208 protein-coding genes and 1 tRNA gene (2 of these 209 running past the window's edge) are annotated in these 230,686 nt (G+C 33.6%); 104 read left to right on the forward strand and 105 right to left on the reverse strand.

What is annotated here, in order from left to right; all coding sequences use genetic code 11:
• From HGK31_RS03310 to HGK31_RS03360, 11 genes are all read right to left on the reverse strand, one after another.
• Positions 1–927 carry the beginning of a CusA/CzcA family heavy metal efflux RND transporter gene (locus HGK31_RS03310; protein ID WP_191858474.1) on the reverse strand. The gene continues 3,408 nt to the left of window position 1, outside the view, so only the first 927 of its 4,335 coding nucleotides appear in the window; its start codon is at positions 925–927; its stop codon lies off the left edge, out of view.
• Between the two features lie 123 nt (positions 928–1,050).
• Positions 1,051–1,446, reverse strand: a complete 396-nt coding sequence (locus HGK31_RS03315; protein ID WP_233450966.1) for a hypothetical protein — start codon at positions 1,444–1,446, stop codon at positions 1,051–1,053.
• A 68-nt stretch (positions 1,447–1,514) separates the two neighbouring features.
• Positions 1,515–2,618: a DUF4238 domain-containing protein gene (locus HGK31_RS03320; RefSeq protein ID WP_191858475.1), complete on the reverse strand. Its 1,104-nt coding sequence runs from the start codon at positions 2,616–2,618 to the stop codon at positions 1,515–1,517.
• 4 nt (positions 2,619–2,622) lie between these two features.
• Positions 2,623–4,308, reverse strand: a complete 1,686-nt coding sequence (locus tag HGK31_RS03325) for a hypothetical protein (RefSeq protein WP_191858476.1) — start codon at positions 4,306–4,308, stop codon at positions 2,623–2,625.
• Positions 4,305–5,885, reverse strand: a complete 1,581-nt coding sequence (locus HGK31_RS03330) for a hypothetical protein (protein ID WP_191858477.1) — start codon at positions 5,883–5,885, stop codon at positions 4,305–4,307. The genes HGK31_RS03325 and HGK31_RS03330 overlap by 4 nt, the downstream gene beginning before the upstream one ends.
• A gap of 105 nt (positions 5,886–5,990) precedes the next feature.
• Complete coding sequence (locus HGK31_RS03335; protein ID WP_191858478.1) at positions 5,991–6,428, reverse strand: hypothetical protein; 438 nt, start codon at positions 6,426–6,428, stop codon at positions 5,991–5,993.
• Positions 6,429–6,482: 54 nt separating this feature from the next.
• The gene (locus HGK31_RS03340) at positions 6,483–7,214 is read right to left on the reverse strand and encodes a hypothetical protein (RefSeq protein ID WP_191858479.1); all 732 of its coding nucleotides are present in this window, start codon (positions 7,212–7,214) and stop codon (positions 6,483–6,485) included.
• An 11-nt stretch (positions 7,215–7,225) separates the two neighbouring features.
• Positions 7,226–7,873, reverse strand: coding sequence for a hypothetical protein (locus HGK31_RS03345; RefSeq protein WP_191858480.1), 648 nt, complete (start codon positions 7,871–7,873; stop codon positions 7,226–7,228).
• Positions 7,863–8,162, reverse strand: coding sequence for a helix-turn-helix domain-containing protein (locus tag HGK31_RS03350; RefSeq protein WP_191858481.1), 300 nt, complete (start codon positions 8,160–8,162; stop codon positions 7,863–7,865). Before HGK31_RS03350 ends, HGK31_RS03345 begins: the two co-directional genes overlap by 11 nt.
• A gap of 97 nt (positions 8,163–8,259) precedes the next feature.
• Positions 8,260–9,039: a hypothetical protein gene (locus HGK31_RS03355; RefSeq protein WP_191858482.1), complete on the reverse strand. Its 780-nt coding sequence runs from the start codon at positions 9,037–9,039 to the stop codon at positions 8,260–8,262.
• A 14-nt stretch (positions 9,040–9,053) separates the two neighbouring features.
• Positions 9,054–10,352 (reverse strand): site-specific integrase, encoded by a 1,299-nt coding sequence (locus HGK31_RS03360; protein ID WP_191858483.1) that lies wholly within the window; start codon positions 10,350–10,352, stop codon positions 9,054–9,056.
• Between the two features lie 512 nt (positions 10,353–10,864).
• Here HGK31_RS03360 and HGK31_RS03365 point away from each other — a divergent pair.
• Positions 10,865–11,056: a PID-CTERM protein-sorting domain-containing protein gene (locus HGK31_RS03365; RefSeq protein WP_104735146.1), complete on the forward strand. Its 192-nt coding sequence runs from the start codon at positions 10,865–10,867 to the stop codon at positions 11,054–11,056.
• Positions 11,057–11,069: 13 nt separating this feature from the next.
• Here HGK31_RS03365 and HGK31_RS03370 read toward each other — a convergent pair whose 3' ends face one another.
• Complete coding sequence (locus HGK31_RS03370; RefSeq protein WP_191858484.1) at positions 11,070–11,660, reverse strand: riboflavin synthase; 591 nt, start codon at positions 11,658–11,660, stop codon at positions 11,070–11,072.
• A gap of 60 nt (positions 11,661–11,720) precedes the next feature.
• Between HGK31_RS03370 and pdxA the strand changes: the two genes are divergently transcribed.
• The 6 genes from pdxA (at position 11,721) to accC (ending at position 16,756) form a co-directional block, all read left to right on the forward strand.
• Positions 11,721–12,767 carry a 4-hydroxythreonine-4-phosphate dehydrogenase PdxA gene (pdxA, locus tag HGK31_RS03375; protein ID WP_191858485.1) on the forward strand — a complete coding sequence of 349 codons (1,047 nt, stop codon included), beginning with the start codon at positions 11,721–11,723 and terminating at the stop codon, positions 12,765–12,767.
• 72 nt (positions 12,768–12,839) lie between these two features.
• Complete coding sequence (locus tag HGK31_RS03380) at positions 12,840–13,382, forward strand: YceD family protein (RefSeq protein WP_104735149.1); 543 nt, start codon at positions 12,840–12,842, stop codon at positions 13,380–13,382.
• Between the two features lie 7 nt (positions 13,383–13,389).
• Positions 13,390–13,593 carry a 50S ribosomal protein L32 gene (gene rpmF, locus HGK31_RS03385; RefSeq protein WP_103050696.1) on the forward strand — a complete coding sequence of 68 codons (204 nt, stop codon included), beginning with the start codon at positions 13,390–13,392 and terminating at the stop codon, positions 13,591–13,593.
• Positions 13,594–13,769: 176 nt separating this feature from the next.
• On the forward strand, positions 13,770–14,765 hold the full coding sequence (locus HGK31_RS03390; protein ID WP_104735150.1) for a beta-ketoacyl-ACP synthase III: 996 nt from the start codon (positions 13,770–13,772) through the stop codon (positions 14,763–14,765).
• 35 nt (positions 14,766–14,800) lie between these two features.
• A complete protein-coding gene (gene accB / locus HGK31_RS03395; protein WP_104735151.1) occupies positions 14,801–15,295 on the forward strand; it encodes an acetyl-CoA carboxylase biotin carboxyl carrier protein in 495 nt (164 codons plus the stop codon).
• Positions 15,296–15,403: 108 nt separating this feature from the next.
• The gene (gene accC / locus HGK31_RS03400) at positions 15,404–16,756 is read left to right on the forward strand and encodes an acetyl-CoA carboxylase biotin carboxylase subunit (protein ID WP_104735152.1); all 1,353 of its coding nucleotides are present in this window, start codon (positions 15,404–15,406) and stop codon (positions 16,754–16,756) included.
• Positions 16,757–16,785: 29 nt separating this feature from the next.
• Here the strand turns inward: accC and HGK31_RS03405 are convergent, their stop codons facing one another.
• Positions 16,786–17,313, reverse strand: a complete 528-nt coding sequence (locus HGK31_RS03405; RefSeq protein WP_191858486.1) for a hypothetical protein — start codon at positions 17,311–17,313, stop codon at positions 16,786–16,788.
• Positions 17,314–17,415: 102 nt separating this feature from the next.
• Between HGK31_RS03405 and HGK31_RS03410 the strand changes: the two genes are divergently transcribed.
• From HGK31_RS03410 to HGK31_RS03425, 4 genes are all read left to right on the forward strand, one after another.
• Positions 17,416–20,484: a reprolysin-like metallopeptidase gene (locus tag HGK31_RS03410; RefSeq protein ID WP_191858487.1), complete on the forward strand. Its 3,069-nt coding sequence runs from the start codon at positions 17,416–17,418 to the stop codon at positions 20,482–20,484.
• 72 nt (positions 20,485–20,556) lie between these two features.
• Positions 20,557–21,672 (forward strand): NAD(P)/FAD-dependent oxidoreductase, encoded by a 1,116-nt coding sequence (locus tag HGK31_RS03415; protein WP_191858488.1) that lies wholly within the window; start codon positions 20,557–20,559, stop codon positions 21,670–21,672.
• Between the two features lie 2 nt (positions 21,673–21,674).
• Entirely contained in the window at positions 21,675–22,370 is a 696-nt protein-coding gene (gene mtgA, locus HGK31_RS03420) for a monofunctional biosynthetic peptidoglycan transglycosylase (RefSeq protein WP_191858489.1), read from the forward strand.
• Positions 22,360–22,821 (forward strand): 3-oxoacyl-ACP synthase, encoded by a 462-nt coding sequence (locus HGK31_RS03425; protein ID WP_191858490.1) that lies wholly within the window; start codon positions 22,360–22,362, stop codon positions 22,819–22,821. The genes mtgA and HGK31_RS03425 overlap by 11 nt, the downstream gene beginning before the upstream one ends.
• Here the strand turns inward: HGK31_RS03425 and HGK31_RS03430 are convergent.
• From HGK31_RS03430 to HGK31_RS03465, 8 genes are all read right to left on the reverse strand, one after another.
• Positions 22,814–23,728: an ABC transporter ATP-binding protein gene (locus HGK31_RS03430; protein WP_191858491.1), complete on the reverse strand. Its 915-nt coding sequence runs from the start codon at positions 23,726–23,728 to the stop codon at positions 22,814–22,816. The genes HGK31_RS03425 and HGK31_RS03430 overlap by 8 nt on opposite strands.
• Positions 23,729–23,800: 72 nt before the next feature.
• The gene (locus HGK31_RS03435; protein ID WP_233450968.1) at positions 23,801–25,816 is read right to left on the reverse strand and encodes an FG-GAP-like repeat-containing protein; all 2,016 of its coding nucleotides are present in this window, start codon (positions 25,814–25,816) and stop codon (positions 23,801–23,803) included.
• A 154-nt stretch (positions 25,817–25,970) separates the two neighbouring features.
• The gene (locus HGK31_RS03440) at positions 25,971–28,052 is read right to left on the reverse strand and encodes an FG-GAP-like repeat-containing protein (RefSeq protein ID WP_191858492.1); all 2,082 of its coding nucleotides are present in this window, start codon (positions 28,050–28,052) and stop codon (positions 25,971–25,973) included.
• A 16-nt stretch (positions 28,053–28,068) separates the two neighbouring features.
• On the reverse strand, positions 28,069–29,439 hold the full coding sequence (locus tag HGK31_RS03445) for an Ig-like domain-containing protein (RefSeq protein WP_233450972.1): 1,371 nt from the start codon (positions 29,437–29,439) through the stop codon (positions 28,069–28,071).
• Positions 29,440–29,631: 192 nt separating this feature from the next.
• A complete protein-coding gene (locus HGK31_RS03450) occupies positions 29,632–30,621 on the reverse strand; it encodes an aspartate-semialdehyde dehydrogenase (RefSeq protein ID WP_191858493.1) in 990 nt (329 codons plus the stop codon).
• Positions 30,622–30,745: 124 nt separating this feature from the next.
• Positions 30,746–31,147 carry a large conductance mechanosensitive channel protein MscL gene (mscL, locus tag HGK31_RS03455; protein ID WP_104735159.1) on the reverse strand — a complete coding sequence of 134 codons (402 nt, stop codon included), beginning with the start codon at positions 31,145–31,147 and terminating at the stop codon, positions 30,746–30,748.
• A 72-nt stretch (positions 31,148–31,219) separates the two neighbouring features.
• Positions 31,220–32,326 carry an alanine racemase gene (alr, locus tag HGK31_RS03460; RefSeq protein WP_191858494.1) on the reverse strand — a complete coding sequence of 369 codons (1,107 nt, stop codon included), beginning with the start codon at positions 32,324–32,326 and terminating at the stop codon, positions 31,220–31,222.
• Positions 32,310–32,966, reverse strand: a complete 657-nt coding sequence (locus HGK31_RS03465) for a thymidine kinase (protein ID WP_104735161.1) — start codon at positions 32,964–32,966, stop codon at positions 32,310–32,312. Before HGK31_RS03465 ends, alr begins: the two co-directional genes overlap by 17 nt.
• A 104-nt stretch (positions 32,967–33,070) precedes the next feature.
• Here HGK31_RS03465 and HGK31_RS03470 point away from each other — a divergent pair, with 104 nt between their 5' ends.
• The 4 genes from HGK31_RS03470 to HGK31_RS03485 are packed head-to-tail and all read left to right on the forward strand — an operon-like array spanning position 33,071 to position 35,526.
• Positions 33,071–33,802: a hypothetical protein gene (locus HGK31_RS03470; RefSeq protein WP_191858495.1), complete on the forward strand. Its 732-nt coding sequence runs from the start codon at positions 33,071–33,073 to the stop codon at positions 33,800–33,802.
• Positions 33,802–34,473: a 16S rRNA (cytidine(1402)-2'-O)-methyltransferase gene (gene rsmI / locus HGK31_RS03475; protein WP_191858496.1), complete on the forward strand. Its 672-nt coding sequence runs from the start codon at positions 33,802–33,804 to the stop codon at positions 34,471–34,473. Before HGK31_RS03470 ends, rsmI begins: the two co-directional genes overlap by 1 nt.
• A gap of 4 nt (positions 34,474–34,477) precedes the next feature.
• Positions 34,478–34,915 (forward strand): hypothetical protein, encoded by a 438-nt coding sequence (locus tag HGK31_RS03480; RefSeq protein WP_191858497.1) that lies wholly within the window; start codon positions 34,478–34,480, stop codon positions 34,913–34,915.
• A 14-nt stretch (positions 34,916–34,929) separates the two neighbouring features.
• On the forward strand, positions 34,930–35,526 hold the full coding sequence (locus tag HGK31_RS03485; RefSeq protein ID WP_191858498.1) for a uracil-DNA glycosylase family protein: 597 nt from the start codon (positions 34,930–34,932) through the stop codon (positions 35,524–35,526).
• 454 nt (positions 35,527–35,980) lie between these two features.
• Here the strand turns inward: HGK31_RS03485 and HGK31_RS03490 are convergent, their stop codons facing one another.
• A complete protein-coding gene (locus tag HGK31_RS03490) occupies positions 35,981–36,583 on the reverse strand; it encodes a carboxymuconolactone decarboxylase family protein (RefSeq protein WP_191858499.1) in 603 nt (200 codons plus the stop codon).
• 77 nt (positions 36,584–36,660) lie between these two features.
• Here HGK31_RS03490 and HGK31_RS03495 point away from each other — a divergent pair, with 77 nt between their 5' ends.
• The 4 genes from HGK31_RS03495 (at position 36,661) to HGK31_RS03510 (ending at position 41,267) form a co-directional block, all read left to right on the forward strand.
• Entirely contained in the window at positions 36,661–37,086 is a 426-nt protein-coding gene (locus tag HGK31_RS03495; protein WP_191858500.1) for an OsmC family protein, read from the forward strand.
• 111 nt (positions 37,087–37,197) lie between these two features.
• Positions 37,198–38,898 (forward strand): single-stranded-DNA-specific exonuclease RecJ, encoded by a 1,701-nt coding sequence (gene recJ, locus HGK31_RS03500; protein WP_191858501.1) that lies wholly within the window; start codon positions 37,198–37,200, stop codon positions 38,896–38,898.
• Between the two features lie 47 nt (positions 38,899–38,945).
• Positions 38,946–39,992, forward strand: a complete 1,047-nt coding sequence (locus HGK31_RS03505) for an OmpA family protein (protein ID WP_191858502.1) — start codon at positions 38,946–38,948, stop codon at positions 39,990–39,992.
• 3 nt (positions 39,993–39,995) lie between these two features.
• Positions 39,996–41,267, forward strand: a complete 1,272-nt coding sequence (locus tag HGK31_RS03510; protein ID WP_191858503.1) for an MFS transporter — start codon at positions 39,996–39,998, stop codon at positions 41,265–41,267.
• Here HGK31_RS03510 and HGK31_RS03515 read toward each other — a convergent pair.
• Together HGK31_RS03515 and HGK31_RS03520 are read right to left on the reverse strand one after the other, a co-directional pair.
• Complete coding sequence (locus HGK31_RS03515; RefSeq protein ID WP_191858504.1) at positions 41,264–42,016, reverse strand: UDP-2,3-diacylglucosamine diphosphatase; 753 nt, start codon at positions 42,014–42,016, stop codon at positions 41,264–41,266. The genes HGK31_RS03510 and HGK31_RS03515 overlap by 4 nt on opposite strands.
• 81 nt (positions 42,017–42,097) lie before the next feature.
• Positions 42,098–42,547, reverse strand: coding sequence for a 6-pyruvoyl trahydropterin synthase family protein (locus HGK31_RS03520; protein ID WP_104735178.1), 450 nt, complete (start codon positions 42,545–42,547; stop codon positions 42,098–42,100).
• Positions 42,548–42,637: 90 nt separating this feature from the next.
• On the opposite strand from HGK31_RS03520, the gene HGK31_RS03525 reads away from it, so the two are divergent.
• Entirely contained in the window at positions 42,638–43,279 is a 642-nt protein-coding gene (locus HGK31_RS03525; RefSeq protein ID WP_191858505.1) for a 2OG-Fe(II) oxygenase, read from the forward strand.
• Between the two features lie 84 nt (positions 43,280–43,363).
• Here the strand turns inward: HGK31_RS03525 and HGK31_RS03530 are convergent, their stop codons facing one another.
• The 3 genes from HGK31_RS03530 to HGK31_RS03540 are packed head-to-tail and all read right to left on the reverse strand — an operon-like array spanning position 43,364 to position 45,395.
• On the reverse strand, positions 43,364–43,540 hold the full coding sequence (locus tag HGK31_RS03530) for a hypothetical protein (protein WP_191858506.1): 177 nt from the start codon (positions 43,538–43,540) through the stop codon (positions 43,364–43,366).
• Between the two features lie 23 nt (positions 43,541–43,563).
• Entirely contained in the window at positions 43,564–44,898 is a 1,335-nt protein-coding gene (locus HGK31_RS03535; protein ID WP_191858507.1) for an MATE family efflux transporter, read from the reverse strand.
• The gene (locus HGK31_RS03540) at positions 44,895–45,395 is read right to left on the reverse strand and encodes a GNAT family N-acetyltransferase (RefSeq protein ID WP_191858508.1); all 501 of its coding nucleotides are present in this window, start codon (positions 45,393–45,395) and stop codon (positions 44,895–44,897) included. Before HGK31_RS03540 ends, HGK31_RS03535 begins: the two co-directional genes overlap by 4 nt.
• A 57-nt stretch (positions 45,396–45,452) precedes the next feature.
• Here HGK31_RS03540 and HGK31_RS03545 point away from each other — a divergent pair, with 57 nt between their 5' ends.
• Complete coding sequence (locus tag HGK31_RS03545) at positions 45,453–46,250, forward strand: universal stress protein (protein WP_191858509.1); 798 nt, start codon at positions 45,453–45,455, stop codon at positions 46,248–46,250.
• Positions 46,251–46,253: 3 nt separating this feature from the next.
• Positions 46,254–46,327: transfer RNA gene (locus HGK31_RS03550), tRNA-Ala, on the forward strand.
• A 189-nt stretch (positions 46,328–46,516) separates the two neighbouring features.
• On the opposite strand, the gene HGK31_RS03555 is transcribed toward HGK31_RS03550, so the two are convergent.
• From HGK31_RS03555 to HGK31_RS03575, 5 genes are all read right to left on the reverse strand, one after another.
• Positions 46,517–47,050 carry a glycosyltransferase family protein gene (locus tag HGK31_RS03555; RefSeq protein WP_191858510.1) on the reverse strand — a complete coding sequence of 178 codons (534 nt, stop codon included), beginning with the start codon at positions 47,048–47,050 and terminating at the stop codon, positions 46,517–46,519.
• 6 nt (positions 47,051–47,056) lie between these two features.
• Positions 47,057–49,819, reverse strand: a complete 2,763-nt coding sequence (locus tag HGK31_RS03560; protein ID WP_191858511.1) for a PD-(D/E)XK nuclease family protein — start codon at positions 49,817–49,819, stop codon at positions 47,057–47,059.
• Between the two features lie 70 nt (positions 49,820–49,889).
• Positions 49,890–51,254, reverse strand: a complete 1,365-nt coding sequence (locus tag HGK31_RS03565) for an OmpA family protein (protein ID WP_191858512.1) — start codon at positions 51,252–51,254, stop codon at positions 49,890–49,892.
• 126 nt (positions 51,255–51,380) lie between these two features.
• Positions 51,381–52,574, reverse strand: a complete 1,194-nt coding sequence (kbl, locus tag HGK31_RS03570; protein WP_191858513.1) for a glycine C-acetyltransferase — start codon at positions 52,572–52,574, stop codon at positions 51,381–51,383.
• A 22-nt stretch (positions 52,575–52,596) separates the two neighbouring features.
• Positions 52,597–55,734, reverse strand: a complete 3,138-nt coding sequence (locus tag HGK31_RS03575; RefSeq protein WP_191858514.1) for a UvrD-helicase domain-containing protein — start codon at positions 55,732–55,734, stop codon at positions 52,597–52,599.
• 123 nt (positions 55,735–55,857) lie between these two features.
• On the opposite strand from HGK31_RS03575, the gene HGK31_RS03580 reads away from it, so the two are divergent.
• Positions 55,858–56,466, forward strand: a complete 609-nt coding sequence (locus HGK31_RS03580) for a superoxide dismutase (RefSeq protein WP_191858515.1) — start codon at positions 55,858–55,860, stop codon at positions 56,464–56,466.
• A 489-nt stretch (positions 56,467–56,955) separates the two neighbouring features.
• Here HGK31_RS03580 and HGK31_RS03585 read toward each other — a convergent pair whose 3' ends face one another.
• The 4 genes from HGK31_RS03585 to purN all read right to left on the reverse strand — a co-directional run bounded on the left by HGK31_RS03585 (position 56,956) and on the right by purN (position 61,156).
• Positions 56,956–58,854, reverse strand: coding sequence for an amidophosphoribosyltransferase (locus HGK31_RS03585; protein ID WP_191858516.1), 1,899 nt, complete (start codon positions 58,852–58,854; stop codon positions 56,956–56,958).
• 80 nt (positions 58,855–58,934) lie between these two features.
• Positions 58,935–59,861 carry a PfkB family carbohydrate kinase gene (locus tag HGK31_RS03590; RefSeq protein WP_191858517.1) on the reverse strand — a complete coding sequence of 309 codons (927 nt, stop codon included), beginning with the start codon at positions 59,859–59,861 and terminating at the stop codon, positions 58,935–58,937.
• 56 nt (positions 59,862–59,917) lie between these two features.
• Entirely contained in the window at positions 59,918–60,559 is a 642-nt protein-coding gene (locus tag HGK31_RS03595; protein ID WP_191858518.1) for a ribonuclease H1 domain-containing protein, read from the reverse strand.
• 30 nt (positions 60,560–60,589) lie between these two features.
• Positions 60,590–61,156, reverse strand: coding sequence for a phosphoribosylglycinamide formyltransferase (gene purN, locus HGK31_RS03600; protein ID WP_104735192.1), 567 nt, complete (start codon positions 61,154–61,156; stop codon positions 60,590–60,592).
• Between the two features lie 275 nt (positions 61,157–61,431).
• Here purN and HGK31_RS03605 point away from each other — a divergent pair, with 275 nt between their 5' ends.
• The 5 genes from HGK31_RS03605 (at position 61,432) to pyk (ending at position 65,724) form a co-directional block, all read left to right on the forward strand.
• A complete protein-coding gene (locus HGK31_RS03605) occupies positions 61,432–61,665 on the forward strand; it encodes an acyl carrier protein (protein WP_008269813.1) in 234 nt (77 codons plus the stop codon).
• Between the two features lie 11 nt (positions 61,666–61,676).
• Positions 61,677–62,927 carry a beta-ketoacyl-ACP synthase II gene (fabF, locus tag HGK31_RS03610; RefSeq protein WP_104735193.1) on the forward strand — a complete coding sequence of 417 codons (1,251 nt, stop codon included), beginning with the start codon at positions 61,677–61,679 and terminating at the stop codon, positions 62,925–62,927.
• Between the two features lie 8 nt (positions 62,928–62,935).
• Positions 62,936–63,676 (forward strand): ribonuclease III, encoded by a 741-nt coding sequence (rnc, locus tag HGK31_RS03615; protein WP_191858519.1) that lies wholly within the window; start codon positions 62,936–62,938, stop codon positions 63,674–63,676.
• Positions 63,677–63,793: 117 nt separating this feature from the next.
• Positions 63,794–64,282 carry an IPExxxVDY family protein gene (locus HGK31_RS03620; RefSeq protein WP_233450974.1) on the forward strand — a complete coding sequence of 163 codons (489 nt, stop codon included), beginning with the start codon at positions 63,794–63,796 and terminating at the stop codon, positions 64,280–64,282.
• On the forward strand, positions 64,282–65,724 hold the full coding sequence (gene pyk / locus HGK31_RS03625) for a pyruvate kinase (RefSeq protein ID WP_191858520.1): 1,443 nt from the start codon (positions 64,282–64,284) through the stop codon (positions 65,722–65,724). The genes HGK31_RS03620 and pyk overlap by 1 nt, the downstream gene beginning before the upstream one ends.
• Here pyk and HGK31_RS03630 read toward each other — a convergent pair.
• Positions 65,721–66,473, reverse strand: a complete 753-nt coding sequence (locus HGK31_RS03630) for a DUF6090 family protein (RefSeq protein ID WP_104735197.1) — start codon at positions 66,471–66,473, stop codon at positions 65,721–65,723. The two genes, pyk and HGK31_RS03630, sit on opposite strands and share 4 nt — an antisense overlap.
• Before the next feature lie 109 nt (positions 66,474–66,582).
• Positions 66,583–67,689, reverse strand: a complete 1,107-nt coding sequence (gene dinB / locus HGK31_RS03635) for a DNA polymerase IV (RefSeq protein WP_191858521.1) — start codon at positions 67,687–67,689, stop codon at positions 66,583–66,585.
• Between the two features lie 108 nt (positions 67,690–67,797).
• On the opposite strand from dinB, the gene HGK31_RS03640 reads away from it, so the two are divergent.
• Both HGK31_RS03640 and HGK31_RS03645 read left to right on the forward strand, forming a co-directional pair.
• Complete coding sequence (locus HGK31_RS03640; protein ID WP_191858522.1) at positions 67,798–68,271, forward strand: CYTH domain-containing protein; 474 nt, start codon at positions 67,798–67,800, stop codon at positions 68,269–68,271.
• Positions 68,268–68,798 carry a YciI family protein gene (locus tag HGK31_RS03645; protein ID WP_191858523.1) on the forward strand — a complete coding sequence of 177 codons (531 nt, stop codon included), beginning with the start codon at positions 68,268–68,270 and terminating at the stop codon, positions 68,796–68,798. The genes HGK31_RS03640 and HGK31_RS03645 overlap by 4 nt, the downstream gene beginning before the upstream one ends.
• Here the strand turns inward: HGK31_RS03645 and HGK31_RS03650 are convergent.
• Positions 68,790–69,104: an antibiotic biosynthesis monooxygenase family protein gene (locus HGK31_RS03650; protein ID WP_223115301.1), complete on the reverse strand. Its 315-nt coding sequence runs from the start codon at positions 69,102–69,104 to the stop codon at positions 68,790–68,792. The two genes, HGK31_RS03645 and HGK31_RS03650, sit on opposite strands and share 9 nt — an antisense overlap.
• A gap of 95 nt (positions 69,105–69,199) precedes the next feature.
• Here HGK31_RS03650 and HGK31_RS03655 point away from each other — a divergent pair, with 95 nt between their 5' ends.
• The gene (locus HGK31_RS03655) at positions 69,200–71,074 is read left to right on the forward strand and encodes a T9SS type B sorting domain-containing protein (protein WP_191858525.1); all 1,875 of its coding nucleotides are present in this window, start codon (positions 69,200–69,202) and stop codon (positions 71,072–71,074) included.
• Position 71,075: 1 nt separating this feature from the next.
• Here HGK31_RS03655 and HGK31_RS03660 read toward each other — a convergent pair whose 3' ends face one another.
• On the reverse strand, positions 71,076–72,149 hold the full coding sequence (locus tag HGK31_RS03660) for an isoaspartyl peptidase/L-asparaginase family protein (RefSeq protein WP_191858526.1): 1,074 nt from the start codon (positions 72,147–72,149) through the stop codon (positions 71,076–71,078).
• A 123-nt stretch (positions 72,150–72,272) separates the two neighbouring features.
• Between HGK31_RS03660 and amaB the strand changes: the two genes are divergently transcribed.
• The 3 genes from amaB (at position 72,273) to HGK31_RS03675 (ending at position 75,395) form a co-directional block, all read left to right on the forward strand.
• Positions 72,273–73,826: an L-piperidine-6-carboxylate dehydrogenase gene (gene amaB / locus HGK31_RS03665; RefSeq protein WP_191858527.1), complete on the forward strand. Its 1,554-nt coding sequence runs from the start codon at positions 72,273–72,275 to the stop codon at positions 73,824–73,826.
• A gap of 146 nt (positions 73,827–73,972) precedes the next feature.
• Positions 73,973–74,902: an OmpA family protein gene (locus HGK31_RS03670; RefSeq protein ID WP_104735205.1), complete on the forward strand. Its 930-nt coding sequence runs from the start codon at positions 73,973–73,975 to the stop codon at positions 74,900–74,902.
• Positions 74,903–74,918: 16 nt separating this feature from the next.
• Complete coding sequence (locus HGK31_RS03675) at positions 74,919–75,395, forward strand: hypothetical protein (RefSeq protein WP_191858528.1); 477 nt, start codon at positions 74,919–74,921, stop codon at positions 75,393–75,395.
• A 255-nt stretch (positions 75,396–75,650) separates the two neighbouring features.
• On the opposite strand, the gene HGK31_RS03680 is transcribed toward HGK31_RS03675, so the two are convergent.
• Genes HGK31_RS03680 through HGK31_RS03690 form a run of 3 tightly spaced genes read right to left on the reverse strand, consistent with a single transcriptional unit; the run spans position 75,651 to position 78,443 of the window.
• Positions 75,651–76,784 (reverse strand): ATP-binding protein, encoded by a 1,134-nt coding sequence (locus HGK31_RS03680; RefSeq protein WP_191858529.1) that lies wholly within the window; start codon positions 76,782–76,784, stop codon positions 75,651–75,653.
• 29 nt (positions 76,785–76,813) lie between these two features.
• The gene (locus HGK31_RS03685) at positions 76,814–77,569 is read right to left on the reverse strand and encodes an SDR family NAD(P)-dependent oxidoreductase (protein WP_191858530.1); all 756 of its coding nucleotides are present in this window, start codon (positions 77,567–77,569) and stop codon (positions 76,814–76,816) included.
• Positions 77,570–77,579: 10 nt separating this feature from the next.
• Positions 77,580–78,443 carry an aldo/keto reductase gene (locus HGK31_RS03690; RefSeq protein WP_191858531.1) on the reverse strand — a complete coding sequence of 288 codons (864 nt, stop codon included), beginning with the start codon at positions 78,441–78,443 and terminating at the stop codon, positions 77,580–77,582.
• 304 nt (positions 78,444–78,747) lie between these two features.
• On the opposite strand from HGK31_RS03690, the gene HGK31_RS03695 reads away from it, so the two are divergent.
• From HGK31_RS03695 to HGK31_RS03765, 15 genes are all read left to right on the forward strand, one after another.
• Entirely contained in the window at positions 78,748–79,557 is an 810-nt protein-coding gene (locus tag HGK31_RS03695) for a DUF4382 domain-containing protein (RefSeq protein WP_191858532.1), read from the forward strand.
• Positions 79,558–79,712: 155 nt separating this feature from the next.
• The gene (locus tag HGK31_RS03700; protein WP_191858901.1) at positions 79,713–80,714 is read left to right on the forward strand and encodes an AAA family ATPase; all 1,002 of its coding nucleotides are present in this window, start codon (positions 79,713–79,715) and stop codon (positions 80,712–80,714) included.
• Between the two features lie 42 nt (positions 80,715–80,756).
• Positions 80,757–81,182 carry a hypothetical protein gene (locus HGK31_RS03705; RefSeq protein WP_191858533.1) on the forward strand — a complete coding sequence of 142 codons (426 nt, stop codon included), beginning with the start codon at positions 80,757–80,759 and terminating at the stop codon, positions 81,180–81,182.
• The gene (locus tag HGK31_RS03710) at positions 81,182–82,051 is read left to right on the forward strand and encodes a DUF58 domain-containing protein (RefSeq protein ID WP_191858534.1); all 870 of its coding nucleotides are present in this window, start codon (positions 81,182–81,184) and stop codon (positions 82,049–82,051) included. Before HGK31_RS03705 ends, HGK31_RS03710 begins: the two co-directional genes overlap by 1 nt.
• Positions 82,052–82,200: 149 nt before the next feature.
• Entirely contained in the window at positions 82,201–83,778 is a 1,578-nt protein-coding gene (locus tag HGK31_RS03715; protein WP_394368039.1) for a hypothetical protein, read from the forward strand.
• The gene (locus tag HGK31_RS03720) at positions 83,778–84,782 is read left to right on the forward strand and encodes a vWA domain-containing protein (RefSeq protein ID WP_191858903.1); all 1,005 of its coding nucleotides are present in this window, start codon (positions 83,778–83,780) and stop codon (positions 84,780–84,782) included. The genes HGK31_RS03715 and HGK31_RS03720 overlap by 1 nt, the downstream gene beginning before the upstream one ends.
• Before the next feature lie 2 nt (positions 84,783–84,784).
• A complete protein-coding gene (locus HGK31_RS03725) occupies positions 84,785–85,822 on the forward strand; it encodes a VWA domain-containing protein (protein WP_191858535.1) in 1,038 nt (345 codons plus the stop codon).
• A gap of 64 nt (positions 85,823–85,886) precedes the next feature.
• Entirely contained in the window at positions 85,887–86,732 is an 846-nt protein-coding gene (locus tag HGK31_RS03730) for a tetratricopeptide repeat protein (RefSeq protein ID WP_191858536.1), read from the forward strand.
• A gap of 46 nt (positions 86,733–86,778) precedes the next feature.
• The gene (locus tag HGK31_RS03735) at positions 86,779–88,548 is read left to right on the forward strand and encodes a BatD family protein (protein ID WP_191858537.1); all 1,770 of its coding nucleotides are present in this window, start codon (positions 86,779–86,781) and stop codon (positions 88,546–88,548) included.
• Positions 88,549–88,553: 5 nt separating this feature from the next.
• Positions 88,554–89,312 carry a tetratricopeptide repeat protein gene (locus HGK31_RS03740; protein ID WP_191858538.1) on the forward strand — a complete coding sequence of 253 codons (759 nt, stop codon included), beginning with the start codon at positions 88,554–88,556 and terminating at the stop codon, positions 89,310–89,312.
• Between the two features lie 59 nt (positions 89,313–89,371).
• On the forward strand, positions 89,372–89,659 hold the full coding sequence (locus HGK31_RS03745) for a hypothetical protein (protein ID WP_104735220.1): 288 nt from the start codon (positions 89,372–89,374) through the stop codon (positions 89,657–89,659).
• 84 nt (positions 89,660–89,743) lie between these two features.
• On the forward strand, positions 89,744–91,330 hold the full coding sequence (locus tag HGK31_RS03750) for a SulP family inorganic anion transporter (protein WP_191858539.1): 1,587 nt from the start codon (positions 89,744–89,746) through the stop codon (positions 91,328–91,330).
• Between the two features lie 4 nt (positions 91,331–91,334).
• On the forward strand, positions 91,335–92,141 hold the full coding sequence (locus tag HGK31_RS03755; protein WP_191858540.1) for a universal stress protein: 807 nt from the start codon (positions 91,335–91,337) through the stop codon (positions 92,139–92,141).
• Positions 92,142–92,236: 95 nt separating this feature from the next.
• Positions 92,237–94,108 carry a SulP family inorganic anion transporter gene (locus tag HGK31_RS03760; protein ID WP_191858541.1) on the forward strand — a complete coding sequence of 624 codons (1,872 nt, stop codon included), beginning with the start codon at positions 92,237–92,239 and terminating at the stop codon, positions 94,106–94,108.
• Positions 94,109–94,119: 11 nt separating this feature from the next.
• Complete coding sequence (locus HGK31_RS03765; RefSeq protein WP_191858542.1) at positions 94,120–94,755, forward strand: carbonic anhydrase family protein; 636 nt, start codon at positions 94,120–94,122, stop codon at positions 94,753–94,755.
• Positions 94,756–94,804: 49 nt separating this feature from the next.
• On the opposite strand, the gene HGK31_RS03770 is transcribed toward HGK31_RS03765, so the two are convergent.
• The gene (locus HGK31_RS03770; protein WP_191858543.1) at positions 94,805–95,326 is read right to left on the reverse strand and encodes a CvpA family protein; all 522 of its coding nucleotides are present in this window, start codon (positions 95,324–95,326) and stop codon (positions 94,805–94,807) included.
• Positions 95,327–95,399: 73 nt separating this feature from the next.
• Here HGK31_RS03770 and HGK31_RS03775 point away from each other — a divergent pair, with 73 nt between their 5' ends.
• The 3 genes from HGK31_RS03775 (at position 95,400) to HGK31_RS03785 (ending at position 97,250) form a co-directional block, all read left to right on the forward strand.
• Positions 95,400–95,756: a hypothetical protein gene (locus HGK31_RS03775; protein ID WP_104735226.1), complete on the forward strand. Its 357-nt coding sequence runs from the start codon at positions 95,400–95,402 to the stop codon at positions 95,754–95,756.
• A 72-nt stretch (positions 95,757–95,828) separates the two neighbouring features.
• The gene (pheS, locus tag HGK31_RS03780) at positions 95,829–96,848 is read left to right on the forward strand and encodes a phenylalanine--tRNA ligase subunit alpha (protein WP_191858544.1); all 1,020 of its coding nucleotides are present in this window, start codon (positions 95,829–95,831) and stop codon (positions 96,846–96,848) included.
• Between the two features lie 6 nt (positions 96,849–96,854).
• On the forward strand, positions 96,855–97,250 hold the full coding sequence (locus tag HGK31_RS03785) for a hypothetical protein (RefSeq protein WP_191858545.1): 396 nt from the start codon (positions 96,855–96,857) through the stop codon (positions 97,248–97,250).
• 129 nt (positions 97,251–97,379) lie between these two features.
• Here HGK31_RS03785 and HGK31_RS03790 read toward each other — a convergent pair whose 3' ends face one another.
• The gene (locus tag HGK31_RS03790; RefSeq protein ID WP_191858546.1) at positions 97,380–97,817 is read right to left on the reverse strand and encodes a hypothetical protein; all 438 of its coding nucleotides are present in this window, start codon (positions 97,815–97,817) and stop codon (positions 97,380–97,382) included.
• A 105-nt stretch (positions 97,818–97,922) separates the two neighbouring features.
• On the reverse strand, positions 97,923–98,924 hold the full coding sequence (locus tag HGK31_RS03795; protein ID WP_191858547.1) for an NAD(P)H-dependent glycerol-3-phosphate dehydrogenase: 1,002 nt from the start codon (positions 98,922–98,924) through the stop codon (positions 97,923–97,925).
• Positions 98,925–99,057: 133 nt separating this feature from the next.
• On the opposite strand from HGK31_RS03795, the gene HGK31_RS03800 reads away from it, so the two are divergent.
• The 3 genes from HGK31_RS03800 (at position 99,058) to HGK31_RS03810 (ending at position 101,574) form a co-directional block, all read left to right on the forward strand.
• Positions 99,058–99,999: a nicotinic acid mononucleotide adenyltransferase gene (locus HGK31_RS03800; protein WP_191858548.1), complete on the forward strand. Its 942-nt coding sequence runs from the start codon at positions 99,058–99,060 to the stop codon at positions 99,997–99,999.
• 244 nt (positions 100,000–100,243) lie between these two features.
• Complete coding sequence (gene lysM / locus HGK31_RS03805) at positions 100,244–100,744, forward strand: peptidoglycan-binding protein LysM (protein WP_104735232.1); 501 nt, start codon at positions 100,244–100,246, stop codon at positions 100,742–100,744.
• Positions 100,745–100,920: 176 nt separating this feature from the next.
• On the forward strand, positions 100,921–101,574 hold the full coding sequence (locus HGK31_RS03810; RefSeq protein WP_191858549.1) for a hypothetical protein: 654 nt from the start codon (positions 100,921–100,923) through the stop codon (positions 101,572–101,574).
• A 46-nt stretch (positions 101,575–101,620) separates the two neighbouring features.
• On the opposite strand, the gene nadD is transcribed toward HGK31_RS03810, so the two are convergent.
• Genes nadD through HGK31_RS03825 form a run of 3 tightly spaced genes read right to left on the reverse strand, consistent with a single transcriptional unit; the run spans position 101,621 to position 103,637 of the window.
• A complete protein-coding gene (nadD, locus tag HGK31_RS03815) occupies positions 101,621–102,199 on the reverse strand; it encodes a nicotinate (nicotinamide) nucleotide adenylyltransferase (RefSeq protein ID WP_104735233.1) in 579 nt (192 codons plus the stop codon).
• Positions 102,200–102,204: 5 nt separating this feature from the next.
• On the reverse strand, positions 102,205–102,777 hold the full coding sequence (gene gmk / locus HGK31_RS03820; protein WP_104735234.1) for a guanylate kinase: 573 nt from the start codon (positions 102,775–102,777) through the stop codon (positions 102,205–102,207).
• Positions 102,778–102,779: 2 nt separating this feature from the next.
• Entirely contained in the window at positions 102,780–103,637 is an 858-nt protein-coding gene (locus HGK31_RS03825; protein ID WP_191858550.1) for a YicC/YloC family endoribonuclease, read from the reverse strand.
• A 114-nt stretch (positions 103,638–103,751) separates the two neighbouring features.
• Here HGK31_RS03825 and HGK31_RS03830 point away from each other — a divergent pair, with 114 nt between their 5' ends.
• The gene (locus tag HGK31_RS03830; RefSeq protein WP_191858551.1) at positions 103,752–104,231 is read left to right on the forward strand and encodes an acyl-CoA thioesterase; all 480 of its coding nucleotides are present in this window, start codon (positions 103,752–103,754) and stop codon (positions 104,229–104,231) included.
• On the opposite strand, the gene HGK31_RS03835 is transcribed toward HGK31_RS03830, so the two are convergent.
• Together HGK31_RS03835 and HGK31_RS03840 are read right to left on the reverse strand one after the other, a co-directional pair.
• Positions 104,220–105,116 (reverse strand): DMT family transporter, encoded by an 897-nt coding sequence (locus HGK31_RS03835; RefSeq protein WP_191858552.1) that lies wholly within the window; start codon positions 105,114–105,116, stop codon positions 104,220–104,222. The genes HGK31_RS03830 and HGK31_RS03835 overlap by 12 nt on opposite strands.
• On the reverse strand, positions 105,106–105,462 hold the full coding sequence (locus HGK31_RS03840; RefSeq protein WP_191858553.1) for an arsenate reductase family protein: 357 nt from the start codon (positions 105,460–105,462) through the stop codon (positions 105,106–105,108). Before HGK31_RS03840 ends, HGK31_RS03835 begins: the two co-directional genes overlap by 11 nt.
• A 71-nt stretch (positions 105,463–105,533) precedes the next feature.
• Here HGK31_RS03840 and HGK31_RS03845 point away from each other — a divergent pair, with 71 nt between their 5' ends.
• The gene (locus HGK31_RS03845) at positions 105,534–105,989 is read left to right on the forward strand and encodes a DinB family protein (protein ID WP_104735239.1); all 456 of its coding nucleotides are present in this window, start codon (positions 105,534–105,536) and stop codon (positions 105,987–105,989) included.
• On the opposite strand, the gene HGK31_RS03850 is transcribed toward HGK31_RS03845, so the two are convergent.
• Entirely contained in the window at positions 105,990–106,712 is a 723-nt protein-coding gene (locus HGK31_RS03850; protein ID WP_191858554.1) for a DUF3298 and DUF4163 domain-containing protein, read from the reverse strand.
• Between the two features lie 90 nt (positions 106,713–106,802).
• Between HGK31_RS03850 and HGK31_RS03855 the strand changes: the two genes are divergently transcribed.
• On the forward strand, positions 106,803–107,942 hold the full coding sequence (locus HGK31_RS03855) for a cystathionine gamma-synthase (protein ID WP_191858555.1): 1,140 nt from the start codon (positions 106,803–106,805) through the stop codon (positions 107,940–107,942).
• A 69-nt stretch (positions 107,943–108,011) separates the two neighbouring features.
• On the opposite strand, the gene HGK31_RS03860 is transcribed toward HGK31_RS03855, so the two are convergent.
• Complete coding sequence (locus HGK31_RS03860) at positions 108,012–108,797, reverse strand: THC0290_0291 family protein (RefSeq protein ID WP_104735242.1); 786 nt, start codon at positions 108,795–108,797, stop codon at positions 108,012–108,014.
• A gap of 227 nt (positions 108,798–109,024) precedes the next feature.
• Here HGK31_RS03860 and gdhA point away from each other — a divergent pair, with 227 nt between their 5' ends.
• The 4 genes from gdhA to HGK31_RS03880 all read left to right on the forward strand — a co-directional run bounded on the left by gdhA (position 109,025) and on the right by HGK31_RS03880 (position 115,986).
• The gene (gdhA, locus tag HGK31_RS03865; protein WP_191858556.1) at positions 109,025–110,368 is read left to right on the forward strand and encodes an NADP-specific glutamate dehydrogenase; all 1,344 of its coding nucleotides are present in this window, start codon (positions 109,025–109,027) and stop codon (positions 110,366–110,368) included.
• Positions 110,369–110,484: 116 nt separating this feature from the next.
• Positions 110,485–112,839 carry a type IX secretion system anionic LPS delivery protein PorZ gene (gene porZ / locus HGK31_RS03870; RefSeq protein WP_191858557.1) on the forward strand — a complete coding sequence of 785 codons (2,355 nt, stop codon included), beginning with the start codon at positions 110,485–110,487 and terminating at the stop codon, positions 112,837–112,839.
• Positions 112,839–113,555, forward strand: a complete 717-nt coding sequence (recO, locus tag HGK31_RS03875) for a DNA repair protein RecO (RefSeq protein ID WP_191858558.1) — start codon at positions 112,839–112,841, stop codon at positions 113,553–113,555. The genes porZ and recO overlap by 1 nt, the downstream gene beginning before the upstream one ends.
• 22 nt (positions 113,556–113,577) lie before the next feature.
• Positions 113,578–115,986 (forward strand): TonB-dependent receptor plug domain-containing protein, encoded by a 2,409-nt coding sequence (locus HGK31_RS03880; protein ID WP_191858559.1) that lies wholly within the window; start codon positions 113,578–113,580, stop codon positions 115,984–115,986.
• Positions 115,987–116,036: 50 nt separating this feature from the next.
• Here the strand turns inward: HGK31_RS03880 and HGK31_RS03885 are convergent, their stop codons facing one another.
• Positions 116,037–121,196 carry an InlB B-repeat-containing protein gene (locus HGK31_RS03885; protein ID WP_191858560.1) on the reverse strand — a complete coding sequence of 1,720 codons (5,160 nt, stop codon included), beginning with the start codon at positions 121,194–121,196 and terminating at the stop codon, positions 116,037–116,039.
• A gap of 115 nt (positions 121,197–121,311) precedes the next feature.
• Between HGK31_RS03885 and HGK31_RS03890 the strand changes: the two genes are divergently transcribed.
• Positions 121,312–121,785 carry a regulatory protein RecX gene (locus HGK31_RS03890; protein WP_191858561.1) on the forward strand — a complete coding sequence of 158 codons (474 nt, stop codon included), beginning with the start codon at positions 121,312–121,314 and terminating at the stop codon, positions 121,783–121,785.
• A 111-nt stretch (positions 121,786–121,896) separates the two neighbouring features.
• Here the strand turns inward: HGK31_RS03890 and HGK31_RS03895 are convergent, their stop codons facing one another.
• The 6 genes from HGK31_RS03895 to HGK31_RS03920 form a co-directional block, all read right to left on the reverse strand.
• Entirely contained in the window at positions 121,897–122,427 is a 531-nt protein-coding gene (locus HGK31_RS03895; RefSeq protein WP_191858562.1) for a DUF6646 family protein, read from the reverse strand.
• 28 nt (positions 122,428–122,455) lie between these two features.
• Positions 122,456–123,319, reverse strand: coding sequence for a cupin-like domain-containing protein (locus HGK31_RS03900; protein WP_191858904.1), 864 nt, complete (start codon positions 123,317–123,319; stop codon positions 122,456–122,458).
• 75 nt (positions 123,320–123,394) lie between these two features.
• Positions 123,395–124,489, reverse strand: coding sequence for a biotin synthase BioB (gene bioB / locus HGK31_RS03905; RefSeq protein ID WP_191858563.1), 1,095 nt, complete (start codon positions 124,487–124,489; stop codon positions 123,395–123,397).
• A 59-nt stretch (positions 124,490–124,548) separates the two neighbouring features.
• Entirely contained in the window at positions 124,549–125,970 is a 1,422-nt protein-coding gene (locus HGK31_RS03910; protein WP_230401605.1) for a flotillin family protein, read from the reverse strand.
• Positions 125,971–125,975: 5 nt separating this feature from the next.
• A complete protein-coding gene (locus tag HGK31_RS03915; RefSeq protein WP_191858564.1) occupies positions 125,976–126,551 on the reverse strand; it encodes a hypothetical protein in 576 nt (191 codons plus the stop codon).
• 58 nt (positions 126,552–126,609) lie between these two features.
• Positions 126,610–127,749, reverse strand: a complete 1,140-nt coding sequence (locus HGK31_RS03920) for a beta-ketoacyl synthase N-terminal-like domain-containing protein (RefSeq protein ID WP_191858565.1) — start codon at positions 127,747–127,749, stop codon at positions 126,610–126,612.
• Positions 127,750–127,836: 87 nt separating this feature from the next.
• Between HGK31_RS03920 and HGK31_RS03925 the strand changes: the two genes are divergently transcribed.
• Positions 127,837–128,268: a cytochrome c oxidase assembly factor Coa1 family protein gene (locus tag HGK31_RS03925; protein ID WP_191858566.1), complete on the forward strand. Its 432-nt coding sequence runs from the start codon at positions 127,837–127,839 to the stop codon at positions 128,266–128,268.
• On the opposite strand, the gene bioA is transcribed toward HGK31_RS03925, so the two are convergent.
• The 5 genes from bioA to HGK31_RS03950 all read right to left on the reverse strand — a co-directional run bounded on the left by bioA (position 128,254) and on the right by HGK31_RS03950 (position 132,106).
• Positions 128,254–129,519: an adenosylmethionine--8-amino-7-oxononanoate transaminase gene (gene bioA, locus HGK31_RS03930; RefSeq protein ID WP_191858567.1), complete on the reverse strand. Its 1,266-nt coding sequence runs from the start codon at positions 129,517–129,519 to the stop codon at positions 128,254–128,256. The genes HGK31_RS03925 and bioA overlap by 15 nt on opposite strands.
• A gap of 83 nt (positions 129,520–129,602) precedes the next feature.
• A complete protein-coding gene (locus HGK31_RS03935; RefSeq protein WP_191858568.1) occupies positions 129,603–129,881 on the reverse strand; it encodes a GIY-YIG nuclease family protein in 279 nt (92 codons plus the stop codon).
• A gap of 43 nt (positions 129,882–129,924) precedes the next feature.
• Positions 129,925–130,542 (reverse strand): dethiobiotin synthase, encoded by a 618-nt coding sequence (gene bioD / locus HGK31_RS03940; RefSeq protein ID WP_191858569.1) that lies wholly within the window; start codon positions 130,540–130,542, stop codon positions 129,925–129,927.
• Positions 130,539–130,952, reverse strand: coding sequence for a putative signal transducing protein (locus HGK31_RS03945; RefSeq protein WP_191858570.1), 414 nt, complete (start codon positions 130,950–130,952; stop codon positions 130,539–130,541). Before HGK31_RS03945 ends, bioD begins: the two co-directional genes overlap by 4 nt.
• Positions 130,949–132,106, reverse strand: a complete 1,158-nt coding sequence (locus tag HGK31_RS03950; RefSeq protein WP_191858571.1) for an aminotransferase class I/II-fold pyridoxal phosphate-dependent enzyme — start codon at positions 132,104–132,106, stop codon at positions 130,949–130,951. The genes HGK31_RS03945 and HGK31_RS03950 overlap by 4 nt, the downstream gene beginning before the upstream one ends.
• 79 nt (positions 132,107–132,185) lie before the next feature.
• On the opposite strand from HGK31_RS03950, the gene HGK31_RS03955 reads away from it, so the two are divergent.
• The 3 genes from HGK31_RS03955 to HGK31_RS03965 are packed head-to-tail and all read left to right on the forward strand — an operon-like array spanning position 132,186 to position 135,590.
• Complete coding sequence (locus HGK31_RS03955; RefSeq protein ID WP_191858572.1) at positions 132,186–133,445, forward strand: Y-family DNA polymerase; 1,260 nt, start codon at positions 132,186–132,188, stop codon at positions 133,443–133,445.
• Positions 133,439–133,882: a LexA family protein gene (locus HGK31_RS03960; RefSeq protein WP_191858573.1), complete on the forward strand. Its 444-nt coding sequence runs from the start codon at positions 133,439–133,441 to the stop codon at positions 133,880–133,882. Before HGK31_RS03955 ends, HGK31_RS03960 begins: the two co-directional genes overlap by 7 nt.
• Before the next feature lie 49 nt (positions 133,883–133,931).
• On the forward strand, positions 133,932–135,590 hold the full coding sequence (locus tag HGK31_RS03965) for an MFS transporter (RefSeq protein ID WP_191858574.1): 1,659 nt from the start codon (positions 133,932–133,934) through the stop codon (positions 135,588–135,590).
• Positions 135,591–135,628: 38 nt separating this feature from the next.
• On the opposite strand, the gene HGK31_RS03970 is transcribed toward HGK31_RS03965, so the two are convergent.
• The 8 genes from HGK31_RS03970 to HGK31_RS04005 form a co-directional block, all read right to left on the reverse strand.
• A complete protein-coding gene (locus tag HGK31_RS03970; protein WP_191858575.1) occupies positions 135,629–140,422 on the reverse strand; it encodes a VPS10 domain-containing protein in 4,794 nt (1,597 codons plus the stop codon).
• A 111-nt stretch (positions 140,423–140,533) separates the two neighbouring features.
• Positions 140,534–140,812, reverse strand: coding sequence for a F0F1 ATP synthase subunit epsilon (locus HGK31_RS03975; RefSeq protein WP_104735841.1), 279 nt, complete (start codon positions 140,810–140,812; stop codon positions 140,534–140,536).
• A gap of 78 nt (positions 140,813–140,890) precedes the next feature.
• Positions 140,891–142,399 carry a F0F1 ATP synthase subunit beta gene (gene atpD / locus HGK31_RS03980; protein ID WP_191858576.1) on the reverse strand — a complete coding sequence of 503 codons (1,509 nt, stop codon included), beginning with the start codon at positions 142,397–142,399 and terminating at the stop codon, positions 140,891–140,893.
• A 169-nt stretch (positions 142,400–142,568) separates the two neighbouring features.
• The gene (locus tag HGK31_RS03985; protein ID WP_191858577.1) at positions 142,569–144,086 is read right to left on the reverse strand and encodes an SGNH/GDSL hydrolase family protein; all 1,518 of its coding nucleotides are present in this window, start codon (positions 144,084–144,086) and stop codon (positions 142,569–142,571) included.
• A gap of 4 nt (positions 144,087–144,090) precedes the next feature.
• A complete protein-coding gene (locus HGK31_RS03990) occupies positions 144,091–146,844 on the reverse strand; it encodes a TonB-dependent receptor (RefSeq protein WP_191858578.1) in 2,754 nt (917 codons plus the stop codon).
• Between the two features lie 151 nt (positions 146,845–146,995).
• The gene (gene glmS / locus HGK31_RS03995) at positions 146,996–148,843 is read right to left on the reverse strand and encodes a glutamine--fructose-6-phosphate transaminase (isomerizing) (RefSeq protein WP_191858579.1); all 1,848 of its coding nucleotides are present in this window, start codon (positions 148,841–148,843) and stop codon (positions 146,996–146,998) included.
• 6 nt (positions 148,844–148,849) lie between these two features.
• Positions 148,850–150,445: a DUF4270 domain-containing protein gene (locus HGK31_RS04000; RefSeq protein WP_191858580.1), complete on the reverse strand. Its 1,596-nt coding sequence runs from the start codon at positions 150,443–150,445 to the stop codon at positions 148,850–148,852.
• Between the two features lie 24 nt (positions 150,446–150,469).
• Complete coding sequence (locus HGK31_RS04005) at positions 150,470–151,279, reverse strand: glycogen/starch synthase (RefSeq protein WP_191858581.1); 810 nt, start codon at positions 151,277–151,279, stop codon at positions 150,470–150,472.
• 110 nt (positions 151,280–151,389) lie between these two features.
• Between HGK31_RS04005 and panC the strand changes: the two genes are divergently transcribed.
• From panC to HGK31_RS04055, 10 genes are all read left to right on the forward strand, one after another.
• On the forward strand, positions 151,390–152,238 hold the full coding sequence (gene panC / locus HGK31_RS04010) for a pantoate--beta-alanine ligase (protein WP_191858582.1): 849 nt from the start codon (positions 151,390–151,392) through the stop codon (positions 152,236–152,238).
• A gap of 13 nt (positions 152,239–152,251) precedes the next feature.
• The gene (gene panD / locus HGK31_RS04015; RefSeq protein ID WP_104735270.1) at positions 152,252–152,602 is read left to right on the forward strand and encodes an aspartate 1-decarboxylase; all 351 of its coding nucleotides are present in this window, start codon (positions 152,252–152,254) and stop codon (positions 152,600–152,602) included.
• Positions 152,603–152,604: 2 nt separating this feature from the next.
• Positions 152,605–153,561: a lysylphosphatidylglycerol synthase transmembrane domain-containing protein gene (locus HGK31_RS04020; protein ID WP_191858583.1), complete on the forward strand. Its 957-nt coding sequence runs from the start codon at positions 152,605–152,607 to the stop codon at positions 153,559–153,561.
• Positions 153,562–153,651: 90 nt separating this feature from the next.
• On the forward strand, positions 153,652–154,788 hold the full coding sequence (locus HGK31_RS04025) for an alpha/beta hydrolase (RefSeq protein WP_191858584.1): 1,137 nt from the start codon (positions 153,652–153,654) through the stop codon (positions 154,786–154,788).
• 87 nt (positions 154,789–154,875) lie between these two features.
• On the forward strand, positions 154,876–156,084 hold the full coding sequence (locus tag HGK31_RS04030; protein WP_191858585.1) for an alpha/beta hydrolase-fold protein: 1,209 nt from the start codon (positions 154,876–154,878) through the stop codon (positions 156,082–156,084).
• Positions 156,085–156,155: 71 nt separating this feature from the next.
• Entirely contained in the window at positions 156,156–157,517 is a 1,362-nt protein-coding gene (gene radA, locus HGK31_RS04035) for a DNA repair protein RadA (RefSeq protein ID WP_191858586.1), read from the forward strand.
• Positions 157,518–157,587: 70 nt separating this feature from the next.
• On the forward strand, positions 157,588–160,992 hold the full coding sequence (gene ileS, locus HGK31_RS04040; RefSeq protein WP_191858587.1) for an isoleucine--tRNA ligase: 3,405 nt from the start codon (positions 157,588–157,590) through the stop codon (positions 160,990–160,992).
• 4 nt (positions 160,993–160,996) lie between these two features.
• Entirely contained in the window at positions 160,997–161,380 is a 384-nt protein-coding gene (locus HGK31_RS04045) for a TraR/DksA family transcriptional regulator (protein WP_104735275.1), read from the forward strand.
• 58 nt (positions 161,381–161,438) lie between these two features.
• Positions 161,439–162,062 (forward strand): hypothetical protein, encoded by a 624-nt coding sequence (locus HGK31_RS04050; protein ID WP_191858588.1) that lies wholly within the window; start codon positions 161,439–161,441, stop codon positions 162,060–162,062.
• A gap of 92 nt (positions 162,063–162,154) precedes the next feature.
• Complete coding sequence (locus HGK31_RS04055; protein WP_191858589.1) at positions 162,155–162,775, forward strand: lipoprotein signal peptidase; 621 nt, start codon at positions 162,155–162,157, stop codon at positions 162,773–162,775.
• On the opposite strand, the gene HGK31_RS04060 is transcribed toward HGK31_RS04055, so the two are convergent.
• From HGK31_RS04060 to HGK31_RS04075, 4 genes are read right to left on the reverse strand one after another with little or no spacing between them, the layout of a single operon-like run.
• Positions 162,772–163,335 carry a 5-formyltetrahydrofolate cyclo-ligase gene (locus tag HGK31_RS04060; protein ID WP_191858590.1) on the reverse strand — a complete coding sequence of 188 codons (564 nt, stop codon included), beginning with the start codon at positions 163,333–163,335 and terminating at the stop codon, positions 162,772–162,774. The two genes, HGK31_RS04055 and HGK31_RS04060, sit on opposite strands and share 4 nt — an antisense overlap.
• Complete coding sequence (locus HGK31_RS04065) at positions 163,332–164,294, reverse strand: succinylglutamate desuccinylase/aspartoacylase family protein (RefSeq protein ID WP_104735279.1); 963 nt, start codon at positions 164,292–164,294, stop codon at positions 163,332–163,334. Before HGK31_RS04065 ends, HGK31_RS04060 begins: the two co-directional genes overlap by 4 nt.
• 6 nt (positions 164,295–164,300) lie before the next feature.
• Positions 164,301–165,173: a 30S ribosomal protein S6--L-glutamate ligase gene (rimK, locus tag HGK31_RS04070; protein ID WP_104735280.1), complete on the reverse strand. Its 873-nt coding sequence runs from the start codon at positions 165,171–165,173 to the stop codon at positions 164,301–164,303.
• Complete coding sequence (locus HGK31_RS04075) at positions 165,170–165,595, reverse strand: ATP-dependent zinc protease family protein (RefSeq protein ID WP_191858591.1); 426 nt, start codon at positions 165,593–165,595, stop codon at positions 165,170–165,172. The genes rimK and HGK31_RS04075 overlap by 4 nt, the downstream gene beginning before the upstream one ends.
• A 121-nt stretch (positions 165,596–165,716) precedes the next feature.
• On the opposite strand from HGK31_RS04075, the gene uvrC reads away from it, so the two are divergent.
• The 10 genes from uvrC to HGK31_RS04125 all read left to right on the forward strand — a co-directional run bounded on the left by uvrC (position 165,717) and on the right by HGK31_RS04125 (position 180,271).
• The gene (gene uvrC, locus HGK31_RS04080) at positions 165,717–167,510 is read left to right on the forward strand and encodes an excinuclease ABC subunit UvrC (RefSeq protein WP_191858592.1); all 1,794 of its coding nucleotides are present in this window, start codon (positions 165,717–165,719) and stop codon (positions 167,508–167,510) included.
• Positions 167,507–169,735, forward strand: coding sequence for a patatin-like phospholipase family protein (locus HGK31_RS04085; protein ID WP_191858593.1), 2,229 nt, complete (start codon positions 167,507–167,509; stop codon positions 169,733–169,735). The genes uvrC and HGK31_RS04085 overlap by 4 nt, the downstream gene beginning before the upstream one ends.
• A 182-nt stretch (positions 169,736–169,917) precedes the next feature.
• Entirely contained in the window at positions 169,918–171,075 is a 1,158-nt protein-coding gene (locus HGK31_RS04090; protein WP_191858594.1) for a homogentisate 1,2-dioxygenase, read from the forward strand.
• A 15-nt stretch (positions 171,076–171,090) separates the two neighbouring features.
• Positions 171,091–172,251, forward strand: coding sequence for a 4-hydroxyphenylpyruvate dioxygenase (hppD, locus tag HGK31_RS04095; protein ID WP_191858595.1), 1,161 nt, complete (start codon positions 171,091–171,093; stop codon positions 172,249–172,251).
• Between the two features lie 143 nt (positions 172,252–172,394).
• Positions 172,395–173,177 carry a DUF3108 domain-containing protein gene (locus HGK31_RS04100; RefSeq protein ID WP_191858596.1) on the forward strand — a complete coding sequence of 261 codons (783 nt, stop codon included), beginning with the start codon at positions 172,395–172,397 and terminating at the stop codon, positions 173,175–173,177.
• A 9-nt stretch (positions 173,178–173,186) separates the two neighbouring features.
• The gene (locus HGK31_RS04105) at positions 173,187–174,104 is read left to right on the forward strand and encodes a tryptophan 2,3-dioxygenase family protein (protein ID WP_104735286.1); all 918 of its coding nucleotides are present in this window, start codon (positions 173,187–173,189) and stop codon (positions 174,102–174,104) included.
• Complete coding sequence (locus HGK31_RS04110; RefSeq protein ID WP_191858597.1) at positions 174,062–175,369, forward strand: M23 family metallopeptidase; 1,308 nt, start codon at positions 174,062–174,064, stop codon at positions 175,367–175,369. Before HGK31_RS04105 ends, HGK31_RS04110 begins: the two co-directional genes overlap by 43 nt.
• Positions 175,370–175,372: 3 nt before the next feature.
• Positions 175,373–177,016, forward strand: a complete 1,644-nt coding sequence (pgi, locus tag HGK31_RS04115) for a glucose-6-phosphate isomerase (protein ID WP_191858598.1) — start codon at positions 175,373–175,375, stop codon at positions 177,014–177,016.
• A 164-nt stretch (positions 177,017–177,180) separates the two neighbouring features.
• The gene (locus HGK31_RS04120) at positions 177,181–179,733 is read left to right on the forward strand and encodes a TonB-dependent receptor (RefSeq protein ID WP_191858599.1); all 2,553 of its coding nucleotides are present in this window, start codon (positions 177,181–177,183) and stop codon (positions 179,731–179,733) included.
• A 97-nt stretch (positions 179,734–179,830) separates the two neighbouring features.
• Positions 179,831–180,271, forward strand: coding sequence for a hypothetical protein (locus tag HGK31_RS04125; RefSeq protein WP_191858600.1), 441 nt, complete (start codon positions 179,831–179,833; stop codon positions 180,269–180,271).
• A 47-nt stretch (positions 180,272–180,318) separates the two neighbouring features.
• Here HGK31_RS04125 and HGK31_RS04130 read toward each other — a convergent pair whose 3' ends face one another.
• A complete protein-coding gene (locus HGK31_RS04130) occupies positions 180,319–181,374 on the reverse strand; it encodes an endonuclease/exonuclease/phosphatase family protein (RefSeq protein ID WP_191858601.1) in 1,056 nt (351 codons plus the stop codon).
• 139 nt (positions 181,375–181,513) lie between these two features.
• Between HGK31_RS04130 and HGK31_RS04135 the strand changes: the two genes are divergently transcribed.
• Positions 181,514–184,273 carry a carboxypeptidase-like regulatory domain-containing protein gene (locus tag HGK31_RS04135; RefSeq protein WP_191858602.1) on the forward strand — a complete coding sequence of 920 codons (2,760 nt, stop codon included), beginning with the start codon at positions 181,514–181,516 and terminating at the stop codon, positions 184,271–184,273.
• A 36-nt stretch (positions 184,274–184,309) separates the two neighbouring features.
• Entirely contained in the window at positions 184,310–185,731 is a 1,422-nt protein-coding gene (locus HGK31_RS04140) for a DUF5689 domain-containing protein (protein ID WP_191858603.1), read from the forward strand.
• A 52-nt stretch (positions 185,732–185,783) separates the two neighbouring features.
• Here the strand turns inward: HGK31_RS04140 and HGK31_RS04145 are convergent, their stop codons facing one another.
• Positions 185,784–186,728, reverse strand: a complete 945-nt coding sequence (locus tag HGK31_RS04145; RefSeq protein WP_191858604.1) for an endonuclease/exonuclease/phosphatase family protein — start codon at positions 186,726–186,728, stop codon at positions 185,784–185,786.
• A gap of 113 nt (positions 186,729–186,841) precedes the next feature.
• Between HGK31_RS04145 and hflX the strand changes: the two genes are divergently transcribed.
• Entirely contained in the window at positions 186,842–188,056 is a 1,215-nt protein-coding gene (gene hflX, locus HGK31_RS04150; protein WP_191858605.1) for a GTPase HflX, read from the forward strand.
• A 70-nt stretch (positions 188,057–188,126) separates the two neighbouring features.
• Entirely contained in the window at positions 188,127–190,376 is a 2,250-nt protein-coding gene (locus HGK31_RS04155) for a transglycosylase domain-containing protein (protein ID WP_191858606.1), read from the forward strand.
• 46 nt (positions 190,377–190,422) lie between these two features.
• On the opposite strand, the gene HGK31_RS04160 is transcribed toward HGK31_RS04155, so the two are convergent.
• The 19 genes from HGK31_RS04160 to HGK31_RS04250 all read right to left on the reverse strand — a co-directional run bounded on the left by HGK31_RS04160 (position 190,423) and on the right by HGK31_RS04250 (position 209,215).
• Positions 190,423–191,358, reverse strand: coding sequence for a DUF3078 domain-containing protein (locus HGK31_RS04160; RefSeq protein WP_191858607.1), 936 nt, complete (start codon positions 191,356–191,358; stop codon positions 190,423–190,425).
• Between the two features lie 61 nt (positions 191,359–191,419).
• Entirely contained in the window at positions 191,420–191,926 is a 507-nt protein-coding gene (locus HGK31_RS04165) for a DUF2480 family protein (protein ID WP_191858608.1), read from the reverse strand.
• 4 nt (positions 191,927–191,930) lie between these two features.
• Complete coding sequence (locus tag HGK31_RS04170; RefSeq protein WP_191858609.1) at positions 191,931–192,254, reverse strand: SUF system Fe-S cluster assembly protein; 324 nt, start codon at positions 192,252–192,254, stop codon at positions 191,931–191,933.
• A gap of 2 nt (positions 192,255–192,256) precedes the next feature.
• The gene (locus tag HGK31_RS04175) at positions 192,257–192,679 is read right to left on the reverse strand and encodes a SufE family protein (RefSeq protein ID WP_191858610.1); all 423 of its coding nucleotides are present in this window, start codon (positions 192,677–192,679) and stop codon (positions 192,257–192,259) included.
• Positions 192,680–192,710: 31 nt separating this feature from the next.
• Positions 192,711–193,493 (reverse strand): META domain-containing protein, encoded by a 783-nt coding sequence (locus HGK31_RS04180; RefSeq protein WP_191858611.1) that lies wholly within the window; start codon positions 193,491–193,493, stop codon positions 192,711–192,713.
• Between the two features lie 82 nt (positions 193,494–193,575).
• Positions 193,576–194,655, reverse strand: a complete 1,080-nt coding sequence (locus HGK31_RS04185; protein ID WP_191858612.1) for a zinc metalloprotease — start codon at positions 194,653–194,655, stop codon at positions 193,576–193,578.
• Positions 194,656–194,821: 166 nt separating this feature from the next.
• On the reverse strand, positions 194,822–196,036 hold the full coding sequence (locus HGK31_RS04190) for an aminotransferase class V-fold PLP-dependent enzyme (protein ID WP_191858613.1): 1,215 nt from the start codon (positions 196,034–196,036) through the stop codon (positions 194,822–194,824).
• Between the two features lie 4 nt (positions 196,037–196,040).
• Positions 196,041–197,267 (reverse strand): ligand-binding sensor domain-containing protein, encoded by a 1,227-nt coding sequence (locus HGK31_RS04195; protein WP_191858614.1) that lies wholly within the window; start codon positions 197,265–197,267, stop codon positions 196,041–196,043.
• A 92-nt stretch (positions 197,268–197,359) separates the two neighbouring features.
• Positions 197,360–198,673 (reverse strand): Fe-S cluster assembly protein SufD, encoded by a 1,314-nt coding sequence (sufD, locus tag HGK31_RS04200; protein WP_191858615.1) that lies wholly within the window; start codon positions 198,671–198,673, stop codon positions 197,360–197,362.
• 9 nt (positions 198,674–198,682) lie between these two features.
• Positions 198,683–199,435: a Fe-S cluster assembly ATPase SufC gene (sufC, locus tag HGK31_RS04205; protein WP_104735305.1), complete on the reverse strand. Its 753-nt coding sequence runs from the start codon at positions 199,433–199,435 to the stop codon at positions 198,683–198,685.
• A gap of 3 nt (positions 199,436–199,438) precedes the next feature.
• A complete protein-coding gene (locus HGK31_RS04210; protein ID WP_191858616.1) occupies positions 199,439–199,867 on the reverse strand; it encodes a hypothetical protein in 429 nt (142 codons plus the stop codon).
• A gap of 10 nt (positions 199,868–199,877) precedes the next feature.
• Entirely contained in the window at positions 199,878–201,326 is a 1,449-nt protein-coding gene (gene sufB, locus HGK31_RS04215; protein WP_191858617.1) for a Fe-S cluster assembly protein SufB, read from the reverse strand.
• 9 nt (positions 201,327–201,335) lie between these two features.
• Positions 201,336–201,665 carry a HesB/IscA family protein gene (locus tag HGK31_RS04220; RefSeq protein ID WP_104735308.1) on the reverse strand — a complete coding sequence of 110 codons (330 nt, stop codon included), beginning with the start codon at positions 201,663–201,665 and terminating at the stop codon, positions 201,336–201,338.
• A gap of 105 nt (positions 201,666–201,770) precedes the next feature.
• Positions 201,771–202,847, reverse strand: coding sequence for a cytochrome-c peroxidase (locus tag HGK31_RS04225; protein ID WP_233450977.1), 1,077 nt, complete (start codon positions 202,845–202,847; stop codon positions 201,771–201,773).
• 3 nt (positions 202,848–202,850) lie between these two features.
• The gene (locus tag HGK31_RS04230) at positions 202,851–203,624 is read right to left on the reverse strand and encodes an MbnP family protein (RefSeq protein ID WP_191858618.1); all 774 of its coding nucleotides are present in this window, start codon (positions 203,622–203,624) and stop codon (positions 202,851–202,853) included.
• A complete protein-coding gene (locus tag HGK31_RS04235) occupies positions 203,621–204,949 on the reverse strand; it encodes a hypothetical protein (RefSeq protein ID WP_317169717.1) in 1,329 nt (442 codons plus the stop codon). Before HGK31_RS04235 ends, HGK31_RS04230 begins: the two co-directional genes overlap by 4 nt.
• A 4-nt stretch (positions 204,950–204,953) precedes the next feature.
• Complete coding sequence (locus HGK31_RS04240; RefSeq protein ID WP_191858619.1) at positions 204,954–206,162, reverse strand: choice-of-anchor B family protein; 1,209 nt, start codon at positions 206,160–206,162, stop codon at positions 204,954–204,956.
• An 8-nt stretch (positions 206,163–206,170) separates the two neighbouring features.
• The gene (locus HGK31_RS04245; RefSeq protein ID WP_191858620.1) at positions 206,171–207,658 is read right to left on the reverse strand and encodes a choice-of-anchor B family protein; all 1,488 of its coding nucleotides are present in this window, start codon (positions 207,656–207,658) and stop codon (positions 206,171–206,173) included.
• Between the two features lie 9 nt (positions 207,659–207,667).
• Positions 207,668–209,215, reverse strand: coding sequence for a choice-of-anchor B family protein (locus tag HGK31_RS04250; RefSeq protein WP_191858621.1), 1,548 nt, complete (start codon positions 209,213–209,215; stop codon positions 207,668–207,670).
• Between the two features lie 152 nt (positions 209,216–209,367).
• On the opposite strand from HGK31_RS04250, the gene thiL reads away from it, so the two are divergent.
• Complete coding sequence (gene thiL / locus HGK31_RS04255; RefSeq protein WP_104735314.1) at positions 209,368–210,411, forward strand: thiamine-phosphate kinase; 1,044 nt, start codon at positions 209,368–209,370, stop codon at positions 210,409–210,411.
• Here the strand turns inward: thiL and HGK31_RS04260 are convergent.
• Together HGK31_RS04260 and HGK31_RS04265 are read right to left on the reverse strand one after the other, a co-directional pair.
• On the reverse strand, positions 210,408–210,689 hold the full coding sequence (locus tag HGK31_RS04260) for a hypothetical protein (RefSeq protein WP_104735315.1): 282 nt from the start codon (positions 210,687–210,689) through the stop codon (positions 210,408–210,410). The genes thiL and HGK31_RS04260 overlap by 4 nt on opposite strands.
• Positions 210,690–210,745: 56 nt before the next feature.
• The gene (locus HGK31_RS04265; RefSeq protein ID WP_191858622.1) at positions 210,746–211,525 is read right to left on the reverse strand and encodes an alpha/beta fold hydrolase; all 780 of its coding nucleotides are present in this window, start codon (positions 211,523–211,525) and stop codon (positions 210,746–210,748) included.
• A gap of 35 nt (positions 211,526–211,560) precedes the next feature.
• Here HGK31_RS04265 and brnQ point away from each other — a divergent pair, with 35 nt between their 5' ends.
• Positions 211,561–212,844 (forward strand): branched-chain amino acid transport system II carrier protein, encoded by a 1,284-nt coding sequence (gene brnQ / locus HGK31_RS04270; protein WP_191858623.1) that lies wholly within the window; start codon positions 211,561–211,563, stop codon positions 212,842–212,844.
• 31 nt (positions 212,845–212,875) lie between these two features.
• On the opposite strand, the gene HGK31_RS04275 is transcribed toward brnQ, so the two are convergent.
• On the reverse strand, positions 212,876–214,168 hold the full coding sequence (locus HGK31_RS04275) for an aminopeptidase P family protein (protein ID WP_191858624.1): 1,293 nt from the start codon (positions 214,166–214,168) through the stop codon (positions 212,876–212,878).
• A gap of 141 nt (positions 214,169–214,309) precedes the next feature.
• Between HGK31_RS04275 and HGK31_RS04280 the strand changes: the two genes are divergently transcribed.
• From HGK31_RS04280 to HGK31_RS04310, 7 genes are all read left to right on the forward strand, one after another.
• Positions 214,310–217,150 carry a WD40/YVTN/BNR-like repeat-containing protein gene (locus HGK31_RS04280; RefSeq protein ID WP_191858625.1) on the forward strand — a complete coding sequence of 947 codons (2,841 nt, stop codon included), beginning with the start codon at positions 214,310–214,312 and terminating at the stop codon, positions 217,148–217,150.
• 49 nt (positions 217,151–217,199) lie between these two features.
• Positions 217,200–218,078 (forward strand): hypothetical protein, encoded by an 879-nt coding sequence (locus HGK31_RS04285; protein ID WP_191858626.1) that lies wholly within the window; start codon positions 217,200–217,202, stop codon positions 218,076–218,078.
• Positions 218,079–218,234: 156 nt separating this feature from the next.
• Positions 218,235–218,912 (forward strand): succinate dehydrogenase cytochrome b subunit, encoded by a 678-nt coding sequence (locus HGK31_RS04290; RefSeq protein ID WP_191858627.1) that lies wholly within the window; start codon positions 218,235–218,237, stop codon positions 218,910–218,912.
• A gap of 14 nt (positions 218,913–218,926) precedes the next feature.
• Positions 218,927–220,924 (forward strand): fumarate reductase/succinate dehydrogenase flavoprotein subunit, encoded by a 1,998-nt coding sequence (locus HGK31_RS04295; protein WP_191858628.1) that lies wholly within the window; start codon positions 218,927–218,929, stop codon positions 220,922–220,924.
• A gap of 10 nt (positions 220,925–220,934) precedes the next feature.
• Positions 220,935–221,681 (forward strand): succinate dehydrogenase/fumarate reductase iron-sulfur subunit, encoded by a 747-nt coding sequence (locus HGK31_RS04300; RefSeq protein WP_104735322.1) that lies wholly within the window; start codon positions 220,935–220,937, stop codon positions 221,679–221,681.
• Positions 221,682–221,762: 81 nt separating this feature from the next.
• Positions 221,763–222,695, forward strand: coding sequence for a M20/M25/M40 family metallo-hydrolase (locus HGK31_RS04305; protein WP_233450978.1), 933 nt, complete (start codon positions 221,763–221,765; stop codon positions 222,693–222,695).
• A gap of 17 nt (positions 222,696–222,712) precedes the next feature.
• Positions 222,713–224,482, forward strand: coding sequence for a MutS-related protein (locus HGK31_RS04310; protein ID WP_191858629.1), 1,770 nt, complete (start codon positions 222,713–222,715; stop codon positions 224,480–224,482).
• Positions 224,483–224,505: 23 nt separating this feature from the next.
• Here the strand turns inward: HGK31_RS04310 and HGK31_RS04315 are convergent, their stop codons facing one another.
• Both HGK31_RS04315 and HGK31_RS04320 read right to left on the reverse strand, forming a co-directional pair.
• Positions 224,506–225,168, reverse strand: a complete 663-nt coding sequence (locus tag HGK31_RS04315; RefSeq protein WP_191858630.1) for a GldM family protein — start codon at positions 225,166–225,168, stop codon at positions 224,506–224,508.
• Positions 225,169–225,234: 66 nt separating this feature from the next.
• Positions 225,235–226,128 carry a thioredoxin family protein gene (locus tag HGK31_RS04320; protein ID WP_191858631.1) on the reverse strand — a complete coding sequence of 298 codons (894 nt, stop codon included), beginning with the start codon at positions 226,126–226,128 and terminating at the stop codon, positions 225,235–225,237.
• Positions 226,129–226,313: 185 nt separating this feature from the next.
• On the opposite strand from HGK31_RS04320, the gene HGK31_RS04325 reads away from it, so the two are divergent.
• From HGK31_RS04325 to HGK31_RS04340, 4 genes are all read left to right on the forward strand, one after another.
• On the forward strand, positions 226,314–227,285 hold the full coding sequence (locus tag HGK31_RS04325) for a sensor histidine kinase (protein WP_191858632.1): 972 nt from the start codon (positions 226,314–226,316) through the stop codon (positions 227,283–227,285).
• A gap of 97 nt (positions 227,286–227,382) precedes the next feature.
• Positions 227,383–227,682, forward strand: coding sequence for a GIY-YIG nuclease family protein (locus HGK31_RS04330; protein ID WP_191858633.1), 300 nt, complete (start codon positions 227,383–227,385; stop codon positions 227,680–227,682).
• Positions 227,683–227,725: 43 nt separating this feature from the next.
• Entirely contained in the window at positions 227,726–228,418 is a 693-nt protein-coding gene (locus tag HGK31_RS04335) for a LytR/AlgR family response regulator transcription factor (protein WP_191858634.1), read from the forward strand.
• A gap of 28 nt (positions 228,419–228,446) precedes the next feature.
• Positions 228,447–229,022: a hypothetical protein gene (locus HGK31_RS04340; RefSeq protein ID WP_191858635.1), complete on the forward strand. Its 576-nt coding sequence runs from the start codon at positions 228,447–228,449 to the stop codon at positions 229,020–229,022.
• 29 nt (positions 229,023–229,051) lie between these two features.
• Here the strand turns inward: HGK31_RS04340 and HGK31_RS04345 are convergent, their stop codons facing one another.
• Positions 229,052–229,588: a hypothetical protein gene (locus tag HGK31_RS04345; protein WP_191858636.1), complete on the reverse strand. Its 537-nt coding sequence runs from the start codon at positions 229,586–229,588 to the stop codon at positions 229,052–229,054.
• Between the two features lie 207 nt (positions 229,589–229,795).
• Positions 229,796–230,686 carry the final stretch of a S46 family peptidase gene (locus tag HGK31_RS04350; protein ID WP_191858637.1) on the reverse strand. 1,200 nt of this gene lie beyond the right edge of the window, so 891 of the gene's 2,091 nt are visible here — the last part of the coding sequence; the start codon falls outside the window, past its right edge; its stop codon occupies positions 229,796–229,798.

Here is a 230,686-nt window from a genome sequence, read left to right on the forward strand (position 1 = left end):
TACTTTTACATTCTCAATAACATCGTTTGAATTAGCACCTTTAAGCATCATAACCAAACCACCAACTACTTCGCCTTCGCCATCTTGGGTTAAAGCACCATAACGAATAGCAGCACCAAATTGTACCGTAGCAATGTCGCCAACGGTAATTGGAATATTGTTTGTGTTTTTAACCGTAATCTTTTTAATATCCTCTAAACTACGTACCAAACCTTCTCCACGAATAAAATTGGCTTGATGGTTCTTTTCAATGTATGCTCCACCTGTGTTTTGATTGTTGGCTTCAAGTGCTTCAAAAACATCGGTAATTGTTAAACCAATAGCTTTTAGTTCGTTTGGGTCTACAGCAACTTCGTATTGTTTAATTTTTCCACCTATGGCGTTTACTTCAACAACACCTTCGACCATAGCCATTTGACGCTGTACAATCCAATCTTGCATTGTGCGCAAATCAGTAACCGAATATTTGTCTTTATACTCTGGTTTTACTTTAAGTGTGTATTGATAAATTTCTCCTAATCCAGAAGAGATAGGTCCCATAGCAGGTTCGCCAAAACCACTTGGGATTTGTTCTTTGACTTCGTTTAGTTTTTCAGCTACTAATTGACGCGGTAGATACGTTCCCATATCATCGTCAAAAACTATAGTAACCACAGATAAACCAAAACGAGAAATGGAACGGATTTCCTTTACATCAGGTAAGTTACTCATTGCGACTTCCACAGGGTAGGTTACAAATTGTTCAATGTCCTCTGTACCTAAATTGGGTGCTTGCGTAATGACTTGTACTTGATTATTGGTAATATCTGGAACAGCATCGATGGGCACTTGGGTCATACTCCAAATACCTGCTCCAACAATGGTAAGCGTTAGCAAACCAATAATGAATTTGTTATTGATTGAAAAATCAATGATTTTATTAATCATAGAAAATGTTTTAATTCAGTTAAACTTTTCGGTACAATTCAGATATAGAAAATAGAATTACACGAAATGAAAAGAACCATATAGGTTCAAAATTGGATATAGTTATCCTTTAAAAAAACTGAATTATGCCCTTGGTGGCTGGAAAAGCGATTCCAAATATCTGGAAGTGAAGTTTACTTTATGTAAATTATACTGTTTTTTCTCTTCAAAATTTAGTCGATTGGTTAAAGCCAAAGTATTGTTGGCAATAATTAATACCAATGGGTGACAACATTGATTATGGGAATGAATAGGTGTATTTTCCTTATCTGGGCTATGATGATGCTCTTTATTTTGAGCATTATTATCAATGTAATCTTCAACTACATATTCAAAGAAAGAGTCTCCATAAACTTTATGGTCTTGATAATGGGTAATAACGTTTGAAATTTCTTTAATTGACCCACAAAAGTCCATATCTATGCTAATCCCTTGAAAAAAGAGTAAAATAGACATTGATATGGAAACGAATATTTTCATATACTATAGACAAATATAGAAATTATTTAATGCAATGGTGTTGCAAATGATGTTGCAAAAGTATTATACTACCACTTACCCATTTTAGAAAGTACTTTTTTATACTTGAGCATTTGTATATCATCCTTACAATAAGGGTGTTCTAATAACTCTTTTAGCTTACCAATAAATTCTTTGGAAACAAATCCTTTTTTCTTTAAAATCTCAAATAGAATTAGAGCTTGTTCCGCTCTGTATTTAGCTTTTTTGACAAATTCCTCACCATTTTCTGGTTTTTCATAATGATTTTGAATATCGAAATGTTTATCAATATCGCCTTTATAACCAATTATTAGTTTTTCTGCATTCTGTTGGGTTACTCCATTTGTAGTGAATACGTAGTCTCTATCTTGTGTAAGTCGATTAATTCTTGTTTGGCCATCTGCATAGTCATTGGGATGAATTTCTAAATAATGTGAGCGGTCTAATGGTAAAGTTATTACTGCTTTTGGGTCATATAACCCTTGAAAACGATTTGTTTCAAAATGCCTGATGGATACAGGATTATCGCAAGTTATTAGAGGTGCATTCGCATCATTAATTTTTATAACATTAATAGTACAGTCATATTTATATTTTACAAAATTCCCCCATTGTTCTAAATGGTTTACTAAAAAAACCGTTCTTGAACGTTCGTTATGTTCTTTTTTTACAGCTTCAATATCATCAATGTGAAACTTTATTTTTTCACCATATAAGTTCATTTTTATCATTCCTTCTTGATCTGCTGTATGAGCTGCTTTATTAAAAATTTGATTATTCATACTCCGTTGAAGATTTAAAATTCTTGGTGTTCTAAAATATAGTGAGAGACAAACGTAGAGTATCTGTATTTTTTCTTCTTGGGTTACCGTTAAAGCTTTTTCATCAATAAGCAGGGAATAGACTTTTTGAAATTCACTATCTACATTTTCAGCGTAATGTTTTTCTAAGGCGTATTTTACTTCATCTGATTCAGCAGGAATTGTATAAATGTTTTTTTCAAAACAAATATCTTTTGTGCTTATTTGCTCTAAAAGCATATCATTGTCCATTTTATAAACATCGACAAAATGATTTCTTTTTCTTCCTTCAACTGCAAAGTTCTTTAAATATGAACGTGGTATATAATGTTGCTTTATTGGATTTGACATTATTCTATTCTTTTGTTGAGACTTCTTGTTTCATTAAAACTCGCCACGTTAAAGGAAAAGGTTGGCTTTTGTAGTGCCTACTTGCAACGTGAGCAACAATATCGAAACTATGTTTAAAAATTTTAAAGTCCTTTTCTGGTCCGAAGAGTTCCATTTCTGATACCATTTCTTTTTTGTACTCTTCTACATTCTCGTATATTGTTACAGAATGTTTTAGTGTTCCTTCGCCACGACTATAATCCTGAACACATATTTTATTTTCCATTTCTTCAAGTGGAAACCATATTTGTAAGTTCAAATCTGTAAAAAGTTCAGTTGTAATCTTTCGGACAAATTGATAGAGTTCTACTTCATCAAAAATCAAGGCATATTCAGCCAAAATAGGAACAATCATTGAAGATTGAATTTCGCAATCTTCATCGCCATTATGAATATCCACCAGCTTATCATAACTTTTTCTAAACAATGGGAAAAACTTATTTATTTTATATCTGTTATTAAAACCTAAAGTCATTTCAGAAATCCATTTTTTGGCTGGGTTAAAGTTTCTTGTAAAATTCAGTAAGTTGAGTGCTAATGCAATCTCAACACTATGTACATCGTATTCTGGATATTTTGAAGGTGGGTTGTTTTGAATAAATAGACCTAATGCGTTACTTATTGACACAGCACTTTTAAAATAAACGTCAGCTTGTTTTTTTTGCCCTTCATTATAATAGATTCTAAATTCTTGCATTTCGGTCAACCCTATGGTTGCTATAATTCCTATTTCTTCCCATACATTTAGACTGTATTCTAAACTATTTCTGCTGTATTTATAGATGCTGTGTTCAACCTTATAGTGTTCAACCACTTTATTAAAATAGTTGACACCAATTGTCCGTTTTAAAAGATGAATTTTGTAAAACTCTTGCCTTACATAGTTTTTCTCTAAATGATTGCCTTCTTGCATAAAGTGCCAGACGAGTAACAAGCATCTTTCACTTGCATAAATTGAAGGTTTTAAATTATTATTGTCCTGGGACCATTTGTATATAATGTTCAGGCATAATCGCACCAGTCTTAACTTTTTTAAGATTTCTCTTTTTTGTTTGGGTTGCTTGTCTAAAATTTTTTGAATTAGCGTATAGAAATGTGATAAATCATAATCTGGTAAATCTAAAAATGCCAGAGACTTTCTTAATAATGATTGATATTCCTGTGGAAATAGTTTTTCGCTAACAAGATAGTCGTCAAGCATTGCGGTTATTTCTCCTGTTCCCCAAAAATCGTATTCAACAGCATCCGTAGTATTCTGTTCGATATACTGTGTCCAATCCACTAAAACATTTTGATTTATAACACCATTAGTGCAAACTATTATTTTTTTAGGAAGTTTTTTTAAACGATTAGTAAGTGAAGTTGGAATAAAAGTGTCAATAATTTGATTAAGAGTTGAACGTGTAGCGTTTACATCGCCATCCCAAGTGGTTCTTGTTAGATTGCCTTGTTTTACAGCAAATAAAAACACCTTTTTAATACCATCTTCTGGATCTATACCCACAGCTGAAATATCCACACCCAATTGGCGACCTTTCATTGGTTTAGAAATAGTCGTGAATTTCATTCCAACTAACAAATCAGTCAGTAATGTATCTAACTCTTTATCTTCTTTTAAAAGATTAATGTATTCGCTCAATAAAAATCTCATCCTCGTCTTTTAAAGTTTTGCCAATACAATCTTTCTTGTGCTTGACCGATTGGGTCGATAAATTCGCCTCTTGGCATTTCGCCAGAATGAGAAATAAGTGCTGGTGTCATCTTTTCTGTGTATTCACCTCTATATTTTGTAAATATTGATTTACCTGCTCTATAATTGATAGTTGGCAACGTATTGAAAAAAGATGGATTCTTTATTTCATTTTCTTTAAAAGATTTACTGAATTTTTTACCTTGAATTTTGTTGTAGTAAATGAGTCTTTGTTCAGAAGGTGCAAACTCCTTTAAATTTTTTAAATCTGAATAAGCTTTATATTTATTTTCTCCTTCATCAATAATATCTTTTAATATCTTTTTAAGTTTGTTGTTGGCTGTTCTCTTCTTTAGGTTTAAAAATTCAATGGTTGAATAGTAATTGAAAATCAAATGGTTAATAAACAAATCAGCTAAAAAAACAACAACCTCTTTATTATCTACTTTTTGTTCAAGTATAGAATATACCAAGGACAAAGAGGTGTCTTTATCATAAACATAGGCAAGTATTTTGTAGGTGATATATTCAATATCGTAATCTGAAAAGTCTTTTATTAGAACTTCTGAAACCGTCAATCCTGATAAACCTCTCATATATCTGGTACTATTCATTTCAAAAATGGCAATATGAAAATTAGGATTGTCTTTATTTAACCAATTTGTGTACAGCTTTTGAAATTCAGAATAAAAATCATCGCAAAGTGTGTTTAGTAAATGGCTGAAATATTTTATTTTTCTAGCATTTTCGGGACTCATATCAACCCAATCTGTTATAAAACCAACCACCAAACTTAAATTGGTTTTAGCTACATTTTCTAATCGATATGCCAATTGACTATATGCTCCAGCATGTTCTAAATTAATGTGAAGCAACAATGGAAGATATTTTTTTAAGAGGTGTATTTCGTTTTCTAAATCTATATTGTAATCCAAGAAGTAAATGAGCTCTAATTGAATTTCAATAGTCTTAATACTTGATAGCTTATCTATAATTCTATCTGCATTTTTTAATTCATTTCTTTTATTTCTTATAGTAAAGAAAACTGATGGCCATAATTCCTCTAGAGTTTCATTATTAATAATACTATTGAATTGTTTTTCAATCCAGCTTACAAATGTTTTTGGTGTTGTTTTCGCTATCAAGTCAATTTTAACGATAGATTTTATTCCTATTTCTTTTAAGCTTAGGTTATCATCTTCAATCAGCCGTTTAATCTCATCTATTGCAAACTTTTGGTCTGAATGATATAATCCAGATAGAATATCCATTAATGTAAAATACGAATCAGGATTATTCGTCTCAAGTGTTTTTAAATAAATTTCTTTGCCAAATGAAGCATCCTCTTTTGCTTCGCGAGTAATGGCTATTTGAAGATTTCTTACAGGATAGTTACTTTTTAAGTTTTTAAGCAATTCTGGTAGTGCCTTAACATAAAGGTCTATATCAATATTTTTAATATTGTCACAAAAGGTTCCATAATCTTGCCATCGATTGGAAGGCTCTTTATCGTCTAATAAGTCTTGTAGAAATTGCAAATTAAAAGGGTTATAATTTTTTAAATTTATAACAAATTAGTTGATTTAATTAATTGGTAAGACAATTATTATGCAAGTATGTGTTTTAATTAAAATAGAATCTATTTAAATATTTTTAATATTCATAATAAGATTACTTAAATCGTTAATACTATTCTTCAATTTCTCAATATCTCCTTTAGTTGCATGTAAAGAACTTGGATTAAATAGTTTCTTTAATCCATAAATAGTTGCATCGGCTGTTGCAGAACCTATTGCTGCATTACCTATTTCAGCAGCATTTATAGTAGGTTTTAAGCTTTCTTGAAAAGCAGCTAATTTATCCTCTAATGATTGTATTTGTGATGACACGTTATCAGGTATCATTAATTGTCCGTTTTCTTCAACTTCAACATCTTGTTTCTTGTAGTGACCTGATATATACTTGTAGTTATTTCTTTTATAACTTGCTTTTGTTTTACAACTTGGTGAGCAATACACATGATTACTTCTTCGAGACTCAAATGTCTCATAACAATGTTTACAATTTCTTATTTTTTTCATGGTTTAGTGGTAGATTTGGTAATTAATACGTTAAATAAGGTTTAATTTAACCTTTTATCTTCTCATACTCTTTCCTGTAAATTCTATGATATTAAACATTTCGAAAAAGCGATCATGTGACCTACCTCCATATCTTTTTCCTAAATCTAATAATGTTTGTTCAATATTATTTTCAGGGTTAGTGTGATTACAAGTCACAAAAGTTCTATATTTTTTTTCATTTTGTATGAATAATATTTCTTCAATCACTTCACATTTTCCAAAATTATTTGCAGTCCTTTCGGAATTTATATCGTCAATAGATAATCCTGATCTAACAGTTTGGTTAATCATATAGCTCTTATCTACTGATGTCAGACATACCTCATATTTATTAACTAATTCTTTAGCCCCAAAACTTGTAAATCGCAATGATGAATGCGATTTAAATATTTTTTCAAAAACCTTAAAATAAGCTGTTTTACCAATTCCATAACCTCCAACTACCATTAACCCCTTTTTAAAGGATGGTTTACTTATATCTGTCTTTACATTGTTACAAGTAAAAAATGCATCATCATCTAAAAAATAGTAAAAAAGTGCTTTTATGTTATTTGTGTTTTGTTCAGTATCAATAAAACTCACACCAAACATGAGTTTAAACTCGTAAAGGAATATGTTCCATAATTGTTTTTTGGTAAAAATTTCTTGTGTTGTTTTTATTTTTTTTTGACAATCATTATTAATATTTGGGTTTTTAATAAGATTAATTATATCATTAGATGTATGTGTTTGGTTAAGTCTCATAATTTATTTGGTTATCTGTTAGTTAATACTTCAGCTTTAATATTATTAATCTCGTTTTTTGGTCTTTCATTGGCAACCCATTTTTCAAGGCGCTTTTTAATCTCAAAAAAACGCTGGCTTTCGAAACGCATTTTTTTGCCATTAGTGTCTAATTCGCTCCAGTAAGCAAAAAAATCTTCTAAAATTTTAATATTAAAATTAGAGTGAGTAAAAACCTTCTCTCTAAATATTTTTATTCTATTTTTTATATTATTAGTATTAGTTGTTGCTATTTGATTGTCATTTGTATGCGAAACCTTTGCTAATCGTTTGTCATTTGGTGTGCTATTTGACGTGTCATTTTGGTCAGCTACATAGACGCTTAAATTAGGAACATAAATTTTCGAGTAACTTGTAAAGGTTTCTAAAATAATATCGTTGGTAGATTTTAGCTTTTTAATTGCAGTTCTAACTTTACTGATTGAAAGCCCCGTTTCAACTGCGAGTTTTTCATAAGATGTTATAAACTCACCTTTATTGATAACAATTCCACGCCACTTTTTTCGGCTGTAGTTGACTTTCAATAAGCAATGCTGAAAAACTTTATAAGTATTTACATCCGTGTACCATTCCCAATCCATTATATCTCGATTGAGCATTATGAATCCATTATTTATCATGAGAATCTTGTTTTATCAGTTTAGAAAATATTTCGCTTTTCTTATAGTAAACACGATTGCCCATTCGATAACTTGGAAGAATACCGCTCTTGTTCCAATTATAAAGTGCTTGTTTGGAACATTTCAGCAAATCCATAGTTTCTTGAACAGTTAATAACTCTTCAGTATTTGTTTTAACTGATTCCTTTAATTGAGAAAACTCAACAAGAATTTTACGAAACTCGCCAACGAGATCATTTTTCAACTCATTTGGAGTAATTTGATAAATGTGTGTTTGAATGTTATTCATTTGAGGCTATTTGCTATTAACTGCCTGCAAAGTTAACTACACATCTCTGTTTTTAAGAATATTAGGTGTATATGCCAGTATATATACACTTGATTTTTCAGAGAGTAAAATTTACATCAGGTATGAAAAAATCCATTCTATCAAATTTTGCTTTAGCATCGGCATGTCTCTTATTTCCATTACTTAAATAAATCTCTAAAGTTTTTTCTGGATTATCAGCTTTTAAATCAAAAGCTTTTAATAAATCCCTTGAAAGTTTAGAACAATTAATTTCACCACGATGCCTATCAGCTTCCATATATCCTTTATCTATTAGTTCTCTTATGATGATAGCTAAACTGGCAGGTCCTGCAACCCATTTCAAAGGCTTTGGTGGAGCATTTTCTTTAACTCTAAACAATTCAATAAATGATTCTATAATTTTCTTCCTCTTTGTTAAATCACTTTGTAGGTTACTGAAAGCAGTAATGTGTGACATTAAGGAATAACAATACATCTTATGGTCAATAAATCCTTCATTTTCCACAAACCCATCCTCAAGCTTAATCTCATTATACATTTCACCTCCTTCAAAGGACGCCTGCGCAAACTCTGTAAGTTCATCAATTTTAGTAACAATTTTCAAGTCCAATACCTTAAAGTATAGATCGGGATTATCACAATAATCATAGTGGTATTGTAAAAATTCTTTTACTTCTAAAATATCTATTTCAAACAACAATTCCTTTGTAAAGTATTTTAGGTAAAAATCTTTAACCAGTTTAGGCTTATGATAATCATGATTTTGTAATTTATATTTTTCAGGAGTAAAACCTTTATCTTTTTTTCTTTCTAAATAGGAAACATTATCAATAGCGAAAGCATCGTTATAATTCATAAAATTTGGGTGGTTTAGTTATTAAAGAATGTACTGTCAGCAATTTTTACAGCTCTCTCTTGTGGGGTTATGCGTATGTATTTGTAAAATTCTCGTTCAGTTGAGTGTCCGCTAATTGCCATAATATCAATTACAGGCATTTTGGACAAATAAGCATTGGTACAAAATGACCGTCTTGCAGTATGCGAGACTATGAGGTTGTGCTTGGGGACAGACTCGGATTCTTTTTTACCTGATACGGTTTTGGTAATAGTTATTGACTCTGTGATTTTAGCTTTTCTTCCTGCTTTTTTGATATACTCATTAATATCAGGGTCATTTAACTTTCTTGGCGGATTACCATTGTGCCTTTTATTCATTATCGCTCTTACTCTGTGATGAATTGGGACGTACACTTTTTTATTAGTCTTTTGTTGGATAAACTCAAATACTTCACGACCATCAAATGTTTTAATCTGTTCAGGCTTAATCCCATTATAATCAGAAACCCTCTGACCAGTATAGTAACCAATAAGAAAAATATCTCTTGCCAACTCCCAATAGGGTGTTTTTGACAAATCTACATTATAAAGCGCATCAATTTCTGTTTCCGTTAAGTATATTGAAACGGATTCCTCTGAAACACGTTTAAACTCCCTGCTTTTATACTTCATATTACTATTACAGCCGTCCTCTGTTGCGCTGTTGAGTATAGCAATTAAATTTTTAATGTGCTTACCAATAGTATTTACTGAATACCCTAATCCCTCCAAATAAGCAATAAATTTATAATAGAACTTCAGGTCGATATTTGCAAAGTCCAAATCATAGCTTTTATGTTTGTTAAACTCTTTCAGTCTGTTTACAGTTTGTTTATAAGCCCTTACAGTTATAGGTTTTAATTTAACTGCATTAATCACTTTGGATTGACTTTCTTTATTTGCAATATAATCATCGGCATATTCGAAAAATGAGATAATTTTCTTTTTGCCCTCGCTATCTTCTTTCCTAATGATTTTTGCTAATAGAGATTTTAAAACAGCTTTATCTTGTTTATCATCTTCATCAAGTTCAGAAACGGCAGTAGTAAAATCGGACGAATACTTTAGTAAATCACTATTTACTTTTTCTCTATTGGTAATTGTAGAAACTGCTCTAATTCGTTGGTTAGAATTATCCCAATTTTTTGGTTTGACCTTATAGCCTGTAGCAAATTTAATACGGTTATTGCGTCCAAAACTATAGTCTAAAAAAATCGATGTTTCACCTTTGGAGCTAACATCCTTTAATCTATATTTAACCGTTCCTGAAGTTGATTGTATGGATTTATTCATAAGTTATTTAAGCACGCTTTTTAAAAGGGACAACAATGGGGACAACATTATGTGTATTTGTTGTTAATTCAAAATTACTATAAATACTTAAATTTGCAAATAATACTAGTAAATATAAGGGTTTTGAATAAAATGAGGTAAAATAGGTTAAAATAGAATACACTAAAAAGTGGTACAGGTGGGACCACCAGTAAAATCAAGCCTTTCAAATTTTTTGAAAGGCTTTGTTTTTTCTTCATATTCTATTTTTCCTTTTAAAAACCAAGTTCGTAAAAACATCGTATGTAATTTAGAATATGAAGGTAATTAACAACATTCCAACTACTTAAAAAAAACTGAAAATTATTTTTTTTGTTTTAGTTATTTAAAAAAACATATATTTGAATTTCTAAATGCTATTTAAATTTTTTAACCATATACAAGTGTTTTTTGACGATTAATTTTGTTATTTAATATGGATATAAAGCATTTTTATTTTGTTAAATGCCTTTTTTTTATACATTTACGGACTGATGAAAATACAAAACAGTAAAATAGTTGCCTCAATCTTATTTTTATTAATAAGTTTTGTATGTGTTGCCCAAACGGGTCCACCACCACCGCAACCACCACCACCGCCTGGGCTTCCAATAGATGGAGGTGTAATTTTTGCTTTGATAGCAGGTTTGTTTTACGGAATCACAAGATTATTAAAATCAAAATAAGGAAATAACCAGACTATTGGTTGTTTTCGAATAACTTCTTTACATATTTACCAACCACATCAAATTCTAAATTCACAACATTTCCAGGTTTAATATATTTGAAAGTAGTATTTAAGTATGTATACGGAATAATGGCAACACTAAACGAATTAGTTTTTGAATTAACTACCGTAAGGCTCACGCCATTAACAGTAATAGACCCTTTTTCAATTGTAATATTGTTGAGAGATTTGTCATAAGTAAAGGTGAAAATCCAACTACCATCAGATTCTTCTATGCTTTCGCAAATAGCAGTTTGGTCCACGTGACCTTGTACAATATGGCCATCTAGTCTATCACCAAGTTTCATGGCGCGTTCTAAATTAACGGCACTTCCTTTTGATAGCGTATCAAGGTTTGTTTTTGCTAAAGTTTCATCAATTGCTGTAACAGTATATGTGTCATCTTTTATAGAAACAACGGTTAAACAAACGCCGTTATGCGCAACGCTTTGATCAATTTTAAGATCTGAAGTGATATTAGACGCAATGGTAATGTGAATATTTGATTGATCTTGCTTTAATTCTTTAACCTCTCCAATAGTTTCAATGATTCCTGTAAACATCTGTAAGAATATTTAGTTAAATTTGTCTCAACAAAATTACAAACTTAAGTTGCAAACTAAATGAAGAAAGACGGAAATGTTATAGTTGGAATATCAATAGGTGATTTAAATGGTATTGGTGGAGAAATTGTTTTAAAAACATTGGAGGACAATCGAACCTTGGATATTTTTACACCTGTTATTTTTGCATCGGTAAAAACAATATCTTTTTTAAAAAATCATTTCAACTTTGAGTTATCATTTAACGGAATCAATAAATTAAGTGATTTAGTACCCGGAAAAATAAATGTTTTTAACGCCTGGAATGAAAAAGTTGATATACACTTTGGCGAAGAAAACCCAAAAATGGGAGAGTTATCTATTAAATCACTTGAACAGGCTACAAAAGCTTTAAAAGATGACCAAATAGATGTGTTGGTTACTGCTCCAATTAATAAGCATAACATACAGTCTGAAAAATTCAAGTTTCCTGGACACACAGATTTTTTGGCGAAAGAATTAGAAGGCGATAGCTTGATGTTTATGGTGTCTAACGATTTGAGAGTGGGCTTGTTAACTGACCATGTGCCGGTCAAGGAGGTTTCAAACCATATTACAAAAGAATTAATTGATAAAAAAATCAATACTATTTACAATACACTTCAAACCGATTTTAATATCAGAAGACCAAAAATTGCAGTTTTAGGCATCAATCCTCATACTGGTGATAACGGTGTAATTGGAAAAGAAGACGATACGGTTTTAAGACCTGCTTTGAAAGAATTGGTTGAAAATGGTAAATTGGTTTATGGACCCTATGCAGCAGATAGCTTTTTTGGATCAGGAAATTACAAAAATTTTGATGCCATTGTTGCAGCCTATCATGACCAAGGCTTAATCCCTTTTAAAACACTGTCTTTTGGTAAGGGAGTAAATTATACTGCGGGTTTATCTAAAATTCGGACGTCGCCAGACCATGGAACAGCCTATGAAATTGCTGGAAAAGGCGAAGCAAACGAAAGTTCTTTTAAAGAAGCAATTTATTTAGCTATTCAGCTTTATAAAAACAGAAAAGAGAACAAATTGTTGAGTCAAAACCCTTTGAAAAAAGGACAAAAAAAGATATAAACAAAAAAATGTTTATAAGTGGTTTAAGCTGAAAATTATTTTATATATTTGCAGGCTCAAAATAGATGGAGAATGAAGGAATTGAAAACATTTACAATACCTTTTGTAGGGCTAAAAGAAGGAAAACATCAATTTGAGTTTAAAATAGATAAAACGTTCTTTGATTTTTTTGATTATCAGGATTTTAACGATGCTTCAGTAGCAGTTAATCTAGAATTAAACAAAAAATCAACTTTGTTGGAATTAAATTTTAAAATTTCTGGTTATGTTAATGTTCATTGTGATGTAACAAACGAACCCTACAATCAGGAAATTGAAAGTGATTTTGATTTGGTTGTGAAATTTGGAGAAGAATTTAATGATGAAGAAATTGATTTACTCGTTTTGCCACATGGTGCATATGAGGTAAACGTTCAACAGTATATCTATGAACTTATTGTTTTAGGCGTACCAAGAAAAAGACTCCACCCAGGAATTAAAGATGGCTCTATTGGCTCTGAAATACTTGATAAATTAGAAGAATTAAGCCCAAAGGCTGAAAAATTAAACGATTCTGCTTCAGAAGAAACAGACCCTCGTTGGAATACATTAAAGAAACTATTAACGGATAAATAATAATAAAATGGCACATCCTAAAAGAAAAATCTCGAAAACAAGAAGAGATAAAAGAAGAACACATTACAAAGCAACTGCTCCGCAAATTGCTACGTGTCCTACTACAGGAGAGGCGCACTTATATCACAGAGCGCACTGGCATGAAGGTAAACTATATTACAGAGGTCAAGTATTAATTGATAACTCTGAAGAGGTTGAAAATTTAGCATAGTTGTTATGCATGCATATAATAAAACGCTCATTCATGAGCGTTTTTTTTATGATAAATTTTTATAGAACATAAAAACCACTTAATTTGCATTAAATTAGACTGAAATTAGCTGATTTTGTCATTTTTTGTGCAGAATCAGTATTTTTTATACGATTTTAGTGAAATATTATAACGGTATGAGTAAAATCTCAGCAGCCATTACAGCTGTAGGTGGCTATGTGCCAGAGTACGTATTGACCAATCAAATTCTTGAAACAATGGTTGATACAAATGATGAATGGATAACTACAAGAACAGGTATTAAAGAAAGGCGCATATTAAAAGAAGACGGAAAAGGAACTTCTTTTCTTGCTATAAATGCTGCCAAAGACCTATTAAATAAAACAGGATTAGACCCAAAGGAAATAGATCTAGTAATTGTCGCGACAGCGTCACCAGACATGAAAGCTGCATCAACCGCTGCTTATACAGCCACTCAAATTGGAGCCACAAATGCCTTTTCTTTTGATTTAGAGGCTGCGTGTTCAAGCTTTTTATTCGGGATGTCAACAGCTTCTAGTTACATAGAGTCTGGAAAATACAAGAAAATACTACTTATAGGTGCTGATAAAAACTCATCATTTATAAATTATAAAGACCGAGCAACCTGTATCATTTTTGGAGATGGTGCTGGCGCTGTTTTATTTGAACCGAATAATGAAGGTTTAGGGTTGCAAGATGAATATTTACGTAGTGATGGTTCTGGAAGAGAATTTTTACAAGCAACTTACGGAGGTTCATCTTACCCATCTACGCCTGAAGCTGTAGCAGAAGGGAAACACTATGTTTTTCAAGATGGTAAAACTGTATTTAAAAATGCAGTTTTTAACATGGCTGATGTTGCCGAAAAAATAATGACAAGAAATAATTTGTCTAAAAGTGATGTTGCATGGCTAGTAGCTCATCAAGCCAATAAACGTATCATTGATGCCACTGCAAACAGAATGGGTTTGGATGAAAAAAAGGTCATGATGAATATTGAGAAATATGGCAATACCACATCTGCAACTCTACCATTGTTACTTAACGATTACGAAACACAATTAAAAAAAGGAGATAACCTCATATTTGCTGCTTTTGGCGGTGGATTTACTTGGGGATCTATATATTTAAAATGGGCTTATAACTCCTAACTAACAACTAACAAATTCTAAAAAATTAAATTATTATGGATTTAAAAGATATTCAAAATTTAATAAAATTTGTAGCAAAATCAGGCGCTAGCGAAGTTAAATTAGAAACTGATGATGTTAAAATTACAATCAAAACAGGAAGTGACGAAAAGGAATCAACCACATACGTTCAGCAAGTCCCAGTTAGTGCTCCAGTAGCTCAAGCACCGGTGTCAGCTGCAACACCAGCTGCTCCTGCTCCAGCGCAAGCACCAGCTACTGAAACAACAGCCAGTTCAGATGATTCAAAATACATAACCATTAAATCACCCATTATTGGAACGCTTTATCGCAAACCATCTCCAGACAAACCAGTGTTTGTTGAAGTTGGTCAAACCGTAAAAGAAGGTGATGTGCTTTGTATTATTGAAGCAATGAAGTTATTTAACGAAATAGAATCTGAAGTTTCAGGTAAAATAGTTAAGGTTTTAGTTGATGACTCGTCTCCAGTAGAATTTGATCAACCATTATTTTTAGTTGATCCATCATAACCAAATTAAAGATTCCAATTCTCATCTCAAAATTAGAATAATTGGGACTCAAAAATCCAATAGATGGAATTTGAGGCTTGGAATTAGAAATTTTTAAGACTGTAAGTTATGTTTAAAAAAATATTAATTGCCAATAGAGGGGAAATTGCACTTCGTGTGATAAGAACCTGTAAAGAAATGGGCATTAAAACCGTAGCAATTTATTCTACTGCTGATGCCGAAAGCCTTCATGTGAAATTTGCTGATGAAGCCGTTTGTATAGGACCACCACCAAGTAGTGAATCCTATTTAAAAATGTCCAATGTAATAGCTGCTGCTGAAATAACAAATGCTGATGCTATTCATCCAGGTTATGGATTTTTGTCTGAAAACGCAAAATTTTCTAAAATTTGTGAAGAACACGGAATCAAATTTATTGGTGCTTCGGCAGAAATGATAGCCAAAATGGGAGACAAAGCTACAGCTAAAGCGACTATGAAAGCAGCTGGCGTACCGTGTGTTCCTGGAAGCGATGGCATTATTGCTGATTTTGAAGAATGTGAAAAACTAGCCAAAGAAGTTGGTTACCCTGTAATGCTAAAAGCAACAGCAGGAGGAGGTGGTAAAGGCATGCGAGCTGTATGGAAACCAGAAAAGCTTAAAGATGCTTGGGATTCAGCTAGACAAGAGTCTAAAGCTGCTTTTGGAAATGACGATATGTATATGGAAAAACTTATTGAAGAGCCACGACATATTGAAATTCAGGTAGTAGGAGATTCAACCGGAAAGGCATGTCATTTATCTGAAAGAGATTGTTCCGTACAAAGAAGGCATCAAAAGTTAACAGAAGAAGTCCCATCTCCGTTTATGACAGATAAACTTCGAGATAAAATGGGTAAAGCAGCTGTAAAAGCAGCTGAATATATAAAGTATGAAGGAGCAGGAACCGTAGAGTTTCTTGTTGATAAGCATCGGAATTTCTACTTTATGGAAATGAATACACGTATTCAAGTTGAGCATCCAATCACAGAACAAGTTATTGATTTTGATTTGATTCGTGAGCAAATATTAGTCGCTGCTGGTGTTCCAATTTCAGGAAAAAATTACACACCTAATTTGCATTCAATTGAATGTAGAATTAATGCTGAAGATCCATTCAATGACTTTAGACCGTCACCAGGTAGAATAACAACCCTACATGCGCCAGGCGGACATGGTGTTAGACTAGATACCCATGTTTACGCAGGTTATATGATTCCGCCTAATTACGATTCAATGATAGCTAAACTTATAACTACGGCTCAAACAAGAGAAGAAGCTATTAATAAAATGAAACGTGCTTTAGATGAGTTTGTGATTGAAGGCATTAAAACAACAATACCTTTTCACCGTCAATTAATGGAGCATCCTGATTATTTGGCAGGCAACTACACAACAAAATTTATGGAAGATTTTGTTATTAAAAAAACAGAAGAAGAATAAGATAGAAGCCTCTAAATTTAGAGGCTTTTTTATAATTGAATAGTTTCAGAAATTGACTTTATGACTTGAGGAACGGCATCAATTTCAAAATCAAATTTTAAATTGTAAAGATTTTGACTCAATTTTGTAATTAGAAGATTCCCTTTTTCTATTTCATAATATCCTGTTTGACCTCTACAAAAACAAAGCCGAGCAAATATGGCTTTCGTGGCTTTAAGTCCTGAATCTTTGATATTTGTTGTTAAATTATTTGGGTCTAATTTTAAATATATTTTTTCTATATAATGGCTGTCTTGAGTATCAGGAATGTCATTGCGTTTATACTCAAATACAACAACAATTTCTTTTGAATCAATGATTTCTGGATATAATTGACCAGTACTATCATAATTTAGGGAAAGTGATTTATTAGTTAGAACTTCAAATTTGCAAATTCCATCTTCAGGACAATATGTTTGGGATATGGATGGGTGGGATTTTTCAGATATTGAACTTTTCTGACCAACACAGCAAGAAAACACTAGTACATAACAAACAGCAATAATCAAATTTCTCATATGTCAAATATAATTCTTTTTATTATTGAGTATATTTCTTTGCTATTTTGATTTTAAGGTCTTAATTTTATGAGATTAAATAATTAAAAACACATTTTCGCTATGAGAAATTATTACGCAAAGTTAACTTTCTTTCTAGCTTTAGTATTTACAATTTCTGCTTTTTCTCAAAATAGGCAGTCGGTTTGGACTAAAGTAACCAAAAACCAAGCAGAGAGCAATGATTTGGTTTTTAGAAAATCAACTCCTGAAAAAGCTAATTTTTACCAATTAGATATTACAGAATTCAAACAGCAATTACAAAACGCACCGCAAAGAGATAGGTTTTTAGAAGACTCAAATGTGCTGGTTGATTTCCCTAATACTGATGGTACATTTGAAACTTTTAAAGTTTATGAGGCTTCTGTAATGGCTGCCGAACTTCAATCTCAATATTCAGATATAAGATCCTATGTTGGTCAAAGTGTTGAAAACCCAGAAACTTTAATCCGTTTCAGTGTTACACCTCAAGGATTGCATACAATGACGTTATCCTCTGAAACAGGAACTCAATTTATAGATCCATATACCAGAGATTCTAATGCTTACATTGTTTATGCAAAAAGAGATTTACCATTTGGAAACAGAAGCTTTGTTTGTGAGGTGGACGACGAGGGATTGATAGCTGAAGATTTGGATATTGACGTTATGGCTCAAAGAAATGCCAACGACGGTAAAATGAGGACTTTTAGATTAGCCCTTGCTTGTACTATTGAATATGCAAGTTTTCATTGGACAGCTGCAGGTTTAACTGCCGCAGATTCAGTAGCTGATAGAAAAGACGCTGTTTTGGCCGCTATGGTAGTGACTATGACAAGAGTTAATGGCGTATATGAGAAAGAACTTTCAATTACCATGACTTTGGTACCAAATAATTTAAACATTATATACATTGTTTCTGATTCATTTGATAATAATAATGCAGGAACATTAATAAACCAAAGTCAAACAGTTATTGATGGTGCTATAGGCTCCGCAAATTATGATATAGGACACACATTTAGCACCGGAGGTGGAGGTTTAGCTCAATTGAATTCTCCTTGTGTTAACGGAAGTAAAGCGCGCGGTATTACAGGTTTACCACAACCAGTTGGTGATGCCTATGATATTGATTTTGTGTGTCATGAAATGGGTCATCAATATGGAGGTCCTCACACATTTAATGGAAGTACTGGAAATTGTTCAGGTTCTAATAGATCACCATCAAACGCATATGAACCTGGTAGTGGTACCACTATTATGGCTTATGCAGGAATATGTGCACCTCAAAATGTTCAAGGCAATAGTGATGCTTATTTTCATCAAATAAGCTTACAAAGAATTTGGGCAAATGTTTCTGCTGGAAATAGTCAATGTGGTGTACAAACTGATACTGGAAATACAGCTCCAACAGCCGACGCAGGAGCTTCATACACTGTTCCAATATCAACACCTTACATGCTAACAGCTTCTTCTACAGATGGAGAATCTACTGATACGCATACTTACACTTGGGAACAATGGGATTTAGGTCCAGCTGGAGCTCCAACCGAGACAACAGCGACAGGCCCTTTAGTTCGATCTTTTGAAGGGACAACAAATCCTACAAGATATATTCCTAATATACCTGATTTATTGCAGTCAGGTGGTTCAACCGATTGGGAAAAATTGGTTTCTATATCTAGAGCCATTAATTTTAGAGTTACAGTTAGAGATAATGACCCTCGAGGAGGTCAAACAGCTACTGATATTATGACAGTTACAACTTCAACTTCATCAGGACCTTTTGCTGTAACATCACAAAGTACGCCAGTAACTTGGTCTGCAGGTAATACAGAAACAATAACGTGGAATGTTGCTGGAACAAATGCTGGAGCAGTTAACACACCTAATGTTGATATATTATTATCCACAGACGGCGGAATGACTTTTGATACCGTTCTTGCATCTGCTGTTCCTAATAATGGATCTGCTGATATTATTGTTCCTGATGTTTTAGCTGAAGATTGTTTAGTGATGGTAAAAGGAAGTGGAAATATCTTTTTCAATATTAATACCTCGAGAATAGCTATAGGTTACAATATTACAGCAGGTGATGTGTGTGAAACTTACACATTTAATCTTAATCAAACGCTAGGTACTAATGCTACTGCATTTGAGCAATTTGGAGTTAATATACCTGACAGTGGTACAATTACAGATGTTAATTTCAAGTATGATATAACGACACCGAATATTGGGCAATTACATATGGCAATTGTTAGTGCAGGTGGTACTAGAGCCTATGCACACAATGCAAATGGTCAATGTGCCTCTGGAGCTAATATGCAAGTTGTTTGGGATAGTGAAGCTGCAGGAGAAGTAGTTTGTGGTCAAGACCCAACTACAGGTACTGCTTTACCAGCGCCTGGAGTTGGAGAACCATTAAGTGCTATTTATGGTGAAGAAATGAATGGGACTTGGGTATTAATGGCTGCCAATATTGGAGCCACTAATATGGTATTTAATTTTGCTGATGTCGAAATCTGTACTTCAGGTTTTGTTGCGGTACTTGCTCCAGAAAGAATTACGCAGACAACTGTTGAAGTAGATGTGCTGTCTTCAGCAACTATTGATGACACTCATTTAGTTGTCGCTAGTCCAAACACACCTAACCCATCTGATATTGAGTTTACGCTTACCGTTTTACCTACGGAAGGAACAGTCTATCTGAATGGTGCGGCTTTAGGAATTAATGACACATTTACTCAAGCTGATGTGAATTCAGGAAATGTTACTTACACAACAACTTCATCTGTGGATACGACTGATGGATTTAGAGTTGATGTAGATGACAACAATGACGGAACACTGCCTAATTTGCTAGTTAATATTCAAGTTATTGATGGGTTAAGTGTTGATGAGTTTAGCTTTGACGTATTTAATGTTTACCCTAACCCAACTAGTGGTGAGGTTACTGTAATGCTTAGTTCTTATGAAGATGTTAGCGTTTCTTTATTTGATATTCAAGGTAGAAAAGTTTATAATAACTACTTTGAAAATACAACAACTTTCAACAGAACAATTGATTTAAGTTCAGCTTCAACGGGGATTTATATGTTGCAAGTAACTAGTGGTTCAAAAACCGCTACGAAAAAATTAATAATTCGATAGAATTTATAATATTCATAAAAAAGCTCCTTTTAAGGAGCTTTTTTTGTATTGTTGAATTTTAATTATTGTTACATGAACTTATCATATTGGGAAATAAAAACATGGTTTAGTAATGTTGATTATACGGTAGTTGGCAGCGGAATAGTGGGTTTAAGCTGTGCGATTCAATTAAAGTATAAATATCCCAAAGCAAATGTGTTAGTATTAGAGCGCGGTGTATTGCCTCAAGGCGCAAGTACTAAAAATGCTGGTTTTGCCTGTTTTGGAAGCTTGAGTGAAATTCTTGACGACCTTAAAACACACACAGAAGAAGAGGTTTTTAAAATTGTTAAAAAGCGAAAGGAAGGTTTAGACTTATTACGTAAAAATTTGTCAGACTCAAATATTGACTTTAAGCAATTTGGTGGTTTTGAATTATTCAACTGCGATGATAATGAGTTATTTGAAGAATGCTTATCTCATAAAGAAACAATTAACAAGCTATTAAAACCAATTTTTAAGGAATCTGTTTATAGTATTAAATCAAATATTTTTGAATTTAAGAATATCAAACCAAAGTATCTATTAAACCAGTTTGAAGGCCAGATTGATACTGGTAAAATGATGCAGGCATTACTCTCTAAAGCACAATCTAATGGAATTAGAATTTTAAATAGTATAACAGTTGAAGATTTTGTATGCACAAATACTCACGTTGAAATTAAAACCAACTACTTTAATTTCAAAACTAATAAATTATGCATCACAACAAACGGATTTGCCAAACAGTTGTTAGATGAAGAAGTCAAACCCGCTAGAGCTCAAGTTTTAATAACTAAACCTATTGACAAGCTCCATATTAAAGGAACTTTTCATTTAGACAGAGGTTATTATTACTTTAGAAATATAGATAACAGAGTATTATTTGGAGGTGGTAGAAATTTAGACTTTAAAGGAGAAGAAACAACTGATATGATTGAAACAAAACGGATTCAGGATAAACTTGAAGACCTATTAAAAACGGTTATATTACCTGATAAACCATTCGAAGTAGATTATCGTTGGAGCGGAATCATGGGTATTGGTAATCAAAAAAAACCTATTGTAAAACAGGTTAGCAATCACGTTTATTGTGGTGTTAGATTAGGAGGTATGGGAGTTGCAATAGGAAGTTCCGTTGGTGTTGATTTAGCGAATTTACTAGATTAAAAATGCGAAAAATAATTAGATTCTTTTGGCGACTTTTTTTAGGACTGATTTTATTTTCTTTATTTCTGGTCTTTCTCTATAAATGGGTTCCTGTTAAATTAACTCCTTTAATGGTTATTAGAAGCATTGAAAGTTATCAGAACGGAAGTGAAATTAGAATCAATCATAATTGGGAACCGATAGAGAACATATCCAAAAACTTACAATTAGCAGTTATTTGCAGTGAAGATCAAAATTTTTTAATTCATAACGGCTTTGATCTGAAGGCCATAGAAAAAGCTATAGAAAACAATAAAAAAGGTAAGCGTGTAAAAGGAGGCAGCACCATAAGCCAACAAACAGCTAAAAATGTATTTTTATGGCCAGAACGTAGTTGGTTAAGAAAAGGCTTAGAAGTGTATTTTACATTTTTGATTGAACATATTTGGGGTAAAGAGCGTATAATGGAAGTTTATTTAAACAGTATTGAAATGGGTAATAGTATTTATGGAGCAGAGGCAGCATCTCAATATTGGTTTAAAAAGTCAACATCAAAATTATCACCGTCAGAAGCAGCCAGTATTGCTGCTATTCTACCTAACCCTAGAAAATACAAGGCACGACCGGCTTCAAATTATATTCAAAGTAGAGTTAATTGGATTGTTAAACAAATGGGGTATTTTGGAAAACTTAATTATGAAATAGCCCATGTCAAGTAGTTTAGAAATAAAAGTAAAATTATTTGAACAATGTTATAGGTTTTGTCAAGACAGATTAAAGATTGTCCTATCCCAAATAGAAGATACAAACAAAGCTTTAACCACAGAAACTAAAAGTAGTGCAGGTGATAAGCATGAAACTGGGCGAGCTATGTTACAAATAGAGCGCGAAAAACTAGGAAAACAATTAGCCGAACTAGAGAAACAGCAAGAAATCCTCTCTAAAATTCAAACGGATAAAATTTCTATAAATATTAGTTTAGGGAGTATTGTTCATACAACGCAATCAAATTATTTTATAGCAATTAGCGCAGGAAAATTACAAGTTAATGATGTGGTGTTTTATGGAATTTCCTCACAAACGCCTATTGGTAAATTGCTGCTAGGCAAAACAGTAGGCAGCGAAGTTGAATTCAATAACCTAAAATTTTTAATTGAGAAGGTTAGTTAGTTTCTTTAATGAAAACACAATCATTTATACCTAAAGTTTCGTGATGCTGAAAGTAGACCTTATTTTCGTTGTAGTTGGCTTCAATTAAATAATAATCGCCTTTAAAATAACAATTTGCTACTACTACTTCAATATCAGAGTTGTCGACAACTTGTAATTGATGTGCATAAATAATCCCATAGGGCTCAATAACACTATATTCTCCAAAAAATGCAGCTATTAATGGCAATTTTGGGTTTCTGTATAGTTCTTCTGGTTTTTCAGTTGCAATCACTCTTGAGTCATGGAGTGCTATTATGTTATCAGCGTATCCTAAAACATCTTCCTTATCATGTGTTGCAACTATGCATGTTATTTGTTTTTGTTTTAAATATTTGAAAAGCCGTCGTCTTAATTGGTGCTTTTTAAAATTATCGATATGACTAAACGGTTCGTCTAATAAAATTAATTCAGGGTCTTTAGCCAATGCTTTGGCTAGTGCAACGCGTTGTTTTTGCCCACCACTTAACAAATTTGCTTTTGTCTTATCAAAATCTGTTAACTCTACGACTTCTAGTAGTTCTAAAATGCGCTCTTCTTTTTGTTCAGGAAAGAAATTAGATAGGTAATGGCCAATGTTTTCAGCAACACTAATAAAAGGCATTAACTCAAATTCTTGAGCCACGTATTTCATAAAGTCATAACCAATAACAAGATTGTATTTAGGACCTAATATTTCGGTTTCTCCCCAAAAAATTTGACCTTCATCTAAATCATACGTACCATATATAAGTTTCAACAATGTACTTTTTCCAGAGCCACTTTCACCAATGATAGATACATGCTCTCCTTTTTGTATCGATAAATTAAGGTTGCGCAGAACAGGTTTTGTTTGATAACTAAAAGTTATTTTCTTTATTTGAAGCATGGGACAAAAATAAAGCAAAAAAAATTCGCTCGATGTTAGAGCGAATTTTTTTTTAACTTGAAATTTAAGTAATTATTCCTTTATAAATTTTCTTGTGACAACTCTACCTTCATTTTCTATTCTTAAAACGTAGAAACCACTATTTAAAGTTGAAACGTTAAGCGAATTCCCTTCTAATTTTGCATTTAAAACACGCTTACCATTAATATCAATAACGGTAGCTACTCTATTAATTAAGCCTGCTTGAGATTCAAAGTTTATAATCTCTTTTGCAGGATTAGGATAAATAACTAAATCTGATATTTCATGGTCTTCAACAGATAATGATTCGCCCTCTATGATAACTGTACTTTCATTAATAGGAGGGTTTTGAATGTTATCTATAATGCCTGATGGCCAATAAACAATAATATTTTCAATTGTGTCTTCAGTTCCTAATCCAAAATGGGTATTTAGGGAACTCATGTAACGAAATCCTTCACCACTGCGAACATCCCTAATTTGCACTCCTGAAGCAGTGTGAACTTCAACACGTGCGCCAATGCCATTGATATTACTATCAGTTCCAACTGTAGTTATTTTAGTCCAATTATTATCATTGCCTTCATTTCTGTAAAAGGTACTTCCATTAAAAGCATCAATAAAACCATCATTATCTAAATCACCAAAAGATCCGTTTGATAGTTGGTTGGTATAAACTGTGAATGTCATATCACCATTACCAAACAAGATATTGCCATTTGATGCAATATCTAAGTTTCCATCATTGTCAAAATCGTAAGTAGCATTTTCAATTCCAGTAGCAGTTAGTGTACTTACACCAGAAGATGCCGTAACGTTTTCAAAAATACCATTATTGTTACGCATTAGTTTATGAGATCCAGAACTTGCTCCAACAAAAACATCCATATCACCATCATTGTCAAAATCGCCCCAAGCAGAAGACCAAGTTTGTAAAGGATCAGCTAAACCAATTGCAGATGCATTTTCAACAAAAGTACCATCACCATTATTAGTATGCATTTCGTTAATATTAATAGTCGTAGACCCACCTCGACATTTAGCTATAAACAAGTCAATATCTCGATCATTATCATAGTCTATCCAAATGGAACCATAATTTCCACCACCAGCTATGTCTCCTAAACCACCTTGATTAAAGGTTAAATTCCCACTACCATCATTAATGTAAAAAACATTGGGATCAATATCATGACAAACAAAAGCATCTAAATGTCCGTCATTATTGATATCGACAAAATTTGAACGTTGAGAAAACACATATTCTGTACCAGAAAACTCTGTAAACGTAAAATCACCATTTGAACGCATGAAAGTTACACCACTTCCACTACCATATAATAAGTCAGTAAATCCATCTGCATTATAATCTCCAGCTGCTAAACTCCAACCTGGTGTGAAATCGGCGTTTGATGTCGTAATATTGGTTTCTGTGAATCCACCAGATCCATTTTGTAAATGAATATTAACATTAGTGGCAGTTATACTCACAATGTCATCTAGATAATCACCATTCATATCAACGACTGCCCTACTAGAACCTGTAACGCTTATGTTACTAGTTGCAAACGTAACAGGTGCAGGATCTGGACCTGGAGGAGGATCGCCCTCATAAATCTCAAAATCAAATCCATTGGCACTCCATTTATCATCAAATACAATGTAATATGTCTGACCACCAACAACATCTAGTGAAGCAATTGACAAATAACCATTACCAATATCGCCACTATCATCATCACCTCCTTCACAAACCAATGCGCCACAATTACCACTGTAAATATGTACACGCGTATCACCTCCTGAATTTTGAGATAATTCAGTAGTGACAGTCATATAAGTGTCTTCAGAAGGAATGTACCTATACCATTCACCAGCGGTAACATTGTTTCCGTTACCAACACAAAATTCAGGAGGCATTTCGCTACCATTTATAGCGTCAACAGTATATAGACCAGGACCGGTTATAGGTGTATCAGCATCAGCTTCTGCACAGGTATCTGAATTAGTTTGCGAATAGTTAAGCAGGGTAGAAAGTAGGGTGACTAGGAGTAATATTTTTTTCATATTCGCTATTAATTTGATTAACACTTCTTTAGAAAAGTCCCCTAAAATACTAAATTTTATTAAACCATTGAAGATAAACAAGATATTAATTAAAATCAAAAAAGACTCATATGTTTTAAACATGAGTCTTTTTGAATTAACATATTTGTTAAAATTAAATCTTAATAATTTTTTTCACTACTTGTTTACCATTTGATTCTAGTCGTAAAAAATATGTGCCCGAAGATAAACCAGAAACATTTATTGTGTTATTAACAATAAAACCATTTAACACACGCTTTCCGTTTATATCAAAAATAGTTGCCACTCTATCTGACAAATCATCATTCGTTTTAATTGAGAGGATATTGTTAACAGGATTAGGATATATAATCATTTCAGAAATAGATTGATCAACTACACTTAAAGGGAAGTCACCTTCTGTAATAGTTAGTGATTGGTTAATTGCAGGATTATCAATTTGATCAATAAACCCTGATGGCCATCTAACAATAATTTTAGTAATAGAGGTATCAGTGCCTAAACCAACGTGAGTATTTAAACTGCTCATAAAAGCAAATCCTTCGCCACTACGTACATCTCTTATTTGCGTCCCAGAATTTGTATAAACTTCAACACGAGCTCCTATACCATTTCCATTGCTTGTAGTTCCAACAGTATGAATTTTAATCCAGTTATTCACTGTACCATCATTCATATAAATAGTTCCAACACCATTATTTTGTGTAACAGCATCAATAAACCCATCATCATTAAGGTCTCCAAAAGAACCGTTGACATATGGAATAATATTTTCTATGGAATAGAAAGTTAAATCACCATTTCCAAAAAGAATATTTCCGTTAGAGACAATATCAAGGTTTCCATCATTGTCAAAGTCAAAAGCTAAATTTTCGTGACCTGTAGTTGTCAGATCTGTAACGTGAGAGCCAACGGTAACATTTGTAAAAACACCTGATGTATTTACATCATTTCTCATTAGTTTATGAGTACCTGTACTAGCACCAACAAAAACATCCATATCACCATCATTATCAAAATCTCCCCAAGCTGATGACCAAGTTTGCATAGGGTCATCAAGACCAAGTGAGGCTGCAACTTCTGTATAAGTGCCATCACCATTATTTCTTAACATTTGATTTTTTCTCCGCTCTGTTTCACCACCACATTTTGCAATAAACATGTCTAAATCACCGTCATTATCATAATCTATCCAAATTGAGCCGTAATTTCCACCAGAAGCATAATCACCTAGACCACCCTGGTTAAATATTAAATTCCCGGACCCATCATTAATATAAAATACGTTTGGAGCTACATCATGGCAAACAAAAGCATCTAGATGACCATCATTATTTATATCAGCGAAATTAGACCGTTGCGAAAAGACATCTTCAGATCCTGAAGATTCTATAAAGCTTGTTACATCATCAAATGGATTCCCATTATTTAAGTTAGATGAATTTATTTCTGCTTTCATAAAAGTCACACCACTACCATTCCCATAAACTAAATCAGTATAACCATTTTTATCATAATCTGCTGCGGCCAAACTCCAAGAAGGGGTGAAATCAGCATCAGGAGTGTCTATGTTTATGTTAGTAAAGTTACCAGAAGTATTTTGAAATTGCACATTTATTTCAGATGACGTATAAGTTCCAACGGTCACTATATCATCAAGAAAATCACCATTCATATCAACAACAGCCCATTTTATTTGGTTTATACCTAATGAGGTGAAGTTTTGAGTTGTGAATGAGATAGGTGAGGGTTGAGGAGGTGCAATATTGTTAATCTCTAGACAAAAAGCAACATCCGACAAGGCTGTTCCTTCAAAGTCATAAATTTGAATGATTAGTTCATCACCTAATTCCCAACCACTTACAGTTTCATTAGCAAAAGTATCAGTGCAGTCATAATGAATAGTTCCATTTGCATTCCACACAGTTATTCCAGGGTTACCAGGAGCTTGTGATGAGAATGAAAGCCCTAAAGATGTAGCTGTCCAAGTAAAAAATTGATCTAATCCAGATGTACTGCAATTGCCTTGTAGTTCACTATCCGTCGTTCCATCTGTTGAAAAAGGCAGAACAAAAGTTGGCGTATCACAACCTGTTCCTTCAGGAGAAGGAGTAATTGGAATAGCGCCGCCAATAACATCATTACTAGGTTGTGCAAAAGTTTGAGTTATTACAAAGCAACCAATGATTATTGAAAAAAGTAATTTAGTTTTCATAGTTTTTATGTTAATATTATTCACATCTGTCAGGTAAAGAATTCATCCATTCACGGATTAGTTCAACACCCTCTATGTGCTGTAAGGTTCTGCCAAGAAGCGGCATTCTATATTGTTCTTCAATGGAGCTTATTCGGAACATAACGACAGAAGCGTCTGCATCTCCAGGATTCATTATAAATGGGTAATCGTTTCCAATGTTGGTATCTGGTTCGACACATACACCCATATTGGTTAAGTCGTCATTAGTGTTGTAAGCAAATCGCATAGGTCTGTATTCACAATAACTTTGTTCAGCATGACAATGCGCACAGTTTATGTCAATATAAGAGCGAACCCTTAAATCAATTGGTTCATTAGGATCGTCCCAAGAGACTGTAGTTTCAATTTCATTAGGATATGAATCTTCTAAATATCCAAAATCTGCCCATTTAGCCATTTGATTCATGACACCTGAATTATAAGGGTAATCTTTATTAAGATTCTGCGGTTTTGGTCCAATTGCTTGAGGTTCCCCAAACTTATTATGACAGGTAAAGCATTCTGCACGAGACGGAATTCGGTAATTAACACTTTTAGTTTCTGAATCTTCAATCCAATCGAAACTAACAAAACTTCCATCATTTGTAAAAGTTGCTTCTGTTTGGTTATCATTCCAGACGTATTTTGCAAACTCCCACCCTTCATCTGTCATGTACATTATTCGAGTTTCAATAATTTTGGTTACATTTTCTGGGAGCACATTGTCATAGTAAAAGTTCTTTATCAAAAAGGATCCAACGGGAAAATTTAAGGATGAATAATCATTTTCGTAACTGGCTTTAGAGCCGTTTGGCATCCAAACAAAACGTTTTTTATGAGCGTAATCACTAAAAAGTGCAGAATTTATATCGTAAGGAATAACACCATAAACAGGGTTTAAATCTTTTAAATCACCTTCAAAAAAATTGTATTCAGAGAGGGTGCTATAAGGAAAAGCTGTTGGGTCATAATTTACAGGAGTCACTGGGCGAACCAATACCGTTACAGTTCCTGTTGCACAATTTTGGTTGTCGTTACATATAGTATATTCAAAGACATCATTCCCAGAAAATAAGCCATTGGGAGTATATAAAATACTATCATCACTAGGGTTGTTGGGTGTGTTATTTGTGAGGACTTCAATTGTTGCGTTTGTTGATGATGATATGGTAAGCACACCATTATTCGGAATATTTATATCATTAGCAAGTACATCTATTTCTACAAAAGTATTTTGAAACACTTCACTAGAATCTGAATTAGCCTGTATTACCAAAGGTGAATAATTTGAATCATCATCACTACAAGAAAAATAAACTAAAACTAGCCCAACGATGCATAAAGATTTCAAGTAATTTTTCATCATGTATGGTAAAAATTTGGATAGTAAATATAAATACAAAGGTAAAATCTTTATAATTAATTAGTTGTAATACGCTTTTTATCAGACAAGAAGGCTCAAAAAAATAAGCGCTTGTCCATTATCCTTTAAAACCCTTGACGACTTCTAATAACTAAACAGTTAAACAACAAAAAACCCTACTTAACTAAATAAAAATTAAATCAAGCTGTTATTCAATAAATATTCAGCAATTTGAACCGTATTTGTAGCAGCCCCTTTTCGTAAATTATCACTTACAATCCACATGTTTAGAGAGTTGGGTTGTGATTCATCACGTCTAATTCTGCCTACAAAAACATCATCTTTCCCATTGGCATAAATGGGCATAGGATAGGTGTTTGTGTTTGTATTATCTTGGACAATAACACCAGGTGTATTTTGTAAGATTTGTCTAACTGTATTTAAGTCAAAATCATTTTCAAAAGCTATATTCACTGATTCACTATGACCACCTGCTGTTGGAATTCTCACAGCCGTTGCTGTTACAGCAATTGTTTTATCGTCGAGAATTTTTTGAGTTTCACGAACTAATTTCATCTCCTCTTTGGTATAGCCGTTGTCTTCAAAAATGTCACAATGCGGCAGGGCATTTTGATGAATTGGATATGGATAGGCCATTTCCCCTGAAACACCAGCCAATTCATTCTCTAACTGCTTAACAGCTTTTAAACCTGTTCCAGAAATAGATTGATAAGTTGAAACAACAATACGCTTGATTTTGTACTTTTTATGAAGAGGCGCCAAAGCCATTACCATTTGTATGGTTGAGCAATTTGGATTTGCAATTATTTTATCAGATTTCGTTAATGTTTTGGCGTTGATTTCTGGAACTATGAGTTTTTTATCCTGATCCATACGCCAAGCGGAAGAATTATCTATTACTGTTGTGCCAGCTTCTGCAAATTTAGGAGCCCATTCTAAAGAAGTACTACCGCCTGCAGAAAATAAAGCTATTTGTGGTTTTAATGACACAGCAGTTTTTAGTCCGACAACCGTGAGTATTTTTCCTTTAAAAGGAATTTGTTTCCCAACCGATTTTTCTGATGCTACAAGAATTAATTCTGTTATTGGAAAATCACGCTCCTCAAGAACCTTTAACATAACTTCGCCAACCATTCCAGTGGCGCCCACAACTGCTATTTTCATATGATTTAATTTGTTACAAAAGTAGCAATAATCAAAGATTGAATTTAAAAAAAGTATAAAAAAAACCACTTCGCTTCAGGAAGTGGTTTAGGGTTAAAATTATGTATTGTAGCGGTGTGCTAACTTACTTTTTTAACGAGTCTCTGATTTCTTTTAATAAATCGATTTCAGATGGTCCTGCAGGTTCTTCTGGAGCTGGCTCTTCTTTCTTTTTCATTTTATTCACAGCTTTTACAATCATGAACATAACAAAAGCCACGATAATAAAATCAATCACATTAGTTACAAAAGCACCCCAAAGTACAGCAACTTCACCTTCTGCAACACCTTCTGCATTAACAGTGCCTTCGGTAATAATGTATTTGAGGTCTTTGAAATCTGCATTGAAAATCAAACCAATTAATGGAGATACGATTCCTCCGGTAAAGGCTGTAACTACTTCTTTGAAAGCAGCACCCATTACAAAACCTACTGCAATGTCAACAAGGTTTCCCTTCATTGCAAATTCCTTAAATTCTTTTAGCATTTTAATAGTTTTTAGTTAATGTTCTGATTTCTAATTTAGAAAAAAGTTTTTAAAAATAAGATATGCAATTAGCTATTTTAAATAAACACGCTTAATACGCTGTGAAATTGCGGTAATTATTTCATAAGAAATACTGTTAACTGTTTTTGAAAACTCAACAGCAGTTGGTGATTTGCCAAAAACAACAACCTCATCACCTTCTTGACAATCAATTTCAGTGACATCAACCATAATCATATCCATACAAACATTGCCTAAAATAAATGCAGGTTGATTATTAATAGTTACGAATCCTCTCCCATTGCCATATTGTCTGCCTATACCATCGGCATGACCAATAGGTATAGTCGCTGATCGTAGATTTTTAGTTGCTTTAAAAGCTCGGTTGTATCCAACGCTCTCACCAGATTCAATACTATGAATTTGAGAAACCACAGATTTTAAAGTTGCTACAGGTTTAAAATTAGAATCTTCTTTTTCAGAATTTCCAAAGCCATAAAGACCTATCCCTGATCGAACCATATCTAGATGAGCTTCAGGATAATTTAAAATTCCCGAGGTATTGCACATATGATAAATAGGCTGATAATTTAACTTGGGTGCTATTTTTGAAACAATTGAGTCAAAACTTTTAATCTGATTGTTTGTGTATGTTTTTTCGTTTAAGTCCTCGCTGGCACCAAGATGAGAGAAGACAGATTTTATTTTTATGGATTCTGTTGTACCAATTTTTGACATAACTGTTTCAACATCATTTGCATTGAAACCTATTCTGTTTAGACCTGTATTAAACTTGAGGTGAATAGGGTAATTATTCTGGCTTTCCTCTTCTGAAGTGTTTATAAAAGCATTTAAAATCTTGTGGCTATAAATACTGGGCTCCAAACAACGTTCAATTATAGTTTTAAAATTTATGGGCTGTGGATGTAGCACCAAAATAGGCGTTTTTATGCCTGCATCACGCAGAGCGACACCCTCATAGGTGTAAGCAACAGCAAAATAATCAACTTTTAATTCTTCAAGATATTTAGCAATTTCATTGGCATCACTTCCATATGCAAATGCCTTAACCACTGCGAGTAGTTTGGTGTTAGATTGTAATTTAGATTTTAAGAAATTAAAATTGTGTTTTAAAGCCTTTAAATCTATTTCAAGAATGGTTTCATGCACTTTTCCCATTCGCTTTATCTGTATTGGAATCTATTTCTTCAGCATCGTTAACCTTCATATTACGAACCTTATCTCGAAGCATGGATTTATAGAATGCCGCGCGACTTAATGGTTCGTACTCATCAACTTCACCCAACAAAACTAAATCGTCACTTTTAGCTTTTCGGTAGCTATACTGTGCTAGATTTCCTGTTTTAGTGCAAATGGCATGTACTTTCGTCACATATTCTGCAGTAGCCATAAGGTTAGGCATGGGACCAAACGGATTACCCTTAAAATCCATATCTAAACCCGCTACAATGACACGTACACCTTTGTTGGCTAAATCATTACAGACGCGAACAATTTCATCATCAAAGAACTGTGCTTCATCAATACCAACCACATCACAACCATCAGCTAAAATAGGAATGTTAGCTGCTGCAGGAACTGGCGTAGAACGGATCTCGTTAGCGTCATGAGACACAACCATGTCTTCATCATACCTTACATCTACAGCAGGTTTGAAGATTTCCACTTTTTGTCTTGCAAATTGGGCGCGTTTAAGCCTGCGAATCAATTCTTCGGTTTTGCCAGAGAACATAGAACCACAAATGACCTCAATCCATCCAAATTGTTCTTTATGATTTACTGTATTTTCGAGAAACATTTTGTAATTTTAACACTAAAACAAAGCAATCCTTCGTTTTGTATAAAGGTGGCGTAAATTTATTAAAAATCAAAAGCATAAATTCGTTTTAAATATAAAAAGTTATGAAGAAGAAATTGGAAGCTGAATTAATGAGTATTGCACATAAAATACTTAAACTAAAAGGCCAAGATGATATTGAAAAAATGCACAGTGAAGTAGCAGCTCTTTATGAAAAACTAACTGTATTGAAATTTGCCAAAGAGAATTTAGAAGATGATTTGCCAACTATTGGAAATGATTCTTCATTTTTTGATATGCTAGATGTGGCCTTTAACAACAAAGTAAGTGACAATATAGAGTTTGAAGACAAGGTTTATATTAACCTTGATGAATCTGAACATGAAGAAATTATGGAACCTGCGATAGAAAAAATAAAAGACATGGTTGCTCAAATGCCTCAAGAAGCTCAAGCTGTGGATGCCATATTTGAAAAAGCGGGAACAACTACCAAGGTCCATAAAAGTAATTTGGATGAACTGACTGCCGACTTCATTGAGGAACCTATTTTTGAACCTGTAAAAAAATCTGAAAAACAGGCACCAAAGTCTCTAAATGATAGACTTAAAAAAGGTATTACTATTGGTCTTAATGATAAAATTGCTTTTATAAAGCATTTGTTTGAAGGCAAAAGTGAAGATTATGATCGTGTACTTTCACAAATAAATACAAAAAGTACATTTGAAGATTCAAAAACGTTTATTCAAAATATGGTTAAGCCTGATTACAACAACTGGGAGGGCAAAGAGAATTATGAATTACGTTTTATGGAAATTATTGAAAGTAAGTTCATTTAATGAGTAAGCTCTATATCGTTCCCACACCCATAGGAAATTTACAAGACATGACTTTTAGAGCTATAGAAGTTTTAAGGGAAGTCGATTTAATTTTAGCTGAAGATACCCGAACATCGGGCAAGCTCCTTAAGCACTTTGAAATTAATACGCCTTCGCAATCACATCACATGCACAACGAGCATAAAACAGTTGAAGGGTTAATTAATAAATTAAAAAGCGGTATAAGTATAGCCTTGATAAGTGATGCTGGCACACCAGCCATTTCCGATCCTGGTTTTTTATTAACGCGCGCTTGTATTGAAAACAATATTGAAGTAGATTGTTTACCAGGCGCAACAGCATTTGTTCCAGCGCTAGTAAACAGCGGATTGCCTAATGACAAATTTGTGTTCGAAGGCTTTTTACCAGTTAAAAAAGGACGGCAAACCCGATTAAAATTACTTGCTGAAGAAACTAGAACGATGATTTTTTACGAAAGTCCGCATAAACTTCTAAAAACACTCACTAATTTTTGCGAGTATTTTGGTGAAAACAGACCTGTTTCGGTGTCACGCGAACTCACCAAACTCTATGAAGAAACCATTCGCGGAACTGCCAAAGAGGTTTTAGATTATTATACCAATAAACCACCAAAAGGTGAAATTGTGATTGTGGTTGGTGGAAAAAAGTAATTATATGAAAAGGTTTATTGCTTTAATATTGATTTTGATTTCTTGTAAAGGCACTCAATTAGACAATGAACCTAAATCTCAAAAAGTTGATTTTTTTAAGGAGATCAATGCTAAAGTATACAAAATTGATTCGATTAGAGATTACTATGTGATTTACGCTTCCAACGAAAGAATAAATTATAAGATAATATCAAAAAAGGTAAATGAACAATTTTGTGAGGAATTAAAAGAGAACTCATTTTATAATTTTAAAGTAAAAAGTCTTTTTTTAGAAAAAATAAAATTAGGAAATGATTCGGATTCACTACAAGCTATAAATTATTTAGATATTACTAGATGTGTTGTAAAAGTAGATACAGAATTTTGTACAGAGCCAGGCGTAATTGACATATGCGAATCACCAAATATGCTGGGTTTATGCTATAGGAAAATAGCTAATTAATCTTTTTGTTAAAAGTGAAGAGTCTATTAAATGACATAAAACACTGCAGCATCTGCAAAGACCATTTACCATTAGGTCCAAGACCTGTTGTTTCTGCCGATATAAATTCTAAAATTGTAATTGTTGGTCAAGCTCCGGGAACCAAAGTTCATGCTTCTGGGTTTCCTTGGGATGATGCCAGTGGCAAGCAATTACGAAACTGGCTGGAGGTTACAAACGAACAGTTTTACAATCCTAAACATTTTGCCATAATACCTATGGGATTCTGTTATCCAGGTAAAGGAAAAACAGGCGATTTACCACCGAGACCAGAATGTGCGCCGCAATGGCACCAACCCTTATTTGATATGATGCAGAAGGTTGAATTAGTACTTTTAATTGGGATGTATGCACAACGTTACTATTTAAAAGAGCAGGCTAAAAGCACCTTAACCGAAACAGTTAAAAATTACAAAGACTATTTACCAAATTATTTACCCTTACCGCATCCAAGCCCTCGAAACCGATTTTGGCTTACCAAGAACCCTTGGTTTGAGGTTGAAGTTTTGCCAGATTTGAGAAACAGAATTAAAGGAATAATACAACCCACCTATTCCGGAAGAAATATCTAATAATTTTATAAAGATCCAGTAAATTTTACTAACTCATTATTGAAGAATACTAGGAGTAAACAAAACGTTATAACAACAAAAACAACTAGCAAGGCAAGGCAAATTACAACCTTTAGAAGGTATTTGCCTTTCAATTTAGTTAATATATTCATGTCAATGTTTATCATTTAAATAAAACAGAGTTTTACACGTATGAATTTAATCTAAAATTGATTAAAAACATTTTAATTTTAGTTATTGGTGTAAACATAAACACTACCTTTTCTTTAAACAGGACAGTAAATTCATCCCTTTGATTGTATACTATAATTGTATAAAATTATAAAAGGAAGATTTAGAATACACGTAGTTAGTGGGGTTTATAAAAAATAAAACCCTACTATTTCTAGCAAGGTTTGTCTATATTCTAACAGCGAAGCGGTCTTATGTCTTGATTCTATTCTCTAAAAAATGTTTAATACTGCGAACCATCATGTTTCCCAGATTCCCAACCATGTTTTCCTAAATACTGATTTCCACTTTCCACCGCACCTTCTTCAATAGATGTTCCCATAGAATCGTTCCAACGGTTCAGATATCCAAACAATGAAATAACACCCAACATTTCAACAATTTCACCTTCATTCCAATGTTCGTATAAGCGTTTTTTAATGGTTTCATTAACAGCATTTGGTACTTGACTGGCAGCCAAACTAAAATCGAGGGCAGCACGTTCGGCATCACTAAAAGCAGGATGGGTTCTGTATTCCCAAATATTATCTAATTGTTCTTGTTCTGCACCATAGCGTTCAGCAGCACGAATGGCATGCGCTTGACAATACCTACAACCTGTTGCATTACTACTTACCCAAGCAATCATACGTTTTAAGGCAGATGTCACACGACCTTCGTTGGCCATAACCGCTTTGTTGAGGTTTATAAAGGCTTTTGAAATCGCTGGTCTGCGTTGCATGGTCAATACCGAATTTGGGCAAAATCCCAGGGTCTCATTAAAGAATTCTGCTAATTCTTTGGTTTCTAAATCATGTTCGGCTGATAATGGTGTTACTAATGGCATAGTCTATTTTTTATTGGTATTTTTGAAAGAACAATTCAACATTTTTATTTATCACAATAAACGAAAAATCTACAGCAATGGCAACAAATAAAGTCACAACACATTGGAAAGGGAATATGCAATTTGAATCAGACAATCCGAATGGGAAAACGGTTTTAATGGACACGAGTCCCGAACATGGTGGACATAATTCCGGTTTGTCACCAAAAGCTATGATGCTCTCGGCTTTGGCTGGTTGTTCGGGCTTGGATGTGGTATCAATTTTAGATAAAATGAAGGTAAAACTAGCCGATTTTAGAATGGATACTTATGGCGAATTAACCGAGGAGCATCCAAAATATTATCATACAGTTACAGTTGAGTATCATTTTTATGGTGATAATTTAGACGAAAATAAAATTCAAAAAGCGGTTGATTTATCCATTGAAAAATACTGTGGCGTTATGGAAATGTTTAGAAAGTTTGCAGACGTGAAGACGTCAATCCATTATCATAATAAGTAATTAACTATTATGTCAGGTCGAGCGGAGTCGAGACCTTGTGAAAAAGTAGCGAACACAAATTATATTGAGATGTTTCGACAAGCTCAGCATGACACTTAAGATTTAAAAAATATGCGCTGGACGCTAAAACCAAAACCAGATCCAAAAAAACTAAAAGACCTTCAAGCAGCATTGCAAGTTGATGAGATTGTTGCAACATTGTTATTACAACGGGGCATCGAAACGTATGAAGATGCCAAAACCTTTTTTCGCCCAAGTTTAAACGATTTGCATGATCCGTTCTTAATGCAAGACATGGATAAAGCTGTTAAACGCATTGAAACAGCAATTGCTGAAGGCGAAAATATTTTGGTTTATGGCGATTACGATGTAGATGGAACGACGTCAGTTGCCTTAATGAGCTCCTATTTAAAAGCACAAACCGAAAATGTTGCCACCTATATTCCAGATCGTTATGATGAAGGCTATGGTGTGTCGTTTAAAAGTATCGATTTTGCAGAGGATAACGGATTTTCATTAATTGTTGCTTTGGATTGTGGTGTTAAAGCCGTTGACAAGGTAACTTATGCCAAAGAAAAAGGTATCGATTTTATTATTTGTGACCATCATAGACCAGGCAACAAATTACCTAATGCTATAGCCATTTTAGACCCTAAACGTGAGGATTGCGAGTATCCTTTTAAAGAATTATGTGGCTGTGGCGTTGGGTTTAAACTTATTCAAGCATTGGCTTCAAAACAAGGTCAGACAGTTGAAGATTTAGCCGAATATTTAGATTTGGTAGCCACGGCTATTGGTGCTGATATTGTACCAATTACTGGAGAAAATCGTGCTTTAGCTTATTTTGGTTTACAAGTGATTAATACCAATCCACGACCTGGCATAAAAGCCATAATAGCAGAAGTTAAAAAGGAAGAACTTTCCATTACAGATGTGGTTTTTATTGTGGCTCCACGAATAAATGCAGCAGGACGCATGAAACATGGTAATCATGCGGTAACCTTGTTGACTGAAACCGATTTTAATCAAGCTGTAGAATATGCTGTTGAAATAGATACTTTTAATACCGATAGACGTGAAACAGATAAACGCATTACAGAAGAAGCTCTTAAACAAATTGAAGAACAAAAAGAACAGGAACGTTTTACTACTGTTGTTTACCATGAAACTTGGCATAAAGGTGTTATTGGTATTGTGGCTTCTAGATTGATAGAAACCTATTACAGACCAACTTTGGTTTTTACAAAAAGTGGTGATAAACTAGCAGCTTCTGCACGTTCGGTTTCTGGTTTTGATGTGTATAATGCTTTAGAGGCGTGTAGTGAACATATAGAGCAATTTGGAGGCCATAAATATGCTGCAGGATTAACACTCAAAGAGGAAAATTACGAAGCCTTTAAACAAGCATTTGAAGATGTGGTTTCAAAAACGATTGACACGAAATTATTGACACCAGAAATAAAAGTTGATTTGAATATTAATCTCTATCAGGTTGATGATAAATTATTGCGTATTATTAAACAATTTGCACCATTTGGACCAGGCAATATGACACCTGTTTTTATGAGTGAAAATTTATGTGATACAGGCTACGGAAAATGTGTGGGTGAAGATGAATCCCATTTAAGATTAACGGTTATGTCACCTCGAGCGGAGTCGAGAGGTCAAAAAATTGTAGCTATTGGTTTTGGACTTGGATTTAAATATGATTTGATTTCGGATAGAAAACCGTTTAAAGCAGTTTATACCATTGACGAAAATCATTGGAATGGAACCGTATCCCTTCAATTGAAATTACGTGATTTAAAATAATGAATAAACGGGTTTTTATACTAGTTATCATGTGCTTTCAACTCGCCATGTCACAAAATTTGGTTTTAAACCCCAGTTTTGAAGAATATAAAACATGTCCATCGTTAATTGGAGGGTTTAATCATAATGTTTTGGATTGGAACACACCAAACATTGGTACTACCGATTATTTTAATTCATGTAGTAAAGAGATTGGTAATATTAACTTTTTTGGAAATCAAAAAGCCAGAACAGGAAAAGGCTATGGTGGCATGTATGCAATGGCTCCTGAAAATTATAAAGAATATGTTCAAGGTGAACTATCAAATACTTTGACTGCTGAAAAAAAATACACATTTACTTTTTACATCAGTTTAGCAGAAAATTGTAGTCATGCTATTCGAGATTTAGGCGTTTTGTTTTTGAAAGAGCCTCTAAAGGAAAATTCAGATAAATATATAAACCTAAATAAGGTTTTAAACACAAAGCAAAACAGTCATTTTGTGCTAATAAATAGTCAGGATTATTACTCTGAAAAAGTAGGATGGGAACAAGTAACTTTTGAATATATAGCGAAAGGATTTGAATCCTATTTTATCATTGGAAACTTTGATAAGAATAGTAAAATATCCAAGATAAAAGTTCATAATTCAAAAGATCCAGACGCATCGTATTACTATATAGATGATGTAAGCGTCGAGCCTTTTGAAACGGAAAAACAAGCTAGTATTGAATCCAATTTAATTTCGGAAAACCAAGAATTAGAGAATGATAAAGTTTATACGCTTCAAAACGTCCTATTTGATTTTGACAAACATAATTTGATCGCATCTTCAAAAGCCGAATTAACCCAACTATACAATTACCTTAACGCTAACAAGCGCTTACAAATTGAAATTTATGGACACACCGATGATGTTGGCACTCAAAAACGTAATGATGAACTATCGTTGTTACGAGCCAAAGAAGTCGCTTTATATTTAATTTCAAAAGGCTTAAGACCAGAACGCATTACTGCCACAGGCTATGGTAATAAATTTCCAGTAGCCAACAATGATACTGAAGCAGGACGTGCTTTAAATAGGCGTGTTGAGTTCAAATTAATATTTAAATAATCTATGCAGAAGAATGACCCGTATGCTGCGCTACGCATTAAAGAATTCAACATTTTTTTGATTTTGCGTTTTGCCTTGGTTTTGGCCTGGTCTATGCAATTTGTAGTCATAGAATGGCAAGTCTATGCCTTAACTGAAGATCCTTTGGCACTTGGTATAATTGGTCTTTGTGAGTTTTTACCCGCGTTTTTATTAGCACCTTTTGCTGGACATATTGTCGATAAAAAAGAAAAACGAAATTTATTCATGCGCTGTATTGCATTGTTTTCATTAATAAGTTTTGGTCTGTTTTGGTTGACATCAGAAACCATTGAAACCTCATGGAGTACTAAAGCTATTTTATATGGTATTTATAGCTTGGTATTTTTTGGAGGTGTATTGCGATCTTTTTTTGGTCCAACTATTTTTTCGTTGATTGCGTTATTGGTACCTAAAAGAGTTTATCCTAATGCTGCAACATGGAGTAGTAGTACATGGAAAGGTGCCAATGTTTTTGGAGCACTTTTAGCAGGTTTTTTAATTGCGTGGATAGGGGTTCACATGACGTTGGGTATTATATTTTTATTGGTTCTTTTAGCCTTGTTTTTGGTTTTTCAAATAAAACAGAAACCTATTTTAAACAAAGAAATTTATGAATCTGTAAGAGATAGTTTAGAGGCCGGAATACGGTTTGTATTTAATGACAAGGTTATTTTAGGAGCACTAACTTTAGATATGATAGCCGTATTATTTGGTGGTGCTGTAGCTATTTTTGCCGTATTTGCAAAAGATATTTTAGATGCTGGACCTAAAGGTTTCGGGATGTTAAATGCAGCGCTTTCCTCTGGAAGCATTATTACTATGTTGGCAACAACCTATATTCCCATAACCAAGAATACCGGAAAGAAATTACTGATATCGGTTTTTGGTTTTGGCATATGCATGATAATTTTTGGAGCATCAAAACTGATGTGGTTAAGCATATTGGCCTTATTCTTTTCAGGTGTTTTTGATGGTATTTCTATGGTGGTACGTCAAACGATTTTACAACTGAAAACACCTGACGATATGAGAGGTCGTGTAGGCGCTGTTAATTCTATGTTTGTTGGATCGTCAAATGAACTTGGCGCATTGGAGAGCGGCATTGCTGCCAGAATATTTGGTGCACCATTAGCAGTGATGTTAGGTGGTACGGTTACGTTAGTAGTTGTAGCTATTATGGGTGTAAAAAATAAGCCATTGAGAGAACTAGACTTGACAAGAGATATAGAGGAGCATGAAAAAGAAGATAATTAAAATTTTTTTAACTCAAAATTCTCACCATCAAAAACACCATAGGTATAGTAATTTATCCAGTCACCAAGATTGATGTATTTAGATGTTTGATTGAGGTCAATTTCCATCGGTAAATGTCTGTGACCAAACACAAAAAAATCGTAATGTTTGTCTTCTAACTTGCGTTTACAGTATTGCACCAACCACTCGTTGTCCTCACCTAAAAACTTGGCATCTTCGTCACCAGATATCAGCTTGTTTTTTACACTCATATATTGAGCAAGCTTCACACCCAAATCGGGATGCAACCATCTGAATAGCCACTTGCTAAACGGATTGGTAAAAACCTTTTTCATGCGTTTATACCCTTTGTCACCAGGCCCTAAACCATCGCCATGACCAATTAAAAAGGTTTTGTTGTTAAAGGTGTATTCTTGAGGTTTATGATAAACAGGAATGTTAAGTTCTTCTTCAAAATACCCATTCATCCATAAATCATGATTGCCCACAAAGTAATAAACAGGAATGCCAGAATCACTTATTTCAGCTAGTTTACCTAATGTTCTAGTAAATCCTTTTGGAACCACAGTTTTATACTCGAACCAAAAATCGAATAAATCACCCATCAAGAAAATAGCTGCAGCATCTTTTTTTATCGCATCCAACCAAGCAACAAATTTGAGCTCACGAGGTCGTGAGGCCTCTTGTGTTGGCGCACCTAAATGATTATCTGATGCGAAGTATATTTTTTTTCCTTTGGGAATATTCATTAAGTAAATATAAATAAAATAGCCACGAATACACGAATGATTATTTGCAAAAGCGTGCTAACTGATAACTGCGACTGTTAGCTAATTATCAGACGCATACCATTCCGCAAAACTGGTTTCGGTTTCCTGCAGTTTTAGTGAGTGCAAATTAATGTGGTTAGGTAAATGTTGCTTAATCTTTTGAGCAAAGTCAATCACCATCATTTCACTTGTTGGTTGGTAATTAACCAACAGCACATTATGGCCTCTATCCTCAAGTTCTTTTGCCAACTCGACATGAGGCGTATTCTTGTTAAAAACTGTTGCATGGTCAAATATATCTACAATTTCAGCTTTTACAATTTTTTTTAAATCTCCAAAGTCTATAACCATGCCATGTTTAACATGTGAGGCATCATCTATAGGTTTTCCAATAACTGTAACCGATAATTTATAACTGTGCCCATGAACATTTTTACATTTGCCATCATAGCCATACAAAGCATGTCCAGTTTCAAAAGAGAATTGTTTGGTAATTCGAATAGTACCCATAATCTTGTTTTTCAATGCAAATATAATTGTTTTGTAAAAGCAATAGGTTTTTAGACTACATTTGCGAGCTTTTTAAAAATTTAGTTAGCAATGAATCAGTTGTTTGAAGAAATTTCTTTTGTAGAAAACCCTCAATTTGAGGGCATTATAGGTGATATATTATTACGTAAATACAGTATTGTTGAGAATTTTTTTTCAGATGAAGAGGTCTGTATTTTGAGACAATCCTTATTAAAGAAACACGAAGAAAACACTTTTAAGAAGGCCGCTATTGGTAATCGCGTGAATGAAACCATTGTAAAATCTATTCGCGGTGATGTGATTTTATGGATGGATGAGCAACGAGCTGATGATTCAGAACGATTGTTTTTTAATAAAATAAACAACTTGGTCGATTATTTAAACAAGACTTGCTTTTTGGGAATTTTACATAAAGAGTTTCATTATGCCTTATACCCTGAAGGGACATTTTATAAACGACATCTAGATACGTTTCAAAATGATGACAGACGAAAATTGTCCTTTGTTTGTTATTTAAATGAAGATGGCTGGTCACCTGAAAACGGAGGCGAACTGGTATTATACCTAAATAATGACGGACAGGAAACTGAAAAGGTTGTTTATCCATTTCCAGGGCGCGTTGTTATTTTTGAAAGTCAGATTTTAGAACACGAAGTTAAACCCGTTAATACAGAACGGCTGAGTATTACAGGATGGCTAAAAACCAGATAATCTAACGACGTTTGTTTCTGTTATACACGTAAATAATAATTAGTACTACGGCCAGTATTAAAAAAAGCATATTGCCTCCCATAATTATTCTTTGTTAAGTTTGTTTTTGTTATATCTATATATAGCATAGGCTGCAACTACAAGTAGTACGAATGGCAACATGGAACCAATAAAAACACCTATTTCATAAGAGTTATCAGGTGCATCTTTTATTTTCTCTTCAATATTAACCTGTTGAAGCCTATTTATTAATACAATCATAATGAGATATTAGTAAATCAAATTTAGCCTTTTTGTGATAGCGGCAAAAATTCTTTTCTAAATTTTATAATGAGCGGAAGACCTCTAGCAATAATCCAGAAAGTAAATGCAATAAAAATGGCGTAAAGTTTATAGTCAAGTGAATCCAGCCAAAACAGAATAGGAACAAAAACTAAAAAGGTTGAAAATATCAATACATTTCTTAAGGTTTTCATTTTCCCTAAACCTTTAAACATACCATCAAAAATAAAAGCTAATGCACATAAAGGCTGCATGGCTAAAACCATCCAAAACACCTTGTAAAATTCGTTTAATACAGCTTCATCTTTAGTAAAAACAGTGCCTATGGGATAATAAACTAAAGCACCTACAATGGCCATTGCAGCACCTACAATGATACCGTATTTAATAAGTTGGTTACTTAAGGTAATCAGTTTACTATAATCTTTGGCGCCATATAATTTACCAGAAAGGATGTTTCCGGCACTGGCATAGCCATCAATTATAAAAGCGCCTAAAAACCATAAATTTATGGCTATTGTATAAGCTGCAATATATTCTTTGCCATAGCTTGTTGAAAAGGCACTGGCGTAATACAACGTCACATTAAGCGCTAAAGTTCTAATAAACAGATTTGCAATCATGAGTAGAAATCTCTTAATTTCAATATTAAAAGGCAAACTAAAACGTAAAGGAATAGTCGTTTTTGTTAGTAAATAATAGGCTGAAACCAATGCCATTAACAGTTGCGCAATAACACTAGCATAAGCAGCTCCTTTAATATTCATGGCAGGAATAAAGCCTTCAATGCCAAATACCAAAACAAAATCTAAAACAATATTTGCTGTGGCGCCAACAATAGCAATTATCATAGGATAAAACGTGTTTTGAAGCCCTCTAAAGGTTCCAAAAACAGCAATGGTGAATAAAGTAAAAGGAAAACCAAATACACGAATCCTATAATAATCTACGCTATAATTCAAAATCATGTCTGAAGCATTGTAGAGCTTGAAGATGGATTCAGCAAGTGGATAAGTAATTAAAATTATAAGGATGCTTAATGATGTAATTATAAAAATGGCTTGGGCAGGAAGGTCTTTAACCTTGTCCAAACTATTGGCGCCAACATACTGTGAAACTATAGATGAAATGGCACTTCGTGTTTGTCCTAAAACCCAAATAAGCATGGAAATAAAAGCACCTACTATTCCAACGGCTGCTAAAGATTCGGTAGCATCAACAGGCATATTGCCAACAATGGCTGTATCAGTAATTGATAAAATAGGCTCTGACACTCCCGAGATTAGTGCAGGTATGGCTAATTTGTTTATATGTTTTAAGGTTATTGGTGCGCTCACAGAACTAGTTCATAACAATAAAAAGGGTCTTGACTTTGATTATGAAAATAAACAGAACCTAATTTTTTATAACCACGAAGTTCGTAAAACTTTTGGTTTCTTTTATTCTTTGAAAACGTATCTAATCTTATAGATGTATAGTTGTTCTTTATGGCAAATTCTTCTGCAAAGTCCATAAGTTTTTGAGCGTATCCTTGCCCTTGATAATCAGGATGAACAGCGAGTCTGTGGATATATATATTATTACTGTTGGTTGTGAGCCACTTTATGGGAATGTATTCAGAATCCATATGGGTTGAGATAGTGATGGCTCCAATGAGATTCTTATCTACTTCCAAAGCGTACAATTCGCCCATTTTAGCATCATTTACGAAAGCTGACTTATTTGGATAAAACTCATTCCACTGAAAAATATTTTGATTGATCATGAATTGGGCACAAGCTTTGGTGATTTCCAAAATAGAATCAATATCAGCAATAGTTCCTTTTCGAATCATATTTAATGTTTACTTTTGCAAAAATTTCTTGTAAATTTAGTTTTTAAATTATTGATTATGAAGAATATTTTAGTTCCTGTTGGATCATCTAAAAATGCGGTAAGCCATTTGCAATATGCTGTTGATTTTGCTAAAGTATTTGGCGCAAAAATATATGTTGTTCAGATATATAATGTTTACACCAAAGCAGGAACTATGATAAAAGTTGATCATATTTTAGAGCGGGAAAGTCTTGATTTTTTGCACAGTCATGTGAAGAAAGTGAATACTAAAGATGTCGAGGTAATTGTAAAAACTTTTAAAGGAAAACTTATTGACACGTTAGAATTGGTTTGCCAATCATTGGATATTGATTTAATCATGATAGAACCTAGAACCAATTCAGTAAACGAAGAGGTGTATTTAGGTAAAACCTCTGGAAAGATTATAAAACAGACCAACATTCCAGCTTTAATTGTTCCTGAAGGCTTAAAATTCAAACCCATTATTTATATATTAATGGCTTTAAAATCGGCCGTGATTAGAAAAGAAAATGCCTTAAAACCATTAATTTCTATAAAAGACCAGTTTAAATCTATTGTGAATTTACTTTTGGTAAAAACTCCTTTTTACAATGAAGGTGATTTTGATGTAAATCCTGAATTGGCGAAATTAATTACCAATACCACAAAAAGCGAGAACGCAACAACATTTCAAGGTGTATTAGAACACTACAAAGATAATGATCCAGACTTATTGTGTGTTGTAAGACGAAAGCGAGGGTTTTTTACTAAACTTTGGGAGAATAATACTATATTGAAAAAAGATTTTTATAGTTCGACATTGCCAGTTTTAGTGTTGAGTGGAATAAAATAATCTGGGGCATTAGCTCAGTTGGCTAGAGCGCTACGCTGGCAGCGTAGAGGTCATCGGTTCGAATCCGATATGCTCCACATCAAGCAGAAAATACCACACGAATGTGTGGTATTGTTGTTTTCGAGAAAAGCGAAAATAGTTTTTAGTTCTTATCGAAAACGACAATATCCTTTTTTAAGAAAATTTTCTATTTGCAGTATTGAAGCTCTCGGAAAACTTTGCTAATCCGATATGCTCCACAAAACCGTTCTGAAAAGAACGGTTTTTTATTTTAGTTGATTTTTTAAATCCGTTATTGAGTTAACATTATTTAAATCCTTATTATCAATTTCATACAAATCTGCGAAGGTTGTAAATGTGGTTTTATCAAAACGTGTTCTGACACTACCTTTAGGATAAAAACGTCTTTTTGCCACAAAATCTTCTTTTGAAATCCAACCACAAACGGTCAGGACCTGTTTGATTTTGTGATAGCTACAAAAAATATAAATATCGGTATCAAAATAATCTTGAAGTTTTAAAAAATTATTAGTGTAACCAGATTTTACGGCAGTAGTTCTTCCCATAGTTTTTACATCAATAGTTTTGTCAGCAAATACCAAGTCAACGCCTTCATCAAAACCTGAAGAACCATCAACATATCCCTTGCCGAAGAAATCCATCACAACAGATTGGCCAATTATGCCAGTAAGTTGTTGTTCTTTAGTCCCATTTGCCACAAAGCGTTTTCCAAAATCATGTTTTGAAACCATGACTTTGCAATGCTCAATTAATTTTGGATCAACAGAAACCGTAAACATAATTAGTTATTTAATTTCTTTCTCCAGAAACGGAATATCTGGATTACAGATTTCAATGATTAGGTTTTTCAATTCATTGTAAAAATCACTTAAAAGCTCCTCGTTCAAGGACTCAATCTTTTTAGCGTAAGCTCCAGGCTTATCTTTTTTTGCAAACTTTAAGAAGCCTTCATTTAAATTTTTAAATGAAATGACACCCACTTCAATAGGCTCACTGAATCTATTAAAAACATCCATCATTAAGGCATATGACAAAACCTGAAACGATTTGCTATACTTGTCATAATCTGAAGTGATATCTTCCCAGTTAATAATCTCAAGTTTGCTTTTATCTACTTTACCTGATTTATAATCAATAATTCTAACGACTCCATTTCTTTTATCAACACGATCTACAGTCCCTTTTAAAAATATGGGAAAGTGTAATTCTGGTATATCTAACTCCAAACGATTTTCTAGTTCAACTGCAATGATTTCAATAGTGTTGCCATTTTTTAAATCTGTAGTCTCTAAATCCAAAAAGTTGTTAATATATCTTTTGGCTATTTCAAAAATAATGAGGTTTTTGCCTTTTGAAATATCCCCTTCCTTATAAACTTCTTTGAAATATTTTGTAACTGTTCTATCAACATTGGATTTCATTGAATCGATATTCTCGACTGTTATATTTTTACCTACAAAAGGTTCATAGAATTCTTCTAGGGTATTGTGTATAATAGTTCCTAGTGTATTTGCTGCAACAGTCTCTTCAATATCATCTTGTTCTTTGATTTTTAAAACTTTTTGAAAGTAAAAATCAATAGGATTTCTAACGTAACTAGTAAGAGCTGAAGGGGAAAACCCTTTTGCTGCATAGGTTTCTATACTTTTAAGAACAGAATCTGTTTTAGGAATTTCAATTAGAGGGTTTTCTGTTTTTGGGACTTTAGGAACAACTGTTTTGTGATTAATTTCGTGAATATCTTCTAGTTCCAGTTGGGTAATAAACCTGCTTTTCTCACCGCCTGAAAGCGCATCAACTTCGGTATTATAAAGAACAAATACTTTTTTTGCTCGCTGTATTAGTCTGTAAAAATGATAGGCATATACTGCATCTTTTTCCTTATAGGTAGGCAGTTGATTTTCGATTTTTACATCAAAAGGAATAAAGGAGTTTTGAGTTTTCCCTGAAGGTAATATGCCTTCGTTAACAGATGAAATAATAACTGTTTCAAAATCTAGAACACGAGACTCGAGCATACCCATAACCTGTAATCCTTCTAGAGGCTCACCCTTGAAGTCCAAGGTTTCAGAATTCAGTAGTTCAGTATATACACTATAAAGAGATGAAACAGAATTTAAAAAAGCGTATTGTGAGTTTAATTGAGTAAGCTCGTTAAAAAGTGAGTTAAAATGAAATAAGTATTCTAATGATAGTATATTTTCCTTTTTATTAGGGGTAAGAGCATTTTTTATTTTTAGTATCAAAGATTGACATTGTTCCAAAGCCTTGGATACATTATTATCCCAGTTGGCAAACAAAGTTTCAAATAGTAGTTTATGTGTTGGGCTTACTTTAATTAAATTGGCTATTGAGATGTAAATTAAGTTATTTGTTTTTATTGTTTTAGTGATCTTGTTTAGTTGGTTTTCATCATCAATTTGCAATAAAGGTGTTATAAATGCATGTGATAATATATTTAATACATCTTTATAGTAGAAAGAAGAAGATGGGTTTTTATGAATTAAAAATAAATGCTGAAATAGGGTTGCTAACGGAATTGTTTTTAAAGGTAATCCCATAGTAATGTTTAAAGCTGTTAAGTGCTTAGGTATAGAATTTAAAACAGGAATTAAAAGCGATTCGTCACCAAGAACCAACGCGGTTTTATCAAGCGTATGATTGTTCGCTTTTAAGTTATTTAATATGGTACCAATATATTTTGATTGCCCCACATTTTTTGGTACGCCTATCACGTTAATTTCTTTTGCTTTGGAATAATGGTTAGATACCCAATTAAAAGGATTCTTTTTAAAGTATTTCCAATTGTCATAGTACTTGGTTACAAATAGACTCGCATCGTGGTTTTTTGCATTAAAAAAAACCTCATCTATATCCCAATATATTTTTGCTAGATTGTTTTGTAGTAGCTCTTGAATAATGGTTTCTTCAGCGGTGTTTAGGGCATTAAAACCTAAAAACACATGCATTTTTGAAGATGTATTTTCTATGTAATTTTGAACGTTTTCCAAAGCCTCCCTGTAAATAAGCCCTTGATAACCGAAGCCTTTGTTGATAAGGTGATTTGTAAACTGTTTGTAGTAAACCTTGAGTCGTTTCCAAAAGTCTAAATAATTACTTACAAGTCTAGTGGGATTCTCATTTAATGACCAATGATTTATTTCCTGTATAGCAGATAGATAATCAAAAATGGATTCCTCAGGGATTAAATAGCGATCAATTTCATTGAAATCCTGAATGAGTATTTGTGCCCATTTAGAGAATGTCTCAAAATTATCTTGTTTATTACTAGGTGTTAGCTCTTTATAAACTAAATAAAACTCAAACAGTAGCTCTACATTGTTAATGGATTGCAATTGAGATAGTTCCTCGACAAATGCTTCAATGCTAAAAATTTCAGGTGAAAATACAGGTTGTTCAGTAATTTTAGAAAGTTCATGTCTAAAGAAAACGCCTGCACGTTTACTGGGTAGTACAATAATTAAATTTGATAAATCTGTTTTTGATTTTTTTAAATCCTGTAAAACATCACTAATAAATGTAGTCATATTATAAAAATAAAAAACGCCTCGAATATCGAGGCGTTTTTCTATATAATTAGTGAAAAAATCTAATTAATTACTTAATTAAGTTAATTTCAACTCTTCTGTTGTTTGCTCTACCAGCTCTAGTTTTGTTAGAATCAATTGGTCTTGACTCACCATAACCAGCATGCTCTAATCTACTTGAAGCAATACCGTTAGTGATTAAGTAATTCATAACCGAACTAGCTCTTTCTTGAGATAATTTTTGGTTTAATGACTCACTACCTACACTGTCAGTATGACCATCAATTGAGAATCTAGCATTAGGATATTCTTTTAAGATATCAATAATGTTTTGTAAAACTTCTTCAGATTGAGATTTGATAGTTGATTTTCCAGTATCAAATAAGATAGTTTTAGCATAAGCGTTTAATGCTTTTTTAACAGCTTCAGTAACTTCTGGGCAACCATTGTTTGCTACAGTACCTACTAAATCTGGACACTGGTCGTCTTTATCAACAACACCGTCACCATCTCTATCTGGCCAAGGGCAACCATTGTTAGCAGCAGGACCAGCTTCATTTGGACACTCATCATCTTTATCAGCAATACCATCACCATCAGCATCTGGACATCCATTTAATTCTTTTGGACCAGCTTCAGTTGGACAAGCATCATCTTTATCAGCAATACCATCACCATCAGAATCAGGACATCCGTTAAATTCGGCAGGACCAGCTTCTTGAGGACAAGAATCTTTTCCATCCTCAATACCGTCACCATCAGAATCAGGACAACCATTAAATTCAGCTAAACCAAATTCTTCTGGACAAGCATCGTCTTTGTCATAAATGCCATCGCCATCAGTATCTTTACCACCAAACTTAACAGTTACACCAGCAGTATGTTGGAAATGTGTATCTAAATAATCCTCGAATGCATGTTTGTATGAAGATTGAACTGTAAAGCCAATGTGCTCTGTCATCCAAAAGTTAATACCAAATGTACCGTTTAAAGTACCTGCACCAATATTGTCAACCCATGTGTAACCACCACCAACACCTAAATAAGGGTCAATGCAAGTAGAGCCAATCAAATCAGCAAAACTATATTTTACAATACCGTCTAATCCGAAATAAGTTACTTCGTCAAATCTGTTACGGTCGTCACCAAATTTATCTATTTTGTTGATTGACGCTGTTGCTCCTACAGAAAACCCGCTGTTTATGTAACGAGCTGCTGATACGGATGATAATGAAGGTAAGATATTGTAATGATCTTTTGCGTTAAAGTATTCATCAAAATAACCTCCAAGGGGAGCGTCTTCACCAGTTGGATAAAAATCAACCGCATTTATACCAAAACTGATAGCCCATGGGTTGTCCTCATCTTGTGCGTAAGTATTGCTTAAACCTAAAATAAGCAACATAGCGAACAATAATCTGCTAAGATTTTTCATATTCAAAAATTTAATTTTTAAGTGTTAATTGTAAGCAAAAGTAAGTTGTTAAATATTATTAACAAAGACAAATATAGAAAAATATTGGATAATTAACCTAAAATGTCATTGTTTGTCCTAAAAAATTTAAATAATTTCGAGTGTTTTTCCAACTTTTATAAAAGCAGAAACAGCTTTATCCAAATGTTCTTTTTCATGAGCAGCAGATAATTGCACTCTAATACGTGCTTTTTCTTTGGGTACTACTGGATAAAAGAAACCTATAACATATATACCTTCTTCCAATAACATATTTGCCATTGTTTGCGATAATTTGGCATCATATAACATGATTGGAACTATAGCTGAATCACCATCAACTATATCAAAACCTGCTTTTTTTATTTCGTTTTTAAAATAACTAGTATTCCATTCTAACTTATCTCTTAAGGTTGTATCATTTTTTAGCATATCAAACACCTTTATTGAAGCCCCTACTATTGCAGGTGCTAGAGAATTAGAGAAGAGATATGGTCTTGAACGTTGTCTTAAAATATCAATTATTTCCTTTTTTCCTGTTGTATAACCACCCATGGCTCCACCCAGTGCTTTCCCAAGAGTGCCTGTAATGATATCTATTCTACCCATAACCTTTTTTTCCTCAAGTGTTCCACGACCTGTTTCTCCAATAAAACCAGCTGCATGACACTCATCAATCATGACCATGGCATCGTACTTGTCTGCGAGATCACAAATTTTATCTAAAGGTGCTACTAAACCATCCATAGAAAATACACCGTCTGTTACAATAATTTTAAACCTGGCGTCATTTTCATTTGCTGCTATTAGTTGTTTTTCTAAATCAGCCATATCATTATTTGCATAACGGTACCTAGCCGCTTTACACAGGCGAACGCCGTCAATGATTGAAGCATGGTTTAATGAATCTGAAATAATGGCATCTTCGGGACCTAAAAGAGGCTCAAACACACCGCCATTTGCATCAAATGCTGCTGCGTAAAGAATGGTGTCTTCAGTGTTATAAAAGTCAGCAATTTTTTCCTCCAGTTCTTTATGTATGTCTTGTGTTCCACAAATAAATCTAACTGATGACATGCCAAAACCATGAGTATCCATAACATCTTTTGCAGCTTGAACTACTTCTGGATGAGAAGAGAGTCCTAAATAGTTGTTGGCACAGAAATTTAAAACGGTTTCTCCTGTATTCAAGGTTATTTCGGCTCCTTGAGCAGACGTTATTATGCGTTCTGTTTTATATAGGCCATTATCTTTAATGGTTTGAATTTCTTTTTTTAAATGATCTTGAATGTTTCCGTACATAGTTTTTGTATTAGATGCAAATTTAAAATTCTTTTACATGAATTCCATCATTTATATAAATGAGTATTTTCTTAATAATGTTAAAAGTCATTTTTGATAAGGTAACTTCGTAATTTTCAAGTTGTATTTCATGTTTTTTGTTTTCTAATCCAGATTTGTAATCAATAATTACAGCATCGTTGTTTGGAAAAACGACTAATCGGTCAGGTCTTATAATTTCACCATTTGGTGAAACAATATCTCGCTCTATATAAATGTTGTTTTGTCCATTAAAATATTCATTCAATTGCGGATGAGATACTAATTCTTCAATAATAGCCCTTAAATGACTTGCTTGGTTCTTGTCAATCTTGTATTCCATTGAAAATTGGCTGAACGCATATGCAATGTCGTCTTTGGTTTTTATCAAAGCCATAATATCATGGACTAAATTTCCTTTTTCAATGGCCTCTTTTTGGGACGTGTCCCATAAATATCCAGCATTTGTTATTATCTTGATATTGTTATCTTTTCTATCAACACTTGTGAACTCATGCAGTTCAATCATGTTGTCTTGATGACTTTCCTTGCGATAATCTCTCGTTTTTTTTCCAAATGAATAGTTTAAAGTTTGGTCATCCCAAATGTTTTGTTGTTGCAAATAGTTTATAAAAAAACCTGAAAAAGTATTGTTGTTTACAACACCTTTTGAACTAATATCTTTTTTTGAAATAATATAAAGTTGTTCAATTGGTCTTGTTAAGGCAACGTACAATAAGTTTGCATTGTCAAGCTCTAAATCCGATTGATGTTTATTAAATATTTCCATACCATTTTCACCAAAATTCTCAAAGGAACTCGTGTAGTTTAGTAAGGCATACGAAAAACCATTAAAAACTTCTGGGTTTAATGGGAACCACTCTTGAGGATTAACCTCTCTATAAATATTGAGTTCAGCAAATGGGAAAATAACAACAGGAAACTCCAATCCCTTTGATTTGTGAATGGTCATGATTTGAACAGCATCATAACCTTCTGGAGCAACAATACTTAAACGACCAGAATGGGTGTCAAAATAATCAATAAAACTTTGTATGTCAGCGTTCTGCTTATTAGTAAATTCCAAAACAACATCCATAAAGTATTGTACATAGGCATTGGATTCTTTCACCAAATTAAAGTCTCTCACTATAGTTTCAACTAGATCATATAATGATAATTGGAGTAATTCTTCATACTTAATAACGTAGCCATGCTGCTCAAAACTTTTGAAGAGTTGATTTAAATTTAAGTCTATATGGGTTTTTAAATAGTTGTGTTTGTTTTCTATATTGAAAATAGCTGTAAGCTCAATTAGAACATGAGCTTTTACTTCAAGATTTTGTGGCTCTATTAATAACTTTAATATATTATTTATAAAACGCACCTGTACAGAATTGCTTAACAGTAAGGTCTCTGATGACATGATATTTATGCCTGAAGCACTTAAAAATTCGGCAATAGCAATACCTTCTTTTTTCTTTCTAACAAGAACGCAAATATCATTCATTGAAAACCCTTGGTCCATACAATCCAAAATAGTTTCATATACTTTTTGTGAATATACATGAGCCTTATCATCATCATTCTCAAAATCTAAAAAATTCAATTCAACAAAACCATTACTTGAGTTCTCAATATCTTGCCTGGAGCTTTTGTAAAGCATTTTGTGTGAATTCTTATTGAAAAGTGTTTCAGATAAATAATTAAAAAAGCTATTGTTGAAATCTATAATATTCTTAAAACTTCTAAAATTTGATTCAAGGGGTTTAATTTTGGCTTCTAGGTGAAACGGATTTTTAGTCTTATTAAACAAATCAATAAACTGCTCGGCTTTACCGCCACGCCATCTATAAATTGCTTGTTTGGCATCGCCCACCAGCATTGCACTTCCATTTTCAGAAGATAGCGCATTATCAATTAAGGGTATTAAGTTTTTCCATTGCAATACAGATGTGTCTTGAAACTCGTCAATGAAATAATGTTTGAACCGTTCACCAAACCGTTCATAAATAAAAGGTGTGGGCTGGTCTTTTATTTCATTACTTATTAAGGTATTGAATTCCGAAATTAGAATAACGTTTTTCTCGTCTTTAATAGTGGTAAGTTCTTTTTGAATCTCATTTAAAACAGATAATGGCGTTATATTTCTGTAAAGCGCTTGCAAGAATTTATGATGAAAAACCAAATCTTTGGTTTCATTAAAAAATGCGGCAAGTTGAACTTGAATAGCTTCAATAGTAGATGCCACGTCTGTTGAAACACGTGCTGGATAAATTTTATTTCCTTCAATAAGATCCATTTGCCAATTTGAGTCAAATGATACTTGAAAATTTTTATTTTGAAGATTTATAAAATGCCGTGGTAGTGATTTTCTATTAAAATCATCATGTTCTAGACCAGACTCCGCAATCAATGTCAATGCGTTGCTTGCAATTGAGATGATACCATTCTCTGTGGTTATTAAATCGTTCTTTATGCTATTTTTTAAAGTTTTAAAATCTTCAAGTGTTTTATCTCTCAATGTTTGTAGAAAGGGAATATCGTTTTCATTCACCAGTAATTTGGAGATAGCATACAAATCTTTTGAAATGTCCCAACTCTTATCGTCATCAGCTTTTTCCAAGGCGTAATCTACTAGAACCGTTGTGAGTTCTTTCTTAGTTCCTGCTTTGGATATAAGTCTATCTACTGCTTCAGTCAACAAAGAGTCTGTATCGAGTTCAACCTCAAAATTCAATGGTAACTTTAAATCGTAGGCAAACGTTCTAATAAGTTTATGTGTAAATCCATCAATAGTTGAAATATCAAAAGCAGCATAGTTGTGAATAATAGCATCTAAAATTTGAGAACTTTTTTGGATTAAGGTTGCTTCAGAAAGATTTAGTTCTTTACAAATTTGATGAAACATGGGGCTTTTTTCAGAATCGGAAGAATAATTCTTGAAGGTTATTAGTGAATCAATAACCCTTGATTTCATCTCGCCAGCAGCTTTATTAGTAAAGGTTATGGCTAAAATATTTTTAAACACCGTTGGGCTTTTTGAGTTAAAAAGAATCTTTAAATACTCTTTAACAAGGGTAAAAGTTTTTCCGCTTCCAGCAGAAGCATTATAAATTAAAAAAGAACTGCTTTCAGTCATTGAGCTAAATTTAACACAAGATAAAAACTATCAATGATTTGATAGGTATTTATTATTTTTTATTGCGTTTGATAATCCGTAAATTTGAGGGAAATTAATATAAACACTTAAAATAAAAATATTATGGCTTTTGAATTACCAAAATTAAAATATGCATATGATGCTCTTGAGCCTCACATTGATGCTCGCACAATGGAAATACATCACTCAAAGCACCATAACGGTTATACTACAAAATTAAATGCTGCTATTGAGGGAACTGATTTAGAAGGAAAAACAATTGATAATATCCTTATTAATTTAGACATGGATAACATGGCAGTAAGAAACAATGGTGGTGGATTTTACAACCATTCATTATTTTGGGAAGTTATGAATCCTAATGACAAAGGTTATCTTTCAGGAGATTTGAAAGATGCTATTGAAGCTGAATTTGGATCAAAAGATGCTTTTGTTGATGCATTTAGTAAAGCTGCAGCCACACAATTTGGATCTGGTTGGGCTTGGCTTTGTGTTCATAAAGGTGGTAAAGTTGACGTCTGCTCAACGCCAAATCAAGACAATCCATTAATGCCTGGCGTAGGCTGTGGAGGTACACCAATTTTAGGTCTAGATGTTTGGGAGCACGCTTATTACCTAAATTATCAAAATAGAAGGCCTGATTATATTGATGCTTTTTTCAAAGTGATTAATTGGAATGAGGTTGAAAGAAGATATGCTGAAGCAAAATAATTAGTAAAGAATTACTATGTAAAGCGGACCTATTGGGTTCGCTTTTTTTATTTATATGGTAAATAGATTTTCTACTCATTAATTTTCCGCTTTGGTTGGAATTGGAAATGAAAAAAGGTGAACAGAAGTTCACCTTTTTTGCCCCAAATCTACCATAAACTTAACCTACTTATGTTATGGTGAAGCAAATATAACATTGCTTATTCCTAAACTTAAAAATTATTAGATAAACGACTTATAAATTAGGCTAAAATAAACTAAATGAGAAATTTAGTTATTGAATGATTGTTTAAAATCGGAGAAAAATAAAAAAAGCCGAACCTAAGTTCAGCTTTTTTTGCCCCAAATCTACCATGAACTTAACCTACTTATGTTATGGTGGTACTAATGTAATTTTTATTTATTTAGAATTTGATATAAAATAGATGAAATGCATTTATTTTAGCTAAAACGCACATTTTTTCAGATAAAATGCACATTTTCAATATTTTAATAGGCTCTCTCCTTATTGCCTTCATAAAAATTAATGAAGGCTCTATTCACAACACGATTTCCACCAACGGTTGGATAATTTCCGGTAAAATACCAGTCGCCTAAATTTTTTGGACATGCATTGTGCAAATTCTCTATTGATTGGAATATAGTTTCAACTTGAGCATTCACGTTTTCATCAGAAATTAGTTCAGCTATTTTATTTGAAATTTCATCGGCTGTAAATTCAGCATATAAATCTTTAACAAAATTACGAACTTCTTTATCTTCTAAATTTACTTGTGCTTTACATTTATCATAAACCTCCTGAACCAAATGATATTTGTTATGCTCTTCGAGTAATTCAAGCATAGCTCTAAACGCAATAAGATCCTCCAATCGTGCCATATCAATACCGTAACAATCAGGATAACGTATTTGAGGAGCAGAAGAAACTACAACAATCTTTTTTGGATGCAAGCGATCCATCATTTTAATAATACTTTTCTTGAGCGTTGTTCCTCTAACAATACTGTCGTCAATAATTACAAGGTTGTCAGTGGGTTTAATCACACCATAAGTTACATCATAAACGTGTGCAACTAAATCATCACGGCTACTATCTTCAGTTATGAATGTTCGTAGTTTGACATCCTTAATGGCTATTTTTTCAATTCGGGGTCTTTCAGAAAGAATATCAGTAACTGTCTCTGCGGATAGACCACCTTTACCATCGAGGATTGCCTGCGTTTTCTTTTGATTTAAATGTTCTTCAACGGTTTCAATCATACCAAAAAAAGATGTCTCAGCTGTGTTAGGTATGTATGAAAACACAGTGTTTTTAGTATCATTATTGATAGATTCCAAAACCTTTGGCATTAGTAATTTGCCTAATTCCTTGCGTTCTTGATATATTTCAGCATCACTACCTCGTGAAAAATAAATACGTTCAAAGGAACAAGCCTTTCGCTCTAAAGGCTCTATGATTTTTTTTATAGAAACTTCGCCAGATTTTTTGGTTATAATCGCATGACCAGGATCTAGTTCTTTGACATCATCAAAATCAACGTTAAAAACGGTTTGAATTACAGGTCGTTCAGAAGCTACTACTACTACCTCTTCATCTTTGTAATAATAGGCAGGTCTAATTCCTGCAGGATCACGTAAAACGAAAGAATCGCCATGACCTAACAAACCAGCCATAGCATAACCACCATCCCAGTTTTTAGAAGCCTTTTTCAATATTTTGGCTACATTTAGTCTTTCGGCAATTAATGGTGAACACTCACTTTTACTATAGCCTTCTTTTTTTAATTTTTTATAAATTTTAGAAACAGCATCATCCAAAAAGTGGCCTATTTTTTCCATAATCGTAATGGTATCAGCTTTTTCTTTGGGGTGCTGTCCTAAATTTACGAGACCATCAAATAACTGATTTACATTAGTCATGTTAAAGTTACCAGCTACAATCAGGTTTCTGTGCATCCAGTTATTTTGACGCAAAAAAGGATGTACACTTTCTACACTGTTTTTTCCAAAAGTTCCATAACGTACATGGCCCAGTAAAACCTCACCTATGTATGGAATATGCTTTTTTTGAAGTGCAACATTATCAGCGTATTCAGGATGCTCTGTTAAATCTTTATTGATACGTTCATTTATTTGAGCAAAAATATCTTGAATAGGTTGTTGAGCAATCGAGCGTACACGACTTATATAGCGTTCTCCTGGTTTTGTGTCTAATTTAATACTTGCAAAACCAGCACCATCTTGACCACGATTATGCTGCTTTTCCATCATTAAATACATTTTGTTTACACCGTAAAAGGCACTACCGTACTTTTCCTTATAAAATTCTAAAGGTTTAAGAAGCCTTATTTGGGCAATTCCGCATTCATGTTTTAAAGCGTCACTCATTATTGTTTAGTTGTGAGTTAAATTTAATAAATGTTACTGTATATAATTAAAAAACGCGCTCCATTTATGAGCGCGTTTTATTATGCTAATTCGATTTCAAATTGTGTTAATTGTTTGAATTGTTGCAAACGTTTATGAACCTCATTTGGTTTTAAATTAACCATGCGCTCTGTTCCAAATTTCTCTACACAGAAAGAAGCTAGAGTGGATCCATAGATGACAGCATTCTTCATATTGTCAAAACTTAAGTCACCAGATTTGGCCAAATAGCCAGCAAAGCCTCCAGCAAACGTGTCACCAGCACCTGTTGGGTCAAAAACCTCTTCTAAAGGTAAAGCTGGGGCATAAAAAACATTATCGTCATGAAATAATAAAGCACCGTGTTCCCCTTTTTTTATCACCACATATTGTGGTCCCATATCGTGTATTTTACGCGCAGCAACAACCAAAGAGTATTCGCCTGTTAATTGTCTTGCCTCTTCATCATTAATGGTGATAACATCAACTTTTTTGATAACATTGTGCAGTTCTTCCAAAGCGCAATCCATCCAGAAATTCATGGTATCCAAAATCACTAATTTAGGTTTAGTATCCATTTGCTCTAACACACTCATTTGGACGTTAGGATGTAAATTTCCTAACATTACTACCTCGGCATCTTTATAATCTTCAGGAACTTTAGGATTGAAGTCTGCCAATACATTTAGTTCAGTAGCCAATGTATCACGTGTATTCATATCATTATGATACTTACCACTCCAGAAAAAGGTTTTACCTTCTTTTATTACTTCAATACCAGAAATATCAATACCTCTTTCCGATAATAAATCTAAATATTCTTGAGGGAAATCACCACCAACAATGGATACAGCTGCAGCATCAACATGAAATTGCGATGCGGCAAGGCCAATAAAAGTAGCTGCGCCACCAAGTATTTTATCGGTTTTTCCAAAAGGAGTTTCAATGGCATCAAAGGCAACAGTTCCAACAATTACTAACTTACTCATAAAATGGTTTCAAAATTTGCTGCAAATATACGCTTTTTAAAGACTTAAAAACGAATTTATTTCCTCCCAAAATCGGCTGGAATTTCTCCCCAAGCTTTGGTTTCCCATTTTACAATGGTTGTTGTGTAATTATTGGTTTTTAACCAAGTGACGGCACGGTCTACCAGTTCAAATAGTGGTTTGTTTTTTTCTGTGCGTTCTAGTTTGGTATTACAGGTTTTCTTTTTCACCCAACTTATAGCCGTCTTTGAATCGGTGTAAATAATGAAATCACTATTGTGTTTTTTTAAAAATGCCAGACCATGAACTATAGCTAAAAATTCGCCAATGTTATTAGTTCCCTCGTCAAATGGGCCTTGATGAAAAAGCTGCTTTTTTGATTTAGTTTCTACGCCTCTGTATTCCATTTTACCGGGATTACCACTAGATGCTGCATCAACACTTATGGATTTTAGGTTTGGCTTTCCAATTTTTTTGAGCTGATCTTCAGAGAGCTCACTTTTAAATTTTTTGGACTTTCCAATATAATCTTTGTAGTTGCCTTTTAAAGCTTTTTTTGCTGCGTCAAACGTTGCAAACGATTTATATTGAGCGCCTTCAAAATCTTTAATTTGGGCCTTGCAATCATCCCAAGATTCAAAGACACCTATGTGGTGACCTTTCCATACAGTGTAGTATTTTTTCTTTTTTTTGCTCATCTTTAGTTTCCGTGAAAACGGGAATCTATTTTATGCTTTCAATAAGTCATCAACCACCTTCGGAAAATGCGTCATTTCCAATTCATGGATTTTTCTGGCAACATCTTCGGCAGTATCTGTTGGTGTCACTTCGCATCTTGCCTGAAAAATAATGGCACCTTCATCATAATGCTCATTTACATAATGTATAGTAATGCCTGTTTCAGTTTCTTTATTAGTAACAACAGCTTCATGCACATATTTCCCGTACATACCTTTTCCGCCATATTTTGGTAATAATGCAGGATGGATATTGATAACTTTATTAGGGAATACCTCTAAAATTTTTTCTGGAAACTTCCATAAAAAACCAGCTAATACAATTAAATCTGGATTTACAGATTTTAGTAAATGTAATACATCATCTGTTTCAGTAAATGCTATTTTATTGAATGACAGTGCGCTAACTCCTAGTTTTTTTGCTCTATCTAAAACTTTGGCATGAGGATTGTTAGTCAATACTTGAATAACAGACGCTTGTTCTCTGTTGTGAAAAAACTTAATTAAATTTTCAGCATTAGTACCACTTCCGGACGCAAAAATTACAATACGTTTCATCTGTTGGTTTTTATTTTAAAATTAATGTCAGATGTAATTCGCAAATTGAAATTACCACAGTGTTTTGCAAAATTCGTAAGCTCATTTCATTTACAGACAATAATGTTAAGATTGTTCAACAAAAAAAAGAATAATAATTAACAATTAGAAGGCAAAAAGCATTTACTTCAATCTAATTTTAGTAAATTACAAGCACATTTTTAAACTAAAGGTGTGTTTATAAAAATAAAGTTTTTTATTTTTGCCCACTAATTAAAACTTAAAATTAAAAGATTATGTCAGACATTGCATCAAGAGTAAAAGCGATTATCGTAGACAAATTAGGTGTTGATGAAAACGAAGTTGTAACTGAAGCTAGCTTCACAAACGATTTAGGCGCAGATTCATTAGACACTGTTGAATTAATTATGGAATTCGAAAAAGAATTCGATATTCAAATTCCAGATGATCAAGCTGAAAATATTGCAACAGTTGGTCAAGCTATTTCCTATATAGAAGAAGCTAAATAAGAACAAACTTTATGGAACTTAAGCGAGTTGTAGTTACAGGTCTAGGCGCTTTAACACCTATAGGAAATTCCAAAGATGACTATTGGGATGCTCTTGTAAGTGGAAAAAGTGGTGCTGCACCTATAACCTATTTTGATACTGAAAAGTTCAAGACAAAATTCGCTTGCGAATTAAAAAACTTTAACGCAACCGATTTTCTTGACAGAAAAGAGGCTCGTAAAATGGACAAGTTTACGCAATATGCCATGGTGGCTTCTGATGAGGCCATCGCAGATTCCAAACTTGATCTAGATGTTGTAGATAAACTTAAAGTTGGTGTAATTTGGGGTGCTGGAATTGGTGGATTGGAAACCTTTCAGGACGAAGTATTGAATTTTGCTGCTGGAGATGGTACGCCAAGATTCAATCCTTTTTTTATCCCAAAAATGATTGCAGACATTGCACCTGGAAACATATCCATTAAACATGGTTTTATGGGTCCAAATTATACAACAGTTTCTGCCTGTGCTTCTTCGGCCAACGCTATGATTGATGCTTTAAACTACATTCGTTTAGGACATTGTAATGTTATAGTAACAGGTGGAAGTGAAGCTGCTGTAACCATTGCTGGTATGGGTGGTTTTAATGCCATGCATGCACTTTCTACAAGAAATGAAAGTCCAGAAACGGCATCTAGACCTTTTGACGCAACCAGAGATGGTTTTGTATTAGGTGAAGGTGCAGGCGCTATCATTCTCGAGGAATATGAGCATGCGAAAGCAAGAGGCGCTAAAATTTATGCGGAAGTATTGGGTGGTGGACTATCATCTGATGCGCATCACATGACAGCGCCACATCCTGATGGCATAGGTGTTATTGCAGTAATGAAAAATTGTTTAGAGAATGCAGGAATTAAACCAGAAGAGGTTGATCATATCAACACGCATGGTACATCAACACCTCTAGGAGATGTTGCTGAACTCAAAGCGATATCTGAAGTGTTTGGTGAACATGCTAAAAATATTAATATCAATTCAACGAAGTCCATGACAGGACACTTGTTGGGAGCCGCAGGTGCTATTGAGTCTATTGCTTCTATTTTAGCAATGGAACATGGTATTGTGCCTCCAACTATAAATCATGAAGTTGTTGATGAGAATATTGATCCTAAATTAAATTTAACATTAAACAAAGCACAAAAGCGCGACGTTAAAGTAGCTATGAGCAATACGTTTGGTTTTGGAGGACACAATGCCTGCGTACTGTTCAAGAAAATAGATTAATCATTCGAATGAAGAACATTCGTAACATATTAAATTCCCGTTCTAAAAACGACGGGAATTTTTTTGTGTCCATTCAGAAAATATTAGGTTTTAAACCTCGGAAAATTAAATTTTACCAAACAGCATTTACCCATCGGTCCATGAACATCAAGGATAGCGAAGGGCATCCAATTAACTACGAGCGTTTGGAGTTTTTAGGTGATGCTATGCTCGGTTCGGTTATTGCATCACATTTATATACCGAAGTGCCTAGTGGTGATGAAGGCTATTTAACCAAAATGCGCTCTAAAATAGTCAGTAGAGAACATTTAAATGAATTGGGTAAAGACCTAAACCTAGTAGATTTGGTTGAAAGTAAAATTCCTAAAGGACAGTTTGGTGACAACATTTATGGCAACTTATTTGAAGCATTGATAGGAGCTATATTTTTGGACAGAGGCTACAAGTACTGTGAAAAATTTATTTATAAAAAGGTCATTATTCCATATGTAGATATTGAAAAACTGGAGGGCAAAGTCATTAGCTACAAGAGCTTATTAATTGAATGGTGTCAAAAAGAAAAAAAGACGTTTGATTATAATGTTTATGAGGACACAGGTAATGATGATATTCGTCATTTTTCGGTTAAACTATCTATTAATGATAAAATTGTTTCAAAAGCGCGAGCAACTTCAAAAAAGAAAGCTGAAGAAAAAGCTTCAAAACGCGCCTTTTTTGTTTTTCAAAATCAAATTTCAAGAGCGTATTAATTGTCTTCTACAAATTGTCACAAACTATAACGTTTTCGTAATAACGTATTGCTAAATTTAATTTAAAGGCTATAAAAATAATGCTTTTAAACACTATATTTACATTCAATAGGATTGATGATGGCAGTACAAAAACTAATTCTCGATGATTTTTTAGACGTACATGACTATGGATTGGTAGGCATTCATTGCTCCATTGAAGATTATAGGTTGGCTTATTTTTTAAACAAGTATTTAAATATAAACCTAACAAGAAATCATAAGGATGTGGATTTTAACAATCAGGTGTATTACCCCATTTTTGAGTGGTTTGACGAAAATAAACTAATTACATGGAATTTAGTTTCCAATATATGTAAAGTTGATAGTGAAACCCATGAAACTTCGGAATCACTTTTTGACAGTCCGCAAACCACTACAAAAACACACTATTTAATTCCAGAGTACCGTAAAGTGAATTATTTTTTAAAAATAACGGAAGAGGATATAAGCCAAACTAAATTGAAATTGATTTTGAATAAAATTCTCAATATTCCCCAAATAGTCACGGCATATAATCTTGTTCCTGAAGATTTAAAATCAAAAAACAACTTAATTTTTTATTAATGTTAAAAAGAAAAAAAACCAAAATAGTCGCCACACTTGGGCCTGCAACTAGTTCAAAAGAAGTTTTAAAAGGAATGCTTGATGAAGGTGCTAACGTGTTTAGAATTAATTTTTCACATGCTGATTATAATGATGTCAAAGAACGTGTTGCCATGATACGTGAATTGAATGATGAATTTGACTATAATGCCGCCATTTTAGCTGATTTACAAGGGCCTAAATTACGTGTTGGCAATATGAAAGGTGAAGTTGTAGTTAATGAAGGCGACGAGATTATTTTCGCAACAGGTAAACGCTTTGAGGGCAACAAAAAACGTGTATATATGACCTATGAGCGTTTTCCACAAGATGCTAAACCGGGTGAGAAAATTCTTTTGGACGATGGTAAATTAATTTTTGAAGTTGTTTCAACCGATAAAAAAAGCGAAGTTAAAGCACGTGTCATTCAGGGAGGACCATTACGTTCTAAAAAAGGTGTCAATTTACCAAATACTAATATTTCGCAGCCAGCTTTAACAGAGAAAGATATTGAAGATGCGCTGTTTGCTATTGAGATGAAAGTAGATTGGATTGCACTATCTTTTGTACGTCATGCAGAAGATTTAATGCAATTGGAGGAACTCATTAACGAGCATAGTGATCATAAAATTCCGATTATAGCCAAGATTGAAAAACCAGAAGCCGTTGAGAATATTGATAAAATTGTAGCTTATTGCGATGGTTTAATGGTTGCAAGAGGTGATTTAGGTGTTGAAATACCAGCAGAAGAAGTACCGCTCATTCAAAAGAAGTTAGTCCTCAGGGCCAAGCAAGCAAGAATACCTGTAATTATAGCGACACAAATGATGGAAACCATGATTTCTAGCTTAACACCAACACGTGCCGAAGTAAATGATGTTGCTAATTCAGTTATGGATGGTGCTGATGCTGTAATGTTATCTGGAGAGACTTCCGTTGGGAGTTACCCTGTTCAAGTCATTAAACAAATGTCTGATATTATCAAGAGTGTTGAAGATTCAGAATTAATAAAAGTACCACAAATACCACCGCATATTCGTACCAAGCGTTATATTACAAAATCTATTTGTTATCATGCGGCAAATATGGCAAATGAAATAGACGCCAGAGCAATTTCCACGCTTACCAATAGTGGATACACAGCCTTTCAAATTTCAGCATGGCGACCAAGTGCACACATTTTAGTGTTTACGTCTAATCGTAGAATTCTTACGCAGCTGAACTTACTTTGGGGTGTGAGAGCCTTCTTTTACGATAAGTTTGTAAGTACCGATGAAACTATTGAAGATGTAAATGCCATTGCTTGTAAAAAAGGATATTTGGAGGAAGGCGATATGTTAATTAGTTTAGCCGCTATGCCTATAAAAGATAAAGGTATGGTAAATACGTTACGGGTTACCGAAATTACAACTTGTAGTTTTTAAGGATCTTTAATTTCCTTTTCTATTTGCAAAATCATATTTTCTGAAAAAGTAATAAGTCCATTTATATACCGTTCACCAGTATTTAACGTTTCCAGTTTAAAGGTGGCAATGTTCCATAATTCCATGCTTGATATAAGACTATTGTAATCCGTTTTTGGACCACCTTGTATCAGGCCATCTTTAAAATAATCTATAGCTATTTCGCTATAGTTAATGTTTTCAACAAAATAGGGCTCTATAGTATTGGTGTATTGTGTTTGGTTATAATCCGTGTTAATACCGAAAGCGTCTCTAATTTCTCTAAAATATTTAAAGTACAATTTAAGCGAGTCATTTTTTATTTGAGCTTGAAGATTTTGATTGATAAATTCATCAGTAACAGGATAGGAAAGTGTCATGCCCCAAAATGTAGCCGTATTGCCCAGAAGCTTTTTAAGAGTAGGTATAGAATCTGGGTTTTTACTATCAAGTATGCTTAAAACTCGTTTACTGCTTTTAATTTGAGAAGCAACATCGTCTTTAGCATATTTTAAATCTTCAATTTGATTTTTAAGTTCTTCAGAAATACGGATTAAATAATCGGTTTTTTTATTTGTTATAATTCTATCAGAGTTCCAGTTGTTAATACTTAAGGCAATTAAAATTCCTATAACTACAAGAATGATTTCACCAATGGCATATTTAAAATATGTTGTGGTTTTACCTATAGAAAGCAAATTTTTTCTAATTTTTCTAAAGAATTTTATCATTGGTTAGTAGTTATTTTTTGTGGTGTATAATATTAAAGTGAAATACATCTTTTGCTTTTAATTATATGCCTCAACGAATTTCGACTTTTTTTATACAATGTCAAAATCATTAAAATTCAAATTGTAATTGCACGCTTACTTCCTTTTTGGGCTCCAATTTTTTTATTGGTTTCTTTTCAGTGTTGAGGTTTGATAATGAAATTCCTAACAAGCGTACAGAATTATGTAGCTTTTCTTGATACAATAAGTCTTTGGCAGTTTCAAGAATGATACTCTTATCATGTATAAAGTAGCGTAAGGTTTTGCTACGAGTTTGAAGTGTAAAATCGCTATACTTTATCTTTAAAGTTATGGTTTTTCCAGCCACTTGACTTTTTTGCAAGCGTCTAGAAACTTCTTCGGCAATATGATCTAGTTTTTCAAGCATAAACACTTCAGACGAGAGGTTTTCACTAAAGGTACGTTCGGCAGCTAACGATTTTCTGGTGCGGTTTGGTTTTACCTGACTGTTATGTATTCCTCTAACAATATAGTAGTACGATTTCCCAGATTTCCCAAAGTTTTCTTCAAGGTATTCAGCTGTTTTCGATTTTAAATCCCTTCCTGTAAAAATACCTTTTTGATACATTTTTTCGGCAGTAACCTTGCCAATACCATAGAATTTTCTGATATCTAATGCTTCTAAAAATCCTAAAACCTCTTCAGGGTTTACGGTTTTTTGCCCATTAGGTTTATTATAATCACTGGCTACTTTTGCTATAAATTTATTAATAGAAACACCTGCCGAAGCCGTTAAACCAACCTCTTTAAAAATCCGTTCACGTATTTCTTTTGCAATTAAGGTTGCGCTCGGATTACCTTTTTTATTTTCGGTAACATCTAAATAGGCTTCATCCATTGAGAGTGGTTCAACCAAGTCCGTGTAATCATGAAATATTTTACGAATTTTTTTCGAAATTTCTGCATAACGTTCAAAACGTGGACGCACAAAAATAAGTTCTGGGCAATTGCGCCTTGCTTGCACACCGCTCATGGCGCTTTTAACACCAAATTTACGCGCTTCATAACTCGCTGCACTTACCACACCACGTTTACCACCACCTCCAACAGCTAGAGGTTTACCTTGTAATTCAGGATTATCTAGTTGTTCTACAGAGGCATAAAAAGCATCCATATCCACATGAATAATTTTCCGTATTGGTAAATCGTTTGACATGATGTAAATTTATGACATAAAAACCAACGTCAGTTCGAGTGTTTTCATTTTTTGAATGAAAATGTATAGAGAACGTTTAAAGATTCCTTTTTTTCAAGGGAGGTAGGCATGATAGAAATAGAACGTAAATTTTTAACACTTTCAGATGCTTTTAAAAGCGAAGCAAAGCGTAGCTTTAGAATTAAGCAAGGATTTTTAAACACTAATCAAGATAGAACAGTTCGTGTGCGCTTGAAAGATGATAACGGTTTTCTAACAGTGAAAGGCAAATCGTCTGATGATGGCTTATCACGGTTTGAATGGGAAAAAGAAATTTCTAAATCAGATGCTGAATCATTACTTGGCTTATGTGAAGAAATTGTGATTGATAAAATACGCTATGAGATTCCTTATGGAAATCATATTTTTGAAGTCGATGAGTTTTTTGGAGAAAATGCTGGTTTGATAATTGCTGAAGTTGAATTGCAAAACGAAAACGAGTCTTTTGAAAAGCCTCACTGGCTTGGTAAAGAAGTCACAGGGCAAGTTAAATATTACAATGCTCAATTGAGCAAAGAACCTTTTAATACTTGGAAAAAATGAAACATATAAGTTTAATATTATTAATACTTTTTACTGTAAGCTGTAAAAAAGAAGCACAAACAACTGACTCAACAACTGAAACGATTATCACTAAAACAGATACGGTTTATATAGAAACCTATAAAGGCGAACCTATAAAAACCGCTAAAGAACTTAAAGCAGAATTAACTGAAAAAGGCTATCAAACTTTTGATTATGTTGACGAAAAAACACAAGATACAATCTTAATGCAACAATATTTTATAGCTTTTTTGAAATCAGGTCCAATACGTTCTCAAAATGAAGAAGAAGCGGCAAAACTTCAAGAAGCACATTTAGCGCATTTAGGTAGAATGTATGAAGAGGGCTATGCTGATATTTCAGGACCTTTTGGAGATAATGGTGACATTAGAGGTATTACTATTTATAATGTACCTACTTTAAAAATAGCGGATAGTTTAGCCAATATGGATCCTATGGTAAAAGCAGGCAGACTTGAAATTGAAATTCATCCTTGGTGGGCCGCAAAAGGGTTTCCTTTACGGTAATTTAAATTCGTATTCGCGTTCAACTTTACAAATTCTCACATGGTACCACTTATACCATTGACTACGTCCTTTACTTTGTGCCATAAGATGTTCACTATTTAGTTTCCATGCTTTAATAGCCTCTAAAGATTGCCAGTAGCTGACAGTTATTCCTAATGTGTCTCTTGCTGATTCTATACCTAAAAAACCATCTTGGTTTTTGGCTAAGGCTTCCATTTTATTAGCCATTTCAGCATATTCTGAAACATCTTCTGAATGTTTAGAAGTAAAAATTACTGCATAATATGGATTTTTATGTGATTTCATTATCATTCTTATTTACGAAAACGATTGCGTGTTAAATATATCTTATTATCAATTCAAAGCAAGTAATTAAATTGACTATTCCGTATTTTTATAACATGTATAAAGTTAATACATATACATTTATTTTTTTGAGCTTAATTCTGTTATTGAGTGGTAATTTTGGTTATGCCCAATTGAGTTTTTGTTCTGGAAATTCAGGTGATCCTATTTATTTTGATGATTTTGGTTCGGGTACCACAAACGGACCTGCGCTTCCTTCTGGTACAACTTCATATACCTATGCCAATTCTGAACCTGAAGATGGCTTTTATACCATTTCCAGCAATACCAATTGGTTTGGTTGGCATAATACACAGGACCATACTCCTGGAGATACCAATGGCAGAAGCTTGATTGTTAATGCCGATTTTACTGCGGGAGAGTTTTACAGAACAACTATCTCTGGATTATGTGACAATACGACTTATGAATTTTCTTCTTGGCTTTTAAATCTATTACCTCCAGGCGGATTTTGTGGTACAGGTATTCCTATAAATGTAAAATTTCAAATTTGGGATAACACTGATACTGTACTATTAGCTTCAGGAGATACAGGTGATATACAAGGCACAACTACTCCAGTTTGGGAAGAATATGGACTTGTTTTTACAACAACGGCTGGGCAATCGTCAATAATCTTAAAAATGCTAAACAATGGTGTTGGAGGCTGTGGAAATGATTTGGCCATAGATGATATTGTTTTCAAAACGTGTGGTGATTTTATATCTATTGCGGATAGCTCATCTAATTCAAGTGTCTCCTTATGTACTTATGATTTACCCTATAACACACTATTGGAAGCCACTCCAGATTTTTCGGTTTACGATACTCATTTTTATCAATGGCAACAAAGTAATGATGGAATAAACTGGTTTGATATATCAGGTGAAACGAATCAAACCCTTCAAATAAATAATCTTACGACCACGACACATTATAGAGTGAAAATGGCCGAAACACAAGCCAACTTGTTAAATGAATCTTGTAATACGATTTCAGAAGAATTTGAGATAATTGTTTTTCCTGAAGTAAGTCCGCCAACGAGCGATGGAGATGTTAATTTAAATTGTTCCACGGGTGTTTTATCTGTAACAGTACCTAATGGAATACAAGTAGATTGGTACAATGCGCCAACTGGTGGTCAATTATTAGAGAGTAATAGCTTAAATTTTAGCCCTAATATTTTGGGTGTTTATTATGCTGAAGCAATTGATTCTAATTCAAACTGCAGCTCAACTACAAGAACAGCTGTAACTTTGTTATTTGGAGAAGAAATCCCTGTTATTGAAGATGAATATCTCACATTTTGTGAAGGTGAAAGCATCATTCTAGAAGCTGGTTTAATGGATATGGATTATTTATGGAATACAGGTGAGACGACCAGTCAAATAACAGTAAGTACGCCAGGTATTTATACTGTTGAAGTCACGAATTCTTCTAATTGTTCTGCGATTAAAACAATAGAGTTATTACAAATTGATGCGCCAGTCATTGAAGCGATTAATTCAAATGGATACCAAATTGAAATTCATGTTTCAAGTAATGGCAACTACTTATTTTCACTAGATGGTACAAACTTTCAGTTAAGTAATATATTTGAGATTGAAGGTGGGAATTATACCGTATTTGTTAAGGCTGAAGGGGATTGTGGGATAGTGTCTGAAAACTATATACATTTTGTGATTCCAAAGTTTTTTACACCAAATAATGATGGTCAGAATGATACTTTTAATTTGAAAGGAATTGAAAGTTTTTCCGAATCAGAAGTATACATTTTTGATCGTTATGGCAAACTAATAAAGAGTGCTTTAAACCAACCCTTTTCATGGGATGGAACGTATAGAAATGAAGTATTACAAACTTCAGATTTTTGGTATTACATTCGAATTGAAAATCAAATTTTCAAAGGGCATTTCACCTTAAAACGATAAATTAATTCTTGTAAATACCGACATATAATTCACCTTTATCATTCATAGAGGCTCTGTACATTCCAGCAGTATTAAACTCCATGGTTATATTTCCGTGTTTGTCTATAGCAATAATACCTCCATCACCACCCAATTCAGGTACTTTTTTCTGAATGACTTCTTTGGCAGCTTCTTGTAAAGTCACGCCTTTATAGTCCATCAATGCTGAAATATCATAAGCAACCATAGCACGAATAAAAAATTCGCCCCAACCTGTACTTGAAACCGCACAAGTGTTATTGTTAGCATAGGTTCCTGCACCAATAATAGGTGCGTCTCCAATACGTCCCCAACGCTTGTTAGTCATGCCTCCAGTTGAGGTTCCAGCTGCTAAATTGCCGTTTTTATCCAAAGCTACGCAACCTACAGTTCCAAATTTTGAGTCTTTTATAATTGGGTCATAAAATGCAGTTTTATCTTCAGCTTGTTTTTTAGACTCATAGTCTTTAACGCTTTTCAAGGATTTGTAACGGTTTTCGGTGTAGAAATAACTAGAATCAACAATTTTTAAGCCTTGCTCTTGAGCAAATGTTTCGGCTCCAAGTCCTGACAGCATCACATGCGGTGATTTTTCCATTACTGCACGAGCCAAATTTATTGGGTTTCTCACAGTTTTTGTTCCAGCGGATGCTCCTGCATTCAGTGTTTTTCCGTCCATGATAGAAGCATCTAATTCATTAGTTCCAGCATTGGTAAAAACTGCACCTTTTCCAGCATTGAATAATGGGGAATCTTCTAATATATTAATGGTTTTTTCAACCGCATCTAGGCTGCTACCACCATTTTTTAAAATGTTGTGTCCTAAGCGTATAGCTTCTTCTAATTTGGCTATATAAGCAGCTTCTTTTTCAGGAGACATGTTTTCGCGTAAGATGGTTCCAGCGCCACCATGAATAACAATGGCAAATTCATTCACTTGAGCAGGAATACTGTCTTTTTCTGTTGGCTTTTTGGTTATGGTAGATTGCAATTCTTCCTTGTTTTTGCATCCGATAATAATAAAGCAAAAAGCGAATAAGTATATTAGTTTATTCATAATGATTTCGATAATTTATGGTTGCTTAAAGTTACATTATTTATAGAATTAGTCTTTCTCTGAAAACGACTTTTTATTAGTATATTCGCAGATAATTAAATAATAATTAAAAAAACAAAATTTATGCAAGCAGTTGCAACAGATTTCGGAATTGATAAAGCCCTAAAAGCATTAGGCGTAAAAGATATAAATGAAGGATCTTCAACAGGTTCAAATAATTTTTCTAATGGAGAACTTATTGAGAGTTACTCGCCAGTAGATGGTAAATTAATAGGAAAAGTTAAAGCAACAACCAGAGAAGATTATGACAGAGTAATGGATGCTGCAACCAAAGCATTTTTATCTTGGAGAGATGTGCCTGCACCTCAACGTGGCGAAATAGTTCGTCAATTTGGAAATAAATTAAGAGAATTGAAAGAGCCACTGGGTAAGCTAGTTTCCTATGAAATGGGAAAATCTCTACAAGAAGGTTATGGTGAAGTTCAGGAAATGATTGATATCTGTGATTTTGCTGTTGGATTGTCACGACAATTAAACGGACAAACCATTCCTTCGGAACGTCCAGGTCACGTAATGAGAGAACAATGGCATCCAATAGGTGTAGTTGGTATTATTTCGGCATTTAATTTCCCAGTAGCAGTTTGGTCATGGAATACGGCTTTGGCTTGGATTTGTGGTGATGTTTGTGTTTGGAAAGCTTCTGAAAAAGCACCTCTATGTTCTATTGCTTGCCAAAATATCATAGCAGATATTTTAAAAGACAACAACTTGCCAGAAGGTATTTCTTGTATCATTAATGGTGATTATAAAGTTGGAGAATTTATGACAACTGACCCAAGAATTCCTTTAGTGTCTGCAACAGGTTCTACAAGAATGGGTCGCATTGTTGGTAAAACAGTTGCTGAACGTTTCGGAAAATCCTTATTAGAGTTAGGCGGTAACAATGCCATTATTATCACTCCTACGGCAGATTTAAAAGTTGTGGTTCCTGGTGCAGTATTTGGTGCTGTTGGAACTTGCGGACAACGATGTACCTCGACAAGACGATTAATTATTCACGAATCGGTTTATGATAAGGTACGTGATGCTATTGTTGGTGCTTATGGTCAATTAACTATCGGAAATCCGTTAGATGAAAAGAATCATATAGGCCCACTAATAGACCACGATGCAGTAAATACGTATTTGGCGGCTATTGAAAAAGCAAAAGCTGAAGGCGGAAATGTTTTAGTTGAAGGTGGCGTTTTAGAAGGTGAAGGTTACGAGTCTGGATGTTATGTAAAGCCAGCAATTATTGAAGCTGAAAACGATTTTGAAATCGTACAACACGAAACCTTTGCTCCAATATTATATTTAATGAAATATTCAGGGGATGTCGAAAATGCTATTGCTAAACAAAATGGCGTTGCTCAAGGATTATCATCAGCCATCATGACCAACGAAATGAAAGAAGCTGAAAAATTCTTGTCATACGCTGGTTCTGATTGTGGAATCGCAAATGTGAATATTGGAACTTCGGGTGCTGAAATTGGTGGTGCTTTTGGAGGCGAAAAAGAGACTGGTGGTGGACGTGAGTCTGGATCTGATGCTTGGAAAGTTTATATGAGACGTCAAACAAATACAGTTAATTACTCTGATGAATTACCTCTAGCACAAGGGATTAAGTTTGATTTGTAATAAATGTGTTTTTCAAAATTTAAATTTAGCCGTATCATTTTTGATACGGCTTTTTATTTGATTTAAACTCAATTTTTTTACTTCTGTTAGTATAGCTTGATTTTTTTTAATATCTTAATAGTCACTAACTAATAAACAACCATCTAATGAGCAAAAAAACTCAATATCTTCTAGGTATTTTGTTCACCATTCTTGTTGGCTCTATTCTTAACTATTACTTATGCTGTGAAGGTAGTGAAGCAGATTTAAATGCTGATTCTGACTCAAGCGTAACAGCTGTTGAGCCTATTGATAACTCTACCAAAACTGCATTTTTGGTTGCAGATGAGGAAGGTGACTTGAATGTTGAACTTAACGATAACTTTAATTTTAAAGAATCGTATTTCACAATTTTAGAACCGCTGTCAAACCCACTAAATGAGGCAATAGTTAAAGTTAAAAATTACATGCAGCAGGACTCTATGAAATTACTTCATATTACTGGTTATTATAAATCTGATGAAAGTAATAATTCAGCATTTCCTAATTTAGGTTTAGCAAGAGCAAATGCCGTAAAGAATTATTTTGTTTCAACGGGTATTTCGTCAAAAAATATTGATACTTATGGTGAACAAAACAATGATATGGTTGCTGACAATAGTAAAATATATTACGGTCCAGTTACTTTTAAAATGTCAACTCATGATGAATTAGATACATCAAGAATGGAGGCTATACAAGCACTAGGTGATGCTATAAAATCAGACCCATTAGTTCTTTATTTTGAAACGGGTGCTTCAACATTGAACCTTACTGCTGAACAGCGTGAGAAAGTAGCAAATATTTCAAGATATATAGATAAAGTTCATGAGGCTCAAATTCATGTAATTGGCCATACTGACAATACAGGAGATGCTTTTAGTAATACAAAACTTGGGCAAAAGAGGGCAGATTTTGTTAAGCGCTATTTAATGGGTAATGCTATTTCAGAAAGTCAAATAGAAACGCTTTCTAAAGGTCAAGAGGAACCCATTGCATCAAATGCAACTGATGAAGGAAGAAAACAAAATAGACGTGTAATCGTAACAATTAACTAACTAAAAAAATAAATTTATGAATTGGTGTATTATAATTCCATTGCTTGTAGGTGCAATTTGTGCGCTGCTTGGATATTTATTAGGCAAAATACTTAAGAATGAGGAAAATAGTGGTGTTGATGTAGATGTTTGGAAAAATAAAGTGGCAAGACTTGAAGCTGATTTAAAAGCTTGTAAAAGCGCAAAAGAGTTAGTGCCATTCAACGCAGCAGAAGCTGCAGCAATATTTGGTAAGAAAATAAAAGAGAATGACTTAACCTTAATTGAAGGTATTGGACCTAAAATCGCTGAATTGTTTCATAATAAAGGCATAAACACTTGGAAAGATTTATCCGAGTGTAACGTAGAACAATGTCAAAGCATCCTTGATGAGGGAGGAGACCGCTTTAAGATTCATAATCCTGGAACATGGCCTGAACAAGCCAAAATGGCTTATGAAGGACATTGGAAAAAATTATTTGATTGGCAAGAAGAATTAGATGGCGGAAGATAATAGCTTGTAATCATTACAATAGAACAAAACCCATGGTGTAATTAGCTCTGGGTTTTTTTGTGTTAAATGATAAATGAGTTTTTGGCAAATAAAAAAGCCTTGAAAACAATAGAAACTACTGTCATGATCAAGGCTGATTTGGATATTGATTAATAGCAATTCAAAGGTACATAAAATACTATAGTCAACTATTTATTTTACATACTTGGTAGGAAAAATCACATAATTGGTAGTGTTTTTTGTATAACCAACAGTTTAATTGTACTTCACTTTTCGTAAAATTCTCATGGCCTCTTTGTATAATTGATATACATCGGGATTATATGCTTTTAGTAGATTTTTGGCTTCTTCTAATTTTGTTAAAGCATTTGAGAAATCATTTAAATAACAAATAAGATAGGTGGCTGGTAAATTTTTTAAGTCGGTTTTTTCGTTGTTATTGAGTTGCAAACCCTTCTTTAACTTTGCTAGAATCGTATTATTAGCATTAAAAATATGATGCAACACCTTTTTATCATATTGAGGAGGTTCAAAAATAAGGTTGGTCTCGATGTTATAATTTACATTTTCAGCAAAGTGAATGGTGGTTTCTTCTAAAGGGTAATACTTAAAAGCATTCTGTAAACCGAGATTAACATACTCAATAATTTTAAAAGAGTCTTGGGTAATATCTATTGAAACTTCATCTAAAGCAGAATAGAATAGTCTGACTTGTTCATTTATTAATTCAATATCTACTCTGGAGTAAAATGTTTCATTTTTAACAACCTTTCTTTTTCCGGCCCAACAAACCACAAAATATTCTTTAAAAACTTTGTATTTTGGTTCATAATCTTGGCGTTTGTTCATAAAGTCAAAGACACCATCCAGCGTATGCTCCATATTGTTTTGAGCATGAGCTTCAATAGCTTCAACTATTTTTGAGTTCACATCCTTAATTTCAATATCAAAAACCTTTGGCATGCTCATACTACCATCTCTAAAGAATACAGAACCACCATAATACTTCCATATGTTTTTGCGTAATGAGGTTATTTCATTATTCGGACGAATAGTTACCAAACCCACAACTTTATCATCTGGTAAATGCGGAAATGAAATGTTCTCGTATTGAACAATTGGTGGATGGCTTAAATAAGCATTAATGAGATTTTGGATTTTGCTGTCATCAAAAAAATCGACACCAACAATGTTGTTGTCCTCATCTTCAACACCAATCACTATATAGGAATTGTTCTTTGGATTACTGTTAGATAGTGCACAAATGTGTTTCAAGAACTTGGCTTTACCTTCTTTGAAGCTAATATCAATTTTTCGCTTTTTATCATAAAAACTATTCTCATCATTATGAGCAAGTAGGTTTTTAATAAGTAAGCGTTTGTTAATCATATCAACTTCCTGCGAAGGCAGGAATCGTATTAATTATTTTTATTTACTATCGTACTACTAGCTTGAGCGGTACAAAACATTAAAACATCGGCTATATTTACGTGGCTGGGTCTGGAAACAGCAAAATAAATGACTTCGGCAACATCTTCAGGCTGCAAGGCTTTGTAGCCCTTATAAACGTCATCTGCTTTTGCATCGCCTTTAAAACGGACCTTTGAAAATTCAGTTTCTACCAGTCCAGGATTTATTGCCGATACTTTTATATTATACGGATTTAAATCCATACGCATCCCATCGGTTATAGCCAAAACGGCATGTTTACTTGCGCAATACACGTTGCCTTTTGGATAAACTTCTTTTCCTGCGGATGACCCTATATTAATAATGTGCCCAGCCTGTCGTTCAATCATTTGTGGCATTATAGCTTTACTAACATACAATAATCCTTTCACGTTTATGTCCATCATGGCATCCCAATCTTCAATATCACCATCGTGAATAGGATCAAGTCCGTGTGCATTTCCTGCGTTATTGATTAGTATGTCAATGGTTTTAAATGCTTCAGGTAAGCTATTTATAGCCGCTATAGTTTTTTCCTTATCTCTAACATCGAAGTTTAAGGTATGGACTTCAACTTTTTTGCTCAATGCTTTTTGAATAGTGTTTAATCGTTCTTGTCGTCTACCACATAAAACAAGGTTGATGCCATGCTTGGCGAATTCATGTGCTGTTGCACGTCCAATACCACTTGTGGCACCTGTTATTAAAGCTGTTTTTTTTATCATATTATAGTTTTTAGGGCACTTTGTGACCTTGTGATTCTACTAAAAGTTTAAACCAATCTTCTAATTCAAAATTTATATCTAGTGCTTCATTTGCTTGTGAGATGCGCTCGGTATTTGTTGTTCCAATAACGGGCTGAATGTTAGATGGATGTTTTAAAATCCAAGCTAATAATAGTTGATCTTTAGTTGCATTATATTTACTTATTAATGTCTCCAAAAGATTTTGAATGCGTTTGCTTTGCTCATTACCTTCTTTAAATACAGAACCTAAAGGCGACCAAGCCATTGGTGTAATATTATGAGTCATCATATAATCTAAAGTTCCATTATGCATTGCTCCATGAGACGTTAATGAAAATTCAATTTGATTCACATCTATTTTCTGAAACTTTGAAATAAGTGTCATTTGACTAACGGTGAAATTAGACACACCAAAATCACGAATTTTACCATTGGCTTTTAAAGTTGAAATAGCTTCGGCAATGGTTTCGGGATGCATTAACGGGCTTGGTCTATGTAATAGTAACAGATCTAAATAGTCGGTTTGTAGTTTTTTAAGTGATTCTTCAACAGACCAAATGATATATTCTTTACTATAATCGTAATGTTTAACAGTATTATTTCTGTTCTCACTAAAATATTGAATACCGCATTTGGAAATAAGCTGAATAGTTTCTCTTTTTATTCCAGAATCCTTAAAAGCGTTGCCAAAATCGGCTTCTGTGGTGTAGCTACCATAAATATCAGCATGATCAAAAGTTGTAATCTGGTTTTCTATACAATGATGCATAAGTAATATCATGTCCTTTTTAGAAAGTTGTTTGCCCCAACTTCCCCATGTCATTGTTCCAGCAATTATTTTTGAATAAGTCATAAATAGTTTTAAGATTTCTGTATAAAAATACTTATTCGCTCTTTAAAAATAGAGTCAGTTAACAATTATTTATTGCGAGATTTTCTGTTATTACGTACTTATATTCCATTTGAAAAATGGTTCTAAAATACATTTAACATTTTTTTATCATTCTCAATAATGTCTTTTAAATCGCTTGTTTTTCAATTGTTTAAAAGGAATACCTAGAAATTAAATAATGGATACCACTATGATTTTATTGAATAAAGCATCTATTATACATAGTCGCCACGTATATTTTTATGAACCAAAACTTATAATATTTATGAATACTTTAAAACAGCTTAAATTAGTGTTACTAATAATTTTAACTATTACGTTTTTTAGTTGTAGTGATGACGATAGTAACAACACACCTTCTCAAGGAACTTCGACTATTTCAGTAAAATTAATGGATAGACCTGGAGACTACGAACATGTTTATGTGGATGTTGTAGATGTTAGAGTTAAAGTAAATGACGCTAGTGATGATGATAATTGGGTAAGTCTGGAAGCCATAAACACAGGTGTTTATGATTTATTGGAGTTAACAGGTGGTATTAATGTGTTACTTGTTGATGATTTTGTTGTTCCATCAGGAACCTTAAATCAAATTCGTTTGGTATTGGGTAATGATAACTCCATTGTAATTGATGGTGAAACATTTCCTTTAAACACACCAAGTGCCCAGCAATCGGGATTAAAAATTCAAGTTAATGAGACATTAGAGCCTAATATAGCCTACACGTTTTTATTAGATTTTGATGTTGATGAATCTATTGTAGTCGCTGGAAATTCTGGTAATATTAATCTAAAACCTGTAATTAGAGCCAGTGTTGAAGCACAATCAGGAGCTTTAAGTGGCAGTATAACACCTATTGATGTTCAAACAGAAATTACAGCAACCAATGGTATTGAAACTGTTTCGTCTTATGCTGATGTTGATGGTAATTTTGTTTTGGTCGGTTTAACCGAAGGAACATATACTGTTACTATTACACCAGATCCAGCTTCTGGATTACCAATTCAGATTATAGAAGATGTTGAAATTACAGTAGGATCTACAACGGAGTTAGGTGTTATTTTACTAGAATAATTGTAAAAACATTTCAAAAAGTTATAAGAGCAGCACTAATCAGTGCTGCTCTTATTTTTTTAACCAATTGTTAACAGCATTAAAGCAAAAATTTTAACAATTTAGCCGTGCTAAAATAAATCCTATTTTAAATAGAATTTTAAAACACATACATGATGGAAGAAACGAGTGCAATTGATATTAAAGCGATTAATGAAAAGATAGAGAAAGAAAGTGCTTTTGTTGATTTGCTTACAATGGAAATGAATAAAGTTATCGTTGGACAGAAGCACATGGTTGAACGATTACTGATTGGTTTGTTAGGGCAAGGCCATATTTTATTAGAAGGTGTTCCTGGTTTAGCAAAAACATTAGCAATTAATACGCTTTCACAAGCCGTTGATGGCTCTTTTAGTAGAATACAGTTTACACCAGACTTATTACCAGCAGATGTTGTAGGTACTTTAATTTACAACATAAAAGAAAATGATTTCACCATAAAAAAAGGACCAATTTTCGCCAATTTCGTTTTGGCAGATGAGATTAACAGAGCTCCTGCCAAGGTACAATCGGCTTTGTTGGAAGCCATGCAAGAGAAGCAAGTTACTATTGGTGATGAAACGTTTATTCTTGATAAACCATTTTTGGTAATGGCAACTCAAAATCCAGTTGAGCAGGAAGGAACCTATCCACTTCCAGAAGCGCAAGTTGACCGTTTTATGCTAAAAACAGTAATTGATTATCCTAAACAAGATGAAGAGCAACTGATTATGAGAGCCAACATGAAAGGTGCTTGGGATAAAGTCAATCCAGTAGTTTCTGTTGCTCAAATCTTAAATGCCCAAAAAGCAGTTCGCGAGGTTTACATGGATGAGAAAATAGAAAAATACATACTAGATATCATCTTTGCTACACGTTATCCAGAAAAATATAAGTTAGCAGACCTAAAACCATTAATTTCGTTTGGAGCTTCGCCACGTGGTAGTATTAATTTGGCAACTTCGGCCAAATGTTATGCCTTTATTAAGCGTCGAGGATATGTTATTCCTGAAGACGTACGCGCTGTTGTGCATGATGTGTTGCGCCATAGAATAGGGATTACTTATGAAGCTGAAGCTGAAAATGTAACTTCTGAAGACATTATCAACAAGATTGTAAACGAGATTGAAGTGCCATAGACAGATACTGTAAATAATATTTCTAAATCAATAATTGTTTATATGAAATCTGAAAAAGAAGTTTCTTTCAAATCAAATCACAAACCTTTAATAACAATATTATTATTTTGTTTATTAGTAATCATTCTTCTAAAACAATTTAATGAAATAGAAGATGTGTTTTTTTATGGAATTGGCTCTACGATTGTTGTTTTATTATTAATTCAGATATATAAACAAACACAATATGATTTTACAATAAAAATAAATCAACAAGAACTCTCATATAAAAATGACAAAAAGGTTTTTGATCTAAAAAGAATTGAAAGCTTTTATATCGTTCCTCAAGTAAATAAGAATCCGCCGAAATTGATAGTTTCTTACAGAGGTAAAGAGGAACTTCTTTTATTAGAAAATTTTAGTAAAAAGAGATTAAAGGAAGTATCAGAGTCATTGACGAAAAAAATAGATGAATTAGATAGGAGTTAATGAGTACCACAAAAGAACTTTTAAAAAAAGTACGAAAAATAGAGATTAAGACACGTCGATTGTCTGATCATATTTTTGGAGGTGAATATCATTCCACCTTCAAAGGACGTGGTATGACCTTTAGTGAAGTACGCCAATATCAATATGGAGATGATGTTAGAAATATTGATTGGAATGTTACGGCTCGTACAAACGAACCACATATAAAAGTTTTTGAAGAAGAGCGTGAATTAACCATGATGCTTATGGTTGATATTTCAGGATCAGAATTTTTTGGAACAGCATCCCAATTTAAAAATGAAGTAGTTACTGAAATTGCTGCAACTTTAGCATTTTCAGCGACTCAAAATAATGATAAAATTGGTCTTATTTTATTTTCTGATGAGATAGAGCTTTATATTCCACCAAAAAAAGGGCGTTCACACGTATTACGCATAATTCGTGAGCTAATTGAGTTTAAACCAAAAAGTAAGCAAACAAATATTACTGAAGCATTGAAATTTTTATCTAATGTGATGAAAAAGAAAGCTATTGTTTTTGTGCTTTCAGATTTCATTGCGGACGATTATCAACATACTTTAAAAATTGCATCTGGTCGTCATGACGTCACTGGAATTCGTGTATATGATAAGCATGAAGAAAGCATTCCAAATTTAGGAATGGTTCAAATGCAGGATGGGGAAACGGGTGAATACATGTTAGTGAATACAGCATCTAAAAAAGTGCGTAACAACTATGCCAAGTTTTATAATGATAAAGTAGCATATTATCACGATAGTTTTTCAAAATCAGGAGCAGGAACCATCAATTGTCGTGTTGATGAAAGTTATGTAAAAAAATTATTAGGTTATTTCAAAAGAAGAGGATAGTCCAATTAAGAATTATGTTGTTCGAGCGCAGTCTAGGCCTTATAAAAATGAGAAAAAAGAATTTACATACTAAAGAATCGAGAACCAAGAGCCAAGAATCAAGTCTTTCTTGCGTGTTAAAGTCTTTGGTGTCTTTTGTCTTGGTTCTCATGTCTTGTTTCTCTTACGCTCAAATCAAATCATCAATAGATACAAACCAAATTAAGATTGGTGAGCAAATCACTTTTAAAATTGAGGTTAGTACAGATACAACTAATCTGGTAGTGTTTCCAGAAGGGCAAACCTTTATGCCCTTGGAGGTTATTGATTCGTATGATGTTGATACCACAAAACAAGACGCTAAATTTAATCTGATAAAAAAATATGGTCTAACACAGTTTGACTCTGGTGTTTACACTATTCCCAGACAGAAATTAGTTATTGGAGACAGAACCTTTTATACAGATTCGTTAAAAGTTATTGTAAATCCTGTTGTAGTTGACACTACAAAACAAGGGCTATATGGTATAAAACCAATAATTGAAGTTGAAAAAGGAAAAAGTAATTGGTTGAGAAATCTACTTATCATACTATTAGCGATTGGTGTAGTAGTATTTTTAATTTATTGGTTTGTTTGGCGTAAAAAACCATTAACCGAAGAAGAAAAAATTGCTTTATTGCCACCTTATGATAGAGCGAAATTAGCACTAGCAAAACTAGATGAAAGCAACTACTTAGAGCAAGATGAATTTAAAGCTTATTATTCTGAATTAACATTAGCAATTCGTAAGTATTTAGATGAAAAAGTATATGATCACGCTTTAGAAAGCACTACAGACGAACTAATTTCCAGATTACGATTGTTGAAAGACGGTAATCAAATTGATTTAAGTCCAGAAACCATAAAAAACCTCGAAAGCATTTTTAAACGCGCCGATTTAGTAAAATTTGCCAAATCTGCACCAGATAAGGAATTAGCCAAACTAGACAGAAATACAGTTGCAGTTGAAATTGACCATGTAAAAGAAGTCCTGCCAGAACCTTCCGAGGAAGAGAAACTGCTAGATAAACAATACAAAGAAGCACAAGAACGTAAAAAGAAGCGCAGAAAAATAGTTATTACGATAGTAGCTGTTATTGCTGTTTTGGCTGCCACTTTTGCTGGTTTCGGTATAAAGTACGGTTTTAAATACGTGACAGATACGTTGTTGGGTAACGATAATTTAGAATTGTTAGAAGGCGAATGGGTACAGAGCGCATATGGTTATCCACCTATTACCATTTCAACACCAGAAGTTTTAAAGCGTATTGAAACTGATAGTCTAAATGTGGTTGATGGACCTGTAAGCTTTACAGAATTCCGTTATGGCAATGTATTGGATGATTTAAGCATTAGTTTATTGACAGCTAGTTTAAAAGATCATAAAGCAGATGAGCCTATTGACTTAAACCAAGTTTCAGAAAAAGCAATTTCACAATTAGAAGATAAAGGTGTTGAGAATATTTTTGTAAAAACAGACAAATTTGTAACCCCTAATAATGCTGAAGGACTTAAAACACATGGTTCAGCTAGTTTCCCATATCCTAATTCTGATAAGTTTGTTGACGGTGAATATATCATGTTGCATTTTACAGCACAAAATATCATACAACAGATTATGATTACCTATCATAAGGAAGATGAATATGCTCAAGAGATAGTAAATAGAATTTTAAATTCAGTCGAACTTAAACCAGCTGCCGAATGATGTTTGAAGGAATTGAATTTTTAAATAAGGAGTTATTCTGGTTGATGTTGTTACTGCCATTAGCTTTAGTTTGGTACATTTTCAAATTTCAAAAGCAAACGGCAGAATTAAAAATATCAAGTCTAAAAGGCTTTAAGTTTACGTCATCTATTCTTCCAAAATTTAGACACTTTTTGTTTTTCCTTCGCTTACTAGCTTTGGCAGCGTTAATTACAGCTCTAGCAAGACCCAGAACTGTGGATGTAAGCACCAAAACAAAAACAACTCGCGGAATAGATATTGTTATGGCCATTGATGTATCTGCTAGTATGTTAGCCAGAGATTTAAAACCAAATAGGCTTGAAGCGCTTAAAAATGTTGCAACCGAGTTTATAAAAGGGCGTCCAAATGATAGAATTGGCTTGGTTGAATATGCAGGTGAAAGTTATACAAAAACACCCATTACAAGTGACAAGGCTATTGTTTTAAGATCGTTAAGTGATATTCAATACAATACGATAATTGAGGGTGGAACTGCTATTGGTATGGGATTAGCAACTTCGGTTAACCGTTTAAAAGACAGTAAGGCCATTAGTAAGGTTATTATTTTACTTACAGATGGTGTGAACAATACAGGATTTATAGATCCTAAAATAGCGAGTGAATTGGCTGTTGAATATGGTATTAAAGTTTATACTATAGGTTTAGGAACAAATGGTATGACACTTTCACCAATCCGTATTAAACCAAATGGACAATTCCAATATGGTCGTGTTCAAGTTGAAATTGACGAAGAATTATTAAAGGAAATTGCCGATGCTACTGGAGGTAAATATTTTAGAGCTACTGATAACAAAAAGCTGGTTGAGATTTATAACGAAATTAATAAACTTGAGAAAACCGAAATTGAAGAATTTAAATTCTATAATTACGAAGAAAAGTACAGACCGCTTGTCATTTTAGCATTACTGTTGTTGTGTCTGGAGTTATTAATGCGCGTAACTATTTTTAGAAGTTTTATATAAGCATGTATCAATTAGAAGAAAAAATATGGTTTTGGATTTTAGCAGCGATACCTGCAATATGGCTTATTTACATCATTCTGCATATTTGGAAAAAAAGTGCTCAACGAAAATTTGCCGATAAAAAGCTACTAAAACGATTAAGTCCAAATCAGTCGGTCTTCAAAACTGTTTTGAAATTAGTAGTAGTTAGTGTTGCAATTGCGGCTATCGCTATTGCTTTAGTAAACCCTAAAATTGGTACGAAATTAGAAACCGTAAAGCGAGAAGGTGTGGATATTGTTTTTGCGGTTGATGTCTCAAAGAGTATGCTGGCAGAAGATATCGCGCCAAACCGACTTGAAAAGTCAAAACAACTGGTAACACAAATCATAAACAATTTAGCAAGTGACCGTATTGGAATAATTGCGTATGCAGGTAAAGCCTTTCCGCAATTGCCAATTACAACCGATTATGCTTCGGCAAAAATGTTCTTACAGAGCATGAATACTGATATGTTATCGTCACAAGGTACAGCAATCAATGAAGCCATAGAATTGGCAAAAACCTATTATGACGATGAAGAACAAACCAATCGTGTACTTATAATCATTTCTGATGGTGAAGATCATAGTGAGGTTTCAGCAAGTATAGCAGAAGAAGCCAGTGAAGAAGGTATTCGAATATTTACTATTGGTGTAGGTGATACAAAAGGTGGTCCTATTCCAATTAAACGGAACGGTGTCGTTTTAAACTACAAGAAAGATCAAAATGGCGAAACGGTAATTACCAAATTAAATGAAGAAACATTGATGGATATCGCAGAAGAAGCTAATGGTATTTATATTAATGGTCAAAACACCAATGAAGTTGTAGAGTCCATAAGAGATATATTAAACAGCATGGATAAAAAGGAATTTGAAGCCAAGCAGTTTGCTGATTTTAAAGATCAGTTTCAATGGTTTATTGGTTTGGCAATCTTTTTATTATTTATTGATGTTTTTCTTTTAGAGCGCAAAACAGCATGGCTAAAGAAGCTCAATTTATTTAACGAAAACCTTTAAAACAGTAATTTTATAAAATATTTAACTCATTCAAAACCAGTAGTTTTATAATTTAGATGTTTGTATGAAGCGTATTATATTATACATATTAGCAATTTACACGGTTAACGCCTTTTCTCAAAACGATGAGAAACAGCAGCTAAAGGATTTGGAACAGGCTAAAGGGTTGGTTTATCAGGCCAATCAATTAGCTTCAAATGATAATTATATAGATGCTGAAATGGAATACCGAAAGGCCATTTCCAAAGAACCTAATATGGCAGTTGGGAATTATAATTTAGCAAATTCTTATTACGAAAAAGGAAACTTTGACGAAGCCTTCTACAGATTGCAACAAGCGGCTAAAGTTGCAAAAACAAAAGAGGAAAAACATAAAGCTTATCACAATATCGGGAATGTTTTAATGCAAAATAAAAAATGTAAAGAAGCCGTTGAAGCTTTTAAAAATGCATTAAGAAATAATCCTACTGACGAAGAAACACGTTATAATTTTGCCCTTGCAAAACAATGTGCTGAAGATCAGCAAGACCAACAAGATCAAGAGGACGAAAAGAAAGATCAGAACGATCAAAACGACGAGAATAAGGATCAAGACGATAAAAACGAAGACCAAAAGGAAAACGAAGACGAAAACAAAGAAGATCAGAAGGATAAAGGCGATCAAGACAAGAAAGAAGGTGATGATGAAAAAGATGATGAGGGCGATCCTAAAGACGAGAAAGATAAAGACGGAAATCAAGAAAATAAAGATAAAGACCAGAAAAAGCCTCAACCAAAACCAGGACAATTGTCGCCTCAACAAATTAAGAACTTATTGGAGGCTATGAATAACCAAGAAGAGAAGGTTCAAGAAAAGATAAATGCTGAAAAAACAAAAGGTGCTAAAGTAAGATCTGAAAAAGATTGGTAAACCCATTCATTTTAGGTGATGTTTAAGTTCATTTTGATTTAGAATTATGAAACTATTAAAACAATTTCAAATACTTATGTTTTTACTTGCCGCAACTGTGGTAAGTGCACAAGTAACGTTTGAAGCCAAGGTTAGCAAAAAGAAACTAGGTATAAACGAACGCTTACGTGTTGATTTCGAAATGAATCAGGATGGTGATAATTTTAATCCTCCAGATTTTGCCAATTTTATGGTAGTTGGAGGACCAAATCAAGCAGTAAGTAATTCATGGATAAACGGAAAACGTTCGTATTCCAAAACATACAGTTATTTTTTGGCACCCAAACGTCAAGGAACCTTTACCATTAATCAAGCCACTATTGAAATTGATGGTGAAATATACAAAACGACACCTGTTCCAATAATGGTTACATCGGCTGTTGAAACACCAAAAGATGGTAATAATGCCGACTATATCGCTTCTGAAAATATTCATTTGGTTGCCGAAGTCTCTAAAACCAACCCGTATTTAAACGAAGCCATAACAGTGGTTTATAAGCTATACGTTTCGCCAAATACAGGTGTTAGTAATTGGCGTGAAATTGACAATCCCAAATACAGTGATTTTTGGAGTCAAAATATAGATATCAAAGGACTAAAAGTTCTAAACGGAACCTATAAAGGCGAAGATTACCGATATGTTGTTTTAAGAAAAACAGTTCTATACCCACAAAAAACGGGAGAATTGGAAATAGAACCTTTAAGTTTAGATATAACTGTTGATGTTCCAACCAATAGACGAGATATTTTTGGAACACGACTTATGAATCAGGTTCATAAAACGGTTTCAGCTGGAAAACGAACTATAAACGTCAAGCCATTACCTGAACGTGGAAAACCTTCTGATTTTACAGGTGCTGTTGGCGATTTTAATTTTAAGGTCACAACATCAAAATATGAGCTTAACGCTTCAGAATCGTTACAAGCAAAAGTTGAGGTTTCAGGAACTGGAAACTTAAAACTTTTTGAATTGCCAAAATTAAATTTACCTAGTTCTTTAGAGGTTTACGAACCTGAGCATGCTGAAAATGTGAGAACAAATTTAGATGGTATGTCTGGATCTATATCTGATAGTTACACGGTTGTACCGCAGTACAGAGGTAAATATCCAATACCGAGTATCTCGTTTTCTTATTTTGATTTAAGGTCTCAATCATATAAAACCATCAATTCTAATGAAATGGTTATTGATGTTTTAGAAGGACCAACAACCAATAGCGCTCAAGATATTACTTCGGTAAATGGTAATAAGCAACGTGTCGTTTTAAACGACAATCAGTTCGCTTTTGTAAAAACAAATACCAATTTTACTTCTATTAAACCAACACATTTCTTTAAATCAATAGCTTTTTGGTCGGCTATGATATTACCGTTTTTAGCCATTCCACTGGTACTTGTATTTAAACAGCAAAAGGAAAAGAGACAAGCAGATGTCTTTGGAAATAAAATAAGAAAAGCTGATAAACTAGCTAAAAAGTATTTAGGTGAAGCCAAGAAAGTATTGGGCAATAAAGAAGCCTTTTACATCGCTTTGGAAAAAGCCTTACACAACTATCTCAAAGCGAAATTACATATTGAGACTAGCGAATTTACAAAAGAAAAAATATCGAATTTATTAAATGATAGAGGTGTAGATGACCATACAATAAAAGACTTTATCGCCATTTTAGAACATTGTGAATTAGCTAGGTACACACCAATTGATCAAGTAGAAATGCAAAAGGATTATGATTTAGCGGCCAAAACAATAACAGTTATAGATAAAGAAATCAGATAGTGGTTATGAAACAAGTTTTATATATAGCAGTTTTTCTTTTAAGTGGTTTTGGTTTTTCTCAAAACATGACGTTATTTGAGCAAGGTAATGCATTATATAACGATGGGAAGTATGATGATGCCATTAACAAATACCAAGCTATTTTAGAGACGGAAGTACATTCTGCTGAATTATATTTTAATTTAGGTAATGCGCATTATAAGCTAAACAATATTGCTCCTAGCATTTATTATTATGAAAAGGCATTACAATTAAAACCAAATGATACTGAAATAATAAACAACCTGAACTTTGCAAAAAACATGACTTTAGATGCCATAGATGTTATTCCTGAAGTAGGTATGTCTAAAGTTTTGAATAACGTTTCAAGTGCCTTAAGTTTTGATATGTGGGCTATTCTTTCAGTATGTTTTGTGATCTTGGCTGTTGCTATGTTTATAAATTATATCATGTCGGAAGGCACAAAAACTAAGCGCTTTTCATTTAGTTTAGCGTTTGCTTCCTTATTTCTTATGGCGGGCTCTTTAGTTTCAGCTTTTCATAAGTATAATCTAGACAAATTAGACAATCCAGCCATAGTTTTTGCACAAGAAACTAAAGTGAAAAGTGAGCCTAACTTGCGCAGTGAAGAAGCGTTTCGACTTCATGAAGGGACAAAAGTACAAGTGTTAGATACAGTTGAGAACTGGAAAAAAATTAAACTAACAGATGGTAAAATGGGTTGGATATTGGCTGAAGACATCAAATTGTTAAATAGGTTTTAAAGATTATTTAACAAAATAACCAAGTTGAAGTATTATATTTGTTATTTCAGATTTACTTTATGGGTAAGAAAACTATTGCAATTTTATTCTCTGTTTTGTTTTTGGCGTTTATCACAGCGCCAACTATTATTATAGCAGTTGACAATTCAGTTGATGTATCTATTTTCTATAGTGTTACCGAAGAAGAAAACGAAAATTTAAAATTACCTTTCCCTGATAATAGTTTTAAAGGAATAGAAAACTTATCATTTAAAGACTCAAAAGAAAATTTAGGATATTATTTCAAAAATTATCCTAAACCTCACCTTAATTTAATTTCTCCCCCTCCCGAACGAATCATTTTATAATTCAGGATTTCATGGGCTTTGCCCAAAACTAAATTTTAATTTAAATCAATCTTTTTAGAAGGTTGATCAAAACTTTGTTATAAAATGTTTAAATATATTAAGAATGACTTACCAGCGAGTATAGTCGTATTTTTTGTTGCCCTACCGTTGTGTTTAGGGATTGCTCTTGCTAGTGGAGCACCATTGTTTTCAGGATTAATAGCTGGTATAGTAGGTGGTATTGTAGTGGGAAGTTTAAGTGGATCTAAAATTGGTGTTAGTGGTCCAGCAGCAGGATTGGCTGCAATTGTTTTGACAGCCATTGGGACGTTAGGTGGTTATGAAAACTTTTTAGTAGCGGTTGTTTTAGGAGGTATTATCCAACTAATTTTTGGAGTATTAAAAGCAGGTATCATTGGTTACTATTTTCCATCGTCAGTAATAAAAGGTATGCTAACAGGTATCGGAATAATAATTATTCTAAAACAAATACCTCACTTTTTTGGCTATGATGCCGACCCAGAAGGTGATTTTGCTTTTTTTCAGGTTGATGGTGAAACAACATTCTCTGAAATTATTAATGCCATAAATCATATTACACCTGGTTCAGCACTTATAGGAATAATTGGTTTAGCAATACTTTTACTTTGGGACAAAGTCCTTTCCAAAAAAGGGAAATTTTTTAAATTAGTACAGGGTCCTTTGGTAGCTGTTATTGTCGGAATCATTTTCTTTGTAATCACACAATCCAATGAATTTTTAAGAATAGAACAATCCCATTTAGTTAGTGTACCAGTTCCAGAAGGTATAGATTCATTTATTGGGCAATTTAGTTTCCCAAATTTTGCAGTTATTGCTAATCCAGAAGTATGGATAGTAGCCTTTACAATTGCTCTGGTAGCCAGTTTAGAAACGCTATTATGTGTTGAAGCAACTGATAAACTTGATCCTCATAAAAATGTAACACCAACTAACAGAGAGTTGCTGGCTCAAGGAACCGGGAATATTATTTCTGGATTGATAGGTGGCTTACCAATTACTCAAGTAATTGTTAGAAGTTCTGCTAATATTCAATCTGGTGGGCGTACAAAAGCATCTGCTATTATTCACGGTTTCTTTTTACTAATTTCAATAATACTAATTCCAAGATTGCTAAACATGATTCCATTATCAGTGTTGGCAGCAGTTTTATTTATTGTCGGATTTAAGTTAGCCAAACCGGCTTTGTTTAAACAAATGTATGATTTAGGATGGAAGCAGTTTATTCCTTTTACAGTGACTGTTGTGGGTATTGTTTTTACAGATTTATTGGTTGGAATTGGACTTGGTTTAGCCGTAGGAATAGTAGTTATTTTGATTAAAAGTTATCAAAACTCACACTTCTTGCATATTGAAGATAAAAGTAACGGGAAACATAAGATAAAAATGACACTTGCTGAAGAAGTGACATTCTTTAATAAAGGAGCTATTTTAAAGGAGTTAGATAGCTTACCAATGGATACTTATTTAGAACTTGATGTGAGAAAGACGAGGTATTTAGATAATGACATTATTGAAATACTTGATGACTTTGCATTTAAGGCTAAAGAAAGAAATATTGATATTCAGTTAGTTTCTGAAAGGGGAGTTGTGGAAAACCCTGAAAGCTTTATTGAGTTTTTTAGTTTAAGGCCTAAAACTTCTAAAAACTAAAGTCATGAAACAAAATAGATATAAAATTTTAGTACTATCCGATTTAAAAGAAACGACCGATCAGGTATTAAAAAGTACAGCCGGTTTAGCCGGGATAGTAGGTGGTGATATAACACTATTTCATGTCAAGAAACCTATTGATGTTATTGAACGAGAGAGTCAGTTGTCGGCTTTTAGAACAATTAACGAAAAAAACCTAAAAATTAAAAGAAGAATAGAACGTCATGCTAATCATTTACTGAAAGAGCATAACAAACAAATAGGTTATAAATACACATTTGGTAATGTTAAGAATGAAATAGAAGAATTCATTAAAGCAAATAAACCAGATATCATTGTTTTAGGTAAAAGAAACGCAAAATCGATTAGTTTAATAGGTGATAACATTACCGATTTTGTGTTAAAAACACATAAAGGAATCGTAATGATAGTTGGTAATGAAAATACAATTGAACCAAATCAAGAATTATCAATAGCAGCGCTTGATGGCAAAATACCTGTTAACATAAGATTTGCGAAAGAGCTACTGAGTTGCACAACGAGTCCATTAAAATCATTCAAGTTTGTAAATAAAGGGAATGACTTGACAGAAACCGTTTTATCGCCAAATTTAAAAACTGAAGAGTATGTTTTTGAACGCAACGAAAATACCGTTCAGAATTTTTCAAACTATTTGTTGAAAAAGAAAATAAACTTACTGTTAATTGATGGTGATTATAAAAACGAAAAACAAAAAGAAGGTTTAAATCAATCTGATATTAAGAGTTTTATTAAAAAAACTAATGTATCTCTTTTGATATCTAATAATTAAGAACAAAAAGTATGCGAATTTATTTTAGTCTAATATGCTTGGCTTTTTAGATTTATGACAATAAAAAACTGTAAATTAGGGCAAGACGAAAAACTATGAAAAATTTATTTTCAAATTTAAGAGGTGATGCATTTGGAGGAATTACCGCTGGTATTGTTGCCTTGCCTCTTGCTCTAGCTTTCGGAGTATCTTCCGGTTTAGGACCAGATGCTGGGCTTTATGGCGCTATATTTATTAGTTTTTTCGCAGCACTTTTTGGAGGAACAAATACGCAAATATCTGGCCCAACGGCTCCAATGACAGCTGTTAGTATGGTTGTTATTGCTGGAATTATTGCTACAAATGATGGTGATGTAGAAAAAGCGCTTCCTGCAATCTTAACGGTTTTCCTCTTGGCTGGACTTATGCAAATAGGACTTGGTGCCATTGGACTTGGTAAGTATATCAGATACATTCCATATCCTGTTGTTTCTGGGTTTATGACAGCCATAGGTGTTATTATACTTTTAACTCAAGTGCTACCATCATTAGGATATTATCCTAAAGAAGATATGGAGTTTGTGCAGCAATTCAAACCTCAAGCCGAAGAGTTAATTTTAGAAAATATTTTGCGCGAAGAAGCAGGTGAAGGAATTTTGGTGCTTGAAGATTTTGAAGAAACAATAGACCGTGCACAACTCATTTCTGAAGAAGATATTTTAAGAGAATCGCAAACTTTAGCAGCAAAAGAGGCCTCCGGAGCATTAGGTGCTCTAAAGGTTGTTCCTAGAGCATTACAAAACATTAGCTGGTTAGAACTATTATTGGCTTTAGGAACTATTATTATAATTTATGGTTTTAAACGAATAACAAAAGCAGTTCCAAGTACTTTAGTAGCGCTAGTAGTTATGTCGGGTATTGCTATGGCATTTTCATTAGATTATAAACCTATTGAGCAAATTCCAGATGGTTTGCCCATTCCGAATTTGGACATCATTACCAGTTTTAAACTAAAATCTATTACGCCTTATATCTTTACAGCTCTTACTTTAGCCCTTTTAGGTGCCATAGATTCGCTGTTAACTAGTGTTGTGGCAGATAATATGACTAAAACAAAGCATAAACCAAATAAGGAATTAGTAGGACAGGGTATTGGGAATTCTGTAGCCGCACTTTTTGGTGGCATCCCTGGAGCAGGAGCAACCATAAGAACAGTTGTGAATATTAATTCTGGAGGAAAAACCAAATTATCAGGAATGATAGCTGGTTTACTCCTATTGGGCATTCTATTAATACCTGGATTGCCAAATCTTGCGTCAAATATACCCGCTGCGGTTCTAGCAGGTATTTTAATTACCGTTGGTATAGGTGTAATGGATTATAGAGGCTTAAAAGCTATTCCAAGTTTGCCGAAAGACATCAAATTTGGACCAATCAAATTTAGTTCAGAAGTAGTGATTATGCTAGTTGTTTTAGTATTGTCAACATTCTGGAATTTGGTTTATGCAGTTGGAATTGGTTTGGTATTTGCCTCACTAATGTTTATGAAGAAAATAGGTGATTTAACGGCAGAACGCTCTGATGTAAAATCATTAAAAGAAGAAGCATGGGCAGACGAATCAGAATTTCCAGAGAATCTCAAAGAAGAAGTTTTTATAAAACACTTAAAAGGACCACTGTTTTTTGGCTCTACTAGTGATTTTCAAGCCTTGGCAGCTCAAATTCCAGATACGGCCAAAACGGTTATTTTAAGATTAGATCGCATGCAATATATGGATCAATCCGGATTATATGCTATGGAAGATATGCTACAGGATTTAAACTTAAAACAAATACAAGTTTTATTTGTAGGCTTATTAAAACAGCCGCGTTATATGATGGAGCGTATTGATATTATTCCAGATTTAATTCCACAAGAACACATATTCAAAAAGTTTAAAAACTGCTTGAATTGGATAAAAGATAATGTAAAAGACACAATTAATTAAAAACAAAAAATATGGCACATATTTCAAATGCAATTGACAAAAAAGCACAAGATGTACTAACACCTAGTGGTGTTTTAAAAGATTTATTAGACGGTAATAACCGATTTGTTTCAAACAATTTAAATTCAACAGATAATCAAGCTTTAGTATCTCAAACTACTAGTGGGCAATTCCCTAAAGCCGTTATATTATCGTGTATAGATTCCAGAGTTCCTGTAGAGATCGTTTTTGATCAAGTAATTGGAGATGTTTTTGTAGCACGAGTAGCTGGAAATTTTGAAAACACGGATATTTTAGGAAGTATGGAATATTCCTGTAAAGTAGCAGGAAGTAAACTAGTGTTAGTTTTAGGACATGAGAGTTGCGGAGCTGTAAAAGCAGCTTGCGATGGTGTAGAATTGGGCAACATTACTGCTATGTTGGATAACATTATGCCTGCTGTTCATAAATCATCGGATGAAGTGGAAGGCGAAGCGAATTCTTCAAATAAAGATTTTGTTGCAGCAACGGTTGCAAATAATGTACGTTTAACTATGGATCGCATACGTGAAAAATCACCAATTTTAAAAGAAATGGAAGAACAGGGTGATATTAAAATAGTTGGAGGTGTCTATATGCTTTCAACAGGAAAAGTAGAAATGCTTTAAATAGTTTCAATTTTAAATATGAAAGAAGTCACTTTTTTAGTGGCTTTTTTTATTCCGTATGAGTTTCAGAATCATCTTTTTCAGTCATTTCAGCTTTAATAATAGTTGGGAATAACATAGGAGCTAGAGATTTTACAGGTTCATAAAGGACAGAATCTTGGGTATGTTCTTCATCAACAAAGGTGATGGTATTATTCATTTTATCAAAAATGATAAGTAATATACTTAAAATCAAACCTATTTTTAATAAACCAAAAACACCACCTAATAATTTATTCAGAAAACCCAATGCAGCAAAATCGGCTAATTTTGTTAGAGCTTTTCCAGCTAGAGCAATAACCAATACTATAATTATAAAAGTAATAGCAAAAGCGGTAATATTTATGGTTTTCTCACTCCAATCTACATGTTCTATCAATAAATCGGCTACGTAGTAACTAAAATGAATAGCACCGTAAATTCCTGCGATAAGTGCAACTAACGAAGCCACTTCAACAAAAAACCCTTTGAAAAAGCCTCGAATAAGTCCGAATCCTAATAAAGCAACTAAAACGATATCTATAATAGCCATATGTTGAAGATTTTCAGCAAATATAAAGTATTGCTATCTATCTACTTTGTAACTTTGTTTTTTTAAAATTATTATGTCAAGAGACGAAGAATTAAAACAACGTTGGGAGTTGGTAGTTGAAAAATTATCCAAGCAATTTGCAGATGGAGACACGCTTGATCTTGATGCTATAATTTATTTAATAGGTGTTCAAGAACTCGGACAATTTGATAGAAAATTCAAAAAAGACCATAAGCTAGACCTCATGCATATTGCCATTTGCAGACTTCTAGAGCCTTATGGCTATTATGAATTTGATTATTTTGATGAAGATAAATGGCCTCATTATAAAGTAAAGGAACAATTGCCAAATCTTAAAGCAGGTGAACAAAGTGTGCTTATGAAAGAGGCTATTGTAAACTATTTTCTTGAAGCCGAGTTTATTAATTAAGTTACTTGTATTGCTGAACTTGTTTCAGCTTCTCACAAAAAACACTAAATTTGCAGCCCTTATTAGGATATCATGATAGATAAATTAAAAGAATTAATTGCTGAAGCCGAAGCATTTAGTGCGCAATCAAAAGAAGAGGTTGAGGCATTTCGTATAAAATATTTAGGTAAAAAAGGATTACTTAATGATTATTTTAAGGAATTCAAAAATGTTGCTAATGATCAAAAAAAGGAATTTGGTCAAGTTATCAATACCCTAAAAAAAACGGCAGAAGATAAAGTAAATGCCTTAAAGGAAGAATTAGAAAGCAAGGAAGAAGTCAAAGGTATTTATGGTGACTTATCTAGACCTGGTGAGCCCATTGAAATTGGTGCTAGACATCCAATATCTATAGTTAAAAATCAGATTATTGACATCTTTTCACGTATTGGATTTAACGTCAGTGAGGGTCCAGAAATTGAAGATGATTGGCATAATTTCACAGCATTGAACTTGCCAGAATATCATCCAGCACGTGATATGCAGGATACGTTTTTTATTCAAACAAACCCTGATATTCTGTTGCGTACACATACCAGTTCGGTACAAGTGCGTTATATGGAAAATAACAATCCACCTATTCGTACTATTTCTCCTGGCCGCGTGTATAGAAACGAAGCTATTTCAGCACGTTCGCACTGTTTTTTCCATCAAGTAGAAGGTTTGTACATAGATAAAGACGTAAGTTTTGCAGACCTAAAACAAACACTTCAATATTTTACTACCGAAATGTTTGGCAAGAGTAAAATTCGTTTGCGACCATCGTATTTCCCATTTACAGAGCCAAGTGCAGAAGTAGATGTGTATTGGGGATTAGAAACAGAAACGGATTATAGAATAACTAAAGGAACAGGTTGGTTAGAGATTATGGGTTGCGGAATGGTAGATCCTAATGTGTTAGAAAACTGCGGAATAGATTCTAAAACCTATTCCGGTTTTGCTTTTGGTATGGGTATTGACCGTATTGCCATGCTATTGCATCAAATAGGAGACATACGATTGTTGAGTGAGAATGATGTGCGTTTTTTAGAGCAGTTTAAGTCGGCACTTTAATACGTAATGAAAAAAGACATTAACATTCCAGTAGTTAAAGACGTTCACGTAGCTGTTGTAAACGAGTTCAATAAAGAACATCACACACACGATTGGAATGCCTATATTATTAATAACAAAGATGTAGATTTAGATACCGTTTTAATAGTAACAAAAGGTTATAGCCAGGATAAAATTACGCCTGTTATGCGTCACACTATTAAAATGTTACCAGCACGCAGCTATGCTAAAATAGAATACTTACAAGAAGATGTTTTAAGACTTAACAACGAGTTTAAAGTCACTTTTTTTGACGGGAATACCATGTTTGATAAAACGTATCTTTTTAGAAAAAATACCATAAATAAAAAGGCTCTGCAAACCTTACCATTAATGCAGGAAAAAGGGGTTTTGGTGAAGTAGTTTCGTTTACGGTTTTGTATAAGAATAGTGCGGTTTTGCGTGCGAGGAATTTCCGCAGGAAATTCAGAAGTAGCAAAAGTGGGCTATTCGTTGATTTAGCACTAAACTAAGCATTATTTTTATACGTTGTTACCCAACGTTTTTTTCTTTCCGTTCAATATGGTGAAATTCTTGAGTTTGTTCCTTTTCGGATTTATATTCTTTTTCGTCTGTTAAAATCCAAGAGTTTAAATTCAGATATAATTCAGTAATTCCTTTCGTCCTAGACTTGCTTTTCCCAGCAGTAAAGTCAACTTTAAATTCAGCCTTTACTTTTGCTTCTTTAATTAATTCCGTTTCAATATTGTGCTTTTTTAAATCGTCCGCAAACCATTCCGAAATTTCATAAAACATATTAAAGTCAGTTTTCGATTCCGCATTATTGAGTTTTTGTGTTCTATTCAGGAAATCAAATTCAATAATTCCACTTTCCAATTCAACCAAAGATTTCATATCGTTCACTATTTTCCAACCTGCGAACATATCGCAAAAAATATCTGTATGATGTTGAAGTCTTTTCCTTCTCATTGTTGGTTGGTCAAATGTTGGGTAACGTTCTGATACGAATCCGTTTCAATGATTTGTATCTTCTGTAAACGAAGTTCTGCTATTTTTTTGAAAATGTCAAATGGGTTAATCCAACTTATCTGTTAATTTCTTAAACACTTTTTTAGCGTCTTTGCCTTCATATAAAATACTGTAAACAGCATCTATTATAGGCAGGCGTGTTTTCTTTTTGTTTTTCTCGTTAAGCAAGTGTGCACTTTTTGTAGCGTAGTAACCTTCGGCAACCATGTTCATTTCCATCATGGCACTTTTTACGGTATAGCCTTTACCAATCATGTTTCCAAACATACGGTTTCTGGAAAACACCGAGTAACCCGTTACCAATAAATCTCCAAGGTAAGCCGAGTTGTTGATGTTGCGTTTCATTTTGTGCATTTTCTTTATAAAACGCTTCATTTCACGAATGGCATTACTCATTAGCACACTCTGAAAGTTGTCTCCATAGCCTAAACCATGAGCAATTCCTGCCGCAATAGCATAGATGTTTTTTAGCATGACGGCATATTCAGTACCAATAATGTCATCGCTTATTTTGGTTTTTATGTAGTCACTAGATAAGGCATCAGCAATGGCTTGTGCTTTTTCGGCATCAGCACAAGAAATGGTTAAATACGATAAACGTTCTAAAGCCACCTCTTCAGCATGACAAGGTCCAGCAATTACTGCAATATTTTCGAAAGGAATATTATAAATATCATGAAAGTGCTCACCCACTAATAAACCAGACTCAGGAATAATGCCTTTTACTGCCGAAACAATAATTTTATCGCTAATATCTGCTGTAAGCTTTTCTAGCTCTCCATGCATAAAAGCTGACGGAATAACAAAAATCAGTACATCGGCATAGTTTGCCATTTCGTTGATATTGTTACTTAATTTAAGTTGATTAACCTTAAATTCAACCGAACTCAAATAACTTGGGTTATGGTACTCTTTTAAAATGTGCTCTTTGGTATAAACACTTCGCATATACCAACCCACTTCCTCTAAATTTTCCGATAACATTTTTACAATAGCTGTTGCCCAACTACCTGCTCCAAACACCGCGTACTTTAAAGGTTTGTCCATAAACTGTAATTTGTTTTTACAAATCAAAAGTACATAAAAAAAGCCGCTTTAAAAACTCTTGTTCAATAGAAGCGTTTTGATTTTGGCACGTGTTTTGAAACTCTTAAAACAATAACTTTAAAATGAAAGCCTTATGAAGACATTAAAACTACTTTTAGTATTTGCAGTATCGGCAACGCTATTTACGTCTTGTTATACTGAAGAGATAATTGTTGATGGATACAATCCAGAACCAGCACCTTCAATTTCATTGAATCAGTTATTGAACTCATATGAGTTGTGGTATGTAGATATAAATGAAACCATAGGTTATGGTGAAACGCCGTTTTTACAAATAGCGTTTACAGTGTCGTTTAGAAACGGAAACTTATTTGCCAATAACAATTTAGTTGGAATAGGAAGCCAAGGAAATGGATATGGTATTCAGGTAGGAAGTTATGATGCCCATAATATGATTCTAGATGTGTATCATGTTATTGATGGTTACCAAACCTTTGATGTGTATCAAATAAACAATAATACCATTGAATTGTATAACCCAAATAATGATACATCTTATTTTTTAAGAGGCTATCAACGTGCCAATTTTGATTACGATTTTGTGTTTTATGATAACATTCATTATTTCTTACAAGAATATGAAGCTTGGGAAAAAACATATACAAGCCCAACAGGTACTATAAACGAATTTGATAATGAAAACTACTTACAGTTTTTAGCTGGCGGGAATGATTCAGAATTTAGAAGTTCACAAGATACGAATGTTGGAAACCCAAATAATATATATTGGGATTACACAGGAATTTATGGCGTGAGTAATATTCCAGGTAATATGTATTTGAAAACCTTGACTTTGGATTATGATTATTTTGGAAATGAACATTTTGAATTAAGTGTTCTTAATGATGCCAGAATAGAACTGTATCACATAGCCTCTGGTACCATTTATGAATTTACAGGACGCGGCTATATACAATATTTAAGAAATGCCGAGGGTAAGCAATCAAGTAAGGCTAAAAAACGAAATTTTAAGTCAGAACGTAAAGAAAACCCTCGTGAAAGTAATCGTGTATAATTTTTTAAAGTAGTATGTGACCTTTTGTAAAGAATGGTGTCAAAATAGATACAAGATTAAATTCAAATAAAGGTTGAAAACAAACTATTGTTTAGATTAAGATTTTTGGTTGGTAGGAACTGTCTGCGAAATTAGTAACAGGCAGTTTCTTTTTTTTTGAGTTAAACTAATTAGTTTTTGCAATAGGATTTAAACAAGAATTTTTTGAACTTTACCAATATTAACATAAAACATATAAACAATCATGGGATTATTTTCATTTATTAAAGATGCAGGAGCCAAAATTTTTGGAATAGGAAAAACATCGGCTGAAGAAGCTGCCGAAGCAGCAGCAGATGCTGCTGAAGCAAAAAGGAAAAGAGAAGAAGCTGCAGCAGGCAGGCTTGAAGAAACCATAAGCGATTTACAATTACAAGTTGAAAATTTAGACATTCATATCTCTGGTGATTTAGCAACCGTAAAGGGTATGGCCTATGACCAAGCTACAAAAGAAAAGGTGGTTTTGGTTGTTGGTAATTCTAATGGCATAGCGACAGTTGATGACCAAATGACGGTTGAACATAAGGAGCCTGAAGCACAATTTCATACTGTAGTGAGTGGAGATACTTTGGGGAAAATTGCCAAAAATTATTATGGTAATGCTATGAAATACCCAGTAATTTTTGAGGCCAATAAACCTATGCTTAAAGATCCAGATTTAATTTATCCAGGTCAGGTTTTGCGAATTCCAGCTTTGGATAAATAATTAATTTACTACCATATTTTAATAAAGCCAACTTTAATAGTTGGCTTTTTTATTGAAAATAGGTGTTGGATTTATACAAATGAATGCAAAGAATAACTGCGTTTTTGTAACATATTTATTTCATCCAAGAAAAATTGTGTTTTATCTGGTTTTTATTTTTTAAACGAAAAAAGTCAATGAAACATCGAAAAATTATGGCAAATGAATTGATTACGTGTAGTTTAGATTTCACAACCCAAACTACTATAATCATGAAAAAACTTAATTTATTTTTGACTGCACTATTAACAATCCTATTAATTAATTGTACTACTGAAGAAAGTTTAAACGAAAATTTAGAAACCAATAAAGATCCTAATTTTAGAGTTGAAGAATTTAGCAATCAGTTTAACCGACTGGATTCGGAAGAGCCATGCATCTATTTATGGCTTTTAGCAGGACAGCATGACCAAGCTGGAAGCGTGAGTGTTGATATTGAAGGTGAAGATTTAGTAATTACATACACTACGCAAGAAGATTGGGTAATCAATGCAACCCATATGAGTATTGGAAATTGTGGTGAGCAAGAAATTCCTACTACTGGTTCAGGAAACCCTAAAATAGGTAAGTTCGAACATGGTACAAGCCACAGTATCGGAGTGAATGAGGTAGTTTATTATATAAATAGAGAATCATTAAATGATTTATATTGTTTTGCAGCACACGCCGTAGTAACGGGACCTGATGGTGAAGAAACGGCATGGGCAGAAGGCATTGAATTTGGAGGGAATAGTTGGGCTATGTATGTAGAAGCCACACAATCTGAATGCTACTATATAGATGAAAAATAACAGTTAACTAAATAAAAAAAAGCCAACTTTAACGAGTTGGCTTTTTTTATTTGTAAAAATTCATCTCATCCACATATTCCCAAACATGTTCTGGAAGCATGGGTCTAATATTTTGACCAGCTTTTATAGCTTTTCTAATAAATGTAGACGATAATTGAATAATTGGTGCCTGTACGTGATGTATTCTTTCATGTTGATCAAATTGTGTTTCAATTTTTCCATCTGAAATTCTCGGATAGACATATATATCATGATTATCAAGAATGAGTTGATAGTTTTTCCACTTATGAAAACTCTTTAAATTATCCTCTCCCATAATTAGTGAAAAAGTTTTATCAAGATATTTTTCTTGCAGATAAGCCAATGTATTTATAGTGTAATTAGGTTGCGGTAGATTAAATTCAATATCACTTGGATATAGATTGGTATAATCTTTTGTAGCACGATAAACCATTTCTAAACGCTGGTAATTATCCAGGAGGGATTGCTTTTTTTTAAAAGGACTTTGTGGCGTGACAACCAACCATATCTGGTCTAAATCACTATTTTCAGCCAGATGGTTTGCAATAATTAAATGACCAACATGAATAGGATTAAATGTTCCAAAGTATAAACCAACCTTCATAAACACTAACTATTTATAAATTCAGATACAAGCGTTTCGGCTTCTTTGAGTGCTTTTTCTAAATTATCATTTTCAATAACAACGTCAAATAAAGGAGCTGTTGCCAATTCAGCAGAGGCTTTTGCAATACGCATGTTTATTTTGTCCTCGCTTTCGGTTTTACGCTTTTTAAGCCTGATTTTTAATTCATCAATACTAGGAGGCTTTACAAAAACAGCCAAAGTTTGTTCCGGGAATTTGCGCTTTATACGTAATCCGCCAGACACGTCAATATCAAAAATCACGTGTTTACCAAGAGACCAAATGCGCTCAACTTCAGTTTTTAAAGTACCGTAAAAATTATCACGATACACTTCTTCCCACTCTAAAAACTCATCGTTTTTTATTTTATTTTTAAATTCTTTAGCTGATAAAAAATAGTAGTCTTTAGCATGAATTTCTTCACCACGTTTTTCACGGGATGTGGCTGAAATTGAAAATTCCAGATTTAAGGCATCAATTTCCAATAAATGCCTAACTATGGTTGTTTTTCCAGATCCTGAAGGTGCCGAGAATACGATGAGTTTTCCTTTATTCATACTTACAAAACATTCAATAACTGTTCCTTAATTTTTTCAAGCTCATCTTTCATTTGAACAACTAATTTTTGCATAGGTGCATAGTTGCTTTTAGATCCAATAGTATTTATTTCCCTACCAATTTCTTGGCCTATAAAACCTAGTTTTTTACCATTAGAATCCGCAGAATCCAAGGATTTTATAAAGTACTCTAAATGATTTTTAAGGCGGACTTTTTCTTCAGTAATATCAAATTTTTCAATGTAAAACACTAATTCTTGTTCAAAGCGGTTTTCATCAACTTTTTCTTTAAGCTCTTCAACACCTTTCCTTAAGCGCTCACGTACACCTTCAATACGCTCAGGATCCATAGCGATAACTTGCTCTAATAAATGATCAATATTTTGAATACGATTTCGAAAATCATTTTCAAGCACTTTACCTTCATCCAAGCGGTATTTTTCAATACGTTGTAATGCGGCTTCAATTTCATTCAAGATAGCTTTCCATTCATCATCATCAATATCATCGCGCTCTGTATTAAGTGCATCGGGAAATCTAACAGCCATTTTTAAGAGCTCGATGTTATCACCATCAACAACCTCCTTCAATTGCTTCATGTATTGATTAACAACAGGTTTGTTAAGCTGTGTTGTGGTTTCTTCGCCTGTCATTTCAACATAAATTGAGAAATCGATTTTTCCACGTTCTAATTGATTGCCAATTAATTTGCGCAGACTTAATTCCTTTTCTCTGTAAATTGAAGGCATTCTAGCATTCAAGTCAAGATTTTTGCTATTCAGTGATTTTATCTCAATAGTTATTTTTTTGGTTGGCAACTGTAAAACAGATTTGCCATATCCTGTCATTGAATGTATCATAAGCTTGTTTAAAGTGATACAAAGGTAACCAAAACTGTAGGTTTTGAAAACAGAAAACGGTTTAATACGTTCCTAGTTATAAATTGTATTTTTGTTCTTTTATAATTACTGGATATGTTTACTAAACAATTTGAAATACGCTGGAATGATTTAGATGCCAATATGCATTTGGCAAATGCGTCTTATATGAATTTTATGAGTCATACTCGAATGGCTTTTTTTGAAGAATTTGGATTTTCACTTCACGAAATAGCTAAACATGAACTAGCACCTATTGTGTTTTATGAACACATTTATTACTTTAAGGAGGCACATATTGGAGACCCAATAACTGTTGGATTGGAAGTTACAGGTTTGAGTGGTGATGGCATGTTTTTTAGTATAGAACATAATTTTTATGACGAAAGAGCTAAGAATATAGCACATTGCGAGATGCTTGGCGCCTGGATGAATTTTAAAACCAGGAAGTTAACCCATTTAAATGATGAGTTGATGGCTTGTGCAAGCCGTTTCCCAAAATCTAAAGATTTTAAAATACTCACAAAAGCAGATACACGCAAGTACCAAAAACGGCCAATAGATTTAAACCTTTAATTTGGGTTTTTTAGTTACCAAATAAACTCCAGTAAAGATTAGAGATGCTGCTATCAATTTAATGGAATTAATGGTGTCACTTCCCATAATGATAGCAAAAACACCAGCAATTACAGGTTGAATATATAAGAACGTGCTTACGGTTGAGGCTTTTAGTTGCCTTAAGGCTAGTGGATTTAATAAGTATGTGGCAAAGGTTGCACCTAAAATCACAAACACAACTGAAAATATAATATAAGGTGGAAAATTAGTCCAGACTACTTCTGAAAGTTCGCCATATCCAAACGGAATAACCATAATTAAACCAAATAAAAACAACCAACGAATAAATGTAAACGGATGGTATTTATCAGTTATTTTTTTGATGAGAATCAAATAAATACTGTATGAAACGGCGTTTATAAAAACCAAGGTATTTCCCAATAAAATATTATCTCCTATTTGAGTAGATTTTCCGTAAATACTTAAAATAATAGCACCTGCAAATCCTAATAGAATTCCAGTAAATTTTAAATTAGTAATACGTTCTTTTAAAAATATAGCAGATAACACCAAAACAACAATTGGCACCACAGTCATAATAACTGATGCATGAATGGGTGTTGTAAACTCAAGGCCTTTAAAAAAAGTAAGCATGTTTAAGGCGATGCCAAAAATTGAGGCTATAAAGAATTTGAAATAATCCTTCCTGTCAACTTTTTCCATAGGTGTAAACAAGCTCAATAGCCAAAATAAAGCTGTTGCACCAATTATTCGGAGTAATATAAAACCATAAGGCTTAATATGTCCATCATCAATAACATCGTTGGCAAAAGTAAAAGTGAGTCCGTAAATAACCTGAACCATAAAGGCAGCAAAAAGTGCGAAAATTCGGTTATTTCCCACTTAAAGTATTTTTAACCTGTTCAACTGTTTTTCTAGAATTACCAATAAAAATAAGATCATCAATAATGATAACTGGACGACTTAAAAATGTATAATGCTCAAGAATATAATGTTTAAAGTCAGCTTCTGATAGTGCGGTATTTTTTAAATCCATTTCCTTATAAAGTTTGGCACGCTTACTAAAAAGGGATTCGTAGCTTCCTGAAAGTTTTTGCATTTGTTCCAATTGCTTTACAGTTATGGGTTCAGTTTTTATGTCCTGAAGCTCGAAATCAGAGGATAAGTCAAGTTCTTTTAAAATACGGATACAAGTATTACAAGTTTTGAGATAATATACTTTTTTCATGCTAAACAAATATGATGCAAAGTAAATTCATTTTAGTAGAATTTGGTTAATTTTAGTCAAAAATTAAAATTATGGATTGGGCTTTTGATATTTCAATTAAGAACAGAAAACTTTTAGAATCATTTTTAGAAAACTATTCGCTTGAGCAATTAAATAAAATCCCTAAAGGCTTTAGCAATAATATTATTTGGAACATTGCACATACCATAGTCACACAACAACTACTGGTTTATAGATTATCTGGGTTACCTTGTATGATTTCTGACGACTTGATTGAACGATTTAAAAAAGGAACTAAACCAGAGTCTGACTTGTCGCAGGCTGAAGTTGATGCCATACATAACTTGTTGTTTTCAACCATTGAAAAAACAAAAGAAGACTATAAAAATAAGTCATTTCAACAATTTAATGAATACACAGTTACTACAAAAAGCAGGCTAACAAATGTCGAAGAGGCTATTGATTTTAATTGTTACCATGAAGGCATACATTTGGGTGTTATTTTAGCCATCAGGAAATTTATTTAATTATTTGTAATTTAAAAGGGCGTTTACTTCACTAAATGGAATATGTATTTCAGTAATACCTGAAGAATAAGGCGCAATTTCATAGGTGTTGTAGAGCAATATTAAGCCTTCGTCATTTAAACCTATATTGGCAGGTAGAGTAAAATTATCTGGCTCAAAATAATCTTCTTTTTTATCAGAAATTTCCATGAAAAAGTGGTCTTTTGCCAAATTTTCGAAAGCAGTAAAATCTGAAAATAAATCGTTGTTTGAAATTGAATTTCCAGTTTGAGTATCAAAATTCAAAAAAGTAACAATAACATTGCCATGTGCGCCTCCCGTATTTTGGTAGTTAGTAATTGCCAATGAAATAATGGCATCAGATTGATAGGTGACCTCACCATCTATTTGTGCTTCCCAAACCATAGGGCTTTCTGGAAAATCTGCTTTAAAGTTTTTATACTCTCTATTAAACCGACTAACACTTTCTTTAACTGATGATGAAGTTGCGGTTTCTGAATCCCCAATTGATAAAGATGTTATAAGTACTTCGTCTATTTTTGTGTTTATTTTTTCAGAAACATTATCATTTCCAATCGCTTTAGGAACATAGATTTCTACAAGACTATTATCATCAGTTGTAATATTTACCTCTTTAAAAGTAATATTGGTTTTATCTTCAGCACAAGATAAAGTCAGCAGCATTGAGACTATTATAATCAGAATGTAATAATAATTTCGCATAATATATTTCTTGTTAATATTATACTAAAGGTAATTATTGCATTTAAATACACCAATTAAAATATAACTTTGTGAAAACAATAGTTATTTATGAAATTCAATACGAAAACAATTCATGGTGGTCAAAAACATGATCCTGCTTATGGTTCTGTGATGCCACCAATTTATCAAACATCGACATACGCACAAAGTACGCCAGGAGGACATAAGGGATTCGAGTATTCACGAACACACAACCCAACGAGGCAGGCACTGGAAAATGCTTTTGCTAGTATTGAAAACGGTGAGTTTGGGTTGGCTTTTGGTTCTGGTCTAGCTGCTATTGATGCCGTAATTAAGTTATTAGAACCAGGAGATGAAGTAGTTTCAACTAATGATTTGTACGGTGGGTCATACAGGTTATTTACTTCTATATTTAAGAAATTTGGTATAATATTTCATTTTGTAGGTATGGAAAATGCCACAAATATTGAAAACTATATAAATGAAAAAACCAAGTTGATTTGGGTTGAAACACCAACAAACCCTATGATGAATATCATAGATATTAAAGCCTGTTCAGATATTGCTAAAAAGCACAACTTATTATTGGCAGTAGATAATACGTTTGCTACTCCTTATTTACAACAACCACTAGATTTGGGAGCCGATATTGTGATGCATTCAGCTACAAAGTATTTAGGAGGACATAGTGATGTTGTTATGGGAGCTTTAGTTGTTAAAGATAAAGAACTGGCAGAAAGATTGTATTTCATTCAAAATGCTAGTGGTGCGGTTTGTGGTCCACAGGATAGCTTTTTAGTATTAAGAGGTATTAAAACATTACATATCCGTATGCAGCGTCATTGCGAAAACGGACAGGCTGTAGCATTATACTTAAATTCCCATCCAAAAGTTGAAAAAGTATACTGGCCAGGATTTGAAAATCATCTAAACCATCAAGTCGCCAAAGAACAAATGAATGGATTTGGAGGAATGGTTTCGTTTACAACCAAAGACAATAATTATGAAGCAGCCATAAAAATTGTTGAAAAATTAAAAGTATTTACTCTAGCTGAATCTTTAGGAGGAGTTGAATCTTTAGCGGGACATCCAGCGAGTATGACACATGCCAGTATTCCAAAAAAAGAACGTGAAAAAACAGGCGTCGTTGATTCACTCATTCGTTTGAGTGTAGGAATTGAGGATGAAGAAGATTTAATTGCCGATTTAAAACAAGCCATCGGATAAATAACATAAACGTCTTAAAATAAAAAAGCCAAGTTTAAAACTTGGCTTTTCTTTCTTTTTTTATGGTGATTAATCTAGATAATATATATAACCAAAGTTTAACCAAACTAACCAATCATTATGCTTGTTTGAATCTAATTGATGATTTAAACCATCTATCCAGTCACTAAAATAATATTGCCACCTTAAATCCAGCATTAAATCAGATAGTTTTGTAAGCTTATAACGTGCTCCAATACTGGTTACTACAGACCAAGTACTTCCTGAATCTGGATTGATTGATCCAGGTTCCCATTTACTCCAGAAATTAGTGTGATCAGCAATAGTCTGTGTGCCATAGGTTGTATAAGCTTTTGGATTGTACGACGTATAATGAGCTCCTAAACTTACAAAGGGTGCTATACGATAACTAAATGCTTGGAAAGACCGAATACTTTTTGGGAAATATTCTAGTTGCATACCAATATCAAAATTGTTGGCCTCACCAGTGTGTCCTCTCAAACGGTCATCATCTTGATAACCAGCTCTTGGTTCTTGCCATTGACCAAAATGCTCGAGTTTGGTTGAGTTGTACGATATTTCGCTACGCAATTTGAAATGGTCATTAAAATAAGTATCTGTTGAATAACAATTACAATCCGCTCTGTAAGCAAAATTAATATAGTGAATAAGACCAATACCATAACCTGAATTACCTAGGTTAGTTTCTTCGCTATTTCTTACTCCAAAATCTGATCTGAATTGAACAGGTCCAACAATGGCACCAATTTCATGAGAAAACCCTAGCTGCGAAAAGCCAAATTGTAACCCAGCGATAAAGGCCAAAGCTACGGTTAATTGTTTCAAATTGAACATAGTATAAATTTCAATAATTTAGAGCAAACTGTTAACAAATATATAAAAACGCCTTTATCTACCAAATTTATTGTTGAAATCCAGTTGCTTATGTAACAAATTAACGAATAATTTATTATTTCTAGATGTATTATGAAAAATAAAAAAATGATAATTCTTTTTTAAAGATAATGTATATTTGTGCCCATAAATTTTAATATTATATATATTTCTTAAAAACTGAAGAAATGAAGGACAAAATCAATGCTTTTTTAGATACTGTAAAAAAAATAAATGGTCACGAACCAGAATTTTTACAAGCTGTTCACGAAGTTGCTGAAACGGTAATTCCGTTTATTGAGGCAAACCCCAAATATCAAGATAAGATGTTGCTTGAGAGAATGATAGAGCCAGAACGTACTATAATTTTTAGAGTTCCCTGGGTTGATGATAACGGTAAAACTCAAGTTAATAGAGGGTATAGAGTGGAATTTAATTCGGCTATAGGTCCTTATAAAGGTGGTTTGCGTTTTCACCCATCAGTGAACTTAAGTATTTTAAAATTTTTAGGCTTTGAACAAGTATTTAAAAACTCATTAACAACCTTACCAATGGGAGGCGGAAAAGGTGGAAGTGACTTTGATCCAAAAGGCAAGAGTGATAATGAAGTCATGCGTTTTTGTCAATCATTCATGTCAGAATTGTTCAGACATATTGGAGCTAATACTGATGTTCCTGCTGGTGATATTGGTGTAGGAGCTAGAGAAATTGGTTACATGTTTGGTCAATATAAAAGACTCCGAAATGAATTTACTGGTGTTTTAACAGGTAAAGGAATGTCTTACGGTGGATCTTTAATAAGACCAGAAGCTACTGGTTATGGTTGTGTGTATTTTGCTAAAAATATGTTGGCTACAAAAGGTGATTCATTTGAAGGAAAAACAGTGGTTATTTCAGGTTCTGGTAACGTTGCACAATATGCATGTGAAAAAGCTACTCAATTAGGAGGTAAAGTTGTTACTATGTCTGATTCTTCAGGATACATTCATGACACTGACGGAATTGATGCAGATAAGTTAGCTTTTATTATGGAGCTTAAAAATGTAAAAAGAGGAAGAATTAGCGAGTATGTTGATAAATATGCAACGGCTACATTCCATGCCAATGAGAGACCATGGTCTGTTAATTGTGATATTGCCTTACCATGTGCAACTCAAAATGAATTAAATGGAGATGAAGCAAAAATGTTAATCAATAATAATGTTGTAGCAGTTGCAGAAGGTGCTAATATGCCAACTACTCCAGATGCTATTGAAGCTTTCCAAAAGGCTAAAGTTTTATTTTCTCCTGGAAAGGCATCAAATGCTGGAGGCGTTGCTACATCAGGACTTGAAATGAGTCAAAATTCACTTCGTTTAAACTGGACACGCGAAGAGGTTGATACTAAATTGAATCAAATCATGAATGATATACATGAATCTTGTGTAACTTATGGAAAACAAGATGACGGTTATGTTGACTATGTAAAAGGGGCAAATGTTGCTGGCTTTGTAAAAGTTGCTGATGCTATGTTGGCACAAGGAGTTGTTTAATTATTGATTTTGAATAATACTAGAAAGCTTTCTAAATTTTAGAAGGCTTTTTTGTTTTTAGATATGAAATCTTTACTAAACTCGTTAGTATTAGATATATTTGAAAGTAGATGTATATGAGTATGATTAAAAGGGTAGTAATTTTAATAATTTTGATAATTCCAATTACAGGATTTTCACAAGATTTTTCAAGTGAATGGCAAGGACATTTTTCGTATTTAAATATTAAAGATGTGTCAAGTGGAAACAATAAATTATATGCAGCAGCAGAAAATGCTGTTTTTGTGTATGATACTCAAACCCAGGAAACCACAACGCTATCTACAATCAATGGACTATCCGGAGAAACCATATCGCAAATACATTACAGTGAAGCCTATCAACTATTAGTTATAGGTTATGAAAATGGCTTGATGGAAATTGTTTTTGACAATGATGATAACGTATTAACTATTGTTGATATATTAGACAAACCAACAATACCACCAAATGATAAAAACATCAATCATTTCAATGAGTATGAAGGTCTTATTTATATCGCTACAGATTATGGTATTTCGGTTTATGATCTAACTCGATTAGAATTTGGAGACACTTACTTTATGGGTAATGGTGGTGCTCAAATAGCAGTTACTCAAACGGCTATTTACAATGATTTTATTTATGCTTCTTGTCTAAACAACAATGGCATAAAGAAAGCGCCACGAACTAGTGGCAACCTAATTGATTACCAAGTTTGGGAAAATGTAAGAGGAGGTTTTTATTTTTCCATAGAATCACTAGAAAACAAAATATTTATAACTCGAGGAGATAGAAGTTTTTTTGAAGGAATAAATGATACGTTCACATTATTAACAAGATATGATGATAGGCCAATTGATTTAAGAGTTGTTGATAATTATTTATTGGTTACTACAATAAACGCTGTTTTTATTTATGATGTTGACTTTAATTTATTGTCACAAGTTGATGTTTCAGACCCATTTGACACAGAATACACTTCAGCGACAATTATTGGAAGTCATCTTTTCATTGGAACAGAAGGCTTTGGAGTTCTTAAGACAGAATTATTCAATTCTTTTGAATTTGAAGAAATACATCCAGATGGTCCATTGTTAAATAGTGCCTTTAGCGTTGATGCCGTCTCTAATAATTTGTGGGTAACTTATGGAGAATATAACATATCATTTAATTGGTTTCCTGGAGCTAGTAGAGGTGTCAGTCATTTAAATGGAGAATCTTGGGTCAATATTCCCTTTGACAGCTTGTTTGGTGCGAGAAATTTAAACAAAACGGCTATTAACCCATTTAATAATTCACAAGTATTTATTAGTTCATTTGTTGATGGTTTATTAGAAATTAATGAAGATTCACCCACAATATTATATGACAATTCTAATAGTGGTTTAGAGCCAGAAAATGAACCCGGAGATTCTCAATACCCACTAATAAGACAATGTGCATCAGCTTTTGATAGAAATGGTGTTTTATGGACAATGACAGGTAGAGTTGGTAAACCGCTTAAGTCTTACGATCCGTCAACTGATCAATGGCAACGATTCGATTTTTTAAGCTTAATACAAGATCCTTTTGAAGGTGAATGGGGTTATGGAGAGCTTGTTGTTGATGATAATGGAACTAAATGGATAGGTGGTTATAATTTTGGTCTTATAGGCTTTAACGAAAATAATGGAGGAGTTTCTTTAAAGAGTATCAATGATGAAAATGCAAATATGCCAACAACATTAGTAACTGGCTTAGCGCTAGATAAGAGAAATCAATTATGGATTGGTACAACAAACGGATTGAGGGTGCTTTACAATACATCTAATTTTTTTACTGATGACAATATACAAGCTCAAGAAATAATTATTTTAGAGGATGGCGTGCCAAAAGAGTTGTTGTTCCAACAACCTATTTCTGATATTGAGGTAGATGGGTCAAATAATAAATGGATTGGCACAATTGGATCTGGATTATTTTATTTTTCATCTGATGGACAACAAACGTTGTATCATTTTACTAAAGACAATTCTCCTTTACCTTCAAACAATGTAATTGATACCTCAATTGATGGGTCAAATGGTATTATCTATATTGCAACTGATAGAGGTTTGGTCTCCTTTAAAGCTGGGGGATCTGAAACCCAAGAAAGTTTAGAAAACGCATTTGTTTATCCAAACCCAGTACGACCAACATTTGACATAACAGACAAAAAAGTAAAAATAAAAGGAATATCTGAAAATGTGAATATCAAGATAACAGATATTGAAGGGAATTTGGTGGCTGAGGCACAATCTAGAACAAATTTAAGATTTAAAGGTTATAATTTGGAAATTGATGGAGGTGTTGCTTTTTGGAATGGAAAAAACCTAATGAACAATGTGGTTTCTTCAGGGGTTTATTTAATCATGCTATCTGATTTAGACACGTTTGAAACGAAAGTATTAAAGGTAATGGTCGTTAGATAATGTTAACCAAAAGTAAAGTCATTGTATTATCTAAAATTAGGTATCGTGATAATGATTTAATCGTAAAATGTTACACCCAAGAACGAGGTGTTTCAAGTTATTTGATTCGAAATGCGTTTAAGAGTAAAAAGAACCAAACAATTGCCTATTATCAACCATTGTCTCAATTATTTATAGAAGAGAATTACAAACAAAATCAATCTCTGCAATATATTAATGAAGTGAAGTCAAGTTTTATATACAAAACACTTCATACTAATATTTTAAAGAGTGCTATGGCATTATTTATTGCCGAAGTCCTAAACGGAGTACTAAAAGAAGAAGAAAAGAATGCCATGTTGTTTGATTACATAGAGTCAGCATTGCAATGGTTAGATGCGGAGGAAGTCTTTTCTAATTTTCATTTATTATTTTTATTGAAGCTTACTAAATACCTTGGTTTTTATCCAGAAATCACAACCAATCCCAAGGCAATTTTTAATTTACAAATAGGTGCTTTTGAAAAAGATGTTATTGATAAATATACTATTTCAGACCAAAACAATATTATTTTAAATAAGCTCTTGGGCATGAAATTTGATGCCTTAAATCAGTTACATTTAAATGGAGCACAAAGACGCGATTTTTTAAACATGTTGTTAGTATATTTTGAGTTGCATTTAGGATATTTTAAAAAACCAAAATCCTTGGACGTTTTCAACCAAGTATTCAACTAAAAAACCAATGAGATTCTTAAATATGAAATTAAAGTTTCTGTTTCTATTTTTAAGTACCATTTATTCTTTTCAGGCTTTTTCCCAAACGGTTCAGGTCATTGAAAATGACACCAATATACCTTTAGCAGGAGTAATCATAGTTGGCGAACATGAGACAACTCAAACAAATATAGATGGTGAAGCGTCACTAGACATATTTGAAAATGATGAAATGCTTACGTTTAAAAACAGCTCCTACATTCAGGTTAAAATTTTGAAATCTGAAGTTGTTAGGGCGAATAATATAGTGTATCTAACAAGTCGAGTTGATTTGGATGAAATTGTTATTTCAGCATCAAAATTTGAGCAAAACTCTAGGGACATACCACAAAAAATCATAAACTTTACTTCAAAAGATATTCAATTTTCCAATCCACAGACAAGTGCAGATTTGTTAGAGAATACTGGAAATGTTTTTATACAAAAAAGTCAGCTTGGAGGTGGTAGTCCGATGATTCGTGGATTTTCAACCAATAGACTTTTGATTACTGTTGATGGTGTAAGGATGAACAATGCTATTTTTAGATCTGGTAACCTTCAAAATGTCATATCTATTGATCCATTTACAGTTCAAAACACTGAAATTACACTTGGTGCTGGATCAGTGGTTTACGGAAGTGATGCTATAGGAGGCGTTATGAGCTTCTATACTAAAAAACCTCAACTTTCATATAAGGATGATTTGTATTTTAAAGCAAATACATCAGTTAGGTATGCTTCAGCAAATTTTGAAAAAACAGGACATGTGGATTTGAATTTTGGTTTGAAAAAATGGGCTTTTTTAACTAGTATTAGTTACAGCGATTATGATGATTTAAGGATGGGAAGCAATGGGCCAGATGAATATTTAAGACCTGAATACGTTGAAATTATTGATGGGATTGATACAATTGTAGCTAATGAAAACCCTTTGGTTCAGGTGCCAACAGGATTTAATCAATATAATTTAATGCAAAAAGTAAGGTATGAACCCAAAGAAGATTTAAGCCTTGATTTGGGATTATACTTTTCTCATACATCAGATTATTCAAGATATGATAGGTTATTGCGTTATCAAGATGATAATTTACGTTCGGCTGAATGGTATTATGGACCGCAACAATGGTTAATGGCTAATTTTCAATACACCAAATTAAGAAGTCGTTCCAATTTATATGATAAGGTACAAACTACTGTTGCTTTTCAAAACTTTAAAGAAAGTAGACATGATCGTGATTTTCAATCTGAAATAGAAAATATTAGGGAAGAAGCGGTTAATGCCGTATCTTTTAATATGGATTTAGAAAAACAGATAAGCCCTAAAACGGAATTGTTTTATGGATTTGAATATGTTTATAATTTAGTTAATTCAAGCGGGCAAGAAAAGAACGTCAATAATAATTTAGTTAGTCCAACGGTTTCAAGATATCCAGATGGTTCTACATGGCAATCGGCAGCTGTTTACACAAGTCTAAAATACAAACCTACTTCAAAATTTATTTTTCAATCAGGCTTAAGGTATAATCAGGTCTTTGCAAAAGCAGATTTCACTGAAAACAATCAGTATTTAAACTTGCCATTTGATTCAACCAAAATTAATTCTGGAGCTTTAACTGGGACAGCAGGAATTAGTTGGTTACCAAATAAAACAATACAATGGAAGTTAAATGCTTCAACGGCGTTTAGGGCACCGAATATTGATGACATTGGAAAAGTATTTGATTCTGAACCAGGTTCCGTTGTAGTACCAAATGATAATTTAAAGCCCGAGTATGCCTACGGCGGAGAATTGGGATTAATGTTGAATTTTGAAAATGTTGTTATTATAGATTTAGGCACATATTACACATTTTTGGACAACGCTTTGGTTCGAAGAGATTATACCATTAATGGCGAATCAGAAATTATTTACGATGGAGAATTGAGTAATGTACAAGCTATTCAAAACGCTTCTAAAGCATGGATTTACGGCTTTGAATTTGGGCTTAAAATAAATGCCTCCAATAACTTAAAACTAACATCTCAATATAACGTTATTGGAGGTTCAGAGGAAGACCATGGTATTGAAGTGCCAGTAAGACATGTAGCCCCGAATTTCGGGAATACACATCTTATATTTAATAAAAACAGATTTATGATTGATGGATTTATTAATTACAATGGTGAATTGTCCTATAATCAGTTGGCACCTTCTGAAAAGGAAAAAGACTATTTGTATGCAAAAGATGACGATGGAAACCCTTATGCGCCATCTTGGTACACTTTAAACTTAAGAACGCAATATCAGTTTAATAGTGATTTGCGTGTTGTTTTAGGTTTAGAAAACATTACAGATCAACGATACAAAACCTATTCATCTGGTATCGCATCTCCAGGCAGAAATTTTATCTTGTCATTGAATTATACCTTATAAAAAAAGCCTTAATAAGGATTAAGGCTTTGAACTAATTAGTTTTTAACAACTTATTTTTTTATGGCTTTTTTATGAAAAACGTGATTATTTGAAAGAGTTATTTTAGCTACATAAGTCGAACTTCCTAAATTTGATAAATTAAATGTTTCACTATTATTTTGACCATTCAAGTTATAAACTACTCTACCTGTTAAATCAATAATTTTAATATTCTTAATTGATAAATTGTTGGAATGAACCTTAAACTTCACATAGTCGTTATCAAGTTCAATGATGCTAATGTTGTTTGAATCAAAATTTAAATCGTCTATAGATAAGGCACTAGCTCTAAATACGATTTCAAATCGATTATCAAAGACGCCTTCTTCGGTTACAAAACTATAAGGATTAGTTCTCAAATTGTGAGTAATTCCTAATAAATGATCTTTCAAATAAATTGTTTGATTGTTTTGGTCAAACATACCATCTAAATCAGCAATTGCAATTATATAATTCCCTTGTGAAATACTTTTAAAACCTAAAGGAATTATGTCAGATTCATTAAAAGGAAGACCTCGCCCTTGAATTACAAAAGCCTTGTTTTCAATCAAAGAATAAAAATTCAGGTTATCAGAAATAGCATCAAACATTCTATCTCGATCCTGTGTTGCTCCTTGCGCATAACCAACTAAAATACGATTTGCAGGTTGGTTTTCAGAAATAAGATCTAACCAAATTCTATGCTTTTCAGCATTTCTATAATTACTATTTTTTTGAGAATTATTTAATCTATAAAATTGAGAATTATCATGATTAACACCTCTCATGGTATTACTAAACACAATATTGCTTGGAGATGGGGCAGTTTCTAGCATGTTAACCATAAAACTTTGACCAGAAGCTATATATAAATCTCCAGGTCCACTAGACATTCCCATACCATTATAGGTTAAATAATCACTTTCATAATAATTAGACCCAAAATCATAATAAAAAGGATCAGTAGTTCCAGTAGGCGGATTGCCATGAGTCCAGAGATTAACAAATCCGTCGAGAACACTACTGTTTTGATCTAAAAATGTATAAGCGTCAATAGCCGAAGGATAAGGATTTCCTATTAAATTCCACTGGTCGTCGTTACCAGCAATAGCTCCTCTTGTGACTTGAAGAGTTGGGACAGGTCCATTATGAGGAATGCCATTATTAAAGTTAGCTGTGAAATTTAAATCACCAGGCATAGGTGGTGCTGTTTGTCCATTAGGTACTCTAATGATGTAGCCTACACCTTCTTGCATAGTTTCTCCAGCAGCCGAAACCCAATTGCCAAAAGTACCATTGGTATTGGCAAACGTAGGATTCCATTTATAAATACGGTTTGTTGGCGAACTCGGTGAAACATTATTAACATTCATATTAGTGATTGGCGAGGACCAATACACATAGTCTTGAGCATCAACTGAAGCTGATCTTTCCACGCTAATATTACCAGTATTAATACCAGTGTCACTTCCTTGAACCAGAGAACCGTTGTTGTTTATATTAAACACACCATTATTTGTAAAGTCGTTGTTTACATAAATGTAACGTCCATCAGATACTGTAACAGTATTAGTTGGATCTACAATTAAGCTTCCATTAGCATGAAGATTGTTTGACGTACTTGTATCGAAATTATTGTCTAGTGTAACATTGTAAAATTCTTCGGTATTGGTAGGTACATTATTATTAATTACTTGAGGTCCATCCAAAGGATCTCCGGCAAATACTACACGACCATTACCTTCATCAAAAGCGTTGACATCTATATTATTAGTCCAATCTTCATACAGGTAAATAATACTTCCAGGCGTTCCAACACCATCATGATTCATATCCAATGAACCAGTTCCTTGAATAGTAACATTCCTAACATACAATATATCTAAATCTGAATCAATGTTCAGTTTTTCATCACTAATGGTTAAATCTTGACAATCGGCTACATAGCCATATTTAGCAGCATTAGGCGAGGTATGATCAATATCACAATATGTTGTTGAGGCATTATCGATAATTACATTGGTATCTCGTTTAGGAACTGAAAAATTTTCCCAGTTTTTACAATCAAACCAATCAGTACTCACGCCACCTATCCAATGACCGGCTATATTTGCAGATCCAGTTATTGTATAAGAACTGTTACATAAGAATGAAATATCATCACCTTCTTGTCCAGAACTAGCGCTTTGTAATACCCAATTACCAGATACATCAGTAATATCAGCTAATAATGCATAATGTGTTCCTGAAGTCATGTTGTTATGATATCCATAAAATCTGTCATTTGATGTAGTACCAGTTTCTAAATACACACATTCAATATCTGGATGTATTCTAGATACTCTAGTCCCTCCAGCATTTCCAGCAACTGAAAACGGCTGAAAATTTCCTTTGGTTTGTAAACCACCTAAAACAACGCCATTAAATGTTCTAAAATTATCTGGATCTGAATCTGCTGTATCTGGGCCATCAGGTTCAGAATTTACATCAGTGAAAGTACCTTGCATTAACCAAATAGCATCTGGACTAGAGGTGCTAATATTTCCAGCAAGGTTATCATTATCGTGTGATGGATTATCAAGTACAGTAAAATCACTTGTAGCATCAACACCGTTTACCGTGATTGAAGAAATATAGGCAGGAAAACTATTAGTTTCAAGGCAAATAATGGAACCTTTTGGAATATCGGAACAACCGTTATACTGCAAAGTAGCATAAGGAGGTTCTCCAGCTTCATCAAAATCATCATTACAATCATACCATCTTCCAGTACTTATACCAGCAGGAGCGTTGTATTCGTATAATAAATTAGCCATTGTGAATTCAGTTCCAACACCAATATCGACCATATTCAAAATGGAAAATCTATCTATTCCTCTGTTGGTAGATGGACCAGCGTAACTATCAAACCCTACAAAAACTAAATCACCAGGGATGAATGTTGTTGGACCAGAACCTCCTGAACTAACAGCAGTAGCTGAAGAGGTTATACCTGAACTCCAAGAAGTTCCAATCCGTGTAAAAATTTTAAAATGGTAGGTAACACCATTAGTAAGACCAGTTATGGTTTCTGGAGGGGTTGTACCTTTAAAAACGACCTTTCCTGATAAAAGGTTAGAGCCAGTTCCAGCAAAATTAGGATCTGATGTATAGGAAGTCCCGTCTCCAGTTGGCGTTCCTGCTGCAACAGGATTATTGGCCCTAGCCACTACTAAAACCTCATCATAACAGACAGGAAGTGACCATGTCAGGGCAATATCGCCACAACTGTTATAACTACTAAAAGAGGCTACATTATCAACATTCAGATTGGCAGTTTCAAAATCAGAAATACCAGTACTCCACATAGTGCCAACTCTTGAAAAAATAGTAAAATGATACGTGTTACCATTAGATAAGCCAGTAATAGTTGCAGAAATACCCGTACCTTTGTAAACAGCGAATTGACCAGCTAGAATGGCTGTACCATTACCAAATTGTGTGTCTGCGGTGTAGGCAGTTCCATCTCCAGTTGGTGAAGCTGTTACGGCATTTGTTTGCCTAGCAACAATTAAAACTTCATCGGCACAGGCAGGCAAATCCCAACTCAAATCTATTCCAGTACAGCCACTTGTTGCTGTAAATGATGCAGTATCACTAGGAGAACTACAAGAAAAACAGGTCCAACTTAAATTATTAATGAGTGTCCTGTTGCCACTATTTCTTAATTCTACATCTATAAAACCAGAAACGTTCACAGTTGTACTAAAGGTGGATGAACTGGTGTTGCTAACAGTAATATCGCCACCATATTGGATGCCATTTATCCACACTTGTAAAGTGGAATTACCTGTATAAATTCTAGCATAATCAAACGTTATAACACCACATCCGTTTGGGAAAGAAGTAACATTCGTAAGAGATCCATTTCTTAACATCACGGCTTCTTGTCCATTAAGGTCTTGATCAGTTCTTGAATCGGTTGCTGTCCAATCAATACCATCATCGCCAGTCCAAGTTTCAGTGCCATAAGAACTGCTATTTCCTGAATTAACAAAAGATTCACTAGCACATGGTCCAACAAAAACATCCCATTGGGCATATAATGTAATGTCAGAAGAAAAATTATAAACAGAACCATCAGCATAGGTTGTACCACTGCCATCAGCTGCCGTATTCCAACTGTTAAAGGTAAAACCAGAGAAGGTAAACGAGTTAGTGTCTAAATTAGTAGGAGCACAATTTATTTGATCTGGCATTGTGCCTGATCCTCCATTACTATTAAAAGTCACGGTATTTCCAGTTGCTAACCATTGAGCATATAATGTTGTATTTAAGCTTATACTAAAGGTATTTCCAGCGACATAGCTGGTTCCTGAACCATCAGCTGCCGTATTCCAACCATTAAATGTGCTGCATATATTTGTTAATGAACCTGTGTTTCCTAAAACTGTAACCGTGTCACCAGAATTATATGTATTTCCATCAACAGGAACACTTCCTCCTGTGCTACCGTTTCCATCATATGTTACAGAATAGGTTGGAGTACCGCCAACTTCTGTAATAGTAATGTTGTCAAAATAAACCCCTTCATCTGTACTTGTTAATGCTGTAAACTCTATTGTTATATCTAAAGTGGAATTTCCAGAAAGCGGGATTGTAGAGGATGAGAAAGTTGCAAAGTTACTAGAGGAGGTTGTACAAGATGAAGAGGTCCCTGTCACTAAACTTGGCAACGTAGTATTTATACCACAATCACCTTGACCATCAAAGTCAGTATCAATCGCTGCTGGAGCATTAAAACCTCCAGAAGTATCTACGCTTTCAATCCAAAGCAAATTTTGTTGTGCGCCTCCATCTAAACTGTAATAAACCCTCATTTGGTCACCACCATCCCAATCGTCATAATGAGGTGTCGTCATGTCAATTGAGAAAGTAAATGAAGTAGATCCAGAAACATCAATTTGATCAAGACTTATTGAAGGGTCTGTAACCGCTAAATCCTCAACGGCCCAATAATAACCATCCTCATTTGTTACATTTGGTAGTTGGGAATTAGTTCTATTAAACACATCCGTAATCCCAGTTCCATCTGTAACAGATGGGGTATAACCAGCACCATCAACTTCAAAATCAATTACCGTAACCTGCCCAAAAGCAAAGGCTACAAAACATAAGAAAGTTAAAAATACTAGTGAGTACTTCTTAATCATAATGTAAAATTCATTTTTAACGCTTAAAAGCAGCCTACAAATATACGGTAAAAGACGGATAAAACAATGGTTTACAGTTTCTTACTTGTTAACAAATTGTTACTATATTGTGCACATGAATCAGGTTAAAACATATACGGTAGAGGAAGCTAAGCGAACGCTTGAAAACTATTGTGTTTATCAAGAGCGCTGCCATAAGGAGGTACGAGAAAAGTTAATAAAAATGCGTATGATTCCAGAAGCCATCGATTTGGTAATTGTTCACCTGTTGGAGCATGATTTTTTGAACGAAACCCGATTTGCTAAAGCGTTTACTTCTGGAAAGTTTCGAGTAAAAAAATGGGGACGCAAGCGCATAGAAATGGAACTAAAAAAACGAGATATTAGCACTTACAATATCAAGGAAGCATTCAAGGATATTTCAGATTCAGATTATTTAAACACATTTCAAGAATTGGCTCAAAAAAAAGCGGACACAATCACCGAAACCAATGTTTGGAAAAAACGTAAAAAACTAGCTGATTATTTACTATATCGCGGCTGGGAAAGCCATTTGATTTATGAAGCGACCAACCAATTAATAAAATAATTATAAACAGATTTTTTATATAGGTTTCGTCTAAAAATTGCTAATAAAAAGTTCGTTAAACTGCTCTATACAAGATTAAATCTTAAATGATTCTCAAATAAATAGATCTGATTAAAGATTGAATACAGCGCCTACATTTACAGCAAATTGATTATTTATTTTTTCAGCTGGTGTTAAGGAATCTGTATTGTATTTCGCAATTGGGAATAACGCTTCAGTAAATATGCCAAAGCCAGATGTAAAGAAGTAACGCGCTCCAACATGACCCCCAAAATTCTTTAGACTAAAACTCAATCCAGGATATAAATCAAAATTTTCATCAATATTTAAAACATTTCCAATGTTTGCATTAAACCTAGCTTTAAGATCAAAACGATCAGTAAAATCTGCTTTCTCGACAACTTTTTGTCCTCCAACATAAACGTCATCTTTTAAGTCACCTGAAATACCAAGTGCATAGGTTGATGAAACACCAATTGAAATATTATCGCCTAAACCATAGTCAAAACTCATGTTGAGTCCGGTTGCATTGTTTTGGAAATTGGCACCAATTTGTAATTTTTGATCACCTTTTCCTGAAAAAGCTTGAGCATTTGCAAAAGAAACGGTAAGCACTAAAACTATAAATAATAAATTTTTCATTTGTTTTATTTTTTAAGTGACAAAGATACTATAAAATGTATTTGTTAGTTCTTAAAATTGCTTGTTCATTTTTCCAGTCAATCCACTTTTGTCCTTTTATTCTGCGCATTAAATTGTCAAAATTTCTCATAAAAAAAACATTGTAAACTGCTCTACCAAGATTTTTTGGATTTTTTGGAATGGATCTTAAACTCATTGAAAAACCAGGAGTTTTATATTTCATATAATGCCAGTAGCCTTCTGGCATATAAAGCGTTTCGCCGTGTTTTAGAATAGTTTTGTAACCTTTTGCACGTTTTAGAGCTGGCCATTTTTTTAAATCTGGATCTGAAAAATTAATATCCTCTCTGGTAATCAGTGCGTGAGGTACTTTGTATAAAAAATCATTCTGATTTTGGTCAAACAAGATAATTTCTTTTTCACCTTGAAAATGAAAATGGAAGATATTTGCTAAATCAATATCGTAATGCATGAAGGTATGCGAGTCTTTTCCTCCAAAAAACAACATAGGAAGTCCTTTAATAAATTTTAATCCCAATTCAGGAAATCTATAGTCTTGCTGAAGTTCAGGTACTTCTTTTAGTATGTTCCAGAGGAAAATACGATATTTAGTTGGTTTAGATTTAAGTAAGTCAATATAATCACTCATCTTCATTTTGGCATGAGCTTCATTAAAACCTTCCTTGTAGTCTACAGGTCTGTCATCGTATAACGGAACAGTTTTATGACCTGCAACACCATTCATATAGTCTAAACTCCATTTTGAAAAGGCCGGCCAATTGAAGGTAAGTTCCTCAATAACTACAGGTTTTTGTGGCTTGTAATAATTCTTAATAAAATCCTCCTTGGAAATTGTTTTTACGCGAGGAATATCTTGAAGGTTTAATGCCAAGGTGGTTATAGTATTAATTGTCAAATTTAATTAAATAGAAAAGAAATACTTAATATCTTAAGCATTCAATAAAAACTATCGCAAAGTTTTGACTTTTTCTTTTGCTTCTTCGTTTCTTTCAATTTTATGTTCTGGTCTTGACCACTTAGGTTTTTCACCTAAATCTTGAAATTTTGAATCTTCAGCCTCAACTGTATTTGGCTGCATTTTTTTGATGAATGGCTTCTGCGGATTCAGTCCAAGCATTTTAAACATCTCCATATCTTCATTCACGTCTGGATTTGGTGTGGTTAATAATTTATCACCAGCAAAAATAGAATTGGCTCCAGCAAAGAAACACATAGCCTGGCCTTCACGACTCATTTGTGTTCTACCAGCACTTAACCGTACTTGAGTTTCAGGCATCACAATGCGTGTGGTAGCAACCATACGAACCATATCCCAAATAGAAACTGGTTCTTGATCTTCAAGAGGTGTACCATCTACTGCGACCAAGGCGTTAATAGGCACTGACTCTGGTTGCGGATTTAAAGTTGCTAAAGCAACAAGCATACCTGCTCTATCTTCTGTTTTTTCACCCATTCCAATAATGCCACCAGAGCAAACGGTTACATTCGTTTTTCTCACATTATCAATGGTTTGGAGGCGATCTTCAAAACCACGTGTTGAAATGACTTCTTTATAATATTCTTCTGAAGAATCTAAATTATGATTATAAGCATATAAGCCTGCTTCGGCTAATCTATGTGCCTGATTTTCTGTAAGCATACCTAATGTACAACAAACTTCCATGTCTAGTTTATTAATAGTACGCACCATTTCTAAAACATCATCAAATTCTTGACCGTCTTTCACATTTCGCCAAGCGGCACCCATACACACACGGGAGCTTCCTGAAGCTTTGGCGCGAAGCGCTTGTGCTTTCACCTGTTGAACAGACATTAGGTCGTTACCTTCAACATCTGTGTGGTAACGCGCTGCTTGAGGGCAATAGCCACAATCTTCAGGACAACCTCCTGTTTTTATTGATAGCAATGTGGACACTTGAACTGTATTTGGGTCATGGTATTTTCTATGTACAGTCGCTGCTTCATAAAGCAGTTCCATAAAGGGTTTGTTATAAATATCTAGAATTTCTTCTTTTGTCCAATTGTGTCTTGTATTACTCATAGTCATATTAAAGTTGTAAAAGTAGAAAATTCCGCAGCTACTGCGGAATTTTCGTTCTATTATTTATCCTCGGAATTATCAACATCTTCAGTTGATGACTTTTCTAAATCGTCAGGCTTTTTGCCTTTTAAATATTCAGGTAATTCCATACCAGCCATATTAAACATTTCTTGTAATGGTGGAACCGATTTGTACATGCCTGATAAGAAATTGGCCGTTGACGATTTACCATCTTTACCATTCCCGTTTTCCCAAACAGTCACTTTATCAATCTTAATGTTTTTAATAGCTTCAGATTGCATTTTGACTAGCTCTGGTAATTTATCCGCAATTAAAAGTAACACAGCATCTTTAGAATTATTACCAGCTGCCTTTACAATTTGATCAAGACCAGCTGCTTGCTTGGTTAGTACCTCATAAATACCTTGAGCTTCAGCTTGAGCTTTAAAGAGAATGGCATCTGCTTCACCTTTAGCGCGACGTCTAATTTGCTCGGCTTCAGCTTCGGCATCTATTTCAACTTTTTTCTTATCAATTTCTGCAGGTACGATAATATCAGCCATTTGGGATGAGCGTTCACGTTCTGCTCTTGCTGTTTCTGCCTCTTTTTCAGCAGCATAAGACTCTTCTAAAGCTTTTGCACTTTGAACCTTTTCTGATGCTATTGCAACACGTTCCGCTTCTGCTTCACGTTGACGTCTTAAAGAATCTGAATTCGCAACTGCAATTTTTGCCGTGTTTTCACCCTCAACGGCTTGAGCATTAGCAGCAGCTACCTGCGTACGTTCATCTTGTACAGCATTAGCTTCACCAATAGATCCATCTCTATTTTTTTCAGCAACCGATTTACGAGCCGCATTAATAGCATGCGCAGCAGCTTCTTTTCCCAAAGCCTCAATATAACCGGATTCATCAACAATATCGGTAATATTTACGTTGATTAATTTTAAACCTACTTTTTTTAATTCGGTTTCAACACTTTGCGAGATATTGGTAAGGAACTTGTCACGATCATTATTAATTTCTTCTATATCCATTGATGCAACAACTAAACGTAGTTGACCAAAAATAATTTCTTTGGCAAGCTCTTGAATATCTGGTAAAGCAAGTCCCAACAAACGTTCGGCAGCATTTTGCATCACACCAGGCTCTGTAGAAACACCAATTGTAAATCGTGATGGTACATTTACACGAATATTTTGTTTACTTAAGGCATTGATCAAGTTAACCTCTATAGAAATAGGCGTTAAGTCTAAAAATTCATAATCTTGAATAACCGGTAAAATAAAAGCTGCACCACCATGAATACATTTAGCAGATTGACCACCACCTACTTTTCCATATACAACTAAAATACGGTCTGAAGGGCAACGCTTGTAACGCCTGATTAATACAATTAAAAAGATGAATATAAACAGCACACCAAAAATGAGTGCCATAGGCAAGCCCAAATCGAAGGCTTCTTGAGTTATTAGTAACATAAGTATTATTTATTTAATGGTTCTACGATTAATATTCCGTTATCGGTTACATCTTTAACCTTAATAACGGTTCCTGATTTTAAATCTATTTCAGAATCTGTTAATGCTTCAAGCTCACGCAAAGCACCTTGAATTCGCACATGGGCTTTGCCCATTTTACTTCGGTTGGCTCCAATGGTTAAATACACTTCCCCAACGGCATTCTTGGCGTTGTTAAAATCTAAAGTGCCACTATCATTAAGTTTTCGCATATAATAAAACATGGCAGCCATGATGGTCATCATGATGAGTCCACATATAATTGAAATAATAATTGTAATGGGTTTAGTTAAGCCTGCGTCTATACATGCAATACCACTCCATCCAAAGATTGTAAAAAACCCAACAAGATTTTTAAAGGTGATAAACTGAAAGCCAATTCCAGTATCGCTTTCAATATCTGTGTCAACATCGCCTATGTCATCAACATCACCACCAATAAACGTTAAGATTAATGTAATAACTAAAATTAAAGAGCCTACTAAAGCAATGCTCCAATAAATTTTAGGAAAGAATTCTAAATTTGAAAACCATTCTAGCATCGTGTTGAAGTTTTAAAAGTTTATGAAATATATGACCTTTATCATTGTCATACAATATTTATTTTGAAAGTAAAATGCTTACTGCATTGCCTCCAAATCCAACAGCATTGACTAGTATTTTGTTAATGGATTGTGGTATAGTACTTTCAATAAAAGGAACAGAAAGGAATTGCTGTTTATTTAACATGTGAATTGCCATTTCTATGCTCAACATACCTGAAGCGCCTAGTGTATGTCCAACCTTCCACTTATTAGTAGTCAATGAAGGAATTTTGTTACAAAATATTTTTTGTATAGCATTAACTTCTGCTTTGTCGCCTTTAATTGTTCCTGGTGTATGAGTAATTATAATATCAATATCATTTGGATAAAAATCACCAATTGCCATTGACATAGAACGTTGAAAACAAAGAGCATCTGCAGATAATGAAGCGTTATGTTCTAAAACTTCGGTAGCATAACCTATACCAATTATTTTAGCTAAAGCATGCAGCGAGTTTCCTGATTCTAAACAAGCCATGGATGCGCCTTCACCTAGAATCATGGTATTTCTTTTTTTGTGAGGATCTAATGCTAGACAGGGAAAGTCGGTAGATTTTTTTGCATAAATTTTCAGGGCTTGCATTTGTGCTATTGTAAAAGGCGTTATTGGAGCTTCACTTCCACCTACTAAAAATTTTTCACACATACCAGCGTTTATCCAAGCAACACCATTAAGCATGGCGTGCAAGGCTGTTGAGCAGGTAATAGAATGACTAATTTCAGGACCTTGTGTTTGCAAATCGTGGGCAACCCACGATGAAATATTTCCCAATGTAGTTGTTGGCGAACTTAATGGTTGTGTTTTCTCTTTATCTAGAAACTCTTTATAATAATTTTCGAATAGTGTGGTAGCTCCACGTGAAGAACCTATATTAATCCCGAAATTATCTGAAGCTTTCCAATGCGCTTGTTCAACAGCTTTTCGAGAACAATAAATGGCAAAAAGAACACTGTCATCCAATGATTTATATTTACTATCAGATAATCGTAACTTATTAATTTCTTCTTGAGATTCCTTTGCCAAGCGCGCAACTAAATTCCCTTTTTCTTCAGAAAAATAATGTTGATTATTTTGATAGGATTGCCAACTTTCCTCTGGTGATTTTCCTAGTGGAGAAATGGACTGAAGCGCAATAATGGATATGGGTTTTTGCAAGAAAAAAAGCTTTTGACAAAAGTAAGTTTTATTGAAATGTAACAAAAGCTAATTTCTAAATACTTATATTTAATAAAGCCAAGAAATATGGAAACAGTAAAACAAAAGAGTTGGTTCGCAAGAAATTGGCCATGGGTCATTCCAGTAGGAGGCTGTTTAACTGTAATTTTACTATTTGTGTTTGGAGTTGGTGCAGCTATTTTTGGAGTTAGTAAAGCTTTAAAAAACAGCACACCATATACATATGCTATTGAATTGGCAAATAATAACACAGAAGTGGTTGCTTTGCTTGGTGAAGATATTCAGTCAGACGGAATGTTTAAAGGCGATATTTCCTTAAAGAATAATACAGGACATGCGGATTTAAAGATTCCAATTAAAGGTGAGAAAGGAAAAGGCATTATTGTATTAAAAGGCGATAAATATGATGGCGACTGGAGTTATGATGAACTTTATGTCATTATAAAAGAGACACAAGAAGAAATCAATTTATTAGATAAATCTTTAGAGGGAATCTAAAGCTTCTATAATTACAGAATAAACTTTTTCCAATTCAGTCTTTGAAATTACATAAGGCACTTGAATGTATATAGTATTTCCTAAAGGTCTTAAAAAGACACCACGTTCCATAAAAAACTTTAATAGTTTATCGCGTAAACTACCATATCGCTCCATTTTAGTGTCAAGGTCTAGCGCATAAACAACACCTAGTTGTCTTGTAGATTTTACTTTTGGATGCGACTTGATTGTGTTATTAAAAGCACGATGTGACTTAATTATTTCCTTAATATTATTTTGAATAGCTTCAGATTGTAACAGTTCTATTCCTGCAAGTGCAGTGGCACAGGCTATAGGATTTCCCGAATAGGTATGGCAATGAAAAAAACCTTTAGCCATGTTATCACTTAAAAAGGCATCGTAAATATCTTGCGTACATGATGTTATAGCCATTGGAATTAATCCAGCAGTCAAGGCTTTACTTAAACACATAATATCCGGTTTGGTCTCAATATAATCTGAAGCAAAATTCTTTCCAGTTTTACCAAATCCAGTCATGACTTCGTCGGCAATAGTCAGAATGTTTTGCTCTTTAAAGAATTTTAAAATGTCGTTTAAACCATTGGTATCATGAATGGTCATACCTGCCGCACCTTGTAGTAAGGGTTCGTAAATAAATGCAGCTACTTGATGATTAGTAGTTATCTCTTTAAGTTTGTTTAAAATTATCTCGTGATTTTCTCCATTGGGTGTAGGAATACGTATGACATCAATTAAGAAATCTTCAAAAGGACCATTGTAAACCGATAAGCCAGACACACTCATGGCTCCAAAGGTATCGCCATGAAAACCGTTTTCAAAAGCAATAAAAGTTGACCGTTTTTCGCCCTTATTAAAGTAATACTGTAAAGCCATTTTTATACCAGCTTCAACTGCTGTAGAACCATTGTCGTTAAAGAAAATTTTATTTTGACCCTTTGGAAGAATTTTAATGAGTTCTTCCGATAATTTAACAGCTGACTCATGTGTAAAATCGCTAAACATAATTTGGTCTAGCTGTTGCATTTGAGCATAAGTTTTTTCAATAATATAATCGTTGCAATGCCCATACATACAGGTGTACCAAGATGAAATGGCATCAATGTATTCATTACCATTTTCATCTGTTAATATGCAGCCTTTGGCTTTTACAATGGCAATGCTTTCAGGCTGTAACTGATGCTGCTTTAAAGGGTGCCAAAGGTGTTTTTTATCGCGTTCTTGTAAGCTCATAGTTATACTGTCGTCATTCCGAACTTGTTTCGGAATCTCATCTGTTTGTGAGATACAGGAATAAATTCATCATCTCATTTATGTTAGTAATCTAATGTTTTTAAAGTAGGATTAATTGTTTTTACTAAATTCAACTTCCATTCTTTATGCCAGTTCTTAAGTTGTTTTTCTCTAGCTATAGCTTGTTCAATATCAGAAAATGTTTCAAAATAAATAAGGTCTTTAGTTTTATATTTTTTGGTGAATTTTGAAGCAGTATCATCATAATGTTCTTCTAGTCTTTTATGTAAATTAGCCGTTACACCAATATAGAAAGTTGTTCTATATTTATTAGTTAATATGTAAACATAACTTGTTTTCATTATTTTGTGTGACCCTGAAACTAGTTCAGGGTGACGATGACAACTATAATTTTTCTAATTCAACTTTAAATTGATTGGCATATTCCTTAACCACATTTTTATCAAAATAAGGTTCTTCAGCTATACGTCCTATGACTTTTACTCCAGTCATTTTTTGAATGATATCTTCGGTTGTTTCATGTTTATTACCACTGTAGATTATTGAAACATCAAACCCTTTCTCTTTTAACAGATTAACCGTTAACAACGTATGATTAATACTACCTAAATAGTGTCTAGAAACCACAATCACTTTATAATCAAGCTGTATTAAATCAAAAATGGTTTGTTTCTTATTAAAAGGAACTAATAAACCGCCAGCACCTTCAATAACTAAATGGTTTTTTGTTTTTGGTTCACTTATATCTGATAAATTTATTTTCAATCCATCAATTTCAGCCGCAGCATGCGGACTCATAGGTGTGTTTAAAGCAAAGCTATTATCAAAGAACTTTGATTTTGAATTAGAAACTAGCCTTTGTACTTTTTTAGTATCGCAGTTATTTAAATCGCCAGCTTGAATGGGCTTCCAATAGTCGGCTTCTAAAGCTTCAGTAATTATTGCAGAAGCAATGGTTTTGCCAACATCAGTTGATATACCAGTTATAAATAGTTTTTTCATTTAATAGGAAACTCGGTCTTACAATTTTCACATTTATAATTATGTCGTGTATGAAATGGTAATGTTCCAAATACAAATCCGAAAATAAAGGCGAAAAAAGCCTTTGCATCTTTAATGGTTGAAAATAGTTCGATTTTATCACTTTTACATTCTGGACAAACAATCGGATTGCCATCATCATCCAATGAATATTGGTTAATGGAATTTAAAATGTGTTTAGCTTTCAATACATCTTGAGTTAAAACTTTTAGTTTCACACCTCCAATAGCATTACTAACCAACGGATCAGTATCGATTGTTAAATGATCTTGTAGAAACACCTCAATACCTTCGGCTTCTAAACGACCTTTTATAATTTGCGCTTCTGAAGAATATTGAAATCTTGCTATGGTTTTAAACATGTCACTCATACACGTGCAAAAGTAGCGAACACCTTTAAGACTTCCGAGATTTCTTGTTTAGAATTATAACTATGAATGCAGAATCGTAAGCGCTCTTGGCCATTAGGAACCGTAGGCGATAGTATGGGTTTTATGTTAAATCCTTTTTCACGAATTTCATGAGCGATTTGTTTAATTGTTTCGTTACCAGGAATTATAGCGCAATGAATAGCAGAATTACTAGGAATAAAATAAGTCTCTAAATCGTGATTTTTGACTTCAGTTATAAAATGATTAATATTTTCATGTAGTTTTTTTGTTGCATCTGTTTTAATTAATTCAAGGTATGACGCATTAATAGTTGCTAAAGCATGCGGAGGCAGAGCGGTTGTGTAAATAAGACTACGTGAAAAGTTTATTAAATAAGATTTTAATTGACTGCTACCTAAAATAGCTGCGCCATGAGCACCTAAAGCTTTACCAAAGGTTATAATCCTAGCAAATACTTGGCGTTCAAGCTCGAGTTTTTGAACAATCCCTTTCCCTTGATCACCAAATACACCTACTGCATGAGCTTCATCAATAATTAAGTGGGCATGATAATTTGTACAAAGTTGTGCGAGAGTCTCCAAATGAGGCGAGTCGCCATCCATTGAAAACACAGATTCTGTAACTACATAGATAGATATACTGGAATCGATTACGGAATCTGAATACTTTTTTAATAATGTATCCAATTCACTTAAATCGTTATGTCCAAATTTGAAAGCATTGGCATGGCTCATACTTATACCATCTCTAATAGAGGCATGAACATATTCGTCGTAAAGTATGATATCGTGTCGCTGTGGAACACAAGAAAAGAATCCAATATTTGCATCGTAACCAGAATTAAATACTAATGCGGCTTCTGATTGATGAAATTCACATAAAACCGTTTCTACAAGATGGTATAAATTGTGATTACCAGATAATAATCGCGAACCAGTTGCACCATTATGTTTGATATTATGGCCAACTAAATAGTCATGTGTTTCGTTAAAAATGTTTTCGTTTTTTGAAAACCCTAGGTAGTCATTTGATGAAAAATCTACTAATTGATCTTGATTATTAAGTTGTCGCAAAGCATGTTCTTCTTCACGTTTTTTAAGTTTTTCGGTAAGTCGTTTTGGGAAGGTTTTCATTTCTTAAAGAAAAAGTTTGTTCAAACAAATATAAATAATCACACAACATTTAAAACCGTTTTGTTTTATCTTTATGCACATGTATGCGTTAGTCGATTGTAATAATTTTTATGCCTCTTGTGAACGGGTTTTTAATCCTAATTTGCAAGGCAAACCTGTGGCTATTTTGAGCAATAATGATGGCTGTGTGATTTCAATGAGTGATGAAGCCAAAGCTATTGAATTACCTTTTGGCGCACCTATTTTTAAGTGGGATGGTTTTTGTAAAGCTAATAATATTCAGGTTCTATCTTCTAATTATCCGCTGTATGGCGATATGAGTTCTCGTGTTATGGAAATACTTAAACAATACACGCCAGATGTTGAGGTATATAGTATAGACGAAGCGTTTTTACAGTTTAAAGGTTTTGAAAATTATGATTTTAATGACTACGGAATTCAAATTCGAAAGCGCATTCTAAAATGGACAGGTGTTCCCGTTTGTGTTGGTATAGCACCAACTAAAGCCTTGAGTAAAGTAGCTAATAAAATTGCACGAAAATTTCCTAATGAAACCAAAGGGGTATATGTTATTGATTCTGAAGAAAGTCGTATAAAAGCCTTAAAATGGATAAAGATTGATGCTGTTTGGGGAATAGGCTACCGTTTAGGCAAGCGACTAAAAGCTAAAGGTTGTAAAACAGCCTATGATTTCACACAATTGTCAGATGATTGGGTTCGCAAGACATTTTCAATTACTGAATGGAAATTGAAAAAAGATTTAGAAGGCAATGCTAAAATATTGTTAGACGAGCCTAAAAATAAACGCGCCATTGCAACTACAAGAAGTTTTGATTACACGTATGATGATGTAAATTATATAAAAGAACGTGTGTCAACCTTTGCAACAAGTTGTGCTGAAAAATTACGCAAACAAAAATCCAGTTGCCACGTAATTATTGTAAGTTTGAGTAGCGATAGACATAAAAAAGACTTACAACAACATAGAGCAAGTAGATATATAAGTTTACCATATCCTACAGATTCATCATTAATAATAAGCAGTGAAGCTGTAAAGGCAGTGACAACTATTTTTAAACCAGGCATTAAGTATAAGCGGGCAGGAGTTATTGTAGCAGGAATAGTGCCTAAAGATAATTATCAGTTAGACATGTTTGCATATGAAAACCCTAAACATAAACCACTCATGTCTGCTATAGATCATATTAATAAAAAGTATCGAGCCGATAAAATTAAATTAGGCAGTCAAGATTTAGAACGCACATGGAAAATGCGCCAAGAGCGTTTGTCTCCAAGATACACAACAAATATTAACGATATAATTAAAGTAAAATGCTAGTAAAAGAATCCAAAAAATTAACCTTTTTTATTCCAGAATTTTTAGATGATTCTGGAGCGCTTTTTGTCGATACAGGAATATCGGCAGGATTTCCGTCGCCAGCTGAAGATTTTAAAGAAGAACGCCTGTCATTAGACGATATGCTAGTAAAGAATAGGTTAGCTACATTTTATGCGCGCGTAAGTGGACAAAGTATGATAGATGCAGGCCTGGATGACAACGACTTATTGGTCATAGATAGAAGTTTACAACCTGAACACAATAAAATAGCTGTTTGCTTTCTTGATGGCGAGTTTACCGTAAAACGCTTACGTGTAGAAAAAGATGGTGTCTGGTTACAACCTGAAAATGCCAATTATAATCCTATTAAAATAACAGAAGAAAACGAATTTGTGATTTGGGGTATTGTAACCAATGTGATTAAAAAAGTATATTAGAGAGTAATCAAAAAATACTATCTTACAGTCAAAATTAACTAACTAAAAAATGACTGAACAGAAAAACTATAAACAAGCACTGTATACTTTGGTTACAGTGTTTTTCTTTTGGGGCTTTATTGCTGCATCAAATGGTGTTTTCATTCCATTTTGTAAAACCTATTTTGAGATTGATCAATTTCAATCACAATTAGTCGATTTTGCCTTTTATGGCGCCTATTACTTTGGGGCACTCTTTCTATTTGTAATATCTAACACAAAGGGGAAAGACATTATGAATAGTTGGGGTTATAAAAACGGTATTATTTATGGACTATTATTAAGTGCTTTAGGCGCAGTAGTTATGTTTCCAGCCATAGAAGGTGCACAACCAGGCGATTCTAATGTATTTTATTATGTACTAGGAGCGTTGTTTATAGTTGGTTTAGGTTTTTCGTTACAACAAACAGCTGCTAATCCTTTTGCCATTGCATTAGGTGATCCAGAAAAAGGAGCACATCGATTAAATTTGGCAGGAGGCGTAAACTCCTTTGGAACGACTATAGGACCTATTGTAATTGCTTTAATCTTATTCGGTTCTACACCAAAGTCCGGTTCAGAATTACAAGAAATGATAGCCAATCAAACCATTACCTTATCTACTGTTCAATATTTATATTTGGCTGTAGGCGGCTTGTTTTTAGCAGCAGCAGCATTGTTTTATTTTTCGAAAAAACTACCACAAGCTAAGGCCAATCCAGAAATTATTAAAGCACCAAAAGCGGTTGGTGCCTTGAGTATAATGACAATTCTTTTGGCGGTTTGTTTTTATTTAATTTTTGATCAATACAAAGGAACACCAGATAATGATTTTATCTTAAAATTATCAATAGTTGGGTTAATTGTTGTTGTTGGTGTGTTACTATTATCAAATATGCTAGCCAAAAAGAACCAAGAGGGTTGGGGTGCTATGCGTTATCCGCAATTGGTTTTAGGCATGCTGGCTATATTCACTTATGTAGGTGTGGAAGTGACTATACAAAGTAATTTAGGAGAATTATTAAAGTATGTAACCGAAACAATTAATGGTATAGACTATAATGCTTTGGGTATGCCTGCTATGAGTGATTCGCAAATAGCACCACTAATCTCATTGTATTGGGGCGGACTCATGATAGGGCGTTGGGCAGGTGCTATTGCTGTATTCAATCCTGCAGATAAATGGAAAACGTGGCTGTACATTATAGTTCCTTATGTAGCATTTGGTGTGGTGTTATTTGTAAACTATATATCTGGATTTGATGTTAGTAGTTTATTTTTGTTTGCTTTTTGTATTGCTATACAAATAGGTGGCTTTTTTTTAGGGAAAGAAAAACCTGCATTAACGTTAAAAATATTTGGACTACTTGGAACGATTTCTGTTTTAATAGGGTTATTTACAACCGGACAGTTAGCGTTATTTGCTTTTATTAGTGGTGGTTTATTTTGCTCAATAATGTGGCCTTGCATTTTCGCTTTGAGTATTCAAGGCTTAGGAAAATATACCTCACAAGGGTCATCCTTTTTAATTATGATGATTTTGGGAGGTGCTATTATTCCGCCAATACAAGGAAAACTTGCAGATATTATTGGAATTCACCCTTCGTATTGGGTAGCAGCATTATGTTTCTTGTATTTAGTGTTTTTTGCCCAACGCGTGCAAGGAATATTAAAGGCGCAAACAGTTTAACAACAACCCTTCAAGTTTTATTCTTGAAGGGTTTTTATTTAGAATATAATCTTTTTATAAATCGTTTTTTCATTACTCAAGGTAATTTTGAGTAATAATATAGCATTAGATTTTTTGATGGAATCTATTTCAAATGATTGATTGTTTATATTATTAGTATCGGTTATCCTTCTTCCTAACACATCGTAAACAACAACTTGATTCAGATTTTCTTTAACAGATTGGATATGAATTTTATCTTTTCCGCTTATGGTAATACCGTTTGAAAAAACTTCGATATCTTCGGTTGAAAGAGCAGCATCGTTGAATCTCAATACGAAGCGATTATTAATTTCACCAGATTCAGAATAGAAAATGTAGGGCGCTTCAGAAATATTATTAAATGTATTTTGTAAAAGGTCTTGTAAATAAACATCGTGTTCCGTAAAGAGACCCTCTACATCATGGATTGAAATGTAATAATTCCCATTAACAGGAATATTAATGCCAATTGGAATGATATCATCAACAGAGAATGGTAATCCAAAAGCTTGAATAGCCATTTTATCAGCTTCAATGAATGAATAAATTTTTTGAGAACCATCATCTACTCTGGTTACTGCATCATAAAGTCTGTCTTTAAAATCAGTAGCTTCATTTAGATAAGCAATAAGTGTTCTTTCTGAAGCACCTTCTTCATTGGATAAATTTAACCACAATCTGTCAAGTTCTTCATTTTGTGAAGACCTATAAAATTGATTATTAGCATAGGATTTATCACGAAGCGAATTATTGAAAGTGAGATTATCTGTTAAGGTAGAACCATCGTTCATAAGTACCATAAACCCTTGTCCTCCAGCAATAAGACCATTAAATCCATTTGGACCACTTACTGTCCCAGTACCATTATGAACTATGTAATCAGATGGAGAATAACTAGTAGCAAAATTACCATAAAAGGAGTCTGCGTTTGAAGAGCTTGGTAATGTACCATGTGTCCATATTCTTATAGCTCCTTCAATTATTGAACTATTTAAGTTTAAAAAATCAAGCGTATTTATTGCTGAAGGGTATGGATTACCAACCAAATTCCAATTATCATCAAATCTTGTAATAGTTACTGCGTTATTTCCTGAATAATCTGCACCAGTATGACTCCCACGAGAAATAGGGACAGTTATTAAACCATTATTTGGTTTTCCATTTTGAAATTCTGCAGTAAAATCTTGAGGGGTGCTGTTGTAATTGCTTGGTCCACGTACAATATACCCTTTGCCAGATACCATTAGTTCAGAGGGTGTATTGATCCAATTACCTTGACCTCCATTAGCATTGGCAACAATAGGATCCCATTTATAAATTAATCCAGTTGGTGTGTTTGTTGATATATTGGCTACATCAAATCCTTGAATAGGCGACGACCAATAAACATAGTCTAATTGTCTTATCGACGCTGTTCGTTTAAAATTTATTGTGCCAACATTCACGGCATTATCATCTACTTGAATAAGAGAACCGTTATTTTCAATAGTTAGAGTCCCATTGTTTGTGAGGTTATTATCAATAGAGATATAATCTGAATCATTAATTATAACTTCTCTACCCGCATTAACTAATAAAGTACAACATTCAAAGCTACCATGCATGCTAGTGTCATAATTTCCGTTAATAGTAACACTTTTGCTTAACGAAGGTGCTCCACTACTCCAAGAACTACCATCCCAAACTGTGACTGAACATCCTAATGCTGTAAACTTAATGTCATCTATAGCAATATCACTACTCCACCCATTTCCTGTAATACCTCGTACTCTTATTTTTATAGTTTTTCCAACATAAGCTGAAAGGTCAACTAGTAAATCACTCCAAGAATTACCTTGATTACCAGAAATTGCAGTTACAATATCCTCTTGCCAAGAACCATCATTGAATAAATCAATGTGTAAGCTACCAACGTCAGTCCCATACATATGATAACCGACAGTGAAATTATACGCTTGATCAATAATTATACAATCACTTTCTAATATTGCAGTATTATTTGTACAACCACCTGAAGCTTCTAAATAAGCATAATTTCCACTACTGGAACCAGGATTGTAATCTACTGATGGACCAGTATCGGCTGATGGTGTGCCTCCTTCATCTATACGCCAATCAATATCATCATCAGAACCATTGGTTAAATTTGTCCAAAGCCCTGTAAGTCCACAAACGGTCGACCCACAGTTATTAGTAGTAGCACAAAGAGTTTCGCTTTCAAAATCTTCATCAAAACTAGACGCCAACGTTCCATTGGAAATAGTAATATAGGCAGTTTTAGTTTCAGTATCCGAACCATATGCGTTTGTTACGGTCAATGCTATTGTATATGCTCCTGCATTATTAAACGTAACTTCAGGATTTTGTGATGTAGCTGTAGTACTGTTTATATATGAAAATGTGTTAGGAGTTATTGTCCAGGACCATGAGGTTGGACTATAATCTGAATTATCTGTTAATGTAAACTCATTGCCAACACAGCCATCAGTAGTACTAGCTTCAAAACAGGCTATTGGAGCCACGTTACCTGGATCTTTTAAATCACTAATCCATAATCCTTGACCATAGGTTGCTGCATAGATTTTACCTTTACAATCAGTTCCATAATGAATTTCTAATTCAGTAACCTCTAAATTAGGAAAACCATTTGAATAGGATACCCAATCAGATAAACTACTGTCCTTATAATAAATTCCTACATCCATACCTACATACATACCGTCAACAGGGCTTGTTTCATCTATAATGATGCTGTTTAGCGATATGTTTGGAAGAGTTCCTGAAATATCAGACCAACTATTTCCACTATCATTAGATTCGTAAATATTATTGTTTAATGCAATAAACAAATGAGTTGGGTCATTAGGGTCTATTTCAATATCAATAGGTTCGTTGGCAACGGGTAAATTACCTGTTAAATTTGTCCAAGTTGGAGAGCCACTGGTTGCATTATTTGTTCTGCGAAAGCTATTATCGTAACGAGAAACATAAATAACATCACTATTCGAGGGAGCAATTGCCAAATCACGAATATTGCTTGTGCCTCCAAAACTTGAAATTTGCGTCCAAGTTGTTCCAGTTTTTACAGCATCATTTCTCCAAATATTATCATACCCTGCAAACATCCTATTCGCATTATTTGGATCTAACTTATAAGGAGTAACCCAGCCACCAGTTTCTGTAATACCTGTCGTTATTGCAGAAAAACTGCTACCGTTATTAGTAGATCTTCTAATATCACCATAATATAGTGCACCATACATGTAATTCTCATCAGTGGGATCAATAATACACTCCATGCCATCTCCACCAATTTCGGTGATAAAAGTATCGCTACGGCTTATTGCTGTACCGTTATCTTGATAACCATTTATTACTAATTCAGCGGCTGTTTGAGATACACCGATTTTATAAATTTGGGCAATTGCTAAACCACTACTAATATCGGTCCAATTTGTGCCATTATTAGCAGAATAATAAACGCCTCCATCATTACCATTAAAAAGATTATTATCATGTGGGGAAAATTCCAATGCGTGTTGGTCGGCGTGCACTCCATCAATTGATCCACTTGCTCCAACCCAATAGGATACACAACTCATATTTGCACCTCCATCAGTCGATCTCCATAAGTTAACTCCTCCAGTATAAATAGTATTGGCATCCGTAGGATCTGCAGCGATAACCAAATCATACCATGCTTGACTTCCAGTACCTGATCCATCTGTATTCCATCCTAAAATATTAGGCGTTGTTGATCTCGTTGAAAATGAAGTTCCACTATCAGTTGAACGGTAAACTCCCACTAATCCGTTACCATCACCTGCTAAAAGATAAACCCAATCAGGTTCATCTACAGAGACTGCTAATGCAATTCGTTGAACTGAACTAGGGACACCACTGGTTATTTGTGTAAATGAACTACCTCCATCAGTTGATTTATGAAATAATGTGCCAGAAGCATATACTATATTTGAGTTTGTTGGATGATAAGCAATGTCTTTGGCATTTTGACCAATTGATGTTGCACTCCAACTAGCACCTCCATTAGTTGTTTTATAAATACGATTGCCGGAAGTAGAAGCTACCATAATATTTGAGTCTGAAGGATCCATAATAATCTCATAAACCGTACGATTACCCATTCCTGAATTTCTAGAAGCCCAAGTAACTCCACCATCGGTACTACGCCAAACACCATAACCTGGTGCATCACCACCATCTCGATCACCTGTTCCAATATAAATAATATCAGGGTTGGATGGATTAATTACGATGCTCGATATGCCAAGACGAACTAGGCCATTTAAATGGTCTATCCAAGTGTTCCCGCCATCAGTTGTTTTCCAAAAACCACCTGATGGAGCCCCAACATAAATGGTATTCGCATCTGTTGGGTGAAAAGCAATACAATTTATTCGACCATTACCATTTAGTTGTCCAGTACCATTATTAGGCAGACTTACTGGCCCAACAATTTCCCAGTTACCTGAACCAGTGGTATATCTTTGATTATTTGAATGATAATCTCTGTAACGGTTGATTTCTTCAAGTAAATACCCATTATTAGGAAAGTTTCCATTCTCATCAACGCGACTTTCCCAATAATATTCCCAGCGTTTAAACTGCTTGATACCTTTACCTTTTGGAAGTTCTCTTGAATTGGATACTATATTGCTGTAGTAGCGCTCAAAATCGGCTTTAATGTCGTAAAAATTTGCGTCTTTATCGAACATCATTTGTTGCCATTTGTCTTGGGAGTAAGACATAGCAGCCAACATAAGAAATAGAGATAGTAGTGTTTTTTTCATTGAAATCAAGATTTGGGATATTGATAACGCAGTAAATATAAGTAAAAAAAATAAGCCTCTCATATTTGAGAGGCTTATAATTATTTCATTTATAGTATTTTAACCTAAATTTTAATCAGCTAAAACAATAACTTTATTGTCTTTCATCTCTAAAGTACCTGAATTTATAGCTAACCAAATACCATTATCATCTCCTTTTGAAAACTGGTCTTGAACCTCTTCTTCTAAAGTAATGTTACCATATATCTTAACGTTACCTGCTTTTAATAAAGACACAATAGGAGCGTGATCTTTTAACATTTGGAATTCACCATTAACACCAGGAACGGCTATACTAGTTACTTCTCCGCTAAATAAAGTTAATTCTGGTGATACAATTTCTAAATACATAGTCATTCAGTATTTGGTATTCAGTATTCGGTATTCAGAGCATAAATGCAAACTGTAACTGAAAACTGCCTACTAGTTTTACGCTTCGGCTAACATTTTCTCTCCAGCTTCAATAGCTTCTTCAATAGTACCTTTAAGGTTAAACGCTGCTTCTGGTAAGTGATCTAATTCACCATCCATAATCATGTTAAATCCTTTGATAGTCTCTTTAATATCAACTAACACACCAGGGATACCTGTAAATTGTTCTGCTACGTGGAAAGGTTGTGATAAGAAACGTTGTACACGTCTTGCACGGTTTACAGCCATTTTATCTTCTTCTGATAATTCTTCCATACCAAGAATGGCAATAATATCCTGTAGTTCTTTATAGCGTTGTAACAACTCTTTAACACGAGTTGCACAATCGTAATGTTCATTACCTAAAATATCTGCAGCCAAAATTCTTGAAGTAGAATCTAATGGATCTACCGCTGGATATATACCTAACTCGGCAATTTTACGAGACAATACTGTTGTTGCGTCTAAGTGGGCAAATGTTGTTGCAGGAGCAGGATCTGTTAAATCATCCGCAGGTACGTAAACCGCTTGTACCGATGTAATAGAACCTCTTTTAGTTGAGGTAATACGCTCTTGCATAGCACCCATTTCGGTTGCTAATGTTGGTTGGTAACCTACGGCAGAAGGCATACGACCTAATAGTGCAGACACCTCTGAACCAGCTTGTGTAAAACGGAAAATATTATCTACGAAGAATAATACATCTTTTCCTTGACCTTCGCCAGCACCATCACGGAAATATTCTGCAATCGTTAAACCAGATAAGGCAACACGCGCACGCGCTCCAGGAGGTTCGTTCATTTGTCCGAATACAAACGTTGCTTTAGATTCTTTCATTTTAGATTTATCAACTTTAGATAAATCCCATCCACCTTCTTCCATAGAATGCATGAAATCATCGCCATAACGGATAATTCCTGATTCTAACATTTCTCTCAAAAGGTCATTTCCTTCACGCGTTCTTTCACCTACACCAGCAAATACCGATAAACCACCGTGACCTTTTGCAATATTATTAATTAACTCCTGAATCAATACTGTTTTACCTACACCAGCACCACCAAATAATCCAATTTTACCACCTTTTGCATAGGGCTCAATTAAATCAATTACTTTAATACCTGTAAATAAAACTTCTGTAGACGTTGATAAGTCTTCAAATTTTGGTGCATCTCTGTGAATTGGCAAACCAGCGTCTCCAGCTTTAGGTAAATCACCAATACCATCAATGGCATCTCCAATTACATTAAATAAACGTCCATAAACATCTTCACCAATTGGCATTTGAATAGGCGCACCAGTAGCAACTACTTCTGTTCCTCTAGATAAACCATCTGACGAGTCCATAGCAATAGTACGAACTGTATCTTCACCAATGTGAGATTGTACTTCTAATACTAAAATAGAACCGTCAGGTCTTTTAATTTCTAATGAATCGTAAATTTTTGGAAGTTCAGCGCCAGCACCGAATTCAACATCGATAACCGGGCCTACTATTTGCGCAACTTTACCTGTAACTTTTGACATTACTTATCTGTTTTTATTTTGCTAAATTTTTAATCCGAAAAAACACCTCGTTTTTCGCGCTGCAAAGATATTATTTTAATTTAAAAACTAAAGCAATTTTGTGGGGATTTTTAGGTATAAAAAAATGCCCTCTCAACAAGGGCATTTTAAATTTTTAATTTCGTCTAATTTATTGAAGGGTAGGCGAATAATTTGTTGGGTATTGACCAACATCTACAAAATTTCCAGAAGCCTCAAAGTTTGATCCATAAGAGTCATCAATTACCTTCATAAACTCATTAGCCATAACTGCGTACCCTCTAGCTGTTAAATGTATACCATCTAAACTAACTAAACCTCCAAGAACTAAATCAGTGGTTAGAATAAAATTGCCATAAGAAATTCCAGTAGTTGATGCTTCTTCTAAAATTCCTTTGAAATCAACTACAGGTAACCCTTTTGAGGAAGCAACAGACTGTATAGCTGCATTGTATGCATCAGTAGCATTTAGGACACTCATCTGTTCTTCAGGCGTCAAAACCCATTGATCTCCTAAAGGTATAGCTACCCCATTCACGGTTAATGGATTTCCGGGTATAGCTTCTGTGCCAATAAACGATGATGAAGGCAATACCAATAAATCTTCAGCAGTAGCTTGTCTGTAATTAGGTAAACCTAATCCAGATAAATCAGTAAGATCTTCGTCTTCTATAACAACAGCATTGGTTTCAGATGCCTCAAACATTATTGTTCTATATTCAGCCTCATCAGCTGAAATTAATCCACCTGCAACTGCTAATTGTAGTCCACCATTGTACTGGGCGTAGGCATTATTTACTGCACCAGCTGTGGCAGCATCTAAAGGTACTGGATTGAAAGGCACTGTGGTAAAGTAAGGTAAATTGGTAATGTAAGGTACATTTGCCAGAACACCTTGCGCACCATTTGCAGTAAGCTGATCTACAATTGTTGTAAAAATTTGACCAAATACTGTTGGGTCGGTTATATCATTAAAGCCATATGTTGCTGGGTTAAAATTTCCAGTTTGATCAACACCAACACCCCCTGAAGTTGCATAAGCCAAAACATCATTACCTCCAATTTCAGACAAGGTGAAAAATGTTGGGTTTTGATTAGCTGCATCACCCAGCATAGTAGCACCAGCTGAAGACGCCATTCTCCCAAAATATGGATTTAAAGAGCCATATCCTGGTGTTACCAAATGAAAACTTTTTGCGCCCGGCACACCAACATTGTTGAAAGTACTTCCCAAATTTACGGTAGCATCTGTTGTGATTGGTGGTACAGGAGCTCCTATATCTTGTAAAAACTCATTTAGGCGTTCAGGACCTTCACCATTAAATACCAATCTATAAGCAGCGACTGGAACCGCACCTGCAACCATACCTCCAGTATTATCATTCATAAGAGGTTGTGTAAAACTACCACCTCCTGCAAGTGAGAATTGTTGTGATAAGATATTCGGGAACGAGTTATTTTGTCCGGCAATAAATAGGGCGCCATCTGTATATCCTGCTGTAAATGATGCTCCTATTGACACGTAGTTTGAAAGATTAGCATCACCAGCTGTCAATGGCGGAAGTGGTTCAATGGCACTTGTTGAGTCATCATCGCTTTCACATGCTGTAAAACCTAATAAGATTACCAGCAACCATAAATATTTTGTGTTCATAATTATCTTTTTCATGTTCTTATAAATTATTGATTACTATTGATGCATAATACATAGATCCAATATATCCAGTACCAATGGCGGTAAAATATTCATCGCCTAACATATTGGTTGCACCAACTTTGATTACAGATTTTAGTTTAGGGATGGTATAACTTAATTGAGCATCAAGTGTATGATAAGCTGGAATATCACCATCACCAAAAGTGGCTTGCCAGAAATAAGCATCACTCCATCTCCATGCTACATTAAATCCAAAATTCTTGAAGAGATCCGTATTTCCAAAACTCAATTTTACTTTGTGCTCAGGTGTATTAAAACTTGTTCTAAAATCAGGATCTGCTGCTTGATCAAAATCCTGTTTAGCAAAGGTATAATTCGCACCTAAATCAAAATCTCCTAACACTTTGGTTGTTAGTCCAATAGATGCGCCGTAAGAATTTACATTAGCATCAGAATTAGTATAAGTTTGATATTCTTGAGTGTCATCAAAATTAATAGCATCAATAGACAAACTATTATCACCTACTTGACCATATAATGGTGCAATAACACTTTCATTGGATATAAAATTCTTGTAAGAGTTATAATATACACTAGCATCAACAATTAAACGATTTAATTTTCCACGATAACCTACTTCGAATGAAGTTACCTGTTCAGGTTTTACAACTTCTGAATTACCAATTTTCAATAGGCTAGCATCTCTCGTTCCAGGTGTATTACCACTGGCTAAATAAGCATCCACAGACGCTTTAGAGAAAGAATTGGTATATGCATTTCCAGCAGATTGATTTATTGAATTAGCTTGAGCAGGGTTATTTACGCTATATGGTCTAACATAACGGTCTAAATTGGCTTCTGCAGAACCAATCAATACATAAGGACCAGCATCTAAACCAATAAATAAATCTTGAGTCGTTGGGTTTCTAAATCCAGTTTGAAAGGAACCGCGGATATTGTGATTCTCATTGACCGTAAAACCAGCAGCTAATCTTGGAGATAAAAAACCATCAAATAATTCTGATTTATCATAACGAATTGACCCCGTTAATTTTAAATCAATACTTTCAGATAATTCCAAGTCTTTTTGAATTTGTGTGTAAATTCCGTATTCAGAATATTCGATAGGTCCATCAGAGTCCGTATAAATAGTTCCTGAAGAGTTTAGGCTATATTGTCTAAAAGAACCTCCAACTTGAATTTCAGCCCAGTCAACTAAATGACTAAAATTGTAATTACCATCGGCATGGTAATATTTTGAGGCATCTTGAAATTTTGAACCTGTAGCTAATTCAGGGTCGTTGATACTACGATTAAAAGCAGCTTGAAACTCTGGAGTTCCAGGAAGGTATCTTCCAGATTCAGCGGCAGCTCTTGCTGCAGCATGTGCTTGTTCTTCAGTAGCACCACCTAAAGTCGCTCCAGCAAATGTGTTTATATAGTCACCAAACCAATCTTCATCGCTTTTCCATGCTCTGTTGATTTGAATACCAGTTACAGTCATGTCATAAGAATCACCAGCTTTGTCTGCAACAACATAACCTCTTAAGAAGAAATTATTGTTTCTAACCTCAATTTTATGCTGTTGTTGCGTGAAACCATTAATGTAATAGCGGTTAGATCCTTGATAAATTGTAGATCCTGTTCCAATTTTTCCAACGTAAGCAATTTCAAAATCATTAGCCCAAGGTCTTAAATATAATCCCCAATCTGCTTTTATACTTTCAGCATTATAGTCAGTTAAGTCACTTTCATTATAACCTGTTCTACTCACTGTTACATCAGGGATAATACCTAGACCACCAGAAGCAGCTCGTATGTTAGTTGCAACCTCATCACCAAAAACATTATAACCATCATATCCTAAACTAGCACGTGTTGCTCCTGTTCCTGGCTTACCAGCATAATTATCAGCAACCCAATCAGTACCTTTTAACCAACCAAAGTTAACTTTGGCAGCAAAATGATCTGTAAATTTATGAGCCATTCTAATACCTACGTCTGTATAGCTATTATCACCAGCTGCATCTTGAGATGTAATACCTTGTTTAATGTAGCCACTAATACCTTCAAAGTCAAACGGATTTTTACTACGCATGAATAAAATACCATTAAAAGCATTGGCTCCGTAAAGTGCTGAAGCTGCTCCAGGTAGTAATTCTACGCTTAACACATCAGTTTCAACCATTCCTACTAAATTTCCAATAGGGAAGTTTAAAGCTGGTGTAGAGTTGTCCATACCATCTACCAATTGCATAAAACGGTTATTAGCAAATGTTGCAAAACCTCTAGTATTAATAGATTTAAAAGTTAAACTGTTAGTGTTTACATCAACACCTTTTAAGTTTTCTAGACCGTCGTAAAAGTCGGCTGAAGCGGTGTTTTTAATTTCTTTTAAACCAAAACGTTCAACAGTTACAGGTGATTCAAATATGCGTTCTGGTGTTCTTGAAGCAGAAATAACGACTTCGTCTAGAGCTGTTCCTTCAGTCAAAACCAGTTTAATTACATCTGAACTTGAAGTTACTTCGAGTGTTGCAGTTTCAAACCCAACACTACTCGCTTGAATGCTAAATGGAGGCGTTAAATCTGTAGTAATTGTAAAGCCACCATCAAAATCGGTAATATTTCCTGTTGAAGTCCCTACAATTATTACATTGGCCCCTGGAACAGGTTGTTCATTGTCATCCACAACTGTTCCCGAAATTGTTGTTTGAGCAAATGTAAAAGCGCCACAAAACAACAATAGAATTGAAAGAATTGATCTCATTTTTTAGTTTTAGTTAATTATTATGATAGCAATATATATAAATCTACGAAAACTGAATGAAATTTTCTTAAAAAATTATGCGTGCATAATATAAATTAACAAAATAAGACTAGAAAAATTGATAAAATGATAATTTTTTGAATAAAACCTTTTATTCTACGGTTACAGATTTTGCAAGATTTCTTGGTTGATCTACATTCTTACCTAACATCACAGCAATATGATAAGATAATAGCTGTAAAGGAATAGTTGTAAGTAGTGGTGATAATGGTTCAAGTGTTTCAGGCACTTCAATGATGTGGTCCGCTAACTCTTTCACATTTATATCTCCTTCAGTAACAATTCCAATTATTTTACCTTTACGAGATTTTATTTCTTGGATATTACTTACCACTTTTTCATAATGACCTTTTTTTGTAGCGATAACAATAACAGGCATTTGTTCATCAATTAGAGCAATTGGACCATGTTTCATTTCAGCTGCAGGATAACCTTCAGCATGTATATAAGATATTTCTTTTAATTTAAGAGCTCCCTCTAATGCTACTGGAAAATTATAACCACGACCTAAATAAAGGCAATTTCGAGCATTTTTATAGATATCAGCAACTGCTTTTATATGTTCGTCAGATTTTAAAGCTTTCGAAACTTTATCAGGTATTAATTCTAATTCTTGAAGGTGGTAGCGATAGTCCGAGTTTGAAATTGACCCTTTAGCTTTGGCTAATTTTAGTGCAATGAGTGTTAAAACAGTAATTTGTGTTGTGAATGCTTTAGTTGAAGCTACCCCAATTTCGGGTCCAGCATGTGTATAAGCACCTGCATTTGTTTCTCTAGCAATAGAAGATCCTACAACGTTACAAACGCCAAAAACAAAAGCACCATTAGCTTTCGCTAGTTTTATGGCAGCCAATGTATCGGCAGTTTCACCTGATTGTGAAATAGCAATAACAATATCATTAGGGGTAATTACAGGATTACGATATCTGAATTCAGAGGCATATTCTACCTCAACAGGAATGCGAGCCAAATCTTCAAAAATATACTCTGCTACCAGCCCAGCATGCCATGATGTACCACAAGCTACAACAATTATTCGATTGGCATTTAGGAATTTTTCGATATTGTCATCAATTCCAGACATTCTAATAATACCATCCTTAACCAATAAACGACCACGATAAGTGTCTTTTATGGCATTGGGTTGCTCGTGAATTTCCTTCAACATAAAATGTTCGTAACCTCCTTTTTCAATTTGCTCAAGATTCATTTGTAATTCTTGAACGTAGGGGTCAACAAGCGTATCGTCTTTTATTTTTCGGATTTTAATGTCTTTATTTACCCTTAAAATTGCCATTTCTTCATCTTCTAAGTAGACGGCATTTTTTGTGTATTCAATAAAAGGAGAGGCATCACTGGCAATAAAAAATTCATTATCACCAATACCAACAGCCAAAGGGCTTCCTAGTCTGGCTATTACTATTTCATCGGGTTTATTTTTATCAAAAACGGCAATAGAATACGCTCCAATAACTTGATTTAATGCTATTTGAACAGCTTTCCCTAGCTTCACATTCTCTTTTAATTTTACATCCTCAATTAAGTTTATAAGAACTTCAGTATCGGTATCAGATTTAAAGGTGTATCCTCGAGCAGTCAACTCTTTTTTTAGAGCGTCATAGTTTTCTATAATACCATTGTGGATTATAACAAGGTTTCCTGAATTGGAATAATGAGGATGTGCATTAATGTCATTGGGAACTCCGTGAGTAGCCCATCTAGTATGACCGATTCCTAATTTGGCATTGGTAGAAATTTCAGTAGCAACACGATTTTCTAAATCTACTACTTTCCCTTTTGTTTTAGATACTTTAAGGTCTGTACCATCAAATAGTGCAATACCAGCACTGTCATAACCTCTATATTCAAGACGCTTTAAGCCTTCTATAATAATAGGATAGGCCTCTCTGTGCCCAATATAGCCTACAATGCCACACATATTTTTTTAATTATTTGGTTCGGTAAAATAGATTTCAAATTGTACTTTTTTGTCACTAGGAACATTTTGACTTGTTCCATATAATGCAGTTCCACGAGGTGATAATACAGTTCCTGATGGTGCATATTCATCAGGTGAATTTAATACATCTGCCCTTTGGATATCATTAACATTGGTGGATACATATAAACCTAGGTTTACATTCAAGGAGTCTCGAAGCAAAATATTATTCAAATGTTCAGTTAGACGAAGTTTATATTTTACACCGTTATCATCATCATCACGTTCTAGCCTTCTAGAATATAAAATTTTTGAATTTATAGGATTCGAATTGTTAGTTGAAGAGTCAAAAAAGTAGTCAACTATGGGTAAATTATTTTTTAAATCATACAGAATCACGCGATCAGGTTCTTGTCCCTCAACAATTGTTTGATCAACGTAAAAATACAAATTAGCCTCGTTTATTAACCATGTATTCTTTTTAGCTTTAAAATATTCAAATGCATCAACCATATCGCCATTCTCGTCTTGCATTTCTCCGTTAAATAGGTCAATAACAGCAAAAGAGCCTTCACCTCCTTTAAGATATAGGGCATCATCTCCATCTATCGGATTTGCATTGGCATTGGCGTCTTCAATTATAGTATTGTCAGGATCGTTTTCCAAAATATTTAATCTATTTCCTGTAAAATTCATTCTAAAAAAACGTTGATCCCTAACATCAACTACATCACCAGTTTCTTCGTCTATTTCAGTTCCAGTAACATAACTGTAATAAACCAAAACATAAGCTTGAGGAAAATTCATCATTGTCATATTTCCATCAGAGTCAGATAATTTTTCAGCTTTAAAATAAAGTCCTCTAAAATGATCTTTAAAATTGTTCTGATTACTTAATTCTGGTCTCGAGCCTGGATCATCCTCTCCAAAGAAAAATAAATTATCCCAAAAATTTGAGGCATTTGAAAGTTCTATGTGCAAGCCAGGAGCGGCTGTTTGTTCATCTGTTACATTTAATTCTCGATTACTAGGAGTAAAATTTTCATTTTCATAAAATAACACACCAGTATGATTATTAAAATTAATAGTTTCATTAGAATTGCTGTAATAGCGCTGCGACTCTTCTAAATTTGTTTCGGGGTCAAAATCTCGTAAAAAGTAATTGTTCTGAAAGATTGATAGCTTTACTTTTTCAGATCCAAAAACAGAATCCAATTCATAAAGGTTTGTACCTTCACCATCTGCTCCAAGTGATTTGGAATAATAAGGTACGATTAGAATGACTGAATCAATTTCTGGGCTGTCACCAAAATTAAAATCGAATGATGTCGGTAACACTTGACTAACAACGCTTGCTATTGTATTGCCATATATAGGGTCATTATAAACACCAAGAAGATTTGAAGAAAGGCCGTTCGTTTGAACTGGGTTAAGTTGCCTATTGTAGGCAACTACTGGGAATTCCCTAGAATTATTTTCAAAATTTTTGATGCCTTCAATATCACTTTCTATAGACGTGAAATCGCGGTCACATGCGTACAATGACAACATTATCACTGAAACAAACAACACTGATTTAAATATATTAAATGTATTTTTCATAGATTTTTTTGAGACAATTGAGGTTTAGCCTAATACTTTGGTATTGTAGAATTCGGTGTAGGCTTCACTAAATTCATCTTTCGACTTGTAATCTAATACAGGTTTTTCAGAATTTTGTAAATGATTTGTTAATTCTTCTGGAAGTTCTTCAGAACCTATAATTAAAGCATCAGAATAATCAATAGCAACCTTCATTAGGTTGTTGTATGTTGGTTTATTCAAGGACTCAATTGCAGCATCATCAATATTATCAAATTTAATCTTACTGTGCATATCTTTATTTAACGAGCCATCAAAACTTTGATTGTATATAGATGTTACTATTTTACTTTCGTTAAAAAGAGGTTCATCCTTATAATATTCTTTTAAGTACAATGGTAATAAGGAAGCTAGCCACCCATGGACATGAATAATATCTGGTGACCAATTCAGTTTTTTAACTGTTTCAATGACACCTTTAGCAAAAAATATAGCTCTTTCATCATTGTCTGAAAACAAGTTTCCATCTTCATCAGTTAATGTCGCTTTTCTTTTAAAGTATTCGTCATTATCTATAAAATATACTTGAATACGTTCTTTGGGAATTGAAGCTACTTTTATAATCAAAGGCATATCGAGGTCATTTATTACCAAATTAATTCCTGATAGTCTAATAACTTCATGCAATTGATGCCTTCTTTCATTTATATTGCCATATCTAGGCATGAAAATTCTGATTTGACCACCAAGTTGATTAACCATTCTTGGTGCTTCAAATGACATAGATGAAATTTCAGTTTCTGGTAAATAAGGCACTACTTCAGATGATACGTATAATATCCTCTTATCTTTCATATGGTATATTGCTTTTGAAGATTCAAAATAAAAAACACGCAAAAGTACAAAAATTTATGCAAATTGCCTTTAAAATATTAAGTTTGCACCCGTTAATTTTTTATTAAAAGGTGAGAGTCTTTACAGAAAAAAAGCTGATTCAAAAACAGTTACAACAATTTAAAGCTAAAAAACAAACCATAGGGTTTGTACCAACAATGGGTGCATTGCACTTAGGACATGTCTCATTGGTTAAAAAAGCATTGGAGAATAATGCTGTGGTTGTTGTAAGTATATTTGTGAATCCTACTCAATTTGATAATAGTGAAGATCTAAAAAATTACCCAAGAACATTAGAAAGAGACACTAATTTATTAAATGCAGTGTCGTCAAGTATTATAATTTATGCACCTTCAGTTGATGATATTTATGAAGGAAACACAAAGTCTCAAAAGTTTTCATTTGGAGGATTGGAGTTTGAGATGGAAGGGAAGTTTAGGGTAGGACATTTTGACGGTGTTGGTACAATTGTAAAGCGATTATTTGAAATTATTAAGCCTGATAACGCTTATTTTGGAGAAAAAGACTTTCAACAATTGGCTATAATTAAAGCTATGGTAAAAAACCATAATATTCCTGTAAATGTTGTTGGCTGCCCAATTCATAGAGAAACCAATGGGTTAGCAATGAGTTCACGCAATGAACGTTTAAAACCAAAATATAAAAAAGTGGCACCTTTCATTTTTAAAACGTTAAAGACTGCCAAGAAAAAATTTGGCACAAAAAGTGCTAGTAAAGTGACAGAATGGGTTGAAAAACAGTTTGATAATCAAGAATTATTGGAATTGGAATATTTTATAATTGCTGATGTTGAAAGTTTAAAGCCTGTGAAACGTAAATCAAATAAAAAAGAATATAGAGCCTTTATAGCAGCCTATGCTGATGATATTAGACTAATAGATAATATCGCTCTAAATTAATTATCTTTGCCGCATGCAAATTCAAGTAGTAAAATCGAAAATTCACAGAGTAAAATGTACAGGTGCAGACCTTAATTACATTGGTAGTATCACTATTGATGAAGACTTAATGGATGCTGCCAATATTATTCAAGGTGAAAAAGTTCAAATAGTAAATAATGATAATGGCGAGCGACTGGAAACCTATTGTATCCCTGGTCCACGAAATAGTGGTGAAATCACTTTAAATGGTGCTGCTGCAAGAAAAGTTTCAGTTGGAGATACCTTGATACTAATTACTTATGCTTTTATGGACATGGAAGAAGCCAAAGTATTTAAACCATCGTTAGTTTTTCCTGATGAAGCTACTAATAAGCTTATATAAATTTGAAACCATCAATTAAGAGAATATTAAAAATTACACTCCCGATTTTATTGGGAGTTTTTTTAATTTGGTATTCTTTATCTAAAGTTTCCTTTTCTGAATTATTGGTTTATTTTAAAAATGCTGATTATTTCTGGATTGTACTCGGAATGTTTTTTGGCTTATTGAGTCATTTGTCAAGGGCACACAGATGGCGCTTCCAATTAGAACCCATGGGCTACCATATTAAATTACCTAACAGTATTATGGCTGTTTTTGCAACCTACCTTATAAATTATACCATTCCACGAGCAGGAGAAGTTGCTAGAGCATCTATTTTAACGACTTACGAAGGCGTCCCATTCGAAAAAGGTTTTGGAACCATTGTGGCTGAACGTGTGGCAGATTTAATAGTGGTTTTTGCAATAATTGCGTTAACATTATTCCTTCAGTTTGATTTCATATTATCATTTTTAACCAAATCCTTCAACCCAAAAAGTATAGTGATAGGGCTTTTAATATTTTTAATCGCTATCCTAATATTTGTTTTTTACATAAGAAAAGGAACTTCTGGAATCGCCTTAAAAATTAAAACTTTTATTAAAGGGTTGACAGAAGGAGTCTTGAGTATTTTTAAAATGGAGAAAAAATGGGCTTTTATTTTTCATACCCTTTTTATTTGGACTATGTACGTACTCATGTTTTATGTAACCTCATTTTCAGTTGCTGAACTTGATGGCATTCCTTTTGGAGCAATATTGATAGGATTTATTTCTGCTAGTTTTAGTATAGCTGCAACTAATGGAGGAATAGGGTCTTATCCGATTGCAGTTTATGCAGCTTTTTCAATTTTTGGAATACCAGAAGATCCAAGTATTGCTTTTGGTTGGATTGTCTGGACATCACAAACACTAGTTCTTGTAGTGCTTGGAGGTTTGTCATTATTGCTTCTACCCATCTACAACAAAGTCAAGGGGTAAAAATTTTAAAAAGTGTCTAATTACTAGAAATTATTTCTTTTAAACTTTAGCCTTTATTTCATAACTTGCCATAAATATTTCAATTTAAAAATGAAAAAACTAGCCTTCTTTCTCACTACTATATTTGTGTTACAATCTGTTACATCTCAGGTAAATTTTGAGTCTTTTCAATCTTCAAAACTAGGAGAAACCAGAGATTTAAAAATTCTTCTTCCTAGAGGCTATAATCCTGAAGAGAAAACCGAATATCCTTTGGTTATTGTATTAGATGGTGATTATCTTTTTGAACCAGTAATTGGAAATATAGATTACCAGTCTTATTGGGATGACATGCCAGAATGTGTGGTTGTAGGAGTAAAACAAGCCGATACGAGGACGCTCGATTTTTCGTTTAGTGATGAAACCTTTCTGCCTTCATATGATGGTGCCAGTTTTTTTGAATTTATTGGAATGGAACTCATTCCCTATATTGAGGATTCTTACAGTGTTTCTGATTTTAGGATTGTAATTGGCCATGATTTAAGTGCCAATTTTATTAATTATTACCTGTTCAAGGAATATCCGTTATTTAGAGCCTACATTTCTTTAAGTCCAGATTTAGCACCTCAAATGGACATTCGTCTTCAGGAAAAATTACCTTCTTTACAAGAAGACACGTTTTATTATTTAGCAACTGCCGATGATGATATAAAGGCATTACATGCTAAAATTGTTTCAGCTAATGATTTGTTGAAAACTATTGATAATCCAAAACTGCATTATAGATTTGACAATTTTGAAGATGCTAACCATTATTCTCTGGTAGGTTTAGGTATTCCGAAAGCCATTAATGAAATATTTACACTTTATAAACCTATCAACCGATTGGAATATCAAGAAAAGGTTTTAACGTATGAAGAAGGTCCTTTTGCTTATTTGGAAAAAAAATATGAAGATATCAAGACGTTTTATGGTTTTGAGAAAAAACCTATAGAGAATGATTTTAGAGCTGTTGCGGCAGCCGCCAAGAAGCTTAATGATTTAGAGTCATTAGAAAGTTTATCTAAAATGGCTAGAAAAGAATATCCTGAATCTATGATTAGTGCCTATTATACAGGGATGTATTTTGAAGAAAAAGGAAATATTAAAAAAGCATTGCAATACTACAATAGCGGTCTTTTATTAACGCCATCAGAGTTTATTGACAAAGAAATGCTTTTGGAAAAAACCTATGAACTTCAAGATTAAATTTGAAAAATAGTGCATTTCATCGAATATATTTGCACTTTAAAGAATAATTAGTACTTTTATAGCCCAAATCTTAACCTACTAATTATGAAAAGAGCTGTACTTATTACGCTGTTTTTAACTTTTTTTGTGTCGTTGTTTGCTCAAACAACTATTAAAGAATTTAAATCAGGAAAGTTAAATTCCACAAGACAATTAAAAATTAAGCTTCCTAAAGATTATGATGATACTTCAACAATAAAATATCCGTTAATAATTGTATTTGATGGCGATTATCTCTTTGGTCCTGTAGTTGGGCAAACACAATTTCAAACTTATTTTGATGAAATGCCAGGCTGTATTGTTGTAGGTATTTCCCAAGGTAAAGAAAGACCATACGATAGTCTGGTTGACGAAGTTACGGGTCTGCCTTTTGAGTCAGGAGCTCGTTTTTTTGAGTTTATTGGTCAGGAATTAATACCTTATTTAGATGCAAAATATAATACAAGCAAGTTCCGTGTAGCGGTTGGTCATAATATAATGGGGAATTTTATTAATTCTTTTATGATGAAAGATCTTCCGCTATTTCATGCTTATGTAAATTTGAGTCCTGATTTGGTTGGTTCTATGGGTGAGAATATTTCAAATCGTTTGGAGTGGGCAAAGAGTGATGTGTTTTATTACATGGCTACGAGTTCTAAAGATAAAAAGCGATTGAGAGAAGAAATTTTAGAAACAAATGAAAGAATCAAAGCGTTAGATAATCCTAAACTCACCTATTATTTTGATGATTTTGAAGGAGAATCCCATTACACATTAGTAACTGGAGCCGTTTCTAAAGCTTTTGATAAAATCTTTGAAATGTATAAACCACTTCACGAAAAGGAACTTACCGAAAAGGTACTTCCTTTTGATGGTACTCTGGATGAATATTTAGTTTCACGTTATGACCGTATTGAAGAGCTTTTCGGTATTGTAAAACCTATATCAGAAGAAGAGTTTCAAAAGGTAGTTGCTGTTGCTGATGAAAGAGAAGATATTGAGTCATTACAAAAATTGGGTAAGTTGGCAAACAAGCAAAACCCAGATTTACTGCTTGGTAATTACTATTTGGCATTACATGCTGAAAAAACAGAAAAGCCTAAAAAAGCAGTTAAATTTTATGAAGCGGCTTTAGCACTAAATGAAACTGAGGCAATAAAAAAGGATCTTATTCAAACTAATATGGATGCTTTATTGACTCAAATTTCTAAAAGCAAAGAAAAGGACAAGGACAAAGAGATTGAAGAAAGTGAAGTTGTAGCTGAATCAGACTAACAAAAACTCTTAAAAACTATTTGCATTTACAATAGAATAATAATTACTTTAGCCTAAATAAATTATATTTTTTGGCTAAAGTAAAAACAACCTTTTATTGTCAGAATTGTGGATCGCAATATGCCAAATGGCAAGGTCAGTGCAATGCCTGTAAAGAGTGGAATACCATTGCCGAAGAGGTCATTCAAAAACCTGAAAAAAGCGATTGGAAATCTACCTCTTCAGCTAAATCGAAACGCACTTCTAAACCGCTATTAATTAATGAAATTGATGCTTCGCAAGATGCTAGGATGCAAACCAACGATGCCGAATTTAACCGTGTTTTAGGTGGAGGCATTGTTCCGGGTTCATTAAGCCTTTTAGGAGGTGAACCTGGTATTGGAAAAAGTACCTTGCTATTGCAGATAGCTTTAAAACTGCCATACAAAACACTGTATGTTTCAGGAGAAGAAAGCCAAAAGCAAATAAAAATGCGTGCCGAACGTATCAATCCCAATAATAACAACTGCTACATTCTTACAGAAACTAAAACTCAAAATATTTTCAAACAAATTGAGGATTTAGAACCAGATATTGTGGTAGTCGATTCTATTCAAACACTTCATAGCGATTATATTGAATCGTCTTCCGGAAGTATTTCTCAAATAAAAGAATGTACTACCGAACTTATAAAATTTGCTAAAGAAACCGCAACGCCTGTTCTATTAATTGGTCATATTACTAAAGATGGCAATATTGCTGGGCCGAAAATTTTAGAGCATATGGTCGATACGGTATTGCAATTTGAGGGTGACCGCAACCATGTGTTTAGAATTCTACGTGCCAACAAAAACCGTTTTGGCTCCACCAACGAATTAGGCATTTATGAAATGCAAGGTTCAGGTCTTCGAGAGGTTTCTAATCCTTCAGAAATTTTGATTTCGAAAAAAGACGAAGAATTATCAGGAAATGCCATTGCAGCCACTTTAGAAGGTATGCGACCACTCATGATTGAAGTTCAAGCGCTAGTTAGTACGGCCGTTTATGGAACGCCTCAACGTTCTGCAACTGGTTTTAACGCTAAACGATTAAATATGTTACTGGCTGTTTTAGAAAAACGAGCAGGCTTCAGACTTGGAGCTAAAGATGTTTTTCTAAATATTACTGGAGGTATAACTGTTGATGATCCAGCTATAGATTTGGCAGTAGTTGCAGCCATATTATCTTCGAATGAAGATGAAGCGTTACAAAAAGATTATTGCTTTGCCGCAGAAGTAGGTTTGTCGGGAGAAATTCGTCCTGTGCAACGTGTTGAGCAGCGCATTCTAGAAGCTGAAAAACTTGGGTTTTCTACCATTTTTGTATCTAAATACAATAAAATAGCTTTAAAAAATACAGTTATCAAAATTCAAATGATTTCCAAAATTGAGGATTTGGTAAGTTTTATTGTTTAAAAAGCTCTAAACCAAAGGCTATTTTATCAAAATTCATTAATTTCGCAGGTCGAAAAGAATGAATGTACTCATGAGCACGAAATTTCCTGAATATAAAGGACTTGACTTGCCAAAAGTAGCTGAAGAAATTCACAACTATTGGGAAGAACATAATGTATTTGAAAAAAGCGTTACTACACGAGAAGGTCACAAACCGTATGTGTTTTTTGAAGGACCACCTTCAGCAAACGGTTTACCTGGTGTACACCACGTATTAGCACGTGCCATTAAAGATATTTTCCCACGTTACAAAACCATGAAAGGTTACCAAGTAAAGCGCAAAGCTGGATGGGATACCCACGGATTACCTATTGAATTAGGTGTGGAGAAAGAGTTGGGAATTACCAAAGAAGATATTGGTAAAACCATTTCGGTTGAAGATTACAACGCAGCCTGCCGTAAAGCGGTTATGCGATATACTGATGTTTGGAACGACCTCACTCAAAAAATGGGTTATTGGGTAGATATGGACGACCCATACATTACCTACGAGCCAAAATACATGGAGTCGGTTTGGTGGTTATTAAAACAGATATATAACAAAAGTTTGTTGTATAAAGGCTATACTATTCAACCCTATTCTCCAAAAGCTGGTACAGGATTAAGTTCTCATGAGCTAAACCAACCTGGAACCTATCAAGATGTAACAGATACAACGGTTGTAGCACAGTTTAAAGCTAATGAAGCATCGCTTCCAGACTTTTTAAAAGATGAAGGAACTATTTATTTCTTGGCTTGGACAACCACACCTTGGACTTTGCCAAGTAATACAGCATTAACAGTTGGACCAAAAATAGAATACGTTTTAGTTGAAACTTATAATCAATATACATTTGAACCTATGAACGTGGTATTGGCTAAAAAACTAGTCAATTATCAATTTTCAGGAAAGTTCAATCGAGTTGAAGCTAAGTCAGAGTTATTAGATTATAAATCTGGTGATAAGAAGATTCCATATTACGTTGTAAAAGAGTTTTTGGGTAAAGATTTAGTAGGCATCACTTACGAGCAGTTATTGCCATACGCCTTACCACATGACAATCCGGAACATGCGTTTAGAGTCATTGCGGGTGATTTTGTAACAACTGAAGACGGAACAGGAATTGTTCATACAGCACCAACCTTTGGTGCAGACGATGCCTTGGTTGCTAAACAAGCTACTCCAGAAGTACCACCAATGTTAGTGAAAGACGACAATGGGAATTTAGTACCATTGGTTGATTTACAAGGAAAATTCAGGCCAGAAATGGGTGAATTTGCAGGTAAGTATGTAAAAAACGAATATTACAATGATGGTGAGGCACCAGAAAAATCTGTTGATGTTGAGTTGGCCATCAAATTAAAAACCGAAAATAAAGCCTTTAAGGTTGAAAAATATAAGCATAGCTATCCTAACTGCTGGCGAACTGATAAGCCAATTCTTTACTATCCATTAGATTCTTGGTTTATTAAAGTAACCGATGTAAAGGACAGAATGTTTGAATTGAATGAAACCATTAACTGGAAACCAAAAGCAACTGGAACTGGTCGTTTTGGAAATTGGCTTGCCAATGCTAATGATTGGAATTTGTCTCGCTCACGTTATTGGGGAATTCCGTTGCCAATTTGGAGAACCGAAGATGGTAAAGAAGAAATATGCATTGGTTCGGTTGAAGAATTAAAAACAGAAATGGCAAAAGCCGTTGAAGCAGGTATCTTATCAAAAGATATTTTCGAAGATTTTGAAGTCGGAAATATGTCTGATGAGAATTATGCTACCATTGATTTACATAAAAACATTGTAGATGAGATTGTTTTAGTTTCACCTTCAGGACAACCTATGAAGCGTGAAGCAGATTTAATTGATGTGTGGTTCGATTCTGGATCCATGCCTTATGCGCAATGGCATTATCCATTTGAAAACAAAGATAAAATTGACGAAAACAAATCATTTCCAGCCGATTTTATTGCAGAAGGTGTAGACCAAACTAGAGGTTGGTTCTATACGCTACATGCTATTGGAACTATGGTGTTTGATTCGGTTGCTTATAAAAACGTGGTGTCTAATGGATTGGTTCTTGACAAAAACGGACAGAAAATGTCTAAACGTCTTGGAAATGCTACAGACCCATTTGAAACCTTATCAACTTATGGTGCCGATGCCACACGTTGGTACATGATTTCAAACGCAAATCCTTGGGATAACCTAAAATTTGATGTAGATGGCATTGAGGAAGTAAAACGCAAATTCTTCGGAACACTTTACAATACCTACTCATTTTTCAGTTTATATACCAATTTAGATAAGTTTAATTACAGTGAGGCTGATATTCCATTGCAAGAACGTCCAGAGTTAGATCGTTGGATTTTATCAGAATTACACACCTTAATTCAAAAAGTAGACACATTCTATGCAGAATACGAGCCTACTAAAGCAGCCAGAGCTATTTCAGACTATACACAAGAGTATTTGAGTAACTGGTATGTGCGTTTAAGTAGAAGACGTTTTTGGAAAGGCGATTATCAAACCGATAAAATTTCGGCTTATCAAACGCTTTACACCTGTATGGTCACTATCGCAAAGTTAGGAGCACCAATTGCACCTTTCTTTATGGATAAACTGTATTTAGATTTAAACTCGGTTACCAACAAAGAATCGTTTGAGAGTATCCATCTTGCCGATTTCCCAGTCTTTGATGAGACTTATATAGATAAGAGTTTAGAACGTAAAATGGAAGCGGCTCAAACAATTTCATCTTTAGTATTGTCGTTAAGGGCTAAAGAAAAGATTAAGGTACGTCAACCGTTACAAAAGATTATGATTCCTATTGATTCAAATCAGCAAAAAGAAGAGATTTTGGCGGTAGCTGATTTAATTAAACATGAAGTTAACATAAAAGATATTGAACTTTTAGAAGACGCTTCAGATATTTTGGTGAAACAGATTAAACCTAATTTTAAAGTATTAGGTCCACGTTTTGGGAAGGATATGAAGGCCGTTTCTGCTGAAATTCAAAAGTTTAATGCTGAAGACATAAAAAAAATCGAGCAAAATGGTGTTTTAGACGTTGAAGTTAACGGAAAAAATATTACTTTAGAACTCGAAGATGTTGAGATTACATCACAAGACATCGAAGGTTGGTTAGTTGCTAATGAAGGTGCATTAACTGTTGCTCTAGATGTCACAATTTCTGAAGATTTACGCAGAGAAGGGATTGCTCGTGAGCTCGTAAATCGTATTCAAAATTTACGTAAAGATTCAGGATTTGAAGTCACAGACAGAATTGATGTGATGCTTCAAAAAGAAGACAATATTGTTAATGCAGTCCGAGCTAATATGGAATATATAAAAGCGGAGACTTTAACGGAAGAATTAGAAATTAAAGATCAAATAAATAGTGGTATTGAAATCGCTTTTGATGATATAAATACCAAGTTGTTTATTCAAAAACATTAAAATTATGGCAGTAGATTCAAATGTAAGATATTCAGATAAGGATTTAGCAGAATTTAAGGAGCTAATACAAGAGAAGATAAAAAAAGCACAGCACGATTTAGAGCTTATTAAAAGTGCCTATATGAATGACCTTAACAATGGAACTGATGATACATCACCCACATTTAAGGCATTTGAAGAGGGCAGTGAAACCATGAGTAAAGAAGCGAATTCACAGCTGGCAATTCGTCAAGAAAAGTTTATTCGAGACCTTAAAAATGCGTTAATTAGAATTGAAAACAAAACGTATGGTGTTTGTCGTGTAACAGGTAAACTTATAAGTAAGGAACGTTTAAAACTAGTTCCTCATGCTACACTGAGTATTGAAGCTAAAAATATGCAGCAATAAATTTGAATCAGATAAAATTTTAAAACGCTTCAAAACATCCTTGGAGCGTTTTTTTATTATGAAGTATTATTTTACCGTTTTTTTATTAATTGTTATATCATGGCAAGCTTGTGCGCAAAAACATATAGCAAAAAATCTTGATGCATCTCACATTTCAAACATTAAGATTAATGGAAATAATTTGTTTAAAATCAATATTACTTCCCAAGCAACTAGCAATATTGATATGCTATTGAAAGTAGAGGGAGAAGATAATGAACAGATATTACTTCTTTCACGGGTTCAAAATGACACACTATATCTAGCAAGCTCTTATCAACCTTTATTTACACCACCAGACAACAAATCCAGTGCTCATAAACAAGTATCCATAGAGTTGGTATTGCAGATTCCCGAAAATGTCAATTTATTTTTAGAAAGTGATATTGCTTCTGTTTTTATTTCGGGAAATTATCATGATGTACTCATTGAACTATTAAATGGGCATTTTAAAACAAGTCAGTTTTTGGGTAACCTAGTTGTCAATACCTTACTGGGAGATATTTATGTTGAAACCAATTATGCCGTACTTGATTGCTATACAAGAAAAGGTGCTGTTTTTCAGGAAAAATTGGTTGCTGGAGTAAATCAAATTTCGTTAAATTCAGTTAATGGCGACATAACCGTAACTAAAACTGAATAATATTTCTATTTTTGTGCTTCATTTTCAAATCAATGGCTTCAATTTAAGCCCAAATATAAATTTAAAAGATTGCCACTTTCTTGGTGAAGATTATGTCCCTAAAAAAATCCATTCTTTTTATTATTATTATTTTATTGATTGATCAGATTAGTAAAATTTATATAAAAACACATTTTGTGTTAGGAGAAGATGTTGAAGTCTTTTCTTGGTTCAAGCTATATTTTGTGGAAAATGACGGTATGGCTTGGGGAACAAAAATTAGTGATTTCATCTCTTTTATTAGTGACCGTAAGGCAAAAATTGCCTTAACTGTCTTTAGAATTATAGCCATATGTGGAATAGGATATTGGCTTTATGATGCAACAAAAAAACAAAATTCAAGAGTTTTGATTTGGGCTGTAGCATTAATATTTGCTGGTGCTATGGGTAATATTATTGACTCTGTGTTTTACGGTGTGTTGTTTAATGATAGTCATGGGCAAGTCGCTTCATTTTTGCCCAAAGCAGGTGGTTATGATAGTTTGTTACACGGAAAAGTAGTTGATATGCTCTATTTTCCATTATGGAAAGGTTATTTGCCAGACTGGTTACCATTTTATGGTGGTAAATATTTTACGTTTTTTGAGCCTGTTTTTAATATAGCAGATGTAGCCATAAGTACAGGTTTTGGGTTACTAATAGTTTTTAATAAAAGGGCTTTTAAAAGTAATTAAAACTTATAAGTTTTGTCAGGTGTTGCACAGTAGTCCAAGCGAATGTCACTTTCAAAAACATCTTTAATATCTTCTTCAGCTTCAAAAAAAGACAATCCAATTTTTAAGGCTTCAGGTTTGCACGTAGCTAAAAATTTATCATAAAACCCTTTGCCATAACCTACTCGGTGACCTTGCTTATCAAATGCTAAAAGCGGTACAAATACAACGTCTATTTTTTCAGCAGGAACTTCAATGCCATCTAATGGTTCTGGAATATTGTATTTGTTTTTTTTTATGGTTGTATTATCTGTTAGTAAATAATGAGTCATTGAAAAGTCACCGAAATCAGATTTTGAAATGGCAATATTCTTATCTTTTCCAGATAGAATATTTAATAAGTAATCACTATTAACTTCATTTTGTTCAGTAATAGATAAAAAAACATGGTAAAATGAAGCGTCCCAAATATTCAATTGAAGCAGTCTATTAGCTATTTTTAAGCTCAAATCATCCACGGTCGCTTGACTTAAAGCCTTACGCTTGGATTTGTAGATGTTCCGAAGTTCAGATTTAGTCATTTTAATTTAGTAGTAATATGGAAAAGCGCATCACCTTGATATACTATAGGTGATTCGTTTACATTTATGACATAACCAGAATGAGCTGCTTTTACAAAATGATTAAATTTACCATAAGGGTCTGTTATATTCCCAATGATATCATCTTTTTCAACTTGAGAATTGATGGCTATTGAGGCCTTGAACATCCCAGAATAATTAGCGCGATGCCATTTGCTTTGTGAAATAAAAACACAATCTTTTTTAGGTTTTGTTACTTTGAATTTTGAGCCTAACATCCCAAAGTCATGCAAAATACGTTTGGCACCATTTACACCTGTATTGGTTACGTTTGCATCAATGTAATAAGATTTTCCACCTTCAAAAAGTAACATCGGAATCCCTAGTTTATAGCAGGTATTCCTGAAGGATTTTTTAAGGTTTTTCGAGTATAAAACAAAAGGTGCGCCAAAGGTTTTTGCCCAGGCATCCAGTTTAGGATTGTTTTTAGCAATCCGTATTTGAGGTGCATTAAAACGTCCAGATCCACCAGTGTGAAAGTCCATAACGAAATCTACTTGCGTGACCACTTCATTTACCAGTTTATAAGCTACTCGACTTGCCAGCGAACCTCTTTTAATTCCCGGAAAGACCCTATTTAAATCACGACCATCTGGAAACTCACGTTTCATATTTATAAAACCAAAAATATTGATGACTGGAATACAAATAATAGTACCACATTTTGGCTTATTGATACCTTTAGCAATCAATTGCCTCACGATTTCTACACCATTAACTTCATCACCATGAATACCGGCAGTAAATAAAATAGTTGGACCAGGTTTTTTGGAACGTTCCACAATGATAGGGACATCTATAGCTGAAGCCGTATGTAGTTTGGCAACATCAAAATTGAGCTCATAACTTTTGCCAGGTAGAATGGGCGTTCCTAAAATAGTAATTGGTTTTACTGGCATAATATTTTACCTATTTCGTTCTATAAAAGTAATAATGGCTCTCGCAATATTTTTGTGTGTAGCGCCTTCAATACCTTCTAATCCGGGTGTTGAATTTACTTCAAGTAATAAAGGACCTCTTGCAGATTGTAACATATCAACTCCACATACAGGAAGTTTTAGCGCTTTTGAAGCGTTCATTGCCAAACGCAGCTCATCTTCATTCAATTTTATAATATTAGCTGAACCACCACGATGTAAATTTGAACGAAATTCACCTTCTTTACCTTGTCGTTTCATGGCGCCAACTACTTGACCATCTACTATTAGTGCGCGAATATCGGCACCTTTGGCTTCTTTTATAAATTCTTGTACAATTACGCGAGCTTCTAATCCATTAAAAGCTTCCAAAACCGATTCGGCAGCATTTTTGGTTTCAGCTAAAACAACGCCAAGACCTTGAGTACCTTCTAATAGTTTAATAATTACTGGAACACCACCAACATGCTCAATAACTTCTTCAACATCACGAGAATAATTGGTAAAAACCGTTTTTGGCATTCCAATTCCCGCTTTACTTAAACGTTGTAAGCTTCGTAACTTGTCACGAGAGCGTTGAATGGCATCAGAAGTTACAATAGTAAAGACATTCATCATTTCAAATTGTCTAACTACAGCACAACCGTAAAAAGTGACTGAAGAACCAATTCTAGGAATAATGGCATCAACATAATCTAAATAACGATCTTTATAATAAATAGTTGGCTTTTCCTTTTCAATGATAATATCACATTTTAAAGGATCAATCACTTCCATTTTATGGTTGCGTTTTTCACCTTCTTCAACTAGACGTTGGGTTGAGTACAAATTTGGATTTCTGGAAAGAATAACAATGTTCATGCTTGCTTTTTGTTAAATGAAATATTTTGCTCGTCAACATCAACCAGAAATTTTTTGTTTAAAAACTGTCTGCCAATAAGAACAGGAAACTTCATATCATCCCGAGTGCTTAAAGTTAAGTTAATCTTATACGTTTTTCCAAAGAATATGACTTCAGATTTTATTTTAAACCTATTTTCTTTGTAACCATTACTACTTTTTACATCTGTTCTCGAATACTGTTTAAAAACAACTTCCTTACCACTAAAGTTTGGATGTCCCTTACTATAAAAGGTACATTTTAGGCCAGCTTCCTCTTCAATTATCTGCGAACAATGAATGGCCGATGTATAAGCACCAGTGTCTATTTTAGCATCAATATTAAATAAATCCAATTTTGGAAAGTCGATTTTATCAACGCGTCCAACAATTTGTTTTGTCATTAAAAAAATTTTAAAAAAGTGGCGCAAGGTAGGAAATTGAAACTAGTAAAAGCATACTTTTATTATAAAAGTTTACCTGTAATTAATCTGCTACAAAATAGAAATAATTACCTTTGAGGTAATGCCAAAAAGAGAGTTAGACATACAATTAAAAACCCTACCAAACGAGCCTGGTGTTTACCAGTATTTCGATAAGGAAGGTGCTATTTTATACGTTGGAAAGGCTAAAAATTTAAAAAAGCGTGTAAGCTCCTATTTCACCAAACAGCATGACAATGGTAAGACACGAGTTTTGGTAAAAAAGATTGCAGATATAAAGCACATAGTGGTTAACACTGAAACCGATGCGCTTTTACTAGAAAATAATCTTATCAAGAAACACAGGCCACGCTATAATGTGTTGTTGAAAGATGATAAGTCATATCCTTGGATTTGTATAAAAAAAGAGCGATTCCCTCGTGTGTTTTCAACGAGACGTATAATAAAGGATGGATCAGAATATTTTGGTCCTTATACCAGTATGAAAACGGTTTCAACTTTATTGGATTTAATTAGAGGCCTGTTTTTGTTGCGAACCTGCAATTACGACTTATCACAGGATAAAATTGATGCCGGAAAATATAAGGTTTGTCTGGAATATCATCTGGGAAATTGTAAAGGCCCTTGCGAAGGTTTTGAAACCGAAGCAGAATATCATGGAAATATTGAATCAATTAGAGAGATTTTAAAAGGAAATTTTAAAACATCTCTTAATCAGTTTAAAGCACAAATGCATGTTTATGCCGAAGCTATGCGCTTTGAAGATGCCCAAAAAATAAAGGAAAAAATAGATGTTTTAGAAAACTATCAAGCCAAGTCAACAATCGTAAATCCAAAGATTAGTAATGTCGATGTATTTTCGGTTGTGAGTGATGAAAGCTATGCTTATATTAATTTTTTGCAACTATCATATGGCTCCATTATTCGCTCACATACATTAGAAATTAAAAAAAAACTGGATGAAACCGATAAGGAGCTTTTGGAGTTGGCTATAACTGAAATCAGACAGCGTTTTCATTCTAATTCTAAAGAAATTTATGTGCCGTTTAAAGTGGATTTAGGTGAAGATTTAAAAGTCACTATTCCAAAATTAGGCGATAAAAAACGTATTTTAGAGCTGTCGGTTCGCAATGCCAAATATTACCGTTTGGAGCAGTTAAAACAAGTTAAAATTGTAGACCCAGACCGTCATACCAATAGAATTATGGCGCAAATGAAGTCTGATTTACGATTATCTGAAGAGCCACGACATATTGAGTGTTTTGACAATTCCAACATACAAGGAACTAATCCTGTTGCAGCTTGTGTGGTGTTTAAAAACGGGAAGCCTTCTAAAAAAGATTACAGACATTTTAATATTAAAACAGTCGAAGGCCCAGATGATTTCGCATCTATGGAAGAAGTGGTTTATAGACGTTATAAAAGATTACTTGATGAAGAGCAACCGTTGCCACAACTAATAATAATTGATGGAGGCAAAGGGCAATTATCTTCTGCGTTAAAAAGTTTAGATGCACTTGAATTACGTGGTAAAATTGCGATAATCGGAATTGCAAAGCGTTTAGAAGAATTATTTTATCCAGACGACCCAATTCCTTTATATTTAGATAAGAAAAGTGAAACGCTTAAGATTATTCAGCAATTACGAAATGAAGCACACCGATTTGGAATTGAACACCACAGAAATAAACGTAGTAAAAGCGCGTTAAACACAGAATTGGAAACCATTCCAGGTATAGGAGAGAAAACAGTTGTTGAATTATTAAAACAATTTAAATCTGTAAAACGTATTTCAAAAGCTACCTTAAAAGAATTAGAGACCGTTGTTGGATTGTCAAGAGCACAAAAAATACATAGTTATTACAACAAAAAATGAAGCAACTACTATTACTTATATTATTCTTTTTTACTCTTGTCGGTTTTTCACAGGAAACAAACCAACAAGAAGTAAAAGTTGGTTTGGTCTTAAGTGGTGGTGGTGCTAAAGGGTTGGCACATATTGGTGTTCTTAAGGTTATTGATAGTTTGGAAATTAAAGTAGATTATATTGCTGGTACCAGTATGGGAGCAATAGTAGGCTCACTATATGCATCTGGTTATTCAGGAAAAGATATTGATTCAATTTTTGAGGATGTAGATTTTGACAAGATTATTAATGACAATCTACCACGAGCAGCCAAAACATTTTATGAGCGAGATAATTCTGAAAAATATGCTGTTACCCTTCCCTTTGATAAGTTTAAGCTAAAATTGCCTTCAGCACTATCGCGTGGTCAAAACACTTTGAGCCTATTGTCGAAATTAACATTGCATGTTTGTGATATTGAAGATTTCAGTAAACTACCTATTCCGTTTTTTTGTATCGCAACTAATGTTGAAACTGGAAAGGCCGTTATTCTGGATAAAGGAAGTTTGCCCCAAGCTATAACGGCAAGTGGAGCTTTTCCATCGCTTTTTCAACCTGTAATTATTGACGACCAAATTTTAATTGATGGTGGTGTGGTAAATAACTATCCAATTGACGAGTTGAAAGCGAAAGGGATGAATGTTATCATTGGAGTAGATGTTCAGGATGATTTAGCAACGCGAGATGAACTTAAATCGGCACCAGATATTCTACTTCAAATCAATAACTACAGAACCATCAATGATATGAAGGAAAAAGCCAAGAAAACAGATGTTTATATTAAACCAGATATCACCGAGTACACAGTTATTTCCTTTAATGATGGTGATAAAATAATTAAAAATGGTGAGTTGGCTGCCATAAAGAAAAGAGATGCTTTGGGTAAAATAGCATCCATGCAAACTCAAAAAATGGAATCTTTTGAGACTATAAAGCCAATAGACAGTGTAAAAATCAATTCTATAATAATAGATGGAAATGAAAAGTACACCAGAGCCTACGTTTTGGGAAAGTTAAAGTTTAAGCAAGAAGAAACTATAGAATATTCAAGACTTGTTGAAGGGGTAAATAATTTATCGGCAACAAATAATTTTGAGAGTGTTATTCATCAATTAAAAACCTCTTCAGATAAAAGTGGCTATGATTTGTATTTTACCCTTAAAGAAAGTTCTCAAAGAACTTTTTTAAAACTAGGAATTCATTATGATGATTTATACAAAAGTGCAGCATTAATAAACCTTACCAGAAAACAATTATTGTTCAATAACGATGTGGTTTCATTTGATTTTATTTTGGGAGATAACATTCGTTATAATTTTGAATATTATATTGACAAGGGATTTTATTGGAGTATTGGTTTACTATCAAGATTTAATCAATTTGAAAAAAACATACCAGTTTCTGCATTGTTAACTGATGAAGATTTAGCTGATATTGATGTTAATAAACTAGATGTTGAATTAAATGATTTTACCAATCAATTCTATTTACAAACCTTGTTTAGAAAAGACTTTGCTTTAACCCTTGGAGCCGAACATAAGCGTCTTAAAATCTTATCTGAAACCATTACCCCTAATGCCAATGATGATGAGACGATATTTGAAAATAGTGATTATTTGAGCTTATTTGGTAAACTGAAATTTGACACTTATGACAACAAGTACTTTCCCAATGAAGGTATGTTGTTTGATGGTGACTTTCATCTATATCTATATTCATCAGATTTTAATAATAACTTTAGCGAATACTCAATAGCCAAAGCAACTATTGGATATACACATAGTTTTGGAAATTTTTCGACTAATTTAACAACTCAAGGCGGTTTTACTATTGGCGAAGACACGTCACCATATTTAAATTTTGTATTAGGAGGCTATGGAAATAACCTGATAAATAATTTCAAATCATTTTACGGATATGATTATTTGTCTATTCCAGGAAATAGTTTTGTAAAAGGTGTTATTACTTTTGATTATGAATTGTTTAAAAAACACCATATTAATTTTGCGGCCAATTATGCCAATGTAGCCGATAATATTTTTGATACCGGAGAATGGATAACCTCTCCCAATTATTCGGGCTACGCTTTAGGGTATTCTTTAGAAACATTTTTAGGTCCAATAGAGGCAAAATACTCATGGTCACCTGAAGTAAAAACCGGAATATGGTATTTTAATTTAGGGTTTTGGTTTTAGTAGGTTTCGTTTAAAAATCTTAATGCTAACTCATAATTTTTCACGATATTTGTACATATATGAAACTTTTTTGGCAAGATTTATTAACTGTTTTAAAATTTCTAATAAAAAGAAATCCTGAATGATAACCCATCATTTCTTTGATTTAGAAAAAACCCTTATTTTAATTAAAACTACACATTATGCCATTTTATCATAAATTAGGAAAAATACCTCCTAAAAGACATATTCAATTTAGAAAAAAAGATGGGAGTTTGTATTACGAACAACTCTTTGGGACTATAGGTTTTGACGGTATGTCAACCAATAGCTATCATGAGCAGAGACCAACACAGGTTAAAGAAATTAAAAAGCAGTATAGCATTGCTCCAAAAGTTGCAAAAATTAACAATATTCAATCATACCGTTTTCATGGATTCAAAGTTCCACAAGTAAACGATTATTTAGAAAGCAGAAAGGTTGTATTAACTAATAGCGATTGTAATATTATTCTAGCTGCTCCCAAAAAATCAACAAAAGACTATTTTTATAAAAACACAGATGCTGATGAATTAATTTTTGTACATCGTGGAACAGGCAAATTACGAACCATGCTAGGTAATCTTGATTTTAAATATGGTGATTACTTGCTAGTTCCTAGAGGGATCATCTATAAAATAGATTTTGATACGGAAGATAATAGACTTTTTATAGTTGAATCGTATTCGCCTATTTACACACCTAAACGATACCGGAATTGGTTTGGGCAGTTACTTGAGCATTCTCCTTTCTGTGAACGCGATATTAGACAGCCTTATGAATTAGAGACCAATAACGAAAATGGAGATTTTTTAATTAAAGTAAAAAAACAAAATGATATTATCGAAATGGTTTATGCCTCACATCCTTTTGATGTGGTAGGATATGACGGATTTAATTATCCATATGCCTTTTCAATTCATGATTTTGAACCTATCACTGGAAGAATACATCAGCCACCACCAGTACACCAAACTTTTGAAACCAATGCCTTTGTGGTGTGCAGTTTTGTGCCAAGATTATATGATTACCATCCAGAGTCAATACCAGCACCTTACAATCACAGTAATATAGATAGTGATGAAGTTTTGTATTATGTTGATGGCGATTTTATGAGTCGAAATGATATTGATGCTGGTCACATTTCATTGCATCCAGCAGGTATTCCTCATGGTCCTCACCCTGGAGCTACTGAACGCAGTATAGGTAAGGTGAAAACAGACGAATTAGCAGTAATGGTTGATACATTTAAGCCATTGAAAGTAACAGAAGAAGCTTTAAAAATAGCAGATGAAGATTATTTTAAATCTTGGTTGGAATAGTAAAATTTAAATAAGATGAGTAAAGAAATAAAATCCGTAGAGTACGGACTTGAAAAAATATTTGAAGGAGCAGAAGATTTTCTACCTTTATTGGGAACAGACTATGTGGAATTTTATGTGGGAAATGCCAAGCAAGCAGCCCATTTTTATAAAACGGCATTTGGTTTTCAGTCTTATGCATACAAAGGGTTAGAAACAGGTTCAAGAGAAGCCGTTAGTTATGTTTTAAAACAAGACAAAATCCGTTTGGTACTAACAACGCCATTATCAAGTAAATCACCAATTAATGATCATATTGTTAAGCATGGAGATGGTGTAAAAGTTGTCGCGCTTTGGGTAGAGGATGCTCGTAGTGCTTATGAGGAAACTACAAAACGTGGTGCTAAATCTTACATGGAGCCAACTGTGGAAAAAGATGATCACGGTGAAGTAGTACGTGCTGGTATATATACTTATGGCGAAACAGTCCATATGTTTGTTGAGCGTAAAAACTACAACGGGCAATTCATGCCTGGATTTGTAAAATGGGTATCTGATTATAATCCAAAACCAACAGGCTTAAAATATATTGACCATATGGTTGGCAATGTAGGTTGGGGTGAAATGAATACTTGGGTTAAATGGTATGAAGATGTTATGGGATTTGTAAACTTTTTATCATTTGATGACAAACAAATTCATACCGAATATTCAGCTTTAATGAGTAAGGTAATGAGTAATGGTAACGGTCGTATAAAGTTTCCTATCAACGAACCAGCTGAAGGCAAAAAGAAATCACAAATAGAAGAATATTTAGATTTTTATGAAGGTCCTGGTGTTCAACACATAGCTGTGGCTACTGATGATATTATTTCAACAGTCTCTGATCTGCGTTCTCGTGGTGTAGAGTTCTTATCAACACCACCAGAAGAATATTATAAAGCTGTTCCTGGAAGATTAGATGAATTTAGCCATGAACTTCGTGAGGATATTGAAACCTTAAAAGGCCTAGGTATAATGATTGATGCTGATGAGGAAGGTTACTTGTTACAAATTTTCACAAAACCAGTTGAAGACAGACCAACATTGTTCTTTGAGATTATTCAGCGTATGGGAGCAAAAGGCTTTGGAGCAGGTAATTTTAAGGCTTTGTTTGAGTCCATAGAGCGCGAACAAGCATTGAGAGGGACTTTATAACAAATATTTAACTAAAATAAATTTAAAAACTCTATCAATCATGTCGATAGAGTTTTTTTGTTTTATACTTTTGGAATAGTAATTGTAATTAAAAGCTTAAACAATAATTTATGCTTGAAATTATGAGTGCAAATCAAAAACATATGAAAAAGAGCTTAACAATAATCGTATTTATATTTTGTGCGCAATTATTGAGTGCACAAAATGAAAGTTCTTATGATGTTGGTGAATGGTTTCGTTTTGAAATGAGTTATAGCGGTTGGATGAAAGCAGGAGAAGCTACGCTCACAGTCAACGAAAGTTTTTATAAGAGTAAGCCAGTTTTTCATGTTGTAGGAAAAGGTTGGACAACAGGTGCTGTTAGTTGGTTTTTTAAAGTTGAAGATCGTTATGAAACGTATATTGACAAGCGAACAAATATGCCTTACAAATTTATTCGAGATATAGATGAAGGCGGTCATACCAAAAACATTGAAATTGAATTTGATCAACAAAAAAACAAAGCCTATGTTCACAATATAAAACATAACAAAAAAGGAGTTTTTGATACCAAACCAAATATTCAGGATATGGTATCAACCTTTTATTATTTAAGAAACAACCTTCATGTTGAGAGCTTAAAAATAGGTGATGAAGTCTTTGTTAATATGTTTTTTGATGAGGAAAATTATGGCTTTAAATTAAAGTATTTAGGAGAAGAAATTATAAAAACTGAATTCGGAAAAGTGAACACCTTAAAGTTCAGGCCTTATGTTATGGCTGGGCGTGTTTTTAAAGAAGAAGAAAGTTTGACTCTTTGGGTTTCTAATGATAAAAATAAAATACCTTTACGTGTCAAAGCAGATTTGGCTGTAGGCTCATTGCGTGCAGATTTAGAAGCTTTCAAAGGGTTGAAGCACCCTTTTAAAATAGTTGTTGATAATTAATTTTTAAAAATGACCAAAGATATAACCAAGCAATTAAAAGAAAAATACGATAATTTAGGGCAAGATTTAGACACTCATTTAGAAGGTTTGCTTTACAGTAAACCTATTAATTATTGGGATTATATTCAAACAGATGCGCTATTAGACTTGCAAACCCAACGCACTGTTTTACCAGATGAAATGGTTTTTATCATGTATCATCAAATAAACGAATTGTTATTTAAGATGATATTATGGGAAATCGAACAAGTTGCCAAAACACAAAAACTCACGGCAGATTTTTTTTCTACCAAACTGATGCGTATCAGTCGTTATTTTGATATGCTAACGTCTTCTTTCAATATTATGAGAGAAGGTATGGAAGTTGAGCAATATAATAAATTTAGACTCACTCTTACACCTGCAAGTGGCTTTCAAAGTGCACAATATCGTAAAATTGAGTTTTCTTCAACGGAACTTATTAATTTAATTGATAATCGTTTTAGAGAAACAATTGATAGAAATACTTCTTTTGAACATGCTTTTGAGCATTTATATTGGCAAGCTGCAGGAAAAGATTACAAAACTGGAAAGAAAAGCTATTTATTAACAGTTTTCGAAGAACGATACAAAGATGAATTTATTAGATTTGCGAAGTTCTATAACACAAACAACCTCTGGACAAAGTTTAAAGAACTTCCAGAGAATGTGAAAGAAAACAAAGTTTTAATTGATGCCATGAGACACTATGATCACACTGTAAATATCAAATGGGTTATGGCACACTATAATACAGCAAACCACTATTTAAATATAGGTGGAAAAACAGCTGAAGCAACAGGAGGAAGCGAATGGGTAAAATATATGCATCCAAAATATCAACGAAGAATATTTTTTCCAGACTTATGGACCAAACAAGAATTAGCAGATTGGGGAAAAAATGTATAACAGTTTTAGTTTTAGCTTTATCATTTTTTAGTTGTAAAAATGATAAGCCAGAACACGAAGTCGTAGAAGAAGTGGCTGTCATTGAGCCTCAAGACATTTATGAATTTGGGTTTAATCTAAACGATTATATAGTAAAGAGAGATACCATTAGAAAAGGCGATAGCTTTGGTATCATTATGGAACGTAACAAAATAGGTTATCCCAAAATTTTTCAAATAGCTGAAGGAGCTAAAGATAGTTTTGATATCAGAAAATTACAGATTGGTAAGCCTTATACCATACTTTGCTCAAAAGATACACTCCAGGAACCTAAGTGCTTTATTTATCAGCCTAATCGGGAAGAATATTATGTTGTCAATTTTAATGATTCCATACATGCCTATAAAAGCAGAAAGCCAATAAAATATGTAGAAAAAGAGATATCAGGCGTCATTACTAGTAATATATCTGAAACGTTGGATGAGAAGGGCATTAGTTTTATCCTAGCCTATAAAATGTCAGATATTTATGCTTGGACTATTGATTTTACAAGACTTCAAAAAGGCGACAATTTTAAGGTAATTTACACTGATAAATATATTGATGATAGTATTTATGCTGGAATTCATGAAATTAAAGCCGCATACTTTGAGCATAAAAACGAACCTTTTTATGCTTTTGAGTTTGAAACAGATAGTATTAAAGGCTTAAGTGACTATTTCAATGAAGAAGCTAAAAATTTACGTCGTGCTTTTCTTAAAGCTCCAGTCGAGTACAAGCGCATTTCATCTAGATATAATTTAAGACGTCGTATAGCCTTATACGGAAACAGAATCAGGCCACATAAAGGAACTGACTTTTCCGCTAATGTGGGAACACCAATACGTGCGACCGCTAATGGGACTGTAACAAAATCTGCATATACAAGAGGGAATGGTAATTATGTCAAAATACGCCATAATAACACCTATGAAACTCAATATTTGCATATGAAAAAGCAGAATGTAAAAGTAGGTCAGTATGTCAAGCAAGGTGATGTGATTGGTTGGGTTGGTATGACAGGAAATACATCTGGCCCTCATGTGTGTTATCGTTTTTGGAAAAATGGTAAACAGGTAGATCCTTTTAAACAAAAACTTCCAGAGGCCGAGCCTATTTCCGATAGCTTAAGAGTGAGATATCTCGAATTTATTAAGCCGTTAAAAAAACAATTAGACGGCATAGGATTTGAAAATGAGATGGATATAGATTTACCTACAAGTTCAGAAATTACAGATTTGCAATAATTTATGCCACTACCTAAAATTAATCCAACTACAACAAAGGCTTGGAAAAAACTTCAAGAACATTTTAAAGAAATTGAGCACGTTCATATGAAGGATTTGTTTGCAAAAGACCCAGAGCGCGCAAACAAATTTACCATTGATTGGCAAGATTTTTATGTAGATTATTCAAAGAATAGGATAACTGAAGAAACAAAAAAATTACTAATTGATTTAGCTGACGAGGTTCAACTTGGGCAAGCTATAAAGGACTATTTTTCAGGAGAGATAATAAATGAAACCGAACAAAGGGCTGTTTTACATACGGCTTTAAGATCTCCCGCTACTGAAAAAGTAATTGTTGATGGGATTAATGTTATTCCAGATGTTTATAATGTAAAAGAAAAAATCAAGCGATTCACAAATCAAATTATCAATGGCAAACTCAAAGGCTTTACAGGTAAGGTTTTTACAGATGTTGTCAATATAGGAATAGGAGGATCAGATTTAGGTCCTGCCATGGTGGTGGATTCTTTACAATTTTATAAAAATCATTTAAACACACATTTTGTTAGTAATGTTGATGGTGATCATGTGAATGAAATAATCAAGACACTAAATCCTGAAACAACACTTTTTGTAATAGTTTCAAAAACATTTACAACCCAAGAAACCCTGTCCAATGCTAATACCATTAGAGATTGGTTTTTGCAAACTGCTGATGAATTACACGTTTCAAAACATTTTGTGGCGGTTTCAACAAACATTAATAGCGTTCAAGAGTTTGGCATAGATTCAAACAATATTTTTCCAATGTGGGATTGGGTAGGTGGAAGATTCTCGTTATGGAGCGCTGTTGGCTTATCAATTAGTTTATCAGTGGGATATGACAACTTTGATAAACTATTATCAGGAGCTCATAAAATGGATGAACATTTTAAAAACGAACCTTTTAAAGACAACATTCCAGTAATCCTAGCATTATTAAGTGTATGGTATAACAACTTTTTTAAAGCAGAAAGCGAAGCTATAATTCCATACTCTCAATACCTCAATCAATTTGCAACCTATTTGCAACAAGGTATTATGGAAAGTAATGGGAAAAGTATAGATAGAAACGGAAAACCTGTTAATTATCAAACAGGAACTATTATATGGGGAGAACCTGGAACCAACTCGCAACATGCTTTTTTTCAGCTAATACATCAAGGAACAAAATTAATACCAGCTGATTTTATTGGTTTCGCTCAATCACTTCATGGAAATCAAGATCATCAAGACAAATTGATTTCTAATTTTATTGCCCAATCCGAAGCTTTATTAAACGGTAAATCTCGTGAACAGGTTATTTCTGAATATAATTCTTCAAAAGGAATTACTGATAGCGAACAAAATCAAATACCTTTTAAAATTTTTGAGGGAAACAAGCCAACTAATACGATTTTCATTAAAAAACTAACGCCCGAAAGTTTAGGAAAACTTATTGCGCTTTATGAGCATAAAATATTTGTTCAAGGTATTATTTGGAATATTTTCAGTTTTGACCAGTTTGGAGTAGAACTTGGTAAACAACTGGCAAAAAATATTCTTCATGACATAAAAAATAACATAAATGCAAATCATGATGCATCTACTGCCAATATTTTGAACTATTTTCAAAAAAACAACTAATTAATTGTTGAAAAACCTGTTGATAGGTTTATTTCTTAATTACTTTTCAGACACGTTTTATTGTATAACTTCAAGCAACTAAAAATTCTTAACTATAACATAATGCATATATGTTATTAAAAAGTAATTTTGCCAAAAATTTAAAAACCAATCTTATTAATACAATGAAAAAAATTACAAGATTTTTATTTTTAGCAGTAGCGTTTATGTTTACTGGTTTAACATTGGCACAAAGTACTGTATCAGGTACTATTATGGATGCCGAAATGAACGCACCACTTCCTGGTGCCAACATCATTGAAAAAGGCACAACTAACGGTGTGTCTTCTGATTTTGATGGGAATTTTACAATTACTACAGAAGCTACTTCTGGTCAATTAGTAATCTCTTATGTTGGTTACAGCACTGTAACCGTATCATTTGATGGTAGCACAAATTTAGGAAACATTACTTTGGCAAGTGACAATACATTGGACGAGGTAGTTATTATTGGGTCTGGAGTTATTGATTTAGCTGAAGACAGAAAAACACCAATAGCTGTTTCTACAATTAAAGCTAGTGAAATTAGAGAAAAAGCTGGAAATTTTGATCTACCAGTATTATTAAAATCTACACCTTCTGTACAGACAGTTAATGGCGGTAGTTTTGGTGAAGGGCAAATGTACTTAAGAGGTTTCGACCAAACAAATACAGCATTCTTATTAAATGGACAACCAATTAACGGTATGGAAGATGGTAAAATGTATTGGTCAAATTGGCAAGGCGTTACAGAAGTATCTAATGCGATTCAGGTACAGCGTGGTTTAGGAGCTTCAAAATTAGCTATTTCATCTGTTGGTGGTACTGTAAACATTGTTACCAAAACTATTGATAAAAAAGCTGGTGGTTTTGTTCAGCAAATGGTGGGAAATGACAATTACATTAAATCTACTGCTTATTTTTCAACCGGAGTTAGTGACAAAGGATGGTCTTTTTCTGGTTTGTTAGGGCATTGGCAAGGTGATGGCTATGTAGATTATACACAAGGTCAAGGTCAAACTTATTTTCTTTCTGTTGGTTATCAGCCAAACGAAAATCATGCACTTAATTTCTTGTTAACAGGTGCGCCACAATGGCATGCGGTTCAGGGTGGAGCTTCTATTCGTAGTTTTGTAGAAAGTGATAGATTTAGACGTTTAAACCCTTGGATATATGAAGGTGTAAACAGTCCGAATACCTTACATGGTGAAAACAATGTTTATCCAGGAGGGCGAAACATTTATCATAAACCAGTAGCTAACTTAAGTTGGGATTGGACCATTAATGACAAGTCCGAATTATCTACTGTTTTATATGGTTCTATGGGTAGAGGTAGCTTTGCACAAGCAAGAACTTCAGGAGATGACGTAACCTACGCACGTGGATCCAACAATAATCATAATTGGTACGGTTTAGTAACAAATTATAACAATCAGTTAAATGAATATTTAAACTTTAACATCGGAGCCGATGTACGATTATATAATGGTATTCACTTTAGAGATGTAAGAGAATTTATTACTGTTGATTCGGTTTCTAATAGTTCAGGATATAGTGGAGGTGAAACGTACTTTTTAACAGAAGCTGGGGGAATCAATCCATGGGGTGTATTCTTTAATCCTAATACAGATCATTTACAACGTTTTGGATATGATTATGAAGAGCAAATTAACTATGCAGGTGTATTTGGTCAATTAGAATACGCAAAAGATAATTTCTCTGCCTTTTTCCAAGGTGCAGTTTCTAATCAATCTCACGTAAGAACAGAATTCTTAAACACGTCTACTCCTGGACAAGGAGAAGAAGGAGAGAAAGTAAATAACATTGGTTATAACCTTAAGGCTGGTGCATCATACCAAATTGGTGACATGCACAAGGTTTTTGTGAATGCAGGATACTATTCTCGTCAACCTTTTCATGATTTATTATATGTAAATGATAGAGGTAGTAATGAATTATACAATCCAGCTATTGAAAATGAGGAAATTACTGGACTTGAAGCAGGATATCAATTTAATGGTGGCAGAGCTATTTCTGCGAACTTAAATGTTTATCATACTACTTGGGATAATAGAACTTTAGTTGCTAATAACGGATTAAATGATGACGAATTTAGATCTTTTCAAACCTTTGGAGTTAAACAAGTACACTACGGTGTGGAGTTAGAAGTTTTTACACGTCCATTAGACAACTTAAGATTAAACGGATTTTTATCTTTAGGCGAATGGCAATTTAAAGATAATGCTACTCAAAGAACATTTAATCAAGACGGCACCCAAGTGGAACCAGACGAAGAAATAGTTATTGATGGTTTTAATGTTGGTGGAGCTGCACAAGTTACTGCTGGAATTAATGCTATTTATGAGTTCTTGCCAAGAACAAGTATAGATGCTAATTGGAATTGGTATAATGATATGTACTCAACGGGGTCTTTAGAACAAGCAACTGTTGCAATGCCTTCTTATGATACTGTAGATGCAGGGTTCTCATATAAAATGCTTTTAGGCGAAGGAAAAAGTTCCCTTCAGTTTCGTGTTAACGTAAATAACATTTTTGATGAGGTGTATTTAGAATCAGTTAATGGTAACATACAGGCTTCATCTAATCCTGAAGATAATTTTAAAGGGGTAAATATGGATAACTCTGGAAGATTTGGTTACGGTAGAACTTGGAATACAAGTATCCGCTTAAACTTCTAATACTTGTTTTAGAATATATAAAAAACCTCTTCCAAATGAAGAGGTTTTTTTATGCACTTTTATTAGTACATTTGTTTAAATTTAAAACAACAATCTCATGTATAATACCATTAAATTACTTCATTCTTATTGGGCTTACCTAGTCTTATTTATGTTGATAATTGCAGTTATAAATGCCTTAATAAAAAGATTAGGTGATAAAGAATATGGTGCAAAGGATTTTAGGATTGCACTTTTCACTTTAATAGTTTCACATATTCAATTACTGTTGGGATTAATATTATATTTTGTTTCTCCTAGATTTAGTCTGTTTAGTGAATCTGGTATGGGTGAGATAATGAAAAACGCTGTTGATAGACTCTACTTAGTAGAGCATCCTATAGTAAATATTTTAGCCATAGTTCTCATTACTGTTGGTTATTCAAAGCATAAAAAGAAACTCATCTCAAAAGCTAAATTCAATACTATTACTGTTTTTTATGTAATAGCACTTGTGTTATTCTTATCTAGAATTCCATGGAATACTTGGATGGCATAAAAAAAAGGCGACTAAAACAAGTCGCCTTTTTTTTATTTATAATTTTTTCATTCAATTACTTCTTTAATCAAGAAAATATATGATGGGAAGTGGTCACTGAATCCATCGGTAAAGCCACCGTTTGAAAAACTCCGTTTAGGATATCCTTTCCACCTTCCACGCTTACTAACTAAATAATTTTTATTATAGATATTTGCCTGATAAAATTGAAAAGAAGAGTAGTCTTTTTCAAGAAATGGCTGTGTTATAATAATTTGGTCAAATAAACTCCATGCATCACGATAGGCATTAGAACCTAACCCTGCCCTAAATAAATTTTCATAAGGATTATAAATCTCTTTAAAACCAACATCTTCTCTATCGTTTTTAGTTTTTAAAACCTCTTTCATACTGGCATTTGTAGGGTCATCGTTAAAATCGCCCATGGAAATTATTTTAGCATAAGGGTCTAAAGTTTGTAACGAATCAATAATTTTCTTGTTAAGCTTTGCAGCAGCCACACGTTTTGGTCTGCTTCTTGCTTCACCACCACTTCGAGAAGGCCAGTGGTTTACAATAATATGAATCATTTCACCATCTAATTTCCCACTAACTAGTAATTGGTCTCTGGTATAAACTCGTTTTTGAGATTGATCATCAAAAAGTAAGAGTTCATGTGAGCTTGTAAATAAAGGCGTGAATAATTTTTTTTGATATAGCAAGGCAACATCAATGCCACGTCTATCAGGAGATTCATAATGAACAATCCCATAATCCATGTTTACCAAAGCTGGGTCATTTATCACATCTTCAATAACATCTCTATTTTCAACCTCTGAAATTCCAATAATAGCAGGAGAATTTTTAGCTGTATCAGTTCCTATATCAGCCAATACTCGGGCCATATTCCGAACTTTTTTCTTGTAAATTTCACTTACATCAATTTTCATCTCCATGATTGGGCTTGCCTCATCATTTTTGGTTGGGTCATTGATAGTGTCAAATAGGTTTTCTAAATTATAAAAAGCAACAGTATGGATTTTAAATTTTTTAGCTTCTTGAGAATTGGCAGTTATAGCAACACATACAAGTAGTGTTGTAAACCAAAATTTTATATTTTTCATTAAATTAGAATGTTACGTTTTTGTTATGGTATTACAAATCTTACGCCAAAAGTAGATATTTATTAGAAAAAATGTAAATTTGCAGGCTTAATTAATCAAAAATTAATGCAAAATCTATTTTTTAACTATAATTTCTAACATGAAAAAAAGTTTAATTGTTTTTTTATTTGTAATTTTTTCAGCATTTACTATACATGCGCAACAAACTATTGTAACCGGTAGTGTAACAGAATCAATTTCACAAGAACCCATTGCAGATGTTACGGTTGTTATTGAAGGAACGGATTTAATTACTCAAACAGATGAATTAGGAGCTTTTGAATTTACTTCAAATCTACCTTTGGGAGAACAAATATTAAGAATTTCTAAAGATGGTTATTCTTTTAAAAGATTTCCTATAGTAATTAATGAAGGTCAAACGGTAAATATCCAAGACATGGCCTTATTAAAAGATTCAGCAGCCGATTTATTTACTATTAGTTTATCTGACGATGAATTAAATGATGATGGTGCAGGATTAGATAATATTTCTGGTTTGTTGCAGTCATCTCAAGATGTCTTTCAACGTACAGCTGCATTTGAATTTAGTTCATCATTTTTTAGAGTAAGAGGTTTAGATTCTGAAAATGGTTCAGTACTAATAAATGGTATTGAGATGAATAAAATGTTTGATGGTAGACCACAATGGAGTGATTGGGGAGGATTGAATGATGTATTAAGAAACCAAGAATTAACCACTGGTTTACAACCGTCAAGCTATAATTTTGGTGGAATATTAGGAACTACTAATATGAATGTTCGTGCATCACAATATAGAGAAGGTGGTAGAATTACTTACTCTTCCTCTAATAGAAGTTATAGAAATAGAATTATGGCCAGTTACTCTTCAGGATTATTAGACGGTGGTTGGGCTTACACTATAATGGCTGGCAGACGTTGGGGAGATGAAGGTTATCAAGATGGAACGTTATACGATGCTAACTCATTTTTTGCTTCAGTTGAAAAGAAATTGGGAGAAAAACACAGTTTAAATTTCACTTCAATTTACACGCCAAACCGAAGAGGAAAATCATCACCAAATACACAAGAGGTTTATGACTTAAAAGATATAAGGTATAATGAATATTGGGGTTGGTTAGATGGTGAAAAGCGTAATTCCAGAATAAAGGAAGTTGTTGAACCTATTTTAATGTTAAACCATTATTGGGACATAAGTAGTAAAACGAGTTTAAACACCAATGTTGGATATCAGTTTGGTAAAATAGGTAATAGTCGTTTAGACTTTGCTGGTGGAGGTAACCCAAGTCCTGCTTACTATCAAGATTTGCCTAGTTATTTCTTGGCCGATGATGATGGTCCAGATTATGAAGGCGCTTATTTGGCTGAACAAGAGTTTATTAATGATGGACAAATAGATTGGGAGCGTATTTTAGACGCAAACGTCACAAATAATGCGGCCGGATTACCAGGTGCCTATGTGTTATATGAAGATAGAACTGATGATACTCAATTAACATTAAATTCTATTTTAAACACAGAAATAAATGAAAATATTCTAATTAATGCAGCCTTTACTTATAAAGATTTTAAATCTGAAAACTTCGGAAATATCATTGATTTATTGGGTTCTACAGGTTACTTGAATGTAGATAACTTTGATGGTTTTCAATTTGATGCAAGAAACCCAGACAGAATTGTAGGTGAAGGTGATAAGTTTCGTTACAATTATGAGATTGATGCTTCTGTAATATCAGGTTATGCACAAGCACAGTTTAAATACAGTAAAGTAGATTTTTATGCATCTGCTAGCTTAACTAGTACATCCTATCAAAGAAATGGTTTATGGGAACATTCAGCTTTCGCAAATTCATATGGTAAAGGTGAAAAATTGACATTTACTGGAGTTGGAGCAAAAGGTGGACTTACCTATAAGATTACTGGAAAGCACTTAATTGATGTAAATGGAGGTTATTTAACTAAAGCACCAACATTAAGAAATAGCTATTCTAACGTTAGAGAAAACAATGATGTTGTATCAAATATTACAGAAGAAAAGATCGCTTCTGTTGATGTTAGTTATATTTATCGCTCTCCAATTGTAAAAGCAAAATTAACAGGTTATTACACCAAGATTCAAGATGCCAATGAAATAGCATTTTATTTTGCTGATGGTTTAGCAAATATTAATACGGTAGGAAATGAATCGGTTTCAATTAACCAAACAACTGCATTTGTTCAAGAAGTATTGCAAGGTGTTGATAAAAAACATATTGGAGCAGAATTGGGTCTAGAAGCCCAAGTGACACCAACTATTAAATTAAAAGGTGTAGCTTCTATTGGTCAATATACATATGATAACAATCCAGATTTGTATTTAACGTCTTCTATATTTGGTAGAACAAATACATATACGGCAAATATTAAAGATTATAAAGTTTCTGGTGGGCCACAACAAGCTTATTCAGTTGGATTTGAATATCGTGACCCAGATTATTGGTGGTTTGGTGCTACAGCTAATTTCTTTGACAACGCTTATGTAGATATTAGTCCGTTGACACGTACTGAAAACTTTTATTTAGATAGAGATGGATTGCCAATTAATAATTACGATCCAGAAATAGCTAGAGACTTACTAAAACAAGAAGATTTTGGTGATTATATGGTAGTAAATTTAACAGGTGGAAAATCTTGGAAAATTGGAGATTATTATGTGGGATTATTTGCAAGTATTAATAACTTGCTAGATGAAATCTACAAAACAGGTGGATTTGAACAAGGTAGAAATGCCAATTACAACGAATTATTGGCTGATAATTCTAATCCTAAACGTGTATTTGGACCAAAATATTGGTATGGTCGTGGTACAACTTATTTTTTAAATGTTAACTTTAGATTCTAAAAACGAAAAAGAAAAATTAATTAAAATAGTATTACAATGAAAACAAATAGATTTTTTACAATAGTACTTGGTTTAATAGCAACAATAGCTATTACCTCATGTGTACAAGATGACGATTACACAGTTCCTGAAAGTCTTGGAGATGAAGAAAACATAGGATTAAATAACCTAATTGCAAATTCAACAGCTATCACGGTTTCTGAAGCAAAATCTTATTTTGTTCCAGGAGAGGTAACAGCAATAACAACTAATGTTTATGTTAAAGGTTACGTGTCTTCTTCGGATAGAACAGGTAATTTTTACAAAGAGTTTTTTATTCAAGACAGTCCTTCAAACCCAACAGACGCTATTAAAGTTATCTTAAACCAAGTTGACTCTTACAACCAATTTAATTTTGGAAGAGAAGTTTATATTAACCTGAACGGTTTATTTATTGGAGAAGTGCGTGAAGGTGATGGCGTGATAACAATTGGTGGTGATAGAAATGCTGATAATGAAGTAGAGCAATTAACAGAAAATTTAGTACCTGCTAAAATTTTCAGATCTCAAGTAACTGAAGTAATGGAACCATTAACAGTTACTTTTTCGCAAATTGATGATTCACACATTGGTATGTATGTTATGATTGAAAACGCTCATTTCCCATCATATTTAAGCGGTGAATTTTATGTTGACCCATTTGATGATTTTGATACAACAAGAGAATTAGAGGCTTGTGAAGGCTTTGGTTACAGTTCTTTTCCATTAGAAACAAGTTCATTTGCTGATTTTGCTCAACAACCACTACCAGTGGGTATGGGAGGAAGTATTTCTGCAGTTGTTTCAAAAACCTTTAACGGTAGTAATTTAGTATTAGCATTGAATTCAACTGAAGATGTAAATTTTGACGGTGCCATTTGTACGCCATTAAGTATTGATGACTTTACAGCTGTTTTTGAAGAAGATTTTGAATCAATGACTAACAATTCTACAGTTAGTGGAAATGGTTGGACTGCATATGCAGAAGAAGGTGGATTTAACTGGAGAGTTATCACAACTTCTGATAATGGAAACCCTGGAAGTAAAATAGCATCAATGGGAGCTTACAATTCTGGTGATCCTAGTAACATTGCTTGGTTAATTTCACCAGCAATTGATTTAGATTCTCAAGATTTAGAATTTGTTAATTTTGAGACTTCAAACAGCTTTGATGATGATAGTGAATTGGAATTGTTAATTTCAACTGATTGGGATGGCACAGAAGCAGGTATAGCAACTGCTACTTGGACAACATTACCTGGTACAATAGTTTCTGATGATGTTTATTATCAAGACTGGGTTGATTCAGGCTTAATAGATTTGAGTGGTTATTCAGGAAATGCCTATGTTGCATTTAAGTATATAGGTGGAGATAATTCAGCGAATACAATTGATGGTAACTATGAAATCGATAATTTTAGAGTGTTGGTTCAAAACTAATATTTGAAGTTATAATATAAAAAAAGCCTGCGAAACGCAGGCTTTTTTATTTCTAATTCTCTTCCAATATAATATAAACAGGAAAGTGGTCACTGTAGCCACCCTTATACTTTTTACCAACATACGTTCTAAAAGGAGCGCCTTTAAAAGGACCACGATATTGTTTTAAAAAATCTTCATCATATAAAGCTGCTCCATTATAGGACAGCTTACCTTGAGCGGTTTCAAAAAAGTTAGTACTAAAAATAATTTGATCAAATAAGTTCCATTCATTATAATGACGTGTCGTTCCGGAATCATCTGATAATAACGTTGTCATAGGATTGTATAAATCATTTGATTGCATAAGACGTTTTATACTATTACTAAAAGGATCGTCATTAAAATCACCCATTATAATAATTTTAGCTTCTGGATTTTCAAGCTTTATACTCTGAATAATTTCGCTAGCTTTTTCAGCAGCTAATAGGCGTTTTGGTTCAGTTATTAATTCGCCATCGTGTCTAGAAGGCCAATGATTTACCATTATATGAACATGTTCTGCATTCAAAATACCTCTTACTAACAATATGTCACGCGTATAGTCAATACTACCATCATCATCGTAAATATGTACAGGAAAAACTTCCGATACTTCAACTTCAAAAACCGTTGTATCATAAATCAGCGCCACATCAATTCCACGTTCATCAGGCGAATCAAAGTGAACATAATCATATGGCTTATTTGCTAAATGCTCTGAATTTAATAAATCGTCAAGCACCAAGTTGTTTTCCACTTCGGCCAAACCAATTAATGCTGGTGGATTCCCTGTTTCTTCCTTACCAATATTAGAAATAGCAAAGCCTAGTTTCCGCAGTTTGTTTTGGTAGCGTTTAGGTGTCCAACGCTTAACCGAATCAGGCAAAAAATCATTGTCATTGGTTAACATATCGTCATGAGTGTCAAATAAATTTTCTAGGTTATAAAAGGCAACTGTAAACAATGATTTTGTCATGCTATAATTTTCAATGCAATCAGTGATTAAGATACTAATTTAATCATAAGAATACAGTAAATTAGAATACATTACATATTATCATTGTAACTTTGTATTATATTTTGACGATTATGATAGAAAAGAAAGACATAGAATTAGAACGCGCTGTTTTAATTGGAATAGTAACAAAAAACCAAGATGAAGATAAATCTAAAGAATATTTAGATGAGTTGGAATTCTTAACATACACGGCTGGAGGTGAAGTTTTAAAACGCTTTACACAGAAAATGGACATGCCTAATCCTAAAACATTTATTGGAACAGGTAAGATGCAGGAAGTTCAGGCTTTTATCGAAGAGTATGATATTGGAACAGCTATCTTTGATGATGAACTGTCTCCAGCACAAGAACGGAACATTAGCAAAATACTCAATTGTAAAGTGCTAGATAGAACCAATTTAATCTTGGATATTTTTGCTCAACGAGCTCAAACCAGTTATGCCAGAACGCAGGTTGAATTGGCACAATGTGAATATTTATTACCACGTTTAAAAGGTATGTGGACTCACCTTGAAAGACAAAAAGGTGGGATTGGAATGCGTGGTCCAGGTGAAACAGAAATTGAAACAGATAGACGTATTGTACGCGACAAAATAGCCTTACTCAAAGCTAAAATTAAAACCATAGACAAGCAAATGGCTGTGCAACGTGGTAATCGTGGTAAAATGGTTCGTGTAGCTTTAGTTGGCTATACAAACGTTGGGAAATCTACGCTTATGAATACCATAAGTAAAAGTGAGGTTTTTGCTGAAAATAAATTGTTTGCAACTTTAGATACTACAGTCAGAAAAGTGGTTATTCAAAACCTACCGTTTTTGTTAACTGATACGGTTGGGTTTATTCGTAAGCTACCAACGCAATTGGTGGAAAGTTTTAAAAGTACATTAGATGAGGTGCGTGAAGCCGATTTACTATTACATGTCGTTGATATTTCACATCCTAATTTTGAAGAACACATTGAATCTGTAAATAAAATATTAGGTGAAATAGATAGTGCAGACAAACCAACCATTATGGTGTTTAACAAAATTGATGCTTATGAAGCTGAACCTTTTGATGACACCGATTTGGTAACCGAACGTACTAAAGCTAACTATAGCTTACAAGAATGGAAAAAAACATGGATGAATCGCATTGGAAATAACGCTTTGTTCATTTCGGCTTTGAATAAGCAAAACCTAGAAGATTTTAAAAAGCGTGTTTATGATGAGGTTCGCGAAATTCATGTCACCCGTTTTCCTTACAATCACTTTTTGTACCCAGACTACAACTATGAGGAAGAATAGTAATTATTAACATTCAGTTAACTGACAACTTTCTAATAAATCAAGTAATCTGTCGTTTGTTAAAATAAACATGGAAAAACTACGCGCATTATTTAAGAAAAAATGGGTAAAGTGGCCAATGATACTATTGGTTTCTGCTGTTCTTTTTCTTACGCTATTGTATGGCTTGACTTATTTGGGCTTATTCGGGAAACTACCAACACAGCAGGATTTAAGTACTTTAAAACAAGCTGAAGCAACTCAAGTTTTGGATAGTAATCAAAAACTTATAGGGAAATACTATATTTATGACAGACAGCCATTGCTATATAAAGATTTTCCACAACACTTAATAGACGCTTTAATTGCGACGGAAGACGTACGTTTTTATGAGCACAATGGTATAGATAATAGAAGTTTATTACGCGTTTTTTTTAAAAACATCCTACTTCACGATGAATCTGCTGGAGGCGGAAGTACTATTACCTTGCAACTAGCAAAAAACCTTTTTGGCAGACAAGATTATTTAGCTTTCGGGATACTTATTAATAAGTTTAAAGAGTCTATAACAGCCAAACGTATAGAATCTATTTACTCTAAAGAAGATATTTTAACGCTTTATTTAAACACCGTTCCATTTCCAGATAATACATATGGTATTGAAAGTGCTGCACAAAAGTTTTTTAATAAACCTGCTAACAAATTAAGTTTATCTGAAGCAGCTACACTTGTTGGAACTTTAAAAGCCAACAATTATTACAATCCTAGAATTTCCAAAACTCGTAGTGAATTGCGACGCAATGTGGTTGTTAATCAAATGTTGAAGTATGACTTTATTGACCAAGAACAAGCCGAAGCCATAAAACAAGATTCACTGGTTTTAGACTACCACTCTTTTAATCACGATATGGGATTAGCACCATATTTTAGAGCACAGGTTAAAAAGGAACTTATTGAAAAATTAAAAACTATTAAAAAACCAAACGGTGAGCCTTATGATATTTACATAGATGGCTTAATAGTACATACGACACTTGATGCTACCATGCAATTGTATGCGGAAGAAGCTATGAACAATCATCTTACCAAGTTGCAAAATGAATATGAAAAGTCTTATGGAACTCGTGCACCTTGGAGACCTGAATCAGCTATATTTAAAAAATCACTTCAGGACTTGCCTATTTATAAACGTCTAGCAGAATCTGGTTTATCAGAAGACGCCATTCAAGATAGTTTATCAAAACCTAGAGATATTGAAGCCTTTTCTTGGAATGATACCAAAACTGAACAACTTTCAGTAATAGATAGTTTATCACATTATTTAAAGTTTTTAAATACTGGGATGCTTTCAATTAATCCCTCAACTGGAGCTATAAAAGCGTATATAGGCGGTATTGACTATCGTTTTTTTAAGTATGATCATGTTTCACAAAGTGAACGTCAGGTAGGCTCTACTTTCAAACCCATTGTATATACTACAGCTATTGAACAAGGGATGAAACCATGCTCTTATTATGACGTGAAAGCCATAACATACACCAATTATGATAATTGGACACCAACCAATTCTGGTCAAGAAGAAGATGAAAATATCAAGTATAATCTTGAAAAGGCCTTAAGTCATTCTATAAACACGATTGCTGTAAAGGTTTTAAATGATGTGGGCATTTCAGCCACAATTGAACAAGCCCAAAAAATGGGTATCGTTAAGGATTTACCTCAAGAACCTGCCTTAGCGTTAGGTGTTGCCGAAATTAATTTGAAAACATTAACAGGTGCTTATGCCAGTTATGTGAATAAAAGTATGGCTGTAAAACCTTATGCAATTACTAAAATAACCGATAAAGCGGGAATCGTAATAGCAGAATTTGAACCTCAAGTTTCTAAGGAAGAAGCTTATAGTGATTATACACGTCAAGTGTTGTTAGAAATGATGAAATCAACCATAAATCAAGGAACAGCATCCAGATTAAGGACCACATATAAACTTAATAATGCTATAGCTGGGAAAACTGGAACCACACAAGATAATAAGGATGGTTGGTTTGTAGGTCTAACACCAAAACTAGTAACCGTAACTTGGGTGGGAAACGACAATTACAATATTGGTTTTAAAACTACAGGTTTAGGCCAAGGGGCTAATTCGGCTTTACCACTATTTGCTAAATTCTACCAGAAACTTAACAACGACTCTAAATTCAAACAAATAACTCAAAGTCAGTTTGAAAAACCAAGCGCAGAAGTTTTAAATGATTTAGATTGTAAGTTAGAAAAGGAGGATAACTTTTTTCAGCGATTGTTTAAAAGCAAAAAGAAGAAAAAAGAATTTAAAGGGAATTAAAAAAGCGACCTAATTGGTCGCTTTTTATAATAAATAGTATCGTATGTTAGAATGAATAACTCAAACCAAACGTTGTATAAACTTGTAAGTCATTATCTACATTATCAAAAGTAGGCTCTGGTTGAGTACCCATTGGATCCCAGTTTCCATAAGCAAAATTAACAGCTTCTTGCTTGTTATCTCTTAATCCTACTTCAAACCCGAGACCTAAACTTTTCCATACTTTATAACTCAACGAGTTTATCCATGTCCAGTTTGATAGGTTTGAATCTTCATAGCTCATGAATGCTGATAAGTTAGAGTTGAAAGTCAAGCCTCCAAATTCTTTCTTATAGTTGGCTACTACTTTAGCACCGAAAGATGACTCAAAAATAGCATCATTATCAGCAAAAACAAAGTTGTAGTTCAATGGGTGTACCACAACAATTAAGTTGTCAATTGGAGTCCATGTAATACCAATACCAACATCTAAATATCCTGGATCATTAAAATTGTTAATTAATGTGGTGCGATATTCAGCAAGCGTAGAAGCTGCAAGTGATTTGGTTAATTTGTAACCGTAAAGTGACGTTACACTAAACACATCATTAGCTTCTCTAAAGCTATCATCATCAGTCGGGTCATCTTTATCATCAAATTTCACCCAACTCAAGTTTATGTTGGCTGTATTATACCAAAAATATTTTTCACGATCCAATTTGGCAAATGGGTTAGCCGTTATTGTAATATTACCTGATGAGTTATTTGGCGTACCTTGTCCGTACCAATTATTAAATTGAGAAAAACTTGCTCCAATAGTACCGAAAGCTCCAAATTTCCAACCTGGAAATTCATCTATTTGCTTTTGTAAATCATCAATTCTACCTTGAATAGCATCAACTGAGTCTTGTTTTTGAGATTTCTCTTCTTTTAGTTCGTCAATAGTTTGCGAAAATGAAGCTGTCGCAAGCAGCATGAAACCTAGTGTAAAGATTTTTTTCATAAGAATAAAAATGGATTAATTATAGCGTTTCTATAATTAGATTAATAACAAAGCAAAAATACTACTTTCTTTTAAATAATGGAACATTTGAACAAGCTTCACCAAACATTATAGATTTTGCTACTGGTTTTAACTTGCTTGAAATCATGCTGTAAGCATTTAAAGGGACGGGCTTTTTAGAACAGCCTTTTATAATTATGGGTTTGTCCTTTAGGTCAGAGATATCTAAATTATCTATAATATCTTGGTAAACTACCGTTTCCAAAGCCTCTAAATTTCCTACAACAGTTAATTTAGAAAAGGGTTGAAGTTCAACGGATATTAACATATAAGCCCAAGCAGGAATAATAGCATCTGTAGAGCAGTTAACAGCAACGTATTGGTTTTGGTATTGAGACCAGTTATGACTCAATACGTAGGCTCTAAATTCTTTTTCACGAAGGACAATACCTTCATAAAGCCAGTTTGAAATATCTAATAAGACCCGTTCGCCTGTTGGATAATAATCCTCCAAATCGAATGTAACTAATTTACTGTTCGCTACGCGATTTACAATATCATCTGCCATAGCTTTAGAGCATGCCTAGTTCTAGTTTTGCCTCTTCACTCATTAAGTCTTGACTCCAAGGTGGGTCAAAAGTAATTTCTACTTCTGCAGAATTCACAGCATCTAAAGATTTTACTTTTTCTTCAACTTCTAATGGCAATGTTTCGGCCACAGGGCAATTAGGTGTTGTCAATGTCATGAGGATTTTTACATCATAATCTTCATTTACAAATACATCGTAAATAAGGCCTAATTCATAAATATCTACAGGGATTTCAGGATCATAAATGCTTTTTAAAACCTTAACAATTTTTTCACCTAGTTCGGTTGTATCTATAGTTTCGCTCATAATTATTGTAGTTGTGTTTGGTATGCTATGGCATACATTTTCAATTGCTTTATCATACTCACTAAACCATTAGCGCGAGTAGGGGATAAATGATCTTTTAATCCAATTTCATCTATGAAATCAGTATTGGCTTCAATGATGGCTTTTGGCGACTGATTTGAAAAAGCTCTAATAAGAATAGCAATGATTCCTTTAGTTATTATGGCATCACTATCTGCAGTAAAAATAATTTTCTCATTCTTCATTTCAGCATGCACCCAAACTTTACTTTGGCATCCTTTTATGATGTTTTCTTCCGTTTTATATTGGTCATCAATAAGTGGTAATGTTTTACCTAAATCTATCATGTATTGGTAGCGCTCTTCCCAATCATCAAACATAGAAAACTCATCAATTATTTCGTTTTGAATATCTTCAATAGTCATTAACTCAAATTTTCTACAAAAATACAGATAACTATTGTTTCTCTGCCTTTTTCTTCATAGATAAAACCTTATTCACGATATTTTCTATTGATTTTGGTGGATTCCCATGATCAAAAATAGGTGTTTTGTAGGTTTTCCCATTTAGCTCAATTTGTAATGTAGCTGCTGCTGCTGCATCATGATGACTTGATTTTGAAGGTGCTTCTAAATTTGATAATGAATCAAGGTCTAATTCATTAACCATTTTTTCTAATTCATTCCAAAGAGTATCTGGGTATTCACTACTCTCACTAACATCAAGGTTATAATCATTTGAAAAATTAATATGTTCTTGATTAATCCAGATTTTTTCAAAAAAACCTCTAGTAGAAGCTTGATAGGTAATCATTAAATTGTTTTGTGTTTGAAAAGCCGTAATAACGTTAGTATCATCTTTTTTTAGGGTTATAGTCTCATCATCAATAAGAAAATTATTAGCATTGGTTAAGGCTTCCAGCATTTTGGATTCAACGGCATTTTTTTCTTCAGGACAAGACATTCTTGTAGCAGCAAGTGGTCCAATTCTTATGTTCGAACCATTTATTTCATAGGAGCTAGTAAACCTATTACAACCAGAATAACCAGATACCATTTTTAAACTATCATTGAATATGATTGTTAATTCAGATGAAGCCTCGTTGGAGTCGTTAATAAGGCCAATTTTATAATTGCCATTCGGAAAATTTTCTGAAATAGCATTTTCATTGATTTTTTTCTCTGAGTTTCCACATGAAGCAATTGAAATAAAAACAGTTAAGATAAACGTGAATTTCATTTGTTATAATTTTAATATTATATATAATAATACAAAAAAGACGCCAAAGTTGGCGTCTTTAAATTTTATATATAAATAAAGTTTAGTTTCCGGCTAAAGAAGCTCGTGCTCCACCTGATTCAAACAAGGCTCTCATTCTAGTATTTTGACCGTTTGTAAACATATACATGCAATCATCATATACATAATCCATATAGTTCATGGTCATGTCATTAGAACGACAATTTACAGTAGGGTAAGAAGGACAACCGTAGTTTGGTGCATCAGATGTTGGTGTATCAGCAACGAAATCATCTCTTCTGCAGTTTCCATCTCCCCAGATATGACGTAGGTTTAACCAGTGACCAACTTCGTGAGTGCCAGTTCTTCCATGTCCGTAAACACCTCCCGCATTATTTTCTCCAAAATAATCAGTTCCAATCACAACACCATCAGTAGAGCTAGGTCCACCAGGGAATTGAGCGTATCCTAAAATTCCACCACCTATTTCACATACCCAAATATTTAAATATGTTGATGGGTCAGTTACATCAATGCCACCTTGACCACTGTCTTTCATAGCATCATTGGTTCCCCAAGAAGAACGTGTATTAACAACTCTATTTACTGTATGAAGCGTAAAAGAGATTCCGCAATCAGCAATATCACCAGCAAATTCAGAAGGAACTTGGTTAGCATTAGAATTATTAGCATTAAAATCTTCATTTAATACAGCTATTTGAGAACTAACTTGTTGGTTACTTACTTGACCAGAAAATTGCTCAATAATATTAACAACTACTGGAATTGAAACAGGAGCAGTAAATCCTGGATCTGGGTCTCCACCTCCATTGTTTCCTCCACCATTGCCATTACCATTTCCGGCTCCATCAGGTTTTTTAGCCGCAATAGATTTTCTTGTTTGATACTCAATGTCAAACATGGTTTGCTCTAAATTAGGGTTCTCATTCAATAGTCTATTTAAGTTAACCATTGAATAGCATGATTTTGATTTTCCTTCTGCAATTCTTGCAGCTTCATCAATATCTGCATCTGTATAGACATAAAAATCACTCATGTCAATTTTTGATTGGTCATTGTTTGAAATGTTGTTTTCCTGATCATCATTACATGATCCAAATAGTAGAGCTAGAGCAGCCATACCAAGAAGTGTTTTTTTCATAATTATGTAAAATTTGGTTAAAAATATTGCCGAATATATAATTAATTAAGAAAAAATTAACATGATTGATAAAAAAATATTAAATTTTTCGACGAAATGCATTTTGCTTATAAAAATAAAAAAAACACCCATTGGGTGTTAGTGTTTGATTGTCAAAAAGTTAAGTTTATGTTAGCATCATTTTAGCTTTTTTCACACCCTCGATTAATGTATCAACTTCTGATATGGTATTGTAAAATGCAAAGGAAGCTCTAACAGTTCCAGGTATTTTAAAATAGTCCATGATGGGTTGCGCACAATGATGACCCGTTCTTACTGCAATCCCTAATTTATCCAGTATGGTGCCTACATCATAAGGATGAATACCTTGTAGATTGAAAGAGATGACAGAGGTTTTGTGCTTTGAAGTGCCGTAAATTTTTAAGCCTTCAATTTCAAGTAGTTTTTTTGTAGCGTAAACTAATAACTCATTTTCATAATTGGCTATGTTATCAAAACCAATTTCATTCATGTAATCTATAGCAGTTCCAAAGGCAATACCACCACAAATATTTGGTGTTCCTGCTTCAAACTTATGTGGTAAATCAGCATAAGTAGTTTTTTCAAAAGTTACTTCAGCAATCATTTCACCACCACCTTGATAAGGCGGTAATTTGTTTAGCCAAGCTTCTTTTCCATATAATATACCAACACCTGTTGGGCCACACATTTTATGGGCTGAAGCTACGTAGAAGTCAACATCCAAATCTTGAACATCTGGTTTTACGTGAGGGCATGCTTGTGCACCATCTACTAAAACAGCTGCACCAACCTGATGAGCCTTTTCAATGATATCCTCAATGGGATTTATGGTTCCTAAAGCATTGGAAATATGGTTTACAAAAACTAATTTTGTGTTTGAGGACAACAGCTTATCATATTCAGGTATGACCAATTCACCGTATTCATTCATAGGAATGACTTTTAGAATGGCACCTGTGTGTTCACAGAGCATTTGCCAAGGCACAATATTGCTATGATGTTCTAATGCTGAAACAATAATTTCATCTCCTTTTTTTAATAATGACGAAAACCCATTGGCAACTAAATTTATACCATGAGTTGTCCCAGAGGTAAAAATGATTTCATGTGCTTTTTCAGCATTAAAGTGCTTTTGAATAGTTTGCCTAGCAGCTTCATATTTATCTGTTGCTTCCTGACTTAAGGTATGAACGCCTCTATGGATGTTGGCGTTGTAATTTGAATAATAATCAACGATACAATCAATAACCTGTTTTGGTGTTTGCGATGTGGCCGCATTGTCTAAATAGACTAGAGGTTTGCCATTGACTTGTCTTGAAAGTATGGGGAAGTCTTTGCGAATGTCTTCTATGTTAAGCATTGTATTATTTGTAGTATTTTATTTTCTGTCCATCAAAATACCCTATGCCATTTAGGTTTGTCAAAAATACGAAACGGTTTTTATCTAAAAACTCAAATTTCTTAACAGACATTTGATATCCAACAGCATTTGGCAAACCTGCCTTCCACGTTAAAGTAGGGTTTAAAATTAACTCTTTATCATAGCTACCATCTTTTTTTATTATCCTAAAGAAGCCATTATTAGTGTAATAATACACTGAATAATCAAAAGGATTATATGATATTGGGCCTAAATATTCTTTAATATCCATTTTAGTGTAAGAAATGAAATCCCCATCTTTATTTTTATATTCTTTAATAGAAGTTTCGTTTTCTAAAATGTATTTTAAAGATTCATTTTTATAGAAATCTTCAAATTCTGTTTTCTTTAAAACATCAATTCTGCCATCAACAAAAAAGTGCATTAAACTTTCGCTTGTATAAAAATTACCTTCACGATCTTCGGTAATTCCCTTAATATTAGATGTGTAAAGGTTATGAGGAAACTTAATCAAAGTGTCAGTTTTTGTTATTACTACCTTTTCAGGAAATTCTGAAAAAATTATTGAATCATCTTCTGGCCAATCTCCATATTTATCATTATATATAGAGCCTAAACTATCGTCACAAAAAAACTCTTTAGTATTAAGATTAAAAAAACACATATCTCCACCCCATTCTCCAGAATCATAGCCAAGCCATAACCTGTTTTTACTATCTAAAAAGTATGTATCTGGCTTAATTAAACTGTTTGAAGGTTTTCTATATCCAGACCTCCAGAAAAAACGAGAATTTTTATCGTTAGGCTGATAAATCTTTCCATCTAGAACGAATGATTTATTTGTAACAATAAGCAATTTATTGTTATTATCGATTAAAATAAAATAAATATATTCCTCTTCAGGAACCTTAGTAATTATTTGATTACTGCTAGTCACAATAACTCTACCATCAGATAAACCTGCAAAAATTTCATTTTTAGAATTTTTGGTAATTGAATTACTATTGCTATTAATTAATTTAACTTTATTTGATTGAGTGTTCCAAGCTACTAAACTATCACCTTTAGTGATGGCATAGACATCATTTTCGAGAACAACAAAGTCCTTATAGTTGGTATCTAGATTATTAAAAACAATTGAAGGGATACTATCTTGACTGAAGATCAGATTTGTTTCAAGTATGACAAGAAATAATAAAAGGATTCTCATAAATGTAGTTTTAGTTTTCGTAAAACTATTTTGAAATACTTAATTATAAAACTCAAAATGAGTCAAGTAAGATTATCCATGAGTAAACAATATTAAAGATCAAACCCAATATTAACACCTAATTTATTGGCAATAATTTTGGTAATACGTTGCTTAATTTCAGGAATTTTCACAGAACTTAATACGTTATTACTAAACGCATACATCAATAACGCTTTGGCTTCTTTTTCAGGAATACCACGTGAGCGCATATAAAACATAGCACTTTCGTCTAACTGACCAATGGTGCAACCGTGAGAACATTTTACATCATCTGCAAAAATTTCTAATTGTGGTTTGGTGTTTATGGAAGCTTTATCGCTTATCAGGATATTATTGTTAGCCTGAAATGCATTTGCTTTTTGAGCTTCTTTTTCGACTACAACTTTTCCGTTAAAAACACCTGTTGCGTTATCTCCAAAAATACCTTTGTAATCTTGATGACTTTCGCAATTTGGTTCTATGTGATGAACCAATGTGTTATGGTCAACATGCTGTTTGTTACCAATGATAGTGACACCTTTTAATGTTGAATCTATACGTTCGCCTTTTTGAAAGAAATTTAAGTTATTACGTGTCAGTTTACCACCAAACGAAAATGTATGCACTGAACAATGACTTTCTTGCTTCTGACTGATAAATGTATTATCTATTAGTGAAGCAGTTTCTCTATCGTTCTGAACCTTATAATAATCTACAATAGCACGTTTATTGGCAAAAATTTCGGTCACACTATTGGTTAGTACAGGGTTGTCTGTTAAGCTTTGATGACGCTCAATTATTTGAACGTGAGCATTCTCATCTACTACAATTAAGTTTCTAGGTTGCAACATTAAGGCCGATTCATTTCCAGAACAAAAATGTAAGATTTGAATGGGTTTTTCAACCAATTTATTCTTTCTAATATGAATGTATGCACCTTCACCCGCAAATGCCGTATTTAAGGAAGACAAGCTGTCTTTAGTTGCTGCTTTATTGAAATAATTTTCAATAACTATACGGTATTTAGGTTTGCTTAAGGCTGATGACATCAAACAAACGTCTATACCATCATGTGTTGTTTGTGATAAATGTGAAGAGTATCTTCCATCAACAAATACAATTTTATAACTGTCTATATCGTGAATAAAATACTTTTTGACATCACGATATTCTAAAGCATTTTCTTGTTTTGGAAAAACACTATAATCCTGATTTAGAATAGATTTTAGTGATGTGTATTTCCAAGCTTCTTCTTTTTTAGTTGGGAATCCTTTTTCTTCAAAAGTTTTTATTGCTTGATTTCTAATATCATGCAATGGTGAATTGTCATCCAAATGATCCTCAAATGCTAAATATGAAGAAACTATTTTATCTTTTAAATCCATTTGCTTTTTTTAAGCGTTCACTTCTTCTTTTATCCAGTCGTAACCTTTTTCTTCTAGCTCATGTGCTAGTTCTTTTGGGCCAGATTTTACAATACGACCATTGTGTAATACATGTACAAAATCTGGGACTATATAATCCAATAGTCTTTGATAATGCGTGATTACAATGACTGCATTGTCTTTGCTTTTTAGCTTGTTAACACCATTTGCAACAATACGCAGCGCGTCAATATCTAAACCAGAATCGGTTTCATCTAAAATGGCTAGTTTAGGTTCTAACATAGCCATTTGAAATATTTCGTTACGTTTTTTTTCACCACCAGAAAAGCCTTCATTTAAAGAACGCGATAAGAACTTTCTATCAATTTCTAATAATTCAGATTTTTCACGTATCAGCTTCAGCATTTCATTTGCTGGCATGTCTTCTAATCCTTTAGCCTTTCTAGTTTCGTTTATGGCTGTTTTTATGAAGTTGGTAACTGATACTCCAGGAATTTCAACAGGATATTGAAATGACAAAAAGATACCTTTGTGAGCACGTTCTTCAGCAGCTAATTCATCGATATTTTCACCTTCTAATAGGATTTCTCCCTTATCAACTTCATATTCTTCTTTCCCTGCGATAACCGAAGCCAGGGTGCTTTTTCCAGAACCGTTAGGTCCCATTATAGCATGGACTTCACCAGGCTTAACTTCAAGGTTAATGCCTCTTAAAATACTTTTATCCTCTACACTTGCGTGTAAGTTATTTATCTTTAACATAGTTTATTTTGATTCCAATTTAACAACATTATTGCTTTCTGCGTTTGATGGAGCAACTTCCATAATTTCTTTTATGGCAACTCTAAAATCCCAACCTTCTTCATTTTCAGGTTTAGGTGTTATTTTTCCTCTTATGGTAACGGTAACATAATCAGTAGCTTCTTTTTTATACTTTTTTGCCATATTGTCTAATTCATGCATTTTTTCATCAATCACAACAGCATAAATATCTCTGTGAGTCTGTAATACAGCGGCATCAGCGAAGTAAACAAATTCACCTTTTAAAAGGGTTAATCCATCGTTTTGTTTTTCTGTTCGGTTTGGACTGTCAACATCTATAGGTTTAGAAGTTGACGCATCTTCTGTTTTAGTATCGTTTTTACAAGCAACTAAAACAATAAAACTGATAAATAAGACTGCTAATTTCTTCATGATTATAATTTTATCCTACTGATCCTTCTAAACTTATTTCTAATAATTTTTGAGCTTCAACAGCAAACTCCATTGGTAATTTATTCAGAACTTCTTTACTAAAACCATTAACAATCAAGGCAATAGCTTTTTCGGTGTCAATACCTCGTTGATTACAATAAAAAATTTGGTCTTCACCAATTTTACTGGTTGTTGCCTCATGTTCAATTTTTGCCGATTTGTTTTTAGCTTCTATGTAAGGAAATGTGTGTGCTCCACATTCGTTACCCATAAGCAAACTATCACATTGCGAAAAGTTACGTGCGTTTTCAGCTCGAGAACTTATTTGAACTAATCCTCGATAACTATTTTGAGATTTTCCAGCTGAAATACCTTTTGAAATAATTGTTGACTTGGTGTTTTTTCCAAGATGAATCATTTTTGTACCAGTATCGGCTTGTTGGTAATTATTTGTTACGGCAATGGAGTAAAACTCACCAACAGAATTATCACCTTTAAGAATGCAACTTGGATATTTCCAAGTAACTGCAGAACCAGTTTCAACCTGTGTCCATGATATTTTTGCGTTCTTTTCACAAAGCCCACGTTTTGTTACAAAGTTGTAAACACCACCTTTGCCTTCAGCATTTCCTGGGTACCAGTTTTGAACAGTTGAGTATTTAATCTCAGCATCATCTAGAGCAATAAGCTCTACAACAGCTGCATGTAATTGATTTTCATCACGGCTTGGAGCAGTACAACCTTCTAGGTAAGAAACATAACTACCTTCATCCGCAATAACTAATGTTCTTTCAAATTGACCGGTTCCTGCTTGGTTAATTCTAAAATAGGTAGATAGTTCCATTGGGCATTTAACACCTTTTGGAATATAACAGAACGAACCATCACTAAAGACAGCAGAGTTTAAAGCTGCATAAAAATTATCTTTTTGAGGCACTACAGTTCCAATGTATTTTTTTACTAATTCTGGATGCTCTTTAATGGCTTCAGAAATACTCATAAAAACAATGCCTTTTTCAGCCAAGGTTTTCTTAAAAGTTGTAGCTACAGAAACTGAATCTACAACAACATCCATAGCAACACCTGCTAACTTTTTTTGCTCATCAAGGGATATCCCAAGTTTTTCAAATGTGGCTAACAGTTCTGGGTCTACTTCATCAAGACTATCATATTTTGGCTTACTATTTGGTGCCGAATAATATGAAATAGCTTGAAAATCGGGTTTTGTATAATTTACATTGGCCCAATCTGGTTCAATCATTTCTTTCCAAATCTTAAAAGACTCCAATCGCCATTCAGTCATCCATTCTGGTTCTTCTTTTTTCTTCGAAATTGCTCGAACAATATCTTCATTTAAGCCAATAGGAAAGGTTTCAGATTGTATATCTGTATAAAAACCATACTCATATTCCTTGGTTTTTAATTCCTCTCTTAAATCGTCTTCTGTGTATTTACTCATGTTTAGAATTTAAAGTGAAAAAGATTCGCCACATCCACATGTTCTATTAGCATTAGGGTTATTAAAAACAAAACCCGATCCGTTTAAGCCACCTGAATATTCAAGTGTTGTGCCAATTAGGTATAAAAAGCTTTTCTTGTCAACGATAATTTTTACGCCATTATCTTCAAAAACTTTATCGTCATCTAGTTGTACTTTATCAAACTTTAAATCATAAGACAAACCAGAACAACCACCACTTTTCACACCAACCCGAACATAGTCGGTTGCCATATTAAAGCCGTCTTCAGTCATTAATTCAATGACTTTCTTTTTAGCTGTTTCAGAAACTTTTATCATATTCTTTAATTAGATTTTGTCTAAATAGAGTGCAAATATACAATATAAGTCATGGATTACCATATAACCTAACATTATATTAGTATATGGTTTAATAGCTTTTTGCTATTGGTTTTGAAAGTCTGGATTATTAATGAATGATGGGTCAGAAAGAGAAAGTAGGAATGCTTTTAGGTCAGCTTTATCCTGATCAGAAAGTTGCACACCACCTTCGTTAACTTTTTTCATGAGTGGGTCTATAGTTGGTGAATCCTGAAGACCTTCACTATAATGATTAATAACATCATCTAAAGTAAAAAACCGACCATCGTGCATATAAGGTGCGGTAAAGGCTAAATTTCTTAACGAAGGTGAACGGAATTTACCATTATCGGCTGGATCTCCTGTGACTTCACCTAATCCTAAATCGGAAAAAGTCGCATCTAAACCATTGTTGTGGAATGCATTGTCTGTCCATAACGGATTGTTTGGATTGCCATGACAATGAAAACAATCGCCTCTTTCTTCATCCATAAAAACATTGAGTCCGTTTTCTTCTTCAGGCGTTAAGTTTGTTAAACCTAAAAGATACCTATCAAATTTTGAATTTGCCGAAATGAGTGTTCGCTCAAATTGTGCAATAGCTTTCGTGGCTTTTTCTTTTGTTATTGGACCATTTCCAAAAGCACTGGTAAACATGTTTGGATATTCTGGATGCTGTTGTAATCGTTGAATTACAACTTCCCAAGTATTATGCATTTCAACTGGGTTAATTACTGGTTCCAGAGCTTGATGTTCTAGACTAAACACGCGTCCGTCCCAAAAGAAATTTTCGTCGTAGTTCCAAGCTAAATTGAACAAAGGCATTGAATTCCTATTCCCTGGAACACCATCTACACCAATACTAAATCTTGGAATATCACTAAAAGCATTTTGAGGTAAGTGACAGTGCGCACATGATTGTGTATTATTAGAAGAAAGTAGTGGATCGAAAAATAATTTCTTACCCAACGCAATACCTTCAACAGTTTGAGGGTTGTCTATTGGGATGACTGGGTCAAGAATGTTATCGGAAAAAATTTGCGGTATTTCTAATGGTGCAGGTGTTGGTCTATTTACATAGCCATTGTCTTCGTCGTCTTTTTCACAAGCTGAAAAAAAGACAAAACCGAAAAGCAGTAAATATGTAAAATTAAATTTCAATTCCTATTGTGTTATATTACCAATTGAAAATACAGAAACAACATTTTCCTGCATCATTTTTTGAGCATCATAATTAGGCATTAAAGGTGTGTCTAACACATTTAAATCCCATGTATTAGGATTTTTAAAAAATTCAGCAAAATTCATTTTTACTTCAATGGTGGCATTGTTTGTAATTGTAATTGGGGTAGATAAATTGATTTCGGCAAAATTCTGCTCAAAGACACCATCACTCACCCTAGCAGTGCCATTGTGAAAATTAAATGGTGATGGTGCAGTAGTATCTACATTATATTGTCCATCAAATTGTAAGAAATGATAACCACCTCCCAACATAGCAGGCCAGTTCCATGAAGCACTATTTAAATCAAGGTAAGCACCATCAATATTATCTGTTTCATTGAATCCCCAAATAAATTTCAAGCTGTAATTACCAGTAGGAATGTTGTTATTCACTGGAGTAAAGTTATATGTGCTTTCGTCCTGCAAATCAGTAAATTTATAGCCATCAAAAAGGTAAGCGTCACCATTTTCATTGACCAACTCCAACCTTGAAATTAAGTATCTAATTCTGGCCATACTCATTTTTTCGCCGTGTTCATTTGTGACAATTTCTGTTTGTAAATTTGTACTATTAATAGTAGTCCCATCCCAATCATGTGAAAAGGTAAAGCTTATATTAGCATTGGTTGGTCCAGGTAAAATGTTATCATCTTTATCTTCACTACAAGCAATAAACAATAGAACAAATGAGAGTAGGGCTAATATTTTTTTCATTTCATTTTAATTATTAATAGGTCAGTAAATCCTTTGTTTTCTTCAATATCACCATCAGAACTGCTTGACTCGCCAACAGCTATGATGGTATTATCTTCTAGTTTTGTAGCGTCATAACTAAAATCAATTTCAGAGCCTCCTACTGTTTTTTGTGAGATTAAATTTCCGGAACTTCCTACTTCAATAACCCAAGCATCATTTTGTCCTTGATTTGACGAAACATCGCCATTGGCACTACGGGAGCTACCAGAAATAATAAACTTATCATTAGATTTTTGAATGGATCTAGCGACATCAAAGCTAGAGCCACCAAAAGTTTTTTCCCAAATTAAATCACCACTAGGAGAAATTTTTATCAGCCATAAATCGGCAGCACCATTATTGCTTGAAACATCAAAATCACTACTTCTAGTGTCACCAGTTATTAAGTAGTTTCCGTCACCCGAATCTACTATCCCTCTAGCTTCATCAATTTCTGTTCCGCCATATGAGCGTTCCCATATGAGTGTACCAGTTTCAGAAATTTTTATCACCCAAAAATCGTAAGTGCCAATATTATTTTGAATGTCAACATCATTGCTATCTGATGAGCCTACAATAATATAACCATTATCTGCCGTTTGAATAGCATCATAAGGTGTGTCAGTAAAACCGCCACCATAATATTTACTCCATTCGCGATTTCCGCTAGCATCCAATTTTATCGCCCAATAATCACCGCCTGCATGGCGCATTCCTGAAACACGTGTATTACCTTCTCCTCCTGAAGCCGTAACATCTAAAACACCAGTTATAAAGTAACCAGAATCATTTGTTTGAATTAAGGTAAATCCAATGTCGGAGCCTGTATAACCAAACGATTTTTGCCAAGTTATGTTTCCGTTGGTGTCAAGCTTTGAAATCCAATAATCTTGAGCACCTGCATTATCTGTAACGTCCAAATCATTACTTGTACTGTAGCCTAATATGGCATAACCACCATCTTGGGTTTGAATAATGGCATGGCCTCTATCATCTCCTGTTCCACCATAAGTTTTAGACCATTGCAAATTGTGAGTCATATCAAATTTAAGTACCCAGTAGTCAAAACTTTCATTGGTTTTATCTGTTATATCGCCATCATTACTTTGTGAGTAACCTAATATTACATAACCACCATCATTAGTTTTTGCAATAGATTGAGCACTTTCATTTTTAGTTCCACCATAAGTTTTTGCTAACTGAAGATTGGGTTCAGGAGATATAACTTGGCTGTCGTCATCTTTTGAGCAATTAAACAAAAACAGCATAGAAGCAAAAATCAATATTTTAAATTGGTTCATCATGATTTTATGTGCCACTTTTTCGTATGATAAAAAGTCCTCTATTAATATCACTAATTATAATGTTTCCACTTTCAAAGTATGGGTACACATTCCAAGCACCTCTAAAGTTAGTAGCATTGTTTTCAGGGTGTGTGTCAAAATACCCTATTTTAGATATTGAATTGTTTTCAATGTTAGAAACATCATAAATATTTACACCAGCAGTATAATTGGCTTGGTAATATAAATTGTCTTTCACATAGCCATTATGATCAATGGCAGGAGAATTCCCAAAAAAGTCTGTGTGATATATAGGATTGTCTAAATCTGTAAAATCAAATACTAGAGTTCTTGTATTACCTCCATAATTAACTTCATCAAGTTCATCACCTAAAATAAAATAGTTCATATCAGACGTGAACCAACCTTGATGTGTATAGCCTATATTGGAATAATTTACAGTTGAAATTTCAATTGGATTCGACTTGTCTGTTACATCAAAAAGGCCAACTTCATAGACGTTACTGCCTACTAATATTTCTCTGCCAGTGTAATCATTATCAGGCCCATTATAAGTTATTACTTGCGCGTCATGAGAATAACCAGAAAAACCACCTGCTCCAAAAGGGTTTAATGGATCTTGAATATTTACAAAATGAGGACCTCCCGAAAACGTATCAGATCCTACGGCATATGCAAAACCAGAAACTTCATTGATAACAATATTATGAGCGCTACCAAATCCTGTGTAATGGGCATCAGCAGTAAAGTTCTGTGGGACAGTTGTTAATGCACTAAGGCGTGTTAAATCAAAAATTTGCATCCCATGATTATTGGCCTCACTTACAATAAAAGCATAATTATTATAAACCTTAACATCTCTCCAAGAACTCGCTACAGTAGCAGTATTTAGCGTACCTAAATATATTGGATTAACAGCATCGGTGACATCAATAAATGACGTGCCATTACTAGTGCAAATTATGGCAAATTCTTTGCCTGAAGCACTATCTGTCCAACCCCAAGAGTCGTTCCCAGTAATGCCAATACCGCCAAAAGTAGAAAGCGGTAAATGGGCAATTAAATCATAATTGTTACAAGGGTATATCCCTGCAAAACCATTGTTACACTCGCTATTTTGAGGAATATCAGGCGTGCTATCGGCATTATCATCACTTGAACAGCTATAAATACCAACTAAAATAAATAGCAAAAAAAATATTTTAGGTTTCATTTGTATTATTAATTACTCTGTCTGATTATAAATAGACCACCTTCAATATCACTAACTATAATATTTCCACTTGGAAAATAAGGATATACATTCCAAGCACCATTAAAGCTGGCACTATCACTCGAAGGATACGTATCAAAATAACCAACCTCATTCATCACACTAGAATTCAGTCCAGAAATATCAATAAACCTAACACCAGCTCTGTAATTAGATAAATAATAAATGTTGCCTTTAACATAGCCATTGTGATCAATTGCTAGGGTAGGACCAAAATAATCCATATGAAAGATTGGGTTATCCAAATCAGTGAAATCAAAAACAATTGTACGGGTATTATTTCCAAAACCTTGTTCGTCAGTTTCATCACCAAGAATGAAATAGTTTAAATTTTCTGTAAACCAACCTTGGTGCGTATAACCAATATTATCATAATCAATTGTTGAAATAATCTGCGGATTAGATTTATCAGAAACATCAATGATAGCAACTTCATTTTCGTTGCTGCCAACCAGTATTTCACTACCAGCATAATCAGCATCAGGTCCATTATAAGTAATGACTTGGGCATCATGTGAATACCCTGAAATACCACCTTCTTCAATTGGATTTAATGGATTCTGTATATTTAAAAATATGGGGCCGCCAGCATAAGTCGTATTTCGGCTACCACCTACTATGTATGCATATCCAGAATTTTCATTGATAACAATATTGTGGGCTCTACCAAAACCTGTGTAGTGAAAATCGGGAGTAAATGCTTCTGGCGGATTTGCTACATTCCGAAGTCTAGTTAGATCAAAGACCTGCATACCATGATTAGAAGCCTCACTAACTATAAATGCATGGTTGCTATATACTTTAACATCGCGCCAAATATTTCCACCATTTCCGGGATTAGCACTAGCAAGCCTTCCCAATAATAAGGGGTTTGTAGGATCAGTGACATCAACAAAAGCTGTCCCTTGAGTGGATGCTACCAACGCGTATTCCTTACCTGTTGTAGGGTCAGTCCAGCCCCAAGAATCATTGCCTTCAGCTCCAGGCTCACCTAAAACATCTATAGGAATATGACCCATTAAGTCATAATTGTCACAAGGATAAGGTCCTGCCATTCCATTTTCACAAGGAAATAGAGGTGTTAAATCTGGGTTGTTTTGACAAGCGTTTCCTATGCCGTCACCATCGTCGTCTAATTGATCAGGATTTGGAATAAGAGGGCAGTTGTCAACATCATCTTGGATGCCATCATTATCACCATCGTTGTCATTAGTTGTGTCACAGCTATCTCCAATGCCATCATTATCGGTATCAGCTTGATTTGGATTAGAAATGGAAGGGCAATTATCTTGTGAGTCTGGGATACCATCATTGTCGGAATCAACTATAATTATAGGGTCTACAGGTTCGTCATCGCAACTCTGGAAGACCGTTAAGCTAAATAAAACGAATGATAGGATAGTCGTAAAATAGGATGTTTTTAAAAAGTGTTTCATTTTGTATTTTTACTTTAGTAGCAATTTTTTAGTTACTTCAGAATTGATTTTAACCAAGTAAACTCCTTTCTGATAATTTTTTATTGGTAGAACGAATTTTTGAAGATTAATATTGCGTTCTTCAAAAACCATCTTACCAAGTATATTATATATCTCTATAGAATTAATGACTTTTCCGTTAACTGCAGAAACAGTTGCATTTGTTTGAGTAGGATTAGGAGTCAATTTAAATGTATTTTTTTCATTAATAAAATTAGAAACATCTAGTGTCCCACTTTTCCTCACAATAAATAGGCCACGATCGATATCACTTATAATAATATTACCACTGTTAAAGTAAGGATATACACTCCAAGCACCATCAAAACCCGTATTATTGCTTTCAGGGTGAGTGTCAAAATAACCAATTTCTGTCATAGAATTTGTTGGAGATGCAATGTTTGAAATATCCAATATACGTAAGCCAGCTCTATAGTTAGCCATATAAAAAGTATTACCTTTTACATAGCCATTATGGTCAATGGCAAGTGTAGGGCCAAAATAAGTAGATGACAAAACGGGATTATCCAAATCTTGAACATCAAAAACTAATGTGCGTGTATTCATCCCAAATGCTTGCTCATCCGTTTCATCACCCATTATAAAATAACGATGATCATCAGTGAACCATCCTTGATGGGCATAACCAGGTTGAGAATAGGTTACTTCAGAAATTTTGGTAATGTTATTTTTATCAGTAACATCTAAAAAAACTAATTTGTCGTTACTGGAAAAACTCCCGTTGCTCGCAACCAGTATTTCTCTGCCAACATAGGTAGGAATTGAAGTTGTATTAGAATCAGGGTTTGAATCTGGTCCATTATAGGTTACAACTTGGGCATCATGTGTATAACCACTTGCGGTATAATCTCCCAAAGTTATTGGAGCCATTGGATCCGATATATCAATAAAAATTGGACCGCCACCATTAGCGGAATTACAACCAACTAAATAAGCGATTGCTTCGCTCTCATTAATAACAATATTGTGACAACTTCCAATGGACAACCCTCCTGTATCACCTGAATATGTTAAAATTCTATTAGGATATTCACTCTCTTCAAAGGTTAAATCGCCATCAACACCATTTCTTAAAATTGTAAGGTCAAATATTTGGACTCCATGTGACCCTACATTATCCGCAACTATAAAGGCATAATTATTATAAACTTTTACATCTCTCCAGAAATTTGTTGCTGTTTCGGTATCTAATCTACCTAAAAAAATAGGATTTAAAGGATTACTAACATCAACAAAAGCAGTGCTATTAGTAGTAGCAATTAAGGCATATTCTTTGTTGTCAAGAGGATCTGTCCACCCCCAAACATCACTACCTTCCGGGTTGCCTAGAGTGTTGGCAAGTACTGAAATAGGAATGTTTGACATTAAATCATAATCGTCGCATGGGAAAGAATCGCCTCCAGACACATTGGCAAACCCATTTTCACATGGGGTTTGACCAAAGCCGAAAAATGAGCAAACTAATGCTATAGTTATTAAAGTAAAGTTTTTAAACATCAGGTTAAGCGTGATTGTATAAGCCCAACAAAATTAACAGAATAATCCATAAAATCTATTGGTTTAGTGTTAAATATCAGTTTTTTATATATAAAACCGTTTAAATTTAAATTCACAGACCGTATTTAAAAACACCTTAGTATTTTTGTAGCATGATAGAAGACAAAAACCAACAACGAACAGCATTGAATGATATTGGAGAATTTGGATTGATAGAACATTTGACCAAGAACTTCAAAATAAACCAAGATTCAACAATCATAGGTATAGGTGATGATGCAGCAATTTTGAATTTTGGAAAAAACCAAGTAGTCGTTTCTACCGATTTGTTAATAGAAGGCGTACACTTTGATTTAAGTTACATGCCATTAAAACATTTGGGCTACAAAGCTGTTATGGTCAATCTGTCTGACATTTATGCCATGAATGCTTCAGCAACTCAAGTCACTATTTCTGTTGCCGTATCAAATAGATTTCCATTAGAAGCGTTAGAAGAATTATATTCTGGAATTGAAACAGCAGCAAAAATTTACAATATTGATGTAGTTGGTGGTGATACGACATCTTCCACATCTGGTTTAATTATTTCTGTGACAGCTATTGGAGGAATTAATAAGGGTAATGAAGTTTTAAGAAGTGGTGCCAAACCTAACGATTTGTTGGTTGTAACAGGTGATTTAGGTGCGGCTTATATGGGGCTACAAGTTTTAGAACGTGAAAAAGAAGTTTTTAAGGTTAATCCAAACAATCAACCAGATTTAGAACCTTATACATATATTGTTGAGCGACAGTTAAAACCTGAATCAAGAAAAGATATTATTAAGCTTTTTAAAGAGTTAGACTTAAAACCTACATCAATGATAGATATAAGTGATGGGTTGTCTTCTGAAATTTTGCATATATGCAAGCAAAGTGATGTTGGATGTGATTTATATGAAGATAAAATACCGTTAGATCCCCAAGTTATATCAACTTGTGAAGAATTTAATATTGATAGTACTACTGTAGCTTTAAATGGCGGAGAAGATTATGAATTGTTATTCACTGTTTCACAAGAAGATTATCCCAAAATTAAAGCGAATCCCAATTTTAGTGTTATTGGTCATATAAAAGAAAAAAGTGCTGGCACACATCTAGTTACTCGTGCTGATACACGAATACCATTAAAAGCTCAAGGATGGAAGAGCTTTGATTAAGCAGGAATTCTTAAATCTGAATTCAGGTAAGGCCTGTTATTCTGTAAACGCATTAAACGCCTTGTATACATTTGCTCAAGAATACTGTTTATCTCACGATACTTTGGTGTAAGAACTGTTAAATTTCCATTTCCATTTGTTGTTAGTTCTTTTCTACAATGCGAACAGGTATATTCCTTTACATGATGAGTAACCTTTCTAGAAACTTCATAATCATGGCCAAAAATAGTACAATACAATTTTGGCAGTAATGCTGTTTTTTGGGTAGTTGTGTTCATAAGTATTTGATTTGGAAGAATAAAACTAGCAAAAAAATCCAAATAATCGACAAAAGCTATATTAAATCGATGAAATGCATTATTTCTTGTAAGAAAAAAACTTCATTTTCAATATAACTCATATGTCCGCCTTCAAATTCTATAAATTTTATATCGGCAGATTTTACCTCACTAACAAGGCTATCACTTTGTATTACAGTGTCATGGGTGCCAATCAACATCAATTTTATAAAATTACCAGTTTCCAAAATATTTTTTCTTGAAGGTCTTATTTTCATCCCTTCAAGCGCAGCTATTATTCCTTGAAGAGGAGTTTTTAGAGCTTCATTCTTAACGCTATCAATTTCAATTTTGAGATTTTCACGATTATTTTCAGCAAATAAATTGGTTACAGCCATACTCACAAAGGCTTTGTGGTTTTGTTTTACTGCTTTTATGGCTCTATCTCTATTGATTTTTCTTTCGTCACTATCTGCTTGAGACGTTGAGTTGGCAAGGCAGATGCCTGAAACTTTTTCAGGAAATAAATCGGCAAAGGCTAAAGCTACATATCCACCCATAGAATGACCTATAAAAACAGCTTTTTTTATATCTAAATGTTCCAATACTGCTCTCACAGCTTCAGCCATATCTTCCATAGTATGAATGTAACCCAAACAACCAGTATTTCCATGACCCAAAAGATCAATTGAAATTACCCGATTTTTATGGCCTATATGTGATATGGTTTTGCTCCACATTGACGTGTTTTCTAAAAAGCCATGTAATAAAACCACAACATCGCCTAAACCGTCATCAGTATAAAAAACAGGAATACCTTTGTAATCTAAAATCATAATTACGCTATATTGTACAAATATACCGTTTGGAAATGAATAACACGAAGCAAACATTTGTATTTGGATTTGCCATTTTTGCTGCCTTCTTTGGCGCTGGCAATTTAGTTTTACCTCCATTGTTAGGGTTTAATTCAGGGCCTGATTGGTGGTTGGTAGGTTTAGGGTTTATTACTTCTGCTACAATTATTCCTCTTTTTGCTTTATTTGCTCATGCTAGGCTTCAAGGAACAATGCTGGATTTTGGTAATAAAGTATCACCTTTTTTTAGTTTAATTTTTTGTTTTTGTGTTTATCTCATTGCAGTTGCTTTACCATGTCCAAGAACTGCAGCCGTAACGCATGAAATGGCTATTGCGCCTTTTTTTGGAACGCCTTCAATTTTAACGAGTAGTATATATTTTGTTTTGGTGTTTCTGTTTGTAATGAATAGAGGAAAAGTTCTTGATTTGTTGGGTAAATATCTAACACCTTTAATTGTTGTGATTCTTTTAGCAATCATAGTTATTGGAATTTTTACAACACCAAGCGAAATAGAACCATCAATATATAATTCACCTTTTTTAAGTGGCTTTTTTGAAGGCTATCAAACTTATGATGCTATAGCAGGACTGCTTACAGGAGGGATTGTGATTATATCATTAAACATGCAAGGTTTTACATCTTTAGAAGAAAAGAAAAGTATAATAGCGCGTTCTAGTTTTATTGCTATGGCTGGGCTTTTTATAATTTACATTGGACTAATGTTTATTGGTGCTCATTTTAATGGGCAATTTGATTCATCAATATCTCGTCCAGAATTGCTTTCAGGATTGGCCTTAAAAACACTTGGTAATTTTGGAAATATCTCTTTGAGTATATTGGTGGCTTTAGCTTGTTTTACTACAGCAGTTGCTATTATTGTGGGTACAGCTGACTTCTTTAAAGGACTGTTTAATGAATCACGAAGTGTTTATACAATAACTGCTATTATATCTTGTGTTTTAGGGATTTTGGTTGGTCAAATGGATGTAAAATATATCATAGATGTGGCACTTCCTGCTCTAATGTTTATTTATCCTTTAACGATTGTGCTAATTTTTTTAAATGTTATTCCAGAAAAATTTGCTTCAGAAAAAGTTTTTAGAGGCGTCGTTTTAGTAACATTTGTGTTTAGCATTCCAGATTTTTTAGGCTTTTTAATGGAAACTAATTGGCTTAATCAATTAAAAGACACCATACCATTAGCCAAAGATAATTTAGGTTGGGTTTTTCCATCACTAGTAACATTTATCATCTTGAATTTAATAAAAAACAAAAACCCTCATTTAAATGAATAAATGAGGGTTTGATATGGTATCAGAATTATATTTAAGAGTTCATGATTTCTTCAATTTCATCGGCCTCAATAGGAATATTAGCCATCAAATTAAATGGTTCGCCAGATTCTTGTATAACCACATCATCTTCCAATCGCACACCAAATCCTTCATCAGGAATGTAAATTCCTGGCTCAACAGTAAAGACCATATTGGCTTGGATAGGTTCGGTAAGAATCCCATAATCATGAGTGTCTAAACCTATATGATGACTTGTTCCGTGCATAAAGTATTTTTTATAGGCTGGCCAATCGGGATTCTCGTTTTGTACATCAGCTTTATCTAATAGTCCTAATCCCAACAATTCAGAAGTCATAAGTTTTCCAACTTCAACATGATAATCAGCCCAAAGCGTTCCTGGAACCAATAGTTTAGTTGCTTCATTTTTTACATGATTTACAGCATTGTAAACAGCTTTTTGCCTGTCTGTGTATTTTCCAGAAACAGGAATGGTGCGTGTTAAATCACTAGAGTAGTTAGCGTATTCTGCTCCGACATCTAAAAGGATTAAGTCGCCATCTTTACATTGTTGATTGTTCTCAATATAGTGTAAGACATTGGCGTTATTACCAGAAGCAACGATTGGTGTATAAGCGAATCCTTTTGATCGGTTTCTTAAAAACTCGTGCATCAATTCGGCCTCAATTTCATATTCCCAAACTCCAGGCTTTATGAAGCTTAAAAGTCTTCTAATTCCCTTTTCAGTAATGTTGCAAGCCTTTTGCATTAAATCAATTTCTATAGGATCTTTTATAGAGCGCAAACGTTGTAAAATAGGATTGCTCTTGGCAACGCTATGAGCTGGATAACGTTCTTTTAGCCATTTGGTAAATCGGTCTTCACGAGTTTCGGTCTCAACATTAGCACGATAATGCTCGTTAGTGTTGATGTAAACCGTATCACATTGGGTCATCAGTTCGAACATGGTTTTTTCCATATCTTTTAACCAATACACCGTTTTAATACCACTGGTTTTGTAAGCCGCTTCTTTAGTAAGCTTCTCACCTTCCCAAACCGCAATATGTTCATTGGTTTCTTTCAGGAATAAGATCTCCCTATTTTTCTCATTAGGACAATCTGGAAAAATAACCAATACACTCTCTTCTTGATCAACACCACTTAAATAAAAAATATCACGATGTTGTTGAAATGGCATAGTGCTATCGGCACTTATGGGATAAATATCATTGGAATTAAAAACAGCCAGGCTTTTAGGCTTCATTTTGGCTGCAAAATTCTTACGATTCTTGATGAATAATTTATTATCAATAGGATGGTATTTCATAATGGATAAATTAAATTTCTCAAAGCTACATATTTCAATAATGTCTAAAAAATATCACTTGACTTTTGTTAAATTTTAACATCAGATTTTGATGCCTATTGGTTTATGGCTATTTTTCGAATGTAATTCTAACTAACTATTATGAAATCTAAATTATTATCTACTTTTTTTATAGTATCATCAATTTTTGTTTTTGCTCAACAACCAGCATCATCCCCAAATGAGGTTTTAGAGGCTTTAAACAGTAAACAGGATTTACAGAAAAATTCTTTAGTAAAAAACATTCCATTTAAAAATATTGGCCCAACAATCATGAGTGGTCGCGTTGTAGATATTGACGTAAACCCAGATAACCCAACCGAGTTTTACGTTGGCTATGCTTCTGGAGGCGTTTGGCATACTACGAATAATGGCTCTACATTCTCACCAATTTTAGACTCATCAGACACCCAAAATGTAGGTGATATTGCAGTCGATTGGAATAGCAAAACCATTTGGGTAGGAACTGGCGAAAATAATTCATCGCGCTCCAGTTATGCTGGAATAGGCATATTAAAATCAACTGATAATGGTGAGACTTGGGAAAATATGGGATTGCCAGATTCCCATCATATTGGTCGTATGTTAATTAATCCTAATAATCCAGATGAGGTTGTTATAGGGGTTATAGGACATTTATACACGCCTAATGATGAACGTGGTGTTTTTAAAACCACTGATGGGGGAAAAACTTGGAACAAAACTTTGTTTATTGATTCAGAAACTGGAGTAATAGATGTACAACATGCACCCGGAAACTTCAAAGTAATGTATGCATCATCTTGGACTCGCGATAGAAAAGCTTGGAATTTTTCAGGAAGCGGAAATGGTTCTGCAATCTATAAAAGTACAGACGCTGGTGATACTTGGGAAAAAATATCTATAGAAAACAGTGGTTTTCCAACGGGGAATGGTGTTGGTAGAATAGGTTTAGCTGTTTATGATGAAAACACAATTTATGCTTTGCATGATAATCAGTTTAATCGTCCGAAATCAGATGAAAAAGAAGAACGCAGAGGTCTTTCTAAAGACGATTTCAAAGCCATGACGGTTGAAGATTTTCTAAAATTAGATGATAAAAAACTCAATAATTACCTTAAGAATAATAATTTTCAAGAGAAATATCGAGCGGAAAGTGTCAAGCAAATGGTTAAAAGTGGAGCGGTTAAACCAATTGATTTGGCACGTTATTTAGAAGACGCTAATGCCATGTTATTTGACACACCAGTTATAGGTGCTGAAGTTTATAAAAGCACTGATGGTGGGAAAACCTGGAAAAAAACACATGAGGATTATTTAGATGGTGTTTTCTTTAGTTACGGCTATTATTTTGGTGAAATTCGTGTAGATACACAAAACCCAGATGCTATATATGTAATGGGAGTCCCTATTATTAAATCGAAAGATGGTGGTAAAACGTTTACATCAATAAGTAGAGAAAATGTACATGCAGATCATCAAGCACTTTGGGTTAATCCAAACAGCTCTGGACATTTAATAAACGGAAATGATGGTGGTCTAAACATGAGTTATGACGATGGTGAGAATTGGGAAAAACTGAATGTCAATTCGGTTGGGCAATTTTATACGGTTAATGTTGATAATCAAAAACCCTATAATGTATATGGAGGCCTACAAGATAATGGTGTTTGGGTTGGATCGCACAGTTCAAGCGTAAATAAAAGCTGGCAACAAAGTGGGCAAAACCCTTGGGAAAGCATAATGGGTGGTGATGGCATGCAGGTTCAAATAGATAGTAGAAATCCTAACATCGTTTACACAGGGTTTCAATTTGGAATATATTTTAGAATAAACAGAGAAACTAGCGAGAATGCCAACATTCAACCAAAACATCAATTGGGAGAAAGTCCATATCGCTTTAATTGGCAAACCCCTATTTTATTGTCACCTCATAATCAAGATATCTTATACATGGGTGGAAATAAACTTATGCGTTCTATGAATCAAGGAAACGATTGGCAAGCTATTAGCCCAGATTTAACGTCTGGAGGTAAGCAAGGAAATGTTGCATACGGTACAATTACGAGTATTAGCGAATCACCATTTCAATTTGGGTTAATTTATGTTGGAAGTGATGATGGGTTTGTTCATCTTACAAAAGATGGTGGTGGAAGTTGGAACCGCATTTCAAATAGTTTTCCAAAAGATTTATGGGTAAGTCGCGTAATAGCTTCTCAACATAAAAAAGAGCGTGCTTATGTAACGTTAAATGGCTATCGTTGGGATGATTTTAATACCTATATCTATATGTCTGACGATTATGGACAGACATGGAAAAGTATTAGTTCAAACATACCAAACTCTCCAGTAAATGTGATAAAAGAAGATCCTAAAAATGAACATGTTTTGTATGCTGGTACTGATAATGGTGCTTATGTTTCTTTCAATAAAGGAAATTCTTGGGAAGCGTTTTCAAACGGATTACCAAATGTTGCCGTTCATGATTTGGTTATTCATCCTGAAGCTAATGATTTAGTTCTTGGAACACACGGAAGAAGCATCTATTTAGCCAATATTGAGCCATTGCAGAATATGAATCCAAAAATGATGGAAAAATCTATAACTCTTTTTGATATGGATAATATAAGACGTTCTTGGAATTGGGGAAGTTCATGGAGTCAATTTTTAGAGCCTTATGAACCATCAGTGGACATTAAGATTTTCGCAAAAAATGATGGAAGTGAAACTATTAAGATTCTTTCAGAAAGTGGTGTAGAATTGAACGAGATAAAAGCCAATTTAGATAAAGGTTTTAACTATATAGAATATGATTTGACTATGACAGAAAAAGGTAGAAAAGCCTTAATGAAAGGAAATTCAGAAATTGATATTTCAAAATCTCAAAATGAGAAGTATTATTTACCAAAAGGCAAGTATACTATAGTTGTTAACAACCAACAAACAACTCTTGAGATTAAATAATATACTAATTTTAGTATATTTGAGTTAATATCATAAACACCCAAATCTTATGAAAACAATAAAATTAATTTTTAGTATTTGTCTTTTAGCTTTTTTTTCTTGTAGCGATGATTCTTCAGATAATCCGCCACCAGGAAATAATACTTCGGAAGCTAATTTGGTCATCAAGTTTAAATTCGATCCTAATCAAGTACGTTTAGATAATTTAGGAGAACCAGCAAGTATTCCAAGCGGTAATGCAGCACAATCGCCAGATTTCGCTATGATGAGCGCTAATTACATTGAATTTGCACCAACAGCTACAACCTTCTTAGGACAGGGCGAAATCATTTTTGAAGGCCCTAAAACTACAACTGGAGGTGATGAAGCCATCGATTTTCAGAATGCAACGTTTGCAGGTCATAACGAAACTTTTTTGACTATTCCATTAAGTGACGTTTCTGCTGGAAATTACGAATGGGTAAGAATTTCATTAGCTTATCAAGAAGGTGAAATAGACTTTTTACTTAACGGAACAGATTATACTGGAACATTAGCAAGTTTTGTAGGATTCAACACCTATATTTCGTCATTCGATTTAAATGGTGAGATGGTTGATGTTAATGCAAATAAGCTTCAAGGTTTTTGGGCATTTGAATCTAATGGATTTCTATCTCAAGGTCAAGCACCTCCTGGTGCAACAACAGTCCCAAACCCACTTTTTGATACGTCACCAGTACCTCAAGGTTCTTGTGTAGTAACTGGTCAGTTTGCAAATGGCTTAACCATCACTGGTAATGAAACACAAGATGTTGTTGTTACGTTGTCGTTTTCGGTTAATAATAGTTTTGAGTGGACCGAAGTTAATACAGATGGAAAATATGAACCACAAGCAGGAGAACAAGTTGTAGATATGGGATTACGTGGATTAATTCCGTCTGTAGAATAATTAATAAAAATAGTGATATATAGGCCTATCGCTCTAGTAGATAGGCTTTTTTTTGTCTCTGTTTAAAATCATTCTAAATATGCATTTATAGTGGTCGGACTTTGTCTAGATGTCTTTTGTGGCGTATCTTTGTTGAGATAAAAATAAACTTCAACAATGAGCGGAATTTTGAATTCTTCGATTGGAAGAAAAGTAGCCATGGCACTTTCGGCTTTCTTCCTTATGATTTTTTTATTGCAACATTTTATAATTAACTCATTGTCAGTTATTAATCCTGACACTTTCAATGAGGTTTCTCATTTTATGGGAACCAATTGGTTAATTCAATATGTTATGCAACCTATTTTAATTTTCGGTGTGATTTTCCATTTTGTAATGGGATTTGCTCTAGAAATTAAAAATAAACGTGCCAGACAAATAAGTTATGCTAGAAACAATGGCGCAGCAAATTCAACTTGGATGAGTAGAAACATGATTTACAGTGGTCTATTTATTCTAATTTTCTTAATAATTCACTTTATAGATTTCTGGATTCCAGAAATCAATACCAAGTATATTCAAGGTGATATGTCAGGTCTATTAGCAGATGGCGAAGGGTTTCGTTATTATGAAGAATTGGTTCATAAATTTGAACCTATATGGCGTGTTGCGTTGTACTGTATTGGTTTTGTGTTTTTAGCATTGCATTTATTACACGGATTTATGTCGGCTTTCCAATCGGTTGGAGCCAATAATAAATATACAAACGCATTAAAAGGTTTTGGTAAGGCTTACTCTATTCTAGTTCCATTAGGATTTGTAGTTATAGCATTGTTCCACCATTTTAATCATTAAAAATACATCTAAATATGGCTTTAGATTCTAAAATACCAAAAGGACCACTAGCAGATAAGTGGACTAATCATAAAAATAATATAAATCTGGTAAACCCAGCTAATAAACGTCTTATTGATGTAATTGTGGTAGGTACAGGTTTAGCGGGAGGTTCTGCTGCCGCAACATTAGCTGAATTAGGTTATAATGTAAAAGCATTTTGTTTCCAAGATTCACCGCGACGTGCGCACTCAATTGCTGCTCAAGGTGGAATTAATGCTGCCAAAAACTATCAAGGCGATGGTGATTCTACTTACCGTTTGTTTTATGATACAGTGAAAGGTGGTGATTATCGCTCGAGAGAAGCAAATGTTTATCGTTTAGCAGAAGTATCTGCAAATATTATAGATCAATGTGTGGCACAAGGTGTCCCTTTTGCTAGAGAATATGGTGGGTTATTAGATAACCGTTCATTTGGAGGCGTTTTAGTATCGCGTACGTTTTATGCTGCTGGACAAACAGGTCAGCAATTATTGTTAGGCGCATACTCGGCATTAAACCGTCAGATTGGACGTGGTAAAGTTAAAATGTACAACCGTCATGAAATGCTAGATGTTGTTATTGTTGATGGTAAAGCAAGAGGTATAATAACACGTAATTTAGTGACTGGAGAAATTGAAAGGCATTCAGCTCACGCTGTAGTTCTTGGAACAGGTGGTTACGGAAATGTATTTTTCCTATCCACTAACGCCATGGGAAGTAACGTAACTGCAGCTTGGAAAGCTCACAAACGTGGTGCTTATTTTGCTAACCCATGTTACACGCAAATTCACCCAACATGTATTCCAGTTTCGGGAGATCATCAGTCTAAATTAACCTTAATGTCCGAATCCTTAAGAAATGATGGACGTATTTGGGTGCCAAAACATAAAAAAGATGTTGAAGCCATTCGTGCAGGAAAATTAAGACCTACACAAATAGCCGAAGAGGATAGAGACTATTATTTAGAACGTCGTTATCCTGCATTTGGTAATTTAGTACCTCGTGATGTGGCGTCTCGCGCTGCAAAAGAACGTTGCGATGCTGGTTACGGTGTTAATGCAACAGGTGAAGCTGTTTATTTAGATTTTGCTGCGGCATTCATGCGTTACGGAAAAGAGGTGGCTCACGTGAGAGGACTTGATGAGAATGATGATGCTTTAGTGAAGAAATTAGGACAGGAAGTCGTAAAAACAAAGTACGGTAACCTATTCCAGATGTACGAAAAAATCGTGGATCAAAATCCATATGAAACCCCAATGATGATTTATCCAGCGGTACATTACACTATGGGTGGTGTATGGGTAGATTATAACTTGCAAACTACTGTTCCTGGATTGTATTGTATAGGAGAAGCTAATTTCTCTGATCATGGAGCTAACAGACTTGGTGCTTCGGCATTAATGCAAGGATTAGCAGATGGTTACTTTGTATTGCCTTATACTATTGGTGATTATTTAGCTGATGATATCCGAACAGGACCAATTGCAACAGACACACCTGAATTCGATGAAGCTGAAAAGAGTGTTCGCAAAAATATAGAACATTTAATTAATAATAACGGAACGCACTCTGTTGATCATTTCCATAAGCGTTTAGGAAAAATTATGTGGAATAAATGCGGTATGGCTCGAAATGCTGAAGATCTTAAATCTGCAATTAATGAGATTGCCGAATTAAGAGCAGAATTTTGGAAGGATGTTAGAGTTCCTGGTACAAATGACGAGTTTAATGAAGAATTAGCAAAAGCATTACGTGTAGCTGACTTTTTGGAATTAGGTGAGTTATTTGCAAAAGATGCATTATTAAGAGAAGAATCAGCTGGTGGACACTTTAGAGAAGAATATCAAACGCCAGAAGGAGAAGCCATGAGAAGAAAGGAATTCCAATTTGTTTCTGCATGGGAATACAAAGGCGAACCAAAAGATGCCGTATTGCACAAAGAAGATTTGGTTTACGAAAATATTGAAGTAAAAGAAAGAAGTTATAAATAAAAGGAAAGCTATGAATTTAACGTTAAAAATTTGGCGTCAAAAAAACGCTAACGATAAAGGTAAAATGGTTGATTATCCCATTAGTGATGTATCTCCTGATATGTCTTTCCTTGAAATGTTAGATGTTTTAAATGAGAGTTTAGTACAGAAAAATGAAGAGCCAGTAGCATTTGATCATGATTGTCGTGAAGGTATCTGCGGTATGTGTTCATTATATATTAATGGCGAAGCCCATGGTCCTGATAGAGGCATTACAACGTGTCAATTACATATGCGTATGTTTAAGGATGGTGATACAATCACTATTGAACCTTTTAGAGCTACAGCATTTCCAGTAATAAAGGATTTAGTTGTAGATCGCAGTGCTTTTGATCGTATTCAACACGCTGGGGGATTTATCTCCGTAAATACTTCTGGTAATACCATTGATGCGAATGCTATTCCAATTAATAAACATGATGCAGACGAATCATTTGAAGCAGCAATGTGTATTGGTTGTGGTGCTTGTGTAGCTAGTTGTAAAAATTCAAGCGCCATGTTATTTGTAGGTGCTAAAGTGTCTCAATTCGCTTTATTGCCTCAAGGACAAGTAGAAGCCACAGACCGTGTATTAAACATGGTTAAACAAATGGACGAAGAAGGATTTGGTAACTGTACCAATACTGGCGCCTGTGAAGTGGAATGTCCAAAAGGAATTTCCTTGGAGAACATAGCGCGTATGAATCGTGAATACCTAAAGGCTAGTTTAAAAGGGTAGTGAGCTTTAACAATATTATGTAAAAATCTCAAGATTAATCTTGAGGTTTTTTGTTTCTTTACTCTAATAATCAACCAAAAAATGAAAAGTTTTTCTACAATAATCATGTTACTGCTTCTAGGTTGTAGCATAAGTTGCACTGCACAAAAAAAAGAAGCAATTAGCACCACTGAAATAGCTTTTTTATATAATACAGATTCATTATTACATCATGTTAGAATATTGTCATCAGATGTTTTTGAAGGCAGACGTACAGGAACAACAGGTGCATTAAAAGCCAAAGATTACATAGTAAGTAAATTGCAAAAATTGCAGGTAAAACCACTTGTGGAAAACTATGAACAATCATTTTCATTTTCATCTAGAAAAAAGGACTATCAAGGTGTCAATATTTTGGGCTTGATTTCGGGAAGTGATTATCCGGAAAAATATATTGTAATTAGTGCTCACTATGATCATGAAGGCATCAAAAATGGTCAGATTTATAATGGGGCTGACGACGACGCTTCAGGTGTCAGTGCCATGTTGGCATTTGCAGAGTATTTTCAAAAACATCAACCTAAACATTCTGTGATTTTAGCATTTTTTGATGCAGAAGAATTAGGGCTTCAAGGTTCTCGTTACTATGTGGATAATACTATTGTGCCGTTGGAAAGTATCAAACTCAACATGAATATGGACATGGTGAGTAGAAATGACAAAAACGAATTATACATAACCGGAGCTAGAGACAATGAAGCTTTTAAAAACGCCATAGAAAATCAAGATACTTCAGAGGGTTTTAAATTCTTAATGGGACATGACGGAAAAGATGGGAAACAAAACTGGACATTCTCATCAGATCATGGGTCGTTTTTTAGAAAGGGTATTCCGTTTTTATATTTTGGAGTTGAAGACCATAATGATTATCATAGGCCAACGGATGATTACGAAAATATCCACCCTGAATTTTATAAATTAGTAGTACAGAACATAATTTCTCTTTTTACTGAAATTGATGCGCTAAACCTATAGCTATAAAAACAACTTTCATGCAAAATCCGCAAGATTTTTATTCTGAACAATTAAATCATTATCAGAAAATTGTCAAGGATTTAAACAAACAACTTATTCAATTAAGCACGTTCCGTGTTCTGGTTTTTTTACTGACAGGATTTGGTGTTTATTTTCTATTTCCTAATTGGATTTTTGTGGCAATTGCAGGCGTTTTAGGAGTTGGCATTTTTTTGTTCTTATTATCAAAGTACACAAATGTAAAGTACAATCGTGATTTAAATAAAGCATTGGCGGTACTGAATGAAGACGAATTACAAATAGCTTCAGGTGATTTTCATCACAGACCCAATGGCAATCAATTTCAAGATCCTAAACATTTTTATAGTCTGGATATAGACCTATTTGGAAAAGGATCTTTTTTTCAATTCATCAATAGAACGACCATTTCTGAAGGCACTCATTTATTGGCAGAACTTCTAAAAGCAAATACTATTGAAAGCATTGAGACTAGACAAGAGGCTATCAAAGAACTGGCTCAAAAACCAACATGGCGACAAAATTATTCTGCTGCTTCCAGTTTGATTCAGGTTGAAACGTCTGCAGGCGATATTATTGCTTGGTTAAAAAACCATAAACCATTTTTACCACAAATCATGCGTTGGCTACCTATGGCTTTTGGGTTAGCTTCAATCATTTTAATTATACTTTCTGTAATTCAAATTATATCGCCCAGTTTAGTTGGTTATTGGCTGTTGTTGGGCTTTGCCATCACTGGAAAATATCTTAAAAAGATTAATAGTTTGGCTTCCAATACTGATAAGGTTAAAGACACGTTTAAACAATACGCCACGTTGTTGGATAGTATTGAACAAGAATCTTTTGACTCCAAGCTATTGCTAGATAAACAGCAGCAAATAGAATCTCATCACCAAAAGGCATCCGCTATTTTTAAACAGTTTTCAAGACATTTGGATGCGTTGGATAATAGAAATAATATGATTGGTGCTATTTTGGGTAATGGTTTTTTTCTAACCGATTTAAAACATAGTTACAGAATAGAGCAGTGGATTACTAATCACCAGCAAACTGTTGCCAAATGGTTTGAAGTGGTTTCCTTTTTCGATGCTTACAATTCCTTGGGTAATTATGTGTTTAATCACCCAGAATACGTCTTCCCAGAAATAGTTGATACTAATCAAACCATTTCTGCAGAGGAACTGGGTCATCCTTTGTTAGATAAAACCAAACGGGTTAACAGCGACCTACAAATTGACAACAAAGAATTCTTTATTGTTACAGGAGCTAATATGGCTGGCAAGAGTACGTTTTTGCGGACCGTTTCTTTGCACATTGTTATGGCGAATGTAGGTTTACCGGTTTGCGCCAAATCGAGTGAATATCATCCCATTAAATTAATTACGAGTATGCGTACCAGCGATTCGTTAACTGATGATAGTAGCTATTTCTTTTCTGAATTAACACGCTTAAAATTCATTGTAGATGAAATAGCCAAAGAGCCTTACTTTATTGTATTGGATGAAATTTTAAAGGGCACCAATTCCACTGACAAAGCTATTGGCTCTAAAAAGTTTGTGGAGAAATTGGTGGCTTCAAATGCTACGGGTATTATTGCCACGCACGATTTAAGCTTATGTGAGATTGAAAGCCAATTGGAGCCTGTAAAAAATTACTATTTTGATGCACAAATTGTCAATGACGAACTCTTTTTTGATTATAAATTTAAAAAAGGTATTTGCCAGAATATGAATGCGAGTTTTTTATTGAAGAAGATGGAGATTGTTTAAATTCCTGCGCAGGCAGGAATCTCTTAATCTTCAGTTATTTTTATTCTAATAGGCTCAACAGCCTTTAATTTATAATTCTGAATACCCTTGAAGTGTATTTTAATGTTGAATATTTTAATTTCACTCCCAATTTGGGTAGAGTTAATTTTTTCTAGAATATCTTTAGTAAATGAATTTCCATTAACTTGAATAGGAGTTTCTTCATTAAAGCCTATGCTATAACCGATAATTTTAAAATCTGTACTAGCTGACTTCCAATCAAAAAGCCAATCTTCAAATTTTATATCAATTTTACCATCTTTAAGTTCATCTTTAGTTAGTAGTAAAATACATTTTTTACCACAACCCAGACCATTAATAGTACCAATTGGCCTTCCAATATCTTTAATACGCAATGTTTTTATAGCAGTAACAATCTCCCCATTTGGAAGTTTGCCTCGTAGTTCAATATCATCGGTTAATCCAGATCCAGGATTCATAACATAATTTCCGTAATCATCAACTTTTTTCAGTCCTAGAGCTGATGCTTCAAAGGAAACCGTTCCCGGCATACTTAACGTTAAGGGGTTGTTAACACCTCGGTAAACCACATTCATCTTGTTGACTTCAACAACGGCTTTGGGTGGTTCTTGTGAAAACCCAGTAAAACTTATAAGAAGAAATAAGGAGCAAAAGAGGTGTTTCATAACGGATGGTTTAGCTAAACTAATAACTAAAATTACCGTTTTTTATTTTAATAATTTATCGAGAAACTATTCTATTTTAGACTTAATCTTCTCAATCATCTCTAGTGCGTTGTCATCATCAGGTTTTAAACTTAACACTTTATAATAGTTTTTTAAGGCATTATCATAATTCTTGGTTTCAAAAAAAGCTTCACCCAAACTGTCATACACATTGTATTTGTAAGGAAAAATTCGGGTATTCAAATCAAAAACATACAAAGCTTTATCATATTCTTGAGCGCGTAAATATACATAACCTAAAGTATTCAATTCACGACTTCCTTTTACAAATTCTGCAAGTCTAGGAACAAGGGTATTTTCCTCCAATTTTAAACTATCAATCGATTTTGAGGTCAATAAAGCACCAACATAATTGGCAGCTACATATTTGGGTCTGTATTTATTGTCAGTAACAATATTTAGCATATCGCGTTCTAATGTTTCAACAGGATGCTCTACAATACGGTTCACTTCTTGTCCATTCTTATAAAAAATAAAGGTCGGCACACGATGAATATTCAAACCTTTTTCTTCGTGGTTTGGAGCTTGCTTATAGGCTTCTGGAGTTCTATCAACTGCTATGACTTCCAACTGATGTTCTGGAAATTTAGCTTCATTTAAAATACTGTAAAAACGTGGCACTTCTTTTTTACTGTCCCCACACCACGTACCTAAAAAGATTTTAATAGTGTATTGATTTAGGGAATCTTTTAATTTAGAAACAACTTTTTTGTTCAGTAGGTATTGGTCATAATTAGGGTCAAACCATTCGTTAAATGGTACTTGCCGCAGACCATTTTTGTCAATTTTTCCTAGTAGTTTTTGATTGCCATTTTCGTCAGTAACAGTTTGATTAACTGTCTGCGAAAACACGATTTGGGAGCAAAAAAGGATCGTTAAAATAAGTTTAGTTCGTTTCATGATTGATGATGTTTTTACCAAAATTATGATGAAGAGCTCTAGAATACCAATAATCTGTATTTTCGACTTAAATGAATACACCAACGTAAAAATTTTAGATACAAATGGTAGTTTGTTACGTTATTTGAGACTTTCGTACATATATTTTGACCAACTAAAGAATTCTATTTACTTTTCTACTTTATATGAATAATCTTAAGAAACACAGCTCACAAATATTGGTGCATATCCTGTTTTGGATATTGTTTATCATGGTATCGCTGTTTGTTTTTTCGCCATATTACTGGCGTGAGAATCCCTTTTTGCAATACATATCCATTATAGTAATCATAGTTTATGTTAACAATCTGGTGCTGCTGCCATTTTTTGTGATGAAGAAAATGTACGCGTGGTATGTTTTGGTCATTGCCTTGATTTCCTTTTTGGCGACACAATTGTATTGTTACGAATTTGCGCAATGTGGTTGTTCTATAATGAAATGCTTGAGTGATTATTTATGGCAAACCTTGGTGCCGCTTATTTTCTTCTCGTTCGTTTGGGTGTTATATCGATTTATAGATAAGCAAGAGGAAGTGGAGCAAATAAAGAAGGAGCATTTGGAGATGGAGCTCAAGTTTTTAAAATCGCAGATTAATCCGCATGTGCTGTTCAATAACCTGAATACCATTTATTCCTATGCTTTAGAAAAACCCAACGAAACTCCAGAATTGATTTTAAGGCTTTCCGATAATTTAAAGCATGTGTTGTATGAAAGTAATGCTAAAAAGATTCCGTTGCATAAGGAAATTCAGTTTATTGATAATTATATGACCTTTCAAGAACTGCGAACCGAAGGTGTGAACACTATAGTTTATACCAAGCGCATTGAAAATAAGAATAACCAAATAGCACCTTTATTGCTCATTACCATCATTGAAAATGCGTTTAAACATAGTTCATTAAACAGTGAAATTTCAGTTTCTATAAATGAAAATAATGGTGTGCTAGAATGTATTTGTGAAAACGATTTTACAGAAAAAGATAATGACTTGGCTGAATTTAAAATTGGATTGAAGAATTTAGAAAAGCGTTTAAAGCTTTTATACAACAATGATTATGAGTTTACCATAACACAGAACAGCAAATACAAAGTGTATCTAAAACTGAATTTAATATAAAGTGTATAATAATTGAAGACTAAATTCAGTCGAAGTGAAAAAGATTTATATATTCTTGTCATTCCTGCGAAGGCAGGAATCCACAATTATTTAACTAATGTTTAAAAACATTCATCAATATTATTTATACATCCTAACCAACAAGAAGAATGGTACTTTATATGTGGGCGTGACAAATGATTTGGAGAGACGCATGTTTGAGCACAAAAAGAAGTTAATTGAAGGGTTTTCCAAGAAATATGGTTTAGATAAGTTGGTTTATTTTGAAACGTATCAATACATCAATGATGCGATAAAGAGAGAAAAGAATATAAAAAAGTGGAAACGACAATGGAAGATTAACCTTATTGAGGATGACAATCTGAATTGGGAAGATTTATCAATAGATTGGGATTAAAATGGATTCCTGCCTACGCAGGAATGACAGAAAACAAAATGAAATGACATGCATAATAATTGAAGACGAAATTCCAGCTCAAAACATTCTCAAGAATTTTTTGAAGAAGTTACCTGATATGAAATTGGTAGCAACGTTTAAAGCGGCTATTGAAGCCAATAATTTTCTAAAGAATGAAACTGTTGATATGGTGTTTTTAGACATTAATTTACCTGATATTTCTGGAATTGATTTCATTAAAACTATTAAAAACCCGCCAGCTATTATTATGACAACGGCTTACCCAGATTATGCAGTGAGCAGTTTTGAACTGGATACTATTGTTGATTATTTAGTTAAACCGTTTTCATTTGATCGCTTTTTAAAGGCCATTAATAAAGTCAAAAACAGGATTGAAAAACCAGAAGCGATTAATCCTGATCAGACTGAAATTCTATTTTTAAATGTAGACAAAACGCTTCATAAAATTGTTTTAGATGATATTATCTATATAGAATCGGACAGAAATTATATTACGGTTGTTACTACGAAACAAAAACTATCTTATATAGAGTCGCTTAAAAGCTGGAAAGAAAAATTACCTGACAATCAATTTATTCAAACCCATAAAAGTTACATTATAAACCGCAAGTATGTCGATAAAATTGCGGGAAATGAGATTTATGTAAACAGCAATCGATTACCTATTGGCAGAACCTATAAGCAGGACTTGTTAAGGAAGTTGAGAATTGTTTAGTAATTTATAAATTTGAAAAAAAACAAAAATGATTTTTAGCAAGCCTCAATTAATTAATGTCCTATTTGTTCTTTTTACTTACTATGGATTTAGTCAAGAAGTCAATTATAAAAAGATTAAAAATTACATTTGTTTAAGTGACAACCAAACTAAATCGGTATTAAATTCAAAAGGGTTTGAATTAAAAATTCCTAAAACGTGGTGTGGATATAAAGGATTTCATGATATTCTAATGTTTTCTCCAAAATCGCTATTGAATTTTAGTAAGAATCATTATAAAAATAATCTTTACGTAGCTATGTATGACAACCCAAGTTACAATAGTAAGAATATTGAAGAAGCATTTAGAAACCATTACCCCTTGTTAAATGTTAAGACAGAGTTTACTCCAGTTTATGATGAAAGTGTTCATGAAATTTATGGGAAATATTATATTGTTAAACGAAAATCCATTCAAGAAGGGCAAAATCTAATGAATCTAGATTTGTTGTTTAATTATAAAAACCGAGACTATATAATTCATTATTCCGTGTTGGAAAAGGACTTTAATGCCAATCTAAATGAGGTTATTCAAATAATGGAATCTTTTAAGATTGTTGAATAAAGGCAAAAGATTTGTTTGGTTGCAGTTAATTACAATCCAAAACTTTTAATCTTTTCCTCTCCCCAACTTTCTTGAATATCAAAATTTAATTTAATCAATTTAATATCAGCATTTTTATTATTATGAGCTTGATCTTCCCAAATCTTTACATGATCTTTATTAAGTCTTCCAGAATAGATAGCCCAAGATAAGAATATATAAAAGTCATGGTTTTTAGACATGTCAATCGTAGCATTAGTTCCATCTAAATGCATCATCCCATCTAACATGTCTTCTAACTTATACGTGTCTGAAGTTTTATAGGTTTCCTTTTTGTTTAATTGCTCAATAAAATCAAATGCACTAGCATTACAGGCATACTCATCACCATACGGAATGTATTCTCCTTTGTTATTAAAGATGTATACATCTGGAATTGAGTTAGTTTTTGCTAACATTTTCTTCAAAAAGGAATTGTAATTATATGCATAAACGTTATCAGTGCTTAATTCTATTTTGTCTAGATATTTTTTAATTGAATCTTCATTTTCTACTGCTGGATCTTTAATGCCATATGCTGTTTTCATAACAGATTTACAGTTGGTCAATAACAATGAAGCACAAAAAATTATAATTATCTTATTTTTCATAATAAAGTTTAAATGGTAACAGTCACTTCGAGTGATTTCGTTATTACGAAATCGTATCAAGAAGTCTTGTTAAGTTCTCGATACAATTTTCTTTGATTTCGACAGGCTCAATCTGACAGAAAACCAATCGAACTGACGTGAAAATTACTTCTTTGGATGCACCAATTTCATTTCATCAATCAGGTGTTTAGCTCCTGCATATTTATCAACAATAAACAATACATAACGTAAATCCACCATGATGTTTCGGCAAATTTCTGGATCGTAATTCATGTCACTCATGGTGCCTTCCCAAACACGATCAAAATTCAAACCAACTAAATTACCATGAGCATCAATAGCCGGACTACCTGAATTTCCTCCTGTGGTGTGATTTGTTCCTAAAAAACAAACTGGCACTTTTCCGTTAGAATCGGCATATTGTCCGTAATCTTTTGCCTCATATAAATCAATCAATTTTTGTGGCACATCAAATTCATAATCGCCTGGTACATACTTTTCAATAACACCATCCAAATAACTAACTGGCTGATAATACACAGCATCCCTTGGTGAATACCCACGTACTTGTCCATAAGTAACACGCAATGTGCTGTTGGCATCTGGGAAATAACGAGCATTTGGTAAGGCTTTCATTAATGCTGTCATGTACTCGGTTTGAAGCGCAGTTATCGGTTCGTTTTTTTGTTCAAACTCCACATTAATAGATGTATAGAATTCTTCAATCATTGGCTTGGCGTAAGCATAGGCAGCATCTTCGTTAAGTTTTTTTATAACGTCTTCTGCTGAACCTTCAAATAATTTTAAGGCACTATCCAAATTGGTAAAAGCAGTATTGTTATAAATGTTTGGGTCAATATTGGTTTTGTTATACAAAGGCATTACGGCTTCAAAAACACCTTTATCCACATTAACATCGTAGTTTTTGTGAATGCCACTTAATAGACCTGTTATATAGGCTCTATCTTTTTCAATATTATCTGGATTCTGTTTTAACGATTGTTCAACCTGATAGGCTCTAAACGTCATTTGCAT

Source organism: Hanstruepera ponticola (genome assembly GCF_012931685.1).
GTDB lineage: Bacteria > Bacteroidota > Bacteroidia > Flavobacteriales > Flavobacteriaceae > Hanstruepera > Hanstruepera ponticola.

Coding starts and splice junctions, on each gene's coding strand:
- HGK31_RS03315 (WP_233450966.1), bottom strand. CDS start 1,446: ATGAAAATATTCGTTTCCATATCAATGTCTATTTTACTCTTTTTTCAA.
- HGK31_RS03320 (WP_191858475.1), bottom strand. CDS start 2,618: ATGTCAAATCCAATAAAGCAACATTATATACCACGTTCATATTTAAAG.
- HGK31_RS03325 (WP_191858476.1), bottom strand. CDS start 4,308: ATGAGATTTTTATTGAGCGAATACATTAATCTTTTAAAAGAAGATAAA.
- HGK31_RS03335 (WP_191858478.1), bottom strand. CDS start 6,428: ATGAAAAAAATAAGAAATTGTAAACATTGTTATGAGACATTTGAGTCT.
- HGK31_RS03340 (WP_191858479.1), bottom strand. CDS start 7,214: ATGAGACTTAACCAAACACATACATCTAATGATATAATTAATCTTATT.
- HGK31_RS03345 (WP_191858480.1), bottom strand. CDS start 7,873: ATGATAAATAATGGATTCATAATGCTCAATCGAGATATAATGGATTGG.
- HGK31_RS03350 (WP_191858481.1), bottom strand. CDS start 8,162: ATGAATAACATTCAAACACACATTTATCAAATTACTCCAAATGAGTTG.
- HGK31_RS03355 (WP_191858482.1), bottom strand. CDS start 9,039: ATGAATTATAACGATGCTTTCGCTATTGATAATGTTTCCTATTTAGAA.
- HGK31_RS03360 (WP_191858483.1), bottom strand. CDS start 10,352: ATGAATAAATCCATACAATCAACTTCAGGAACGGTTAAATATAGATTA.
- HGK31_RS03365 (WP_104735146.1), top strand. CDS start 10,865: ATGAAAATACAAAACAGTAAAATAGTTGCCTCAATCTTATTTTTATTA.
- HGK31_RS03370 (WP_191858484.1), bottom strand. CDS start 11,660: ATGTTTACAGGAATCATTGAAACTATTGGAGAGGTTAAAGAATTAAAG.
- pdxA (WP_191858485.1), top strand. CDS start 11,721: ATGAAGAAAGACGGAAATGTTATAGTTGGAATATCAATAGGTGATTTA.
- HGK31_RS03380 (WP_104735149.1), top strand. CDS start 12,840: ATGAAGGAATTGAAAACATTTACAATACCTTTTGTAGGGCTAAAAGAA.
- rpmF (WP_103050696.1), top strand. CDS start 13,390: ATGGCACATCCTAAAAGAAAAATCTCGAAAACAAGAAGAGATAAAAGA.
- HGK31_RS03390 (WP_104735150.1), top strand. CDS start 13,770: ATGAGTAAAATCTCAGCAGCCATTACAGCTGTAGGTGGCTATGTGCCA.
- accB (WP_104735151.1), top strand. CDS start 14,801: ATGGATTTAAAAGATATTCAAAATTTAATAAAATTTGTAGCAAAATCA.
- accC (WP_104735152.1), top strand. CDS start 15,404: ATGTTTAAAAAAATATTAATTGCCAATAGAGGGGAAATTGCACTTCGT.
- HGK31_RS03405 (WP_191858486.1), bottom strand. CDS start 17,313: ATGAGAAATTTGATTATTGCTGTTTGTTATGTACTAGTGTTTTCTTGC.
- HGK31_RS03410 (WP_191858487.1), top strand. CDS start 17,416: ATGAGAAATTATTACGCAAAGTTAACTTTCTTTCTAGCTTTAGTATTT.
- HGK31_RS03415 (WP_191858488.1), top strand. CDS start 20,557: ATGAACTTATCATATTGGGAAATAAAAACATGGTTTAGTAATGTTGAT.
- mtgA (WP_191858489.1), top strand. CDS start 21,675: ATGCGAAAAATAATTAGATTCTTTTGGCGACTTTTTTTAGGACTGATT.
- HGK31_RS03425 (WP_191858490.1), top strand. CDS start 22,360: ATGTCAAGTAGTTTAGAAATAAAAGTAAAATTATTTGAACAATGTTAT.
- HGK31_RS03430 (WP_191858491.1), bottom strand. CDS start 23,728: ATGCTTCAAATAAAGAAAATAACTTTTAGTTATCAAACAAAACCTGTT.
- HGK31_RS03435 (WP_233450968.1), bottom strand. CDS start 25,816: ATGAAAAAAATATTACTCCTAGTCACCCTACTTTCTACCCTGCTTAAC.
- HGK31_RS03440 (WP_191858492.1), bottom strand. CDS start 28,052: ATGAAAACTAAATTACTTTTTTCAATAATCATTGGTTGCTTTGTAATA.
- HGK31_RS03445 (WP_233450972.1), bottom strand. CDS start 29,439: ATGATGAAAAATTACTTGAAATCTTTATGCATCGTTGGGCTAGTTTTA.
- HGK31_RS03450 (WP_191858493.1), bottom strand. CDS start 30,621: ATGAAAATAGCAGTTGTGGGCGCCACTGGAATGGTTGGCGAAGTTATG.
- mscL (WP_104735159.1), bottom strand. CDS start 31,147: ATGCTAAAAGAATTTAAGGAATTTGCAATGAAGGGAAACCTTGTTGAC.
- alr (WP_191858494.1), bottom strand. CDS start 32,326: ATGGGAAAAGTGCATGAAACCATTCTTGAAATAGATTTAAAGGCTTTA.
- HGK31_RS03465 (WP_104735161.1), bottom strand. CDS start 32,966: ATGTTTCTCGAAAATACAGTAAATCATAAAGAACAATTTGGATGGATT.
- HGK31_RS03470 (WP_191858495.1), top strand. CDS start 33,071: ATGAAGAAGAAATTGGAAGCTGAATTAATGAGTATTGCACATAAAATA.
- rsmI (WP_191858496.1), top strand. CDS start 33,802: ATGAGTAAGCTCTATATCGTTCCCACACCCATAGGAAATTTACAAGAC.
- HGK31_RS03480 (WP_191858497.1), top strand. CDS start 34,478: ATGAAAAGGTTTATTGCTTTAATATTGATTTTGATTTCTTGTAAAGGC.
- HGK31_RS03490 (WP_191858499.1), bottom strand. CDS start 36,583: ATGCCATTAGTAACACCATTATCAGCCGAACATGATTTAGAAACCAAA.
- HGK31_RS03495 (WP_191858500.1), top strand. CDS start 36,661: ATGGCAACAAATAAAGTCACAACACATTGGAAAGGGAATATGCAATTT.
- recJ (WP_191858501.1), top strand. CDS start 37,198: ATGCGCTGGACGCTAAAACCAAAACCAGATCCAAAAAAACTAAAAGAC.
- HGK31_RS03505 (WP_191858502.1), top strand. CDS start 38,946: ATGTCACAAAATTTGGTTTTAAACCCCAGTTTTGAAGAATATAAAACA.
- HGK31_RS03510 (WP_191858503.1), top strand. CDS start 39,996: ATGCAGAAGAATGACCCGTATGCTGCGCTACGCATTAAAGAATTCAAC.
- HGK31_RS03515 (WP_191858504.1), bottom strand. CDS start 42,016: ATGAATATTCCCAAAGGAAAAAAAATATACTTCGCATCAGATAATCAT.
- HGK31_RS03520 (WP_104735178.1), bottom strand. CDS start 42,547: ATGGGTACTATTCGAATTACCAAACAATTCTCTTTTGAAACTGGACAT.
- HGK31_RS03525 (WP_191858505.1), top strand. CDS start 42,638: ATGAATCAGTTGTTTGAAGAAATTTCTTTTGTAGAAAACCCTCAATTT.
- HGK31_RS03530 (WP_191858506.1), bottom strand. CDS start 43,540: ATGATTGTATTAATAAATAGGCTTCAACAGGTTAATATTGAAGAGAAA.
- HGK31_RS03540 (WP_191858508.1), bottom strand. CDS start 45,395: ATGATTCGAAAAGGAACTATTGCTGATATTGATTCTATTTTGGAAATC.
- HGK31_RS03545 (WP_191858509.1), top strand. CDS start 45,453: ATGAAGAATATTTTAGTTCCTGTTGGATCATCTAAAAATGCGGTAAGC.
- HGK31_RS03555 (WP_191858510.1), bottom strand. CDS start 47,050: ATGTTTACGGTTTCTGTTGATCCAAAATTAATTGAGCATTGCAAAGTC.
- HGK31_RS03560 (WP_191858511.1), bottom strand. CDS start 49,819: ATGACTACATTTATTAGTGATGTTTTACAGGATTTAAAAAAATCAAAA.
- HGK31_RS03565 (WP_191858512.1), bottom strand. CDS start 51,254: ATGAAAAATCTTAGCAGATTATTGTTCGCTATGTTGCTTATTTTAGGT.
- kbl (WP_191858513.1), bottom strand. CDS start 52,574: ATGTACGGAAACATTCAAGATCATTTAAAAAAAGAAATTCAAACCATT.
- HGK31_RS03575 (WP_191858514.1), bottom strand. CDS start 55,734: ATGACTGAAAGCAGTTCTTTTTTAATTTATAATGCTTCTGCTGGAAGC.
- HGK31_RS03580 (WP_191858515.1), top strand. CDS start 55,858: ATGGCTTTTGAATTACCAAAATTAAAATATGCATATGATGCTCTTGAG.
- HGK31_RS03585 (WP_191858516.1), bottom strand. CDS start 58,854: ATGAGTGACGCTTTAAAACATGAATGCGGAATTGCCCAAATAAGGCTT.
- HGK31_RS03590 (WP_191858517.1), bottom strand. CDS start 59,861: ATGAGTAAGTTAGTAATTGTTGGAACTGTTGCCTTTGATGCCATTGAA.
- HGK31_RS03595 (WP_191858518.1), bottom strand. CDS start 60,559: ATGAGCAAAAAAAAGAAAAAATACTACACTGTATGGAAAGGTCACCAC.
- purN (WP_104735192.1), bottom strand. CDS start 61,156: ATGAAACGTATTGTAATTTTTGCGTCCGGAAGTGGTACTAATGCTGAA.
- HGK31_RS03605 (WP_008269813.1), top strand. CDS start 61,432: ATGTCAGACATTGCATCAAGAGTAAAAGCGATTATCGTAGACAAATTA.
- fabF (WP_104735193.1), top strand. CDS start 61,677: ATGGAACTTAAGCGAGTTGTAGTTACAGGTCTAGGCGCTTTAACACCT.
- rnc (WP_191858519.1), top strand. CDS start 62,936: ATGAAGAACATTCGTAACATATTAAATTCCCGTTCTAAAAACGACGGG.
- HGK31_RS03620 (WP_233450974.1), top strand. CDS start 63,794: ATGATGGCAGTACAAAAACTAATTCTCGATGATTTTTTAGACGTACAT.
- pyk (WP_191858520.1), top strand. CDS start 64,282: ATGTTAAAAAGAAAAAAAACCAAAATAGTCGCCACACTTGGGCCTGCA.
- HGK31_RS03630 (WP_104735197.1), bottom strand. CDS start 66,473: ATGATAAAATTCTTTAGAAAAATTAGAAAAAATTTGCTTTCTATAGGT.
- dinB (WP_191858521.1), bottom strand. CDS start 67,689: ATGTCAAACGATTTACCAATACGGAAAATTATTCATGTGGATATGGAT.
- HGK31_RS03640 (WP_191858522.1), top strand. CDS start 67,798: ATGATAGAAATAGAACGTAAATTTTTAACACTTTCAGATGCTTTTAAA.
- HGK31_RS03645 (WP_191858523.1), top strand. CDS start 68,268: ATGAAACATATAAGTTTAATATTATTAATACTTTTTACTGTAAGCTGT.
- HGK31_RS03650 (WP_223115301.1), bottom strand. CDS start 69,104: ATGAAATCACATAAAAATCCATATTATGCAGTAATTTTTACTTCTAAA.
- HGK31_RS03655 (WP_191858525.1), top strand. CDS start 69,200: ATGTATAAAGTTAATACATATACATTTATTTTTTTGAGCTTAATTCTG.
- HGK31_RS03660 (WP_191858526.1), bottom strand. CDS start 72,149: ATGAATAAACTAATATACTTATTCGCTTTTTGCTTTATTATTATCGGA.
- amaB (WP_191858527.1), top strand. CDS start 72,273: ATGCAAGCAGTTGCAACAGATTTCGGAATTGATAAAGCCCTAAAAGCA.
- HGK31_RS03670 (WP_104735205.1), top strand. CDS start 73,973: ATGAGCAAAAAAACTCAATATCTTCTAGGTATTTTGTTCACCATTCTT.
- HGK31_RS03675 (WP_191858528.1), top strand. CDS start 74,919: ATGAATTGGTGTATTATAATTCCATTGCTTGTAGGTGCAATTTGTGCG.
- HGK31_RS03680 (WP_191858529.1), bottom strand. CDS start 76,784: ATGATTAACAAACGCTTACTTATTAAAAACCTACTTGCTCATAATGAT.
- HGK31_RS03685 (WP_191858530.1), bottom strand. CDS start 77,569: ATGATAAAAAAAACAGCTTTAATAACAGGTGCCACAAGTGGTATTGGA.
- HGK31_RS03690 (WP_191858531.1), bottom strand. CDS start 78,443: ATGACTTATTCAAAAATAATTGCTGGAACAATGACATGGGGAAGTTGG.
- HGK31_RS03695 (WP_191858532.1), top strand. CDS start 78,748: ATGAATACTTTAAAACAGCTTAAATTAGTGTTACTAATAATTTTAACT.
- HGK31_RS03700 (WP_191858901.1), top strand. CDS start 79,713: ATGGAAGAAACGAGTGCAATTGATATTAAAGCGATTAATGAAAAGATA.
- HGK31_RS03705 (WP_191858533.1), top strand. CDS start 80,757: ATGAAATCTGAAAAAGAAGTTTCTTTCAAATCAAATCACAAACCTTTA.
- HGK31_RS03710 (WP_191858534.1), top strand. CDS start 81,182: ATGAGTACCACAAAAGAACTTTTAAAAAAAGTACGAAAAATAGAGATT.
- HGK31_RS03715 (WP_394368039.1), top strand. CDS start 82,201: ATGTCTTGTTTCTCTTACGCTCAAATCAAATCATCAATAGATACAAAC.
- HGK31_RS03720 (WP_191858903.1), top strand. CDS start 83,778: ATGTTTGAAGGAATTGAATTTTTAAATAAGGAGTTATTCTGGTTGATG.
- HGK31_RS03725 (WP_191858535.1), top strand. CDS start 84,785: ATGTATCAATTAGAAGAAAAAATATGGTTTTGGATTTTAGCAGCGATA.
- HGK31_RS03730 (WP_191858536.1), top strand. CDS start 85,887: ATGAAGCGTATTATATTATACATATTAGCAATTTACACGGTTAACGCC.
- HGK31_RS03735 (WP_191858537.1), top strand. CDS start 86,779: ATGAAACTATTAAAACAATTTCAAATACTTATGTTTTTACTTGCCGCA.
- HGK31_RS03740 (WP_191858538.1), top strand. CDS start 88,554: ATGAAACAAGTTTTATATATAGCAGTTTTTCTTTTAAGTGGTTTTGGT.
- HGK31_RS03745 (WP_104735220.1), top strand. CDS start 89,372: ATGGGTAAGAAAACTATTGCAATTTTATTCTCTGTTTTGTTTTTGGCG.
- HGK31_RS03750 (WP_191858539.1), top strand. CDS start 89,744: ATGTTTAAATATATTAAGAATGACTTACCAGCGAGTATAGTCGTATTT.
- HGK31_RS03755 (WP_191858540.1), top strand. CDS start 91,335: ATGAAACAAAATAGATATAAAATTTTAGTACTATCCGATTTAAAAGAA.
- HGK31_RS03760 (WP_191858541.1), top strand. CDS start 92,237: ATGAAAAATTTATTTTCAAATTTAAGAGGTGATGCATTTGGAGGAATT.
- HGK31_RS03765 (WP_191858542.1), top strand. CDS start 94,120: ATGGCACATATTTCAAATGCAATTGACAAAAAAGCACAAGATGTACTA.
- HGK31_RS03770 (WP_191858543.1), bottom strand. CDS start 95,326: ATGGCTATTATAGATATCGTTTTAGTTGCTTTATTAGGATTCGGACTT.
- HGK31_RS03775 (WP_104735226.1), top strand. CDS start 95,400: ATGTCAAGAGACGAAGAATTAAAACAACGTTGGGAGTTGGTAGTTGAA.
- pheS (WP_191858544.1), top strand. CDS start 95,829: ATGATAGATAAATTAAAAGAATTAATTGCTGAAGCCGAAGCATTTAGT.
- HGK31_RS03785 (WP_191858545.1), top strand. CDS start 96,855: ATGAAAAAAGACATTAACATTCCAGTAGTTAAAGACGTTCACGTAGCT.
- HGK31_RS03790 (WP_191858546.1), bottom strand. CDS start 97,817: ATGAGAAGGAAAAGACTTCAACATCATACAGATATTTTTTGCGATATG.
- HGK31_RS03795 (WP_191858547.1), bottom strand. CDS start 98,924: ATGGACAAACCTTTAAAGTACGCGGTGTTTGGAGCAGGTAGTTGGGCA.
- HGK31_RS03800 (WP_191858548.1), top strand. CDS start 99,058: ATGAAGACATTAAAACTACTTTTAGTATTTGCAGTATCGGCAACGCTA.
- lysM (WP_104735232.1), top strand. CDS start 100,244: ATGGGATTATTTTCATTTATTAAAGATGCAGGAGCCAAAATTTTTGGA.
- HGK31_RS03810 (WP_191858549.1), top strand. CDS start 100,921: ATGAAACATCGAAAAATTATGGCAAATGAATTGATTACGTGTAGTTTA.
- nadD (WP_104735233.1), bottom strand. CDS start 102,199: ATGAAGGTTGGTTTATACTTTGGAACATTTAATCCTATTCATGTTGGT.
- gmk (WP_104735234.1), bottom strand. CDS start 102,777: ATGAATAAAGGAAAACTCATCGTATTCTCGGCACCTTCAGGATCTGGA.
- HGK31_RS03825 (WP_191858550.1), bottom strand. CDS start 103,637: ATGATACATTCAATGACAGGATATGGCAAATCTGTTTTACAGTTGCCA.
- HGK31_RS03830 (WP_191858551.1), top strand. CDS start 103,752: ATGTTTACTAAACAATTTGAAATACGCTGGAATGATTTAGATGCCAAT.
- HGK31_RS03840 (WP_191858553.1), bottom strand. CDS start 105,462: ATGAAAAAAGTATATTATCTCAAAACTTGTAATACTTGTATCCGTATT.
- HGK31_RS03845 (WP_104735239.1), top strand. CDS start 105,534: ATGGATTGGGCTTTTGATATTTCAATTAAGAACAGAAAACTTTTAGAA.
- HGK31_RS03850 (WP_191858554.1), bottom strand. CDS start 106,712: ATGCGAAATTATTATTACATTCTGATTATAATAGTCTCAATGCTGCTG.
- HGK31_RS03855 (WP_191858555.1), top strand. CDS start 106,803: ATGAAATTCAATACGAAAACAATTCATGGTGGTCAAAAACATGATCCT.
- HGK31_RS03860 (WP_104735242.1), bottom strand. CDS start 108,797: ATGTTCAATTTGAAACAATTAACCGTAGCTTTGGCCTTTATCGCTGGG.
- gdhA (WP_191858556.1), top strand. CDS start 109,025: ATGAAGGACAAAATCAATGCTTTTTTAGATACTGTAAAAAAAATAAAT.
- porZ (WP_191858557.1), top strand. CDS start 110,485: ATGAGTATGATTAAAAGGGTAGTAATTTTAATAATTTTGATAATTCCA.
- recO (WP_191858558.1), top strand. CDS start 112,839: ATGTTAACCAAAAGTAAAGTCATTGTATTATCTAAAATTAGGTATCGT.
- HGK31_RS03880 (WP_191858559.1), top strand. CDS start 113,578: ATGAAATTAAAGTTTCTGTTTCTATTTTTAAGTACCATTTATTCTTTT.
- HGK31_RS03885 (WP_191858560.1), bottom strand. CDS start 121,196: ATGATTAAGAAGTACTCACTAGTATTTTTAACTTTCTTATGTTTTGTA.
- HGK31_RS03890 (WP_191858561.1), top strand. CDS start 121,312: ATGAATCAGGTTAAAACATATACGGTAGAGGAAGCTAAGCGAACGCTT.
- HGK31_RS03895 (WP_191858562.1), bottom strand. CDS start 122,427: ATGAAAAATTTATTATTTATAGTTTTAGTGCTTACCGTTTCTTTTGCA.
- bioB (WP_191858563.1), bottom strand. CDS start 124,489: ATGAGTAATACAAGACACAATTGGACAAAAGAAGAAATTCTAGATATT.
- HGK31_RS03910 (WP_230401605.1), bottom strand. CDS start 125,970: ATGTTACTAATAACTCAAGAAGCCTTCGATTTGGGCTTGCCTATGGCA.
- HGK31_RS03915 (WP_191858564.1), bottom strand. CDS start 126,551: ATGCTAGAATGGTTTTCAAATTTAGAATTCTTTCCTAAAATTTATTGG.
- HGK31_RS03925 (WP_191858566.1), top strand. CDS start 127,837: ATGGAAACAGTAAAACAAAAGAGTTGGTTCGCAAGAAATTGGCCATGG.
- bioA (WP_191858567.1), bottom strand. CDS start 129,519: ATGAGCTTACAAGAACGCGATAAAAAACACCTTTGGCACCCTTTAAAG.
- HGK31_RS03935 (WP_191858568.1), bottom strand. CDS start 129,881: ATGAAAACAAGTTATGTTTACATATTAACTAATAAATATAGAACAACT.
- bioD (WP_191858569.1), bottom strand. CDS start 130,542: ATGAAAAAACTATTTATAACTGGTATATCAACTGATGTTGGCAAAACC.
- HGK31_RS03945 (WP_191858570.1), bottom strand. CDS start 130,952: ATGAGTGACATGTTTAAAACCATAGCAAGATTTCAATATTCTTCAGAA.
- HGK31_RS03950 (WP_191858571.1), bottom strand. CDS start 132,106: ATGAAAACCTTCCCAAAACGACTTACCGAAAAACTTAAAAAACGTGAA.
- HGK31_RS03955 (WP_191858572.1), top strand. CDS start 132,186: ATGTATGCGTTAGTCGATTGTAATAATTTTTATGCCTCTTGTGAACGG.
- HGK31_RS03960 (WP_191858573.1), top strand. CDS start 133,439: ATGCTAGTAAAAGAATCCAAAAAATTAACCTTTTTTATTCCAGAATTT.
- HGK31_RS03965 (WP_191858574.1), top strand. CDS start 133,932: ATGACTGAACAGAAAAACTATAAACAAGCACTGTATACTTTGGTTACA.
- HGK31_RS03970 (WP_191858575.1), bottom strand. CDS start 140,422: ATGAAAAAAACACTACTATCTCTATTTCTTATGTTGGCTGCTATGTCT.
- HGK31_RS03975 (WP_104735841.1), bottom strand. CDS start 140,812: ATGTATTTAGAAATTGTATCACCAGAATTAACTTTATTTAGCGGAGAA.
- atpD (WP_191858576.1), bottom strand. CDS start 142,399: ATGTCAAAAGTTACAGGTAAAGTTGCGCAAATAGTAGGCCCGGTTATC.
- HGK31_RS03985 (WP_191858577.1), bottom strand. CDS start 144,086: ATGAAAAAGATAATTATGAACACAAAATATTTATGGTTGCTGGTAATC.
- HGK31_RS03990 (WP_191858578.1), bottom strand. CDS start 146,844: ATGAGATCAATTCTTTCAATTCTATTGTTGTTTTGTGGCGCTTTTACA.
- glmS (WP_191858579.1), bottom strand. CDS start 148,843: ATGTGTGGCATTGTAGGCTATATTGGGCACAGAGAGGCCTATCCTATT.
- HGK31_RS04000 (WP_191858580.1), bottom strand. CDS start 150,445: ATGAAAAATACATTTAATATATTTAAATCAGTGTTGTTTGTTTCAGTG.
- HGK31_RS04005 (WP_191858581.1), bottom strand. CDS start 151,279: ATGAAAGATAAGAGGATATTATACGTATCATCTGAAGTAGTGCCTTAT.
- panD (WP_104735270.1), top strand. CDS start 152,252: ATGCAAATTCAAGTAGTAAAATCGAAAATTCACAGAGTAAAATGTACA.
- HGK31_RS04025 (WP_191858584.1), top strand. CDS start 153,652: ATGAAAAAACTAGCCTTCTTTCTCACTACTATATTTGTGTTACAATCT.
- HGK31_RS04030 (WP_191858585.1), top strand. CDS start 154,876: ATGAAAAGAGCTGTACTTATTACGCTGTTTTTAACTTTTTTTGTGTCG.
- ileS (WP_191858587.1), top strand. CDS start 157,588: ATGAGCACGAAATTTCCTGAATATAAAGGACTTGACTTGCCAAAAGTA.
- HGK31_RS04045 (WP_104735275.1), top strand. CDS start 160,997: ATGGCAGTAGATTCAAATGTAAGATATTCAGATAAGGATTTAGCAGAA.
- HGK31_RS04050 (WP_191858588.1), top strand. CDS start 161,439: ATGAAGTATTATTTTACCGTTTTTTTATTAATTGTTATATCATGGCAA.
- HGK31_RS04055 (WP_191858589.1), top strand. CDS start 162,155: ATGTCCCTAAAAAAATCCATTCTTTTTATTATTATTATTTTATTGATT.
- HGK31_RS04060 (WP_191858590.1), bottom strand. CDS start 163,335: ATGACTAAATCTGAACTTCGGAACATCTACAAATCCAAGCGTAAGGCT.
- HGK31_RS04065 (WP_104735279.1), bottom strand. CDS start 164,294: ATGCCAGTAAAACCAATTACTATTTTAGGAACGCCCATTCTACCTGGC.
- rimK (WP_104735280.1), bottom strand. CDS start 165,173: ATGAACATTGTTATTCTTTCCAGAAATCCAAATTTGTACTCAACCCAA.
- HGK31_RS04075 (WP_191858591.1), bottom strand. CDS start 165,595: ATGACAAAACAAATTGTTGGACGCGTTGATAAAATCGACTTTCCAAAA.
- uvrC (WP_191858592.1), top strand. CDS start 165,717: ATGCCAAAAAGAGAGTTAGACATACAATTAAAAACCCTACCAAACGAG.
- HGK31_RS04085 (WP_191858593.1), top strand. CDS start 167,507: ATGAAGCAACTACTATTACTTATATTATTCTTTTTTACTCTTGTCGGT.
- HGK31_RS04090 (WP_191858594.1), top strand. CDS start 169,918: ATGCCATTTTATCATAAATTAGGAAAAATACCTCCTAAAAGACATATT.
- hppD (WP_191858595.1), top strand. CDS start 171,091: ATGAGTAAAGAAATAAAATCCGTAGAGTACGGACTTGAAAAAATATTT.
- HGK31_RS04100 (WP_191858596.1), top strand. CDS start 172,395: ATGAAAAAGAGCTTAACAATAATCGTATTTATATTTTGTGCGCAATTA.
- HGK31_RS04105 (WP_104735286.1), top strand. CDS start 173,187: ATGACCAAAGATATAACCAAGCAATTAAAAGAAAAATACGATAATTTA.
- HGK31_RS04110 (WP_191858597.1), top strand. CDS start 174,062: ATGGACCAAACAAGAATTAGCAGATTGGGGAAAAAATGTATAACAGTT.
- pgi (WP_191858598.1), top strand. CDS start 175,373: ATGCCACTACCTAAAATTAATCCAACTACAACAAAGGCTTGGAAAAAA.
- HGK31_RS04120 (WP_191858599.1), top strand. CDS start 177,181: ATGAAAAAAATTACAAGATTTTTATTTTTAGCAGTAGCGTTTATGTTT.
- HGK31_RS04125 (WP_191858600.1), top strand. CDS start 179,831: ATGTATAATACCATTAAATTACTTCATTCTTATTGGGCTTACCTAGTC.
- HGK31_RS04130 (WP_191858601.1), bottom strand. CDS start 181,374: ATGAAAAATATAAAATTTTGGTTTACAACACTACTTGTATGTGTTGCT.
- HGK31_RS04135 (WP_191858602.1), top strand. CDS start 181,514: ATGAAAAAAAGTTTAATTGTTTTTTTATTTGTAATTTTTTCAGCATTT.
- HGK31_RS04140 (WP_191858603.1), top strand. CDS start 184,310: ATGAAAACAAATAGATTTTTTACAATAGTACTTGGTTTAATAGCAACA.
- HGK31_RS04145 (WP_191858604.1), bottom strand. CDS start 186,728: ATGACAAAATCATTGTTTACAGTTGCCTTTTATAACCTAGAAAATTTA.
- hflX (WP_191858605.1), top strand. CDS start 186,842: ATGATAGAAAAGAAAGACATAGAATTAGAACGCGCTGTTTTAATTGGA.
- HGK31_RS04155 (WP_191858606.1), top strand. CDS start 188,127: ATGGAAAAACTACGCGCATTATTTAAGAAAAAATGGGTAAAGTGGCCA.
- HGK31_RS04160 (WP_191858607.1), bottom strand. CDS start 191,358: ATGAAAAAAATCTTTACACTAGGTTTCATGCTGCTTGCGACAGCTTCA.
- HGK31_RS04165 (WP_191858608.1), bottom strand. CDS start 191,926: ATGGCAGATGATATTGTAAATCGCGTAGCGAACAGTAAATTAGTTACA.
- HGK31_RS04170 (WP_191858609.1), bottom strand. CDS start 192,254: ATGAGCGAAACTATAGATACAACCGAACTAGGTGAAAAAATTGTTAAG.
- HGK31_RS04175 (WP_191858610.1), bottom strand. CDS start 192,679: ATGACTATTGAAGATATTCAAAACGAAATAATTGATGAGTTTTCTATG.
- HGK31_RS04180 (WP_191858611.1), bottom strand. CDS start 193,493: ATGAAATTCACGTTTATCTTAACTGTTTTTATTTCAATTGCTTCATGT.
- HGK31_RS04185 (WP_191858612.1), bottom strand. CDS start 194,655: ATGAAAAAAACACTTCTTGGTATGGCTGCTCTAGCTCTACTATTTGGA.
- HGK31_RS04190 (WP_191858613.1), bottom strand. CDS start 196,036: ATGCTTAACATAGAAGACATTCGCAAAGACTTCCCCATACTTTCAAGA.
- HGK31_RS04195 (WP_191858614.1), bottom strand. CDS start 197,267: ATGAGAATCCTTTTATTATTTCTTGTCATACTTGAAACAAATCTGATC.
- sufD (WP_191858615.1), bottom strand. CDS start 198,673: ATGGATTTAAAAGATAAAATAGTTTCTTCATATTTAGCATTTGAGGAT.
- sufC (WP_104735305.1), bottom strand. CDS start 199,435: ATGTTAAAGATAAATAACTTACACGCAAGTGTAGAGGATAAAAGTATT.
- HGK31_RS04210 (WP_191858616.1), bottom strand. CDS start 199,867: ATGAAGAAATTAGCAGTCTTATTTATCAGTTTTATTGTTTTAGTTGCT.
- sufB (WP_191858617.1), bottom strand. CDS start 201,326: ATGAGTAAATACACAGAAGACGATTTAAGAGAGGAATTAAAAACCAAG.
- HGK31_RS04220 (WP_104735308.1), bottom strand. CDS start 201,665: ATGATAAAAGTTTCTGAAACAGCTAAAAAGAAAGTCATTGAATTAATG.
- HGK31_RS04230 (WP_191858618.1), bottom strand. CDS start 203,624: ATGAAAAAAATATTAGCCCTACTCTCATTTGTTCTATTGTTTATTGCT.
- HGK31_RS04235 (WP_317169717.1), bottom strand. CDS start 204,949: ATGATGAACCAATTTAAAATATTGATTTTTGCTTCTATGCTGTTTTTG.
- HGK31_RS04240 (WP_191858619.1), bottom strand. CDS start 206,162: ATGAAACCTAAAATATTTTTTTTGCTATTTATTTTAGTTGGTATTTAT.
- HGK31_RS04245 (WP_191858620.1), bottom strand. CDS start 207,658: ATGAAACACTTTTTAAAAACATCCTATTTTACGACTATCCTATCATTC.
- HGK31_RS04250 (WP_191858621.1), bottom strand. CDS start 209,215: ATGTTTAAAAACTTTACTTTAATAACTATAGCATTAGTTTGCTCATTT.
- thiL (WP_104735314.1), top strand. CDS start 209,368: ATGATAGAAGACAAAAACCAACAACGAACAGCATTGAATGATATTGGA.
- HGK31_RS04260 (WP_104735315.1), bottom strand. CDS start 210,689: ATGAACACAACTACCCAAAAAACAGCATTACTGCCAAAATTGTATTGT.
- HGK31_RS04265 (WP_191858622.1), bottom strand. CDS start 211,525: ATGATTTTAGATTACAAAGGTATTCCTGTTTTTTATACTGATGACGGT.
- brnQ (WP_191858623.1), top strand. CDS start 211,561: ATGAATAACACGAAGCAAACATTTGTATTTGGATTTGCCATTTTTGCT.
- HGK31_RS04275 (WP_191858624.1), bottom strand. CDS start 214,168: ATGAAATACCATCCTATTGATAATAAATTATTCATCAAGAATCGTAAG.
- HGK31_RS04280 (WP_191858625.1), top strand. CDS start 214,310: ATGAAATCTAAATTATTATCTACTTTTTTTATAGTATCATCAATTTTT.
- HGK31_RS04285 (WP_191858626.1), top strand. CDS start 217,200: ATGAAAACAATAAAATTAATTTTTAGTATTTGTCTTTTAGCTTTTTTT.
- HGK31_RS04290 (WP_191858627.1), top strand. CDS start 218,235: ATGAGCGGAATTTTGAATTCTTCGATTGGAAGAAAAGTAGCCATGGCA.
- HGK31_RS04295 (WP_191858628.1), top strand. CDS start 218,927: ATGGCTTTAGATTCTAAAATACCAAAAGGACCACTAGCAGATAAGTGG.
- HGK31_RS04300 (WP_104735322.1), top strand. CDS start 220,935: ATGAATTTAACGTTAAAAATTTGGCGTCAAAAAAACGCTAACGATAAA.
- HGK31_RS04305 (WP_233450978.1), top strand. CDS start 221,763: ATGAAAAGTTTTTCTACAATAATCATGTTACTGCTTCTAGGTTGTAGC.
- HGK31_RS04310 (WP_191858629.1), top strand. CDS start 222,713: ATGCAAAATCCGCAAGATTTTTATTCTGAACAATTAAATCATTATCAG.
- HGK31_RS04315 (WP_191858630.1), bottom strand. CDS start 225,168: ATGAAACACCTCTTTTGCTCCTTATTTCTTCTTATAAGTTTTACTGGG.
- HGK31_RS04320 (WP_191858631.1), bottom strand. CDS start 226,128: ATGAAACGAACTAAACTTATTTTAACGATCCTTTTTTGCTCCCAAATC.
- HGK31_RS04325 (WP_191858632.1), top strand. CDS start 226,314: ATGAATAATCTTAAGAAACACAGCTCACAAATATTGGTGCATATCCTG.
- HGK31_RS04330 (WP_191858633.1), top strand. CDS start 227,383: ATGTTTAAAAACATTCATCAATATTATTTATACATCCTAACCAACAAG.
- HGK31_RS04335 (WP_191858634.1), top strand. CDS start 227,726: ATGACATGCATAATAATTGAAGACGAAATTCCAGCTCAAAACATTCTC.
- HGK31_RS04340 (WP_191858635.1), top strand. CDS start 228,447: ATGATTTTTAGCAAGCCTCAATTAATTAATGTCCTATTTGTTCTTTTT.
- HGK31_RS04345 (WP_191858636.1), bottom strand. CDS start 229,588: ATGAAAACAGCATATGGCATTAAAGATCCAGCAGTAGAAAATGAAGAT.